We start from the raw sequence: 223,888 nt of genomic DNA, 5'->3' as shown, positions 1-223,888 counted from the left end.
GACGGTCGACAACATGCCCTTCACCGGCGGAGTGAGCGCCGAGGTGGTGGCGCGCGAGGACCTCGACGACGCCGGCCTGGAGGCGCTGGCCGGTCGTCTGAGCGCGTTCGCCTCCGAGCGCCCGGTGGGCGACGTGCGGGTCGTGCTCGACGCGGAAGGGCTCAGCCTCCCCGTCTCGGGCGACGCGGATCTCACCGCCGGGAGGATCGCGGCGGCACTCGAGCTGCGGGACGACGCGCGGGTGTCGTCCGTCGCTCTGACCGCGGACGACAGCGACGATCGCGTGAGCGGGATGAGCCTCCTCCTCTCCGGGACGGCGACGGCGGAGGACGTCTTCGCGTTCGCCCGGGACGCCCCCGATCTCCTCCCGGACGCCGCGTCCGTGCACGTCAGCGTGCAGAGCTCCGATCGGTCAGCGCTCGTCAGCGGCGACCCGGGCGAGTGGATCGACGCTGCCGAGGGCACGTGGTCCGCGGTCTCGGCGGCGGTGCCCGCGACAGGATTCCGGGCCGCGCCCGAGCGGCTCGAGGTGACGCTGGCCGACGAGGCCGACCTCGCCGACGCGGAGTCGGCGGCCGCGTCGACCGGCGGCCCCGCGGTCGCCTTCTCGAGTCCGCTGGTCGCGCTCGGCGACGGCGGCACCGGAGTCGCGGCCCGCGCCGTGCTCGCCGCTCTCGCCCCTGAGATCCTCCTCGACGTCCGCTCGGTCTGGACGGACGACGACCGCCTCCGACTGGCCGTCGACTCGCCCGACCGTGCCGCGGCCGTCGCGGAGGCGGTGTCCGCGGCTGCCGGGTCCGCCGATTTCACCACCCTCACCATCACCGTCGGCGAGGGCCCGGCTCTCGAGATCAGCGCCGCTCCTCGCTCCTTCGGCGGCGCGGTGGCCGGGGCCTCGGCGCTGCTCGCGACTCCGGGCGTCACCGCGGTGTCCAGCTCGGATCGTTCGGTGACGGTGACGGCCTCGAGGGACGACAACGACCTCGAGCGACTGCTCTCTCCGGCCCGGAGCCTCGCTCCCGAGAGCGCCCGCGTCTGCGTGCAGCGCCCCGACGGCACCGGCGTCTGCGACACCTCCTCCGAGTGACGGCGCCGAGTCGTGGTCGCTCCGCGCCGCGGCCTGCCGTCCTCCGCTCCGCCTCGAGCCGACGCATGACACGATGAACCCGTACATCGCTCAGAGGCACGTCTCCGGCGTGTCCCGAGAAGGGGGAATCTCGTCCATGCAATCCGACCTGCTCTGGATCGTCATCGCGGGGGTCGTCGCCGGCGCCCTGCTGCTGCTGGCACTCATCGGCTTCTTCATCTTCCGCGCCTGGTACCAGGTGCCCCAGGCCGACGAGGCGATCGTGATCGTCGGCAAGAAGCAGAAGGGCGATGACGGGCTGACGTCCAACATGACCGTCATCACCGGCGGCGGCGCGTTCGTCAACAAGCTGACCCAGCGGTCGGACCGCATCTCGCTGCGGTCGCGGCAGATCAAGATGGAGCCGGTCGCGCAGACCAAGAACGGGGTGACGATCCACCTCGCCGGCGTCGCGCTCGTGAAGATCGGCTCCACGGCCGACCAGGTACGCGCCGCGGCCGAGCGCTTCGCGTCGCAGGACCAGTCGATCGACGTCTTCACGACCGAGCAGCTGGAGGGCGCCCTCCGCGGTGTCGTCGCGAAGCTGAGCGTCGAGGAGGTCATGCAGGACCGGCAGAAGCTCGGTGACGAGATCGCCGAGGGCATCAAGGGCGACCTGCTCGCGCAGGGCCTCGTCCTCGACTCGTTCGCGATCCAGGGGGTCACCGACCGCAACGGCTACATCGAGGCCCTCGGCGCCCAGGAGATCGAGCGCGTCCGTCGCGAGGCCGACGTCGCCCGGATCAACGCGGCGCGCGAGGTCAAGGCCCGCCAGCTCGCCACCGACGAGGCGAACCTGATCGAGCAGACCGCCTACGACAAGAACACCGCCGCGGCGAAGTCCGAGGTCGGCCGGGCGAACGCCGAGGCCGAGCAGGCCGAGAACCTGGCCCGCGCCGAGCGCGAGCAGGCCGTCCTCGTGCAGCGCGCCGAGAACCGCCAGGCCGAGCTCGACGCCGACGTCAAGCGCGTCGCGGACGCCGAGAAGTACCGCCGGCAGACCGAGGCCGACGCCGACGCCTACGGCCGCGCCAAGAAGGCCGAGACAGACCGCCAGGTCGCGCAGCAGGTGTCCGACGCCGAGGCGTACGCCGTTCAGCGCCAGGCGGAGGCCCGCCAGGCGTCCGCCGCGGCGGAGGCCGCAGCCGTGAGTGCTCGCGCCGAGGCCGAGGCGCACGCCCTGCGGGCCAAGGCCGGCGCCGAGGCCGAGGCCCTGCGCGCGAACGCGACCGCCGAGGCGGAGGCGATCCGCGCCAAGGGCGAGGCGAGCGCGGCGGCCATCGCGGCCGAAGCGGAGGCGCTCCGCGAGAACCAGGAGGCGATCCTGGGACGCGAGCTCATCGGGCAGCTGCCCTCGCTCATGTCCGAGTTCGCCAAGGGCTACCAGAACGTCGGCACCGTCACGCTGATCGGCGGCGACACCGCCGGCACGCACATCGCCCGCGAGCAGGCGGCGAGCCTCGCCGCGACCTTCGACAGCGTCAAGTCGGCTACCGGAGTCGACCTGGGGGCGATCCTCCAGGGCCAGGCATTCGGCCGCGGAGTCGGCGCGGCCGCTCAGGGGGCGGGCCAGTCGGACCCGACCGCGGTGCCCTCGACGAGCTGAGCCCAGCCGTCAGGCCGTTCGACCCGGTGCCCGGATGGAGGTGCCGGGTCGGGCTGCCGCGCGGACTCCGGGTCCGACCGGGCACGTTCTGCGACGGTCTGTCTCCTTCGGCGCTTTCCGTCATACGATATTCGGCATGAGCGACCGAGAGACGATCGACGGCCGGCCCGTGACCGAGCAGCAGATCGCGGACTGGGCGGCGGAGGCCGAGCGGGGCTACGACGTCGGCGCTCTCCGCTCCCGCGGGCGGGGTCGTCCCGGCCGCGGCGCCGAGCCGTCGCAGGTCGTCGCCCTGCGCCTCACCGCCGAGGAGCTCGCCGCACTCGACGAGCGCGCCGCCCGGGAGCACAAGTCGCGCTCCGAGGTCATCCGCGAGGCGCTCGCCGCTTCTGCGGCGTGAAGGTCCACGACGCCGCCCTCAAGCGCGGAGTCGCGCCGCAGGACGCGATCCTGGCGGCGAGTCAGGCGGTGTGGGTCGAGGAACTCGACGACGACTCGCCGGCGCGCCAGCTGCGGCTAGGGTTCGATTCGAGCGGGCGACTGCTCGAGACGGTCGTCCTGACCTTCGACAGCGGCAACGAACTCGTCATCCACGCGATGAAGGCGCGTCCCGGGATGATCGACCTCCTGCCCTGACGGCACGACCTGTTGTTACGCGTGATCGATCCGTCAGTCCTGACGCTCAGTCACGATCGATTCGTCACGAACAACCGCTCAGGGTGGGGATGCACCGGCGCTTCATGACGGATCGGATCACGCCGTCACTCCGAAGCGGACCGAGTCCCTGCGGTATCGCAGGGCGTCGAACTGCGGCCGCCCGAGCGGACCGCGCCCGACTCAGAAGTAGCGCCTCAGGTGCTCCCTCAGCGCGTCGTCGCACACGTACACGTACGTCCCGCGGATCCCTCGCGTCAGCAGCACCGTGTAGATGTTGCGGACGTACGCCAGCAGATCCTCGTCGGAGTACGTGATCCCCAGCTTCGGGTTGTTCTCGCGACCCTTCGTGTCGTGGTAGTTCGAGCGGTCGAAGACGATCCGCTGCGCGACCGGATCGAAGCGTAGGTCGCGTCCGATGATCACGCCGGCGTAGTTGAGGTCGTAGCCCTGGACGGTGTGGATCGAGCCGACCTCGTCGATCGCGCCGGGGGAGTTGATCCAGTCGCGCTGGGTCTGATTCCACCGCAGCGACAGACCGTCGATCTCGATGTCGAACGCGTCCTTCTGCTTCTTGGTGATCCACTTCCAGGCGTACCCGGCGACGAGGCGGGCGAGGCCGTGCTCCTGCTCGCGGAGCAGCAGCTCCCGGCGCAGCTCGTGCACGTCGTCGAAGAAGCGCAGGTCGTATCCGCCGAAGTCCTCGCGCTGCGGAAACGGATTGTCGGACAGCACCGAACGCACGTACCCGACGTAGTCCTTGTCCGCGGCGATGCGCATCTGCGAGCGGAGCGGGTACATCCGGCTGGTCGCGGAGGCTTCTGCGAGAAGACTCCGTGTCACCGCTGCAGGGAGGTCCATCGGGCGGACCGTCTGAGCCGTGTCGAGCATCAGGATCACGTGCCTGCTCTGCGCCCGGATCCAGTCGAGCTGCGTGTACTCGAGCGCGTCCTCACCGAACAGAGTCCTGTTGATGTCCGCGAACGTCTTGTTCAGGGGGCCGGAGGGCTGGTTCGCCCGCTGGCTCAGCCGGTGCGCCTCGTCGACGAGGAGGAGGTCGAAGGGCTCGGCGCTCTTCCCCACCTCGAACGGCGTGAGCACCAGATCCTTCGACAGCCCTGGCGTGAGAGTGAAGACCCGCGCGATCGATCCGCGCAGCGACTGCTGCGGAACCACCAGCCCGATGCGGAGCATCGACAGCAGTTCCCGGTGCCCCGGCGTGAAGAAGTCGCTGAAGACGGAGTCGCTGTCCAGCGGCTCCTCCGGATCGTGCCGGCGGATGTCCTGGAGCAGCTTCATCAGGTAGATCGCGACGACGGTCTTGCCGGTTCCGGGATCCCCTGCACGACGACGGTGCTCCGCTCGCCCGACTCGAGGTCGGCGAAGAGGCCCTCGAGGATGTCCTCGACGGCGATCGCCTGATCGTGGTTGAGCGCCTTGAACGGCGACAGCTTGAAGAGGTCGCTGTTGATGATCTCCGGAAGCGTCCGCTGGAAGAGGTGCTCCTCGGTGCGCAGGACCTCGAACACCTCGTCGAACGTCCGGCGGTAGGAGTCGCGGTCGAAGTAGTCGGCGTCGGTGATACCCGCGTTGTGGTTCAGCACCTGCAGCCGGCCCTCGCCGGAGAGCATCCGCAGGAGGAAGGACTCGAGATCGAGGCACGCGGACTTGTTGAAGGTGTCGTCCAGCACGACCCGCACGCGCTCGAGTCGGCTCTTCTCGGGGGAGTCCAGATGCTGGCGGAGTCGTCCCTCCGCATTGAGGGACTCGCCGACGTAGACCTCAGCCGCACTGTCCAGCACGTACACGACGGGCCAGTTGCGATGCCGCGGGTCGGCGGCTCCCCACGCACGGACCTGATCGGAGTCGAAGGGCAGGTGCTCGAGGCTAAAGCCGGTCATACTTCGCGCTCCGTCCGCGAGCCTTGTCGACGGGGTACTTCTCGCGGGTCCTCTGGAGCTTCGCGAGGACGATGTCGTCCGCGTCGACTCCGAGCCGGTCGGCGAGCAGGAAGCAGTACGTCAGCACGTCCGCGAGCTCGTCGACCGCCGAGGGCAGGTCGCCCTCGCCCCACTGGAAGCACTCGAGCAGCTCGCCCGACTCGATGCTGATGCTCTTCGCGAGGTTCTCGGGGGAGTGGAACTGCGCCCAGTCGCGCTCCTGGACGAACGAGCGGAGGGCATCGAGGACATCGTCACCGGGCATGGCTGCCAACCTATTCGACAGGCGGCGTCCCCGCTCCCGCGAGCCGGCACCTGCCCGGTGGTCGCGAAGCGGTCCTCGAAGGACGAGCAGACCCCGGATCGGGTCGACTCGACGTGGTCTCGGTCGCCCAGTGGACGCAGAACGGCTCCGACGGCCCGCTCGAGCCCCCGATCGCGTCCACTCGGTGCGGCGGTGATCGGCGGCGACCAGCGAGAAGGGCCCTTGCGCCCGACGAGCCCGGCCCGGGCGCCGCACTCGCCGACCGCTGCACCACGGCGGCTGCTACTCCGATACCCGGAGTTCCTTCCGCACCTGCACCGCCGTCGTCTCGTAGCCGAGCGACTCGTACAGCCCGCGGGCGGTCGTGTTGAAGCCGAAGACGTTGAGGGCCAGCGCCCGGTAGCCGAGGGCGAGCGCGTGCTCCTCGGCCAGCAGCATCGCGGCCCGCCCGAACCCGCGGCCGCGAGAGGGCTCGTCCACCTCGACGTCCCAGATCCAGGCGACGCCGTCGAGCTCCTGCGGGTGGGGCCCCACCCAGATCACGCCGACCGGGACGCCGTCGTCGAGGATCCGCAGCACCTCGTGACCGGGTGCGAGCCGGCCGTCCGGGAAGAGGCGGTCGTGCGAGGCCTGCGCGTTCCGCTCGGCCGCCGCCTCGTCGTCGCCCGCGCGGAGGCGGTCGTCGACGTACGACGCGCGCTGCGCGGTCATCCAGGCGGCGAGATCGGAGGGAGGGAAGGGCGCGAGAGAGACGGTCACCGCACCACGGTCGCACGCCGTCGCCCGATCCGTCCCGGACCGGACACCGCGCGCGCCCGATCCGACCCGACCGTCACTGCGCGCGGCCGGTCCGCCCCGACCGCCACCTCACGCGACCGATGAGTCACTCCCGGACGCCGTCCTCGACCGATCCGTCGCGAACGGCCGCTCGTCGCGAGCACGCACCGCCGGTCGCGACGGATCGCCTCAGTCTCGCCGTTGGACACGATCTGCGGCTCTCAGAACCTCAGAGCAGCAGAAACCGCCCAATGGCGGCCGCTACGACCGGTCCGCGTCCTCGCGCGCCGACACCTGGTCGGCGTGCTTCTTCTTCCCGAAGCGGGTCGCGAGGAACAGCAGCGATCCGACCACGACGTACCCCGCGGTGCCGAGCCACACCACTCCGGTCTGCTGGGTGAGCAGCACGATGCTCGCGATCGTCGCCAGGATCGGGACCACGCGCGGCACCGAGAAGTGCGGGTGGTCGACGCGGTCCTTCTTCAGCACGAGCACCGAGACGTTCGCCGAGATGAAGACGAGGAGCAGCAGCAGCACGGTCGTCTCCGACAGCGTGCCGACATCGCCGAGGACGCTCAGCAGCATCGTCACGCCGCCGACGACGAGGATCGACACCCACGGGGTGCGGCGGTTCGGCAGGACGCGTCCGAAGGCGCTCGGCAGGAGCCCCGCCGTGGCCAGGCCGAAGCCGACGCGGCTCGCCATGACCATGAAGAGCAGTGCGCCGTTGGCGATCGCGACGAGCGCGATCAGGCCGAACAGCCAGGGCGGCACTCCCACCCCGCTGGCCGCGACCACGTCGAGCAGGGGTCCGGTGGACTCGGCGAGCTCGTCGATCGGGAGCACGATGACGGCGCCGAGGGCGATCAGGAGGTAGACGACGGCGGCCGTGAACAGGGCCGCGAAGAGCGCGCGCGGGTAGACCTTCGAGGGGTTCCGCACCTCCTCCGCCATGTTCGCCGCGGCCTCGAATCCGAGGAAGGAGAAGAAGGCGACGATGGAGGCGGCGAACGCGCCCTGCAGCGGAGCGACCTCGGGGTTGAACTCCAGGACCCGGGAGAAGTCGCCGTTGCCGGCGCCGAAGAAGATCGCCGCGCAGACGATCACGATCACGAGGCCGCTGACCTCGATGACCGAGGCGACGAGGTTCGCGGTCAGCGACTCCTTCACTCCGCGCAGGTTCACGAGGGTGAGGATCGCGATGAAGACGAGGGCCGTGGGCACGGGAGGCACGTCCAGCAGAGCGCCCAGGTAGTCGCCCGCGAAGGCGTTCGCGAGGGCGGCGGCGGTCGTGATGCCCGACGCCATCATCAGGAAGCCGACCAGGAACGAGAGGTACGGCTTGCCGAACGCCCGGTCGACGTAGCGGGCGGCGCCGCCGGCATGCGGGTACTTCGTGATCAGCTCCGCATAGGTGCCCGCGGTCAGCAGGGCGATCACCAACGCGATCAGCAGCGGCAGCCAGATCACGCCGCCCACGTCCTGCGCCATGGTGCCCACGAGCGTGTAGATGCCCGCGCCGAGGGTGTCGCCGACGATGAAGGCGAACAGCAGTGGCCCGGTGATGACCTTCTTCAGCGATCCCTTGCCCGCTTCGGATCCCTTGCCGGTCCCCGGGGAGTTCTCGCCGGTCGTGCTCGTCGTATCCGTCATCCGGTAACTCCACCCATCCGGGGGCACTCAGCGCAAGCCCTGGTGGTCGATCGCTGCGAGATTTCTCACGGTCGAAACATCACGGCGAGCGGTCGTCGATCGGCAGCTGCGCCCCGATCACCCGCAGCAGCTCGAGCTTCTCGTGGCTCGGCGATCCGGGTGCCGCCGTGTACACGAGCAGCGCGTGCGAGTCGACCGGGTCGATCAGCGTCTGGCAGGCGAGATCGAGGCGTCCGAGCTCCGGGTGCTCGAACCGCTTGGTCTCGCCGGGCCGCACCCCCACCTCGTGCAGCGCCCAGACGCGGCGGAACTCGTCGCTGCGCTCGAGGAGCAGCTCGACGTAGCGGGCGGCGCGCGACCCGGGTCCCCGGCGGCTGAGCACCTCGCGCAGTCCCGACGCCCAGAGGCGCGACAGGTGCTCGTGACCCTCCTCGGCGTAGATCGCCCGGGTCGACGGATCGGTGAACCAGCGGTAGCCGATGCTGCGGTCGGGTCCGGTGAAGCGGGTGAGGTCGCCGGTGAGCGCGACGCCCAGCGGAGTCTGCCGCAGCGTCTCGCCCAGCTCCGTCACGATCTCGGCGGGCGTGTCCTGCAGACGGTCGAGGATCCGGAGCAGTCCCGGACCGACGTGCCCGTCCGCCGCTCCGCGCTCCGGCGGCCGGTGACCGGCGAGGTGGAAGAGGTGGTCGCGCTCGGCGAGCGTGAGGTGCAGCCCCTGGGCGATCGCGGCGAGCATCTGCTCCGACGGCTGGGGGCTCCGGCCCCGCTCGATGCGGGCGTAGTAGTCGGCCGACATGCTGCAGCGCGCGGCGACCTCCTCGCGGCGGAGTCCGGCGGTGCGGCGGCGCGCCGTCCGCGGCAGCCCCACGTCCTCGGGCTGCAGCGACTCCCGTCGTGCGCGGAGGAACTCGGCGAGACCCTCCCGGTCCATCGTGCGCATCGCTCCTCCAGCCGTCGGCTCTCTTTCTAGCGCGGCGGGTGCCGCCCAGCCACTGCTCGCCGATCAGCGGCTGAGCGGGCCGTTCCTCCGGGTGCCGGTTCCGCGCAGGCTGGCGGCACCGCAGGACCGCACCGGTCCCGACCCCGAACAGGAGCCCGCCATGGCACGCCGACCGATCGATCTCACTCCCTCCGACCTTGCCAGGCTCGCCGGGCTGTCCGGCCGCCGCGCCCTCGTCACCGGAGGCAGCGACGGCCTGGGACTCGTCCTCGCCGGCCGCCTGGCCGCGGCGGGCGCCGAGGTGGTGCTGCCCGTCCGCGATCGGGCGAAGGGGGAGGCGGCCGCCGCGAGGATCCGCGAGCGGCACCCCGGTGCCGTCGTCTCGCTCCGCGACCTCGATCTCGCGTCGCTCGACTCCGTCGCGGCGCTCTCCGCCGCGCTCGAGACCGAGGGCGCCCCGATCCACCTGCTCGTCGCGAACGCCGGGGTGATGACCCCGCCGGCCCGCCGCAGCACCGTCGACGGCTTCGAGCTGCAGCTCGGCACCAACCACCTCGGCCACTTCGCCCTGATCGGCCGTCTCCTTCCTCTGCTGCGCGCGGGCCGCGCCCGCGTCGTCTCGCAGGTGAGCATCGCCGCCGACCGGAACGCGGTGCACTGGGAGGACCCGAACTGGGAGCGCGGCTACCACGCGTTCCGCGCCTACAGCTCGTCGAAGATCGCCCTCGGGCTGTTCGGCCTCGAGCTCGAGCGCAGGAGCGCCGCGCGCAGCTGGGGGATCACGAGCAACCTCTCCCACCCCGGAGTGGCTCCCACCAGCCTGCTCGCCGCCCGGCCCGAGACGGGGCGCGACCGCGACGGCCTCGACGTGCGGCTCATCCGTGCGCTGTCGCGGCGCGGCCTGCTGGTGGGCACGGTCGAGACCGCGCCGCTGCCCGCGCTCCTCGCCGCGGTCCTCGACGGCGAGGGCGGCCGGTTCGTCGGGCCGGGCGGTCCGGGGCGGCTGGGCGGTGCGCCGACCGAGCAGCGCGCCTACCCGCGCGTTCGGAGCGTCGAGGACGCGGACCGCGTCTGGCGGCTCTCGGAGGAGCTCACCGGGGTGCGGTTCCCGTGACGTCCGAGTTCACCTCGTCGTCACCCGCGGCGGCGATCATCGAGCACATGTCGATGGCAGAGCCCTTCCTCCCGTCCTCCCGGCCCGCTCGCGACGCCGAGCAGGCCGAGCGCGATCTCGACGTCGAGGTCGCCCCCGAGACGCCCGAGCCCGAGGTCGATCTCCCGCCCGCCGGCCCCTTCCGGACGCCGGAGCCCGGAGATCGCCTGAGCGCCGATCAGCTGGCCGCCGAGATCGGCGAGGGCGAGCCGGCCGACTGCGACTGAGTCAGGAGCGCGTGCTCAGCGCGAGGACGACGGCCGCGGCCGCCGCGAGCGCGCGCACGCTGTTCCACGCCGTCCAGGTGCGGGCGTAGGCGGACCAGGAGGCAGGGTCCCGCTCGAGCCGCCGGTTCAGCGGCACGTTCACCGCCACGGTGATCGCGGTGCTCGCGAGGGACGCCACGGCGACCGCTCCGTCGGCGGGATCGGAGCGGACGAGGGCCGAGACGCCGAGGGCCGCGGCGGCGACGGCGGTCCCGCCGAAGAGCAGCAGGAACGGCCCGCGCTCGGCGGACCGGTTGATGCCGATCATGACGGCCGCGGCGTGGCCCGGGTCCTGACGGCGCAGGGCGGGCACGACCATCGTGCTGAACGCCGTGTAGACGCCGGCGACGAGTCCGGAGCCGACGACCGCGGCGGCGGCGAGGGCGCTCACGAGCGTGCGCTCTCGAGCGGGTGACCGACGGGGAGGAGGTGGGGTGTCATGCCCCCATCCCACCGCGGCGACCGTAGACGGGCAATGGTCCGAACGCCGGAGAACCTCGGTGATCGTCTACGGTGAGCCCGTGGATCCGCTCGATCACTTCCTCGCCGGTCCGCGCGCGTCGCGGGCGTTCGCGCTCCTCATGCGGATGGGGGCACCGTGGGGCGTCGCGGTGCGCGACGGTGCCGCCCTGACCCTGGTGGCCGTGACGGAGGGGTCCGCTCGGATCGACGGCCGACTGCTCCGGGCGGGGGACGTCGCGCTGGTGACCGGTGCCGATCCCTACATCGTGACCGACGCGGCCGGCAGCGAGGCGTCGGTCGTGATCGAGCCAGGCCAGGTCTGCCGCAGCCTCGACGGCCGCGACCTGACCGACGAGCTGCGCCATGGAGTCCGTCGCTGGGGCAACGCCGTCGACGGCGAGACCACTCTGCTCGTCGGCGCCTACGACCGTGCGGACGACGTCGGCGGCCTCGTCCTGCGGGTGCTGCCGCGCCTCGCGGTCGTCCCCTCCGGCGACGAGGGCGTCGTGCCCCTCCTGGTGCGCGAGCTCGACCGATCGGGGGCGGCGGGTCAGATCGTCGTGGACCGGCTGCTCGACGTGCTCCTCGTCGCGACGATCCGGCGCTGGGCCGCCGAGTCCGACGCCGACGCCTGGCTCGCCTGCAGCGACCCGGTCGTCGTGGCCGCCCTCGAGCTGCTCCACGCCGACCCGGCGGCGCCGTGGACGGTCGCCGACCTCGCGCGCCGGGTCTGCGTCTCCCGCGCCTCGCTCGCCGCCCGGTTCCGCGAGGGCACGGGCGCCCCTCCGATGACCTACCTCACCCGCTGGCGCCTCACGCTCGCGGGCGACCTCCTGCTCGATCCCGGAGTGACGATCGCCGCCGTCGCGCGCTCCGTCGGCTACGAGGACCCCTTCGCCTTCAGCTCGGCGTTCAAGCGGCACGTCGGTGCCACGCCGACCGAGTTCCGGAGGCGCCCCCGGTCCGGGTGAGCCCTCAGCCCTCCTCGAGCACGCTCCGCAGGGCCGCGTTCGCCTCGCGCCACTCCTGGGGATCCGCGTCCTCCCACAGCTCCGTGAGCTCGCTGCCGGGGGAGTCGGCGGCGCTCAGCGCGGCCAGGGCGAGCGCCACGAGCTCGTCGTCGGGCCGCCCGGCGCGCTCGACGAAGTGCCGGATCGTGTCGGCGTGCGCGCCGCCCTCGCGGCCGAGCCCGCGGGCCACGACCTCGGCGGCCGCGATCGCGCAGTCCGCGGTGTCGGCGTCCACCTGCGCCGAGGCGACGGCGGCATCGAGCGCCTCGCGCACGTACCGCCAGTCGTCGGCCTCGTCGAGCTCGTAGACCCAGTCGCCCGCCGTGTCGTTGCCGAACGGCTCCCCACTCCACGCACCCATGGCCCGACGCTACGGCAGTCGGCGGGAGGCCGCACGGACGAGGTCCTGCAGGAGCGCCGCGGCGGCCTCGCCGTTCCTCGGCGTGACGGCGGGATGGTTCGGAGCCGTGTGGCCCGGTCCGATCCGGACCGCCTTCTCGGGGTCGTCCCACGAGAGCGCACCCACCTCGGCCAGCGGCACTCGGCGCACCGGCTCGAAGAGGTCGCGGGTGTAGAGGGCGGCGTCGGTGATCGCGAGGCCGTACACGCCGGCGAAGGTGGCGCTCGAGAGCGACACGAGGATCGCCTCCTCGGCGGGGAGCGACCACTTGGCCGCCAGCTTCGCCAGGCCCTTCGCGTCCTTCGGGCGGCTCGGCAGGAGGAGGTCGCCGCTCATGCCGCTGGCGAGGACGACGTCCTCGACGCTCTCGTCCTCCTGCGGCTCGGCGTCCGGGCTCGCGCGGACCGCGGTCACGACGGCCGCGAGGTACTCCGCCGCGTCCTCCCGCACCTGCGGGCGGCAGGATCCGCGCGATCTGCGCGAGGCCGATGGCGACGCCCGCGACGAGGAGGCGCTCGCCGTCGACGCGAATCGACGCCGGATCCAGGGTCGCGGTGGGCAGGCGCACCGCGTCGCCGCGCGGATCGTCGACCACGACGGCGCGGTCGGTCACGAGCACGCCGTTCGAGTGCCGGCGCCCGAGCAGATCGATCGAGTGGAACCCCCAGTACACGAGCGGCAGCTCGCGACCGCGGAGCGAGTCGCCCTGCCGCATCTGCCGCACCGCGCGCCAGAACACGGCCTCGGCGTCGTCGAACACCGGATGCTCCGTCTCGCCGGCTCGGAAGACGAACGAGTGGTTCGACTCCGGCACCCCGACCGCGGCGACGAGCGCCGAGAGCCGGTCGAACGCGGCACGGCGCTCGGGAGGGAGGGCGGCCAACAGCTCGGCGAGGTCCCGGGGGTCGCTCACGGGGTGCCGATCCGCTCCGCGAGCGCGACGATGATCCCCTCCGGACCGCGGACGTACGCCATCCGCCAGATCGCCTCGTACTGACCGACGCCCCCGACGAGTCCGTACCCGTCGGCGTCGAGCGTCTCGAGCACGGCCGCGAGGTCGTCGACCACGAACGCGAGACTCCGCAGCCCCGGCTCGTTCGCCTGCACGGCCGGGGGAACGGGCCGCGGCTCCGGCCGGACGAAGCGCGACAGCTCGACGGCGGTCCCGCCGCCGGGCGGGCGGAGCATGACGATCTCGGTCCGCGCGTCGGACATCCCGATCACCGTGTCGAGGAACTCGCCCTCCACCGGCGTCCTGCCCTCGATCTCGAGGCCCAGCCCGACGAAGAACGCCGTCGCCGTCTCGAGATCCTCCACCGTCACTCCGATGTGATCGAACCCTGTGATCCCCGCCACCGCCGCCTCCTCGCGTCCGCACCAGTCAGGCACCGGCGGCGCTCCGTGTCAACGAGCCGTTCGGTGCTGCAGCGCCGCCGCGCAGCTCGCGAGCAGCCGGGTCAGCCGCTCGCGGTCGCCGTCCGCCAGGTCCGCCACCATCCGGTCCTCGACCACGCGGACCGCGGCGCTCGCCGTCGCGAGCTGCCGGCGTCCGGCCTCCGTCAACTCGGTCGGCAGGACCCGGCCCGAGACCGGGCGCTCGGCCCGGCTGACCAGCCCCTGCTGCTCGAGCGACTGCAGCAGCACGTTCATCGACTGCCGCGTGACGAACGTCCCGCGCGCCAGCTCCGAGTTCGACAGGCCCGGGCGCTGCGCGAGCAGCTCGAGGCACGAGTAGTGCGTGATCGTCATGCCCAGCGGATGCAGCACCTCCTCCATGGCCGAGCGCAGCGCCGTCGACGCGACCTTCAGCAGATAGCCCGGCGAGGCGGCCAGATCGATCCCGTCACCATGCATGTCAGAAGTCTGACATAGTCGGAGGTGTGTCAGATGACTGACACTCGATGAAAGGGAACACCCATGACAGTCTCCGGCCCCGGCTTCGTCTCGCTCCAGGTGCGCGACCTCGAGCGCTCCGCCGCGTTCTACGAGCAGCACCTCGGCTTCGTCCGCCAGGCGGGCCCGCCCCACGCGGTGGTCTTCGGCACGGCGCCGGCCGCTTTCGCGGTCCGCTCGGCGGCGCCCGGCGTCGATCTCGATGCCGCACCGCTGGGCCGCGGCATCGGGCTCTGGCTGCACGCCTCGGAGGCGGAGTCGGTGCACGCGGCCCTCGTCGCCGCCGTCGTGCCGATCGCCGTGGATCCGGTGCAGGGTCCGTTCGGGTTCACCTTCACCTTCGAAGACCCGGACGGCTACCTCATCACCCTCCACGACCGCGCCTGAGAGCACTTGCCGTCGTCGATCGACGCCCGTTACCGTCGTGGCACGCCGCCGACGACGAGGACTGCGAGGCACCCGTGGGACAGCTGATCTACTCGATGATCACCTCGCTCGACGGCTACGCCATCGACGCGGAGGGCGGCTCCGAGTTCCTCGAGGTGGGTCGGGAGGCGCACGACTTCTTCGCCGAGCGGCTGCGCTCGGTCGGCACCTTCCTCTACGGCCGCCGCATGTACGAGACGATGCTGTTCTGGGAGACCGCGCATCGGAACCCCGAGCACCCGCCGTACATCGTCGATTTCGCGCGAGCGTGGCAGGCCGCCGACAAGATCGTCTACTCGACGACGCTCCAGGAGGTGTCGAGCGAGAGGACGCGGATCGAGCGCTCCTTCGATCCCGACGAGGTCCGTGCACTCAAGGCCGCGTCGGCACCCGACCTGACCGTCGATGGACCGGAGCTCGCCTCGCACGCGATCCGCGCGGGCCTCGTCGACGAGTTCCAGCCCGTCCTCGGGCCCCTCGCGGTCGGCGGAGGCACCCCCTTCTTCCCGGCGGGGGTGCGGCTGGATCTGCGGCTGCTCGATCAGCACCGCTTCGCCTCCGGCGGCCTGTGGCTGCGCTACGCGGCGGTGCCGTCCGCCGGCTGAGCGCGGCCGGTCTGCGAAGACCCGGTGCCGCCGGTGCTCCCGGTCGGGCGTCCGGCTCGCAGGATCGGGTTCGGCTCGCGAGCTCGACCTCTTCTTCCTGAACGCCGGGCCGATCGCGGCGCGCCTGGACCGTCACGTCGACGATCGGCTGACGCGGCCTCCCTCCCCGTGGCGGGCCCCGGTAGACTGGAGCGCTTCGCAGTCGAGAGTGGAGCGGTCGCGGAGGAACGATGGGCAAGAAGCGCAATCAGGGACGATCCGGCAGCGGGCGCTCCGGCGGCGGTCAGGGCGGGTCCGGAGGCGGGCGCACCGCCGAGACCGCGATGATGGTCCGGTTCCGCAGCTGGTACCGCGCGCACCTCGTCGAGGTCGGCGCCCTGCACGAGCACCTCGATGTCGACGAGGCCGTGGAGGTCCTCACCGACCTCTTCGCCATGACCCGCGACCTCCGCCCCCGCGGCTCGTTCGCGCAGCCCGACGCCGAACTGCTCGAGGCGATCTTCGACCAGATCGAGTCCGACCTCTCGGGCGAGGAGAGCGAGGCCGATCTCGACGACACGCTCTTCACCGTCGCCGAGGTCATCGAGCACTTCCTCGACTTCCTGACCGACGAGGACCTCTGGACCGGCACCGATGAGGAGCTCGACGACTGCCAGGCCGTCCTCGACGAGGTCCTCGACCTCGCCGGCTCGTTCGTCGAGGCCGTCCTCGACGACCTCACCGCCGTCGAGGACGTCCCGGCCGACCGGCAGCTCGTCGCCGCGCGGGCCACCGCGCTCGTGCACGCCGCCGACGTCGTCGTCGAGCACCTCGCGGGCGCCGACGACGCGTCGCTGTCCGAGCGCGCCGCTCGCGAGCTCGCCGTCGAGGCGGGCATCGCCTCCGCCGGCTCGACCCCGAGCGACGACGCCGTCCGCATCCCGGTCTCGGCCTGGTGGGACGCGCTCGTGGCCTCCGCCGTGCTCGACTCGGAGGGGTCCGTCGCCGTGCTCGGCGACGCCGCGCCGCTCTGGCGCAGCTCCGACGCCGCCGAGGCCGCCGCCGAGCGCGTGGCCTACATCGCCCGGTTCCTCGAGCAGTGGATCGTCAGCGCCCAGGCCGCGCTCGCCTCCTCCGACACCCAGAGCGGAGCCTTCGCACCGCGCGACCGCGCCGTCACGACGACCGATGCGGTCCTGCTGCGCATCGCCGTCGCCTGCCAGTCGCAGATCCACCCGGGCCTCGTCGTCGGCGAGCTGGTCGACGAGCTCGCGGCCGACGCCGACGTGGCGCTCGAGGAGTCGCTCGACGAGCGCGAGCGCATGGTCGGCGCGGCCGAGCGGATGCTCGACGACGCCGCCGAGCTCGGCCTCCTCCTGCACTCCCCGGAGTTCGGCTACGTGGTGCCGGAGGGTCTGCAGCCCGTGCTCGCCTCGGTGGTGCGCGCGAGCATCGTGCTGCTCGGCGAGCGCGACGCGTCGCGACTCGAGATCCTCGACGAGGCCACGCAGGACTCCGCCTCCGCCTACGCCCTGCGGGTCTCGCTGCTCGGCACGAAGCCCGTGGTGTGGCGCCGGCTCGAGCTCTCCTCCGAGTCGTCGCTGCGCGACCTGCACCTGGCCCTCCAGCTCTCGCTGGGCTGGACCGACGCTCAGCCGCACTACTTCAGCGTCGGCGTGCCCGACGAGGAGGCCGCCCGCATCGGCTCGCCCGCCGACGCCGAGGAGCTCGGCGCCGACCTCGTCGACGAGGCCTCCGTCGCCCTGGCCGAGGTGCTCGAGAACGTCCAGGACGAGCTCTTCTACGTCTACGACCTCGAGGACGAGTGGCGCCACGTCATCCGGCTCGAGGCGGTCTCGCCGCTCGGCGCGGCCCTTCCGCGGTGCACGGGAGCGCGGGGCGCGGCTCCGATCGACGCCCCCGGCGGCCCGGCGGCCTGGGCCGACACGGTCCGCGCGGCCACCGACGCGTCCTCGGCCGACCACGCCGAGGCGCTCGAATCGCTCGGCCTCGCCGAAGGAGCCTCGTTCGATCCGGCCGCGGTCGACGTCGACGGCATCAACCGCTCGCTCGGACTGCTCCGCTCGGGGGTCTGAGCCGGAACCTCGGCCGAGGGTGCTCGTCAGCGGCGACGGCCGCTGCCGGGCACCCCGAGGTCCGGCACGGTCACGGGGTCAGCAGCAGCTTGCCGATGTGGCCGGACGCCCGCATCCGCTCGTGCGCCGTCCCGGCCTCGGCCAGCGGCAGCACCTCGTCGATCACCGGGCGCACCGTGCCGTCGGCGACCAGCGGCCAGACCTTCTCGCGCACCTCGGCGATGATCGCGCGCCGCTCCTCGAGAGGCCGCGCCCGGAGGGTCGTGGCGTGGACCGCGCCGCGCCGGCGCATCAGCGCGCCGACGTCGAGCGCTCCCTGCGCTCCGGACTGGTTGCCGATGAAGACGATCCGGCCGCCGGTCGCCAGCGCCTCGACGTCGCGCGCCAGGTAGTCCCCGCCGATCGGATCCAGGATCACGTCGACCCCCTCGGCCGCCGGTCTCCTCGCGGATCCGCTCGACGAAGTCCTCCTCGCGGTAGTCGATCAGGATGTCGGCGCCGAGCGCGCGGCACGCGTCGAGCTTGCGCGGACTGCCGGCGGTCACCGCGACCCGCGCGCCGATCGCGAGGGCGATCTGGATCGCGGACGTGCCGATCCCGCTGCCGCCGCCGTGCACCAGCACCGTCTCGCCCGCTCGGAGCCCCGCCGTCATCACCAGGTTCGACCAGACCGTGGCGGTCGCCTCGGGCAGCGCCGCGGCCGAGATCAGCCCGATCGACGCGGGAACGGGGAGCAGCAGCCCCGCGTCGACCGCGACGTACTCGGCGTACCCGCCGCCGGACAGCAGCGCGCAGACCTCGTCGCCCACTCCGACGCCGGTGACGCCCGGGCCGAGCGCGACGACCGAGCCCGACACCTCCATCCCGAGGATCCCGGAGGCGCCGGGCGGCGGCGGGTAGACGCCGGCCCGCTGCCCGAGGTCGGCCCGGTTCACGCCCGCCGCGGCGACGTGCAGCAGCACCTCGCCCTCGAGGGGGACGGGATCGGGCACCTCCTCGAGGACGAGGCGGGAGTCGGGTCCGGGTGCGTCGACGCGGATGGCATGCATGCCGCGATGCTACGCCGCGCGATCGGGGCCGGGGTCAGGCGTGCTCGGCGAGGAACGCGAGCACCGCGTCCTTGAAGGCGCGCGCGGGCACCGTGCTGGTGTGGTCGCGCCCCGGGACGCTGACGAAGCGGGCGCCCGCCTCGGCCGCGAGCCGCTCTCCTCCGGGAGCGATCGGGTCGGCGTCGCCGGTGACCAGCAGCATCGGCAGCGCCGGATGCTCGCCCGCCTCGGGGTGGGCACCGCCGCGCACGCCGTCGGCCACGGCCACGAGCGCCGCGAGGTCGTTGCCGGCGACCCCCTCGGCCATGCCGAGGAAGGCGCGGGTGAAGGAGTCGTCGATCTCCCCTCCGCTCGCCACGCGCGCCCGGGCCGCCTCGGCGTCGAACCGGGCGAGCGGCTCGCCGACGGTGAGCCCGCCGAGGCTGAGCGTGGTGACGAGCTCCGGGTGCCGGAGCCCGAGCACCCAGCTCATCCGCGCCCCGAGCGAGTAGCCCAGGACGTGCGGAGCGAGGAGGTCGTAGGACTCGATCACCCGCACGAGGTCCTGCACCATCACGTCGACGCCGTAGGCGTCCGGGCGGTGCGGCTTCTCGCTCGCTCCGTGCCCGCGCTGATCCAGCGCGACGACCCGGTACCCGGCGCGGACGAGGGTGCGCAGCCAGCCCGCCGTCTCCCAGTTGAGCACCGCGTTCGAGGCGAACCCGTGCACGGCGAGGACGGTGGGCGCGCTCTCGTCGCCGACGGAGTAGGTGGCGAGGCGGGTCCCGTCGTCGGCGACGACGAGGACGGGGGAGGGGAAGGCGATCGGGGTCACCGCTCCACCCTGCCGCATCCGGAGGGCGCTCCGACGCCGTCGGTCAGCGCGGAGACCGGGAGGAGCGCACGAACGGCACCGCGATCGGCAGACGGACGGTGCGCCCTCGCCCCGAGCGGATCCCGAGCACCACGCAGAGCACGAGGTTCAGCACGGCGAGGGCGAGGATCGCCGAGATCGTGACCACGGGCCAGTCGGCCGCGAGGGAGTCGCGCACCGAGACGAGGGCGAGGTGCAGCGGCACCAGCATCAGCTGCAGGGCGAGGTAGGTCAGCTGCCAGTTGACGGCGACGACGCCGTTGCGGTCGCTGAGGGCGCCGGTGCGGCGGCGGGCTCCCCACGTCATCACGGTCGCGGTGAGGGAGATCAGCGGCGACAGCAGCACGAAGCCCGCGATCGCGGACAGTCCCGCGAACCAGACGGCCCGCGCTCCGCGGCTGTCGCGGGTCCGGTGCCGGATCTCGTCGTCGTCCATCCGCCACCGCCTCCTCGCGTGCGCCGGTGGAGCACCGGTCGTCCCAGTCTCGCACCCGCCCCCGCTTGTGCGCGGGGGTTCCCCCCGCCCTCCGGGGGTTCACCGGATGGGGCCGCCGCCGGCGCGTCCGTAGCGTGGAGTCATCGCCGGAGACACCGGCCACCACCCTGAACCAGGAGCAGCACGCATGTCCAGCGACGAGCCCACCACCCGCAGCACCACCGCCTCCGAGCAGCCGACCGAGGACCTGGGGACGCGCGCCACGGCCGTGCTCCCCGACCTTGCGGCCGAGGAGCGCGAGTCGTCGCTCCCGGGCGCGGAGCCGTCGCGCGCCGAGGAGCCGGCGGCCGGTACGCCGCGTCCGGAGCGGCTGCGCCCCGAGAACCCGCGCGCCGCGTACCCCGCGCCGTACGGCTCCCCGAGCGTGCCGGCGTACGCCGCCGCTCCGGCGCCGTCGACCCCGTTCTCGCTGACCAGCCTGATCCTCGGCGTGACCTCCGTCTTCTTCGGTCTGACCGTCGTCGCGCCGGTCGCCGGACTCGTGTTCGGCATCCTGGGGCTGCGCCGCGAGCCGACGGGCCGCACGCTGGCCATCTGGGGCATCGTCCTCAACTCGGTGATGCTCGGGTTCGTCGCCCTGATCGCCGTCTTCCTGATCTTCGCCGGACTGCTCGTGCCGTTCATCGCGTATGCGAGCGGCGACTACTCCTGATCCGGAGCGCGTCGACCCGTCGCGAGCGGTCGTCGGCGCGGAGCGATCCGTCGGCGGTGCACCCGCCGCTCAGACCGCCGTTCGCGACGGATCGGCCGCCGTCCTCCGGTCGCGGTGCGCACGCGCAGCCGCCACGAGACCGCTGAACAGGCGGTCGTCCGCGGCGTCCTCCTCCGGATGCCACTGCACGCCGAGCACGAACGGCCGACCCGGCAGCTCGAGGGCCTCGATCGTCCCGTCGGCGGTGCGGGCCGAGACGACGAGCCCGTCGGCCACGCGGTCCACCGCCTGATGGTGGTGGACCTGCGCCACCACGGCGTCCTCGCCGAGGAGGGTCCGCAGGTGCGACTCCGGCGCGATCGCGACGTCGATGCGCGAGAACACCCCGCCCTCCGCCTGGTACCGGCGGTCGCCGACGACGTCGGGCAAGTGCTGGTGCAGGGTGCCGCCGAGACTCACGTTGAGCAGCTGCGCCCCGCGGCAGACCCCGAGCACGGGCACGTCCCGCTCGAGCGCGGCGGTGAGCAGCGCCTCTTCCCACGCGTCGCGGTCGGGCCGGGGCGCGTCGGTCTCGGGATGCGGCTCCTGGCCGTAGAGAGCGGGATCGAGGTCGAGTCCGCCCGTGAGCACCAGGGCGTCGAGCCGGTCGACGACGGCGCGGGCGACCTCCTCGGTGACGGGCTGCGGAGGCAGCAGGAGCCCGACTCCGCCGGCCCGCGTCACCGCGTCGAGGTAGCCGGCGGGGAGGTAGGGCGCCTCGAGGTCCCAGACGTCCGAGACGATGCGCTCGCGGTACGTGGTGAGGCCGATGATCGGCCGGGGTGCGCTCGCGTGCGGCACGGGTCCTCCTGTCGTCGCTCCGCGCCGGGCGTGCGGAGCGGATCCGGGACGATGCAACCACGGACCGGGGGCGGCGTCCGTGCGATCCGCAGGTGTTCCGCCCGGGAAGGCGCCTCCCGCCGCATCGGCCGGCTCCGTGGCCGCCGGATCCCCTGCGGATCGCACCGTCGACTGCGGATCGCGCCGTCCCCTGCGGATCGCACCGTCTCCTGCGGATCGCACCGGCCCGCACCCGCTCCGGGCCCGGGACTGGTCCGGCGTAGGCTGGCGGCGCAGTCCGCGGACCCCTGCACCCCCGGGGCCGCACCGACGACAGCAACGGAGCTGACGTGACCCTCGCACCGAGCACCCTCCCCGAGAGCGACCAGGAAGGATCCGCCGTGACCCGCACCGAGAGCGACTCCCTGGGCTCCCTCGAGATCCCCGGCGACGCCTACTGGGGCATCCACACCGCCCGGGCCCTCGAGAACTTCCCGATCTCGAAGCGGCCCATCTCGATCTACCCCGATCTCGTGCGCGCGCTCGCGACCGTGAAGCTCGCCGCCGCCCGGGCGAACACCGAGATCGGCAGCCTCCCGCAGCACAAGGCCGAGCTGATCGAGGCGGCCTGCCGCCGGATCCTCGACGGCGAGTTCCACGACCAGTTCGTGGTCGGCGTCATCCAGGGCGGAGCAGGCACCTCCACCAACATGAACGCGAACGAGGTCGTCGCCAACGTGGCGCTCGAGATCGCGGGCCGTCCCAAGGGCGACTACGCGACCCTGCACCCGCTCGACGACGTCAACCGGAGTCAGTCGACCAACGACGTCTACCCGACGGCCATCAAGATGGCGATGACCTGGTCGCTGCGGCGCCTCCTCGACGAGCTGGCGCTGCTGCGCGAGTCGTTCTCGCGGAAGGCGGTGGAGTTCGGCGGCGTCCTCAAAGTGGGCCGCACCCAGCTGCAGGACGCGGTGCCGATGACCCTCGGCCAGGAGTTCCACGGCTTCGCCACGACCCTCGGCGAGGACCACGCGCGGCTCTCCGAGACGATCTGGCTGCTCGCCGAGGTCAACCTCGGCGCCACCGCGATCGGCACGGGCATCACCGCCGACCCGCGCTACGGAGCCGCGGCCGTCCGGCACCTCAACGAGCTCACCGACCTCGACCTCGAGATGGCGCTGGACCTCGTCGAGGCGACCAGCGACACGGGTGTCTTCATGTCGTTCTCGAGCGCGCTGAAGCGCTCGGCGATCAAGCTGTCGAAGATCTGCAACGACCTGCGCCTGCTCTCCTCCGGCCCGCAGGCGGGCTTCGGCGAGATCAACCTCCCGCCGCGCCAGGCGGGGTCGAGCATCATGCCCGGCAAGGTGAACCCGGTGATCCCGGAGGCGGTCAGCCAGGTCGCCTACTCCGTCGCCGGAGCCGACGTCACGGTCACGATGGCGGCCGAGGCGGGCCAGCTGCAGCTGAACGCCTTCGAGCCGGTGATCGCGCACTCCCTCCTGCAGAGCATCACCTGGATGACCCAGGCCTGCCTCACCCTGCGAGTGAACTGCATCGACGGCATCACGGCCAACACGGCGCGGCTCGAGGCGATGGTCGCCTCCTCCGTCGGCGTCGTCACGGCGCTCACCCCGAGCATCGGCTACACCGCGTCGGCCGCGATCGCGAAGGCGGCCCTCTCGACGGGCCGCAACGTCGCCGACCTCGTCGTCGAGGCGGGACTGATGTCGCGGGAGGAGGTGCTGCGGCTGATCTCGCCCGCGCGCCTCTCGGGCATCGAGGCGATGACGGCGTCTCTGCCGATCATCCCGCCCGCTTCGGACCGGTAGCCGCTCGCCACAGGTGCATCCCGGCGTAGCTGCGCCAGGGCGCCCAGCGGCGGCCGGCCTCGGCCAGGGCGCGCGGATCGGCGGGGAGACCCGCGGTGGCGGCTCCATTCCTCAGCGCCAGGTCGCCCGTGAGCAGCACGTCCGGATCGCCGGTGACGCGCATCGCCACGTAGCCGGCGGTCCAGGGCCCGATGCCCGGCACCGCGAGCAGGTGCTCCGACAGCTCCTCCCGGCTCCAGCCCGCGTCCAGGCGCAGCCCGCCGTCGGCGAGGAGGGCGCAGACGCGGAGCACCGTGTCGATGCGGCGCGCGGGGCCGCGCAGCACCTCCGCCCCGCGCTCGGCGATGACGGCGGGGGAGGGGAAGCACCGGGTGATCGAACCGGTGGCGATCGTGCCGGGCAGGTCGCCGCCGAGGTGCGCGACCAGGCGGGTCAGCGCGGTGCGGGCGGCGGCGACCGAGACCTGCTGCCCGAGCAGGGTGCGCACCAGCGTCTCGGCCGGATCGACGGAGCCGGGCAGCCGGATCCCGGGGGCGGCCGCGACGAGGGGCGCGAGCAGCGGATCCGCGGCGAGCGCCTCGTCGATCGCCGGGGCGTCGGCATCGAGGTCGAGCAGGCGGCGCACGCGCGAGACGAGGGGGCCGATGTCGGTGATGGAGGCGAGGGTCGCCGTGCAGCGCACCGCCGCGCCGTCGTGCTCGAGCCGCATCACCGCGGGGCCGCCCGGCAGCGCGAGCGAGCGCGCGTAGACGCCGGGTGCTCCTCCTCGATCCCGCCGATGGCGCGCACCGCGAGGAAGTCGAGCACACCCGCGTGGAACGGCGCCCGCACCGGCAGCCGGAGCTCGAGCGTCGTCGCGCCCGCCTGCACCCCGACGCCGGTGCGGGCGCCGCGTGCGCTGGCGCGCAGGGCGCTGGGCGTGCGCTCGTACACCTCCGCGATCGTGGCGTTGAACTGCCGGATGCTCGCGAAGCCGGCCGCGAACGCGACCTCGGACACCGGCAGCTCCGTCCCCGTCAGCAGCAGCCGCGCCGTCTGCGCCCGCTGCGCGCGGGCGAGGGCGAGCGGCGGCGCTCCGAGCTCCTCGCGCAGGATCCGCCCGAGGTGCCGGGCCCCGTAGCCGAGCCGGGCCGCGAGGCCCTCGACGCCCTCGCGGTCGACGACCCCGTCGGCGATCAGGCGCATCGCGCGGGCCGCGGTGTCGTCGCGCAGGTTCCACTCGGGCGAGCCGGGGACCGCGTCGGGCAGGCAGCGCTTGCACGCCCGCAGCCCTGCCTCGTGCGCCGCGGCCGCTGTCGGGTAGAAGCGCACGTTGGCGGGTCGGGGAGTGGCGGCGGGGCAGCTGGGGCGGCAGTAGATGCCGGTGGAGTGCACACCGGTGATGAACCGGCCGTCGAAGCGGGCGTCGCGGGAGGCGACGGCGCGGTAGCGCTCGTCGAACAGCGGATCGGCGGTGGGCACGACACGAGCCTGTCACGCTCGAGCGCGGGGCGATCGCGGGAATCGGACGTCGGCGTCCGCTGTCAAGCTCCGGGGGAGCGGAGCACCCGTGCCCTACTGTCGGTCCCCATGAGCGAGTACCCGCCGCCGTCCCCCGCCCGCCCCTCCATCGTCCCGACCGTGCTCGGCGCGATCGGTGTCGCACTGCTGGGCATCCTGCTGCTGCTCGTGCTGGCGTACGTGGTCCTCGGCCTCGGAGTCAGCGCCGCCGCCGTCTGCGCGGTCGTCGCCCTCGTGCCGCTGCTGGTCGTGCTCTCCGGGGTGCGCTGGATCGACCGATGGGAGCCGGAGGCGCCGCTGGGCCTCTGGTTCGCGTTCCTGTGGGGCGCCGCGGGGTCGGTCGCGATCTCGCTGCTGGTCGATCTGGGCGTGCAGGTGGCGGTCTACGCCTCCGGCCAGCAGCCGAGCGGATCCGACTTCGTCGGCGCCGTGATCCAGGCGCCGCTCGTCGAGGAGAGCGCGAAGGGCGCGGGCGTCCTGCTGATCCTGCTGATCTGGCGCCGCACCTTCGACGGGCCGGTGGACGGCATCGTCTACGCCGCGGTCGTCGCCTCGGGCTTCGCGTTCGTCGAGAACATCCTCTACTTCGGCAGCGCGCTGGTGGAGGGCGGGCTCGGCTCGCTCGCCGTCACGTTCTTCCTCCGCGGGGTGCTCTCGCCCTTCGCCCACGTGCTCTTCACCTCGTGCACCGGAGCGGCCCTGGGCTTCGCGGTCGGCCGCCGCGCCGCGGGCGTGCCGATCGCGCTGCTCGGCCTCGCCGCGGCCGTGTTCCTGCACGCGCTGTGGAACGGCTCGTCGTTCCTGGTCGCCGACTGGTTCGGCTTCTACGGAGTGGTGCAGGTGCCGTTGTTCGTGGTCGCGGTCGTGGTCGTCGTGCTGCTGCGGCGGCAGGAGCGCCGGGTCACCCTCGAGCGGCTCGGCGACTACGCCTCGGCCGGCTGGCTCTCGCCCGCCGAGGTGCGGATGATCGGCACGGCGGAGGGGCGCCGGACGGCGATGCGCTGGGCGCGGACCGCGGGCGGCGACCGTCCGCGCGCGATGAGCGCGTTCCTCCGTACGGCGACGCGCCTGGCGCACCTGCGGCAGCAGCAGGTGGCGGGGCGCGGCGGGCGCACGGGCGCCGTGGACGAGCGGGTGCTGCTCGACGAGCTGGTCGCCCGCCGGTCGGTGCTGACCGGGCGGTGAGGCCCTAGGCGCTCGCGAGCCGGGTGGCGACCCGTCTGCGCCGCAGATCGAGGAGGGCGACGACTCCGGCCGCGACGCAGAGCACCGCGACGACCGGAGCGACGAGGTCGAGGGCGAGCTCGAGCCCGAGGGACGTCGCCAGGGCGCCGGCGGCGATCGCGACGGCCGCCTGGCCGAGGTAGCTCACGAGGTACACGGCCGAGATCATCGAGCCCCGGTGCTCGGCGGGGGCCGCCTGCCCGACGAGCGCGAGACCGCCCGAGAAGCTGAGCGAGTAGCCGACTCCGCTGACCACGCTGAAGGCGAGGAAGAGGGCGAAGGATCCGCTCGCCGCAGCACCCTCCATCAGTCCGAGGCCGCCGATGGCGGTGATCGCCCCGCTGATGATCGCGGTGTGGGCGGGGACCCGCTGGATCGCGAGCGCGGTGATCCCGATGACGATCGAGGACAGGGCGAGAGCGGAGCCGATGACGAGCAGATCGGTCGCGCCGGTCAGCTCGCGGGCCATCTGCGCGCCGAGCGAGAGCACGAGCGCCCCGGTGGCGTAGGCCACCGACACGGCGAGCGTCGCTCCTGCGTAGACCGTGCGCAGTTCCGCGGGGACGTGGGGGAGCCGGGGCCGCCAGCGCCGCGAGCCGCCGGGCCGGTCGTCGCGGGTGAGCGCGAGCAGCACGAGCGCCAGCACGCCCACCAGCGCGAGGACCCAGTAGCTCAGCTGCAGGGGCAGCGGCGCGTACTGCGCCAGGGCCCCCGAGAGCAGGAGCGAGAGCGTCAGCCCGGTGGCGGTCGACACCGTCGTGAGCGACGAGGGCAGCCGGGGGTTCGCCGAGATGTTGTCGTCGACGAGGGAGGCGCTCGCCGCACTGAGCGCGAGCGCGGTGCCCACGCCCTGCAGGGCGCGGCCGACGTAGAGCAGCGCGACTCCGCTCGCGAGCGAGAAGGCGATCGCCGAGACCGCGATGAGCGCGACTCCCAGCAGCATCGTGCGCCGGCGCCCGATCACGTCCGAGAGGTCGCCGACGACGAGCAGGCTCAGCAGGAGCGCCGCGGGGTAGGCCGCGAAGACCGAGGTGACGACGACGGGGGCGAGATCCCACTGGGCCGCGTAGCTCGGGTAGAGCACCGACGGCGCTCCGCTGGACCACAGGCAGAGCGCGAGGACCAGGGTCGACACCCAGAACGCTCCGCGGCGCCCGAAGCGGATCATGCGCGGGAGCGATCGGCTCCGCGGGCGCCGCTCACGCCGCTGCGGCGCGCAGCACGCGGCGCTCGCCGGCGGTCACCGGGACGCCGAGGCGGTTCTGCGCCGGGGGGAGCGGGCAGTTGTAGTGCGGCGAGAAGCCGCACGGCGGGATGTAGGCGCGGTTGAAGTCCAGGAGGACGGGCCCCGGCGTGCCGGCGTCGGCCGCGCCGCCCAGGCGCTGCACCACGAGGAAGCGGCCCACGGGGTAGCTCGCGAGCTCCGGGTCGTCCGAGCGGTTGGTCGGGTCGCCGAAGGGGACGAGCAGCGTTCCTCCGTCGTCGAAGGCCGCCACGGTGTACTCGCGGGCGCTGCCGTCGTCGACGAGCGAGAAGGTGATGTCGCCCGGGACCACGAGCTCGCGCGTCGCGCCGTTGTCGCGCAGGTGCTCGAACGGGATGGTGCGGTCCTCGTCGACCGGCTCGAACCAGGCCTCGAGCACCCAGGCGGCGTCGAACGGGAAGGTCTCGATCGCGTCGAACGAGCGGATGCCCTCCGAGGCGGCGTCCCACACGCGGTAGCCGTACTCCTCCTCGCCGGTGTCGAGGCTCGGACGGCGCATCCGGGTGAGGGTGGCGGTGGGGCCGTAGCCGGCGAGCGCCGCCTCGTCGTCGACGCTCTCACCCGGCTCGAGCCAGCGGGTCTCGACCAGGGCGAGGTCGCCGCGGGGGCCGGTGACGCGCTCGGCGCGGCGGGCGAGCCACGACTCCCAGCCGGCGCGGGCCGACTCCGTGGTGTCGATCGAGGCGCGGGAGGGGGCGGTGATGCTGCTGCTCGTCGGAGGCATGCAGCGTGCAACGCACGGGCGCCTCGAAGTGTTCCCGGGGTGCGGACCGCAGATGAGACGCCTCTCATCCTCGTCTCACACCGGGCTTACGCCCCGTCGGGAGGCTGTGGGCACGGGTCGAGGATCCGCCGTGTCCCCCGGGACGCGATCGCCGCTCCGAGGGGAACGCCATGGTCATCCGCATCGCCCTGTACTCGCACGACTCCGTGGGGCTCGGCCACGTCCGGCGCAACGTCGCACTCGCGCACGCCCTGAACACCGCGCTGCCCGAGCTGCTCGGTGAGGAGGTGACCGGGCTGCTGGTCACGGGGCAGTCCTCCGCCACCGCGTTCGCCGCTCCCGACGGCTGGGACTGGCTGGCGCTCCCCGGGGTCACCACCGGCGACCAGGGCTACCGCTCGCGCCACCTGGACGTCGAGCTGCGCACCCTCACGAGCCTGCGCGGAGGGGTCGTCCAGGCCGGGCTCGCCGCGTTCGCCCCCGACATGGTGATCGTCGACCGGCACGCGTTCGGCGTGCACGGCGAGCTCGAGCCGGCGCTGCGGGCGGTGCGCGCAGCGAATTCCGCCGCGGTCGTCGTGCTCGGGCTGCGCGACGTGCTCGACCGCCGCTCCGCGACCTCGGCCGAGTGGAAGGCGATCGGCGGAGCGGCCGCCGTCCGCGAGCTCTACGACGCCGTCTGGGTCTACGGCGACCCGACGGTGCACGACCCGACGGCCACGGGGGAGATCCCGCCCGGGCTGCACGACCTCGTCGCCCACACCGGCTTCCTCGCGAACGGACGGCTCGGCGCCGGTCACTCCGTCGTCGAGGAGCCCTTCGTCCTCACCACCGTCGGCGGAGGATCGGACGGCCGCGCGATCGCCGAGGCGGCCGTCGCGGCCGAGGTGCCGGCGGGCTACCGGCACGTCGTCGTCACCGGGCCGCAGATGCCCGCCGAGCACCGCCGCGCGATCCGGGCCGCCGCCGGGCCCTCGACCACGGTCGTCCGCTCGGTGCCGGATGCGCTCGCGCTGCTGCGCCGCGCCTCCGCGGTGGTGAGCATGGGCGGCTACAACACGGTGTGCGAGGTGATGAGCACCACCGCCCCTCGCTGGTGGTGCCCCGAGCGCACCGCAGGCAGGAGCAGAGGCTGCGGGCAGAGGCGCTCGCCGCTCGCGGAGCCGTCGAGGTGCTCGAGCAGGACGACGTCACCGCCGAGTCGCTCGGCGCCTGGTTCGCCGCGCGGGTCGGCACCCGGGTGCACCGCTCGGGGATCGACCTCGACGGGCTCTCGGCCGTCGGCCCGCTCGCCGCCGGGCTCGTCGCCGCCGCCCGCGCCACCGCACGCAAGGACGCCGACCGTGCCGTCTGAGACCCCCGTCCCGAATCCCCCAGGAGCCCCGATGCCCCGCACCGCCTACGTCCTCAAGGTCTACCCCCGCTTCTCCGAGACCTTCGTCGTCTCGGAGATCCTGGCTCGCGAGGCCGCCGGCGAGGACCTCGTGATCGTCTCGCTCCGCGCGCCCGACGACCCCCGATTCCACCCCGAGCTCGCCCGGGTGAGCGCCCCGGTCCGCTACCTCGACAAGCCGCTCAAGGCGTCCGCGCTCTGGCAGGGGCTGCGGGCCGCCGAGCAGTCGCCCGAGCTGATGGAGTCCGTCGCGCGCCTGCTGCCCGAGCTGCTGCGGGCGAGCCCCGAGGACGCCTCGCAGGCCGTGCAGCTCGCCGCCGCCGTGCAGCGCGAGGGGGTGACGCACCTGCACGCGCACTTCGCCTCCAGCGCCACGACCGTCGCCCGGCTCGCGTCGCTGCTGACCGGGGTGCCCTACTCCTTCACCGCCCACGCGAAGGACCTCTTCCACGAGTCCGTCGACGCCGCCGACCTCCGGCGCAAGCTCGCCGACGCGAGCTTCGCCGTCACGGTGAGCGACTACAACGTGCTGCACCTCGCCGCACGGTTCCCCGGAGCCTCGGGGCGCGTCCGCCGCGTCTACAACGGCCTCGAGCTCGAGCGCTTCGCCTTCTCGCCGCGTCCGGCGCGCACCGGCGTGCTCCGTGTCGCCGCGGTCGGCCGCCTGGTCGAGAAGAAGGGCTTCGCACTGCTCGTCGACGCCGTCGCGATGCTCGCCGCCGGCGGGCAGGACGTCGAGGTCGAGATCGCGGGGGGCGGCGAGCTGCACGACGCGCTCGACGAGCGGATCCGCTCCGCGGGCCTGGAGTCGCGCGTCCGGCTCCTGGGTCCCGTGCCGCAGAACGGGGTGGCCGCCCTGCTGCGCCGCTCCGACGTGTTCGTCGCGCCGTGCATCGTCGGCGGCGACGGCAACGCCGACGGGCTGCCGACCGTGCTGCTGGAGGCGATGGCGACGGGAGTGCCGTGCATCTCGACCGCGGTCACGGGGATCCCCGAGGTGATCCGCGACGGCGACACCGGGATCCTCTGCCGTCCGGGCCGCGTCGACGACCTCGCCCGGGCGCTCCAGCGCGTGGCCGACCCGGCCTTCGACACCGCCGGCGTCACCGCTCGCGCGCGGGCCCTGGTCGAGAGCGAGTTCGATTCACGGGTCCAGGCCCGCACCCTCGCGGCTCTGACCCGCGACGCCTCCGCGGCGGAGGTGGCGTGATGCGCGTCGCCTTCGTCTGCGCCGACCCCGGCGTGCCCGTGTTCGGGAGCAAGGGCTCCTCCGTCCACGCCCAGGAGATCCTCCGCGCCCTCCGCTCGCGCGGCGACGACGTGCGCGTCTACTGCGCCCGCGCCGGCGGCAGCGTCCCGGCCGACCTCGCCGATGTCCCCGTGCTCGAGCACCGCACCCGGGTGCAGGATCCGGCCGAGCGCGAGCGCGCGGTCGCCGCCGCGGCCGTGCACCTCGCCGAGGCGGTCCTGCTCGACGGGTGCGACCTGGTCTACGAGCGCTACTCCCTCTTCAGCCGCGCCTCGGCGCTCGTCTCGGTCGGGCTCGGCGTCCCCGCGGTCCTCGAGGTCAATTCGCCGCTGATCGACGAGCAGCGCGAGCACCGCGTGCTCCTCGACGAGGACGCGGCCCTCGACGCCACCCGCGCGGTCCTCGACCAGGCGGCGGTCGTCGCGTGCGTCTCCGCCCCGGTGGCGCGCTGGGCCGCCGAGCGCGGCGCCCGGGCTCCGCTCGTCGCTCCCAACGGCGTCAACACCCGCCGCATCCTCGAGGCCCCGTTCCGCGACGGCCACCCGCTCAGCGTCGGCTTCGTCGGCACCCTGAAGCCGTGGCACGGAGTCGGCACGCTGCTCGACGCGGTCGCCCGCCTGGATCCCGCGCTCGTCCGCCTCGTCGTGGTGGGGGACGGACCCGAAGGCCCGGCGCTCCGCGAGCAGGCCGACCGCCTGGGTATCGACGTCGAGTTCACCGGCGCGGTCGCCCCCGAGGACATGCCCGGGCAGCTCGCCCGCCTCGACGTCGGGGTCGCGCCGTACCCGGCTCGCTCCGCCGAGGACTACTTCTCGCCGTTGAAGGTCTACGAGTACCTGGCGGCGGGGCTCCCGGTCGTCGCCTCGGGCGTCGGCCAGATCCCGTCGATCCTCGAGCACGGGGTCACCGGTCTGGTCGTCGCTCCGGGGCGGGCGGAGGCGCTCGCCGCGGCGATCGCCGACCTCGCGGCCGATCCCGCCCGCCGCCGCGCGATGGGAGCCGCCGCCCGCGCCGTCGCGGTCGCCGAGCACGACTGGTCCCGGGTGCTCGGGCGGATCCTCGACGCCCTGCCCGACGCCGGGGAGGCCGCCGCATGAGCCGCGCCGGCCGCACCACCCCCGACCCCGGTGCGCTGCGCCGCAGCCTCCACATCGTGCGCCCGCACCTGCGCGAGCACCGCCTCCTGATGCTCGGCGGACTCGTCGCGCTGCTGGCCGAGGTGATCCTCCGGGTGCTCGAGCCCTGGCCGCTGAAGATCGTGATCGACAGCGTCAGCGCGAGCCTGGGCGCCACGGCCGGCGCCAACGCTGGGACGCCTCCGGCGACGATCGGCCTCCTCGTCGCGTGCGGAGCGATCCTGCTCGGCCTCGTGGGCCTGCGCGCGATCACCGCGTACCTCTCGACGATCGCCTTCGCCCTCGTCGGCTCCCGCGTCGCGACGTCGCTGCGCGCCCGCGTCTTCGCGCACGTGCAGGCCCTGTCGCTGCGGTACCACACCCTGTCCTCGGCGGGCGACACCGTGCAGCGCCTCGTCGGCGACATCGGCCGCCTGCAGGAGGTGGCGGTCACCGCCGGCCTCCCGCTGGTCGGCAACGTCATCACGCTCGTCGTGCTCACCGTCGTGATGCTGTGGCTGGATCCGCTGCTCACGCTCGTCGTCGTCGGCGCGGCCATCGTCTACCTCGTCTCCTCCCGGCGCAGCTCGTCGTCGATCACCAGCGCCTCGCGCTCCACCCGCAAGGGCGAGGGCGCGCTCGCCGACACCGCCCAGCAGACGCTCGGGGCGATCCGCGTCGTGCAGGCCTACGGACTCGAGAAGGAGGTCGGCGGAGCGTTCAACCGCGGCAACGCCACCGCGCTGCACCAGGGCGTGAAGGCCCGCCGTCTCGCCGCCGCGCTCGAGCGCCGCACCGACGTGATCGTGGGAGTCGCGACCGCACTGGTCCTCACCGGCGGCGGCTGGCGCGTGCTCGAGGGGCAGATGACGCCGGGCGACCTCGTCGTCTTCACGATGTACCTCAAGATCGCCATGCGCCCGCTGAAGGACCTCGCCAAGTACACGGGCCGCATCGCGCGCGCCGCGGCCTCGGGGAGCGGGTCGCCGACCTGCTCGACGAGGAGATCGAGGTGCGCGACCGCCCCGGCGCCCGGCCGCTCGTCACGACCGCGGGTGCCGTCTCGTTCGAGGCGATCGGAGTCGACGACGGCTACGGCCGCCCGCTCTTCACCGACCTGTCGCTGCGGATCGGCGGCGGCGAGAACGTGTGCCTGCTCGGCGCCTCCGGAGCCGGCAAGTCGACGCTCGCGAGCCTGCTGGTGCGCGCGTCCGATCCCCGTCGCGGACACATCGCGATCGACGGCACCGATCTGCGCGACGCCACCCTGGCGAGCCTGCGCGCGAGCATCTCGCTCCTGCTGCAGGACTCGGTCCTCTTCGCCACGTCGGTCCGCGAGAACATCCGCTACGGACGCCTGGACGCGACCGACGCCGAAGTCGAGGAGGCGGCCCGCCGCGCGAACGCGAGCGACTTCGTCGAGGCGCTGCCCGACGGCTTCGAGACCGTGCTCGGCGAGCGCGGCGGCACCCTGTCCGGCGGTCAGCGCCAGCGCATCGCCATCGCCCGGGCACTGCTGCGCGACGCCCCGGTCGTCGTCCTCGACGAGGCGACGACCGGCCTCGATCCCGAGGCGCGCGCCCAGGTGGCGCAGTCGCTCGCCGAGCTCACCCGAGGCCGCACGACGATCTCCATCACGCACGACCCCGCCGCGATCGCCGGCGCCGACCGCCTGCTCTGGCTCGAGGACGGCCGCATCGTCGAGGACGGGACCCCCGAGGAGCTGCTCGGCAGCGACTCCCGCGTCGCCGCCTGGTTCCGCCGCGCCGCGGTCCCCGGGACGACCGAGGAGGTGCGCGCATGACGCCCGGCACGGAGGCGGCCGTCGCCGACCTGGCCCGCCGCGACCCGGCGCTCCCGGCCCTCGCTCAGCTCCTCGACGCGCGGCGCCTCGACGACGCCCTGGGCCTCGCGGTCCGCGTCACCCGTCGGCGCTGGAAGCGCGGCGCGGACGTCGTGGTCGCGTTCGACGCCGCCGCCGGCCCGGGCTGGATCGCCTCGTACGCCGACCCGGCCAAGCTCGACAAGACCCGGGAGCGCGCACGGCGCATCGGGGTCGTGCTGCGCGAGCACCCCGAGCTCCGCGCCGTGAGCGGCCCCGTGCGCGCCGATCGCGAGCTCTCGCCCTCGGTGCGGCGCCTCGAGCGGCTCGAGCCCGGACTGCTCGAGCGCGCCCGCCTCCTGCGGCACAACCCGCACCGCCGGCTCGTCGTGGCCGAGGCGTCGCGCGTGGTCAAGATCGTGACCCCCGGAGCGGCCGCGTCCGTCGTGGAGGTCGCGCGCGTGCAGTGCGCCCTCGCCGACCGGGGCGTCCCCGTCCTCGTCCCCGCGGTGATCGGCTCCGGCGCCTCCTCGACCCCGTGGTGGGGCGACGGCGATCTGACCGAGCGCCCCTCGGAGCTCGGCGCGGCCCGGGCGGGGTCCGCGCTCGCCCGACTGCACGCCGTGCGGGGCGTCCCCGTCCCGGCGGGCTCCGGCGACGAGGTCGCCACCGCGGTCCGAGCCCTCGTCGATCTCGTCCCGGATCTCGCCCCGCGGCTCGAGCGGCTCGCGGCCGGTCTCGCCGGCGCGGGCCGCCGCTCCGCCGTCGTGCACGGCGACTTCTCGGCCGACCAGGTCCTCGTCGGCGACGGTGTGCGCCTGATCGACTTCGACCGCGTCCGCGCCGACGAGCCCGAGCGCGATCTGGGCGGGCTCCTCGCGGCGGAGCCGCCGTCCTCCGGGCTCGGCGCAGCCCTGCTCGAGGCGTACCGCGCCGACGGGGGAGTTCTCGACCCCGCCGCCCTCCGCCGCCGCACCGCCTCGGCCGTGCTCCTGCGCGCCGTCGAGCCGTTCCGCACCGCCCTGCCCGACTGGCGGGAGCGCGTCGAGGCCGCCCTCGCGCGGGCCGAGGGGGTGCTCGCGTGCTGAGCGCGGTGCCCGCGGAGATCGTCGAGGACGGAGTGACGTGGACCGTCACGCGCGCCTGGCCCGCTCCCGACGGCGCCGATCTCGAGGCGCACGCAACCGGCTCGCCCGACGTCCGCGGCGGCCGCTGGAGTGCCTCGGGCGGGATCCGGCTCCTGCCCGCCGGCACCGACCGCCGTCTCCCCGCCCTCGAGTCCGCCCGCCGGGAGGGCTCCGTCGTCGTCCACCGCCCCGGCCGTCGTGCCGTGGTGCGCTCGGCCGACGGCGGGAGCTTCCTCAAGGTGCTGCGCCCGCACGCCGCTCCCGGAGTCGTGGCCGCCCATGCGAGCGCCGAGGTCTTCGCCGCAGGGTTCGACCTGCCCCGGGTGCTCCACCGCGCCGGCGACCCGGAGGGCCTCGTGCGCTTCGCCGCGCTGCCCGGGCGCACGCTGCTCGAGGTCGGCTCCGACCCGCGCACGACGCCCGAGCAGTGGTGCGCGGTCTGGGAGCGCTGGGCCCGGGGGTGGGCGCTCCTGCCCCCGGCGCCCGCCGAGCTGCCGGAGCACGGGCCGGCCGCGGAGTCCGGCGTCGTCGCGACCTGGGCCGCGCACGCCGCGACGCAGCGGCCCGCGCACGAGCGCGCCGGCGTGCTCGCGGCGGCCGCTCGCGTGTCGGAGTCGCTCCTCGCCGCCCCCGCCGAGCCGCTCGTCCTCGCGCACCGCGATCTGCACGACAAGCAGCTCCTCGCCGCCGAGGACGGGTCCCTGGCCCTGCTCGACCTCGACACCGCCGCGCGGGCCGAGGCCGCGCTCGATCTCGGCAATCTGCGCGCGCACCTGCGGCTGCGCACCGCGCAGGGGCTGCTGCCGCCCGAGCGGGCCGCCGAGGCCGCCGCGATCGTCGACCGCACCGCCGAGAGGGCCGGAGTGCCTCCGCACCGCCTCGACGCCCACGACACGGCAGCGCGACTCCGCCTCGCCTGCCTCTACCTGTTCCGACCGGCCTGGCGCTCGCTCGCCGCCCGGTCGCTCGCCCGCACCACCGGAAGGATCCTCGCCCCGTGAGACCATCGACACCGAACCCGTTCCGCCGCTCGACCCGCACCGGCACGACCCCCGAGGAGACGCCCATGGCCCGACGCGGTCCCGTCCTGCTCGCGGTCGGCGCGGTTGTCTGCCTCGCCGCGATCATCGGAGGCGCCGTCACCGTCGCCGGCGCGATGCAGCCGCCGCAGCAGGTCACCGAGATCGGCTCCACCCCGGTCGTGGGCCCGAGCCGCGCCCCCGGGGCCGACGAGACGCCGACCGGGGGTCCGAGTGCCGACCCGGGCACCGCGACCGATCCCGGGACGGCGACGGACCCCGCCGCGACGCCCGCTCCCGCCGCGCCCTCCGCCGAGCCGAGTCCGCCCGCTCAGCCGAGCGGGGGCACGGCCCCCGTGCCGGTCGTCCCGGTCCCGGCCCCCGCGCCCGCCGACGGCGACGACGGCGACGACGAGGACACCGACGATCCGGACGACGACGTCGACGACGACACCGACGACTAGCCCGGGGCGTCAGCCCACCATCCGGTACCCCATGCCGCGCACCGTCTCGATCCGGTCGGCGCCGATCTTGCCCCGCAGGTAGCGCACGTAGACGTCCACCACGTTCGAGCCCGGGTCGAAGTCGTAGCCCCACACCCGGCTGAGCAGCTGCTCGCGGCTGAGCACCTGCTCGGGGTGGCGGAGGAACTCCTCGGCCAGGGCGAACTCGCGGGCGGACAGGTCGATCGTCCCGCCCTCCACCGTCGCCCGGCGCGACCGCAGATCCAGCGTCACCCCGCCGTGCACGAGCGTCCCGTCGTCCTCGCCCGCACCGGTCGCGGCGGCCTCGCGCAGCCGCAGCCGGATCCGCGCGAGCAGCTCGTCGAAGCGGAACGGCTTCGCGAGGTAGTCGTTCGCGCCGAGATCGAGCCCCTCGACGGTGTCGGTGACCGAGCTGCGGGCCGTCAGCATGATCACGGGGAGCGTCGACCCCTCCGCCCGCAGCGCCCGCAGCACCGCGAACCCGTCCAGGCCGGGCAGTCCGACGTCCAGCAGCACCAGGTCGAACGGGGTGCCGCGGAGGTACGACAGCGCGTCGTCCCCGCGGGCGGCGCGCGTCGTGGTGTACCCCGCCGCCCGCAGGCCCTTCTCGACGAAGGCGGCGATCCGCTCCTCGTCCTCGGCGATGAGGATCGTGCTCACTCGGTGCTCCCTGTCCTGTCGTCGGTGTCGTCGTGCGGATGCCGCTCCAGCGGCAGCGAGAGGGCGAAGCGGGTGCCGCGGCCGGGCACCGAGTCGAGCTCGACCCGGCCGCCGTGCGCGCGGGCGATGGCCGACACGATCGCGAGGCCGAGACCGGAGCCGCGGATCCCGCGCCCGTCGTCGACCCGGCCGAAGCGCTCGAAGATCCGGTCGCGCGCGGCCGGCGGGATGCCGGGCCCCTCGTCGGTGACGAACAGCTCGACCCGGTCGCCGCGCCGCTCGCTGCCGAGGACGATCGTCGACCCCTCCGGGCTGTACTTCGCCGCGTTGTCGGCGAGCTGCAGCCAGGCCTGCGTCAGGCGGGCCGCATCGGCGTCGATCCGGACCTCGGCGACGGGCCCGGAGCGCCACCGGGGCCCGGGGATCACCGAGACCTTCGCGAGCACCTGGCGGGTCAGCTCGCCGATGGCGGTGGGCTGCGGGGCGACGCGGTCCTCGCGCTCCGCCTCGGACAGCTCCGCGATGTCCTCCAGCAGGTGCCCCATCCGGTCCAGCTCGTCGAGCGCGATCGCCCGCGTCGACTCGACGTCCACGGGGTCGCGGGTGTCGACGAGCTCCAGGTGCCCGCGGACGATCGTGATCGGCGTGCCGAGCTCGTGCCGCACGTCGGCCAGGAGCCGGCGCTGCGCCTCGAACGAGCCCTCGAGCCGGCCGATCATGTCGTTCACCGTCCGGGTGAGGTCCGAGACGTCGTCGTCGCCGGCGACCGGGATCCGCTCGCCCAGGTCGGTCGCGGTGATGCGCGAGGCGGTCCGCCGCAGCTCGCGGATGGGGGAGAGGAGCCGGCCGGCGACGAACCAGCCGACCAGCCCCGTCGCGGCGAGGGCGACCAGGGCGATCACCGCGTAGCTGAGCGAGACGTCGCTCAGATCCGACAGCCGCGCGTCGGTGTCGATCGCGGTGACGAAGACGCCCTCGGTGCCCGCGCCCTCCACCCGGAGCGGCACGGCCGCGTACCGCAGCGTCCCGTCGTCGGTCTCGCCCCAGCCCAGCACGGTCGCGCCGGCAGCGGTCTCCTCCGACACCCGGGCGAGGAACGCGGCGTCGTCGTCGAGCAGGAAGCTGAGGGCGTACGGCTGCGGCTCCCAGCGTGCGACTCCGTCGACGAGGCCGACCGTGCTCCCGTCGAGCCGGGGCAGCACCTGCCCGAGGACGGTCCGCAGCAGAGCGTCCATGTCGGTGAAGCCGGAGCCGTCGGTCGGCGCCGCGGTGAGCGGAGCGTCGTCCGGCTCGACGACCACCGCCTCCTGGGGCGATTCGACGATGGTGCGCACGCTCTCGACCTGCTGGCGCAGCTCCTCGTCGATCGACGCCAGGATCCGGTCGCGCTGCAGGAGGAACGACGCGCCTCCCGAGACGAGGAGCCCGAGCGCCGTCACGACCAGGATCGCGGCCAGGATCCGCACCCGCACCGATCGCAGGCGCCGCACGGGCGCGGACGCGGGGGTCGGGGTCATGGCGGGCTCCCGGGGGCGGGGCCGGTGGACGGCCGTCGGGCGGGAGCGCGGCCGCCCCCTGCCGCCATCATCCCAGCAGCCCGCTCGGCCCTTCCTGGAGGCGGGCCCGACGAGAGGCGCCGGAACAGAGATCGACCCCCGACGGCAGGGGCAGGGCCGCCTGCTCGGACCGGGGGTCGAGCTCTTCTTGGCGTCGAGCATCCTCCTCGACGCGCGCCGGGTCAAGACCCCGGCCCACGAGGAGCGGGGCGGCCGTCGGCGCGGTTCCCGGCTCGCGCGGTCGTTAGACTGGACCGCCTGTTTTCCTGCGGCCCCCGGAGCGCGATCCGCCTCCCGGCCGCGACGGGCCAGCACGGGAAGGGCGCACGATGACGGACGGGAACACGATCCTCGAGACCGAGCTCACGCGCGAGCGCGAGTACGTGGCGGGGCTCTACGCCCGGCTGGACGAGCTGATCGCGCAGGCGCGCCGGGCGCTGGACACGGTGCGCATCCAGAGCGTCGGCGGCAACCACCAGAGCCGGTCGGAGCGCGACGCGTACGCCCGACTCTACGAGGACCGCATCCGGACCCTGTCGGGCGCCGACGACAGGCTCGCCTTCGGCAGGCTCACCCTCGCCGACCAGGAGACCGAGCACCGCTACATCGGCCGCATCGGCCTGCGCGACGAGGAGCAGGACACGCTCCTGCTCGACTGGCGCGCCCCGCAGTCCGCCGCCTTCTACCAGGCGACCGCGGCGCGCCCCATGGGCACCCGCGCGCGCCGCCATCTGACCACCCGCGGCCGCGAGGTCGTCCGCTTCGAGGACGAGGTCTTCGACGAGGAGCTGCTGCGCGAGGGCACGGCGCTGCAGGGCGAGGGCGCGCTCATGGCCGCGCTCGGCGCGGAGCGCACGGGCCGGATGCACGACATCGTCGCGACGATCCAGGGCGAGCAGGACCGCATCATCCGCTCCGACCTGCGCGGCGTGCTCGTCGTGCAGGGCGGCCCCGGCACCGGCAAGACCGCCGTGGCGCTGCACCGCGCCGCCTACCTCCTCTACTCCTACCGCGACCGCATCGCCTCCTCCGGGGTGCTCGTCGTCGGTCCCTCCCGCTCGTTCCTGCGCTACATCGAGGCGGTGCTGCCCTCCCTCGGCGAGACGGGGGTGGTGCTCTCGACCCTCGGGCAGCTCTACCCGGGGCTCGACCTCGTCGACGAGGACGACCCGGCCGTCGCGCGGGTCAAGGGCTCCGCGCGCATGGCGGAGCTGCTGCGCCGCGCGGTCCGCTCGCGCCAGGTCGTCCCCGCCGAGACGCAGATCCTCGACGTCAACGGCGAGAAGCTGCGCCTCGAGCCGCACGACGTCGAGCGGGCGATCACCCGGGCGCGGGAGTCGCGCAAGCCGCACAACGAGGCGCGCGTGAGCTTCGTGAAGACCATGATCCGCGACCTCACGAAGCAGCTCGCCGACCAGCTGCGCAGCCACGGCAACACGGTCGACGAGGCCGACGAGGCCGTGCTCCGCGAGGACGTCCGCACCGCGAACGACGTGCGCATCGCGCTCAACACCGCCTGGATCCCGCTCACCCCCGAGAAGCTGATCCAAGACCTCTACGCCCGGCCGAACTGGTTCGCCACGCTCACGCCGCGCTGGACCCCGGCGCAGCGCGCGCTCCTGCGCCGAGGCCGCGACGCGCCCTTCACGGTCTCGGACGTGCCGCTGCTCGACGAGGCCGCCGAGCTCCTCGGCGCCTACGACGACCACGCCGACGCGCAGAAGAAGGCCGAGAAGGAGCAGCGCCGTCGCGACATCGAGAACGCCGAGCAGGCGATCCGCAACATGGGCGTCGACGGTCTCGTCAACGCCAAGGACCTCGCCGCCGGGTTCGCGGAGCGCACCAGCCTCGGCACGACCGCCGAGCGCGCCGCCGCCGACCGCTCGTGGACCTACGGCCACGTCGTGGTCGACGAGGCGCAGGAGCTCTCCCCGATGCAGTGGCGCGTGCTCATCCGCCGCTGCCCGATGCGCTCCTTCACCATCGTCGGCGACGTCGCCCAGGCCTCGGGAGCGTCCGCCGCGTCGAGCTGGGACGACGCGCTGCGCGACGGGTTCGGCCGCCAGGGCCGCGCCGGCGAGGCGCCCGTCTGGCGCATCGAGGAGCTCACCGTCAACTACCGCACGCCCGCGCAGATCGTCGCGTTCGCCGAGCGGACGGCACGGCAGAACGGCCTCGAGATCACTCCGAGCCGCTCGGTCCGCTCGACGGAGTGGCCCGTCCGCACGATCCGCGACCGCGGCGACGCGACCCTCCCCGACCGCGTCCTGGGCGCGCTCCGCGAGGACCAGGAGATCTCGACGGAGGGGACCCTCGCCGTGATCGCGCCCGACGCCGACCTCGACGCGATCACCGCGCGCCTCGAGGAGGAGTTCGGCCGCGCCGTCGGCCGCGGCTCGACCGGTCTCGACCGCGCGATCGCCGTGCTGTCCACCACCGAGGCGAAGGGCCTCGAGTTCGACTCCGTCGTCATCGCCCGTCCGCGCCTGATCGCCGAGGCCGGCGAGCGCGGAGCCGCCGCCCTCTACGTCGCGATGACCCGCCCCACACAGCGCCTCACCCTGGTCGAGTGACTGCCGAGGGAACCCCGGCCCGTCGAGGGAACCAGTAGCACCGGGCTCCCTCGACGTCCCCGGGTTCCCTCACCCGCCCGCCCCCGCACACCCCGCTCCCGGCCGCCCCGCTCTAAGATCGATGACCATGAGCAGCGAGAACCTGACCAAGCCCGAGGTCGACGCCCCCGAGGGCCCGGCCCCCGATTCCCTCGTCGTCGAGGACATCGTCGTCGGCGACGGCGCCGAGGCGCAGCCCGGCTCGACCGTCGAGGTGCACTACCTCGGCGTCGAGTACGACACCGGCGAGGAGTTCGACTCCTCCTGGAGCCGCGACCAGTCGATCAACTTCCCCCTGAACAATCTGATCCGCGCCTGGCAGCAGGGCATCCCCGGCATGAAGGTCGGCGGACGCCGCAAGCTCGTCTGCCCGCCGGCACTGGCCTACGGCCCCGCGGGCGGCGGGCACCCGCTGTCCGGCAAGACCCTGATCTTCGTGATCGACCTGCTCGGCACGAAGTAGTCCCTCCCGTTGCGCCCTCCGGGCGCACGCACGGCGAAGGCGCAGCCCTCTCGGGTGCTGCGCCTTCGTCGTGTCCGGCGGTCTGCGCACAGCGGATCGGCACCGAGCGGATCGGCACCGAGCGGATCGGCCCCGAGTGGATCGGCCCCGAGCGGATCAGCGCGGCTGCGCCTTCCTCACGCGGTCGACCAGCTCGCGCCAGGCACCGTCGAGCTCCGTCTCGCCGAGCCGCACGTGGTGCGTCTGCACCTGGATCTCGTACACGAAGCGGTCGGGCCGCCCGGCAGCGTGCTCGGGGGACGCGGCACGCGGCGGTGACGGGGCCGAAGCTTCGTCCTCGTCCCACGGCAGAGAGCCGAGAAGCTCGCGCCAGGCGCGCTCGTCCGGCTGCTCCTCCACGTCGACCCGCCACACGCGCCGGAGTCCGGCGAATCCTCCGCTGCGCGACACGATGACGTCCATGCGCGCGATGGTACTCGCCCGGTCTCCGAGCGGCGCGGGCGGCAGCGCACCCGGCGTGAACCCCGCTCAGGCGGACGGCAGCTCGACCTTCACGGTGCTCCAGCCCGTGCGCACCGCCTCCTCGACGTCGGACCCCGCTCCGTAGCGCTCGGCCGCCGCGGCGACCGTGAGGCCCGCGAAGGTCGTGAAGTCGGCGGTGGCGGTGAGCACCCCTCCGGTGAGGACGTCGTACCAGACCTGCCCGGCCCGTTCCCAAGCCGTCCCGCCGAGCGTGATCGCCGCCACCGCGAAGGCGCGGTTGGGGATCCCGGAGTTGATGTGGACGCCGCCGTTGTCGTCCTCGGTGTCGACGTAGTCGTCCATCGAGCCCGGCTGCGGGTCCTTCCCGAGCACGTCGTCGTCGTAGGCGGTGCCCGGTGCGATCATCGAGCGCAGCGCCGTGCCCTGGACCTCGTCGGTGAAGAGGCCCTCGCCGATCAGCCAGCTGGCCTCGTCGGCGCCCTGTCCGGCGCCGAACTGCTCGAGCAGCGCGCCGAAGACGTCCGAGATCGACTCGTTGAGCGCCCCCGACTGCCCCCGGTAGACGAGGTTCGCCGTGTACTCGGTCATCCCGTGCGCCAGCTCGTGGCCGATCACGCTGGGCGAGATCGTGAAGCGGCGGAACACCTGGCCGTCGCCGTCGCCGAAGACCATGCGGGAGCCGTCCCAGAAGGCGTTGTCGTAGTCGTCGCCGAAGTGCACGGTCGCGTCCAGCGGCAGCCACGCGTCGTCGATGGAGTCGCGGCCGTAGGCCTCCTGCAGGAACGCCGACATCGCGCCGAGCCCGTCGTAGGCCTCGTCGACCGCGACGTCGCCGGTGGCCGGCTGCCCCTCCGTGCGCACGGTGACGCCGGGGAGCGTCTCGGTGGTCTGCGCGTCCGAGATCGTGCGCTGCAGGGCGGCGACGCGGTTGCGGGGGGAGGGCGCGGCGGTGGCGGTGGGGGCGCCCCGACCGGGGGACGGCTCGCCCGGCCGGACCCGCCGGAACGGCACGTCCTGCTCGAGGGAGCGGCTCGCGGCCCGCGCCGCCCGCGCGAAGGCGGGATCGTCGAGGCGGGCGATGCGGACGAGGAGGTACGGCGGCACGACGGTTCGTCTCATGCGCCGATCCTCGCACCCACCGCCGACACCGGCCCGGGCTCGCCCGCGCGTCCCGGATGCGGTAGCGGCGATCCGCGCCGCCCCCGCGATAGCCTGGCGATCGACGAGCGGTTTCCACCGATCCGGGGCCCGGCCCCGAGGACGACGAGGGCGGACATGGGCATCATCACGCGGGGCTTCTTCGGCAAGCGCACCGAGAATCCGGACATCCCGCCGGGGCAGTACCTCGAGACCGGCTTCCCCGTCCTCTCGATCGGGCCGACCCCGAACATCCACGAGTGGAGCTTCTCGATCGACGCCGGGCCCGCGGGCGTGCGCAGCTGGTCGTGGGACGAGTTCCAGGCCCTGCCGCAGGAGGACGTCCACACCGACATCCACTGCGTGACGCGCTGGTCCAAGCTCGGCACCACCTGGCGGGGCGTGTCGGTCGACACCTTGCTCGACGGCATCGAGAGCGACGCCGGATACGTCATGGCGCAGAGCTTCGGCGGCTACACCACCAACCTCCCCCTCGCCGAGATCCGCGGCGGGAAGGCCTGGGTGGCGACGAGCTTCGAGGGCGCGCCGCTGGCTGCCGAGCACGGCGGCCCCGCGCGACTGCTCGTGCCGCACCTCTACTTCTGGAAGAGCGCGAAGTGGGTCAGGAGCCTGCGCCTGATGCCCGGCGACGAGCCCGGCTTCTGGGAGCAGAACGGCTACCACATGCACGGCGACCCGTGGAAAGAGGAGCGCTACCGGTGAGGTGGCAGGAGTCGGTGGCGGAGGCGGTCGCGCCCCTCACTCCGACCTCTCGCCTGATCACCCTGCGCGTCCCAGGCTGGCCGGGCCACCTCGCCGGGCAGCACCTCGACGTGCGCCTCACCGCGCCCGACGGCTACCAGGCGAGCAGGTCCTACTCGATCGGAGCCCCCGCCGACGGCGAGCGCGTCGAGCTGGCCGTCGAGCGGCTCGAGGACGGCGAGGTCTCGCCCTACCTGGTCGAGGGCCTCGAGGCGGGCGACAGCCTCGGAGGTGCGCGGACCGATCGGCGGCTGGTTCGTCTGGCGTCCCGAGCAGACCGAGCCGGTGCAGCTGATCGCCGGCGGCAGCGGACTCGTGCCGCTGATGGCGATGGCGCGGGAGCACGGCCGCACGGGCAGCTCAGCGCCCATGCGCCTGCTGTACTCCGTCCGCTCGCCCGTCTTCGCGTACTACCAGCGCGATCTGCAGGCGCTGGCCGAGCTGCCCGCCGAGCGGGGCGGAGTCGCGGTCGACACGGTCTACACGCGCGTCGCTCCGCCCGGTGCGATGCGGCCGGCCGGCAGGCTCACTCCGGAGCTCCTCGCCGAGGCGGTGCTGCCGGCGTCGGCCCGGCCCACCGTCTACGTCTGCGGACCCACCGCATTCGTCGAGGCGGTCGCCACCGCGCTCGTCGCCCAGGGCCACGCCCCCGAGCGCGTCCGCACCGAGCGCTTCGGCGGCCCCTGACGCTCGGCGCGACCTCGCGAGATGCCCCTCCAGTACGCGACACGCCGTGCGGGGCGTACCGGAGAGGCATCGCGCGCGAGAGCGCGGGGAGCGGTGCCTACTCGAACGAGACGGTGCGGTTCTCGCCCACGTCCGGCTGTCCGCCCTTCACCGCGGCGGCGAGCACCTTCAGCAGCACCACGGGTCCGGGCTCGTCCGAGGCCCACAGCTCGACCGTCTCGGCCTCGACGCGCAGGAGCGCGACGGTGGGGTCGTCCTTGCCCTCGGGGAACCAGCCCGCGACCTGCGGGCTCCAGAGCTCGTCGACCTTCGCCGCATCGTGCACGACGGTCGCCGATCCGGCCACCGAGAGGTAGCCCTTCTTCGATTCGAAGGCCACGTTCACGCTCGGGTTCGCGCGGATGTCGTCGACCTTGGGCGAGGGGTCCTGGGTGAAGAACCAGAGGATGCCGTCGAAGTCGGTGTCCTGGGCGGCGAGGGGTCGGCTGACGAGCTGCCCGGTCGCGTTCACGGTGGTGAGCAGCCCGATCTTCGCGCTCTTCACGAGCTCGGCGATCTGGGCGACGTCGTCGGAGTTGGCAGGGGTGATGTCGGTGTCGGTCATGGGGGCGACGCTACGCGGCTGCCCGGGGGCCGCAAGGGGTGGCGAGCGCCGGGCGGGCGTGCCTACCGTTCAGGCATGGACACCACCACGTACACAGCCATCCTCGACAGCGGAGCCGAGCAGGAGAGCATCCGCCTCGAGCTCGTCGACGGAGCACCCCAGCGCTCCCTCACCCGCGTCGCCGACATCGACGGCGAGGAGGTCGAGGTCGTCTGGGAGCTCGAGGACGACGACGAGGGCTTCCACGTCTACCGTCCGACCCGGGTCGAGGGGCGCGACGACGACAGCGGAGCCGTCTCGGACGAGAACCTCACCGACGGACGCGGCACCAGCGACTTCGCGGGGGAGTGACCCCGTCCGCCGCGCTCCGGCTCCGGGGCGCGGCGGACGCCTCAGGCCGTCGGATGCAGCGCGTCGTAACCGCGGAACGCCGGCCGCGTCCGCAGCACCGCGGCGAGGATCGCGAGGATCGCGAGCCCTCCGGCCAGCGGCGGCAGCCAGAGCAGCGCCAGCGAGGCGAGGAGACCCGTGTAGAGGTCGCCCACCCGCGGTCCGCCGGTGACCACCACGATGAACACGCCCTGCAGCCGCCCGCGCATGTTGTCGGGCACCGCGGTCTGCAGCATGGTCTGCCGGAAGATCGAGCTGACGTTGTCGGCCGCTCCGGCGCCCGCCAGGGCGAGCGAGGCGAGGCCGATGAAGGCGAGGTTCGGCACCGAGGAGTCGTGCCGCACCAGAGCGGCGGTCAGGAGCACCGCTCCGAACGCCGCGATGAACGCGCCGTAGACCTGGATCGACCGGCCGATGGCGAAGCCCTGCCGCCGGACGCCGGTGAGCCGGCCCGAGAAGACGCCGCTGAGCAGTGCTCCGACGGCGAAGGCCGCGGTGAGGACCCCGACCGTGACCGCGCCTCCGCCCAGCAGGAGCGCCGCCGCGGCGGGGAAGACGACGCGCGGCTGCCCGAAGGTCATCGCGACGATGTCGACCAGGAACGACATCCGGATGTTCGGCGCCCCGCGCAGGAATCGCAGCCCGAACCGCAGCGACTCGAGTCCCGGCCGCTGCCGCTCGCCCTCGGGGACCAGCGCCGGCAGTCCCACGATGCCCAGGAACGCCGCGAGGAACAGGACGACGTCGATCGTGTAGGTGAGCGGGAAGCCGACGCCCGCCACCAGGACGCCCGCGAGTGCCGGACCCACCGTGACCTCCACGCCGCCGGCGATCCCGCCCAGCGCGGCGGCCGCGGGGACCAGCTCCGGGCGGAGCAGCCGCGGCGCGAGCGTCATCCTCGTGGCCACGATGACGGTCGTCGCGACGGCGTTCAGCGCGGTCAGGACGTAGAGGGTCAGCGGGGTCTCGGCGCCCAGCCAGGCGAGCGCGGCGATCCCGGCCGTCGAGCCCCAGGCGACGAGGGCCGACAGGAGCAGCACGAGGCGGCGGTCGAACGCATCGGCAAGCATGCCGCCGTAGAGCCCCGCGATCACCGTCGGCACCAGCGCCACGACGCCGACCATCGCGACGGCGAGGGTCGACCCCGTGAGCTCGTAGATGTGGAGGCCGACGGCGACGATCGTCATCTGCCCGCCGATGCCCGAGATCACGTTGCCGGCCCACAGCCGGGCGAACGCGGGGGACTCCCGGAGCGGCGAGACGTCGAGGACGTGGCTGCGCCGGGGCGCGCGGGGGAGCTGGCTCACCTGCTCCATTGTGCTCGGGCGCGCGCTGCGGTGCGCTCGGGCGCGCGTTGCGGCCCGGCGGGGACGCGCGCGGCGGACCCTCTAGGGTGGTGGGCATGAGCACGTCATCCGACGGCGCGCCCCGACGTCCGGCCGCCCCCGCGTCGCGAGCGGCCGGAGCAGACTCCCCGCGCCGCTCGGCCCGCACCGCCGCGCCGACCCGCACCGCCGCGCCGACCCGCACGGCGGCGCCGACGCGCGCCGCGTCCCGCCCGCGGACCCGCACCGCCGCCTCCCCGGCGTCCGGCGGGCGCGTCGCCGCACTGTGGCGCCGCTACGGAGCCGCCCTGTCGGGCATGGCGATCGCGGTCGTCACGGTGCCGATCTCGTTCTTCGTCTGGTACTCCCTGATCTCCCTGGGCGCCTACCCCGGCGACCGCGCGGTGAGCGATCTCGTCGTCGGCGTCCTCTACACCGCGCTGATCCACGCGCTCCTGCTGGTCGGGATCCTGCTCGGAGTGTCGTCGATCCGCGCCCGCCGCCGCGAGAAGCGCCCGCCGATCGCCGGCTGGATCGCGGTGGTGCTGAACCTGCTCGTCCTCGTCTACTGGGAGCTGCTCGTCTCGCCGTGGCTCGTCGTCCTCTGGAACCGGGCCGTCGGAGCCTGAGCCCCTGCCCCGAGACGGGCTCCGCTCTGGTAAGCTCGTCCGGTTGCCGTTCGACGGCCGCGGATCAAGAGAGCCCACGCATCAGGCGCCGGGCACCGCGCAACGAGAGAGAGGGGATCCACCTATGGCACTCGAAGCAGATGTCAAGAAGGCGATCATCGAAGAGTACGCGACCCACCCCGGTGACACCGGGTCCCCCGAGGTCCAGGTGGCCGTCCTGACCCGCCGGATCAAGGACCTCACCGAGCACCTCAAGGAGCACAAGCACGACCACCACTCGCGTCGTGGCCTGCTGCTGCTCGTGGGTCAGCGTCGCCGACTCCTCGGCTACCTGTCGGACGTGGACATCAACCGCTACCGCGCGCTGATCGAGCGTCTCGGCCTCCGCCGCTAGTTCCTCCGGGAGCGAGCGCGGGGTCTCGATGACACCGCGAACTTCTTGCCGAACGGGCCGTCCTCCTCGCGGAGGGCGGCCCGTTCCGCGTTCCCGGGGGAGCTTCGTCAGGTCCGGACCGGGCGCTCGACCCCGCCCCAGCTCCACCCGCCGGCCGACTCGAACCAGTCCTCGGCGGTGCGGGAGCGAGTGCTCGCCCCCCGCCCGGCGGAGGATCCCCCCAGCTCGACGAGCGGCGGCAGCCGCCAGCCGTCGGCGGCGGCGCGCGACGACGCCGCCCGCCACGCGTGCGCGCAGCCGGCCGTCGACGCCGCGCGATCGAGTGCCTCCGGCTCGGTGAGCGACCAGCCCTCGGCGCCTCCGCTGAGAGCGAGTGCGCAGGTGAGCGCGGCCGAGCGGACGAGGGAGCGCGGTGCCCTCGGCGGCAGGGTCGCCTCCGCGGCGTCCTGCGCCTCGACGATCGCCGTCAGGGCGAGGTGCAGCCGCGTCGCCTCGCGGTCAGGGCGCGGCCGGAGCGTGCCGGGCCCGGGAGAGACCGACACGGACGCTCCCGGCGCGACGAGCAGACCCCGTCCCGAGCGGGCGGCGTAGGAGCTCAGCAGCCCGCTCACCCCTCCCGCCCGGCTGACGACACCGCGGACGGAGGCGTCCCCGAGGACCCAGACGACGGGCGTGCGGTTGTGGATCGTCAGGATCCGGTGGTCCCGGTCGGAGCAGGCGAGCAGTCGTCCCGGATCGGGATCGCCGAGACCGGGGGAGGGGGCGAGCAGCTCCTGCGCGTCCGCGCACGCCGCGGGTGCCGCGCCCGCCGAGGCGGGCAGGTCGGCGAGAGGCGCGAGCGAGCCCAGCGCCAGGACCAGCACGGCCGAGGCGGCGGCGGCCGCTGCGGCGACGCCCAGGAGCCGGGGGGCGCCCGAGCCGCGCGGGAGATCTCCGCGTGCCCGACGCGGTCGCGGGCGTGCTGCGTCGCACCATCCGGGACTCCCTCTCGTCGGGATCGTAACCCCGGGATGCGGCGCCGACCAGGCCTTATCGGGAGCAGGAGCGGGACGGATCGGAATTCCTCGAACAAATTCCCGGCTGCGTGCATCCGTCGACGGCCTCCGTCCGGAAGTAGTCCGTGAAGGCCCTTCTCGAGCACCCACCGACCCCTCACCGGGTCCCATCGTGAAAGAGGAACACCGTGAACACCACCCGCTTCTCCCGTCGTCTCCTGACCGGCGCCTGCGTCGGCACCCTGGCCGTCGTCGGGCTCGCCGCCGCACCGGCGAACGCCGCGGACGCCGACTCGGCCGACCTGTACGTCCTCCACGCGGTCCCCGACACCCCGGTCGACGTGTACGTCAACGGAGCACTGACGCTCGACGACTTCACCCCCGGCACCCTCGCGGGCCCGCTGGACCTGCCGACCGGCACCTACACCGTGGCGATCACGGCTGCGGACGCGGCCGACGCGAGCGCCCCGGTCATCGGCCCGGTCGACCTCGCCCTGGAGGCGGGCAAGAGCTACACCGTCGCCGCGCACCTGAAGACCGACAACACCCCCACCGCGACGCTGTTCCCGAACGACATCTCCGCGACCGCCGCGGGTGAGGGCCGGCTCACCGTCCGTCACATCGCCGCCGCTCCGGCCGTCGACATCCTGGCCGGCGGCTCGCCCGTCCTGACCAACGTCACCAACCCGAACGAGGGCATCCTGAACCTCGCTCCGGCGACGATCTCGACCGTCGTCGCGGCGACCGGAACGACCGCCCCGGTCATCGGCCCGGCCGACGTCCAGGTCCAGGAGGGCGTGAACACGATCGTCTACGCCTGGGGCAGCCTCGACAAGGGCAACCTCGCTCTCGCGACGCAGACCATCGACGGCCTGCACTCGACCCCGTCCGGCGTCCCCGCCGGCGAGGCCGGACTCGCCGCCGACAACCGCACCGACGCCGCCGCGGGATGGTGGGGCGCTGCCGCCCTCGCCGCTCTCGGTCTCGCCGGAGCGACCCTGATCGGCCGTCGCAAGGCCGCCGCGGGACGCTGACCCGCGGCACGAACCACCGGTCCGGACGCGCTGGAGCGCGTCCGGACCGGTCCGCCCGATCTCGACACTGGAGGACGTCATGAGCCGGAGCCCCTTCCGTCTGCGCGTCCTCGTCGCGATCGGGTCGATCGCGGTCGGCGCGGGCCTCGCCGGATGCTCGGCACAGGCGGCCGGGGTCGTGCCCGCCCCTGACGCGAGCGTCTCGTCGGAACAGCCCTCGTCCGCGCCGACCGCGATCCCCTCCTCGTCACCTCCCGCTGTGCCCTCCGTGCCCCTCGCGGATGCGAGCCTCGGTGCCACCCCCGCTCCCGCGGTCGTCGCGCCGACCAGGCTCGTCGTCGACGGGCTGCCGGTCGACATGCCCCTCGAGCCCGTCGGAGTCGCCGACGACGGCACCATGGAGCTCGTCCCCGACACCGATGTCGCCGGCTGGTACCGCTTCGGCGCCGGTCTCGACGAGCCCGACGGCACGATCGTCGTCGCCGCGCACGTCGACTCGCTCACCTACGGGCTCGGCCCGTTCGCCGAGCTGAAGAAGGCGCAGCCGGGTCAGACCGTCCGCCTCACGGGCGAGGACGGCGTCGAGCGCTCCTTCACCGTCTCGACGGTCGAGACCACCGAGAAGAGCTCGGTCGACCTCTCCGCCGTCTTCACCCGCGACGGCGCGACCCGCCTGGTGCTCATCACCTGCGGTGGCGACTTCGACTACGACACGCGCCACTACCTCAGCAACGTCGTCGTCACGGCGGTGCCGTCACCGTGACTCCGCGACCGCGACCGCCCCGCGTACGATGAGCGCAGCGACCGCCGCAGCGCAGCCCGCCGCTCGGGCACCGCGCCGTCCTCACCTCAGGAGTATCGAACTGTCCGACGCCCTTCCCAGCGAGCCCCTCGACGGGGCCGAGGACGAGCGCGCCGTCGTGCACCGTCTCGGGCTCCGCTTCTCGGCGGGCGACGAGTCGGCGCTCTCCGAGGCCTACGCGCGCTGGTCGCCCCTGCTGTTCACCCTGGCCCTTCGCTCGCTGGGCGATCGCGGAGACGCCGAGGACGTCGTGCAGCGCGTCTTCGTCTCGGCCTGGACCGGCCGGCAGAACTTCGATCCCGGCCGAGCCGCCCTCGGCGCCTGGCTGGTCGGCATCTCGCGCAACCGCATCGCCGACGCCCACGAGAACCGCTCGAGGGAGCGCCGTCTCACCCAGGCCCTCGTCGCGGTCGCTCCGATCGAGGAGGGGGCGACCCCGGTCGATCTGGAGGCCAAGGTCCTGGTCGCGGACGAGCTCGCGCGGCTGGACCCGGTCCCGCGCCGGGTCATGAGCCTCGCCTTCTACGACGACCTGACCCACACCGAGATCGCGGAGCGCACCGGGCTCCCGCTCGGCACCGTCAAGAGCCACATCCGCCGCAGCCTCGACAGACTCCGCACCCGATTGGAGGTGAGCACCCCGTGACCCACCTGGATCCCGACGAGATCGCCCTGCTCGCTCTCGGCGAGGAGTCGACCGACGGCGCCGACGCTCACCTCGCCGAGTGCCCCGACTGCGCCCGGCAGCTCGTTGAGCTCGGGCACGTCGCCGAGCTGGGCCGCGACACCCGTGCGCTCGAGCTCGAGTCGCCGTCGGCCGCGGTGTGGACCCGCATCCGCGACGAGCTCGGCCTGGAGGAGCCCGTGGCGGCGCCGGTGGCGCTCCCGGTCGCCGACGCGGAGTCCGCGCCCGGGGGCTCGGGCGCGTCCGGCTCCTCTGCGGCCCACTCGTCCGCGTCCGGCCCGACCGCGTCCGACTCGACCGCGCGGCACCGTCCCGAGCGCCGCCGCCGACGCCGCACGAGCCGCCTCGTCCTCACGGCCGTCGCCGCCTGCGCGGCACTCGTGGTCGGCGTCGCGGGCGGTGCGTGGTGGCAGGCGTCGCGGACCGGCGCTGATGCCGTCGTGCTGGCGAGCGCCGAGCTCGAGGCCTTCCCGGCCTGGCAGGGAGCGACGGGCACCGCCGAGCTCGAGGACGTCGACGGCGGTCGCGAGCTCGTCGTGCATCTCGACACCGACGGCTCCGGCGACGGCTACCGCGAGGTCTGGCTCCTCGCGGCCGACGCGTCGGCACTCGTGCCCCTGGGGGCGCTCGACGGCACCGAGGGGCGCTTCGCCGTCCCGGCCGATCTCGACCTCGCGCAGTACCCGCTCGTCGACGTCTCCGAGGAGCCGCTCGACGGCGATCCGGCGCACTCGGGCGACTCGATCGTCCGCGGCCCGCTGCTCGAGGGTTAGGGCGGGTTCAGCACGTCTGAGCGTCCCGGCGCTCCCGGAGGAGCGCGGTGAGCGCCTGGACCGCCGCGGACGGCTGCGCCGCCGTGCAGACCGAGAGCTCCCACTCGAGCCCCGGCCAGTCGAGGTCGATCGCGGTGACGCCCGCGAGTGGAGCCACTCCGACGCGCGGCACGACCGCCACCCCCAGACCCGCCTGCACGAAGCGGGGGATCCCGGGCAGGTCGGCCACCTCGGTCGCCACCCGCCGGGGCACGCCCTCGGCCAGGAAGGCCCGGTCCACGCTCACCCGGTTGCCGAAGCCGCCGGGAGTGTCGACGAAGGTCTCGCCCGTCAGGTCCGCCGGCACAGGTGCCGTCGCCTCGGCGAGCGGATGCCCGTCGGCGACCAGCAGCACGTAGCCGCTGCGCACGAGCGGAGTCGCCGCGAGATCCGCGAGCTCGCCGCTCGGCAGCGCGAGCAGGGCCGCGTCCAGCCGCCCGCGGCGCAGGTCCTCGGCGAGCCCGGTGGATCCGGTGGCCGAGGTCCTCAGCAGCAGATCGACGAGCGGATGCCGTCGCCGGTACGCCCCGAGCGCCCCGGGCAGGTCGACGAGGTCCATCCCCGAGAAGGTCCCCACCCGGACGCGGCCGCGCAGTCCCGCCGCGTCCTCGGCGGCGAGCGAGCGCATCCGGTCGAGGCCGTCGATCGCCCTCCGCGCCTCGGGGAGCAGCGCCTCGCCCACCGCGGTCAGCGCGACCCGGCGCGTCGAGCGCTCGAACAGCGCCGAGCCGAGCTCGAGCTCGAGCGCGCGGATGCTGGCCGAGAGCGTCGACTGCACCACGAACAGCCGTGCAGCGGCCCGGGTGAAGTGGAGCTCCTCGGCGACCGCGACGAAGGCGGCGAGCTGACGATCGTCCATGCGCACATTATGCGTCGAAACCGATCAATCGGACCGAGATCCTCCGTTGGACACGCACAGTGCCCGGGAGGACTCTGATCACGTGACCGCATCGGACCTCACCACCCGCCCCACCGCCCCCGCCCGCTCCCGCCGCCCCGAGCTCCCGCATCGGCACGGCTTCTGGGTGATCGCCGTCGCCTTCCTGACCGTCATGGCGTTCTCGACGGTCCCCACTCCGCTCTACGCGATCTACCAGGAGCGCGACGGCTTCCCCGCCGTCGTCGTGACGGTCGTCTTCGCCGCCTACGCGGTCGGAGTCGTCGCCAGCCTCTTCCTCGCGGGCCACGTCAGCGACTGGCTCGGACGGCGCCGCATCCTGCTCGCGTCGATCCTCGTGGAGGTGCTCGCCGCCGTCGTGTTCCTGCTCTGGCCGGAGGTGCCCGGGCTGCTCGTCGCACGCCTGCTGACCGGCCTCGGAGTCGGCGCCCTCACGGCGACCGCGACCGCGCACCTGTCCGAGCTGCGCGCGGTGGCGCGTCCCGACGAGGGCCCGGGAACCTCGCGCGCCGTCTCGACCCTCGTCAACATGGGCGGACTCGCGCTCGGCCCGCTCGTCGGCGGGATCCTCGCCGTGACGGTCGACCGGCCGCTCGTCGTGCCCTACGAGGTCTTCCTCGTGCTGCTCGTCGTGCTGGGCGTCGCAGTGGCGCTGGTGCCGGAGACCGTCGAGCGCCGGGAGATCCTGCCCGCCTACCGCCCGCAGCGGCTCGCCGTCCCCGCCGAGTCGCGCGGCGCCTTCCTCTCGGCCGCGGTCGGCGCGTTCGCGGGCTTCGCCGTCTTCGGCCTCTTCACCTCGCTCGCCCCGACCTTCCTCGCCGTCCGCTTCGGCGAGACGTCGCACCTGCTCGCCGGCGCGGTGTCGTTCGGGGTCTTCGCCGCAGGAGCGGTGGCGCAGCTGGTGTCGGCACGGCTGTCCGCCCGCCCGGCGCTGCTGCTCTCGGCGGCCGCTCTCACCGTCGGCCTCGTCCTGGTCGCGGTCGGCGCGGTCGCCGCCGCCGTCGCGCCCTTCGTGGCCGGGGGAGTGCTCGCCGGCGCCGGAGTCGGGCTCCTCTTCCGCCTGTCCCTCGCGGTCGCGGGCTCCCTCGCCTCCGACGCCGCGCGCGGCGAGGTGCTGGCAGGCATGTTCCTCGCGGCGTACCTCGGTCTCGCGGTGCCGGTCCTCGCGATCGGCGCCGCGCTGGCGTTCCTGCCCGCCGTCCCCGTCCTCCTCGCCTTCGTCGCCGTGGTGCTGGTGCTGGTGCTCGCCGCGATCGGCCGGATGCTCCGCTCCCGAGCCTGATCCGGGCACCTCGCGCAGGCCCGTCGGCGGTCACAATGGGGGCATGAAGCTCTTCTCCTTCGGCCGCGACCGCGACGACCAGAACCCCCTGCCCGCGAACGACCGCGGATCGGGGAAGCTCGACGACTACGACTACGACCTCCTGCCCAAGTCCCGCCGCGGGGACACGCTGCTCACCCTCGCCGACAGCACGCCGCACCAGGAGGAGCTCGCCCGGGTGCTCGCGCTCGGCGAGGACGAGATCACGGCGGTCATCCCGCGCCGCACTCTCGAGGAGGAGCGCGTGGACGCGCCCATGCCGGTCCGCCTGTTCGCGAACCACCGGCCCTCCGACCTCGTCGGCTTCGTGCCGCGCGGGCTCGAGAACGTCGTCGACGCGGCACTCTCGCGACTGTCGGAGGCGGGGAAGCAGCCTCGCGTGCCCGCTCGGATCGTGACGGTCAAGGGCGCGCTCCGGGTGCAGCTCCTGATGCACGAGACCCGCGGCTGACCGGCACCCCGCACCGCGCGGCACCCCGCTTCCTGGCCCTGGAGCACCCGCCCTGATAGCATGAACCGGTTCCGAATCCGCAGCGGCCGCCGGCCGTCACCGGGTTCGAACCACGGAGCAGGCCGGCAGGAAGCTGGTCCTCGGTGGTGGAGTCCCGGTTCACAGGTGCGGCGTCGTCGCACAGGAGGCGACCCGGAGCTTTTCTACTGGTGGCCAGCACGAACGCCCTCCACACGACGGCACGGCGCGACGCCCTGCCGTGGAATCGTCTCGATTCCTGACCGGAACTCTGCTCCGACGAACGCCGGTGCCCAGAACGGGCGCCGCTGCATACGTTGAAGGAGACAGAACCTCTTGGAAGGTCCTGAAATCACATTCGCCGAAGCCGTTCTCGACAACGGCTCGTACGGCACCCGCACCGTCCGCTTCGAGACCGGCCGCCTCGCGCAGCAGGCTCAGGGAGCGGTCGCCGCGTACCTCGACGAGGACACGATGATCCTCTCGGCCACGTCGGCGTCGAAGAACCCGAAGGACAACTTCGACTTCTTCCCGCTGACCGTCGACGTCGAGGAGCGCTCCTACGCCGCCGGCAAGATCCCCGGCTCGTTCTTCCGCCGCGAGGGCCGCCCCTCCACAGAGGCGATCCTGGTCTGCCGTCTGATCGACCGGCCGCTGCGCCCCTCGTTCGTCGAGGGCCTGCGCAACGAGGTCCAGATCGTCATCACGGTCCTGAGCATCGCTCCCGACGAGTTCTACGACGCCCTCGCGATCAACGCCGCGAGCGCCTCGACCCAGATCTCGGGACTGCCCTTCTCGGGCCCCATCGCCGGTGTGCGCCTCGCGCTCATGTCGGACGGCTCGGGCAACGACCAGTGGATCGCGTTCCCCAAGGCCTCGCAGCTCGAGAACGCCGTCTTCGACCTCACCGTCGCGGGCCGCGTCGTCACCAACGAGGACGGCTCCTCGGACGTCGCCATCATGATGGTCGAGGCCGAGGCGACCGAGGGCTCCTGGAACCTCATCAAGGCGGGCGCCACCAAGCCCGACGAGACCGTCGTGGCTCAGGGCCTCGAGGCCTCCAAGCCCTTCATCCGCGCGCTCGTCGAGGCGCAGGCGAAGATGGCCGCGAACACCGCGAAGCCCGTGAAGGACTACCCGGTGTTCCTGCCCTACGCGCAGGAGACCTACGACAACGTCGCCGAGCTCAGCTACGACGAGCTCGTCCGCATCTACTCGATCGCCGACAAGACCGAGCGCCAGGACGCCGACGACGTCCTCAAGGCGAAGGTCAAGGAGCAGATCGCCGAGCGCATCGCGTCCGGTCAGCTCTCGGCCGAGGCCTACGGACAGGTCTCCGCCGCCTACAAGGGCGTCACGAAGGTCGTCGTCCGCGGACGCATCCTCCGCGACGGCGTCCGCATCGACGGTCGCGGCCTGGCCGACATCCGTCCGCTCGACGCCGAGGTGCAGGTCATCCCGCGCGTCCACGGCTCGGCGATCTTCCAGCGCGGCGAGACCCAGATCATGGGCGTCACCACGCTGAACATGCTCAAGATGGAGCAGCAGATCGACTCGCTGTCGCCCGTCACCAAGAAGCGCTACCTGCACCACTACAACTTCCCGCCCTACTCGACCGGTGAGACCGGTCGCGTCGGGTCGCCGAAGCGTCGCGAGATCGGGCACGGCTTCCTCGCCGAGCGCGCCCTCGTGCCGGTGCTGCCCTCGCGCGAGGAGTTCCCCTACGCGATCCGCCAGGTGTCCGAGGCTCTCGGCTCCAACGGCTCGACGTCGATGGGCTCCGTCTGCGCCTCGACCCTGTCGCTCCTCAACGCCGGTGTGCCGCTGCGCGCCCCGGTCGCGGGCATCGCGATGGGCCTCGTGTCCGACGTCGTCGACGGTCAGACCCGCTACGCGGCGCTGACCGACATCCTGGGCGCCGAGGACGCGCTCGGCGACATGGACTTCAAGGTCGCCGGCACCGCCGAGTTCGTCACCGCGATCCAGCTCGACACGAAGCTCGACGGCATCCCGTCGTCGGTCCTCGACGCCGCGCTCAAGCAGGCCAAGGACGCGCGCAGCACGATCCTCGCCGTGCTCACGGCCGCGATCGACCAGCCCGACGAGATGGCCCCGACCGCGCCCCGCGTGATCTCGGTGCAGATCCCCGTCGACAAGATCGGCGAGCTGATCGGCCCCAAGGGCAAGACGATCAACGCGATCCAGGACGAGACCGGCGCCGACATCTCCATCGAGGAGGACGGCACCGTCTACATCGGCGCCGTCGACGGACCGTCGGCCGAGGCCGCCCGTGCCCAGGTCAACGCGATCGCGAACCCGACGAACCCCGAGGTCGGCGAGCAGTTCCTCGGAACCGTCGTCAAGCTCGCCACGTTCGGCGCGTTCGTCTCGCTGCTGCCCGGCAAGGACGGACTGCTGCACATCAGCGAGGTGCGCAAGCTCGCCGGTGGCAAGCGCGTCGAGAACGTCGAGGACGTCCTCGGAGTCGGCCAGAAGCTGCTCGTGCAGATCACCAAGATCGACGATCGCGGCAAGCTGTCCCTCGCGCCCGTCGTGGCCGAGGAGGCCGACGCCGAGGCGCCGGTCGAGGCTCCCGTCGAGAGCTGATCCCTCCCGCACGTCGTGACGCCCGTCCCACTCCGGTGGGGCGGGCGTCCGTCGTTCCCGGGCCGATGAGGTAGCGTGGCGGAACCGCGCCGTCGCACCGCCCCGACCGGAGGAACACCGTGACCGACCCGACGCCCCTGGCCCTCGAGCCGGAGACGCCTCCTGGGCACCACCGCACCCTCGGTTTCACCGGCCTCCCCGTGCACCCGCTCGCCCTCGACGGCTCCGTCTTCGGCTGGGCCGCCGGGATCGACGACACCACCGAGGCGCTCGACGCGTTCGCCGCGCTCGGCGGCACGCTGATCTCGACCGCCGACCACTACGCCACGGGGCGCAGCGAGTACATGATCGGGCGCTGGCTCGAGGCGAGCGGTGCTCGCGAGCGCATGCTCGTCGCCACGAAGGTCGGCCGCCACCCGGACGCACCGGGCCTGGCGCCCGGAGACGTGCGAGCAGCCGTCGAGGGCAGCCTCGAGCGCCTGGGCACCCGCATCGATCTGCTCTCGTTCGACAGCGAGGACCCGGAGGTGCCGATCGAGGAGAGCCTCGCGGCCGTCGCCCCGTTCCTCGCGAACGGCTCCGTCGGCGCCCTCGGCGCCGCGCACTTCAGCGGCGAAGCTCTCGCCCGCGCCCACGAGGTCGCGACCCTCCAGGGCCTCCCGGTCTTCTCTGTCGTGGTGGCCGAGTACAACCTCATGGAGCGCAAGCACTACGAGTCCGAGGTCGCCCCGGAGGTGGAGCGCCAGGGCCTGGGCACGCTCGCGCGCCTGCCGCTCGCGAGCGGCTTCCTCACGGGTGTCCTGCGCCACCGCTCGGACGAGCCGCAGTCGGTCATGTTCGAGGCGGCCCTCGACTACGTCGGGCGCCACGGCACGAAGGTGCTGGCCGTCCTCGACGAGGTCGCCGAGGCGCACGGCACGAACCCCGGCACCGTCGCCCTCGCCTGGGTGCTCTCGCACCAGGAGGTCTCGGCCGCGATCGTCCGCGCACGGGGCGCCGCCGAGCTCGAGTCCGTGTTCGGAGCGGCCGCCCTGCCGCTGACCCGCAGCGAGATCGCCCAGCTCGACCGCGCCTCCGCGTGAGGCGGGGGTCCCCGAGGACCCCCGCCCCCGGTCAGCGGCGCAGGATGCGCGCCTCCCACGGACCGAGCGTGGTTCCCGCGGCACCCGGGACGTTCCCGAGCACCGTCTCGGCGTTCGTCCACTCCTCGAGCAGCGGCACCTCGAGCGGCTCTCCCGAGACGTTGCCGACGACGAGCAGCTCGCTCGCGCCGGTGCGGGTGAACGCGAAGAGTGCCGGATGCTCGGGCTCGAGCAGCGAGAACCGGCCCAGCTGGACCGTCTCGTCGGCGTGCCGGAGCGCGATCAGCGCCCGGTAGTACTCGAAGACCGAGCGCTCCGCGGCGCGGTCGGCGGCCACGTTCAGCTCGGCGGAGTTGGGGTTCACCGGGATCCACGGCTCGCCCGTCGTGAAGCCGGCGTTCCGGGTGCCGTCCCACTGCACCGGGGTTCGGGCGTTGTCGCGGCTCTGCGCGCGCAGTCCCGCCAGCACCTGCTCCGGGTCCTCGCCGCGGTCGCCGACCGCCTCGGCGTAGTAGTTCAGCGATTCGACGTCGCGGAAGTCCTCGATGCCCGAGAAGGGCACGTTCGTCATGCCGATCTCCTCGCCCTGGTAGATGTAGGGCGTGCCGCGCTGCAGGTGCAGGAGGGTGGCCCAGAGCGTCGCCGACTCGTAGCGGAACAGTCCGTCGTCGCCGAAGCGCGACACCAGCCGCGGCTGGTCGTGGTTGTTCAGGTAGAGGCTGTTCCAGCCGCGCTCGGCGAGGCCGTCCTGCCAGCGGGCGAGATTCGCCTTGAGCGCGACCAGGTCCAGCGGCACAGGGTGGAACTTGTCGACGCCGTGGTCGATGCCGACGTGCTCGAACTGGAACACCATGTCGAGCTCGCGGCGCTCGGGATCGGTGACGAGGGCGGCCTCCTCGAGCGTCACTCCCGGCATCTCGCCGACCGTCAGGTACGCGCCCTCGCGGCCGGCGAACACGGCCTCGTTCATCTCGCGCAGGTACTCGTGCAGCCGCGGGCCGACTCCGCCGACGATGCCGGTCCCGCCGCCCGTCCCGTCGATCTCGTCGAGGTTCTTCGACACCAGGTTGATGACGTCCATCCGGAAGCCGTCGACGCCCCGGTCGAGCCAGCGGTTCATCATCGCGTGCACCGCGCGGCGCACCTCGGGGTTCTCCCAGTTGAGGTCGGGCTGCTGCACCGCGAACAGGTGGAGGAAGTACTCGTCCGTCGCGGCGTCCCGCGTCCACGCAGGGCCGGAGAAGTACGAGCGCCAGCCGTTGGGCTCGGCGACCTCCAGGCCGGCTTCCGCGGCCGCGTCGAGCTCGGGCGACCCGCCCGCCGCGGCGCGTCCCTTCCGCCACCAGTACCAGTCGCGCTTCGGGTTCTCGCGCGAGGAGCGCGACTCGGCGAACCACGCGTGCTCGTCGCTCGTGTGGTTGACCACGAGGTCCATCACGATGCGGAGGCCGCGCTCGTGCGCCTCGGCGAGCAGGAGGTCGAACTCCGCGAGGTCGCCGAAGAGGGGGTCGATGTCCTCGTAGTCCGAGATGTCGTAGCCGTTGTCGTGCTGCGGCGACGGGTAGACCGGCGACAGCCACACCACGTCGACGCCGAGATCGGCCAGGTGGTCGAGTCGGGAGCGGATGCCGCCGAGGTCGCCGATGCCGTCGCCGTTCGAGTCCGCGAACGAGCGGGGGTAGATCTGGTAGACGACGGCGCTGGTCCACCAGGGTGCGGACGGGGGCGGGGTGAGGGGCTCCATGAGGCCCGAATCTAGCCCCGGCGCGTGGTCGCGAAGGGGGCGCCGCACCGTCATCGGTGGACAGCGGAGGAGCTTCGCAGCGGGGGAGGAGTCGCCCGTGTAACGATCTGGTGAACCGTCCCGCACCGCCTCGCGGCGCCCGCTCGGCGCTCGACTACTCTCGGTCGTGGCGGGACCCGAGCCGCCGCAGGGAGAGTGGTGGCGTGCCGAGGCTGAAGGCCCGCGCGACGGTGAGGACTTCGCGTCACGGAGCACTCGCCACCGCGTCCGAGGGGTCCGTCAGCGACACCGGTCCGGTCGTCGCCCACACCGTGCGCCGCTCGCTGGGCGACTCCGCTCAGGCGCTGTTCCCCCTCCTGCTCGACGCCGCCGTCCTCGGTCGCCGGGGCGCGGAGGGCGGCCCCGAGCTGTTCGAGCGCTACGCGGCGTGGGGCGGGAACGGCGTCGTGGTCACCGACACCGCGGCCTCGGCCGCGGGCGAGGAGACGGTGGGGCGCTGGCTGGCGGGCCACCGCGATCGCGACCGCTTCCAGCTCCTCGGCCGCCTGGGACCCGGGGCCGGCGCCGAGCCCTCGCCCCGCGCCCTCGTCGCCCGGGTGGAGGAGTCGCTGCGGCGCCTGCGCACCGATCGCCTCGACGTCCTCTCCGTGCGCCCCGACGGCGCCGGGCGCCTCGACGAGCTCCTCAGTGCGGTGGAGGTGCTGCTGGCCCGCGGCCAGGTCCGCACGGTCATCGCCTCCGGATTCGCGCCCGAGGAGCTCTTCGAGGCGCGCGTGCTCGCCGGGCACGGCCTGCCCCGCTTCGCCGGGGTGGAGGTCCGCTACAGCCTGCTCGAGCGCTCGGAGGCCGAGGGGGACCTCGGGCTGGTGGCGTCCGGTCAGGGCCTCTCGGTCGTCTCGACGGCTCCTCTCGCGCACGGGTTCCTGCACGGCTCGGCGCGCACCCGCCGCGAGCTGCGCGCGCTGCCCGAGGGCGCTCTGGCATCGGTGCACCTGGGTCGGCGCGGGCGGCGGGTCCTCACGGCGCTCGATGCGATCGGCGCCGAGCTGTCGGCGAGCACCGCGGCCGTGGCGCTGGCCTGGCTGCTCGCCCGCCCGGGCGTGACGGCCGCGTCCGTCGCGCCGTCCTCGCCGGCCGAGATCGACACGCTCGTGCGCGCAGTCTCGATTGAGCTCGATGCTCCTCACCTGGCGGCGCTCGAGCGCGCTCAGCGCTGACCCGCCGTCAGACGCCGACGTCGGCGCCCGGTCATCTAGTGTGGGTCGGATGAACCACGGCGTCGCACTTCCCCTCGACCAGCCCGAGACGACGGTCCGGGCGGCAGGTGGATCGCTGGTCCGCCGCTCCGTCCTGCCCAGCGGCCTGCGCATCCTGAGCGAGGCCGTCCCGGGCGCCCGCAGCGCGACCATCGGCTTCTGGGTCGCCGCCGGGTCGCGCGACGAGCAGCCCGCCCGCGCTGCAGAGGGCGACCGCCCCGCCGCGCCGTCGAACTTCGGCTCGACCCACTTCCTCGAGCACCTGCTCTTCAAGGGCACGCGCTCGCGCTCGGCGCTCGACATCGCCGTGGCCTTCGACTCGGTGGGCGGGGAGCACAACGCGCTCACCGCCAAGGAGTACACCTGCTACTACGCCAAAGTGCAGGACCGCGACCTCCCGATGGCCGTCGAGGTCCTGGGCGACATGGTGACGTCGAGCCTCCTCGACCCCGACGAGTTCGAGACGGAGCGGGGGGTCATCCTCGAGGAGCTCGCCATGGCCGACGACGATCCGGCCGATGTGGCCGGAGAGCGCCTGTTCGAGGCGGTGTTCGGCGAGCACCCGCTCGGCCGTCCGATCGGCGGCAGCCCGCAGACCATCCGCGAGGCCACGCGCGAGGCGGTGTGGGCCCACTACCGCGCCGCCTACAGCCCGCGCGACCTCGTCGTGACGGTCGCCGGAGCCGTCGAGCACGAGTCGCTCGTGGCGCAGCTCGAGCGCGTGCTCCACTCCGACGGCTGGGACCTCTCGGTGCCGTCGGCGCCCGTCGCCCGGCGCGTGGGCCGCGAGGCGGCGTACGCGCGCGGCAGCGCGCTCTCGCTCGTGCACCGGCCGACCGAGCAGGCCAACGTCCTCATCGGCTTCCCGGGCCTCGCCGCCGCCGACGAGCGCCGCATGACGATGGGGGTGCTCAACTCGATCCTCGGCGGCGGGATGTCCTCCCGCCTCTTCCAGGAGATCCGCGAGAAGCGGGGCCTCGCGTACTCGGTCTACTCGTTCGCACCGTCGTACTCCGACGCCGGCCTCTTCGGTCTGTACGCCGCCAGCACGCCGGCCAAGGCGGGAACCGTCGCCGAGCTGCTCGTCTCGGAGTTCCACCGCCTCGCCGAGGACGGTGTCTCCCGCGACGAGATCGCGAGGGCGCACGGGCAGCTGTCCGGTGCTGCGGCTCTGGCGCTCGAGGACTCCGACACGCGGATGTCGCGGCTGGGCCGCGCCGAGCTGACGTTCGGCGAGTTCGTCGACCTCGACGAGAGCCTGCGCCGTCTCGCGCGCGTCGGCGCGGAGGATGTCCAGGCTCTCGCGGCAGACTTGGCCGGGGGGCCTGCGTCGATCTCGGCGGTCGGCGCGGTCGACGCGTCGACCTTCGTTGGAGTCGTCGACACCGAGAGCGCTCCCGCCGTCTGATCCGTTCTCGCGAACGACAGTTCTCGCGAACGACCGCCCACCGCGCACCGTCGCGCCGCACCCGGGGGAGCCCCACGTGTCCCATTACATCTACCTCGTCCGTCACGGCGAGCAGCAGGACGCCGAGCACGGGATGCCCGACGGCCCGCTCTCGGCCCGGGGCGAGAGGCAGGCCCGTCTCATCGCCGAGCGGCTCGGCGGCGTCCCGTTCACCGGCGCCTGGCACTCCCCGCTGCGTCGGGCGGAGGAGACCGCCGCCCGGTTCCGCGCGGTGCTGCCCGGGCTCTCGATCGAGCCGTCGTCGCTGCTGTTCGACTGCATCCCGTCCGGGCCGACCCCCGACATGCCGCGCGCCTTCGACTCGTTCTTCGGCAGCGTCACTCCGGCCGAGATCGAGGCGGGCCACGCGCAGATGCAGGACGCCGTCTCCGAGTTCCTCGCCCCCTCGCGCGAGGACAGGCACGATCTCCTCATCACCCACAACTTCGTGATCGGCTGGTTCGTCCGCCACGTCTTCGACGCCCCGGACTGGCGCTGGCTCGGCGTCAACCAGGCCAACTGCGGCCTGACAATCATCCGCGTCCGCTCGCGCAAGCCCCCCGTGCTCGTCGTGCACAACGACCTCGCGCACCTCCCAGTGGAGCTGCGCACGGGACTGCCCGAGGCGCAGCCGTACTGAGCGCCGTGCTGCGGCCGGGATGCTCCGAGGACGAGGGGGCGTGCGTCGACCTCTGGTGCGATTCGGCCGCGGCGCGCGACGGCGCGCCCGTCGGCCCCGGCGTCCGCGCCCGGGCTCTCGCGAAGCTCGGCTCCGAGCGCATCGCGTTCCTCGTGGCGGACGAGGACGGCGCACCGGTCGGCTTCGTGCTCGTCGGAGCCCCGGGGACGGGGTTCGCCACCGACCCGCCGGGCGCCGCGTACCTCTCGATGCTCGCCGTCCACCCCGACCGCTGGGGCCGCGGCCTCGGACGCGCGCTCCTGGTCGCAGCGGAGCAGTCCGCCGCGCGGGTGGCCGACGAGGCGGTCCTGCACGTGCTCGAGGGCAACACGGCCGCACGCGGCCTCTACTCGACGAGCGGATGGACGCCGTCCGGTGCGCCGTTCGCGCACCCGCTCTCGGGAGCGCGGGTGCTGACGCTGGTGCGGCGCCTGCACCGGTGAGCACCGCCGTTGTTACGCTGACCGGGTGACTACTTCCGTCGCCGTCGTCGGCGCGTCCGGCCGACTCGGCTCCCTGACCTGCTCGCTCATCGAGGCCTCCGACGACTTCGAGCTGGTCGCCCGGCTCGGCTCCCGGAGCGACCCGGACGAGATGCTCGCTGCCGACGTGGTCGTCGACATGACGGTGCCCGCCGTCAGCCAGGGCATCGTGGACCTCGCCGTCGCGAACGGCCGGAAGGTGCTCGTCGGGACTTCCGGATGGACGGGCGACCGCATCGCGGCGCTGCGGCGCAGCGTCGAGGAGCAGCCGGACGCGGGAGTGGTGATCATCCCCAACTTCTCGCTCGGCTCCGTCGTCGCCACCGCCCTCGCCACGGTCGCCGCCCGCTTCTTCGACGCCGTCGAGATCGTCGAGACCCACGGTGCGCGCAAGGTCGACTCGCCCTCCGGCACGGCCGTCCGCACCGCCGAGCTCATCCTGCAGGCCCGGGCCGAGCTCGGACCGGTGCAGGCGCCGCACACCGACCAGCGCGCCCGCGGGCAGCAGGTCGCGAGCATCCCCGTGCACAGCCTGCGGCTGCCCGGGGTCGAGGCGCGCCAGGAGGTCGTCTTCGGCGGCACCGGAGAGACGGTCACGCTCCGGCACGACACGTCGTCGCCGGCGTCGTACGAGGCGGGCATCCTGAAGGCCCTGCAGGCGGTGCGCTCGACGACGGGCGTCGTCGTCGGACTCGACGCCCTGCTCGACCTCCGCGCGGCCTTCGATGCGGCGCCCCTCGCCGAGCGCGCCCCGGCCGAGCAGGTCCCGGCCGACGACGCACCCTCCGGTCAGGCCGCCGCCGCGACGAGCACCCCGTGAGGACCCGCATCGGCGTCGTCCTGATGGCGGTCCTGCTCGCCCTCTACCTCTTCGTCTGCCTGCAGTACTCCGTCGTCGCGTTCGCGGCGGGAACGGTCCCCGGCATCGTGATGGGTCTCGGACTGCTCATCCTCGGCGGTGTCGGCGTGTGGGGCCTCGTGCGTGAGCTGCTGTTCGGGCTGCGCGCCGAGCGGCTCGCCCGTCGGCTGGAGGCCGAGGACGCGCTGCCGCAGGAGGTCCTCGACTCCCGCGCGAGCGGGCGCCCGCTCCGGGAGGAGGCGGACACCCTCTTCCCGCGCTACGCCGCCGAGGTCGACGCCGATCCGAAGAGCTGGCGCGCCTGGTACCGCCTCGGTCTCGCCTACGACGCGAGCGGCGACCGCAAGCGCGCCCGCGGAGCGATCCGGACCTCCATCGGCCTCGAGAAGGACGCTCCGGCCTGAGCCGGAGCGTCGGCGCTCACGCCAGCACCCACTCCAGCGCCTCGGCGACCGTGCGGTGCCGGAAGACGAAGCCGTCGTCGAGGAGGCGCTGCGGGACGAGTCGCTGACTCGAGAGCAGCAGCTCGTGGCCGGCGTCGCGCAGTGCGAGCTCGATGACCTTCTCGGGCACCGGCAGCTTGAACGGGCGGTGCAGCTGCTCGGCCAGGGTGCTCATGATCTCGTTCGCGGTCGCCGGAGTCGGCCCGGCGAGGTTGACGGGACCAGAGAGCGTCGAGGTCAGGAGGTGGCGGATCGCCGCCGCCTCGTCGTACAGGCTGATCCACGGCCAGACCTGCTCGCCGCCGCCGAGCGGACCGCTGAGGCCGAGCTTCGTCAGGGGGAGCAGCGGCTTGAGTGCTCCGCCGCGACCCAGGACGAGACCGGTGCGGATCGTGGCGACGCGGGTCGACTCCGGTGCGAGGTGCGCCGCCTGCTCCCAGCGCTCGACGACGTCCGCCAGGAACCCGTCGCCGCGCGAGGACTCCTCCGTCAGCTCCTCACCGGGGCGGTCGCCGTAGAAGCCCACGGCCGAGGCGTTGAGCAGGATCGACGGGGGAGTCGCGGCCATCCGCATCGCGTCGGTGATGGTCTGCGTCGCCTGCACGCGCGAGTCGAGGATCTCGCGCTTGTAGGACGAGGTCCACGGCAGGCGGCTGATCGAGGCGCCCGAGAGGTTGATCACGGCGTCGACGCGGTCCAGCACGCTGAAGTCGAGCATGTGCGACGTCGGAGCCCAGTGGTACTCGTCCGCGCTCTCGGGCGCGTGGCGCACCAGGCGGAAGATCTCGTGGCCGTCGGCGCGCAGCTGCCGGGTCAGCTCGGAGCCGATCATGCCGCTCGCGCCCGAGATCAGCACCTTGAGAGGAGCGGCGGGAGCCGACGCAGCGGGGGCGGGAGCGGGGTCGACGGGCGGCAGGACCGCGGGCCGGGGAGCGCTCCCGCGGGTGGAACGGCGGGTCGAGCCGCCGGTCGCGGCTGCGCCGTCCGATTCGCCGGTGTGCCGTGCGGATGAGTCGCTCATGAGTGCCTCCCGAGGCCTGCTGCGGGCGGCCCGCGAGGCGCATCCCAGCCTAGAGCCTCACGCCCGGGAGCCCGCCGAGCGCCCGAGCAGTCCCGCGCGCGCCAGCAGCAGGTAGAGCTCGCAGCCCAGGCAGAGGCCGGACACCGCGTTGAGGACGGCGGCGAGGAACGCGAGCGAGCCCGCCGCCGCCACGGCGTACGGCACACCCGCGAGATGGAGGAGCACCCCGGCGCCCGTCACGACGAGTCCGACCAGCTGCGCGAAGCGGAGCGGGCGAGCGTCCTCCCACTCCCGGGGCGGCGCGAGTCGCGGGCGGACCAGCCGGCGGAACACGACCGCCCACGGACCGGAGCCGACGCCTCGCGCCGCCGACCACGCGAACAGCGCGGCGAGCACGGCGAGCAGGAGGAAGCCCGGCTGCACGAGCCGTTCCGAGAGGTCCGCTCGCGCCGGAGCGGCGAGTGCCAGGCCGACCGTGAGGAGCAGGAGGAGCGCGGTCACGGAGGCGGCGAAGCGCGGACCCCGCGGATCGACGCGGCCGGCGGGGGCGGAAGCGGTCACGGGGTCCTCTCCAGGAGTCGGTCGAGCTCGTCGATCACCACGGAGCGGGAGGGGGCCCCGCTGAGGCGGCTGCGCGCCACTCCGTCGGCATCGAGGACGAGCAGGGTCGGGGTCTGCAGGACGCGGAAGCGGTCGGCGAGGTCGGCGCGGCGGGTGAGGTCGACGTCGAGGTAGACGACGCCGTCCCGCTCCCGGACGAGGGCGTCGAGCATCCGGTGCACGCCCGGGCAGCGGGAGCAGTACTCGGTCGAGAACTGGACGACCGTCGCCGTGGCGCCCAGAACGGCCCCCGAGAGGAGCGAGGCGGGATCGATCCGCTCGGCGGAGGCGACGGGCCGGGCGCGGACACGACCGCTCGCGCGCCGGTGGGCCAGGCCGAGCGCCGCCGCGAGGGCGACGAGTCCGGCCAGCAGGGCGGCGATCAGGAGGGGGTCCACGGGGGAAGGCTAGGCGCGATCCTCGCGCTCGTGCACGTTGTTGCGTCATGAGTCGACCGGCCCCCCGAGTGCTCTATCGTCGTTCCGGTGACCGAGCAGACGAGCGCGACTCCCCCCATGGACTCCGACGGAGAGGGGCACGCGATCGAGTTCCGCTCCGATGTCGTCGTCGAGCTGGTGCGTTCGAGCGCCCACGACTCCGACGTCCTCTTCGCCGCCCGCGTCTCGACGCAGGGCGAGCAGACCCTCGCCGGCGCGCTCGACGCCGAGGAGGCCGACGCCGAGATCCAGCGCAAGCGCGACCGCGGCCTCATCAACTACCTGATGCGCGACCGCCACGGCTCGCCGTTCGAGCACAACTCGATGACCTTCTACGTGCAGGCGCCGATCTTCGTGTTCCGCGAGTTCATGCGGCACCGCATCGCCTCCTACAACGAGGAGTCGGGCCGCTACCGCGAGCTCCGGCCCGTCTTCTACGTGCCCGGCCCCCAGCGCAACCTCGTGCAGGTCGGCAAGCCCGGCGCCTACTCCTTCGAGCCCGGCACGCCGGAGCAGACCGAGCTCGTCGTCGCCGAGACCCGCCGTGCGAGCACGCAGGCCTTCGAGGCCTACCAGCGGATGCTCGGCGAGGGAGTGGCCCGCGAGGTCGCGCGCATCGTCCTCCCGCTCAACATCTACTCGTCGATGTACGTGACGCTGAACGCGCGCTCCCTGATGAACTTCCTCTCGCTGCGCACCAAGCGCGAGGACTCGACGTTCCCCTCCTTCCCGCAGCGCGAGATCGAGATGGCGGCCGAGCAGATGGAGCAGCGCTTCGAGGAGCTCATGCCCCTCACCTACGCCGCCTTCAACGCCAACGGCCGCGTCGCCCCCTAGCCGTCGGGCGGCCTCTGGTACGTCGGATCGCCGCGCGCGAGTCGACCCGGACAGGGACGACTCCGCGCGCGAGGCCCGCTCCGCGTCGACTCGAAACGGAGCAGCCGCTCCAGTGGACGCGGGGCGGGCCCTGCTCGTCGAGGACGCCCCGGTCCGCGTCCTCTCGACGAATCGGTCCCCGCCCGACGAAGCCCCCGGCCACTCCCGCCCGACCCGCTACCCTGGCCTCGTGTCAACTCCGGAGAATCCTTTCGGCCAGGTCCTGGTCGCCCTGGTCACCCCGTTCACCGCCGACGGCGAGGTCGACTGGCCCGGCGTCGAGAAGCACATCGACGACTGCATCCGCGCGGGCGCCGACGGCATCGTCGTGACCGGCACCACGGGCGAGACCAGCACGCTCACCGACCCCGAGAAGATCCGCCTCGTCGAGGTCGGCAAGTCGGTCGCCGCGGGCCGCGCGAAGATCATCACCGGCGGCGGCTCGAACGAGACCGCGCACGCGATGCAGCTCGCCCGCCAGAGCGAGAAGGCCGGCGCCGACGGCAACATGATCGTGACGCCGTACTACAACAAGCCCACGCAGGCCGGCATCCTCACGCACTTCCGGATGATCGCCGACGCGACGGACCTGCCCGTCATCCTCTACGACATCCCGGGGCGCACCGGCGTCCCCATCCGCTACGAGACGATCCTTCGTGCGGCCAAGCACCCGAACATCCTGGCCGTGAAGGACGCCAAGGGCGACCTGTCCGAGGTGAGCCGCGTGCTCAATCAGACCGACCTGATGTACTTCTGCGGCGACGACGCGAACGTGCTGCCCGAGCTCGCGATCGGAGCGACGGGCCTCATCGGCGTCACCGCCAACATCGCGTCCTCGCCCTACCGCACCATCGTCGACGCGGTGAACGCGGGCGACCTGCGTGCCGCGACCCTCGCCCACCAGCAGCTCGAGCCGCTCGTGCGCGCCGTGATGACGCACGTCCCCGGCACCGTCGCGGCGAAGTACATCCTCCACGGTCTCGGCCGCATCTCCTCCCCGCGCGTGCGCCTGCCCCTGGTCGGCCCGGAGGAGTCGGAGGCGGCGCTCATCGAGGACGAGCTCGGCCTCGTGCGCGACATCCCCGGCGTCGACTTCCGCAACTTCCGCCCCGACCGCAACGCGGCCGCCGGCGGCGCCCTCCCCAAGGTCGCCGGCACCACACGCTGACGCCGCTCGAGCGGCACCTCCACCGAGAACCGAACGAAGAGGAGGGCGCATGCCCAGTCCCGTGATCACCCCGCCGGAGCTCGCGGCCGGCACGCTGCGCATCATCCCGCTGGGCGGTCTCGGCGAGATCGGCCGCAACATGACGATCTTCGAGATCGACGGGAAGATCCTGGTCGTGGACTGCGGCGTGCTCTTCCCCGAGGAGAACCAGCCGGGCGTCGATCTGATCCTCCCCGACTTCTCCCCGATCAAGGACCGCCTCGACGACATCGTGGGCGTCGTCCTGACCCACGGCCACGAGGACCACATCGGCGCCGTCCCGTACCTCCTGAAGCTCAAGCGCGACATCCCGCTCATCGGCTCGACGCTCACCCTCGCGCTGGTCGAGGCGAAGCTCAAGGAGCACCGGATCAAGCCGTACACGCTGGCGGTGAAGGAGGGCGACATCGAGAACCTCGGGCCCTTCGAGCTCGAGTTCGTCGCCGTGAACCACTCCATCCCGGATGCGCTCGCCGTCGCGATCATCACGGACGCGGGCTCAGTCCTGCACACCGGCGACTTCAAGATGGACCAGCTGCCCCTGGACGGCCGGATCACGGACCTCCGCGCCTTCGCCCGACTGGGCGAGGAGGGCATCGACCTCTTCATGGTCGATTCGACGAACGCCGACGTCCCCGGATTCACGCCGAACGAGCGCGACATCGGCCCGGTCATCGAGAGCGTGATGGCGAAGGCGTCGCGCCGCGTCATCGTCGCGAGCTTCTCGAGCCACGTCCACCGCGTGCAGCAGGTCCTCGACGCCGCGCACGCGAACGGGCGACGCGTCGCGCTGCTGGGCCGCTCGATGGTCCGCAACATGGGCATCGCCGCCGACCTCGGCTACCTCAGGGTGCCGCAGGGCGTGCTGATCGACTTCAAGAAGGCGGGGGACATCCCCGAGGACCGGATCGTCTACATGTCGACCGGCTCCCAGGGCGAGCCGATGGCGGTCCTCAGCCGCATGGCGAACCTCGACCACCAGATCGAGCCGGGGGAGGGCGACACCGTCATCCTCGCGTCGAGCCTCATCCCCGGCAACGAGAACGCCGTCTACCGCGTGATCAACGGCCTGACCAGGCTCGGCGCGACCGTGGTGCACAAGGGCAACGCCAAGGTGCACGTCTCGGGTCACGCGGCGGCCGGCGAGCTGATCTACTGCTACAACATCCTCAAGCCGCTCAACGTCATGCCGGTGCACGGCGAGTACCGCCACCTCGTCGCGAACGCGAAGCTCGCGCGCGACACGGGCATCGCGGAGGAGAACACGATCATCGCCGAGGACGGCACGGTCCTCGACCTCCTCGACGGCACGGTCACCCGGGTCGGGCAGCTCGATCTCGGCTTCGTCTACGTCGACGGCTCGACGGTCGGCGAGATCACGGACGCCGATCTCAAGGACCGCCGCATCCTCAGCGAGGAGGGCTTCATCTCGATCATCGTCGTCGTGGAGGCGGGGACGGGCCGCATCGTCGTCGGCCCCGAGATCCACGCCAAGGGCTTCGCCGAGGACGACCGCGTCTTCGACGAGGTGAAGCCGCGCATCGCGAAGGCGCTGGAGGAGGCGGTGCAGAGCGGAGTCAGCGATCAGCACGCCCTGTCCCAGACCATCCGCCGCGTCGTCGGCCGCTGGGTGAACTCCAGCTACCGCCGCCGGCCGATGATCGTGCCGCTCGTCATCGAGGCCTGACCCGGCGGGCGGGGGAGCGCTGCTCCCGAGTCCGCCGCATCCGACGAGAGGGCGCACCGCCCGCCGGGGGAACCACCGACCGAGCAGCCAGGAGGCCGCACGTGGAGTACAGGATCCGCACCGCCCGGAGCGAGGACGCGCCGTTCCTCGCCGACATGCTGGTCGAGGCCGCCAACTGGAACTGGACGACCGCCAGGACCCGGATCGACGTCCTCGAGGAGGAGTCCACCCGCCGGTACGTCGCGGGCTGGCCCCGCCCGGGAGACCTGGGCTCGATCGCCGAGACAGGTGAGGGAGAGCGGATCGGCGCGTGCTGGTCGCGCCTGTTCACGACCGCCGTGCCGGGACGCGGCTTCGTCGCGCCGGGCGTCCCCGAGCTCACGCTCGGAGTCCGGCCGGTCTGGCGGGCGCAGGGAGTGGGGCGCGCGCTGCTCAAGGCGGCGCTCGAGCAGGCGCGGTCGGCCGGCTACGCCCGGGTGTCGCTGAGCGTCGCGACCGACAACTTCGCCCGCCGCCTGTACCGCAGCGAAGGCTTCACGGCCGTCGCCGACCGGGGCGACGCCGAGACCATGGTCGCCACCCTGCGCTGAGCGCCCGCCTCGGCGCGGGTCCCCGGCGATGACGGGGGGCTGCAGGTACGGTGGCAGCATGGCCACGAGTACCAAGACGACCTCCCGCGGGCGGGAGCTCGCCCGCGCGCTCCGGCGCGCCGCGTTCCGGCCGGGGCTCGGGGCGGGGAGCGGCCGAGACGAAGGCCACCGTCGCCTTCGACTCCGGTCCGCGCACCAACGTCCTCGTCCGCCTGTGGATGACGCTCGCGCACGTCGTGGGCGGCGCCGCGCGCGCTCTCGGCCCCGAGCGCCTCGCGAAGGAGGAGCGCCGCGACGGCGTGCCGTTCCTCCTGGTCCTGCTGGGCGTCGTCGGAGCGGTGGTCGAGTGGTTCCTCGCGGGCGATCCCGTCGCCCAGGTGCTCGACGCGTGGAGCTTCGGCGCCCTCTTCGGACGGGTGGCCTACGTCCTCCCGGTGGTCCTCGTGCTCTTCGCGCTGTGGCTCTTCCGGCACCCGAGCTCCGTCGACGACAACGGCCGGATCGGCGTGGGCCTGTCGTTCCTGCTGATCGCCTCCGCCGGCATCTGCCACGCCCACCTCGGCACGCCCTACCCGGGCGACGGCATCCTCCGCATGGCCGCCGCCGGCGGCGTGCTCGGCTGGCTGGTCGGCGCCCCGCTGGTCGCGATCGCGACCGTGCCCGGCGCGACGGTGGTGCTCTCCGCCGTCATCCTGCTCTCGCTCTTCATCATCACCAAGACGCCGCCGAACAGGCTCGGCTCGCGGTTCCGCGACCTCTACTCCTACCTGTTCGGCGCTCCGGTCGTCGACGACGAGGAGCGGGCCCGTCTGAAGGCCGAGAAGGCCGCCGCCAAGGCGGCCGCCAAGGCCGAGGCCGAGTCGTCCGACGACCAGGAGGACGGCGGTGAGCTGCCCTGGTGGCGCCGGACCGAGTCCGGCCGCGAGGACGAGCCGATGGTGCAGGCCGAGCTCCCGATCGACTCCCTCGCCGAGGTCGACGACGAGCCGAAGGGCCGCCGCGGCCGCTCCCGCACGAAGGGCTTTGACACCGCGCTCGAGGAGCACGACGAGCCCTCCGACCCGCCGACGCGCTCCTACGAGACCCAGGTGCTCTCCGACGTCGAGGACGCCGAGGCGGCCCTCGCGCGCTTCGAGCGCTCCGGTGCCGCCACCACTCCCGTCGGGGTCGTCGACGACGACGCGACCGGAGTCATCCGACTGGACGACCTCGACGTCGCGCCCGCCGTCCCGGTGCCGCCGGTCATCGAGACCGGCCCCATCGCCCCCGTGCCCGCCGAGGACCCGACCGCCGGCTTCGACTCCTCGTTCGAGGACGACACCCCCTACCGGCTCCCGTCGGCCGCCGCGCTGTCCACCGGCACGCCGTCCAAGGCGCGCTCCGCGGCGAACGACGAGATGGTCCGCGCGATCACCGAGGTGCTGCAGCAGTTCAACGTCGACGCCACGGTCACCGGCTTCTCCCGGGGGCCCACTGTCACGCGCTACGAGATCGAGCTCGGTCCTGGCGTGAAGGTCGAGCGCGTCACCGCGCTGAGCAAGAACCTCTCCTACGCCGTCGCCAGCAACGAGGTCCGGATCCTCTCGCCGATCCCCGGCAAGAGCGCCATCGGCGTCGAGATCCCGAACACCGACCGCGAGATCGTGTCGCTGGGCGACGTCCTGCGCTCCTCGGCCTCCACGACGTCGACCCATCCGATGACCATCGGGGTCGGCAAGGACGTCGAGGGCGGCTACGTCGTGGCGAACCTCGCCAAGATGCCGCACCTCCTGGTCGCCGGCTCCACCGGCTCCGGCAAGTCCAGCTTCGTGAACTCCATGATCACGAGCCTGCTCATGCGCGCGCGGCCGCAGGACGTCCGCATGGTCCTCATCGACCCCAAGCGCGTCGAGCTGACGATCTACGGAGGCGTGCCGCACCTCATCACGCCCATCATCACGAACCCCAAGAAGGCGGCCGAAGCGCTGCAGTGGGTCGTGAAGGAGATGGACATGCGGTACGACGACCTCGCGTCGTTCGGCTACCGCCACATCGACGACTTCAACGCCGCTGTCCGCGGCGGCGAGATCGTCCTGCCGCCGGGCAGCAACCGCGTGCTGAAGCCGTACCCCTACCTGCTGGTGGTCGTCGACGAGCTGGCCGACCTGATGATGGTCGCCCCGCGCGACGTCGAGGACTCGATCGTCCGCATCACCCAGCTCGCGCGCGCCTCCGGCATCCACCTGGTGCTCGCGACCCAGCGCCCGAGCGTCGACGTCGTCACCGGCCTGATCAAGGCCAACGTGCCGAGCCGTCTCGCGTTCGCGGTCACGAGCGTCACCGACTCCCGGGTGATCCTCGACCAGCCGGGCGCCGACAAGCTGATCGGCCAGGGCGACGGACTCTTCCTGCCGATGGGCACGAACAAGCCGATGCGCGTGCAGGGCGCGTGGGTCCGCGAGGACGAGATCGCGAAGGTCGTCGAGCACGTCACCCGGCAGGCGCAGCCCGAGTATCGCCAGGACATCACCGTCCAGGCGCAGCGCAAGGAGGTCGACTCCGACATCGGGGACGACCTCGAGCTGCTCGTCGCCGCGGCCGAGCTCGTGGTCAGCACGCAGTTCGGCTCGACGTCCATGCTCCAGCGCAAGCTCCGTGTCGGGTTCGCGAAGGCGGGGCGGTTGATGGACCTCCTCGAGTCGCGCGAGGTCGTCGGGCCCTCCGAGGGGTCCAAGGCCCGCGACGTCCTGGTGACCGCCGAGCAGCTGCCCGGGGTTCTGGCCCGCATGCGCGGAGAGGAGCCGGGCGAGGCTCCCGTCGCACCCTCCGCGGTCGCTCCGGACCCCTACGACGACCCGCTGGCCGAGCCGACCGGTCCCACTGCCGTCGACTACCACGACCACGACGAGAGCTCGGACGACGACGCCTGGCACCTCACGGGACGCGACTGAGCGATGATCCGCGCGGCGCACCGGACGACCACGACGAACGCAGGAGCACGATGAGCACTCCCACTCACGACCAGGCCTCGCCGGTGAGCAACTGGAACCTGCCGAACGCGATCACCGTGGTGCGGATCCTGCTCGCGCCGGTGTTCTTCTGGATGCTGCTCGCCGACGGGGGAGACGACGGCGGCCTCCGGATCGCGGCCGCGCTGCTCTTCATCGTCGCCATCGCGACCGACGGCATCGACGGGCACATCGCCCGCAGCCGCGGCCTGGTCACCGATCTCGGCAAGCTGCTCGACCCCATCGCCGACAAGGTGCTGACCGGCGCCGCCCTCATCGGGCTCTCGATCCTCCTCGAGCTGCCGTGGTGGGTGACGATCCTCGTCCTCGTGCGCGAGATCGGCATCACCGTGTTCCGGATGGCCGTGCTGTCCGATCGCGTGATCCCCGCCTCGCGCGGGGGCAAGCTGAAGACGATCGCGCAGTCCGTGGCCCTCTCGCTCGCGCTGCTGCCGTTCTGGAACGTGCTCGGCGAGTGGGTGCACTGGCTGAACGGCGCGACCATGACCGTCGCCGTCGTCCTCACCGTCGCGACGGGCGTCGACTACCTCGCCGACGCCGCCCGCCAGAGTCGAGCGGCACGCCGGGCGTGATCGCCGAGGCGCTCGTCCGCGCGCTGGAGGCCCGCGGACTCGGACTCGCCGTGGCGGAGTCGCTCACCGGCGGAGCACTGAGCTCCGCGATCGTGGAGGTGCCCGGCGCCTCGGTGGTGCACCGCGGAGCCGTGGTGAGCTACGCGACCGACCTCAAGCACCGGCTGCTCGGCGTCGACGGGGCGCTCCTGGAGGCGGAGGGCCCGGTGCACCCCGAGGTCGCGCTGCAGATGGCCCGGGGAGCGGCCGAGCGGCTCGGAGCCGTCGGCGCCCGCACGGTCGGCATCGCGACCACCGGAGTCGCGGGGCCGGACCCGCAGGGAGGCCGCGCGGTGGGCACGGTCTTCATCGCCGTGGTGCTCGGAGGTCTCGAGACGGTGCGCGAGCACCGCTTCGAGGGCGACCGTGCGGGGATCCGGGCGGCGAGCGTACAAGCGGCCCTGCGCCTGGCCGAGGAGACCGTCGCGCACTCCTCGGACGAGGCCGCCTGAGTATTCCGGAATCGCTCCGGAATCGTGGAATGCCCTGGGTTTCGCCCCGGTTACATCTGACGTCGCTCACACGCAAAGTCCAGTCATCCGGTATTAGAGTCGACTCACACGAGCCGGGTAGTGAACAGCTATCCGGTTCCTTCGTACACACCCCCCTTCGAATTCATGCTCCGGCATCACTCGACGAGACCGTGGACGAAGAAGCGGTTGACGTGGAGAAGGAGGGTCCAATGGTTCTAGTTCGTCAGGAGATCGGCGATGTCCTCAGGGACTTCCGCCTGCAGAAAGGTCGCACGCTGCGCCAGGTGGCCAGCAAGGCGAGTGTCGCTCTGGGCTACCTGAGCGAGGTCGAGCGAGGTCAGAAGGAGGCCTCCTCGGAGATCCTCGCCTCTGTCGCCGATGCGCTCGACACCCCCATCTCCGTGATCATGCGCGAAGTCGGAGACCGGCTCGCGGTGATCGAGGGGATCGACACCATTCCCGACACCATCCCGGCCGACATGGTCGCCGGATTCGACGCGGACCTCGTCACGCGGTAGACGGTCCCGCCCGCTTCATCCCCCACCTCCATTCCACGCGAAGGGCGCCCCGGCTCCGGCCCGGGCGCCTTTCGTCGTTCCCGGCCGGCCGCCTCTGCGGTTAGCGTGGAGTCATGAGGTTGAGCGAGTTCCGACAGCTGGTCGACGACGAGTTCGGGGCGTCCTACGCCCGCGTGCTCGTGTCCGATCTCGTGCTGACCGAGCTCGACGGGCGGACGGCGGACCGGGCGCTCCGGGACGGTGCGGAGCCCCGGGAGGTCTGGCTCGCCCTGTGCCGCGCGAGCGACGTGCCCGAGAGCCGCTGGCACGGGATCGACCCGAAGAGCCGTCGCCGCTGAGCCGTCGCTCGCCCTGACTCCCGAAGTCGTGTTCGACACGCCGGGTGCCGATGATCGAAGTCGTGTTCGATCGGGTCTAGGCTCCTCCACAGAAGCAGGAACGCCGCCGTGTCCACGGAGGCGCTCGCGCCGGGCGCCGATGTCGGTGGTCCGGCATACCGTGATGACAAGTCAACGGACCTGCTTCACCGCCTTGTCGCAGCCGGCCGGCGTCGTGTTCACCACGGCGGCATCACCGGCACGACGCGACAGCCTGTAGGCGATACCACCCCGACACGAGAGCGAGACGGCCATGCCCAGTTCCTCAGACCGCGAGAAGTCCCTCGAGACCGCACTCGCGCAGATCGACCGCCAGTTCGGCAAGGGCGCCGTCATGCGCCTCGGCAGCGACGAGCGCGCCCCCGTCGAGGTGATCCAGACCGGCTCGATCGCCCTCGACGTCGCGCTCGGCATCGGCGGGCTCCCGCGCGGCCGCATCGTCGAGATCTACGGCCCCGAGTCCTCCGGTAAGACGACGCTGACGCTGCACGCCATCGCGAACGCGCAGCGCAACGGCGGCATCGCGGCGTTCATCGACGCCGAGCACGCGCTCGACCCCGAGTACGCCAAGAAACTCGGCGTCGACATCGACTCCCTGCTCGTGTCCCAGCCCGACACCGGAGAGCAGGCCCTCGAGATCGCCGACATGCTCGTCCGCTCGGGGTCCATCGACCTGATCGTCATCGACTCCGTCGCCGCACTCGTGCCGCGTGCCGAGATCGAGGGCGAGATGGGCGACTCTCACGTCGGCCTGCAGGCGCGCCTCATGTCCCAGGCGCTGCGCAAGCTCACCGGCGGACTGAACACCACCAACACCACGATGATCTTCATCAACCAGCTCCGCGAGAAGATCGGCGTCTTCTTCGGCAGCCCCGAGACCACCGCCGGCGGCAAGGCGCTCAAGTTCTACGCGTCGGTCCGCCTCGACATCCGCCGCATCGAGACGCTGAAGGACGGTACCGACGCGGTCGGCAACCGCACCCGCGTCAAGGTCGTCAAGAACAAGATGGCGCCGCCGTTCAAGCAGGCGGAGTTCGACATCCTCTACGGCATCGGCATCTCGCGCGAGGGAAGCCTCATCGACTTCGGTGTCGAGCACGAGATCGTCCGCAAGTCGGGTGCCTGGTACACCTACGACGGCGACCAGCTCGGACAGGGCAAGGAGAAGGCGCGCCAGTTCCTCATCGACAACCCCGACATCGCGGCAGAGATCGAGAAGCGCATCCTCATCAAGCTGGGTGTCGTCGCCGATCCGAACGCGGTGAAGGACGCCGCTCCGGTCGCGATCGAGACCAAGCAGCCCGTCGCCAAGCAGCCCGTCCGCAAGGGCGCTCGAGCCCGGTGCGAGACGCGAACGGGGAGAGGGCCGAGGGTCGTCCCGTGGCCTTCCTCCCCTGGGTCACGGACGGCGAGCAGGAGACGGAGGCGTCCGCCTCCGCTCCGACGGGCGCGGGCGACGGGCGGACGGATCGGATCGCCGAGCTGTCGGCCCACGTCGCCCGCCGCTCGCCGGCCGCTCCCGAGGCGGCCCTCCCCGAGTCCACTCCTGCTGAGGAGGCCGCCGACGAGGACGACGAGGCGTTCGAGCTGCCCGAGGAGCCCGATCCCGAGCAGATCGCCGACCGCATCGTCCGTGGCCTCTCGCGCAAGAGCCTGTCGGTCGCCGAGGTCGAGGCGCGCCTCTACACCGAGGGCGTCGCCGAGAAGGACGCACTCGAGATCCTCGAGCGGTTCGCCCGCTTCGGCTACCTCGACGACCACCGGATGGCCGAGCAGCTCGTCACGCAGCTGCGCGAGCGCAAGAAGCTCGGCAGGTCCTCGATCATGCAGGAGCTCCGCGGGCGCAAGCTCGACCCCGATGCCATCGCCGCGGCGCTCGACGAGCTCGACGGCGACGACGAGTACCGCACCGCCGTCGAGCTCGCGCGCAAGCGCCTGCCGAGCCTGCGCTCCCTGTCGGACGAGGTGGCGGAGCGGCGCCTCACCGGGTTTTTGGCGCGCCGCGGCTACTCCGGCGCCCTCGTGCAGCGCGTCGTGCGCGAGACCGTCCGCAAGCCCGGCTCGAGCGTCCGCTTCCGCTGAGCCGCTCGGGGTGCTCCCACCCCGAGGGCGCGCCGAGAGCGATCCGAGCGGCGCGTAGAATCCCAGACCATGACCACGCTCATCCCCGCTCCGGTCTCCGCTGCCGGTGCCCGCCCGAGGACCTACGAGGTCCGGACGTTCGGCTGCCAGATGAACGTCCACGACTCCGAGCGGCTGAGCGGGTCGCTCGAGGCGGCGGGGTACGTCCCGGCCGACGGCGCCGAGGCCGACGTCGTCGTCATCAACACCTGCGCCGTGCGGGAGAACGCCGACAACAAGCTCTACGGGAACCTCGGCCACCTCGCCTCGGTCAAACGCCGCCACGAGGGCATGCAGATCGCCGTCGGCGGCTGCCTGGCGCAGAAGGACAAGAACGTCATCCTCGACAAGGCCCCGTGGGTCGATGTGGTCTTCGGCACCCACAACATGGGCGCTCTGCCGAGCCTGCTCGAGCGCGCCCGCCACAACGAGGAGGCGCAGCTCGAGATCCTCGAGTCGCTCGACGTCTTCCCGTCGACGCTCCCCACCAAGCGCGACTCGACCTACAGCGGGTGGGTGTCCATCTCGGTGGGCTGCAACAACACCTGCACGTTCTGCATCGTCCCCTCGCTCCGCGGCAAGGAGAAGGACCGCCGTCCCGGCGACGTCCTTGCCGAGATCCAGGCCCTCGTCGACGACGGGGCCATCGAGGTGACCCTCCTCGGGCAGAACGTGAACTCCTACGGCGTCGAGTTCGGCGACCGCCAGGCGTTCTCGAAGCTGCTGCGCGCCGCAGGCACTGATCGACGGGCTCGAGCGGATCCGCTTCACGAGCCCCCACCCCGCGGCCTTCACCGACGACGTCATCGACGCGATGGCCGAGACTCCGGCCGTCATGCCTCAGCTGCACATGCCCCTGCAGTCGGGGTCCGACCGGGTGCTCAAGGCGATGCGCCGCTCGTACCGCTCCGAGCGCTTCCTCGGGATCCTCGACCGGGTGCGGGCGCGGATCCCGCACGCCGCCATCAGCACCGACATCATCGTCGGGTTCCCCGGCGAGACCGAGGCCGACTTCGCCGAGACGCTGCGCGTGGTCGAGGAGGCGCGCTTCGCCTCGGCGTTCACCTTCCAGTACTCGATCAGGCCCGGGACCCCTGCGGCGACGATGCCCGACCAGCTGCCCAAGCAGGTGGTGCAGGAGCGCTACGAGCGCCTCGTCGCCCTGCAGGACGCGATCAGCGAGCAGGAGAACCGCACGGTCGTCGGCCGCGAGGTCGAGGTGCTGGTCGCCACGGGGGAGGGTCGCCGCGACGCCGAGACGCACCGCCTCAGCGGTCGTGCCGAGGACAGCCGGCTCGTCCACTTCGACGTGCCCGCCGGTTCGGAGCAGCCGCGGCCCGGAGACGTCGTCTCGGTCCTGGTCACCCGTGCCGCTCCGTTCTACCTGCTCGCCGACTCCCCGGACGGAGCGCCGCTGCGCATCCGCAGGACCCGGGCGGGCGACGCGTGGGACCGCGCGCAGACGGAGTCGTGCGGCGTGCCGTCGACCGGCGGCACCGGCGCGCCGCGGGTCTCCCTCGGCCTGCCGGCGCTCCGCGCGCGGCCGGCGGCGCTGACGACTCCGATCTACGACGCTCTCGATGGCGAGCGCTGAGGCGGGAGCACCCGAGCTGATCGCGGTCGTCGGGGCCACGGGCACGGGCAAGTCCGAGCTCGCCCTCGATCTCGCCGAGCGGGTGCGCGCGGCCGGCCGGTCGGCCGAGATCGTCAACGCCGACGCCATGCAGCTCTACCGCGGCATGGACATCGGGACGGCGAAGCTCCGTCCCGACGAGCGGCGCGGGATCCCGCACCACCTCCTCGACGTCCTCGACGTCACCGAGGAGGCGTCGGTCGCGCGCTACCAGTCCGAGGCGCGCCGCGTCGTCGACGAAGTGCTGGCGCGCGGGGCCCTGCCGATCCTGGTCGGTGGCTCAGGTCTGTACGTCTCGAGCGTCGTCTTCGAGTTCTCGTTCGCGGGCACCGACCCCGAGGTGCGCCGAGCGCTCGAGGAGACGGCGGAGCGCGAGGGCGCGGCCGTCCTGTTCGAGCGCCTGCGCGCCGTGGACGAGGTCGTCGCTGCTCGGATCGGCCCGCACAACGTCCGCCGCATCGTCCGCGCCCTCGAGATCACCGAGCTCACCGGCACCCCGAACAGCGCCCTGATGTCCGACGAGCCTGACCTCTGGCGGCCGGCGGAGCTGCTGTTCCTCGAGGCGCCCCGCGACGTCCTGGTGCGCCGGCTTGACGAGCGGGTCGAGCGGATGTGGGCCGACGGCGTGCTCGACGAGGTGGAGCGGCTGGTGCCCCTCGGGATCGAGCGAGGCGTCACCGCGAGCCGCGCGATCGGCTACGCCCAGGCGCTCGGGCAGCGTGCGGGCGAGCTCTCGCGGGAGGAGGCGATCGCCTCGACGCAATCGCTCACCCGCCGCTACGCCCGGCGGCAGAACAGCTGGTTCCGCCGCTACCGCGACGCCCACCGCCTCCCGTCGGGAGCACCGGATCTGGCGGCACGGGCCGCGGTCGCAGCCCAGCTCGACGACTCCGCTCCTCGCTAGGCTGTCCGCCATGACGATCGAGCTGCACTTCACCAAGGGCCAGGGCACCGGGAACGACTTCGTGCTCTTCAGCGACCCCGACGGTGAGGTGGACCTCACTCCCGCGCAGATCGCGATGATCTGCGACCGGCACTTCGGCGTCGGAGCCGACGGGATCATCCGCGCCGTGCGCTCGAGGGCGATCGCCGAGGGTGCGGCCTTGCTCGCGGAGGAGCCGGAGGCCGAGTGGTTCATGGACTACCGCAACGCCGACGGGTCGATCGCCGAGATGTGCGGCAACGGCGTCCGTGTCTACGCGGCGTTCCTCCTGGCGAGCGGCCTCGCCGAGCTCGAGCCGGGCGACACCCTGCCGATCGGCACCCGCGCCGGTGTGCGCGACCTCACGCGCAGCGGCTCCGGATTCCAGGTCGACCTGGGGCGCTGGGAGCTGGCGGGCGGCGAGCCGCTGGTGCGGGCCAAGGAGCTCAAGGTCGCCCGTCCCGGCCTCGGGATCGATCTCGGCAACCCGCACGTCGTCGTCGCCCTCAGCAACGACGAGGAGCTCGACTCCGCCGATCTGACCTACATCCCGCAGGTCGAGCCGGAGCCCGTGGACGGTGCGAACATCGAGTTCGTCGTGCCGGGGGAGCCGCTGATCCACGACGGGATCGGCCGCATCCGGATGCGCGTCCACGAGCGGGGCAGCGGGGAGACCCTCAGCTGCGGCACCGGCGCCGCGGCGGCCGCCCTCGCGGTGCGCTACTGGGCGGGAGCCCGTGCGCCGCAGTCGTGGCGCGTCGACGTCCCGGGCGGCACGCTCGGAGTCACGATGTTCGCCACCGAGGAGGGCGAGCACGTGGGCCTGTCCGGTCCGGCTGATCTCGTCTACACCGGCACGATCCGCATCGACTGACGCGGGAGTCAGGCCGAGCGGGTGGTCCGCAGGATGCGGAAGCCCTTGGCGCTGCCGACCCGTTCGACCTCGAGCCGCTCGTCGAAGGCCTCGACGAGCCACTTCTGCAGCGAGTCGGACCCGAGGTTCCTCTGCACGACCAGCCACCCGTCGGCTCCGGTAGCCAAGCGGGGGAGCCAGCGCTCGAGCAGCGCGTGCAGCTCCTCCTTGCCGATGCGGATCGGCGGGTTCGACCAGATCGAGTCGAACCGCACGTCCGCGGGAACATCCTCCGGCAGGACGGCGTTGACATTGGTGACGCCGAGTTCCTCGCAGTTGCGACGGACCAGCTCGAGCGCCCGCTGATTGACGTCCACCGCCCACACCCGGGCGTCCGGAGCGCCGAGGGCGAGCGAGAGAGCGATCGGGCCCCAGCCGCAGCCGAGGTCCAGCAGATCCCCGCTCGCGGGAGGCTCGGGGACCGCGTCCAGCAGGACGCGGGTTCCGAGATCCACGTGGCCGGGGCTGAACACGCCTCCGGCGGTGGTCAGCTCGAGGTCGCGGCCCGCCAGACGGGCCGTGATCCTGCGGGGCCGGATGTCACCGTCGGGCGTACTCGTGAAGTAGTGCTCGGCGGCCATGAGAAGTGAACCTATCAAGACCTGAGGAGTTAGTGTTATCCGGATGACGGAAGACCTGAACGAGACCGGCACGACCGAGGCCGTGGACGTCGTCTCGAGGGTCCTGGCGAACGCGCAGTCGCGGTCGGCGGGATACTCGCGCTTCGTCTCGGGCGGCGCCCAGGCGCTGCAGACGTCGGGCCACGGGGGCGAGGACTCGGACGGCGAGCAGTTCGACCGCGAGGACCGGCAGGCCCTGCGCCGCGTCGCCGGCCTGTCGACCGAGCTCGAGGACGTCACGGAGGTCGAGTACCGCCAGCTGCGCCTCGAGAACGTGGTGCTGATCGGCGTGTACTCGCAGGGCTCGCTCGAGGACGCCGAGAACTCGCTGCACGAGCTCGCCGCTCTCGCCGAGACGGCGGGGGCGACCGTGCTCGACGGACTGCTGCAGCGCCGTCCGCACCCCGACCCGAGCACGTATCTCGGCAAGGGCAAGGCCCAGGAGCTCGCCGGCGTCGTCGCGGCCCTCGGCGCGGACACCGTCGTGGCCGACACCGAGCTCGCCCCGAGCCAGCGCCGTGCGCTGGAGGACGTGGTGAAGGTGAAGGTGATCGACCGCACCGCGGTGATCCTCGACATCTTCAGCCAGCACGCCAAGAGCCGGGAGGGCAAGGCGCAGGTCGAGCTCGCCCAGCTCGAGTACCTCCTCCCGCGACTGCGCGGATGGGGCGAGTCGATGTCCCGCCAGGCCGGTGGCCAGGTGGGCGCGGGTGCCGGCATGGGCTCGCGCGGACCGGGTGAGACGAAGATCGAGCTCGACCGGCGTCGCATCCACACCCGCATGGCGCGACTGCGCAAGCAGATCACCGCGATGAAGCCCGCCCGCGAGGCCAAGCGCGCGAACCGCAAGCGCAACGCCGTCCCGTCGGTCGCGATCGCCGGCTACACCAACGCCGGCAAGTCGAGCCTGCTCAACCGGATGACCCACGCGGGCGTCCTCGTCGAGAACTCGCTGTTCGCCACGCTCGACGCCACGGTCCGGAAGGCTCAGACGGCCGACGGCCGCCTCTACACGTTCGCCGACACCGTCGGCTTCGTGCGGGCGCTGCCCCACCAGCTGGTCGAGGCGTTCCGCTCGACGCTCGAGGAGGTCGCCGACTCCGACATCATCGTCCACGTCGTCGACGCCTCGCACCCCGACCCCGCGGGGCAGATCGCGACCGTCCGCGACGTGATCGGCGAGGTGGGTGCGCGCAGCATCCCCGAGATCATCGCCTTCAACAAGTCCGACCTGGTCGACGAGGGCGCTCGTCTGGTCCTCCGCGGCCTCGCTCCGGACGCGGTCTTCGTGTCGGCGAGGACGGGTGAGGGCATCGACGAGCTGCGCTCCCGCATCGCCGAGATCCTGCCCGAGCCGAACGTCGAGCTCGATCTGCTCGTGCCGTACGACCGCGGCGACGTGATCTCGCAGCTGCACCGCAGCGGCAGGATCCTCGCGACCGCCTACGTGGACGGCGGCACCCGCGTGCAGGCCCTGGTCCACCAGGACCTGGCGGGCCCGCTGGCCGAGTTCACCGCTCCGGCGCCGGCCGTCGAGGCCTAGCAGCACCACCCGAGCGCCCGCGCTCCCCGAGGAGGGGGGCGCGGGCGCTCCGTCGTTCCGGACACGTCCGACCGCTCTGCACAACGCCCCGCGACACACTCCGTCACGCCCGGTCACACCGCGTCACGCGCCTCGACGGCGCGGCGGAGCCGTTCCTACTGTGGACCCCGGAGCGCCACCCGGCGCCTGGAGCGACAGCCGAGCCCGGCACCCGCCCCACCGATCACACGCTGTGGAACGGAGGGCCCGCTGTGCCGTCGACCCGCTCGGAGACCCCTCCGGACACGCACTGTCCGACTCCGGTCCCCTTCTCCTTCGAGGTCTACCCGCCTCGCACCGACGCGGCGACAGCGGCTCTCGTGCGCACGGTCGACCTCCTCGCCGCGGCGGGCCCGTCGTTCATCTCCGTCACGTACGGCGCGGGCGGCTCGTCCCGGCGTGCCTCGCTCGAGCTCCTCCGCCACATCCGGCAGCACACCTCCGTCGAAGCCCTCGCCCACCTGACCTGTGTGGGGTCGACAGCCGCGGAGGCGGGTCGGCTCGTGCACGAGTTCCTCGAGGCGGGCGTCTCCCGGTTCCTCGCGCTGCGCGGCGATCCTCCCGCGGACACGGCCGACGGCGAGCCGTTCCTCGGCGAGCTGGGCAGTGCCGCGGAGCTGGTGCAGCTCATCCACCGTGTGCAGGCCGAGCGCGAGCCCTACGCGGCGGTCGCCGTTCCAGGATCGACGGCGCTGCGAGTGGATCCGGCGTCGCGCCCGCGCGCCCAGGTGGCGGTCGCGGCGTTCCCCAACGGGCACCCCCGCTCGCGGTCGTCGTCGCAGGACATCGACGCGCTCCTCGCGAAGGAGGCGGCGGGGGCGTCGTTCGCGATCACGCAGCTCTTCTTCCATCCCGCCGACTACGTGCGCTTCGTCGAGAGGGCGCGAGCCGCCGGCGTGCGCATGCCGATCATCCCGGGCGTGATGCCGGTGACCAGCCCCGGCCGCCTCCGCCGGATGCTCGAGCTCAGCGGGGAGGACCTGCCCGCCGAGCTCGCGATCGCGCTCGACGTCGAGCCCGACGACGAGGCGCGCACGCGGATCGGAGTCGAGCACGCGGCGGGCCTCGTCCGCACGCTGGTCGAGTCCGGAGCGCCCGCCGTCCACCTGTACGCCTTCAACCGGCACGAGGCGGTTCTCGCCGTCCTCGCCGAGAGCGGCCTCCTGGCTGCTCCCGCCCCGACCACGACCCTCACCACGGAGAGAGCATCATGACGACGACCGCACCCGACTTCCCGACCGGCACGATCCTGGGGTACCCGAGGATCGGCCGCAGGCGCGAGCTCAAGAAAGCCGTCGAGGCCTTCTGGAGCGGTGCCGCGACAGCCGACGAGCTCGAGCGCGAGGCCGCCGGCCTGCGAGCCGCGACCCGCGAGCGGCTCGTCGCTCTGGGACTCGGACGCACCGACTCCTCGATCCCGGAGGCGCACTCCTTCTACGACCAGGTCCTCGACACCACCGTCGCCGTCGGCGCGATCCCCGAGCGCTTCGCCGATCTCGCTGCCGACGGCTCGCTGGACCTCGCCGGCTACTTCACGCTGGCCCGCGGCGACGGTGAGCGCGCTCCGCTCGAGATGACCAAGTGGTTCGACTCCAATTACCACTACCTCGTGCCGGAGATCGGGCCCGAGACGTCGTTCTCGGCGTCGGACGACCGCCGGGTGCGCGAGGTGGAGGAGGCTCGGGACGCCGGCTTCGTCACCCGTCCCGTGCTCGTGGGACCGGTGACCTACCTCCTGCTCGCGAAGTCGACGGACCGGGCCCCGGCGGGGTTCTCCCCCCTCTCCCGTCTCGCCGATCTCCTCCCGGTCTACGTCGAGCTCCTGGCCCGGCTGCGCGCGGCGGGCGCCGACTGGGTGCAGCTCGACGAGCCCGCGCTGGTCTCGGAGTCGGTCGATGCGCCGCGAACGGAGGTGCTCGATGCCGTCCGCGAGGCGTACCGCGTGCTCGGCGGTGCGGTCGACCGTCCGGCGCTGTTCGTCGCGGCTCCCTACGGCGATCTCCGCGACGCCCTGCCGGTGCTCGCCGCGTCGGCCGTGGAGGCCGTCGGAGTCGATCTCGTCAAGGGATCGGCGCCCGCGCCCACCCCGGGGCTCGAGAGCACGGTGCTGGTCGCCGGCGTCGTCGACGGGCACAACGTGTGGCGGGGCGACCTCGCGGCGGCCCTCGAGACGGCCGAGGGCCTGCGACCGCTCGCGGGCGGCCTCGCCGTGTCCAGCTCCACGTCCCTCTTTCACGTCCCGCACGACGTGACGGACGAGCCGGATCTGGACCCGCGCCTGGCGTCCTGGCTCGCGTTCGCCGATCAGAAGGTCGAGCAGATCGCCGTCCTCGCCGAGGGGCTCCTCGCCGGCGCGGCGGCCGTCGAGCGGCCGCTGCGCGAGGCCACCGCCGCGCTCGAGGACCGTCGCTCCGCTCCCGGAGTGCGCGACGGCGCCGTGCGGCAGCGTGCGGCACGACTCACCGTCGACGATCACCGCCGAGTCCCCTACGAGGAGCGCGAGGCGGCGCAGGAGCAGTCGCTCGGCCTCCCGGTGCTCCCCACCACGACGATCGGCTCCTTCCCCCAGACGCGGGGGATCCGCACCGCGCGGGCCGCTCTGACGCGCGGCGAGCTCTCGCACGAGCAGTACATCGAGCGCATGCGCGACGAGATACGGCAGGTGGTGGCGCTCCAGGAGGAGATCGGCCTCGACGTGCTGGTGCACGGGGAGCCCGAGCGCAACGACATGGTCCAGTACTTCGCCGAGAACCTCGACGGGTTCGCCGTCACGCGCAACGGCTGGGTCCAGTCCTACGGGAGCCGCTGCACGCGTCCGTCGCTGCTCTGGGGCGACGTCTCGCGGCCCGCGCCGATCACCGTCGAGTGGTCGAGCTTCACCCAGTCGCTCACCGAGCGGCCGGTCAAGGGCATGCTCACCGGGCCGGTGACGATCCTGGCCTGGTCCTTCGTCCGCGACGACCAGCCGCTGGCGGACACGGCCGTGCAGGTGGCGCTGAGCCTCCGCGACGAGATCGCCGACCTCGAGGCCGCGGGCATCCGCATCGTCCAGGTCGACGAGCCCGCCCTCCGCGAGCTCCTGCCGCTCGAGAAGGCGGATCAGCCGGACTACCTCGAGTGGTCCGTCGGGTCCTTCCGGCTCGCGACGGCCGGAGCCCGCGCCGCGACGCAGATCCACACGCACCTCTGCTACTCCGAGTTCGGCGTGGTCATCGACGCGATCGACCGGCTCGACGCCGATGTGACGAGCATCGAGGCTGCGCGCTCCCGGATGGAGGTCGTCGTCGACATCGAGCGCTCGGGCTTCGCCCGGGGCATCGGCCCGGGCGTCTACGACATCCACTCCCCGCGGGTGCCGGGCGTCGAGGAGGTCTCGGACCTCGTCGGAACCGCGCTCGGCTCCATCCCCGCGCGGCAGGTCTGGATCAACCCGGACTGCGGCCTCAAGACGCGCGGGTACGACGAGACGGTCGAGTCGCTGCGCTCCCTGGTCGCGGCGGCGGCCGAGGCGCGCCTCGCGCTGACGGAGGCTGTCGTCTAGAAGAGCTCTCACGACGAAGGGGGCGGACGGCGCGCAGCCGTCCGCCCCCTTCGTCGTCGGCGCTCAGACGGAGCGCAGGACCGCGACGATCTTGCCGAGCACCTCGGCCTCGTCGCCGAGGATCGGCTCGAAGTTCGAGTTGCGGGGGAGCAGCCAGGTGTGCCCGTCTCGCTGGCGCAGGACCTTCACCGTGGCCTCGCCGTCGAGCATCGCCGCGACGATCTCGCCGTTCTCGGCCGTGCGCTGCGACCGCACGACGACCCAGTCGCCGTCGCAGATCGCGGCGTCGATCATCGACTCGCCCACGACCTTGAGCATGAAGAGCTCGCCCTTGCCCACCAGCTGGCGCGGGAGGGGGAACACCTCGTCGATCTGCTGGTCCGCCGTGATGGGGACTCCGGCGGCGATCCGCCCGACCAGCGGCACCATCGCGGCGTCGCCGACCGTCACGCTCGACTCGAACGACCCGTCGTCCTCGGTCGAGCTCGGCACGTCGATGAGGATCTCGAGAGCGCGCGGGCGGTTCGGATCGCGGCGGAGGTAGCCGCTGAGCTCGAGCTGGTTCAGCTGGTGCGTGACGCTCGAGAGCGAGGCGAGGCCGACCGCGTCGCCGATCTCGCGCATGCTCGGCGGGTAGCCCCGGCTCGACACCGAGCGCTGGATCGCGTCGAGGATCGCGAGCTGCTTCGCGCTCAGGTTCTTCCGGCGGCGTCCGGTGCCCTGCTTGGCCTTGGCGGTCTGCGCGTCGCTCACGTGATCCTCTCTCGGCGCGCACCCCGCGTGCGCGCCCGCCCGGGTTGCGGTCGATCGCCGATGTCGGTGGTCGCTGCTGTACTACCAGCGGGCTCTCGAAACTGTATCCGGCCAGGGTTCCCGTTCGAAACATTCGTTCGAGTGTGTCGCGCGTTCTCGGCAACGGATACGACGCGTCAGGCTCTTGCCTCCCGCTTTCTTCGAAGATATATTCGGAACAGAGGTTCGGGGGCGGCCTCCCGGCCGAGGTCCGCCCCGAATCCCTGCTGAAAGGAGCGATCCCCATGATCGATCAGCACACCCACCAGCACAGCACCGCCGCCCTCGACGGTGCCGACGCGCAGCGTCCTGCCGTCGTGCGCACTCGACTCCGGATCACCCGCCGCGGCCGAGCCGCCCTCTCGGTCCTCGGAGCGCTCCCGCTCATCGCCGGCGCCTTCGCGTTCGGGCTCAACGGTGGAGGAGCGGTCGCCTCGGCCGAGACCTCCGAGGTCGAGTTCCAGTACGTGACGGTGCGCGCGGGGGAGTCGCTCTGGTCCCTCGCCGAGGAGATCGCACCCGACAGCGACCCGCGCGATGTCGTCTCCGACATCGTCTCCCTCAACCAGCTCTCGAGCGCCGGCCTCGAGCCCGGGCAGCGCCTCGCCGTCCCAGGCGCCTACGAGCTGGTCCGCTGAGCGGAGCGCCGGCTCGGCTCGACTCTGCGGCGGGCCCTGCCTCCTCGACGGGCGCCGCTACCATTCCCTGGTGACGACTCTCGACGACCTCCCTCTCCGTGACGACCTCCGCGGCAAGCTGCCCTACGGCGCTCCGCAGAAGGTCGTCCCCGTCGCCCTCAACGTCAACGAGAACACGCACCCCGTCCCCGACGACGTCATCGCCGACATCGTCGAGCGGGTGTCGGTCGCTCTGCGGACCGTGAACCGGTACCCCGACCGCGAGTTCCGCGAGCTGCGGGACTCGCTCGCCGGTTACCTCGGTCACGGACTGACCGCCGACAACATCTGGGCGGCGAACGGATCGAACGAGGTGCTGCAGCACATCCTGCAGGCCTTCGGCGGACCGGGTCGCTCGCTCCTCGGCTTCGCCCCGACCTACTCGATGTATTCGATCCTCGCCTCCGGCAGCGGCACCGAGTGGATCCCCGCGCCCCGGCAGGCCGACTTCGAGGTCGGAGCCGACCACGCGGCGGAGCAGGTCCGCCGTGCGCAGCCGGACATCGTCTTCCTCTGCGCGCCGAACAACCCGACGGGCACACCCCTGCCGCTCGCGACCATCGAGGCCGTGTACAACGCGACCTCCGGGATCGTCGTCGTCGACGAGGCGTACGCCGAGTTCGGCGGCCGGGACGCCGACACCGCCCTGAGCCTGCTCCCCGGCCGCCCCCGACTGCTCGTCTCGCGCACGATGAGCAAGGCCTTCGCCTTCGCCGGCGTGCGCCTCGGCTACCTGGCCGCCGACCCCGCGGTCGTCGACGCCCTCCGGCTCGTCCGCCTGCCGTACCACCTCTCCGCCCTCACGCAGGCGGCCGCCACCGCGGCCCTCGCCCACGCCGACGAGATGCTCGCGATGGTCGGCGACATCATCGAGCAGCGCGACCGCATGGTCGTCGGCCTCCGCGAGCTCGGCTACACCCCCCACGCGACGGGCAGCAACTTCGTCCTGTTCGGCGGGGTCGCCGACCCCGCCGCGACCTTCGAGGCGCTGCTGGCTCGAGGCGTCCTGATCCGCGACGTCGGCATCGCCGGGCACCTGCGGGTGAGCGCGGGCACCGAGCAGGAGACGACCGCGTTCCTCGAGGCGCTGCGCTCGCTGCCGGCACCCGACGCCGACCCGGCGACGGCGCTCGCGCACGAGTAGCGCGCACCCGCCGAGGGGTGCGGGGGCGGCGAATAGACTGGTCCCATGACCTCCCCGAGCGCCGCACCCGGGCGCACCGCCTCCCTCAGCCGTGCCACCAGCGAGTCGAGCATCGAGCTCTCGATCGACCTCGACGGCACCGGTGCCGCGGACCTCGAGACCGGCGTGCCCTTCTTCGACCACCTGCTCACCGCCTTCGCGAAGCACTCGCTGACCGACCTCCGGGTCCGCGCGACGGGCGACGTCGAGATCGACATCCACCACACGGCCGAGGACATCGGCATCGTGCTCGGCACCGCGATCCGGCAGGCGCTGGGCGACAAGAGCGGCATCTCCCGGTTCGGCGACGCCCTGGTCCCGCTCGACGAAGCCCTCGTCCAGGCGGTCGTGGACATCTCCGGCCGCCCCTACCTCGTGCACACGGGGGAGCCGGAGGGCTTCGCCCTGCACCTCATCGGCGGGCACTTCACCGGCTCGATGGTCCGCCACGTCTTCGAGGCCATCGCCTTCAACGCGGGCCTCACCGTGCACGTGACCGTGCTCGGCGGTCGCGATCCGCACCACATCGCCGAAGCGGAGTTCAAGGCGTTCGCCCGCGCCTTCCGCCAGGCCAAGGCGTTCGACCCGCTCGTCGCGGGGGTCCCCTCCACGAAGGGCGCGCTGTGAGCGCCCGCCCGTCCGTCGTCGTCTACGACTACGGATCCGGCAACGTCCACTCCGCCGTCAAGGCGCTCGAGCTCGCCGGGGCCGATGTCGAGCTCACCTCCGACCGCAAGAAGGCGCTGGAGGCCGACGGGCTGCTCGTCCCCGGAGTCGGCGCCTTCAGCGCGGTCATGGACGCTCTCACGAAGGCGCGGGGCGGCGAGATCATCGACAAGCGGCTCTCGGGGGGCCGCCCGGTCCTGGGGATCTGCGTCGGCATGCAGGTGCTCTTCGAGCGCGGCGTCGAGCGCGGCGTCGAGAGCGAGGGACTGGGCGAGTGGCCCGGCACGGTCGACCTCCTCCCCGCCGAGGTGGTCCCGCACATGGGCTGGAACACCGTTCAGGCGCCCGCGGGCTCGGTCCTCTTCGACGGCATCGCCGACGAGCGCTTCTACTTCGTGCACTCGTACGGGGCCCGGGAGTGGTCGCTCGACGTCATCCCTCAATTCCCGGCTCCCGCGGTCACCTGGTCCGATCACGGCGGGCCCTTCATCGCGGCGGTCGAGAACGGTCCTCTCTCGGCGACCCAGTTCCACCCCGAGAAGTCGGGCGCGGCGGGCCTGCGGCTCCTCTCCAATTGGCTGGGCGGGCTCCGCACGAACTAGGATCGGCCGGTGGTCGGCGCCGCTCCCGGTGAGCGCCGCCTCTGCACCAGGGCTCCCGAGACTGAGGATGACGATGAGCGAGTTCACCAAGGCCCCGGGCCTTGTCCTTCTCCCCGCGATCGACGTGGCCGGCGGCAAGGCCGTCCGCCTGACGCAGGGCGAGGCGGGGACCGAGACCAACTACGGTGACCCGATCGACGCGGCCGGCGACTGGGCCGACCAGGGCGCGGAGTGGATCCACCTCGTCGACCTCGACGCCGCCTTCGGCCGGGGCGACAACCACGGGATCATGAAGAAGGTGATCCGCCAGGTGAAGGGCGTCAACGTCGAGCTCTCGGGCGGCATCCGCGACGACCGCAGTCCCGAGTCGGCGCTCAGCGCCGGAGCGAAGCGCATCAACCTCGGCACCGCCGCTCTCGAGAACCCCGAGTGGGCCGCGAGCGTCATCGCGCAGTACGGCGACCAGATCGCCGTCGGGCTCGATGTGCGCGGCACCACGCTCGCCGCCCGAGGCTGGACGAAGGAGGGCGGCGACCTCTGGCAGGTCCTCGACCGCCTCGAGGAGGCCGGCTGCACCCGCTACGTCGTCACCGATGTGACCAAGGACGGGACGCTGAAGGGGCCGAACCTCGAGCTGCTCGAGCAGGTCATGGCCCGGACCCGCCGTCCGGTCATCGCCTCCGGCGGCATCTCGAACCTCGACGACATCGCCGCCCTGCGCGATCTCGTCCCGCAGGGCCTCGAGGGAGCGATCGTCGGCAAGGCCCTCTACGCCGGAGCGTTCACGCTCGCGGAGGCGCTGGATGTCGCGTCCGAGTGACGGACGCCCGCTCCCCTCGCATCTGACGGACTCCGCCGGGACCCCCTGGGCCGGCCGGCACTTCGCGCCGAGCACGGGGAACGAGGACGACGGCCGTGCGCCGGAGCCCCTGGCGCGCGCTCTCGCCGACTTCGGCGCCGGCTCGCGCGGTCCGGAGGCCGTGGTCGACGCCCTGCGCGAGTCCCGGCTGCTGATCCCCCTCGTCGCGCACCTCGGAGAGGAGGGCGACGAGGTCGGCGGCCTGCGCACCGACAAGACGCAGGAGTTGTCGATCGTCACCGTCGCGGGGCCGGACGGCCGCAGCGTCCTCCCTGTCTTCAGCAGTGTCGACACGATGCGGCGCTGGGACGCCTCTGCGCGCCCGGTTCCCGTCGACGGCCGTCGAGCGGCGCTGGCCGCGGTGGCGGAGTCGACGGAGGTCCTGGTGCTCGACGCCGCCTCGGACCACGAGTTCGCCGTCCGCCGTCCCGCCGTCTGGGCGATCGCCGAGGGCGCGCCGTGGCGTCCGAGCGCCGAGGATCCGGAGGTGCTCGCCGCTCTCCGGGCGGCGGCCCGGGACGAGGCGAGCGTCGTCTCGGTCGACGTCCGGCCCGGCGACCCGCGTCAGCGGCTCCAGGGCTCTGAGATCGTCGTGGTGCTGGCTCTCGTCCCCGGCCTCGACCGCGAGGCGCTCGGCGCACTCGTGGCGCGGCTGGGGGAGAGGTGGTCGGCCGACGAGGTCATCGCCTCGCGGGTCGACTCGCTCTCGGTGCAGCCGACTCCCGCCCGCTGACTCAGTTGACCGGGCCCGTCCACTTCTCGCCCGGGCCCTTGCCGATCGGATCGGGGAGGGGGGACGCCTCGCGGAACGCGAGCTGGAGCGTGCGCAGCCCGTCGCGCAGGCTCCGGGCGTGCATGTCGCTGATGTCGGGAGCTCCTGCGGTCACGAGCCCGGCCAGCGCGTTGATCAGCTTGCGCGCCTCGTCGAGGTCGACCTGGGCGCCCGGCTCGTCGGCGAGGCCGCACTTGACCGCGGCGGCGCTCATCAGGTGCACGGCGGCGGTGGTGATGATCTCCACCGCGGGGACCTCCGCGATGTCGCGGGCGGCCTCCACGTCGGAGGAGTCGTCGGCATCGCCGAAGCGGCGGACGTAGTCGTCGTCGTACTGGGCCATGGGTCCTTCGTTCGGTGGATCGGGCCCGTGCCGGGGCCTCGCGGAGGGGCTCCGGGAGGCGAGCGCATCCGCTCTGTCGCCCGGGCCGGGATTCTGCTAAGGTGATGCGGGCTCCGAGGCATGTCCTCGGTTCGAAAGTGGAGATTCTCCCACCCGCGCTTGACCGCTTCACTAGGTTACCGGGTTCTGAAGCACTCCGCCCTCGGTGACGAGGGCAGGACTGCGGCACCCGAGCGAAACCTCGGAGGCCGGGTCGCAGGGTGCGAGCACGTGCACGAGCACGTCAGGAATCTCCTCCTCTCGGGATGCGCCGGATCAGAATCCGGCAGCAGAGCAGCTACTCACCGAGATCAGAGGAGAAACGCAATCAGCGATCCCCGTACCAACGACCGAATCCGCGTCCCCGAGGTCCGCCTCGTGGGTCCCGCCGGAGAACAGGTCGGCGTCGTGAAAATCGAGGTCGCCCTGCGACTCGCGCAGGACGCAGACCTGGATCTGGTCGAGGTTGCTCCCAACTCCAAGCCTCCCGTCGCCAAGATCATGGACTACGGGAAGTTCAAGTACGAGCAGGCCCAGAAGCTCAAGGAAGCCCGTCGCAACCAGGCGAACACGATCCTCAAGGAGGTCCGTTTCCGCCTGAAGATCGACAAGCACGACTACGAGACCAAGCGCAAGCGCGCCGAGGGCTTCCTCAAGGCCGGCGACAAGGTCAAGGCCATGATCCTGTTCCGCGGTCGCGAGCAGTCCCGCCCCGAGATGGGCGTCCGACTCCTGCAGCGCTTCGCGGAGGACGTGTCCGAGTTCGGCCAGGTCGAGTCCACCCCGACCATCGACGGTCGCAACATGGTGATGGTCATCGGCCCCCTGAAGAACAAGTCCGAGGCCAAGGCCGAGGCTAATGCGGTCTCGCGCGGCTCGCCGCGAGGCCAACACCCCTGAGGAATCGGCCGAGGCCGAATCCGTCTGATACTTCGCCGCCCCGGTCTCGGGGCCGGTGGACGCCCTGCTCGCGGGGCACCGGTTTCGCCCCGCTGACGCGGGTGCGACGTGACAAGGAGAGAACATGCCCAAGATGAAGACCCACTCGGGTGCCAAGAAGCGCTTCAAGGTGACCGGCTCCGGCAAGGTCATGAAGCAGCAGGCCGGTATGCGCCACAACCTGGAGTCCAAGTCCAGCGTCCGCACCCGCCGCCTGAACCAGGACCAGGTCCTCGCCCCGCAGGATGCCAAGGTCGCCAAGAAGCTTCTCGGTCTGTAGCCCATGCCGTCGCAGGCAGCTGCGCCGGTAACCCACTGCCGTCGCAGCCCGCTGCGCCGCGTGGTCCGCTACTCCACCGACACGGATCGATAGGAAGAAAAAGAAATGGCAAGAGTCAAGAGGGCGGTCAACGCCCACAAGAAGCGTCGCGTCATCCTCGAGCGCGCGTCGGGCTACCGCGGCCAGCGTTCGCGCCTGTACCGCAAGGCCAAGGAGCAGGTCACCCACTCCCTCGTCTACTCGTACCGCGACCGCCGCGCGAAGAAGGGCGAGTTCCGCCGCCTCTGGATCCAGCGCATCAACGCCGCCTCGCGTGCGAACGGCCTGACCTACAACCGCTTCATCCAGGGCCTCGCCCTGGCCGGCGTCCAGGTCGACCGCCGCATCCTCGCGGACCTCGCGATCACCGAGCCCGCGACCTTCGCCGCCCTCGTGGCGACCGCGAAGAACGCGCTGCCCGCCGACACGTCGGCGCCCAAGGCCGCCGCGTAGTCCGCACGGACGCTCCCGGAGGGGGTCCCGACCACTGGTCGGGGCCCCCTCCGTCGTTCCCGGCCGCGGCTTCGGGGACGGCGACGTGTCGCCGGGGCTGCCGTCGGCGCCGCCGATAGGCTCGCCGCATGCTCGACAACCCCCGTTCCCCCCGCGTCCGCTCCGTGGCGAAGCTCACCCGGCGCCCCGCGCGGCAGGAGACGGGGCTCTTCCTCCTCGAGGGTCCGCAGGCCATCGCGGAGGCGCTGCGCTACCGCCCCGAGCTGCTCGTCGAGTCGTTCGCGACTCCGACCGCTCTGGAGCGGCACCCCGAGATCGTCGCGGCCGCCGAGGAGGCGGACGTCGAGATCGAGTACGTGACCGAGGACGTGCTCGACGCCATGGCCGACACGGTCACGCCGCAGGGCTTCGTCTCCGTCTGCCGCCAGTTCCCCGTGTCGCTGAAGGACGTCGTCGCCTCCGAGCCTCGACTGGTCGCGGTCCTCGAGGAGGTGCGCGACCCCGGCAACCTCGGCACCATCGTCCGGGCCGCCGACGCCGCGGGTGCCGACGCCGTCGTCCTGACCGGCCGCTCCGTCGACCTGTACAACCCCAAGGTCGTCCGCTCGACGACCGGGTCCCTCTTCCACCTCCCGGTCGCCGTCGACGCCGAGCTCGCGGACGTGCTGCAGCGCCTGCGGGCCGTCGGTCTGCGCTCGGTCGCGGCGGACGTGAAGGGGGAGGACCTGCTCGAGGTCCGGGCCCGCGGCGATCTCGCCCAGCCGACCGTCTGGGTGTTCGGCAACGAGGCTCGCGGTCTCGAGGACGCCGCTCTCGAGCTCGTCGACGGTGTGGTCGCGGTGCCCATCTACGGCGCGGCGGAGTCGCTCAACCTCGCGACGGCCGCGTCCGTCTGCCTGTACGAGAGCGCCTTTGCGCTCCGTTCCTGAGAGCGGGCGTCCACCTGCCGGGTCGGAGCGCGCGCACAGAGGGCTTATTAACCTCTGATTAAGAAAACGCTCATGATTTGACCCACCCATTCCCGTGTGATTCTCTGGCCGAATGGAAGCAGCTGTGCAGGACGATCGCTCGTCCGCTCCCCGTCGGAGCACCCCTCGTCGTCCTGGACGGCGTGCAGAAGCACTACGGGGAGTTCCAGGCCCTGAAGGACATCGACCTCTCCGTGCACCGCGGTGAGGTCGTCGTGGTCCTCGGCCCGTCCGGTTCCGGCAAGTCGACCCTCTGCCGCACGATCAACAGGCTCGAGACGATCTCGGGCGGGACGATCTCGATCGACGGCCAGAAGCTGCCGGAGGAGGGCAAGGGCCTCGCGGCGCTCCGTGCCGACGTCGGCATGGTGTTCCAGTCCTTCAACCTCTTCGCGCACAAGACGATCCTCGAGAACGTGACGCTCGGACCGATCAAGGTCCGCAAGCTCTCGCGCAAGGCCGCGGAGGCGGAGGCGCAGGCGCTGCTCGACCGGGTCGGCGTCGGCCATCAGGCGGGAAAGACCCCGGCTCAGCTCTCGGGCGGGCAGCAGCAGCGCGTCGCCATCGCCCGAGCGCTGGCGATGAAGCCCAAGGTCATGCTCTTCGACGAGCCGACCTCGGCGCTCGACCCCGAGATGATCAACGAGGTGCTCGACGTGATGGTCGGCCTCGCCAAGGACGGCATGACCATGATCGTCGTCACCCACGAGATGGGCTTCGCCCGGAAGGCCGCCGACCGGGTCGTCTTCATGGCCGACGGTGAGATCCTCGAGGACACCGATCCCGAGTCGTTCTTCACCGCGCCGCGCACCGACCGCGCCAAGGACTTCCTCTCGAAGCTCATCACCCACTGACTCCTCCCGCACCAGGAGGTGCGAGGGCGTGCGTCCGCACAGCACGCAGGACGCACGCCCCGCACAGCATCCATCCGACGGATCGACCCCCACCATCCCGGGGAGCGATCGGACATCGCCCGCTCCGGCGGGCCACACCCCAGGAAGGACGACCATGCGCACCAAGCTCATGTTCATGACCGCCGGGATCGCAGCAGCGACCCTCGCTCTCGCCGGCTGCTCCGGCGGCGACTCCGGAACCGGCGACGCCGGAGCCGGCTCCGAGGGAAGCGGAGCGGCCTACGAGGTCGCGACCGACGTCACCCTCGAGGGCAGCCCCACCTTCGACGCCATGACCTCGGACGACACGGTCACCATCGGCGTCAAGGAGGACCAGCCCGGACTCGGCTACCTCGACGCAGCGACCGGCGAGCGCTCGGGCTTCGACATCGAGATCGCCAAGTGGATCGCCGCCTCGCTCGGCTTCTCCGAGGACCAGATCGAGTACACCGCGATCCCGTCGGCCAACCGCGAGGCGTCGATCGTGAACGGCGACATCGACTACTACGTCGGCACCTACTCGATCACCGACAAGCGCAAGGAGCAGGTCGGCTTCGCCGGACCCTACTTCGAGACGGGCCAGCAGCTGCTGGTCGCCGCGGACAACGACACGATCGAGGGTCCGGACGACCTCACCGCCGACACCACCGTGTGCTCGGCGACCGGGTCCACCCCGATCCAGAACATCCGCACCAACTACCCCGAGGTGAAGACCGAGGAGTTCGACACGTACTCGCAGTGCGTCGACGCCCTGAACGACGGACAGGTCGACGCGGTCACCACCGACGGCGCGATCCTCATCGGCTATGCGGCGCAGAGCCCCGACGAGCTCAAGGTCGTCGGCGAGCCCTTCAGCACCGAGCTGTACGGCGTCGGCCTGGCCAAGGACGACACCGCGCTGCGCGGCTTCATCAACGACATGTTCACCGAGGGCGGTGACACCTGGAGCGCGATCTACGACGAGACCCTCGGCGAGTCCGGCACCGAGGTCGAGCAGCCCGCGGTCGACGCGTACTAGCAGGCGGTCCCGGGCGGCGCTCTGCGCGCCGCCCGGGATTCCCGCTCCTCCCTCCCACCTCCCGATGAAAGGGCTCGCCGCATGGATGTTCTCCTGAACAACCTCGACGTGTTCGTCCCGGCGTTCGGCAACACGCTGTTGCTCTTCGCCGTCTCGCTCGTCTTCGCCCTCCTCATCGGCACCGTGGTGGGCGCCATGCGCGTCTCGCCCGTCCCGATCGCCCGCGCGGTCGGCACCGTCTACGTGAACACCGTCAGGAACACTCCGCTCACGCTCCTGATGTTCTTCTTCGCCTTCGGGTACCCGAAGCTCGACCTGCCGGATCTCGACTACACGACGCTCGCGATCTGCGCCCTGAGCCTCTACACGGCCACCTACGTCGCCGAGGTGCTGCGCTCGGGCATCAACACCGTGCCGATCGGCCAGGCCGAGGCGGCCCGCGCGGTCGGGCTCGACTTCGGCCTGACCATGACGCAGGTCGTCCTCCCGCAGGCCTTCCGCTCGGTGATCCCGCCGCTGATGAGCGTCCTCATCGCACTGCTGAAGAACACGACCGTCGCCGCCGGCTTCTCGGTCGCCGAGGCCGGCACGATCGTCCGCGAGCTCAACGAGCGCGGCGAGAACAGCCTGATCGTCGTGCTGTGGGTCGCCCTCGTGTTCGTCGTGCTCGTCACCGGCCTCTCGCTCGTCCAACGTCAGCTCGAGAAGAAGTGGAGGGTCGCCCGATGAGCTCCGTCCTCTTCGACAACCCGGGCCCTCGCGCCAGGGCGCGCAACCGCGCGATCGGGGCCGTCGTGATCCTGCTGATCGCCGCCTTCCTCGCCTTCGTCCTCTGGCGCTTCGCCGAGTCCGGCCAGGCCTCGGCCGAGAAGTGGCGCGCTTTCCAGTACCCGCTCGTCTGGCAGAGCATCGGAGCGGCGCTGGGCCAGACCCTCGCCGCCTTCGCGACCGCCGGAGTCGCGAGCATCGTGCTCGGACTCGTCCTGGCCGTCGGCCGACTCTCGGACCGCCGGTGGATCAACGTCCCGGTCACGCTCTTCATCGAGCTGTTCCGCGCGATCCCCGTGCTCATCCTGATGATGCTGATGTACTACGGGCTCCCGTTCGCGGGGCTCAAGCTCAGCCCCTACCTCGCCGTCGTCATCGCGCTGACGCTCTACAACGGCTCCGTCTTCTCCGAGATCTTCCGGGCCGGCATCGAGGCCCTGCCCCGCGGCCAGAAGGAGGCGGGCTACGCGATCGGCCTCCGTAAGGCGGGCGTCATGCGCCTGATCCTGTTCCCGCAGGCCATCCGCTCGATGCTCCCGGTCATCATCGCCCAGCTCGTCGTCGCACTGAAGGACACCGCGCTCGGCTCGATCATCACCTACAACGAACTGCTGTACTACGCGAAGTACCTCGGCAACCAGCCGAGCCTGGACAGCCCGATCATCCCGGCGGCCATCGTTATCGGCGCGATCTACATCGGCATCTGCCTCGCCCTCTCCGGCCTCGCGAAGTGGGTCGAGATCCGCACGAAGAGCAGCGGACGCCGCGGCACCGGGCACCCCGCCGCCCGCGCCACCACCGACACCGCGCTGCTCGCGGCGCAGGACTGAGTCGATTGCTCGCCTCGCCCTCGGCGAGGCGAGCCGCGGTCGGCTTTCCGACGTGGTGCGTTCCCGGGAGCGGGGTGCGTGCGGCTAGCGCGAATCGCTCGCACGCGATTTGCACGTTCGCCTCGTCGAGATCGGCTGGTCGTCCGCTCCACCTGCTGGTCGAGTAGCCGCGGAGCGGCGTCTCCGAGACACGGGTCCGCTCGCAGCCGACGTGACGCACCTGCTGGTCGAGTAGCCGCATGGCGGCGTACCGAGACCCGGATCCGCCGGCAGTCGTCGTGACGCCTCTGCTGCCCGAGTAGCCGCGAAGCGGCGTATCGAGGCCCGTCCGCCCGCAGTCGTCGTTGTGCGTCTTCCGGTCGAGTGACCGCACGCGGCGGGGGAGGGGCGGCGCAGGCCCTCGCCTACACTGGGGGATCGTGTCCGACAGCAACCCGATCACCGACGAGGCCGTCTCCGCAGCCGTCGCCGAGGCGCTCACCGCGATCAGCGCGGCCGGCGACTCCGCTGCGCTGAAAGCGGCCCGCTCCGCCCACCTCGGCGAAGGCTCCGCCCTCGCCCGTCTCAACGCGCAGATGCGCTCCGTGCCGCCCGAGTTCAAGGCTGCCTCCGGCAAGCTCGTCGGCTCGGCCCGCAAGCAGGTGGGCGACGCGTACGCCGCGCGGGAGGGCGAGCTCGTCGCCGCCGAGGACGCGGCCGCCCTCGACGCCGAGCGCGTAGACGTCACCGCCGGCGCGAGCTTCCGCCGCGTCGGCGCCCGCCACCCGCTCTCGCTCCTCCAGGAGAGCATCGCCGACGTCTTCGTCGGCATGGGCTGGGAGATCGCGGAGGGCCCCGAGCTCGAGAACGAGTGGTTCAACTTCGACGCCCTGAACTTCGACGAGGACCACCCGGCCCGTGCGATGCAGGACACTTTCTTCGTCGATCCGGTCGACTCCCACCTCGTCCTGCGCACCCACACGTCGCCGGTGCAGATCCGCTCGATGCTCGAGCGCGACCTGCCCGTCTACGTCATCGCGCCCGGACGCGTGTACCGCACCGACGAGCTCGACGCGACGCACACCCCCGTCTTCACCCAGTTCGAAGGACTCGCCGTCGACCGCGGTCTCACGATGGCGCACCTGCGGGCACCCTCGAGCACGTCGCCCGGCTCCTCTTCGGCGACGAGGCGCGGATCCGCCTGCGTCCGAACTACTTCCCGTTCACCGAGCCCAGCGCCGAGCTCGACGTCTGGCACCCGACCTTCGTCGGCGGCGCGCGATGGATCGAGTGGGGCGGCTGCGGGATGATCAACCCGAACGTGCTCCGCGCGGCGGGCATCGACCCGGAGGAGTACTCCGGCTTCGCCTTCGGGATGGGCATCGAGCGGACGCTGATGTTCCGCAACGACGTGAAGGACATGCGCGACATGGTCGAGGGCGACGTCCGCTTCAGCGAGCAGTACGGGATGGTGATCTGATGCGCATCCCGCTGAGCTGGCTGGGGGAGTACGTCGGCCTCGAGCAGGGGACGAGCACCGAGTCGGTGCACGCCGCCCTCGTCTCCGTGGGTCTCGAGGAGGAGGACGTCCACCGCTTCGAGGTCTCCGGACCCGTCGTCGTCGGCCAGGTCCTCGACCTGGTCCCCGAGCCGCAGAAGAACGGCAAGACGATCAACTGGTGCACCGTGCGCGTCGCCCCGGAGGGGAAGACGGCGGCGGACGGAGGCGAGGACGTCCGCGGCATCATCTGCGGTGCCCACAACTTCACGGCCGGGGACAAGGTGGTCGTGTCCCTCCCGGGCGCGGTCCTGCCCGGACCGTTCCCCATCTCGGCGCGCAAGACCTACGGACACGTGTCCGACGGCATGATCGCGTCGAGCCGCGAACTGGGCCTCGGCGACGACCACGACGGCATCCTCCGTCTCGCGAGCCTCGGCATCGACCCCGAGGTGGGCACCGACGCGATCGCGCTGCTCGGGCTCGACGACGCGGCCGTCGAGGTCAACGTCACGCCCGACCGGGGCTACGCGTTCTCGATCCGCGGCATCGCGCGCGAGTACGCCCACGCAACAGGAGCCGCGTTCCGCGACCCGGCGCTCTCCGTCGTCGACGCCGGACGCTCAGGAGCGGCACCGGTGTTCCCGGTCGAGATCGAGGACCGTGCTCCGATCCGCGGCAGGCAGGGCGCCTCCGTCTTCGTCACCCGCGTCGTGCGGGGCGTCGACACCGCCCGTCCCACGCCTCCGTGGATGGTGGCGCGCCTGCGCCTGGCGGGCGTCCGCTCGATCTCGCTGGTCGTCGACATCACCAACTACGTCATGTTCGAGCTCGGGCAGCCGCTGCACGGCTACGACCTCGCCACCCTGCAGGGCGGCATCCTCGTGCGCCGCGCGGAGCCGGGGGAAACCCTCGAGACCCTCGACGGCCAGACGAGGAGGCTCCACCCCCGAGGACCTGGTGATCGCCGACGACGGCGGCGCCATCGGCCTCGCGGGCGTCATGGGCGGTGCTCGCACCGAGATCGGCGGATCCACGCAGGACGTGCTGATCGAGGCGGCGAACTTCGATCCGGTCTCCATCGCGCGCACCGCTCGCCGGCACAAGCTGCCGAGCGAGGCCTCCCGCCGGTTCGAGCGCGGAGTCGACCCGCTCGTCGCGCCGGTCGCCGCCGCCCGTGCGGTCCAGCTGCTCGTCGAGCTCGCCGGCGGCACGGCGGACGAGCTCGGCTCGTCGCTGACCGCCTCCGCCGCGGCACCCGTGATCGAGCTGCCCGACGGCTACGTGTCCTCGCTCATCGGAGTGGAGTACACGCCCGAGGAGATCCGCGGCTCGCTCGTCGAGATCGGTGCGAGCGTCGAGGCGGGTGGATCGGGTCTCCTGGTCACTCCGCCGAGCTGGCGACCCGACCTCACCGACAAGGCGACGCTCGCCGAGGAGGTCGCGCGGATCACCGGGTACGACCGCATCCCGGCGATCCTGCCGGTCGCGCCGCCCGGACGCGGGCTCACGTCCGGCCAGCGCCTGCGTCGCGTCATCGCGCAGACGCTCGCGGCGTCGGGGCTCGTCGAGGTGCTCTCCTACCCGTTCCTCCCGCGTGCTCTCAACGACCGGCTCGGCTCGCCCACCGGCGAGCCCGTGCAGCAGGTCACCCTGGCGAACCCGCTCGACGCGACGGCCGCGCAGCTGCGCGTCACGCTGCTCCCGGGCCTCGTGCAGGTCGCCGCGCGCAACCGGTCGCGCGGTCTGACCGACCTCGCGATCTACGAGACGGGCACGGTGTTCCTGCCCGACGCCTCGGCGCCGTTCGGCTCCGACGTGCTCCCGCGCGGGGCCGAGCGCCCGTCGGCCGAGGTCGAGCGCGCGCTGAACGCGGGCATCCCGCCCCAGCCGCTGCACGTCGCGGCTCTGCTCACGGGGGCCGCGGTCGAGCGCCAGCCCGAGGTCGCTCAGCGCGACGTCGACTGGCGCGACGCACTCGACGTCGTCCGGGCGATCGGAGCCGCGGCCGGGGTCGACCTCGTCGTCCGCCAAGGCTCGCACGCCGCGCTGCACCCGGGCCGCACCGCCGAGATCCTCCTGGGCGACTCCGTCGTCGGGTACGCGGGCGAGCTGCTCCCCGCGCTGGCGGAGGAGCTCGACCTGCCCCGCCGGGTCGCCGTCGTCGAGCTCGACCTCGATCCCGTCCTCGCCCGGGCCGGAGCCGTCGTCGTCGCGCGACCCGTCGGCGCCCTCCCCGCCGCGACGCAGGACCTCTCGCTCGTCGTGCCCGTCGAGGTGGCGGCCGAGGACGTCCGATCGGCCGTCGCCGACGGCGCCGGGATGCTGCTCGAGTCGATCCGCCTGGTCGACGACTACCGCGGCGCGGGCCTGGAGGAGGGGGCGAAGTCGCTCACCTTCGCGCTCCGCTTCCGCGCCGCCGATCGCACCCTCACCGCAGCCGAGGCGACCGCGTCGAAGGAGAGCGGAGTCGCGGTCGCGGCCGAGCGCTTCGGCGCGCGACTGCGCGACTGATCGCCGCGGTCGTCGGCCCGCGAGAGCCGGCGACCGCACCGATCGCGTCCCCTGCACGGACTAGGCTGTCGGGCATGACTTTTTCCGTGGCGGTCGCCGGTGCGAGCGGGTACGCGGGCGGCGAGCTCCTGCGCCTGCTCGCCGAGCACCCCGGGTTCGAGGTGCGCACCGTCACGGCGCACGCCAACGCCGGGCAGCCCCTCATCGCCGTGCAGCCCCACCTGCGCTCGCTGCGCCACCTGACGCTCGTCGACACGACGACCGAGAACCTGGCCGGCCACGACGTGGTCTTCCTCGCCCTCCCGCACGGCAGGTCCGGCGAGATCACGGCGACGCTCCCCGACGACGTCCTCGTCGTCGACTGCGGCGCCGACCACCGGCTGACCGACGAGCAGGACTGGGCCGACTACTACGGCGGCGAGTTCGCCGGGGCGTGGCCCTACGGGCTCCCCGAGCTCCTCATCGGGGGCGGCGGACGCAAGCAGCGCGAGCGGCTCGAGGGCGTGCGGCGCATCGCCGTTCCGGGCTGCAACGTGACCGCGATCACGCTCGGGCTCGCTCCGGGCCTGCACGCGGGGGTCATCGAGCCGGGCGACCTCGTCTCGGTGCTGGCCGTCGGCCCCTCCGGGGCGGGCAAGAGCCTGCGCACCGATCTGCTCGCGAGCGAGCTGCTCGGCTCCGCCCACGCCTACGGGCTGGGCGGCGCCCACCGGCACAACCCCGAGATCCGGCAGAACCTCGCGCTCGCGGGAGCGGGCCCGGTCTCGATCTCCTTCACGCCCGTCCTCGTGCCGATGTCGCGCGGCATCCTCGCCACGTCCACCGCGCGGCTCGCCCCCGGCGTGTCGGCGCACGACGTGCGCGCCGCCTGGGAGTCCGCGTACGGCGACGAGACCTTCGTGCAGCTGCTGCCCGAGGGCTCGTTCCCCCGGACGGCCGACGTGGTCGGGGCGAACACCGCCCTCGTGGGCGTCGGCGTCGACGAGCGCGCCCGCCGCGTCGTCGCGGTCACCGCGATCGACAACCTGGTCAAGGGCACCGCGGGCGCCGCGATCCAGTCCGCCAACATCGCCCTGGGCCTCGACGAGTCCCTCGGCCTGAGCGTGAACGGAGTCGCGCCGTGAGCATCACCGCAGCAGCAGGATTCGAGGCGGCCGGCGTCGTCGCCGGCCTGAAGTCGACCGGCGCGCGCGACATCGCCCTGGTCAAGAATCTCGGCCCGCTGCAGAACGCCGCGGCCGTCTTCACCAGCAACCGCTGCAAGGCGAACCCGGTGCTCTGGAGCGAGCAGGTGATGCGCGACGGCGTCGTCTCGGCGATCGTCCTGAACTCCGGCGGAGCCAACTGCTACACCGGGGCGCAGGGGTTCCAGGTCACGCACCGCACGGCCGAGCTCGTCGGCGAGATGCTCGACGTCGCCGCCGGTGACGTGCTCGTGTGCTCCACGGGGCTGATCGGCGACCAGCTCGACCTCGCGAAGATCACGCGCGGAGTGACCGACGCGGCGGCCGCACTCCCCGGCGCCACCGGGACGGAGGCCGGCGAGGACGCCGCCCGGGCGATCATGACGACCGACACGGTCCCGAAGCAGGCGACGGTGCGCTCGGACGACGGCTGGAGCATCGGCGGCATGGCCAAGGGCGCGGGAATGCTCGCGCCGGGGCTGGCGACCATGCTCGTGGTGATCACGACCGATGCGGTCCTCGACTCCGCGGAGCTCGACACCGCGCTCCGGTCGGCGACCCGGGTGACCTTCGACCGACTCGACTCCGACGGCTGCATGTCGACGAACGACACCGTGGCGCTGCTCGCGAGCGGTGCGAGCGGAGTGAGCCCCTCGGTCGACGCCTTCACCGCCGCGCTCACCGAGGTGTGCCGCGACCTCACCCTCCAGCTGCAGGCCGACGCCGAGGGGGCGGCGCACGACGTCGCGATCCGCGTGCTGAACGCCGCGAGCGAGGACGAGGCCGTGGTCGTCGCCCGCGCCGTCTCGCGGAGCAACCTGTTCAAGGCCGCGATCTTCGGCAACGATCCCAACTGGGGCCGAGTCCTGGCCGCGGTCGGCACCACCGACGCCGAGTTCGACCCGTACGGCATCGACGTCGCCATCAACGGCGTGCAGGTCTGCCGCGCCGGCGAGCCGTTCGAGAGCCGGGACCTCGTCGACCTCGCGCCGAGGTCCGTCTCGGTCGACATCGACCTGCACGCGGGCCCCGCGACGGCGACCGTCTGGACGAACGACCTCACGCACGACTACGTGCACGAGAACTCGGCCTACTCGAGCTGAGGCGGACATGGACCACGACACCCACACCGAGGCCGAGGGCATCGCCCTGCGCGAGGAGGCCGGGCTCAAGGCGGGCACCCTGATCGAGGCGCTGCCCTGGCTCAAGCGCTTCCACGGGCGCACGATGGTGATCAAGTTCGGCGGCAACGCAATGGTGTCGGAGGAGCTGCAGCGCGCCTTCGCGCAGGACATCGTCTACCTGCGCTACGCCGGCATCCGGCCGGTCGTCGTGCACGGCGGCGGTCCGCAGATCTCCCGGATGCTCGACCGGCTCGGCATCACGAGCGAGTTCCGCGGCGGGTACCGCGTGACGAGTCCCGAGGCGATGGAGGTCGTCCGAATGGTGCTCACCGGGCAGATCAGCCGCGACATCGTCCGGCGCATCAACGAGCACGGACCGCTGGCCGCCGGCATCTCCGGGGAGGACGCCGGTCTGTTCCTCGGGCGTCGGCGCGGGGTCGTCCTCGACGGCGTCGAGCACGATCTGGGTCTCGTCGGCGACGTCGTCGCCGTCGACCCCGCTGCCGTCCTCGCGCAGCTCGAGGCCGGGCGCATCCCGGTGGTCTCCTCGATCGCCCCCGACTCCGACGATCCGACGCAGTCGCTCAACGTCAACGCCGATGCGGCCGCGGCTGCGCTCGCCGTCGCGCTCGGGGCCGAGAAGCTCGTCATCCTGACCGACGTCGCGGGCCTCTACTCCGACTGGCCGGATCGCGACTCGCTGGTCTCGCAGATCTCCTCCGACGAGCTCATCGACCTGCTCCCCTCCCTCGAGTCCGGCATGATCCCGAAGATGACGGCGTGCCTCGACGCCGTGCAGGGCGGTGTGCCCAAGGCCGCGATCATCGACGGGCGGCTCGCGCACTCCGTCCTCCTCGAGGTGTTCACCAGCGAGGGCATCGGCACCGAGGTCGTCGCCTCGCCCCGACCGGACGACCGGGAGCGAACGTCGGGCCGCTGACCCCTCAGCGGCCCCGGCTCCGAGCGCGCGCCCTCCCGGGTCCGTGCACCGACGGCCGCCCCGGCCGGTCCGCTCGTTCAGAAAGGTCCGTCATGCCCTCCGACACCCCCGGCTCCACCGCGGTCGACTCCCGCGCGGACGAGGCGCAGCAGCGCTACGCGTCCGCGATGATGCGGACGTTCGCCCCTCCGCTCGCCGTCCTCGAGCGCGGAGAGGGCTGCCGCGTCTGGGACGTCGACGGTCGGGAGTACCTCGACTTCCTCGGCGGCATCGCCGTCAACTCGCTCGGGCACGCCCATCCGGTCTTCGTGGAGGCGGTCAGCCGTCAATCGGCGTCGCTCGCCCACGTGTCGAACTACTTCGCCACCGCGCCGCAGATCGCGCTCGCCGAGAAGCTCCGCGAGCTCACCGGCGCGGGGGAGGAGGGGCGCGTCTACTTCGCGAACTCCGGCACCGAGGCGAACGAGGCCGCGTTCAAGCTGGCGCGCCTGAACGTCGAGGGCGGGGCCCGCCCTCGGATCCTCGCACTCCGCAACGCCTTCCACGGGCGCACCATGGGCGCCCTGGCGCTGACGGGCAAGGCCGCGATGCGGGCGCCGTTCGAGCCGATGCCGGCAGGCGTGGAGCACATCGACGCGAGCATCGAGGCCCTCGAGTCCGCGCTCGACACCTCGGTCGCGGCTCTCGTCGTCGAGCCGATCCAGGGGGAGGCGGGGGTGATCCCGCTGCCCGACGGCTTCCTCGAGCGCGCACGGGAGCTGACCCGCGAGCACGGCGTCCTCCTGATCGTCGACGAGATCCAGACCGGCGTCGGCCGCACGGGCCACTGGTTCGCCTACCAGCGCGCCGGCATCGTCCCGGATGCGATCACGCTCGCCAAGGGTCTGGGCGGCGGGTTCCCCGTCGGCGCGCTCGTGACCTTCGGCCGGGCTTCGGAGCTGTTCCAGAAGGGGCACCACGGCAGCACGTTCGGCGGCAACCCGCTGGCGACCGCTGTCGCGGGAGCAGTCCTGGGCGAGATCGAACGGGCCGGACTGCTCGCCAACGCCCGCGAGCGCGGTGCGCAGATCGTCCGGGCCGTCGACGCCCTGTCCTCTCCGCTCATCGGCGGCGTCCGCGGTGCGGGGCTGCTGCTGGGCATCGCCCTCACCGAGCCCGTCGCCGCGGAGCTCGCGGCGGCGGCCCTCGCGGAAGGACTCATCGTGAACGCCGCGAACGAGTCGAGCATCCGCCTCGCGCCGCCGCTGATCGTCTCGGCCGCCGACGTCGACGACTTCGCCGTCCGCTTCGCGCGGGCGCTCTCGACCCTCACCTCCGACCACTCCTCGACCGAAAGCGACCCGCTCCCGTGACCCGCCACTTCCTCCGCGACGACGACATCACCCCCGCCGAGCAGGCCGAGATCCTCGATCTCGCCCTCGAGCTCAAGCGCGACCGGTGGTCGAGGAAGCCGCTCGAGGGTCCGCAGACCGTCGCCGTGATCTTCGACAAGTCCTCGACCAGGACCCGGGTGTCCTTCGCCGTCGGCATCGCCGATCTCGGCGGTGCCCCGCTCATCATCTCGACCGCCAGCAGCCAGCTCGGCGGCAAGGAGACGGCGTCGGACACCGCCAGGGTGCTCGAGCGACAGGTGGCCGCGATCGTGTGGCGCACCTACGCGCAGTCGGGGCTGGAGGAGATGGCCCGCGGCACCCGCGTGCCCGTCGTCAACGCGCTGTCCGACGAGTTCCACCCGTGCCAGCTGCTGGCCGACCTGCTCACGATCCGCGAGCACCGCGGCCGCCTCGCCGGTCTCACGCTCACCTTCTTCGGCGACGGCGCGAGCAACATGGCGCACTCCTACCTGCTCGCCGGAGCGACGGCGGGCATGCACGTGCGGATCGTCTCGCCGGACACCTACGCGCCCGACCCCGAGGTGCTGGCCGACGCGCAGCGCATCGCCGCGACCACGGGAGGATCGGCGACGACGACGACCGACCCCGCCGCGGGGGCGACCGGTTCCGACATCGTGATCACCGACACCTGGGTGTCGATGGGCAAGGAGGAGGAGAAAGCGCAGCGCGTCGATACCTTCGGCGCCTACCGCGTCGACGCCGGGACGATGGCGGCCGCGGCTCCGGACGCCCTCTTCCTCCACTGCCTCCCCGCGGACCGCGGGTACGAGGTCACCGCCGACGTGATCGACGGCTCTCAGAGCGTGATCTGGGACGAGGCCGAGAACCGTCTCCACGCCCAGAAGGCCCTGCTCGTCTGGCTCCTCGAGCGCGCGGGCGAGCCCGCCGCCGCTCAGTAGACTCGACAGCCGAACCGAGGAGAACCATGACGGAACGACCCTCCGCCCGCGCGGGCGAGGCCGGTGCGCTCTGGGGCGGCCGCTTCGCCGGCGGGCCCTCGCCCGAGCTCGCGGCCCTCTCGAAGTCCACGCACTTCGACTGGCAGCTGGCCGAGTACGACCTCGCCGGATCCCGTGCGCACGCGCGGGCGCTCGCCGCAGCCGGGTACCTCGACGAGGTCGAGCTCCAGCAGATGCTCGACGCCCTCGAGCGCCTGCGCGCGGACGTCGTCGACGGCCGCTTCGTCGCCGAGGAGTCCGACGAGGACGTACACGGTGCTCTCGAGCGCGGCCTGATGATCGAGGCCGGCCCCGAGCTCGGCGGCAAGCTGCGGGCGGGCCGGTCGCGCAACGACCAGATCGCGACCTTCGTGCGGATGTACCTCCGCGACCACGCCGCCGTCGTCTCCGAGCAGGTCGTCCAGCTCATCGATGCGATCGCCGCGCAGGCCTCGGCTCACCCCTCCGCGATCATGCCGGGCCGCACGCACCTCCAGCACGCTCAGCCCGTGCTCCTGGCGCACCATCTGCTCGCCCACGCATGGGCGCTGCTGCGCGATCTCGAGCGCCTCCGCGACTGGGGCGTCCGGGCCGACGTCTCGCCCTATGGGTCGGGTGCCCTCGCCGGATCGACGCTCGGCCTCGACGCCGGCGCCGTCGCCGCCGAGCTCGGCTTCGCCGCCAGCGTCCCCAACTCGATCGACGGGACGGCGAGCCGGGACCTCGTCGCGGAGTTCGCGTTCGTCGCCGCGATGATCGGCGTCGACGTCTCGCGGATCGCCGAGGAGATCATCCTCTGGAACACCCGGGAGTTCTCCTTCGTCACCCTCGACGACGGCTACTCGACGGGGTCGTCGATCATGCCGCAGAAGAAGAACCCCGACATCGCCGAGCTCGCGCGCGGCAAGGCGGGTCGGCTCCTCGGCAATCTGACCGGGCTCCTCGCGACGCTCAAGGCGCTGCCGCTGGCCTACAACCGCGATCTGCAGGAGGACAAGGAGCCGGTCTTCGACTCGGTCACCACCCTCGAGGTACTGCTGCCCGCGTTCAGCGGGATGATCGCGACCCTCACCTTCCACACCGATCGCATGGCGGAGCTCGCGCCCCAGGGGGTACTCGCTCGCCACCGATGTCGCCGAGTGGCTGGTCAAGAAGCACGTGCCGTTCCGGGACGCGCACGAGATCACCGGTGAGCTGGTGAAGGCCGCCGAGCAGCGCGGCCGGGGGCTCGAGGAGCTCGACGACGAGGAGCTCGCCGCGGTCTCGCCGCTCCTGACGCCGGACGTCCGCTCGGTGCTCTCGCTCGAGGGCTCGGTCGCCAGCCGCGACGGGATCGGCGGCACCGCTCCGGCGCGGGTCGCGGAGCAGCTGGCCCAGCTCACCGAACGGGTCCGCGTCGTGCGCTCGTCGCTCCGGGGAGAGCGCTGATGACGCTCCGGAAGGACGACGACGACGACCGGCGCCCGCTGCGCCCGGTGCAGCAGCGGATCCTGGTGGCCGTCGCCGTGGTGATCATCGTCGCCGTCGTCGTGGTCACGCTCGTCTCGGGTCAGAGCTTCTTCTAGGCCGTGACCCGGCCGATCGACCTCCGCCGCTCGGCGCTCGAGGTGGCGCCGGACCTGCTGGGCTGCGTCCTCGTGCATCGCAGCCCGGAGGGTCCGGTCGCCGTGCGACTCACCGAGGTCGAGGCCTACCTCGGGGTCGGCGAGGACCCGGGCTCGCACGCCTACCGGCGCCGGACCGACCGCACGGCGCCGATGTTCGGCGAGCCGGGCACGGTGTACGCCTACTTCACGTACGGCATGCACACGTGCGTGAACATCGTCTGCGCTCCCGCGGGAACGGCGTCGGCCGTGCTGCTGCGCGCCGGCGAGATCGTGGAGGGCCTGCCCCTCGCCCGGTCCCGGCGCCCAGCGGTGACGGATCGGGATCTCGCCCGCGGCCCCGCCCGGCTGACGCGCGCGCTCGGCGTGCTGCTGTCGGAGTCGGGGGATCCCCTCGAGGAGTCCTTCGAGCTGCGGCCGCGGCGGGAGGCGGTCGCGATCACCGCCACCCCTCGGACCGGAGTCGCCGGACCGGGAGGAGGCGAGGAGTACCCGTGGCGGTTCGCGATCGCCGGCGAGCCCACGGTGTCGCCGTACCGCCGTGCCGTGCCGCGCCGGCGCGCGGGGGAGCTCAGCCCGCGAGGTAGAGCCGTGCGAGCGTCCCGAGCGCGGCCGACCACGCGAGGCTGGCGAGGGTGCCGATGATGAAGCGCTCACGCGCCTCCGGAGAGGCGAGCTCGCTGAAGCGGCCGACGCCCTTCACCGCGACCACCACGGCCACGCCCTCGGGGATCCCGCTCATGAGGGCGCCGGCGGTCGCGATGCGCTCGAGGAGCCCGATGGTCGTGCCGCCGCGGAGCACCTCGATCGGCTGGCCGATGGCGCTGGGCGACGCGCTCGTGGCCGACGGGGAGCGCGGCGCCGCGATCATGATGCCGCCGTGGGCGCCCGCCCGAGCGTCGGCCGTGGCCAGATCCAGGGTGAGCAGCACCACGGGCCCGCCGCCGAGCACGGCGATCGCGAAGGCCGCCGTCGCGATGAGCAGAGCGACCGGCACCGGCGCGGAGGACCCGGCGAGCCCCGTGAGGAGGAACGCCGCCGCCACACCGCCGATCCCGATCCACGCCAGGACCGGCCGCCGCAGGCGCAGGGCGAGCACGGTGCCGACGAGAGCCGCGACGAGGACGAGGACGACTCCCGTCCAGGCGACGGACTGCACGGAGGCGGTCACGGCGTCGGGGAGTGCGGTGGGGAGCATCGTCATCGCTCGGTCCTCTCGTCGATGGGGTCGAGCGTACGGTCGACCACCGTCAGGAGCCGCGCGAGGGCCGCGGAGGCCGGGGCGTCCACGCGCGCACTGGCCGCGCGCACCCGCAGACTCACGGCCTGCGGGGTGACGGCGAGCCGTTCCGCGGCGTCCTTCTGGCTGCGCCCGGCGGCGAGGAGGTCGACGATCTCCCATCCCGCGTCGGACCGGGAGTCGCGCAGGTGCAGCAGCGGGTCGATCAGCGCCTGCGCGTCGGCGGGAGAGGGGAAGGCCGTCGACGCGTCATCGGGGTCCGTCGAGAAGCGGCTCGGCCGGGTCTTCGCCGCCTCGACCGCCCGACGCGCCGCGAAGTGCGCTGAGCCGGTGGCCGCACGAGTGGTCCGGGGAGGGGGCGCTCCACGGACCCGATGCCCAGCCCGATGCTCCAGTGACCGGTGCGGTGCAGCGCCAGGACGAGGGCGACGACGACCTCGGCGCGGTCGAGGACGAACTGGAACTCGTCTCCCGCGGTCCGCTCGGGCGGAAGGACGAACCCGTTCGCATGCTCCTGCAGCAGCCGGGCGATGGCGTCGTCGACGCGGTCGCGATCGCGTCTGCTGTCGCGCTGATCCGCGGTGATGACGAACACGAGGGCCTCCCAGGACAAGTATCCAGGCTTGATCTCACAACATCAAGCCCGAGCGCTTGACCCCCTGCCCGGAGGTCGGGCGCGCGAGCGATACCCTGGACGCGTGATCGATCAGTCTGTCCACGGCTCCTCCGCGCACCCCCTGCTGGACGCGGCCTTCGAGACCGTGTGGGACGAGATCGTCTGGCGCGGGTCCGTCCACGTCTCGACCGATCGCGACCTGCTCCGGGACCTCCTCGCCGGCGACCCGATCACCTACTACTGCGGATTCGACCCGACCGCGCCGAGCCTGCACCTGGGCAATCTCGTCCAGCTCATCCTGATGCGCCGGCTCCAGCTGGCCGGCCATCGGCCGCTCGGTCTCGTCGGGGGCTCGACGGGGCTCATCGGCGACCCGCGGCCCACCGCCGAGCGGACGCTGAACTCGCGCGAGACCGTGACGGAGTGGGTCCAGCGCCTCCAGGGCCAGGTCTCGAGGTTCCTCTCCACGGAGGGGGAGAACGCGCTGCGCCTGGTGAACAACCTCGACTGGACGGCGCCCCTCTCGGCGATCGACTTCCTCCGGGAGATCGGCAAGCACTTCCGAGTGGGCACCATGCTCAAGAAGGACGCCGTGAGCGCGCGGCTGAACTCGGACGCCGGCATCAGCTACACGGAGTTCAGCTACCAGATCCTCCAGGGACTGGACTTCCTCGAGCTCTACCGCCAGTACGACTGCGTGCTCCAGACCGGGGGCAGCGACCAGTGGGGCAACCTCACGAGCGGGACCGACCTCATCCACCGCACGGAGGGCGTCTCGGTCCACGCGATCGGCACGCCCCTGGTGATGAACTCCGACGGCACCAAGTTCGGCAAGAGCGAGGGCAACGCCGTCTGGCTGGACCCGGAGCTCACCAGCCCGTACGCCTTCTACCAGTTCTGGCTCAACGTCGACGACGACGACGTCGTCGATCGACTGAAGGTCTTCACCTTCCTGCCCCGGGTCGAGATCGAGCGTCTCGCGGAGGCGACCGCTGCGGCGCCCTTCAAGCGCGAAGCGCAGCGCGCCCTCGCGTGGGAGGTCACGTCGCTGGTCCACGGAGAGACCGTGACGCGCCAGGTGATGGACGCCGCCTCCGCCCTCTTCGGGCGCGGAACGCTCGAGGGCATCGATCCCTCGATCCTCCGCGGTGCCCTCGAGTCGGTGCGGACCATCGGAGCCGAGCGCTCGATGCCCGTGATCCAGGCGATCGTCGACACCGGTCTCGCGGGGAGCCTGGGGGAGGCGCGTCGGGGGATCGCGCAGGGCGGGATCTCGGTGAACAACGTCGTCGTCGCGGACGACGCCGCGGTTCTCGGCGACCTCCCGCTGATCGACGGCATCGCCGTGCTGCGCCGAGGCAAGAAGAGCTTTGCCGGCGCGTTCGTCGCCGAGAGCAGCTGACGAACGCGACACGCCCGGGTTCCGAGCGACTTGCGGGCCCCCGAAACATCGACGTAATGTAACCCCTCGTCACCCCAAAGGAGCGGCGAGCGAGAGTCGGACGCAGAGCGTCGAGACCCGGTCGTCGACCTCAAGCGGGGACCATCCCCTCGCTCCACGGACTGCCGGAGATTCGTCTCTTGAAGGCCTCGGATCGCGAGCGTAAGATGTAAAGCCTCCGCAGGACCTCCGTCCCGGCTTCACTGCGACACCGTCATCGGCAACGATCACGACGAGCGGATGGAGGTGTCGGAAGGCGATCGCGAGATCGTCTCGTTCGTGTGAACGAACTCCGCCGCTGACATCACGAAGACGCCGATTTGACACGGCGAGCGGACGTGCTAAGTTAGTCAAGTTGCCACGGGGGCGCTCGGAACTGCGGTTCTGATAAGCATAACCGGTTCTGGCAGCCATAATCAAATCGAGAGCCTCCGGGCCTCGATCGCAACATCTTCGATCACTCTCGTTGTGAAGCACTTTTTGTGGTGTGGAGGCGGGGTGTGTCCGATTCTTGAGAACTCAACAGCGTGCACTATGTTCAATGCCAATTTTATACCCCGGCCGGGTTTTTGATCTGGTTGGGATTCCTTTGGAAATTGATGTCAGTAATGATGTCTTATTTGCTAGAGGTCAAACTTGACTTCCTTCTCTTCGGGGTTTGGTTGTCGTAAATTTTTTTACGGAGAGTTTGATCCTGGCTCAGGACGAACGCTGGCGGCGTGCTTAACACATGCAAGTCGAACGATGAAGCCCAGCTTGCTGGGTGGATTAGTGGCGAACGGGTGAGTAACACGTGAGTAACCTGCCCTTGACTCTGGGATAAGCGCTGGAAACGGCGTCTAATACCGGATACGACCTGCCCCGGCATCGGGTGCGGGTGGAAAGTTTTTCGGTCAAGGATGGACTCGCGGCCTATCAGCTTGTTGGTGAGGTAATGGCTCACCAAGGCGACGACGGGTAGCCGGCCTGAGAGGGTGACCGGCCACACTGGGACTGAGACACGGCCCAGACTCCTACGGGAGGCAGCAGTGGGGAATATTGCACAATGGGCGAAAGCCTGATGCAGCAACGCCGCGTGGGGGATGACGGCCTTCGGGTTGTAAACCTCTTTTAGTAGGGAAGAAGGACTTCGGTTTGACGGTACCTGCAGAAAAAGCACCGGCTAACTACGTGCCAGCAGCCGCGGTAATACGTAGGGTGCAAGCGTTGTCCGGAATTATTGGGCGTAAAGAGCTCGTAGGCGGTTTGTCGCGTCTGCTGTGAAAACCCGAGGCTCAACCTCGGGCCTGCAGTGGGTACGGGCAGACTAGAGTGCGGTAGGGGAGAATGGAATTCCTGGTGTAGCGGTGGAATGCGCAGATATCAGGAGGAACACCGATGGCGAAGGCAGTTCTCTGGGCCGTTACTGACGCTGAGGAGCGAAAGCGTGGGGAGCGAACAGGATTAGATACCCTGGTAGTCCACGCCGTAAACGTTGGGAACTAGATGTGGGGACCTTTCCACGGTCTCCGTGTCGCAGCTAACGCATTAAGTTCCCCGCCTGGGGAGTACGGCCGCAAGGCTAAAACTCAAAGGAATTGACGGGGGCCCGCACAAGCGGCGGAGCATGCGGATTAATTCGATGCAACGCGAAGAACCTTACCAAGGCTTGACATATACCGGAAACTTCCAGAAATGGTTGCCCCGCAAGGTCGGTATACAGGTGGTGCATGGTTGTCGTCAGCTCGTGTCGTGAGATGTTGGGTTAAGTCCCGCAACGAGCGCAACCCTCGTTCTATGTTGCCAGCACGTCATGGTGGGAACTCATAGGAGACTGCCGGGGTCAACTCGGAGGAAGGTGGGGATGACGTCAAATCATCATGCCCCTTATGTCTTGGGCTTCACGCATGCTACAATGGCCGGTACAAAGGGCTGCGATACCGTAAGGTGGAGCGAATCCCAAAAAGCCGGTCTCAGTTCGGATTGAGGTCTGCAACTCGACCTCATGAAGTCGGAGTCGCTAGTAATCGCAGATCAGCAACGCTGCGGTGAATACGTTCCCGGGCCTTGTACACACCGCCCGTCAAGTCATGAAAGTCGGTAACACCCGAAGCCGGTGGCCTAACCCCTTGTGGGAGGGAGCCGTCGAAGGTGGGATCGGTGATTAGGACTAAGTCGTAACAAGGTAGCCGTACCGGAAGGTGCGGCTGGATCACCTCCTTTCTAAGGAGCATCTGGACACCGCGTTCCTTGTGAGCGTTGTGTGTTCCAGGCGCCAGATCGAAGCGAATGTCTTCGCTGGTAGCTCATGGGTGGAACATTGAACTGGGTGCAGGTCGAGTTCGTCTCGTGTCAGTACAGCCTTCGGGTTGGGAACGCACGGTACGGGTGAGAGCTGCACACGCACGCTGTTGGGTCCTGAGGGACCGGGCCGGCTGCCTTCGGGTGGTTCGGGTCGACCTTCTGGATCCTTTCTCCATGCCTGGGTGTGTGGGGGGAGGGTACCGCCCGTATTTTGAGAACTACACAGTGGACGCGAGCATCTTTAGATTCAACACTTTCGGGTGTTGGGTCGATAGAGGCGCAGGGATGCTTTCGGGTGTTCCTGCAAATCATTGAAATCTGCAATCTTCGAATTGTAGTTTCTTAACTCATGTGATTTTCAAGTTTTTAAGAGCAAACGGTGGATGCCTTGGCATCTGGAGCCGAAGAAGGACGTCGTAATCTGCGATAAGCCTCGGGGAGCTGATAAACGAGCTGTGATCCGAGGATCTCCGAATGGGGAAACCCCGCCAGGCCCCTTGTGGTGACCTGGTGACTCCCGCCTGAATATATAGGGCGGGTAGAGGGAACGTGGGGAAGTGAAACATCTCAGTACCCACAGGAAGAGAAAACAACAGTGATTCCGTTAGTAGTGGCGAGCGAACGCGGAAGAGGCTAAACCGAGCCATGTGTGATACCCGGCAGGGGTTGCATGGTCGGGGTTGTGGGACTTTTCGTCGTGTTCTGCCGAGCACGGAACGTTACAGCGCATCATAGACGAACAGGTTTGAATGCCTGGCCAGAGCGGGTGCGAGCCCCGTAGTCGAAATGGTGTTATGGCGTGAAGAGTATCCCAAGTAGCACGGGGCCCGAGAAATCCCGTGTGAATCTGTCAGGACCACCTGATAAGCCTAAATACTCCCAGATGACCGATAGCGGACAAGTACCGTGAGGGAAAGGTGAAAAGTACCCCGGGAGGGGAGTGAAATAGTACCTGAAACCGTTTGCTTACAAACCGTCGGAGCCTCCTTGTTGGGGTGACGGCGTGCCTTTTGAAGAATGAGCCTGCGAGTTAGTGCTCTGTGGCGAGGTTAACCCGTGTGGGGCAGCCGTAGCGAAAGCGAGTCCGAATAGGGCGATTTTAGTCGCAGGGTCTAGACCCGAAGCGAAGTGATCTATCCATGGCCAGGTTGAAGCGACGGTAAGACGTCGTGGAGGACCGAACCCACTTCAGTTGAAAATGGAGGGGATGAGCTGTGGATAGGGGTGAAAGGCCAATCAAACTTCGTGATAGCTGGTTCTCTCCGAAATGCATTTAGGTGCAGCGTTGCGTGTTTCTTGCCGGAGGTAGAGCTACTGGATGGCCGATGGGGCCCAAAAGCTTACTGACGTCAGCCAAACTCCGAATGCCGGTAAGTGAGAGCGCAGCAGTGAGACTGTGGGGGATAAGCTTCATAGTCGAGAGGGAAACAACCCAGACCACCAACTAAGGTCCCTAAGCGCGTGCTAAGTGGGAAAGGATGTGGAGTTGCACAGACAACCAGGAGGTTGGCTTAGAAGCAGCCACCCTTGAAAGAGTGCGTAATAGCTCACTGGTCAAGTGATTCCGCGCCGACAATGTAACGGGGCTCAAGCACGCCACCGAAGTTGTGGCATTGACATTTTGTGGTAGGCCTTCGTGGTCCAGCCGTGTTGATGGGTAGGAGAGCGTCGTGTGGCGAGTGAAGCGGCGGTGTGAACCAGCCGTGGACGCCACACGAGTGAGAATGCAGGCATGAGTAGCGAAAGACGGGTGAGAAACCCGTCCTCCGGAAGACCAAGGGTTCCAGGGTCAAGCTAATCTTCCCTGGGTAAGTCGGGACCTAAGGCGAGGCCGACAGGCGTAGTCGATGGACAACGGGTTGATATTCCCGTACCGGCGAAGAACCGCCCAAGACAATCCAGTAGTGCTAAGTATCTGAATCCCTCTGATGGATCCCTTCGGGGTGAAGCGTTGGGCCTAGCGTACGACCCCGTGCTGGTGCGTTTAGCGTATTAACAGGTGTGACGCAGGAAGGTAGCCGAGCCGGGCGATGGTTGTCCCGGTCTAAGGATGTAGGGCGAACGATAGGCAAATCCGTCGTTCACTAAGCCTGAGATCTGATGGGTAGACGCAAGTCGAAATCGGTGATCCTATGCTGCCAAGAAAAGCATCGACGCGAGGTTCTAGCTGCCCGTACCCCAAACCGACTCAGGTGGTCAGGTAGAGAATACCAAGGAGATCGAGAGAATCGTGGTTAAGGAACTCGGCAAAATGCCCCCGTAACTTCGGGAGAAGGGGGGCCTGAGGCGTGAACGGACTTGCTCCGGGAGCGTTCGATGGCCGCAGAGACCAGTGGGAAGCGACTGTTTACTAAAAACACAGGTCCGTGCTAAGTCGCAAGACGATGTATACGGACTGACGCCTGCCCGGTGCTGGAAGGTTAAGAGGAACGGTTAGCCGCAAGGCGAAGCTGAGAATTTAAGCCCCAGTAAACGGCGGTGGTAACTATAACCATCCTAAGGTAGCGAAATTCCTTGTCGGGTAAGTTCCGACCTGCACGAATGGCGTAACGACTTCCCAGCTGTCTCAACCGCGAACTCGGCGAAATTGCATTACGAGTAAAGATGCTCGTTACGCGCAGCAGGACGGAAAGACCCCGTGACCTTTACTATAGTTTGGTATTGGTGTTCGGTGTGGCTTGTGTAGGATAGGTGGGAGACTGTGAAGCGGGCACGCTAGTGTTCGTGGAGTCATTGTTGAAATACCACTCTGGTCACTCTGGATATCTAACTTCGAACCCTAATCGGGTTCAGGGACAGTGCCTGATGGGTAGTTTAACTGGGGCGGTTGCCTCCTAAAAAGTAACGGAGGCGCCCAAAGGTTCCCTCAACCTGGTTGGCAATCAGGTGGCGAGTGTAAGTGCACAAGGGAGCTTGACTGTGAGACTGACAAGTCGAGCAGGGACGAAAGTCGGGACTAGTGATCCGGCAGTGGCTTGTGGAAGCGCTGTCGCTCAACGGATAAAAGGTACCTCGGGGATAACAGGCTGATCTTGCCCAAGAGTCCATATCGACGGCATGGTTTGGCACCTCGATGTCGGCTCGTCGCATCCTGGGGCTGGAGTAGGTCCCAAGGGTTGGGCTGTTCGCCCATTAAAGCGGTACGCGAGCTGGGTTTAGAACGTCGTGAGACAGTTCGGTCCCTATCCGCTGCGCGCGTAGGAAATTTGAGAAGATCTATCCCTAGTACGAGAGGACCGGGATGGACGAACCTCTGGTGTGTCAGTTGTTCCGCCAGGAGCACCGCTGATTAGCTACGTTCGGAACGGATAACCGCTGAAAGCATCTAAGCGGGAAGCCGGCTTCGAGATGAGATTTCCATCCCTTCGGGGGAGAGGCTCCCAGCCAGATTACTGGGTTGATAGGCCGGATGTGGAAGACAGGACTAAAGACTGTCGGAGCTGACCGGTACTAATAAGCCGATAACTTGACAATCACTACACTCATACCGTTGTAAAGGCTGGTAGGAGTGGTCAGAAGATTGCTCGCGTCCACTTTGTGGTTCCCAGAAGACGGGCACCGCACCACCCTGTGAGGGGTGGTGCACATAATTGAATACACGCAAGACGTGTAACCCCAAGATTTGACCCCCACCGGCACTAGCTGGCGGGTGTGTCGCAAGGGTTACGGCGGCTATAGCGAGAGGGAAACGCCCGGTCACATTCCGAACCCGGAAGCTAAGACTCTCAGCGCCGATGGTACTGCAGGGGGGACCCTGTGGGAGAGTAGGACACCGCCGGACACCATTCACGATGGCCACCCAGACACTGGGTGGCCATCGCTGTTCTAACCCGCCGATCCGTCGGCCTCCGAGAAGACGCAGCGTGCTCGATGACGAGTGCGCGGGACGCTCGGAGTCGCCGGTTCTAGGGTGGAGGACATGACGGGAGACCCGATGCAGGACGACGATCACAGCAGCGCCCCTCTGGACGGTCTCGTCGACCGACTCGAGCTCATCGAGGATCAGGCCCTCGCCACGAGGGCGGCGTCTTACGGCGAACTGCAGGAGCGACTCCGGATGTGGCTCGAGGGCGCGGACGAGCGGCGATGAGCGACTCCGCTTCCGAGGACGCACCCGGGGACAGCCGGCTCGACGCGGCGCTGGCCGATCGTGGGATCGCGCGCTCGCGCACTCACGCGTCGAGGCTGGTCGCCGACGCGCTCGTCAGTGTCGACGGAGTGCCGGCGCTCAAGCCCTCTCTTCGGGTACGACCGGATCAGGACATCACGGTGGCGGGGCTCGATCACTACGTGAGTCGGGCAGCGCACAAGCTCCTGGGGGCTCTCGACAGCTTCCCGACGGTGCGCGTCCGGGGTGCTCACGCTCTCGATGTCGGAGCATCGACCGGCGGCTTCTCGCAGGTGCTGCTCGAACGAGGAGCAGCATCCGTCATCGCTCTGGATGTGGGGCATGCGCAGCTCGCGCCGCGCTTCCGTTCGGACGAAAGGGTCCACGTCGTCGAGGGGTTCAACGCTCGCGACATGACGGCGGCGTCCCTCGCGGCTGCCGCACGGACGGCGGTGGTCCCCGACCTGGTCGTGTCGGACGTTTCGTTCATCTCGCTGACGATGGTGCTGCCGGCGGTGGCCGCGTCCGTGGATCCGCTGGCCGACTTCGTCGTGCTTGTGAAGCCGCAGTTCGAGGTCGGCCGGACGGGTGTGAAGGAGGGCATCGTGCGGGATCCGGAGCTGCGGCGCGAAGCGCTCTCGGACGTGCTCTGGGCCGCCTGGGACCTGGGTCTCGGCGTCGTCGGCCTGGTGTCCTCCCCATTACCCGGAAGCGCTGGGAATCATGAGTATCTCGCGCACCTCCACCGCGACCGCGGAACGATTCCGACAGAATGGAGGGACGCGGTCACCGCGCTCACCATCGGGTGATGCGGGCGGTCGGCCGACGTCGACCTACCTGGAGGACACCCTCTCGATGCAGTCCCTCCGCAGGAGCGCAACATCCTCGTCGTCGCCCACACGGGCCGGAAGGACTCCCTCGAAGCGGCGATCCTCGTGATCCACCGTCTGCGCGGCTCCGGTGCCCGGCCGGTGCTCTGCGGAGACGACAAGGGAGACATCGTCGCCGCGTCCCCGTCGCTGTCGGACGTCGCCGTCCTCGGCTCCGATGTCGCCCTGTCCGATGTCGAGCTCGTCTTCGTCCTCGGCGGGGACGGCACCATCCTCCGCGCCGCCGAGATCGCGCGCACCGGGACGGCTCCGCTGCTCGGCGTGAACCTCGGTCACGTGGGCTTCCTCGCCGAGAGCGAGCGCGACGACCTCGACGACGCGGTCGCGCGCGCGCTCGACGGCGACTACGGGGTGGAGGAGCGGATGACGCTCCGGGTCCGCGTGAAGATCGACGAGCGCGTCGTCTACGAGACGTGGGCGCTCAACGAGGCCACCGTCGAGAAGGGCAGCCGCGAGCGGATGCTCGAGGTCATGGTGGGCGTCGACGGGCGACCGCTCTCGAGCTTCGGCTGCGACGGCATCGTCGTCTCCACTCCGACCGGTTCGACCGCCTACGCGTTCTCCGGCGGCGGCCCCGTCGTGTGGCCGACCCTCGAGGCGATGCTCCTGGTGCCGCTCAGCGCCCACGCCCTGTTCGCGCGTCCGCTCGTGGTGGGGCCGGAGTCGAGCCTCGCCGTCGAGGTGAAGGAGCGCACCGACGGAGTCGGCGTGCTGTGGGCCGACGGCCGCAGGACCTACGAGCTGCCGCCGGGAGCGCGCGTCGTGTTCCGGCGCTCGCCCCTCCCGGTGCGACTCGCGCGGCTCCACGACGCCCCCTTCACCGACCGCCTGGTGCACAAGTTCGGTCTCCCCATCCGCGGATGGCGGGGGTCGACGGAGACGGAGTGATCACCACGATGCTCGAAGAGCTGCAGATCCGCGACCTCGGCGTCATCGCCGAGGCGACCCTCCCGCTCGGTCCCGGTTTCACCGCCGTGACCGGTGAGACCGGAGCGGGCAAGACGATGGTCGTGACCGCACTCGGGCTGGTGCTCGGTGCGCGCTCCGACGCGTCCGCCGTCCGTTCGGGGAGCAAGCAGGCCTGGGTGTCCGGGCGCTGGGTCGTCCAGGAGGACGGCGCTGTGGCTGATCGGGTCCGGGACGCCGGCGGGGACCTCGACGGTCCCGAGCTGCTCCTCGCGCGCTCGGTGTCGGCGGAGGGGCGCGGTCGCGCGGTCGTGGGCGGCCGCGGTGCGCCCGTCAGCGTGCTCTCGGAGCTGGCCGACCAGCTCGTCGTGGTGCACGGGCAGTCCGATCAGATCCGCCTCCGCTCGGCGGCCGCGCAGCGGGACGCGCTCGACCGGTTCGGTGGGGCGGAGCTCGCTGAGGCGCTCCGCGACTACGGCAGCGCGTTCGAGCGCTGGCGGGCCAATCGGGAAGAGCTGGACGAGCTGACTACGGCACGCGAGGCGCGCGCTCGCGAGGCCGAGCGCCTCCGCACCGCCCTCGCCGAGATCGAGGTCGTCGCTCCGCAGCGCGGAGAGGACGTCGAGCTCGCGGCCCAGTCCGAGCGGCTCGGGAGCATCGAGCAGCTGCGACTGGCGGCGGGCGAGGCGCGCGAGTCGATCTCGTCCGAGGAGCTCGACGGCCGGGACGCGCTGGGGCTGCTCGATCTCGCCCGCCGCGTGCTCGAGCGCGCGGCCGAGCACGACGCCGCCCTCCAGCCGACGGTGCAGACGCTGAGCGAGGCGTCCGTCCTGCTCGTCGACGTCGCCGGCAGCCTCTCGTCCTACCTCGCGGAGCTCGACCTCGACGGGGCGCACGACCTCGAGCTGATCGAGAACCGGCGCGCCGAGCTGTCGCAGCTCGCGCGCACCTACGGGCCGACGCTCGACGACGTGCTCGATCTCGTCGACTCCTCCGGACTGCGGCTGCTCGAGCTCGACGGCGATGACGAGCGGATCGCGGCACTCGAAGCGGACACCGCGGCCGACGCCGACCTGGTCGACCGGCTGGCGACGCGGCTCACCGAGCTGCGCACCGCCGCGGCGGAGGAGCTGGGCGAGCGGGTCAGCGACGAGCTGACCGCCCTCGCGATGGGCGACGCCCGGCTGCACGTCCGGGTCAGCACGGCGGGGGAGGCGACCGCGCACGGTCGTGACTCCGTCGAGATGCTCCTGGCGCCGCACGTCGGGGCGACTCCCCGTCCGCTGGCCAAGGGCGCGTCCGGAGGCGAGCTCTCGCGGGTCATGCTGGCGATCGAGGTCGTCGTCGCGGCCAACGACCCTGTGCCCACCTTCGTCTTCGACGAGGTCGACGCGGAGTGGGAGGCGCCGCGGCGATCGAGATCGGCCGGCGACTCGCTCGGCTGGCCGAGACCTCGCAGGTGATCGTGGTGACCCACCTCGCGCAGGTGGCCGCCTTCGCGAACAACCACCTGCGGGTCGAGAAGGGCTCGGACGGCTCCGTCACCTCGAGCGCGGTCACGCAGCTGGACCCGGAGGCGCGCGTGTCGGAGATGGCGCGCCTGCTGTCCGGTCTGACCGACTCGGAGAACGCCCTGGCCCACGCGCGCGAGCTGCTCGAGACCGGTCGTCGGAGCTGATCCGGCCCGACCGGAGTGGTCGGCGGCAACTGCTGTTAGGGGTGGAAGCCCGTGGTGGACATTTCGAACTCGGGCTCTTCAGACTCCTCTAACGACTCCTCGACGGCCGGGCACTCCGCCCCCTCGAAGATCACGAAGCACATCTTCGTCACGGGTGGGGTCGTCTCCTCCCTGGGCAAGGGCCTCACGGCCGCGAGCCTGGGCAACCTGCTGACCGCGCGCGGGCTCCGGGTCGTGATGCAGAAGCTCGACCCGTACCTCAACGTCGATCCGGGCACGATGAACCCGTTCCAGCACGGCGAGGTCTTCGTGACGGACGACGGCGCGGAGACCGACCTCGACATCGGTCACTACGAGCGCTTCCTCGACATCAACCTCAACCAGGCCGCGAACGTCACGACCGGCCAGATCTACTCGCGCGTGATCGCCCGGGAGCGAGCGGGGGAGTACCTCGGCGACACGGTGCAGGTCATCCCGCACATCACCGACGAGATCAAGCGCCGCATGCGCCTGCAGGCCGAGGACGACCCGCAGCCCGACGTGATCATCACCGAGATCGGCGGAACGGTCGGCGACATCGAGAGCCAGCCGTTCATCGAGTCGGCACGCCAGGTGCGCCACGAGCTCGGTCGGCGGAACGTCTTCTTCGTGCACGTCTCGCTGGTGCCGTTCATGGGCGCCTCCGGAGAGCAGAAGACCAAGCCCACGCAGCACTCCGTCGCCGCGCTGCGCTCCATCGGCATCCAGCCGGACGCGCTCGTGCTGCGCAGCGACCGCCCGGTCTCGGAGTCGAACAAGCGCAAGATCGCGCTGATGTGCGACGTCGACGAGCAGGCCGTCGTGAACGCCAAGGACGTCGCGTCGATCTACGAGATCCCGGAGATGCTCAACGAGCAGGGCCTGGACTCCTACATCATCGACCAGCTCGGCCTCGAGGCCGGCGAGGTCGTCTGGGACGGCTGGTCCAAGCTCCTCGAGGCGGTCCACGAGCCCAAGCACGAGGTCACGATCGGCCTGGTGGGCAAGTACATCGACCTGCCCGACGCCTACCTCTCGGTGACCGAGGCCCTGCGCGCGGGCGGTTTCGCCCAGCAGACGAAGGTCGCGATCCGCTGGATCGCCTCGGACGGACTCGAGGACCCGGAGGCGGCGTCCAAGGCGCTGTCCGAGCTCGACGGCATCTGCGTGCCCGGCGGTTTCGGCATCCGCGGTATCGAGGGCAAGCTCGGCGCGCTCCGCTTCGCCCGCGAGAACGGGATCCCGACGCTGGGACTGTGCCTCGGCCTGCAGTGCATGGTGATCGAGTACGCGCGCAACGAGGCGGGGCTCGAGGGGGCGTCCTCCTCGGAGTTCGACCCCGGCACCGAGTTCCCCGTCATCGCCACGATGGCCGAGCAGGTCGAGATCCTGGCCGCCGGCGACATGGGCGGGACGATGCGCCTCGGCCTCTACACCGCCGAGCTCGCCGAGGGCTCGATCGTGGCCGAGGTCTACGGCGCGCCCGAGGCCGCCGAGCGCCACCGCCACCGCTACGAGGTCAATAACGCGTACCGGGACCGCATCGCCGAGGCCGGGCTGTGGTTCTCGGGCACCTCGCCGGACGGCCGGCTGGTGGAGTACGTCGAGCTGCCGCGCGGGAAGCACCCCTTCTACGTCGGCACGCAGGCGCACCCCGAGCTGCGTTCGCGCCCGAACAACGCGCACCCGCTCTTCCGCGGGCTCGTGACGGCCGCGCTCGAGCGCCAGGAGGCCTCGCGCCTGTTCCCCGCGTCGGAGGCGGGCGACGATGCGTGACTCCGGCCTCTCGGACGAGCTCGTCGAGCCCGAGATCCTGACGAGCGAGAGCGTCTTCGACGGCATGGTCTGGGGCGTCCGCGCCGAGACCTTCCGCTACGGCGACGGCGAGCTGCGCCGCGAGTTCCTCGATCACACGGGCGCCGTCGCGGTGCTCGCTCTGGACGACCAGGACCGCGTCGCGCTGATCAAGCAGTACCGCCACCCGGTCCGCACCCGCGAGTGGGAGATCCCGGCGGGTCTCCTCGACATCGAGGGCGAGGACGCGCTCGATGCCGCTCAGCGCGAGCTCGCCGAGGAGACCGACCTGCAGGCCGGCCGGTGGGATCTGCTGTCGGAGTTCGCGACCTCGCCCGGTGGCAGCGACGAGGTCATCCGCATCTACCTCGCCCGCGACCTCTCGAGCACCGGCTCGGTCTTCGACCGGGAAGCGGAGGAGGCCGACATGGAGCTGCGCTGGGTCGCGCTCGACGACCTCGTCGAGGCGGTCCTCGCGCGGCGCGTGCAGAACCCGTCGCTCACGATCGCCGCACTCGCCGCGCACACCTTCCGCTCGCGCGGCTGGGCGGGCCTCGGCGACGCGTCGTCGCCGTGGACGCGCCACCCGCGGGTCCGCCACCCCCGGGGGTGACCCCCCGGGCGAGCGTCGAGGCGTTCCTCCGGCAGGCGAGTGTCGAGCGGGGACTCTCGGCGCACACGATCGCGGCCTACCGTCGTGATCTGGAGCTCTACCTCGGCCGTCTCGAGGAGCTCGGGATCCAGGACCTCGCGGCTCTGCGGCGCTCGGACGTGGGGGACTTCGCCGCCTGGCTCGCCGCACGTCCCGGGCGCCCCCTGGCGGCGTCGTCCCGCGCGCGGATCCTGTCGAGCGTGCGGGGACTGCACCGCTTCGCCCTCGAGGAGGGCCTGGTCGAGGACGACGTGGCGCACGACGTCGTCCCACCGAAGCTCCCGATGACGCTGCCCAAGGCGATCACGGTCGAGCAGATGGGTGCCCTGCTCGAGGCGTCCCGCGGCGAGGAGCTCGCGCAGATGCGCGACCGCGCTCTGCTCGAGCTGCTCTACGCGACCGGCGCCCGCATCTCCGAGGCGGTCGACCTCACCGTCGACGACGTGCTCGACGCGGAGGTCGTGCGGCTGACGGGCAAGGGATCGAAGCAGCGGATGGTCCCGCTCGGGCGGTACGCGAGGGAGGCGGTCGACGACTACCTGGTGCGCGCTCGGCCGGAGCTGTCGCGGCGCGGACGCGCGACTCCTGCGCTGTTCCTGGGGGTGCGGGGCGGCCGGCTGTCCCGGCAGAGCGCCTGGCTCGTCATCCGCGCGGTCGCCGAGAAGGCGGGGCTCGACCAGGAGATCTCACCGCACACCTTCCGCCACTCCTTCGCCACGCACCTGCTCGCCGGAGGAGCGGACGTGCGCGTCGTGCAGGAGCTACTCGGACACGCCTCCGTCGCCACGACGCAGATCTACACGCTGGTGACGGCGGACACGCTGCGCGACGTGTACACGACGGCGCACCCTCGGGCGCGGCGCTGAGGGGGAGCGCGGTCGACCCCGCTTCGAGGCAGGAGGTCTCGAGACGCCCCTGCGGGGCTGCTCGACCAGCGGCAACGGGCCGGGGTGGTGGAGACCGCTCGGACGGGGCACGGGCGGCGGGGCGCGGCGCCGGGGGCGGAGGGGGTCGGTAGACTCGACGCAGGCCGCGCGGGAGCGCACGCCCCAGGAAGCGAGGACGACGCAGGTGACACGCCAGACGGACGACAGGACCGAGCTCACCGGTCTCGAAGCCCCGACGCTCGGCCCGACCGGCCGTCCCCTCCGCGACTTCGACCTCCCCGTCGAGCTGACGGGCCACGGTCCGGCCCGCATCATCTCGCTCTGCAACCAGAAGGGCGGCGTCGGCAAGACGACGACCACCATCAATCTGGGCGCGACCCTCGCCGAGTACGGCCGCCGCGTGCTGGCCATCGACTTCGATCCGCAGGGCGCGCTGTCCGCCGGTCTCGGTGTCGCGACGTACGACGCGGTCACCATCTACGACCTGCTCCTGGGCACCGTGAAGGACCCCGCCGAGGCGATCCGCTCGACCCGGGTGCCCGGGCTCGACGTGATCCCGGCCAACATCGACCTGTCCGCCGCCGAGGTGCACCTCGTCAACGAGGTCGCGCGCGAGCAGATCCTCGCCCGCGTGCTCCGCAAGGTGAGCGCCGACTACGACGTGATCCTGATCGACTGCCAGCCGTCGCTGGGCCTGCTCACCGTGAACGCGCTGACCGCGAGCCACGGCGTGCTCATCCCGCTCGAGTGCGAGTTCTTCGCGCTGCGCGGCGTGGCGCTGCTGATCGAGACGATCGACAAGGTCCGCGACCGGCTGAACCCCGCGATCGAGCTCGACGGCATCCTGCCGACCATGTACGACTCGCGCACGCTGCACTCGCGCGAGGTGCTCGACCGCGTCGTCGACGCGTTCGGCGACAGCGTCCTCGAGACGGTGATCGGCCGCACCGTGAAGTTCCCCGACGCGAGCGTCTCGGGGGTGCCCATCACGCAGTTCGCGCCGGAGCACAAGGCCGCGGCGGCGTACCGCCAGCTCGCCAGGGAGCTGATCTCGCGTGGCGCGGTCGCCTGAGGCCGTTCTCACTCCGGAGTCGGCCGCCGGGTCGTCAGGCGGCTTCCGGGTCGCGCTCACGAACTTCGAGGGCCCGTTCGACCTCCTCCTGAGCCTGATCGCGAAGCAGCAGGTCGACATCACCGAGATCGCGCTCAGCGCCGTCACGGACGAGTTCCTGTCGTACCTGCACGGCATCGACACGCTCGAGGGGCTCGACCGCGCGTCGGAGTTCCTGGTCGTCGCCGCGACGCTCCTCGACCTCAAGATCGCCGGCCTCCTCCCGCAGGGCGAGCTCGTCGACGCCGAGGACGCCGCTCTGCTGGAGGCCCGGGACCTGCTGTTCGCGCGACTCCTGCAGTACCGCGCGTTCAAGCAGGTGTCGAGCTGGTTCGCGGAGCGGATCGGGATCGAGACGTCTCGGCACGTGCGCGACGTGCCCCTCGAGGAGGAGTTCCGCGCGAAGAAGCCGGAGCTGGTCTGGACGCTCTCGGCCGAGGACTTCGCCGCGCTGGCGGCGTTCGCGCTCGCGCCGAAGGAGATCCCGACCGTCGGTCTCGACCACCTGCACGCGCCGCTCATCAGCATCCGCGAGCAGGCGGCGTACGTCGTGGGCGTGCTGCGCGCGCGGACGACGGCGACGTTCCGCGAGCTGATCGCCACCGCCGACGAGAAGGGCGTGATCGTGGCGCGCTTCATCGCCGTGCTCGAGCTGTACCGCCACGCCGCGATCACGTTCGAGCAGCCGGAGCCGCTGGGCGAGCTCACGCTGCAGTGGGTCGCCGAGTCGTGGTCGGATGCGAACCTCGCCCACCTGGGGGCCGACTATGACGGCTGAGACCGAGGAGGCGGCCCCCGGCACGGTCGCCTTCGAGATCGACCGCGCGATCGAGGCGATCCTGATGGTCGCGGACGAGCCGCAGTCGCTCGTGTCCCTCGCCACCGCGCTCTCGCGGCCGGTCGCGATCGTGCGCCGGTCGATCGAGCGCCTCGTCGCCGATTTCGACGGTGCCGATGGGGGAGTGCGCCGCGGCTTCGAGCTGCGCGAGGTCGGCTCGGGCTGGCGGATCTACGTCCGCCGCGAGTACGACCCGGTCGTGTCGGACTTCGTGCTGACGCAGAACCCCACCAAGCTCTCGCAGGCGGCGCTGGAGACACTCGCCGTCATCGCTTACAAGCAGCCGATCTCGCGCGGACAGGTCGCGCAGATCCGCGCCGTCAACGTCGACTCGGTCGCCCGCACACTCCTGGGCCGCGGTCTGATCGCGGAGGTCGGCAACGACCCCGAGACCGGCGCGATCCTCTACGGCACGACGGAGCAGCTGCTCGTGCACCTCGGCCTCGCCTCGCTCGACGAGCTGCCGAAGATCTCACCACTTCTGAGCGACGGACGGGACGGATTCGATGAGCACGCCTGACAGCGGGCCCGAGGGCGAACGACTGCAGAAGGTCCTCGCCGCGGCGGGAGTGGCCTCCCGACGGGTGGTCGAGGAGATGATCGTCGCCCGGCGGATCCGGGTGAACGGGGAGGTGGCCGACGAGCTCGGGCGCCGGATCGATCCGGCGACGGACGCGATCGAGGTCGACGGAGTGGCGGTCCAGCTGGACACCACCCGCCGGTACGTGATGCTGAACAAGCCGGTCGGGGTCGTCAGCTCCCTCGCCGACGAGAACGGCCGTGCCGATCTCAGCACCTACACCCAGAACTTCGAGGAGCGGCTGTTCAACGTGGGCCGCCTCGACGCCGAGACGTCGGGACTGCTCGTGCTGACCAACGACGGAGAGCTCGCTCACGTGCTCGCGCACCCGTCGTTCGGCGTGACCAAGACCTACATCGCGAAGGTGCAGGGGCACGTGCTGCCCCAGACCATCGCCGCGCTGACCGCCGGTGTCGAGCTCGACGACGGACCGGTCTCGGCCGACAAGGCGCGACTGCTCGGCCGACCGGAGGGCAAGGCGAACGCCTCTCTCGTCGAGATCACCCTCCACTCCGGACGCAACCGCGTGGTGCGGCGCATGCTCGCCGCCGTCGGCCACCCGGTGCTCGAGCTCGTGCGGCGCCAGTTCGGGCCGCTCCACCTCGGAGCGCTCCGGTCGGGCGACCTGCGCGACCTCACCCGCGACGAGCTCGGCGCTCTGCTGACCATCTCGCGCCAGGGTCACGAGAAGGTGGCCGCGGAGAAGCCGGAGCCGACGCGGAAGGCGAGCGCGGGAGCGCGGCGTCCGCGTCCGCGAGTCGAGGAGCAGGGCCGGTCGGAGGAGCGCTCGCGGTCCGAGGAGCGGCCGCGGTGGCAGGATCGCCGGGAGGACGGCGCGCCCGCGCGGGAGCGGCGTGACAGCGCGGAGCGGCGATCCTCCGAGGAGCGTCGTCCTGCTCCCGAGCGGCGCGACTCCGGTGAGCGGCGTCCGTCGGCGGCGCGGCGCGACTCCGGCGAGCGTCGTCCTGCTCCCGAGCGTCGTGACTCGGGGGGAGCGGCGTCCGGCTCCGGAGCGTCGTGACTCGGGGGAGCGTCGTCCTGCTCCCGAGCGTCGTGACTCGGGGGAGCGTCGTCCTGCTCCCGATCGTCGTGATTCGGGTGAGCGGCGTTCTTCGGACGACCGACGCGATTCCACCGACCGGCGTCCTCCTGCCGACCGGCGCGACTCCAGTGAGCGTCGGTCCGCCGACGACCGGCGCTCCTCCCCGGCTGCGGATCGGCGCCCTGCAGCCGGACGCCGCAGCGGCCCGGACAAGCTGCGACGACCGGATCGGTAGGCTGTCGGGGTGAACGAGCTCCTGCACCCCGCCCCGCCCGCGATGCGGACGACCGGCACGGTGCGGGTGGTCGGCTCCGGGCTCCTGGGCGCGAGCATCGGCCTCGGCCTCGCCTCGCGCGGGGTCGACGTCGTCCTCGACGACGCGTCCCCGGCCAGCCTCTCGCTCGCCATCGACTACGGGGCCGGCCGGGCCGCCTCCGCTGACGACCGCCCGGCGCTCGTCGTCGTCTGCGTGCCGCCCGACGTGGTCTCGAGCGTCATCGAGCGCGAACTCGCCGCCCACCCCGACGCCGTCGTGACCGATGTCGCGAGCGTCAAGACGCAGCCCCTGCGGGAGCTCCGCGAGCGCGGCATCGACCTCGCGCGCTACATCGGCTCGCACCCCATGGCCGGCCGCGAGCGGGGCGGGCCCGTGGCCGCCCGAGGCGACCTGTTCGTCGGGCGTCCCTGGGTGATCTGCCGCGACGGGGAGACGACCGCCGACGCCCTCGCCCTCGTCGAGGCGCTGGCGCTGGATCTCGGCGCGGCGATCGTCGAGATGGACCCGGAGGAGCACGACCTCGCCGTCGGCCTCGTCTCGCACGTCCCGCAGGTGGTCTCCTCGCTCCTCGGAGCGCGGCTGCTCGAGGCGCCGCACGCGTCGCTCCGACTCGCCGGCCAGGGCGTCCGCGACGTCACGCGGCTGGCCGCCTCGGCGCCGGAGCTCTGGGTGCAGATCCTCGCGGCGAACAGCGCCAACGTGGTCGAGGTCCTCGACGCGCTGCGCGAGGATCTGGCCGACTTCACGGACGCCCTGCGCGGACTCGACGCCGCCGGGGCGCGCCGCGTCCTGGCCGAGCACTTCGCCGCGGGCAACGCGGGCGTCGCCCGCCTGCCCGGCAAGCACGGCCAGGACCAGCGCTTCGCGACCCTGATCGTGCTGATCGACGACGTCCCCGGAACGCTGGGCCGACTCCTGGTCGAGATCGGCGAGGCCGGGGTCAACATGGAGGACGTGCGCCTCGAGCACGCGGAGGGGCGCCGCGTGGGCCTCGCCGAGATCTCGGTGGTGCCCGAGGCGGTCGGCCCGCTGACAGAAGAACTGACCGCACGCGGCTGGAGGATCGCCGGATGAGCACCGAGCAGAACAGGCAGGAGGGCGGCCTGAACAGGATGACGCCCGCCCGCCGTGCCCAGCAGAGCATGCCGGAGGACGGCGGAGCCTCTCCGTCGACGGACCGCGGCACCCGGACGGACGAGTCCGCCGACTTCGGTGACGCGATCGTCGTGGCCGTCGACGGGCCCGCGGGCAGCGGCAAGTCGAGCGTCTCGCGCGAGGCGGCCCGCCGCCTCGACTTCGAGTTCCTCGACACCGGCGCCGCCTACCGCGCCCTCGCCTGGCACGGGATCGACGTGGGCCTCGACTTCGAGGACGAGAACGCGATCGTCGACGCCCTCGACGGCTTCGACTACTCCATCGGCACCGACCCCGAGTCGTACTCGGTCTGGGTCGGACGCACCGAGGTGACGGCCGCCATCCGCGAGCCCCGCGTCACGGGTCGCGTCTCGGCCGTGGCGAAGGTCCCGGAGGTGCGCCGGCGCGTCACCCTGCTCTTCCGCCGCATCATCGGCGAGACCCGCAAGGCGGGCATCATCGTCGAGGGACGCGACATCACGACGGTCGTCGCACCGACCGCGGAGGTCCGGATCCTGCTCACGGCGAGCGAAGAGGCTAGAATGGCCAGGCGTTCGCGCGAGGTCACCACGGAATCCGCGGAAGCGACGGGTCAGGCACTGCGGTCGAGGGATCGTGCCGACTCCCAGGTCGTCGACTTCATGAACGCCGCAGAAGGAGTCACTCTTCTCGACTCCACTCATCTCGACTTCGAGCAGACCGTCGACGCGGTCATCGCCGAGGTCAATACCTCGAGAGCAAGGGCCGGTCATGGCACAGGACACGCACGTCGGTGACGACGAGCTGAACTTCGGAGACGACGACCTCGTCGAGCGCCTCGGCGATCTCGACGAGCAGCTCGTCTCCTCACGCGCGAACGCGCTCCGCAGCGGACTCGAGGACTACGACCTCGACGACGAGGACCTCACCCTCCTGGAGTACTCAGGCGGCGACTCCGACGAGGTGCGCTACCTGCCGGCACTGCCGGTGGTCGCGATCGTCGGCCGTCCGAACGTCGGCAAGTCGGCGCTCGTGAACCGCATCCTCGGCCGCCGCGAGGCCGTCGTCGAGGACACCCCGGGCGTCACGCGCGACCGCGTCTCGTACAAGGCCGAGTGGATCGACCGCTCCTTCACGATCGTCGACACCGGCGGCTGGGAGCCCGACGCCCGCGGCATCGACGCCTCCGTCGCCGCTCAGGCCGAGATCGCGATCGACCTCGCCGACGCCGTGATCTTCGTGGTCGACGCGAACGTCGGGGCCACCGCGACCGACGAGCACGTCGTGAAGCTGCTCCGCAAGACGAAGAAGCCGGTGTTCCTCGCGGCCAACAAGGTCGACGACGCGCGCCAGGAGCCCAACGCCGCCTCGCTGTGGTCGCTCGGGCTCGGCGAGCCCTACCCGGTCTCGGCCGTCCACGGCCGCGGAGTCGCCGATCTGCTCGACACGGTCCTGAAGACCCTGCCCCTCGAGTCGGCCGTCGCCAAGCGCGAGGTCGGCGGGCCGCGCCGCGTCGCGATCCTCGGCCGCCCGAACGTCGGCAAGTCGAGCCTGCTCAACAAGGCCGCGGGGGAGGAGCGGGTCGTCGTCAACGAGCTGGCCGGCACCACCCGCGACCCGGTCGACGAGCAGGTCGAGATCGCCGGCAAGGTGTGGCGCTTCGTCGACACCGCCGGCATCCGCCGCCGCGTGCACCTGCAGCAGGGCGCCGACTTCTACGCGTCGCTCCGCACCTCGACCGCGCTCGAGAAGGCCGAGGTCGCGGTCGTCGTGATCGACGTCTCGGAGCCGATCTCGGAGCAGGACGTCCGCATCATCGACCTCGTCCTCGAGTCGGGTCGCGCACTGGTCCTCGCCTTCAACAAGTGGGACCTCCTGGACGACGAGCGCCGCCGCTACCTCGAGCGCGAGATCGAGACGGATCTCGCCCACGTCGCGTGGGCGCCCCGCGTCAACATCTCGGCCCGGACCGGCCGCCACCTCGAGAAGCTCGTCCCCGCCCTCGAGCTCGCACTCGAGTCGTGGGACACGCGCATCCCGACGGGCAAGTTCAACGCGTTCCTCGCCGAGCTCACCGCGGCGCACCCGCACCCGCTGCGCGGCGGCAAGCAGCCCCGCGTGCTGTTCGGCACGCAGGCGTCCTCGCGCCCGCCGACATTCGTGCTGTTCACCACCGGCTTCCTCGACCCCGGCTACCGGCGCTACATCCAGCGCCGCCTGCGTGAGATCTACGGCTTCCAGGGGTCGCCGGTCAACGTCAACATGCGCGTCCGCGAGAAGCGGGCCCGCTAGAGCCGTCCCCTCACACGCCTCCGGCCCGCCGGGATCCTCGGATCCTGCGGGCCGGAGGCGTTCGTGCGTGCTCAGGCCCCAGTGACGGCGGAGGCGCTCGACGACAGCGGCCACCAGGGCGGCAGGACCTGCGCGAACGCGTCCAGGTAGAGATCCGGGTCTCGAGGATCCGGCAGGCGCAGCCACTCCTCCATCAGCGCGGCGGAACCGGCCGAGATGTAGGCGGCGGCACCACCGGGGAGGAAGCCCTCCTGGGGGACCGTGACCGCACCGCTCGCGACCGCGTCGTTGACGGATCGGCGGAAGTGGCCGGCCAGCATGACGCGCAGGCCCGAGTCTCCTCCGGCGTCGTCGAAGGCGCCGAGGTAGAGAGAGCGGTGCCGCTCGAGGTGGTCCAGGATCCGCACTGTCGCCTCGCTGTTGGACGCATCCGCGGGATCGCCCTCGCCCAGGCGCGCCAGGTAGTCCACCCGGATCACGTCGAGCTCGATCGAGAGCGCCGCGGTGAGGAGCTCGGCGGCGGAGGCCGCGTGCGCGTAGAAGGTGGAGCGGTTCACTCCGGCGCGGTCGGTGATGTCCGAGACCGTGAGGCCCGAGACGGCGCGCTCGGTGGCGAGATCGATGATCGCCCTGTGCAGCGACTCCTGCGATCGTCTCTGCCGCGCGTCCATGCCGCCTCCCGTGCTGTCCGCCCCGCCACCGGTGATTCCGGGGGCGCGGGCGCTCAGCGATTCTACGCAGGCGCGGACATGGCTCGTTTTCACTTCCGGGCCTGCGACCCGCTAAGATAGTCGAGTTGCACGGGCCACGAACCCGGACTGCCACGGGCTGTGGCGCAGCTTGGTAGCGCACTTGACTGGGGGTCAAGGGGTCGCAGGTTCAAATCCTGTCAGCCCGACAGAAAAACCCTGATGAGGAGCTCTTCTCATCAGGGTTTTGCTGTTTCCGGAGGCCGAATTTTGGTCCCCCTCGACCTTTTGGCGGAGTTGGGCTGTGGACAACAGAAACCGCTGCCATGCCCTTCCTATGGATAAGGGGTTCAAAAGGGGACCAGAACTGCTCCCTGCCGATATGTGGGCATCTGATAAGGCATCAGAGGCCTCGCATTGAAGCGCTGCCTCGTGAGGCCTGGCGCTTTTGTCCGGAGGGGAGAGGAACGCTTCGGCCTGCTCCGCCGCGGAGGCAAGGTGCCGGTCATCGGGGTGCACGTACCCGCGGGGCGTTTCCATAGATGCGTGCCCAAGGTTCTCTTGAAGCACGTGCAGCGGCACGCCAGCGTCGGCCATCCATGTCGCCCGTGTGGCGGAGTCCGTGACGAGTTAGATCGGGCAAGCCAAGCCGCGCGACGATCGTGTCCCAATTGGTGGCATCCCGGGCAGTCGCCGTGGTGAGCACACCGCCCTCGGGCCCGACGAGGAGTTGGTCTTCGGGAGCTTTCCCCTCGGCCAAGTGCTCGAGTACGGGCCGGAGGGGTTCGAGAACAGGTAGGCGGCACATCACGCCGTGCGCACGTCTTCTCGGTGTCAAGATGGCTTTATGACACTTAGCGCGAACGACTCTCGTGTGGTCGCCGTTGCTCTCGGCTCTCTGTTCCCCGGTGACGGCGGGAAGCCAGTAGGCGACACCGATCGGAAGCAGTTCAAAGTGTCGTCGGACTGGCAGCTTCTTGCGGCTCGAGCACAGTTTGCCGAACCGCGAGGCGTTCTTGCCGGCATGCCCCACGGGTACATGGCGGAGATGCTGGGACGCGCTGCCGCCGCAGGGGAACAGCTCGGGCTGGCGCTCACAGCGGTCAGAGACGCGGAAGTCTGGCAGGACATCACGCCCGAGCCGAAGCAAGAGAACCGGAGGACCTTGGCGGGCCGAGCACTTGCAGAAGCCTCGGGTCTTTGGTCGATCAGCACCGGCCACGCGGCCGTGAACGTGGTTGCGCGCGTCGTGCGAGCGCACCACGACACGACATACTTGGACAAGGCGCTGCGGTGGAACGGTCCGCCCAAACCCTTCGTCGAGAGCCGGGATTCCAACCTCTCGCTCAACGCGGAAACCGTTAAAGCTCTTGCACGAGCAGCAAGGGAATCTGTTGAGCTGCCGCTTACCGCGCTCGTCGCTCCTTTGCGTGCGCTTGTCGCAGACCCCGACTGGGGTGCACTAACGGCACGCCGCGACGTGGGCTATCACCGTTGGCGACCCCAAAGCATCGAAGGCGGCGCGCTCACCTCAAACCCCTGGGTCGAGACAGGCGAACGCACAATGTCATTGAGTGTCGGGATCACGACCGGCCACGTGCCTCCGACCCTCGAAAGTCTCGTGCAAGAATCTCGAGCCGGATTTGACGCACTCTCCGCCGCAATGCGCGAGGTGTTCGACGCACTGCCTGCAGCAATGATCAGCGCGAACATCGGCATATGGAAAGTCGAGTAGTGTCTCGCCGCGACTGGTTTTAGGGGTTTCCGAGGTAGCGAGCATCCGTCCGGAAGACATCGGGCTCCGCATGGTGTAGCTGGTGCTGGACGACGACGGAGCGTTGATCCACCACAGCCCTTGTCCGGTTCCGAGGCCGGGGAGGAGCTTCTGTTCCGTGCCGGTGAGCCCGAGGGCCGCCGCGGTGGCACCGAGCTGGTCGGCCTCTTGCCAGTAGATAGTCCGCGTTTTCGCATTCGCCAGCAGCGAGTTGGTGAGGGATCGCATGGCGGAGCCTTGGTCGCCGACGTTGTCGAGGTCGGTGAGCTTGTGCGCAATCGCGTAATGCCGTGCCAGCCGCCACTGCGCATCCATGCGTTTCAGGAGCGCGGGGTAGGCTAGGAGTCGCCAGGCTTCGTCGTAGATCACCCACCGGTGCCCGCCGTTGAGGTCCATCAGCGCCACGTCCATCCACACGCTGGAACAGGTCATCAGCACCGAGATCAGCGTGGAGTTCTCTGCCACCCGCGTCAGGTCGAGACTGATCATCGGTAATGATGGGTCGAACCGCACTGTCGATGGCCCGTCGAACAGACCGGCGAGATTGCCGGCGACAAGGCGGCGCAGTGCGTGGCCGACGAGTCGTCCGTCTTCTGCGAGTCGCCCGTCGGTGTTGCTGGCCGGACCGGGGTCGAGGATGTGGTCGACGACCATGGCCAGGATCGGCACCTCCGATGACTGGACGCCATCTTGTAGGGCGAGGTCGATGGCGGTGCCGCTAGCTGAACGGCGCGGCCAGACGGCGAGTGGTGCGTCATGGGCGTGCGCCGCAGTCTCTCGTACCCGTAAAATGACGTTTGGGGGCATTGTCGTGGCGTGTCGCGACACCCAACAGTATCGGTCGTGTTCTCCTGGAGGTGAACGCTTAGGGTCGGCAAGGAGTCGTGACGCGTGGCAACGTACGCAGTGAAGCTGGAGCGTTCTGTCCCGCTAATCCTGCCCCGGCACCTCGACGCTCCTGAGGACGAAGATTTCGTCGAGTGGTGCGCCGCCGAGAAGATTTCAGGACGCCCCCTCGCGATAGACCTGTTCTCAGGAGCTGGAGGGCTTGGCGCTGGCGTCGAGGCAGCCGGGTGGACCGTAGTGGCGGCGGTTGACCATGACACAGCAGCTCTAGAGACGCACCGTGCCAACTTCCGCGGACGAGCGCTAGAAGTCGATATGTCCGACTCAATGCAGGTCGCCGTCCTTATCGAGGAGTTGCGTCCTCTCGGCATTGATCTCGTCGCAGGCGGGCCGCCGTGCCAGCCGTTCAGCAGGGCCGGTCGCGCGAAGATCCGTTCACTCGTCAACGAAGGAACGCGCGACGCGGTTGACGCGCGCAAGGAGCTCTGGCGTTCGTTCATCGACGTGGTGCTCGCGCTTCGGCCTCGTGCCGTCCTCATGGAGAACGTGCCTGACATGGCTATCGGAGACGATCTCAAAGTCATTCGAGAAATTGCGGGCATCCTCGAAGACGAGGGCTATACCGTCGACTACAGACTCCTTGACGCGTGGAGACACGGCGTCCCCCAGCATCGCAAGCGATTCATCCTCCAAGCACGGAACGACGGAGCTCTGCCAGTATGGCCGAGCCTGAAGGACGATCCGCCGTCGGTCCGCGACGCGATCGAGGATCTGCCCTCGCTGAATAACACCACCGGGGGCCGAGAACTGCCCTACCTGAGTGCACCCACACGGGCACTCGCGAAAGAGCTACGCGGTTCATCAAGCCCAGGCGTCATTTACGACCACATGACCCGTCCAGTGCGCGACGACGACCGCGAGGCATTTGAGCTGATGACCTCGTCGACTCTCTACTCCGATCTCCCCGACCGTCTCAAGCGATACCGCTCCGATACCTTCAACGACAAATACAAACGGCTCGACTGGGACGACCTCAGCCGGACCATCACCGCGCACATCGCCAAGGACGGGTACTGGTACATCCACCCGGGAGAGCACCGCACCCTCACTGTCCGCGAGGCCGCGCGCATTCAGACGTTCCCCGACAGCTTCCGGTTCTTCGGAACTCGAAGCGACGCATTTCGCCAGATCGGAAACGCAGTCCCTCCGATTCTTGGCCGCGTCGTTGCTCAAGCGATCCTGCCACTCAGCGAGCCCGGACACGAGCTCGCGCCGCTGCCAGCGATGCGAGCTCACCTCACCCAATGGGCGCTCCGGCAGCGGCGGGCGACATGGTGGCTGTATCCCGGTCCAGATATGACCGCTGCCGCAGCCGCTATCGGCGCCTTGCTCGACGTGCATCGGCTGCCCTTTGCCTCAGCATTCGCTCTCATGGAGCCGGTCCGAGGGATTCAGGATCTGACGGCAAGATCCCTTCAACACATCGATATTCAGAATCTCAGCAAAACAAGGAAGCAATCCGTTCGAGACCTCCGCGAGATCTTGCGCAACGAGGAATCAGTCGACTCGACTCCACTTCTGGCGACGCTGCTTGGTGCCGCCCAGCGCAAGGTCTTTGCACTCTTGCGTGGCGGTAACGAGCTGCTCGTAAACGAGCACATCGGCAAAGTTGTCACCCTACTCATGGGCCTGCCGGAGGCGCAGACCGGACTGCACACCGACATTAAGGTTGCCTTGGCCCAATTGGTGTCCACCGGACCCGAAGCCGCACTGCGGATGAGCGCCATACGAGCGATCACAGTCTCCGAGGCGCGGGCGCACATCATGAGTCCTCTCGGTGCGGACCTTGAGAACTTGGGGATAGAGGAAGCGTCATGACCGATGAGATCGTAACCCGGCAACACGACCCAGCTACTCCGACCGGTTTTGGCGCGCTGAGACCACGAGCACGTCTGCTGCGCACGCTGGGTAACGATCTCATCAGTAGTGACAAAGTTGCGCTCATCGAACTGGTCAAGAACTGCTACGACGCCGACGCAACTACTGTCATCATTCGCTTTCACGGACCTCTGGAAGAAGGCACCGGCAAGATCGAGGTTTGGGACGACGGGCACGGGATGGACGTTCCCACTCTTCAGCGTTCGTGGCTCGACATCGCTACCGACACCAAAAAGCGCAAGCCCAAAAGTGACGGCGGACGACGCGTTCTCGGCGAGAAAGGCATCGGTCGGTTGGCCGCTGCAAGGCTCGGCAGCGAGCTGATGCTCGTGACCAGGATGGCGGACGCCATCGAGGTGAAGCTCCTCATCGACTGGACCCAGTTCGACCGCGACGACGCCTACCTTGATGAGATCGAAGTGGCGTGGGAGCTGGGCGACCCAGACCTCTTTTCTGAAAACGGCTCGGCCAACGAAGTCTTCTCCGACTCCGACAGCGAGACGTGGCAACGCGGACACGGAACCTTGCTGCAAATCGACAAGCTGACGCGCCGATGGACGGAGGAGGACTTCGTCGAACTTCGCACCGCGCTCACGCGATTGATCCGTCCCCGACCAGTCGCCAATACCGCGAACGAAGCGTCAATCACCGACGGTCCAGAACCCGCGACCCCTGAATTCCAGATCCTCATTGAACTTCTAGCGGTGCCAGAAGGACTGCAGGGGTTCGCTGGTCCAGTAGACACCTCAGCAGATCTCCAGACACCCCATTATCGACTTAGCGGGTCCGTCGACAAGAACGGTTCAGCAAGCCTTCGTTACGTACAGCAGACCCCTCCGATCGACGAAGATCTCGGCACAAAACTGTTGTGGAACAACGACAAACGCGCGCCGAACGCCGGGCCCTTCGACTTCGAGATCAACGTATGGGATCGAGATAAAGACGCCATTCAGCGGACGCTTGAAGCGGCGAGTCCGAGTGGGCCAACGCCGACCTCAAAGGATTTGAAGGGGTTTCGCGAAACACTCGACGTTGTCGCGGGCGTCAGCATTTACAGGGACGGCTTCCGGGTACTGCCTTTCGGAGAGAGCGGTGACGACTGGCTAGGCCTAGACCTTCGACGCGTCCAAAGTCCTACCCGTAGGCTCTCCAACAATCAGATCATCGGCCACATCTTCATCGGAGCTGACAGCAATGAGGGTCTGAAAGACCAGTCGAACCGCGAGGGTTTTCTCGCAGGGCCGTCCTATTCAGACCTTCAGGCATTGGTCCGAGCTTCATTGAACGAGCTAGAGACCCGTCGATACACGGCACGACATCCCGATAAAGCGCCAACCGAGAAGAAGGGCGGGCTGTTCGAGAGGTTCGACCTTGGCGAGATACGCAGCGCACTCGCCGCGAGCTACCCTGGTGACACCCGACTCATCGGCCTGCTTGACGAGAAGAACCGCGACATCCAGCAAGGGGTAACCGAGGTTCAGCACGTCCTGTCGCGATACTCGCGTCTCGCCACGCTGGGATCACTGGTCGACCGTGTCCTTCACGACGGGCGAACAGTTGTTACGAGACTTAAGAACATTTCGCGTTTTGGGTCGCGCGATCTGGCGAAAGCATCTCTATCCGTGGATGAGAAAATCACGATCGCAGGGGATTCGATGGAGCAGACGGCTGTTCAAGCGCAGGTGCTCTCATCGCTCTTCAACCAAATTGAACCCTTCGGAGGACGCAAGCGTGGTCGACCAAAGGAGATCCGCGTCAGCGATCTTATTCAGAAGGCAATCGCAATAATGCAGGTTGGGGCTGACGACAGTGGCGTGACCCTTGAAGCAGGTGAAACCGACGTCATGACTCGTCTTGATGAAGCCGAGGTTCTAACGGTCCTGGTTAACCTCATTCAGAACGCGATCTATTGGGCCGCCACTCAGCCGAAGGACGCTTCGCGAAAAGTGCTTGTTGATGCGAGAAGCAACCCTGATGAGTCGTTGACGTTCGCAGTCAGCGACTCGGGACCGGGCGTTCCAGAGGGCATTCGGGGGCACATCTTTGATCCATACTTCTCAAGCAAGCCCGAGGGAGTTGGCCTTGGTCTGAGCATTGTGGGCAACCTCGTTGAGGACATATACGAAGGCGAGCTCATCTTGGTAGACGAGGGACCGCTTGACGGTGCGACGTTTGAAGCGACTTTCAAGAGGCGGGCACAATGAGGGAGAAGGTTAGGGTCCTCATCATTGAGGACAAGGCAGATCTCGCAGCAGATGCCAAGCGAGAAATTGAGGACGCCTTCGCCGAAAGCCCGGAGATCGAAGTGGAAGTTTCTGTCGAGACTGACTTCGATGATGGTTTTGCCAAGGTCAGCCGTGGCGAAAGTGACGTGGTCGTCCTAGATGTCCGTCGCGATGCGTCCGATACCGTAACTGAGGATGAAACCGCCGGTCACGCTGTCTACCTTGAGATCAAAGAGGCCCGGTTCGCACCCGTCGTGTTCTGGACGGCGTTGCCCGGCAAGGTCGCCCACGAGGAAATGCTACCTCTGGTAACGGTGGTGGATAAAGAAGAGACCGAGAAGCTCCCTGCGGCGATCCGTGCGGCCGTTGAAAGCGGGGCCGTCATCACGATCAGCGGTATCGAGAAGCATGTTGCAACTGTCCTGCGGGCGCACATGTGGACGGAACTGGCCCCAAACTGGGCTGAGTATATTGAGGACGGTGACTCCTCAGATATTGCGCAAGTCCTCATAAGTCGCCTTGCGCGCGTACTCGTTGACGACCAAGAGCAGTCCTTCACCTCTCATCCCAGTCACCGCTACGTGTATCCACCGACTTCGGCCGTCCGCTCTCCTGGAGACATTATGCGGGCGTCCGATCAGACATGGTGGGTGGCGCTGACTCCGGCATGTGATTTCGCTCAGCGCAAGGTCGGGTTTGTCCTCTTGGCGCAAGCGACCTTGCTTGAAAAACACTCCAAATACCTAGAGTGGAAGAACGAATTCACAGCCGAGAAGAATAAGGGCAAGGCAGAGCAAAACCGAGGTAAAGGCGAGTGGTCTAGTCTTCGGCAGGACGTACTGGCGTCCACCCGAGGGCGATACCACTACTTGCCGAGGTTTCGAGATATCCCAGATCTTGTGATCGACCTTGAGGATGTACGTGCTGAAAAGCCTGACGATCTCGCCTCCTACGAGCCGATCGCGTCCCTTGGTAGCCCCTTCGCAGAGTCGCTACTAATCCAGCACAGTCAGCATCGCGGACGTATTGGAGTTCCAGATTTTGATGTCGACGTCCTAAAAGCGCGCCTTGCGGCAGAGGCATCGGGGTCTGCGAAGCCGTGACGGCGTGTACAAGACACTTGCGCTGGGGGACCAAAAGGGGACCAGAAGCATGCAAACCATGCATCGCGCGACGTGTTCTGAATGATCTGATCTGCGGCACTAAGCGGTTTTTGGTGACTGTCGAGCCGTTTGGGCGACTGGGGGTCAAGGGGTCGCAGGTTCAAATCCTGTCAGCCCGACAGCAAGCCCTGGTGAGAAGCCTCTTCCACCAGGGCTTCGTTGTTTCCAGGGGGTCTTCTTGCACGGGGTGCGGAGCGTATCCGTTCTCGCCGGACGGCTACGCGTTCCGCGGCCATGCGAGACACGCAGAGCGACGGCCGGGAGCGGTGTGCGGGCGCTGACGGCGCTTCGCGGTGCTCCCGACCGACGTTCTGTGCGCGCTCTACTCGGCGGCGACGCGGATGAGGATCTTGCCGGTGGTGCCGGCCTCGACGGCGTCGTGGGCGGCGGCGGTCTCCTCGAGCGGGAACCACGTCAGGGGGAGTCCTGCGGCCTCTCCCACCGGGAGCGCTCCGTCGCGGAGGGCCGCGGTGATGTCCTCGGCGGCCGCCTGCAGGGGCTCCGGACCGACGGTGTAGAGCAGGAGGCCCTGCCAGCGGGCGTTCTTGGCGAAGCTGGGGACGATCGGGATCGTGAACTCGTCGCCGTTGTTGTTCGCGTAGTAGCCGATGCTGCCGTGGTTGGCGAGCACCTCCACGTCGAGCGCGGCGTTCTGCGCGGGAGCGACCTCGACGATGTGCTGCACGCCGTCGGGAGCCAGCTCGCGGATGCGGTCGGCGAGGGCGTCGTCGGGGTACTGCAGCACGTGCTGCGCGCCGGCGGCGGAGGCGAGCTCGGCCTTCACGTCGCTGCTCACGGTGGCGATGACGGTGGCGCCGGCCCAGACCGCGAGCTGGATCGCGGCGTGGCCAACCGCTCCTGCGCCGCCCTGGACGAGGACGGTGCGGCCGGCGAGAGCGCCGCGGAAGAGGCGGGTCGGGCCCTGCTCGTGGACGGTGAGGGCGCGGTGCGCGGTCATCGCCGGGACGCCGAGGCTGGCGGCGATGTCGAAGCCGATGCCCTCGGGCAGGCGGACGACGCGCTCGGCGGGGAGAACCGTGTACTCCTGCGCGCTGCCGGTGGGGCGCTGGTGGGCGGCGAGGAAGAACCAGACGCGGTCGCCTGCAGCGAGACCGCTCACTCCGGAGCCGACGGCGTCGATGACGCCTGCGCCGTCCTGGTTCGGGACGACCTCGTCGAAGGCGAGATCGCCCTGGGCGCGGGCCTTCCAGTCGGTGGGATTCACTCCGGAGGCGACGACGCGAACGCGGACCTCGCCCTCCGCGGGCGCAACGGGCTCGCGGTCGACGAGGGACAGGACGGAGGAGGCGCCGGTGGCGCTGTAGACGATCGCTCTCATACCGAGTGCAAGGGCTCTGGGGAGCGCGGCATTCCCGCCGGTCGCGGGGCCTGTGCGATCGGGTCCTCCCGGGCTACCCTTCCGCCATGAGCAGGATCTTCCGCACCGCCGTCGCCGACGTCCATCCGCACTACGTGGCCAAGGTGGAGAAGAAGGGGCGCAGCGTCGAGGAGCTGCACGAGGTGATCCGCTGGCTGACCGGGTTCGAGGAGGCCGAGCTGCAGCGGCATCTGGCCGAGCGCACGACGTTCGAGGATTTCTTCGCGGCCGCACGCCTCCACCCGAACGCTCCGCTGATCACCGGGGTGATCTGCGGGATCCGGGTGGAGGACGTCGAGGACCCGCTCATGCAGAGGATCCGCTACCTCGACAAGCTCGTGGACGAGCTGGCCAGGGGGAAGGCGATGGAGAAGGTGCTCCGACCGACCCCGGTGCCCGCGTCCTGAGGACTACTTCGCGATCTTCGCGCGGCTGCGTGAGTAGGCGAAGTAGATGGCGAAGCCGATCGCGAGCCAGACCAGGAAGCGCAGCCACGTCTCGATCGAGAGGTTGAGCATCAGGTAGGTGCAGATGAGCGCCGACAGGCCGGGCAGCCAGGGATTCAGCGGCACACGGAAGCCGCGCTTGAGATCCGGCCGCGTGCGGCGCAGGACGATCACCCCGACCGAGACGAGGACGAACGCCGACAGCGTGCCGATGTTCACCATCTCCTCGAGGACGCCGATCGGCGTCAGCCCGGCGAGCAGGGCGACGACGACGGTGACGACGAGCGAGGTGACCCAGGGGGTGCGCAGGCGCGGGTGCACCGTCGCGAGGCGCTGGGGCAGCAGGCCGTCGCGGGACATCGCGAAGATGATCCGCGTCGCGCCGATCAGCAGGGTGAGCACGACGGTGGTGAGCCCCGCGACGGCACCGGCCGAGATGACCGTCGCCATCCAGGTCTGGCCGTGGTACGCGAAGGCGTTCGCGAGAGCGGCGGAGGGGTCGAGCTCGCGGTAGGGGACCATGCCGGTCACGACGAGGGCGACCGCGCAGTAGAGGACGGTGCAGATCGCGAGCGAGGCGATGATGCCGATGGGCATGTCGCGCTGCGGGTTCTTCGTCTCCTCGGCGGTCGTCGCGACGACGTCGAAGCCGATGTAGGCGAAGAAGACGAGGGAGGCGCCGGCGATGATGCCGCCGACTCCGAACGTGGCGGGCTCGATGCCGGAGAGGAACTGCAGCAGGGGCTGCGTGAGACCGGAGGCGGACTCCGTCGGGGCGGCCGGCGGGATGAAGGGGGAGTAGTTGGCCGTGTTGATGAACTGGATGCCCGCGATGATGACGAACAGGACGATGAAGAGCTTCACCGCGACGAGCACCATGTTGACGCGGAGGGACTCCTTGATGCCGAACGTCATGAGCCCGCCCAGCACGAGCACCAGGAGGATCGCGGGCACGTCGACGACTCCGCCGTACGAGATCGCCGGGGGCAGGACGATGCCGAGCTGTGCGAGGAAGGAGCCGAGGTAGGCGCTCCAGCCCTGGGCGACCACGCTCGCCCCGAGGAACAGCTCGAGGATCAGGTCCCAGCCGATGATCCAGGCGAAGAGCTCGCCGAGGGACGCGTACGAGAACGTGTAGGCGGAGCCCGACACCGGCACAGTGGAGGCGAACTCGGCGTAGCACATGGCGGCGAGGGCGCAGGCGAAGGCGGCGACGACGAAACTCAGCACGATCGCCGGGCCCGCGATGTCGTGCGCGGCGCGGCCGGTGAGGGTGAAGATGCCGGCGCCGATCACGACGCCGACGCCGAAGACGGTGAGGTCGAGGGCCGACAGCGACTTCTTGAGGCGGAACTCGGGCTCGTCGGTGTCGGAGATCGACTGCTCGACGGATTTGGTGCGGAGGAGGCTCACGGTGGTTCTCTCTGGTGGGGCGGGAGGCGCGGAGGCCACCCTGGAGGATAGTCCCGCGTCTCGCCCCGCCGCAGCCGAGCGGCCGGGAGGCGAGGACGACCGCGGTGCACCCTCCGCGACTCGCACGCCCCGGTCAGCCGAGCTCGTCCGGCGCTCCTGGTCGTGGCGTCGCCCTCCGGCGCCGGATCACCAGGACCACCGCTGCGACGAGCGCGGCGACGACGAGCCAGGGCAGCAGGAATCCGATCCCGATGAGTGCGGCGTTGCCGGCCGCGACGAGCCCGCTCCAGCCCGTGGCGAGGCCGTCGAGGAAGCCTGCAGGATTCGCGGACGTGACGGCCTCCTCGGGGAGGACGGTGACGGTCAGGGAGGCGAGCGCCACCCGGCTCTCGAGAGCGGTGAGCTGCTGCTGGATCGACTCGAGCTCGCCCTGCCGCTCGGTGAGCGCGGATTCGGCGGCCAGCAGATCGGCGAGGCTGCCCGCCTGCGCGATGAGCTGGGTGAGGCGGTCGACCGAGGCGCTCGCCGCCTCCGAGCGGGCGCGGAGATCGACGGCCTCGAGCGTGACGTCCTGCTGGTCGAGGGTCGATGCCGTGACGGCGCCCAGCGAGTCGAGGGAGTCGCGCGCCTCGGCGAGGCGATCGGAGGGGATGCGGATCGTGATCGAGCCGGCGCCGTCGGGCAGCGGCGTCGGGTAGGCGAGGCCGCCGGATCCGTCGTCCCCCGCGACGCCCTCCGCCTCGGTCGCCCCCAGGTCGACCCGGTCGGACGTGCTCGAGCGTTCGACGTACCCTCCGAGCGCCGAGGCGCTCGCGGAGAGCGTGCGGATCGCCTCGTCGACGGAACCCGCTCGCAGAGTGGCCGCGGCGGTCGACACGATCTCGCGTGAGGTCGCCTCCGCCGCACCGTCCGCGGGAGGGCCGTCCGCCGCGCCCGGGACGAAGGGTGCCGACTGCTCGCTCCCTCCTGCGCCGGAGTCGCCGTTCGCGCCGCCCGAGCCGTCCCCGGCGGGTTGCGGAGCGATCGCGGCGGAGTCGGACGCGCCGCTGGTGATGCCGTTCACGCTGACGAGGGGGCCGACCACCACGGCGAGCGCCAGGATGCCCGCGGCGACTCCTGTGAGGGCGACAGCCCTGCGTCGGCGGAGTGCACGGGCCTGCCGCTGCGCGGCGAGGGCGCGGAACAGGCGGGTCTCGATCGCGGAGACGCGCTCGTCGTCGAGGGTCGGGAGGAGGACGGGGGACTCGGTCATGGCTGCTCTGCTCCTCGGAAATCGTCGACCACGAGGCGGAGCCTGCGGCGGACCCTCGACAGGCGGTTGCGGACGGTGGCGTGGGTGACGCCCAGTTCACGGGCCGCCTCCTCGTAGCCGCGGCCCTCGGTGGCGCACAGGCGGAAGACAGCGCGATCGAGCTCGGAGAGCCCCTCCGTCTCACGGAGGACCGCCTCGGTCAGGGCGGCGATGACGATCTGCTGCTCGAGATCGTGCGGGGAGGCGACCTCCTCATCGGTCTGGACCGTGCGCTCGCGCTCGCGCCGGACGGCCCTCATCCGGTTCGCCGCCTGGTACCGGCAGATGGTGACGAGCCACGGGAGGAGCGAGTCGCTGGCCAGCTCGAGACCCTCGAGCTTGCTCCAGGCGAGGACGAAGGTCTCCTGCACGACCTCCTCGGCATTACCCGGGTCGCGCAGGATGCCGTGCGCGATCCAGTAGACCGGGCGGACGTACGCCCGGTAGAGCGTGCGGAAGGCAGCCTCACTGCCCGCCGCCGCCCGGCGGACGAGCTCGGCGTCCGTCGTCTCGTCGGTGATCATCGCGCCTCCCCTCGTCCGCTCTCACTGTGACAGTGTCGGCAGGAGGCGGATCGTCTCGGTTCCGCGTCGATCCCGTGACCGGAGGAGACCGGACGGCCGATTCAGCCGGGGACGACGATCTGCTGCAGGGACCAGGTGTTGCCGTCCGGGTCGGCGAAGTGCACGAACTCGCCCCACGGCTGCGAGTCGATCTCCGATACGTCGGCTCCTCGGGAGAGGAGCTCCTCGCGGGCGGTGACCGCATCGGCGACGACCATCTGGAGTCCCTTCTGGGAGCCCGGCACCATGTCGGTGATTCCGAGGCCGAGGACGACGGAGCAGGCCGAGCCCGGCGGAGTGAGCTGCACGAATCGCAGACCGTCGTGGACGACGACGTCGTGATCGGCGACGAAGCCGATGACGCGGGTGTAGAAGTCCTTCGCGCGATCGACGTCCGTGACCGGCACGGGGACGAGCTCGAGCTTCATCTCGATCATCTGACTCCCTCTCTCTGTGCTCCGACGGGGCGACGGAGCTGCGGATGAGGGCAGGCTACGGCGCGGACGGGAGAGTGCACCAGTGCGCAGAGGCAGCGAGCCGCGCGGTGGTTCCGGCTCGCAGCCGTGCTCCTCCACAGGCGAGCGGGCGCGGCAGGTCTCCACCGGATCCCACCTCACGCGTCCGCGCCCGTCGCGGACCGACGACGCTGTCCGCCATGCCTCCTCTCGATCGCACCTCCGACCGTTCCCGTCCATCCGACCCCGACCTGCTGCGCGAGGTCGAGCTCGTCCGTGCGAAGGGCTTCGCCGACCTGCTCTCCGTCGTCCCGTCGCTCCTGGGCGTCCTCCCGCAGGAGTCCCTGGTGGTCGTCCCGTTCCTCGGGCGCCGCACCGTCGGCGGCTTCCGCCTCCCGCTCGCCGCGGAGCTGCGTCCGTCGGACGTCGACGCCCTCGCAGAGGGTGCGGTCGCCTCGCTGGCGGCGGTCCCCGAGGCGGACGGAGTCCTCGCCGTCGTCTACACCGATCGGAGCTTCGACGCGGAGGCGGGCATCCCGCTCCCGCAGCTGGGCCGGGCCCTCGTCGAGCGTCTCGAGCGCACCGACCTCGGGATCGTGGGGGTGGCGTGCGTGGCGTCCGACGGCTGGGGCAGGTACACGCTCCCCTCGGAGCGGCGGACTCCGCGTCCTCTCGCCGGGATCGAGGACAGCGAGTCCGGCCTCTTCTCGCGAGCGGTGGCGGACGAGCCGCTGGACGTGTCGGCGCTCGCCGTGCTCCCGGTGGTCGAGGAGGACGACCGCCGCGTCGTCGAGGCGGTGCTCGCGACGCCGCCGGGAGGGATGCTCGAGGACCCGACCGCTGTCGTCGAGCGATGGCTGCAGGGGCCGTCGGTCGCGCGGAGGGAGGGGCGGGTCCTCCAGCTCCTGCAGTCCCCGCCACTGCGCGACCAGCTGACGCTGCAGATCGCGCTCGGCCCTCACCGTGCGCGGTCGTCGTTCCTCCGCGTGGTCCGCCAGCAGGCGGAGCAGGAGTTCACCGGCGAGACGATGGACGAGATCATCGCGAGGGAGGCGGCGATCGGGCGCACCGATGCGAGGGACGTCGCCGACGCCGAGCTGCTGATGGGAGAGGGGCCCGGGCCGGATCGCGGACGACTCGAGCGGGCGACGACCGCGCTGGCGCGGACAGCCGCGCTCGCTCCTCCCGGGGCGCGCGTGCCGGTCCTGACCGTGCTGGCCTGGTGCTGGTGGGCGCGCGGCGTCGGCTCCCTCGCCGCACTGCATCTCGGCGAGGCGCGGAGGCTCGATCCCGCGTACTCGATGGCGCAGCTCTACGAGTCGCTGTTCGCCGCCCGCCACGTGCCCGGCTGGGTCCTCGACGGCACCTCGCGGAGGCTGCTGGCGGCCGCGGAGCGCCGCTGATGTCCGGGGTGGCGGGACGATTCAGGGGGAGAGGGGAGCGCGCGACCCGGGCCGCGAGGTCCGGCTCGTCGGATCCGGGCCGGCAGGTCTTCCCTTCCCGCTGACCCGAGGAGTAACGTGCAACCAAATGGTTGTAGATGTGGAAGACGACGAGCGGATCGACCGGGTGTTCCGAGCGCTCGCCGACGCCACCCGGCGCGACATCGTCGCCCGGGTGTTGCAGAGCGAGCAGTCGGTCTCGGTGCTGGCGTCGGAGTACGCGATGTCGTTCGCCGCGGTGCAGAAGCACGTCGCGGTGCTCGAGCGCGCGTCGCTCGTGCGCAAGCGACGCAGCGGACGGGAGCAGCTCGTGAGCGGAGAGGTCGAGGCGCTGCAGCGGGCAGCGCGACTCCTCGACGCCTACGAGGAGCTCTGGCGCGGACGCATCGACCGCATCACCGGCCTCCTCGCCGAGGAGGGGCGGCAGCCGACCGCAGAACCGAGGAGAGGGAGCGCACGATGACCGTGCTGGAGTCCGTCAAGGACGTCGAGAACCTGACCATGACCATCACCGCGGAGTTCGACGCGGGGATCGACCGCGTCTGGCGCATCTGGGTCGAGCCGCGACTGCTCGAGCGGTGGTGGGGGCCGCCGACCTGGCCGGCGACCTTCGAGCGGCATGAGGCTGTTCCGGGGAGCCGCAGCAGCTACTACATGACCGGCCCCGATGGGGAGAAGGCCCGGGGATGGTGGCTCGTGACCGCGGTGGAGGAGCCCGCGCGCTTCGAGTTCGACGACGGCTTCGCCGACGACGACGGGAACCCGGTGGACGAGTACGGCACGACTCACGCCGTCGTCACCCTCGAGGAGGCTGCCGGGCGTACCCGGATGGTCGTCCGCTCGGCCTTCGAGTCGGTGGAGCAGCTCGAGCAGATGGTCCAGATGGGCATGGAGGAGGGGATGCGCCAGGCGATGGGCCAGATCGACGCGCTCCTCACGGAGTGAGGGCTCAGTCGGTCAGGGCGGCGGCGTACGCGGCGACGGACCGTCGATAGCGGGGCAGGGTGGGGGTGAGGGCCTCGAGAGCGGTGCGCAGCGCCTCGGCGGGGCGTCCCGCGCTGTGCAGCGCGAGAGCGAGGAAGACCTCGCGAGCCGCTCCGACGGAGGGGTGTGGGTCCGCCGCGCGCAGCAGGGCGACGGCCTCTTCGTGCCGACCGAGGTTCCGAAGGGTGGAGGCGTACTGGATGCTCAGCTGCGCCCGGCGCTCCTCGTCGAGACCGAGCTCCAGCGCCCGCTCGTACTCGGCGGCGGCCTCGGTCTCGTGAACGGCGCTGTCGAGCGCACCGCCCAGCTCGAATCGGCCTCGACCGCCGTCGCCCGGGTAGCTCGCGGCGAGCACGCGCATCCGCTCGACGACGTCGTCGCCCTCCTCCTGCAGACGGTCCGCCGCCCGCTGCCAGGCGTCGAGGTCCTCGGCGGCGGGACGGGGCGGATGGTCGGCGGGGCGGGGCGAGTCGGTCACGAGGCGAGGCTAGCGGGAGAGGCCGACGGGCGAGGGCCGACGTGGTCCCGGAGGCTCGAGCACGCCGTTCACGACGCGGGGATCGAGCCTCCGGAACCCGGAGCGACGGTGTCAGGCGGTGCCGTCGGCGGCGGAGGTGGGGGAGTCGGGGCTGGTCGACGCGGAGGAGTCGGCCGTGGTGGGCGCGGGCGCGCCGGCGCCTGCCGAGCGGCGACCCGCCTCGACGGCGGCGGTCGAGGCGGCGGCGCCGGCGACGAGCGCGAGCAGCGCCCATCCGGCGCCCCACTTCGACTTGCCGACCAGGGCGTCGAGCGAGAGCGGACCGGGACCGTCGGCGACGACCGCGGCGGTCGCCGCGACGAGCAGTCCGTTGAACTCCCAGCCTCCCCCCGCGTTCCAGAGGCCGTTGCTCCAGTGCACCTTCCGCACCGCGGTGACCATCGTGGCCACGAGACCCGCGGCGGCGAGCGGAGTGACCGCTCCGAGGGCCAGTGCGGCACCGCCGGCGGTCTCGGTGACCGCGGCCGCGAGGGCGTTGCGGCGCGGCGGGTGCATCTCGAGGCTCTGCATCATCTGCGAAGTGCCCTCCAGGCCCGGACCGCCGAACGAGCCGCGGAGCTTCTGCAGTCCGTGTCCGACGAACAGTCCGCCGACGGCGAGACGGAGAACGAGCGAGCCGACCTTCATGGGTGACCTCCTGATGCGAGTGGGAGCGTGCGTGGTAGCGAGAGTCGCCGCTCCCAGCTCCTGGGTCAAGGGGTCGCGGAGGCGCGTCGGGACGCTCCGGGAGACGCCGGACGGCGGAGTCGAGCGGACGCACTGGAGAGAAGGGAATGCGGTCAACCGGTTCGCCTCCTATGATCGAGCTGGATCGACTCGAAGGAGAGCACGCATGACCGGACGCCTCATCGGCAAGAACGCCCTCGTCACCGGAGCCGGCTCCGGCATCGGCCGGGCCGTCGCGGAGCGGTTCGCCCGCGAAGGGGCCCGCGTGGCCTTCACGGACCGGGACCTCGACGCGGCGCGCGACGCGGCCGGCGCCTACCCGGATGCTGTCGCCGTCGCGCTCGACATCTCGGACGAGGCGAGCGTCGAGGCCGCCTTCGCACAGCTCGACGCGGACGGCCGTGCTCCCGACGTCGTCGTCGCGAACGCCGGCGTGCAGCTCTTCGGACAGGACGCGAAGATCGCCGACCTGAGCCTCGAGGCGTGGCGCAGGACGATCGACATCAACCTCACCGGCACCTTCCTGACCGTGAAGCACGCGGTCAGGGCGATGCTGGGCCGCGGCGGCTCGATCGTCCTCACCGGCAGCCCCACGGGGCTGAACGGCGAGGGCCAGGACTTCACCGCCTACAGCAGCTCCAAGGCCGGCATCCACGGCCTCGGCCGCACGGTCGCCGCCGCCTACGCCGGCGAGGGCATCCGCGTGAACACCGTGGTGCCCGGCTACACCGAGACCCCGCTGGTGACCGCGATCTCGGGGGACGCCGAGGCGCGCGCCGCGATCGTCTCGCGGATCCCGATCGGGCGACCGGGCTCGGCCGAGGACGTCGAGGGCATCATGGTCTACCTCGCGAGCGACGAGTCCTCGTACGCCACCGGCGCGCTCTTCCGCGTCGACGGCGGCATGACCACCCTGTGACCATGGGGCCGATCGGCATCCGCCCCGCCGCTCCGACGATCCCGGCCGCGCTGCTGCTCCCGGCCGAGCGCGACGAGCGGGAGGTGCGCTGCGGCTCATGGACCCTGCGCACCGCCGAGGGTCGACTGGACGAGATCCGCTTCGCAGGGGCGCGGATCCTCCGGGGAGTGCGGTTCGTCGTCCGCGACCGCGACTGGGGGACCTTCGCGACCACGCGCGCCGACCTGAGCGCGAAGGACTCCGGGCTCGTCATCGAGGGGGTGAGCGAGAGCGGTTCCGCCCGCGTCGAGTGGACGCTGAGCGCCCGCTTCGAGGAGTCGGCCCTCCTGCTCTCCCTCGAGGCGCGCGCCGCCGCCGCTCTGCTGCGCAACCGGCTCGGTCTCGTCGTCCTGCACGGAGCCGAGGCGGCCGGAGAGCCGCTCGAGGTCCGCCGCACCGACGGCTCCGTCGAGCGGATGCGCTTCCCGACGCGGATCGCCCCGCATCAGCCGGCCCGCGACATCACCGGTCTCGCGTGGGCGGCGAGCGGAGTGGCGGTGACGGCGGCGTTCGACGGCGACGTCTTCGAGATGGAGGACCAGCGCAACTGGACGGACGCGTCGTTCAAGACGTACTCCACTCCGCTGGACCTGCCGTTCCCGGTCGCGGTGGCCGAGGGGGAGGTCGTCCGGCAGAGCGTCCGGATCGAATGCTCCGCGACGCCGACCCCGGCGGAGGACGAGCCGGACGGGCTGCGCCTCGCCCTCGCCGGGCACCGGTTCCCCGAGATCTTCACGGGGGTGTCGAGCGCACCGTCGGCGGCTCGACCGGCGGAGAGCCGGATCGTCGGCGCCGGCCTGCTCGTCGAGTGCGACCCGCGCTGGGCCGGCTGGCGGCGGGCACTCGCCCGCGCCCTCGAGGACGCGCAGGAGCGGAGCATCGACCTCCGGATCGTCGCGGCGGAACCGGACGACGTCGCGCGGGTCCTCGATGCCGTCGGCGACGCTCCGCTCGCCCGCCTCGGCGTCTACGCCGCGCACGGCCACCGCAGCACTCCCGAGCTCCTGGACGCGGCCCGGCGCGCGGTGGGCGGGACGGGCATCGAGGTGCTCGGCGGCGTCCGCTCGCACTTCACCGAGCTCAACCGGGGAGCGCAGGAGCTCGCCGTCGTCGACGCTCCGCTCGCCTTCAGCCTGACCGCCTTCATGCACGACACCTCGGGGCACCAGCTCGTGGAGTCGCTCGGGACCCAGCGCACGGTCGTGCGGGACGCCCTGGCGATCGCCGACGGCCGTCGACTGCGCATCGGCCCGATCACACTCGGGGCGCGGATGAACGCGGTCTCGACGTCGCCGTTCGACCCGGGGGACGCCGACGTCGACGCCCACGGCTACGGCCCGCAGCACCTGCCCGGTGCGACCGACCCGCGGCAGTCCTCGCCGGCGCTCGCCGCGTGGGTCGTGGGGAGCCTCGCCGCTCTGGCGCAGCCCGGCGTCGACTCGCTCGCCTACTTCGAGGAGTGGGGACCCCGCGGGGCATCCGGTACACCGGCGGGCCGGGTGCTGGAGTGGGCCGCCGAGATCGGCGGCGGCGAGGTCGTGACCGTCGACGCGGCTCCGCTCCCGCTGGTGGCGATCGGCGTGCAGCGGGAGGGGGAGCAGCTGCTCCTCGTCGGCAACCTCGGCGCCACCGCGATCGAGCCGTCGCGGGACGGCGTGCACGAGTGGCGGCGGTCGCTCGACGGCTCCCGCGGGGACGGCCCGCTCCGGCTGGCTCCCGGCGAGGCCGCCCGCGTCGTGCGGACGGTTCAGCCCAGCGGCGTGTAGGTCGACGCCTCGAGCACGACCGTGCCGTCGGTGCAGACCTCGAGGGCGGCCGGAGCGCTGACCGCCGGATCGAGGTCGTCGACGACCTCGGCGACGATCCGGGCGGACACGGCGGAGGGGCAGCCGTAGGCGCCGGGGGAGTGGCGGACGACGCGGACCTCGGCCCGGCCGGCGGGCTGCAGGGTGAGCAGGCCGCCCGGGTTCGGTCCGACCGCGGCGGCGACCGCGCCGATGCGCACGCCGTCGGCGTCCGTCGGGTAGACGCCCGGGATGCCGGCGAGCGTACAGGGCAGCGACGACGCGTTGGTGAAGACGAGGTCGAACGCACTGGAGCCGGCGCCGGAGGCGTCGGGATCGGGGCGGTACTCGAGCGCGAGGTCGCCCCCGTGGCAGCGCTCGACGGGAGCGGGAGCGGGAGCGGGAGCGGGAGCGGCCGGAGCCGGTGCCTCCGGGACCGACGCCTCGGGAGCGGGCGCTGCGGGGGAGGGTGCGATCGGCGAGGCGGTGGGCGCCTCCGGAGTCGGCGTCGCACCGGGCGTCGCCGTCGATGCCGCCGTCGGCGTCGCGCTCGGCACCGCCGTCGGCGACGCGCTCACCGGCCTGGGCAGCGGCGTCCGGGAGGAGGCGATGTCGGCGCGCCCCGCGCAGCCGGCGAGCAGGAGCAGGGCGGCGGCGACGGCGAGCACCGCGGAGCTCGACCGGCCCGGGAAGGTCGTCATGCGCCGAGTCTGCCACCGACCGCGTCGATCAGCTCCCCGAGTCCGCCAGTCGGCGCGAGGCGGTGCTCATGTGCGACTCCATCGCCCGCGCGGCCGCGGCCGGATCGCGCGCCTCGAGTGCCTCCAGCACGGCGCGGTGCTCGGCGAAGGCGTCGCGCGCCTGCTGCGGGTCGCTGAGCGCGCGCTCGACCCACAGCCGCAGCAGCGAGCGGATGGTCTGCAGCAGGTCGCGGAGCACCACGTTGCCGCAGCTGACCGCGATCTGCAGGTGGAAGCGCACGTCGGCCTCGACGAAGGCCGCGAGGTCGTCCAGGTGCGACTCCATCGCGTCCAGGTGCGCGCGCAGCTTCGCCAGGTCGGCGTCCTCGATGCGGAGTGCCGCGAGCATCGCCGCCTGGATCTCGAGCCCGCTCCGCACCTCGATCAGCTCGGCCGTGCGGCCGGCGGAGAGCATCAGCCCCCAGCTCAGCGTCGTCGGCAGGAGCTCCGACGTGCTGTCGCGGAGGTAGGTGCCGGAGCCCGGGCGCACCGTGACGATGCCGAGGATCTCGAGCGCCGCGAGGGCCTCGCGCACGGCCGAGCGGCCCACTCCGAGGCTCTCGGCGAGCTGGCGCTCGGGGGGCAGGCGCGACCCGGGTGCCAGATCACCCGTGGTGAGGAGGGAGGTCAGCTGCTTCGCCACTTCGGCGACCGCGGTGCCGCGGGGGAGCACCTGGAGCTCCAGGCGCACGAGGGACGGGTCGTCTTCGGGATACGCCGGCATGCGACGACCGTAGCAACGGCTCGCGTGGGGCAGGAGACGCCACGCGACAGCCGAACCGGTTGACACTTGCGGCGGAACGGAGCATCATCGAATTGGTCAACCGGTCAGCCAATTTGGCCCGGTACCCCAACACAGTCGTTGATAAGGATCTGGAGATCGACGTGGACCTTCCCTCTCAGACCACCGCCGGTGGTCCGGCCGCGGCCGACGCCGCCGTCGAGAAGAGCGCGATCAGGAAGATCTCGGTGCGCCTCGTGCCGTTCGTCGCCCTGATGTTCTTCATCAACTACCTCGATCGCACGGCGATCGGCTTCGCCGCTCCCAACGGCATGGAGGCCGATCTCGCCCTCTCGGCGGCCCAGTTCGGCTTCGCCTCCGGCGTCTTCTTCATCGGCTACATCCTCCTCGAAGTGCCCAGCAACCTGGCGCTGCACCGCTTCGGCGCGCGCCGCTGGCTCGCCCGCATCATGGTGAGCTGGGGCGTCGTGGCGCTGCTGTTCACGTGGGTGCAGAACTTCGAGCAGCTGGTGGTGCTCCGCTTCCTGCTCGGAGTCGCGGAGGCAGGCTTCTTCCCCGGCGCGATCCTGTTCCTCAGCCTCTGGGTGCCGGCGAAGCACCGCTCCAAGATCCTCGCGCTCTTCTACCTGGCGCAGCCGCTCACCACGGTCATCGGCGCTCCGCTCGCGGGTCTCCTGATCGAGCAGGACGGCATCTTCGGCCTCGAGGGCTGGCGCTTCATGTTCCTCGGCGTCTCGCTCCCCGCGATCGTCGTCGGACTCATCGCCTGGTTCTACCTCAAAGACAGGCCCTCAGACGCGAAGTGGCTGACGCGCGAGGAGCAGGTCTGGCTCACGACGGCGCTGCAGCGCGAGGAGGACGTCAAGACCAAGGGCGTCACGACCCACCCGAAGATGTCCTCCGCTTTCAGGAGCGGCCGCGTCTGGATGCTCAGCTTCGTGTACTTCGGCTTCATCTACGGCCTCTACGCGCTGGCGTTCTTCCTCCCCACGATCATCGAGGGCTTCCAGGAGCAGTACGGCACCACGTTCGGCATCTTCGAGAAGGGCCTGATCACCGCGATCCCCTACGTGCCCGCGGCGATCGCGCTCTACCTCTGGTCGCGCGATGCGACGCGTCGCGGAGTGCGCACCTGGCACATCGTGATCCCGGCGATCGCGGGTGGACTGAGCATCCCGCTCGCGCTGTTCGCCGGCTCGCCGGCCGCGACGATCGCTGTGATCACGGTGACCGCGATGGCGATCTTCTCGGCCCTGCCCAACTTCTGGACGTTCCCGACCCGCTTCCTCACGGGAGCGGCCGCGGCGGCCGGCATCGCCCTGATCAACACGGTCGGCAACCTCGCCGGCTTCTCGGCGCCGTACATCACCGGAGCCCTGAGCGACGCGACCGGCGGCTACGAGATCCCGATGTTCGTCGTCGGCTTCTTCCTGCTGCTCTCGGCCGTGCTGATGGCACTGCTCGCGCGGCGCTACAAGGACGCTCCGAGCGTCGACGTGATCGCCCACTGACGCACACCGCCACCACGACAAGGACCCCGAGATGACCCGGCTCTACAACGATCCTTCCGATTTCGCCGACGAGATGATCGACGGATTCGCCGCCGCGAACCGCCGCTTCGTGCGGCGCGTGCCCGGAGGAGTGGTGCGCTCGACCGAGGTCGCCCCCGGAACGGTCGCGCTCGTGGTCGGCGGCGGCTCCGGCCACTACCCGGCCTTCGGCGGGCTGGTCGGCCAGGGCCTCGCGCACGGCGCGGCGATGGGGAACCTCTTCGCCTCTCCGTCCGCGCAGCAGGTCCACTCGGTCGCCACGGCCGCCGAGCACGGGGGCGGCGTGCTGCTGAGCTACGGCAACTACGCGGGAGACGTGCTGAACTTCGACGCGGCGCAACGGCGCCTGCGCGACGAGGGGATCGACGTCCGCACCGTCACGGTCACCGACGACATCTCGAGCGCGAGCGTCTCCGAGAAGCACAAGCGCCGCGGCATCGCGGGCGATCTGACCGTGTTCAAGGTCGCCGGAGCCGCCGCGGAGGAGGGCGCGTCCCTGGACGACGTCGAGCGCCTCGCGATCCGCGCCAACGAGCGCACGCGCTCCTTCGGCGTCGCGTTCTCGGGCTGCTCGCTGCCCGGGGCGTCGGAGCCGCTGTTCACCGTCCCCGAGGGGCGGATGGCCGTCGGCATGGGCATCCACGGCGAGCCCGGCATCCGCGAGGACGACGTGCCCTCGGCCGACGGACTCGCCGAACTGCTGGTCGAGTCGCTCCTCGCCGAGCGCCCGGACGACGTCGCCGAGCTCGAGGGGGCTCGACTCGTCGTGATCCTCAACGGCCTGGGCTCGGTGAAGTACGAGGAGCTGTTCGTCGTCTACTCGGGCGTCGAGCGCCGCCTGCGCGAGCGCGGCGTCGAGATCGTCGAGCCGGAGGTCGGCGAGCTGGTGACCAGCTTCGACATCGCCGGCGTCTCGCTCACCTTCTTCTGGGTCGACGAGGAGCTCGAGCGGCTCTGGTCGGCTCCCGTCGAGACGCCCGCCTACCGCAAGGGCGCCGTCCGCGCCGCCGCCCAGGTGGCGGAGCAGGCGGTCGTCGAGAGCGCCCGCGCCGAGATCGGAGCCTCCAGCGAGGAGTCCCGCGCCGCGGCCGGCACCGTGCTCGCGGCCCTCGAGGCGACGCAGCGCGTGATCGACGAGAACGCCGACGAGCTCGGTCGGATCGACGCGGTCGCCGGTGACGGCGACCACGGCATCGGGATGCAGCGCGGGGTGCACGCGGCCGTCGCAGCCGCCCGGGCCGCCCACGAGGAGCGAGCGGGAGCCGGCACCGTGCTCGACGCCGCCGGCGACGCCTGGTCGGACCGCGCGGGCGGCACCTCCGGAGCCCTCTGGGGGGCCGCGCTCGGCGCAGTGGGCGCGGCTCTCGGCGACGAGGGCCGGCCCGACGCGGCCGCGGTGCTGACCGGAGTCGACGGCGCGCGGACCGCGATCCTCGCCTTCGGCGCGAGCGTCGGGGACAAGACGATGGTCGACTCCCTCGTGCCGTTCGCCGACGTGCTCGGCGAGCGGATCGGCGCGGGCGACTCCCTCGCCGACGCCTGGACCCGTGCGGCCGGGGCCTGCACCGACGCCGCTGCCGCCACCGCGCAGCTGCTGCCCCGGATGGGCCGCGCCCGCCCGCACGCCGAGAAGAGCCTCGGCACCCCCGACGCGGGCGCGCACTCGCTCGCCCTGATCGTCACCGCCGTCGGCGCCGTGCTCCGCGAGAGCGCAGCCAGCCCGTCCAGCACCGACGCGTAACGTCGCACACCGTCACCCCGGCACCCGCCAGCAAGGAGAGAGCACCATGAGCGCACCGTTCCGCATCGTCGTCGGATCCGACGACGCCGGTTTCACCTACAAGGAGATCATCAAGGCCGATCTCGAGAAGGACGCGCGCGTCGCGACCCTCGTCGACGTGGGAGTGGACGCCGACTCCCACACGCCGTACCCCAGCGTCGCCATCGCCGCCGCCGAGATGATCGCCCGCGGCGAGGCCGACCGAGCCGTGCTGATCTGCGGCACGGGACTGGGCGTCGCCATCGCGGCGAACAAGGTCGCGGGGGTCCGCGCCGTCACCGCGCACGACTCCTTCTCGGTCGAGCGCTCGATCCTCTCCAACGACGCGCAGGTGCTCTGCATGGGTCAGCGCGTCGTCGGCATGGAGCTCGCCCGCCGCCTCGCGAAGGAGTGGCTGGGCTACGAGTTCGACACCTCCTCCGCCTCGGCCGAGAAGGTGCAGATCATCGAGGCGTACGAGGAGGGCCGCGCCGACGAGGCTCCGGTCTCGTCCTCGCCCGCGTCGTGCTGACCCCGGACGCCTCGCCCGCCTTCACCGTGGGCGTGAGCCTGAAGATGTACTTCGGTCACGAGCGCACCCTGGAGTGGAGCCGTCGCGTCGTCGAGATCGCGCGGACCCACGAGGCGGTGACGTCGGGAGTGGTCGAGCTGTTCGTCGTGCCGACGTTCCCCTCGCTCGTGCCGGTCGGCGCGCTCGTCGACGGCTCCGGAGTCGCCCTCGGCGCCCAGGACCTCTTCTGGGAGGACGAGGGTGCGTTCACCGGCGAGGTGAGCGGCTCCGAGCTCCGCGAGATCGGCTGCCGCCTGGTCGAGATCGGCCACGCCGAGCGCCGAGCGCTGTTCGGCGACGACGACGAGCGGATCCGCCAGAAGGTCGCCGCCGCGTTCCGCAACGACCTCGTGCCGCTGCTCTGCGTCGGCGAGACCGAGCGCGGCAGCGTCGAGGACGCCGTCGCGCTCGTGCTCGCCCAGATCACGTCGGCGCTCGACGCGGCCGACGCCGCGGGCTCGACCGGCCCGGTGCTCGCGGCCTACGAGCCCGTCTGGGCCATCGGCGCGCCCGAGCCCGCCGACCCGGCCTTCATCGCCGGGGTGGTCACCGCGCTTGAAGCGGCGCTGATCGCGCTCCCGGGGCGTGTCGGCAGCCGCGTGATCTACGGCGGCAGCGCCGGGCCCGGTCTCCTGACCGCGCTCGAGGGCCGGGTCCCCGGACTCTTCCTCGGCCGCTTCGCGCACGACCCCGAGGCCGTGCGGACGATCCTCGACGAGGCGCTCGCGCTCGCGGAGGCCCGCCCGTGACGATCGGACTCAGCAGCTACGCCTTCTTCTGGCGCTCCTCCGACCGGGTGGCGGAGCCGATGAGCGTCGAGGACATGGTGCGCGAGACGGCCGACCTCGGCGTGGGCCTCCTGCAGCTGTGCGACGTGCCCGGCCTCGAGGAGTTCCCGCCCGAGCGGCTCGCCGCGCTGCGGGAGCTCGCGGCGGGTCGCGGCGTCGCCCTCGAGCTCGGCACGCGCGGCACCGATCCCGAGCACCTGCGCCGCTGGCTCGGCCTCGCCCGCGCGCTCGACGTCGTGCTGCTGCGCAGCATGTGGACGTCGGGGGAGGACCGTCCCGGCCGAGAGGAGACGCTGCGCCGGCTCCGGAGCATCGCGCCCGAGCTCGAGGCGGCGGGCGTGGTCCTGGCGCTCGAGACGTACGAGCAGGTCGGCACCGCCGACCTCGTCGACGTCGTCGCGACGCTGGACGATCCGCGGATCCGGATCTGCCTCGACCCCGCCAACACGGTCGCGAACCTCGAGCTGCCGGCCGACGTGGTCGCGCGCTGCGCGCCGTACGTCGCCAACTGGCACGTCAAGGACTTCGACTTCAGCCGCAACCCGGGCTGGGTCGGCTTCGTCTACACCGGCACCGCCCTCGGCGACGGCCGCCTCGACTACGACGGCTTCCGCGCACTGCTGGATCCGGACGCGCGCGGCATCACCCAGATCATCGAGTTCTGGCTCCCCTGGCAGGACACCGTCCCCGCCGCGGAGCAGGCGCTCGTCACCACCCGGCTCGAAGCCGAGTGGACCCGCACCACCCTCGACCAGCTCAGGAGAAGGAACCCATGACCGACACCACCGCCACCACCGCCCCGGGCACCGCCGCCCCCGCTCTCACCGTCGCCGTCATCGGCGCCGGCGGCAAGATGGGCATGCGGGTCTCGAACAACCTGCAGAAGTCCGACTACAACGCCCTCTACAGCGAGGCGTCGCCCGCGGGGCAGGAGCGCACCCGCGAGGCCGGCCGCGAGATCACCGCGACGCCCGACGCCGTCGAGGACGCCGACGTCGTGATCCTCGCCGTCCCGGACGTCGTGCTCGGCGCGGTCTCTGAGGACGTGATCCCGCAGATGAAGTCGGGCGCGATCATCCTGACCCTCGACCCGGCCGCGGCCTACGCGGGGCTCCTCGCGAAGCGCGAGGACATCCACTACGCCGTGGCGCACCCGTGCCACCCGTCGGTGTTCCTCGAGCGCACCACCCCGGAGGAGTGGGCCGACACGTTCGGCGGCATCGCCGCCCCGCAGGAGGTCGTCGCGGCCCTCGAGGACGCGGACGACGACGTGCGGGCGATCGCCGAGAAGGTCATCTCGACCATCTACGCGCCCGTCATCGCGGTGCACTGGGTGACCGTCAAGCAGCTCGCCGTGCTCGAGCCGACCCTGGTCGAGACCATCGCCTGCATGGTGGGCGAGTTCCTCAAGGAGGCGCTCGACGAGACCGTCAACGGCGTCGGCGTGCCCTACGAGGCGGCGCGCGCCATGCTCTACGGCCACACCTGGATCGCGCTGACCAACGGCCTGCGCGGATCGAACCCGTTCTCGGAGGCCTGCCACATCGCCATGGGCTACGGCCGCGAGGCGCTCATCAAGGACGACTGGAAGAAGATCTTCGACGACTCCGAGCTCGACTCGGTCATCGCCAAGATGCTGAAGATCGACGCCGTCAAGCGCTGACGATCGACCGGGGGAACCCCGGACGGTCGAGGGAACCCGCACTTGCAGGTTCCCTCGACCGTCCGGGGTTCCTTCGCGCTCAGATGCGGACGACCATCTTCCCGGTGTTGCCGCCGCGCATCATCGAGAGGAACGCCTCGACGGTGTTCTCGATCCCGTCGACGATCGTCTCGTCGTAGGCGATGCTCCCCTCCTCGAACCAGCCGGCCATGAGCCGGTCGAACTCGGGAGCCCGGTCGAGGTGGCCGGAGAGGGTGAAGCCGCGGAGGGTGAGGCCGCGGGTGATGATGTTCGCCGTGTTGTCGGGGCCGACCGGCTTCTCGGTGCTGTTGTAGCCGGCGATCGCTCCGCACAGGGCGGCGCGGCCGCCGTCCCTGAAGGCGTCCAGCGCGGCCTCGAGGTGGTCGCCACCGACGTTGTCGAAGTAGACGTCGATGCCGTCCGGAGCGGCCTGCGCCAGCTGCTCGCGCACGGGTGCCGCGTGGTAGTCGAAGGCGGCGTCGTAGCCGTACTTCCCGGTGAGCAGCTCGACCTTCTCGGCCGAGCCCGCGGAGCCGATGACGCGCCCCGCGCCCAGGAGGCGGGCGATCTGCCCGGCGGCCGAGCCGACCGCTCCGGCGGCGCCCGAGACGAAGACGGTGTCGCCCTCCTCCATCCCGGCGATCGTCGTCAGGCCGACGAACGCGGTGAGACCGGTCATGCCGAGGATCCCGAGGCGGAGCGAGAGGGGTGCCCCCGGCAGCTCGGGGACGACGCGGAAGGCCGAGGCGGGGGCCTGCACGACGTCGCGCCAGCCGAGCTGGTGCAGCACCGCCGCGCCGACCGGGAACTCCGGGTCGTCCGACACGCTCACGCGTCCGATCGCGCCTCCGGTCATGGTCTCGCCGAGGGCGTACGGCGGGGTGTAGCTCTTGACGTCGTTCATCCGACCGCGCATGTAGGGGTCGACCGAGACGAAGGCGTTCTCGACGCGGATCTCGCCCGCGGCGGGGGCGTCGTAGGTCACCTGGACGGTGCGGAAGTCGTCGGCGACCGGCCAGCCCTCGGGGCGGCGGACGAGCTGGATCTGGGTGCTGGTGGCGGTGGTCATGGAGCCTTCCGGAGAGGGGCGGAGCGGAGCCGGAGCGGACGCGGAGCCGGTTCAGGCGGCGAGGCCGATCGCGAGCGCGAGGATCGCGAGCAGGCCGGGCGTCATCTGGGTGAGGGCCGCGCGGCGCTTGGCGGGGGAGGAGAGCAGGAGGACGAGCGCCGCGGCGACCATCGAACCTGTGCCCGCGAACACGAGGGCGGCGCCGACCCCAGTCGCTCCGGTCGTGAGGGCGAGGACGCCGACGATCGTCACGATCGCGAGGAAGAGGTTGTAGAAGCCCTGGTTGAAGGCGAGCTCCTTCGTGGCCCGGGCCTCGTCCTCGGTGGTGCCGAAGGTCGAGCGGGCCCGCGGAGTCGTCCAGAGGAGCGATTCCAGCACGAAGATGTAGACGTGCAGCACAGCGGCGAGGGCCGCGAGCACGAGTCCTGTGACGATCACGGCGGGACCTCCTGATTGTGTAACGATCGATCCACTATAGGCCTGCACGCGGCATGATGGAACGAACGGTCCAGAAGGAGGCCCCGATGGGACGCACGCAGACGTTCGAGACCGCCGAGGTCGTCCGATCGGCGCGCTCCGTGTTCTGGGAGCGCGGCTTCGAGGAGGCGTCCGTTCCCGAGCTGGAGGCGGCGACCGGAGTGCGCCGGTCGAGTCTGTATCACGCGTTCGGCAGCAAGCGCGGACTGTTCGACGCGGCCGTGCAGAGCTACCTCGACGAGGTGGTGCGGCCCCGGCTCGCGCCGCTCGCCCGCGAGGACGTGGCTCCGGACGCCCTGGAGGTCTACTTCGGGGGTTTGCGCGCCGCTCTCTCGGACGCCGCGAGCCTCTCCTCCCGCAGCGGCTGCCTGCTGCTCAATGCCGCGGGCGCGCCGATCGCGCGCGACGACGCCGTGCGCGAGGTGATCGCCGAGTACCGGGCGGAGCTGCTGCGCGCGATGCGCGCCGGGGCCTCTGCGCGCTGGCCCGGGGCGGAGCCGTCGCGGCGGGCGCTGCAGGCCGATCTGCTGGTGTCGCTGCTGGTGGCCGCGCTGGTGCTGGCGCGGGTGGATCCGGAGCAGTCGGTCGCGACCGTGGACGCCGCGCTCGCCCTCGTGCGGGACGCGCAGGTGTGAAGGACGGAAGCCCCCGGGCACGCCGCCTCGGGAGGCGGGTGCGCGGGGGCTCCCGGGAGCGGAGGCGTCAGTCGGTGCCGGCGTCGAACGCCGCGCCCTCCGAGGCCAGGTCGGTCGCGCGTCCCAGTGCGTCGGCGGCTGCGGAGCCGCCGCCCTCGGTGATCGCCTCGCCCTCTCCGATCTCGAGGTGCCCGACGAGCTCGGCGGTCGGGCCGCCCACGAGACCGGCGGCCGCGTACTGCTCGAGGCGCGAGCGCGAGTCGGCGATGTCGAGGTTGCGCATGGTCAGCTGGCCGATGCGGTCCTCGGGACCGAACGCGGCGTCGCCGACGCGCTCCATCGAGAGCTTGTCGGGGTGGTAGCTCAGTGCGGGGCCCGCGGTGTCGAGGATCGTGTAGTCGTCGCCGCGGCGCAGGCGCACGGTCACCTCGCCGGTGACGGCGGAGCCGACCCAGCGCTGGATCGACTCGCGCAGCATGAGCGACTGCGGGTCGAGCCAGCGTCCCTCGTACATCAGGCGGCCGAGGCGGCGGCCCTCGGAGTGGTACTGCGCGATGGTGTCCTCGTTGTGGATCGCGTTGAGCAGGCGCTCGTAGGCGAGGTGGAGGAGGGCCATGCCGGGGGCCTCGTAGATGCCGCGGCTCTTGGCCTCGATGATGCGGTTCTCGATCTGGTCAGAGCTGCCCAGGCCGTGGCGGCCGCCGATGGCGTTCGCCTCGAGCACGAGCGCCACCGGGTCCGAGAACTCCGTGCCGTTGATCGCGACCGGCCGGCCCGCCTCGAAGCGCACGGTGACGACCTCGGAGGCGATCTCGACGTCCTCGCGCCACGACGCGACGCCCATGATCGGCTCGACGAGCTCGATGCCGCTCGAGAGCTCCTCGAGGCGCTTGGCCTCGTGGGTGGCGCCCCAGATGTTCGCGTCCGTGCTGTAGGCCTTCTCGGTGGCGTCGCGGTACGGGAAGCCGCGGGCGACGAGCCACTCCGACATCTCGGTGCGGCCGCCGAGCTCGTTGACGAACTGCACGTCGAGCCACGGCTTGTAGATGCGCAGGCGGGGGTTGGCGAGCAGGCCGTAGCGGTAGAACCGCTCGATGTCGTTGCCCTTGTAGGTGGAGCCGTCGCCCCAGATGTCGACGCCGTCCTCGCGCATCGCGCGGACCAGCAGCGTGCCGGTGACGGCGCGGCCCAGCGGCGTGGTGTTGAAGTAGGTCTTGCCGCCCGAGCGGATGTGGAACGCGCCGCACTGCAGGGCGACGAGGCCCTCCTCCACGAGCGCGCTCTTCGCGTCGACGAGGCGCGAGATCTCGGCGCCGTACTGCGCGGCGCGCGACGGGACGCTGTCGATGTCGGGCTCGTCGTACTGGCCGATGTCGGCGGTGTAGGTGCAGGGCACCGCACCCTTCTCGCGCATCCAGGCGACCGCGACGGATGTGTCGAGGCCTCCCGAGAATGCGATTCCGACACGCTCGCCCACGGGCAGACTGCTCAACACTTTCGACATGGCTCCGATTTTAGGAGACTCGCGCACCCCGCTCGTGCCGCCGGTGGCATACTGAGCCGTATGGCTCACCATGGCGAGGCGCTCGACACGGCGTTCCGCGCGCTCGCGGACCCGACGCGCCGGGCCGTCGTGAGCCGTCTGCGCCGGGGTCCGGCGACCGTCGGCGAACTCGCGGAGCCGTTCCCGATGGCGCTCACCTCGTTCCTCAAGCATCTGCGCGTACTCGAGCAGGGCGGCTGGATCCGCACCGCGAAGCAGGGGCGAGTGCGCACCTGCCGGCTCGATCCGGCGGCGTTCGCCGCGGTGGAGGACTGGCTCGCCGAGCAGCGCGCGGAGTGGGAGGGGCGCACCGACCGCCTGGAGCGCGTGGCCGCCGAGCACGCCGGCTCCGAGCACGCCGGCTCCGAGCACGCCGGCTCCGAGCACGCCGACCCCGAGCACGCCGACCCCGAGCGCCGCCGCCCGGCGACGCCGCGACCGTCCGACGAGAGGACAGCACCATGACCGGCTTCGACCCGCGGCTCGATCTCGAGATCTCCCGTGTGCTCCGCGCGCCGCGCGCCAGCGTCTGGGCGGCATGGACCACCCCCGAGCTGTTCGCGCAGTGGTGGATCCCCGCGCCGACGCGCTGCCGGGTCGACGCGATGGACGTGCGCCCGGGAGGTGAGCTCCGGACGTCGATGAGCGACGGCGACGCCTTCGTGCCCCACCTCTCCGGCTGCTACCTGGCCGTCGACCCCGAGGAGCGGCTCGTCTTCACGACCGCGCTCATCGCCGGCTGGCGCCCGGCGGCCGCGCCGTTCATCACCGCCGTCGTCACCCTCGAGGACCACCCCGACGGCACGCTCTACCGGGCCCACGTGATGCACAAGGACGCCGCGACCCGCGACGAGCACGAGCGCCTCGGGTTCGCCGACGGCTGGGGAGCGGTCGCGGACCAGCTCGCGGCGGTCGTCGAGGACTAGTCCCGCGCGCCGAGTCCGACCGCCGGCAGCAGGATCCCGTCGATCAACGACAGCAGGAACTCCCGGTCGACGGGGATGCGCAGCAGCAGCACCCGGTAGGCGACCATCGCGGGCGTGACGAGCGCGAGGGTCTCGAGGTCGATGTCCGCCGCGATCTCGCCGCGCTCGATCGCGCGGCGCATCAGGATGCGGTTCGCCTCGGCCCGCGGCTCGATGATCGCGGCGCGGACGGCGTCGGACAGCTCGGGCGACTTCGAGATCATCGCGACGACGCCGGCCATGATCCGGAGCTTGCGCTCGGCGTCCTCGATGGTGTGCGGGCGGATGAGAGCGACGAGGTCGCCGCGCAGGGTTCCGGTGTCCGGGAGGCGGTCGGGGGCGAGGTCGGCGCCCTTGAGGCAGGCCAGGGCGTCGACCACGAGCTCGGCCTTGGAGTCCCAGCGGCGGTAGAGGGTCGCCTTCCCGGCTCGGGCGCGCGCGGCGACCATGTCGATGGTCATGCCGTCATAGCCGGTCTCGGCGAGGACGTCGAGGGCGGCGCTCAGGATCTCGCCGTCGCGGCTCGGATCGCGGCGGCGGCCGGGGCGCACGGGGGCGTCGGTGCCGACGGCGGGGGGAGGGGGCGGCGTCATCGCAGCGTCTCCTGTCTGGTGCGGGCGGCCGTCCGTGCGGGCGGCTGGTCGCTCCAGGGTAGGTCAGGAACCCGGGAGTTGCGGAACCGAGAAGTTTCGAGACTTCTCAGTATCGGAACCGCTCGGTCTCGTATAGGTTCTCACTCATGACGCAGACCTCCTCCCTGCCGGCCGTCGCCGCCTCCGCGGCCCCGGCCCCCTCGAACCGCCGCTGGTGGACCCTCGTGGCCGTCGGCCTCGCCCAGCTGATGGTGGTCCTCGACTCCACGGTCGTGAACATCGCCCTCCCGGCCGCCCAGGCCGACCTCGGCTTCTCGGACGGCGACCGCCAGTGGGTCGTCACCGCCTACTCCCTCGCCTTCGGCAGCCTCCTGCTGCTCGGCGGCCGGCTCTCGGACCTCCTCGGCCGCAAGCGGACCTTCGTGATCGGCCTGATCGGCTTCGCGATCGCCTCGGCCCTGGGCGGCGCCGCCGGCAGCTTCGAGCTGCTGATCGCGGCCCGCGCGCTGCAGGGCGTCTTCGGCGCGCTGCTGGCCCCCACGGCGCTGGCGGTCCTCACCACGACGTTCACCGTGCCGAAGGAGCGGGCGCGGGCGTTCGGCGTCTTCGGTGCGATCGCGGGCGCGGGCGGCGCGGTCGGCCTCCTCCTCGGCGGCGTGCTGACCGAGAGCTTCGACTGGCGCTGGAACCTCTACATCAACGTCGTGATCGCGGTCGTCGCCGTGATCGGGGCGATCGTCTTCGTGCCGCCGATCGAGCGCAGCGGCCCGCGCCCGAGGCTCGACGTGCCGGGCACGCTGCTCGTCTCGGCAGCGCTGTTCGGGCTGGTGTTCGGCTTCGCCAACGCCGAGTCCGACGGCTGGGACTCGCCGATGACCTGGGCGCCGCTGGCGGCCGCCGTGCTGCTGCTCGTCGGCTTCGTGCTGCGCCAGCGGTCGACGGAGCACCCGCTGCTGCCGCTGCACATCGTCCTCGACCGCGATCGCGGCGCCGCCTACCTCGCGGTGCTGATCGCCGGAGCCGGCATGTTCGGCATCTTCCTCTTCGTCACCTACTACCTGCAGGTCTCGCTCGGCTACTCGCCGATCCGCACAGGGCTCTCGTTCCTGCCGATGATCGGCATGCTCGTGCTCGCCGCGCAGCTCTCGACCAACCTGCTCCTGCCGCGCTTCGGCCCGAAGATCATGGTGCCGTCCGGCATGCTGCTCGGCGTCGTCGGGATGCTGCTGCTCACGCGCCTCGACCTCGACAGCGCCTACGCGGCCGACGTGCTGCCGGCGCTGATGGTGCTCGGCGCCGCGATGGGCTCGATCATGCCCGGGGCGATGCAGACGGCGACCCGCGGAGTGGATCCGCGCTTCGCCGGAGTCGCGTCGGCGATGGTCAACACCAGTCAGCAGGTCGGCGGATCGATCGGCACCGCGCTGCTGAACACGCTCGCGGCGACCGCGGTCACCGACTACCTCGCGGCGAACTCCCCGGTCACCTCGCTGGTCGCAGCGCAGGCCGCGGTCCAGAGCTACGCGGTGGCCTACGGATGGGGTGCGGGCTTCTTCGCGCTCGGCGCCGTGCTCTCGGTGCTGCTCTTCCGCCGCCGCTCGGCCGCCGCCCAGGCGCCGTCCTCCGCGGAGCCGGTGCTCGCGCACTGACCCCGCGGGCTCCGCAAGCCCCCGCCGCGGCCTCCGGTCTGCGGCGGGGGCGCCGCCGTGTCGCCGTGTTGCGGTCCGGGTCGCCCGACGGCGAGGGCCTCCCTAGCCTCGGGAGCATGCCGGAGACCCTCGACATCGTCCACCTGCGCACGCTCGTGGCGATCGCCGACTGCGGTGGATTTGGCCGCGCGGCCATCGCCCTGCACATCAGCCAGCCCACCGTCTCGCAGCACGTCCGCACGCTCGAGCGCCGCCTCGAGCGGACCTTCATCGAGAAGGCGGGCCGGAAGGCGCGGTTCACTCCGGCCGGCGAGCGCCTGCTCGTGCAGGCCCGCCGCATCCTCGCCGTGCACGACGAGGCGCTCGAGGCGCTCGACGCCGCCACCGAGAACCCGCTCGCCCTCGGGCTCACCGAGCCGGCGGCCGAGCAACTGCTGCCGCGACTGCTCGGCACTCTGCGGCGCGCGTTCGACGACCGGCCGCTGACCTTCTCCCTCGACCGCTCGACGCAGCTCGCCGAGGCCGTGGCGCGAGGAGTGGTCGACCTCGCGGTGATCCTCGGCGTGGGCGGCGACCTGCCGGGACGCCAGGTCGCGACCCTCCCGCTCGACTGGTACGCGGCGCCCGGCTGGCAGGCGCCCGAGGGCGTCCCGCTTCCGCTCGTGGCCTACTCCGAGCCGTGCGGCATGCGCCAGCGGGCGCTGCAGCAGCTCGGCGCCTTCGGGCACGAGGTGCACGTGGTCGCCGAGGCGGCGGCGCTCGAGGGGGTCATCGCCGCGGCACGCGCCGGCATCGGAGTGGCCGTCCTGCCCACCGCGCACGCGGGCGCCGTCGCGGAGGGGCTCGAGGTGCGCCGCGACCTGCCCGCGCTGGGCTCGGTGAACCTCCGCCTCGTCTCGCGCCGCGGACTCGCTCCGGACGTCGAGGAGACGGCGCTCGCCGCACTCGCGGAGGTGTTCGGGACGAACCGCTCGCGGCTCTCGCCCGTACCCCACGGACTGCGCGCGTGACGCCCCTCGCGACGAATGAGTCGGGAGGTTAGCAACGATCGGGAGCGCCGATCGGAACGCATCCGGAATCATCGTTGGACGCCCCGCGACCCCGCGCCGTAGCGTCGTGGACATGACCTCCTCCCGTGCCCTCGCCCCGGCCGCGCCCCTCGGCGCCGGCCTTGCGATGCGCCGTGGAGTCGACGGGTCGACCTGTGCGCGAATGCGCAGGGACGGGGACGCCTCCGCGCCGGTGCGCGGATGTTCCTGTCCGGTCTCCTTCTGACGCGCGGCTTCTGACGCGCCGCTTCTGACGCGCTGATCCTGTCGCGCGGCTCCTGACGCGCTGCTGCCGATTCGCTCGCCGCGCCGAGCCCCCCCCCCCGGGTCCGGCCCACTCCTCCGCACGCGATCGACCCCCTCAGCGGGGTCCCTCCGCCGCGCCCTCCTGCGCTCTGCTCACCCTCCTGAAAGGACCTCCCGTGGCCGTCGAGTTCATCTCCGCCATCAACGTCAACCGCTCCAACGAGGTCAACGGCCTCGCCGACAGCGCGATCGACGTCCCCTATCTCCGCCGCTACTCCCGGATCCTGGAGGAGGGCGGGTTCGACTACACGCTCGTCCCCTATGGCAGCGCCGGTCACGACCCGTTCACGATCGCCGCGGCGGTCACGCAGTCCACCGAGCACCTGAAGCCGATCGTGGCGCTGCGCCCGAACACGGTGTACCCGACGGTCGCGGCGAAGGCGCTCGCCACCCTCGACCAGCTCTCGGGCGGCCGGGCGGTCGTGCACCTCATCGCCGGAGGGAGCGACCACGAGCAGGCCCGCGAGGGCGACCGCCTCGACAAGGCCGAGCGCTACGCGCGGCAGGAGGAGTACATCCGGATCCTGCGGCGCGTCTGGTCGGCGACCGAGCCGTTCGACCACGTCGGCCGGTACTACCGCTTCGAGGACTTCGTCTCCCGGGTCCGCCCGGTGCGCGGCGACATCCCGGTCTCGGTCGGGGGATCCAGTGACGAGGCCTACCGGCAGGGCGGGGCGCTCGCGGACGTCTTCGGGCTGTGGGGCGAGCCGCTGGCCGACACGCAGCAGCAGATCGACCGGATCGCGGACGCGGCGATCGCGGCGGGCCGCGCGGACACTCCGCGCACCTGGGTCACCTTCCGGCCGATCATCGCGCCGACGGAGGAGCTCGCCTGGGAGAAGGCGCACCGGATCCTCGGGATCCTGCAGGGCCGCACCGCCACCGCGCACCCGCGCAAGGGCGAGAAGGGGCTGTGGGTGCAGACCCCCGCCGCCGCCGGCCCCGCGAACGTCGGCTCGCAGCGCCTCCTCGACATCGCGAAGCGCAAGGACCTGCACGACCGCGCGCTCTGGACGCCGACCGCGACGGCCACCGGCGCCCAGGGCGCGTCGACCGCGCTCGTCGGCACCCCGGAGACCGTGGCCGCGGCGATCCTCGACTACGTCGATCTCGGCGCCGACCTGATCTCGATCCGCGGGTACGACAACCTCGACGACGCGATCGACTACGGGCGGTACCTCATCCCCCTCGTGCGGCAGGAGCTCGCGCACCGCGACGCGACCGGGCGCCGAGGCGAGATCGTGGCGCAGCCTCCGCTCGAGGCCGAGCGCGAGCTCGCGGAGGTGTCCGCGTGACGCTCCTGACGGAACCGCTGCCGGCCACCGCCGACCTCTCGGACCGCGCCCTCGCCCGCGTCACCGCACGACTCGCCGAGACGGCGGAGCACTACGACCGCACCGCCGAGTTCCCCTGGGAAGGCATCCGCGCGGTCCACGACGCCGGACTGCTCACCCTCGCGGTCGGCACCCGCTACGGCGGCCGACCCGCCTCGACGGTGGACCTCGTGCGCGTCTTCGGCGCCCTCGGCGCGGGCGACCCGGCCGTCGCGCTGATCTCGGCGATGACCGCGCTGCAGCACGCGGCGCAGGACCGCACCGGCGTCTGGCCCGAAGAGCTCTACCGCGGTGTCCTCGCCGACTCCCGGGAGCGACCGGTGCTGCTCAACGCGGTGCGGGCCGAGCCGGAGTGGGGAGCGCCCGCCCGCGGAGGACTCCCGGCCACCACGATCCGCCGCCGGGGCGACCACTGGGTCCTCGAGGGGCGCAAGGGATTCGCCACCGGCTCCGAGGGTCTGGCCTACCACCTGGTCTGGGCGGTGGATCTGCAGGGCGCGTCGGGGGAGCCGGAGCTTGGCCACGCGATCGTCCCCGGCGACGCGGAGGGCGTGCGGATCGAGAGGACCTGGGACCACCTCGGCCAGCGCGCCTCGAGCACCCACGACGTGCTCTACGAGCGCGTGCGGATCCCGCTCGAGCACTTCCGCGGCACGCCGCGCTCGCAGCTGCCTCCCGAGGCGGGGGCCGCCGGCGCCTTCGGACTCGCGGTCGCCGCGCTCTACGTCGGGGTCGGCCGCGCCGCGCAGCGTTTCTTCGTCCGGTTCGCGAACGAGCGGATCCCCACCTCGCTCGGGCGGCCGATCGCGACCACCGAGCGGATCCGCTCCGTCGCCGGCGAGATCCAGGCGCAGCTCGTGCAGGCCGAGGAGGTGCTGCTCTCACTCGCCGCGCGCGTGGACGCGGGCGATCCGCAGGCCGCGGAGCGCGTCCTCGTCGGCAAGCTGCTCGCCACCCGCTCGGCGGTCACCGCGGTCGAGACCGCGGTCGCCGCCCTCGGCAACCCGGGGCTCACGCGGCACAACCCGCTCGAGCGCCACCTCCGCGACGTCCTCGCCTCCCGCGTGCACCCGCCGCAGGACGACGCCGCCCTCCTCCTCGCCGGCACCCGCAGCCTCGCGGCCGCCGCGCACTGACCCCTCCTGGAGACATCGACATGACCGCACCCTTCCGACGATCCCGCGCCGCGGCGCTCGTCCTCGCCTCGGCCCTCGCCCTCACCGCCTGCTCCGGCGCGTCCGAGGCGGGCACGGGCGCCGACTCCTCGACCCCGGTCGACGGCGGACGGCTCCGGCTCGCCTTCTTCCCGGACAACGCCGCGTTCTCGTGCGTCGACCCGTTCCAGACCTACTGGATCGAGCACCGCACCGTGATCCGCAACGTCGCCGACTCCCTGACCGACCAGGATCCCGAGACCGGCGAGATCCGGCCGTGGCTCGCCACCGACTGGACGGTGAACGAGGCCGGCACCGAGTACACCTTCGACCTGCGCGGCGACGTCACCTTCTCGGACGGCACGGCGTTCACCGCCGAGAGCGTGAAGACCGCGTTCGACAGCGCGCAGGCGACGCTCGCCGAGCTGCCCGCGGCCTACGGAGGCGTCTACCTGGCCGGCTACGCGGGCACGGACGTCGTGGACGCCGACACCGCGACCGTGCGGTTCTCCAGCCCGAACGCCTCGTTCCTGCAGGGCACGTCGACGACGAACCTCGCGATCCTCGCGGCCTCCTCGTACGCGGCGACCCCGGAGGAGCGCTGCCTCGGGAACGTGGTCGGCTCGGGTCCCTTCACCCTGACCGGCTACACGCCGGGCACGGGCATCACGCTCGACAAGCGCGAGGGCTACGCGTGGGGCTCGGCGCTGCGCGAGAACACGGGTGAGGCGCACCTCGACGGGATCGACGTCACCTACGTCGCCGAGGACAGCGTGCGCGTGGGCCAGCTGACCAGCGACGAGATCGACATCGCCTGGCCTCGGAGCCCGATCTCCGAGAACGACCAGGCCGTGATCACCGGGGGAGGCGACCGGGTGGAGAGCCGGGCGCTGCCGGGTCCGGCGAGCAACTACTACCCCAACGTCGCGGAGGGCCGGATCCTGTCGGACGAGCGGGTGCGCACGGCCGTGCAGAAGGCGATCGACCGCGGGTCCTACGCCTCGACGGTCTTCGGCGCCGAGTACCCGGCGGTCACCGGTGTCTACAACACGACGACCCCGTACTCCGTGGACCACTCCGACGCGCTGGCGTTCGATCCCGACGGAGCGGCGGAGCTGCTCGACGAGGCGGGCTGGGTGCTCGGAGACGACGGCTACCGCTCGAAGGGCGGCGAGAGGCTCACGCTCTCGGTGCCGATCGTCACCCAGTTCGGCGCGGGCGACCAGCTGATCCAGGACCAGTTGAAGCAGGTCGGCATCGAGCTCGAGCTGAACGTGATCACCAACGCGCAGCGCGCCGAGGTGCTCGGCAGCGGGCAGTACGACCTCATCTCGACCTACTACACGCGAGCGGATCCCGGAGTGATCCAGTGGATCGTCGACGCGCGCGTCGCCGGGTCGAAGGCGCAGGCGCTCAACAACTTCGCGCCCGAGCAGGCGACGGAGGTGCAGGCGCTGCTCGACGAGGGCGTGCAGACGATCGACCCGACGGCACGCGCGGCGGTGTACGCCGAGCTGCAGGAGTACCTGATCGACAACGCGCTCGTGCTGCCCTTCGCCGAGCGGGTGCAGCTGGCGGGCGTCTCCTCGAGCGTGCACGGCTTCCGCTTCACCTCGGAGTCGTTCGGCGACTTCGCCGACGCGTGGATCCAGCGATGACGACGCTCCAGGCGGCGCCGGCCGGGACCCGGGTGCGCTCGGCGCCCTCAGGTCTCGGCCGCTACCTGGCCGGGAGGATCGCCCAGGCCGTGCTGGTGCTCTGGGCCGCGTACACCCTCACGTTCGCGGTGCTCTGGCTGCTGCCGAGCGATCCGCTGGCACTGCTCCTCTCGGCGAACAACGTGGAGCTCGACTCCCTGTCGCCGCAGCAGCTCGCCGAGGCGCAGGCGCGCTACGGCCTCGATCAGCCGGTGTGGCAGCAGTACGCGGGCATGCTGGCCGACGCGCTGCGCGGCGACTTCGGCACGTCGATCACCAAGGGGATCCCGGTCACCGAGCTGATCGCCCAGAAACTGCCGGGCACCCTCCAGCTCAGCGCGCTCGCCATCGGCCTCGCGCTGATCGGCGGGACCGCGCTCGCGTACCTGGCGGCGTACGTGCAGTGGCGGCCGCTGAAGGTCGTGCTCGGCCGGCTCCCGTCGGCGGGGGTCGCGTTCCCCGGCTTCTGGATCGGGCTCCTGCTCGTGCAGTTCTTCGCCTTCACGCTGCACCTGCTGCCCTCCACGGGCAGCGCGACTCCGGCGGGTCTGATCCTGCCGGCGGTCACGATGGCGATCCCGACCTCGGCGATGCTGGCCCAGGTGCTCACCCGCAGCTTCGCCGACGTGCAGGCGGAGTCGTACATCACGACTGCGCGCGCCAAGGGCCTGGGCCGCGGGGCGGTGCAGTGGCGGCACGCGTTCCGCAACGCCTCGCTGCCGACCCTCACGATCCTGGGCGTCCTCGCGGGCAACACGGTCACCGGCGCGATCGTGGCCGAGACGATCTTCGCCCGGCAGGGCATCGGCACCCTCGCCCAGGAGTCGGTGCTCACCCAGGACGTGCCGGTGGTGCAGGCGATCGTCGTGCTCGCCGCCGCGGTCTTCGTGGGCATCAACCTGCTCGTCGACCTGCTCTACCCGCTCCTGGATCCGCGCATCACCCACACCTCGAAGGCGGCTCGACCATGACGCTCGAACTCACCCGGCCCGGGGCGGCCGTCACGACCGCCCCGGCGACCGCTCCCGTCGCCGTCCCGCACGGGCGGGGCGCGAGACGGCGCAGGACGCTCCGACTCCTCCTGCGCCGCCCCGGCTTCCTCCTGGCGCTCGCCTTCGCGGTCTTCGTGCTGCTCTCGGCGATCGCGCCGGCGCTGTTCACCGCCTACGACCCGTTCGCGACCGCTCCGGCGGACAAGCTGCAGGCGCCGAGCCCCGCCCACCTCTTCGGCACCGACGAGCTCGGACGCGATCTCTTCGCCCGGGTGCTGCACGGGGGAGCACTGACGATCCAGGCGACGGTCGTCGCGCTCGCCATCGCGCTCGTCGGCGGTCTCGCCCTCGGGGTCGTCTCGGGCTACGCCGGCGGAGTGGTGGACGCCGTGATCATGCGCGTGGTCGACGTCCTGCTCGCCGTCCCCGGGCTGCTGCTCGCCCTCGCGATCGTCACGGCGATCGGATTCGGGACGCTGCCCGTCGCCCTCGCGGTCGGCATCGGCATCCTGCCCGGCTTCGCGCGGACGACCCGCGCCGAGGTGCTCCGGGTGAAGACGCTGCCCTACGTCGAGGCGGCGCGGACGGGCGGCGCGACCCGCCTGCGGGTGCTCGTGCGGCACGTGCTGCCGAACTCCTGGGGTCCGGTCGCGGTCCTCGCCGTCCTCGACCTCGGCACGGCGATCATCGCGGTCGCCGCGCTGAGCTTCCTCGGCTTCGGTGCCGCTCCGCCCGCCGCCGAGTGGGGCACCCTCATCTCGACCGGGCGCAACTACCTCGTCACCAGCCCGTGGCTCTCGCTCCTGCCCGGGCTCTTCGTCGGACTCCTCGTCTTCTCGCTCAACCACGTCGCCAAGACCGTCGAGGAGGTGCAGCGATGAGCGCCCTGGTCCGTCTCGATCACCTGGCTGTCGCGTACGACGGGCAGCCGGTCGTGCACGACGTGTCGCTCGAGATCGCGCCCGGGGAGATCGTGGCGGTCGTCGGGGAGTCGGGGTCGGGCAAGTCGACGACGGCGAACGCCCTGCTGGGACTGCTGCCCGCGAACGGGCGCGTCACCGGCGGCTCGATCACGATCGGCGGAGCCGACGTCACCGCGGCGTCCGAGAAGGAGCTGCGCCGGCTCCGCGGCCGCGTCGTCGCCCTCGTGCCGCAGGACCCGATGGTCGGGCTGAACCCGACGCTCCGGATCGGCGCCCAGGTCGCCGAGGCCGTGCGCCTGCGCGGAGTCGACCGCCGCTCGGTGCCCGCCGAGGTGCGCGAGGCACTCGAGCAGGCGGGCATCGACGATCCCGACCTGCGCGCGCGGCAGTACCCGCACCAGCTCTCGGGCGGACTCCGCCAGCGAGCGCTCATCGCGATCGCCCTCGCCGGGAAGCCGCGGCTGATCATCGCCGACGAGCCCACCTCGGCCCTCGACGTGACCGTGCAGAAGCGGATCCTCGACCACCTGCAGTCGCTGGTCCGCGAGCAGGGCATCTCGCTGCTGATCATCACGCACGACCTCGCCGTGGCCGCCGACCGCGCCGACCGCGTGCTCGTGATGCGCGCCGGTCGCGTGGTGGAGCAGGGCACGCCCGAGCGGATCCTGGTCGCCCCGCGCGAGGAGTGCACCCGCGCCCTGATCGCCGCCGCTCCCGGGCTCGGGCACGGCGGCACGATCGTGCCGCGGTTCACGCGCGTCGAGCCGGCTCCCGAGGTGCTCCGGATCGAGAACGCGGTGAAGGAGTACGCGCTGCCGGGGCGCCGAGCCGGCTTCCGCGCGCTCGACGACGTCTCCTTCTCGCTCCACGCCGGGCGCACGCTCGCCCTGATGGGGGAGTCCGGATCGGGCAAGACCACCGCGCTGCGCGTCGCCCTCGGTCTCGTCGCGCCGACCAGCGGTCGCGTGCTCGTGGAGGGCGTCGACGTGACCGGAGCGCGCGAGCGGCAGTGGCGACCGCTGCGCCGCCGGATCCAGCTCGTCCACCAGAACCCGTTCGCCGCCCTCGATCCGCGCTTCACCGTGCTCGAGTCGGTGATCGAGCCGCTCGTCTCCTTCCGGGTCGGCGACCGGGCCTCGCGGATCGAGCGCGCGCGGGAGCTGCTGGACCGCGTCGGCCTGCCCGCCTCGTCCCTTTCGCGCCTGCCCGCCGAGCTCTCGGGCGGCCAGCGTCAGCGGGTGGCGATCGCCCGGGCGCTCGCCCTCGGCCCGGACCTCGTGCTGCTCGACGAGCCCGTCTCGGCCCTCGACGTCTCGGTGCAGGCGCAGATCCTCGCCCTGCTCGTCGAGCTGCAGCAGGACCTCGGAGTGGCGTACCTGTTCGTCTCGCACGACCTCGCCGTCGTCGCCGACGTGGCGCACGAGGTGGTCGTGCTGAACCGGGGGCGCGTGGAGGAGACGGGCACGACCGCCCGCGTCTTCGGCGCGCCCGAGGCCGAGTACACGCGCGCGCTCCTGGCCGCGGTCCCGGGCGCCCGTGTCTCGGCAGTCCCGGCATGAGCGGCCGCATCGTCGTCATCGGGGCGGGCGCCGTCGGCTCCGTCCTCGCCGCCCAGCTGCACCTCGCCGGGCACGCCGTGGTCCTCGTCGCCCGCGGCGAGCAGCTCCGCGTGCTGCGCGAGCGGGGGCTGAAGCTGCGCCGTCCCTCCGGAGACGAGACCGTCGCGGTCCCGGTCGCCTCGGGCCCGGAGGAGGTCGCTCCCACCCGCGGCGACGTGCTCGTGCTCGCGGTCAAGGCGCAGGACGCCGCGGCGGCGCTCGCCGAGTGGGCCTGGACGCCGCTCGCGGGAGGAGGCGCGGGGGCGGAGCTCCCGGTGCTGACCCTGCAGAACGGCCTCGCGGCCGAGGACGCGGCGCTGCGCCGCTTCCGCGATGTCTTCGGCGTCTCGATCGGCATCGCCGCGAGCTTCCTCGCACCGGGCGAGGTCGTCTCGCCGTCCTTCCCGACCGTCGGGGTCCTCTGGATCGGGCGGTACCCGGACGCGCTCGACCCGCGCGCCGAGGAGTACGCCGCGCTCCTGCGCAGCGCCGGATTCGCCGCGCGCGCCGTGCCCGGCATCAGCGCCTGGAAAGCGCGGAAGCTGATCGTCAACACCGCGAACGGCCTCGACCTCTTCGCCGGGAGCGACGACGAGCGGACGCGGGCGCGCACGGCGCTCGCCGCGGAGGCGCGTGCCGTGCTGCTCGCCGACGGCCGCGCGATCGCCGAGGACGACGGCACCCGCCTCGTCGTCGAGCCCGTCCCCGGTCACGTCCCCGGCCGCCTCTCGACCTGGCAGAGCTTCGCCCGCGGAGCCGGCAGCGAGGTCGACCTGCTGACCGGAGAGATCGTGCTGCTCTCCCGGCGCACCGGCGTCCCCGCTCCACTCAACGAGCGCCTCCAGCACCTGCTCGGCCTGCGCGGGGCGGAGGCGGCCCGCACGCCGCTCGCCCTCGCCGAGCTCCTGGATCCCGTCCCCGTCCCCACCGTTTCAGAGAGGGTCCCCGCATGACCGTCACCGCCCCCGCCGCCACCACCGCCCCCGTCCTCGCCTTCGACGAGCCGGACGGGATCGCCCCGCGCGGCACCCTCGTCGTCCTCGCCGGCCGCGGCGAGACTCCGGCCGTCTACGAGCGCTTCGGCACCCGGATCGCCCGCGACGCCTACCGGGTCCGCGTCCTCGGCGACGCGACGGCCGCGGGCACGGTCGACGCCGCACGCGCCCTGCTCGCCGACCGCTCGCTCGCCGCTCCCGTCGTGCTCGTCGGCTCCGACGCCGGAGCGGCGGTCGCCCTCGAGATCGCCGCCACCGCGGAGGTCGACGCCGTCGTGGTCGCAGGACTGCCGGTCCGCTCCGGGGGCGCGGCCGTCGGCGACCGCACGGCCTGCCCGAACCATGCGGGCGTGCTCGAGCGCGAGACCGGCTCCGCTCCCACCGTCGTCCTCCCGCCCGAGCTGCTCGCGGTGGCGGCGAGCGCCGTCCGGGCGCCGCTGCTGGCGCTGCACGGCGATGCCGACCCGGTCAGCCCCGTCGACGAGGCCGTCGCGGTGCTCCGGACAGCCCCGCACGCCGAGATCCACCTCGTCGCGGGCGGACGCCACGACGTCCTCAACGACGTGTCGCACCGCTCCGTCGCCGCGACAGTCGTGCTGTTCCTCGAGCGGGTGAAGGCCTCGCCCGAGGGGGCTCCCCTCGTCGTGCGGGCCGGAGCATGAGCGCCGTCGACGTGGAGGTGGTCCGCGCCGACCGCTCGGGCTGGTCCCCGGGCGGAGTGCCGGCGGGCGTCGTCCGCGCCCGCTCGGTCGACGAGGTGCGCGCGACCCTCGCCCACGCCTCCCTGCACGGCCTCCCTGTCGTGACCCGCGGCGCCGCCTCCGGACTCGCCGGCGGAGCCAGCGCGGGGGAGGGGGCCCTGGTGCTCGACGTCTCGGGTCTGGACCGCATCCTCTCGATCGACCCCGTCGACCAGATCGCGCGCGTCGAGCCCGGAGTGATCACCGCCGACCTCGACCGTGCGGCGGCCGAGCACGGGCTCCTCTACGCCCCCGATCCGGGCAGCGTCGAGATCTCGACGATCGGCGGCACCATCGCGACCAACGCCGGGGGTCTGCGCGGGGCGAAGTACGGCGTCACCCGCGACGCCGTGCTCGCCCTGGACGTGGTCCTCGCCGACGGCTCGCTCGTGCACGTCGGCCGCGACACCTTGAAGGGCGTCGTCGGTCTCGACCTCACCGCGCTTCTCGTGGGCTCGGAGGGGAGTCTGGGCGTGATCGTCGGCGCCACGCTCCGTCTCCTGCCGCGGCCCCGCTCCACGGCCACCGCCGCCGCCTACTTCACCGACGTCGCCGCCGGTGCCGAGGCCGCGACCGCCCTCGCACGGGCGGGGCTCCGGCCCAGCGTCCTCGAGCTCGTCGACGACCGCACGCTCGGGGCCATCGACGCGCTGCGCGGCACCGGCCTCGCCCTGCACGGCGGCGCCTTCCTGCTGGTGCAGACCGACGGCTTCGGAGCGGCGGAGGAGATCGAGGCCGTGCGCTCCGTCCTCGCCCCCACCGCCGTGAGCGTCGAGACGACGCTCGATCCCGCGGAGGGACTCGCCCTCGCCTCGGCCCGCCGCGACGCCCTCCCGGCGATCGAGGCGCGCGGGCGGGTCCTCATCGAGGACATCGCCGTGCCGCGGTCCCGGCTCGCCGAGGCGATCCGGAGGGTGCACGCGATCGCGGACGGCACCGGCGCCGACGTGTACGTCTTCGCCCACGCGGGCGACGGCAACCTGCACCCGATCATCCGACTCCGCGACGACTCCGAGGCCGCCCGCCTCCAGGCCGAGGCAGCCGCCGACGCGGTGTTCGCCCTCGCCCTCGAACTCGGCGGAACGGTCAGCGGCGAGCACGGCGTCGGAGTGCTCAAGCGCGAGTGGGCCCGCCGCGAGCTCGGCCCCGAGGTCGTCGCCCTGCAGCGCGCGCTGCGGCGGGTCTTCGATCCGCAGGGCATCCTGAATCCCGGAACAGCGCTGTGAGCGCGCCCCTCGAAAGGACCGTCATGACCGACATCCCCGCCCGCAGCTCCGTGCTCGTCGCACCCGACGAGCTCGAGGCGGCCCTCGCCTCGCCCGCGCCGCCGCTCGTCCTCGACGTGCGCTGGCGGCTCGATCGCCCCGACGGGCGCCCCGCCTTCCTCGAGGGCCACGTGCCCGGCGCCGTCTACGTCGACCTCGATCACGAGCTCGCGCAGCACGGCGCACCGGAGGAGGGCCGGCACCCGCTGCCCTCCGTCGACCGGCTGCAGGAGGCGGCGCGGCGCTGGGGGCTTCGCCAGGGGCAGCCCGTCGTCGTCTACGACGACCTGAAGAACCTGTCCGCCGCCCGCGCCTGGTGGCTGCTCCGCTACGCGGGAGTCGCCGACGTGCGCCTGCTCGACGGATCCCTCCGGGCCTGGACCGCCTCGGGCCGCCCCCTCGAGACCGGACCCGTCGAGACTGCCGCGGGCGACGTCGAGCTGCGCTACGGAGCACTCCCGGTGCTCGACATCGACGAGGCCGCGGCCCTGCCCGAGCACGGCGTGCTGCTCGACGCCCGGGCGCCGGAGCGCTTCCGCGGCGAGGTCGAGCCGATCGATCCGCGCGCGGGGCACATCCCCGGCGCGCGCAATGCTCCGGCCACGGCGAACGTCGACGAGAGCGGCCGCTTCCTCCCGGCCGACGAGCTGCGCGCCCGCTTCGAGTCCCTCGGCGTCACCGCGTCGGCACCCGTGGGCGTCTACTGCGGCTCCGGAGTGACGGCCGCGGCCGACGCGGTCGCCCTCACGCTCGCGGGCTTCGCCCCGCAGGTGTTCCCGGGCTCCTGGTCGCAGTGGTCGAGCACGCCCGGCCGCCCGGTGGCCGTCGGCGAGGACTGAGCCGGGCGGAACGCCGGAGCGGCCGCCCTCGGACCCCGAGGACGGCCGCTCTCGCGTTCGAGCGGGTCAGCCCAGGCGCGAGTGCTCGCCGAGGTGGTGCCAGGTGCGGTTGTGGTAGACGAGCGGAGCCGCGGCGTCCGAGTCCTCCGGCACGTGCGCCTCGAGGGCGTGCACCGCGACGATCGTCGACGAGCCCGCCTCCATGCGGTTGATGACGGTGCCCCGGATCCACGCCGCGGCGGCCGGGAAGTACGGCTCGCCGGTGGGCAGTCGCGACCAGAGCGACGTGTCGGCGAAGCGGTCGATGCCGCTGGTCGAGCCCAGGCGGGCGAGGTCGAGCTGCTGCGCCCCGAGCAGGTGCACGACGAGCGTCTCGGAGGCGCGGATCGCGGGCGTGCTCGAGGAGGCGGCGGACAGCGAGAAGACGAAGAGCGGGGGCTCGGCGCTGACCGAGAACACCGACGTCGCGGTCAGCGCGACGGGTCCGGTGCCCGGGTCGGCCGTGATCAGGGCGACGCCGGCGGCGTGATTGCGGAACGCGAGCTTGAACTCCTCCGGCGACAGGCCGGCGAAGGCGGCGCGGTGGTGCCCGCTCGCATCGGCGTCGGAGGTGGTGGCGAGGTTCTCACGGCTCATCGGAGACTCCTGATCGTTCGGGGTGCGGCGCGGCGACCGGGACGGCCCGCCTCCGTGCCGCAGCACGGTCCCTCCAGCCTGTCGTACCGGCCGGGGCCGCTGGGCCGCATTGCGGAGTATGACACCGGCTCCTGCAGGTCCCCTCGGCATCCCGCAACCGGTGGCACAGGATCGGACGCCCGCGCAGACTCGGAGCATGGCCCACCGCGTCCGCGAGTCCTCCGCCCGCCCCGAGAGCAAGACCTGCGCCTCCTGCGGGCGCGAGATCCAGTGGCGCGCGAAGTGGGCGCGCGACTGGGAGAACGTGAAGTACTGCTCCGACGCCTGCCGCCGCCGCGGCGTGGGGCCGGAGGAGGCGCGGCTGGAGGACGAGATCCGGACCGTCCTGCTCGCCCGGGCCGCGTCCTCGACCGCCTGCCCGTCGGAGGTGGCGCGGAAGGTCGGCGGCGAGGACTGGCGCCCCCTGATGGAACCGGTGCGCCGCGCCGCGCGCCGACTCGTCGACCGCGGCGAGATCGACATCGTCCAGGGCGGGCAGATCGTCGATCCGTCCCGCGCGAAGGGGCCGATCCGCCTCCGCCGCCGCCCCGGCGGTCCCCTGTCGCCGGGCGGCGCCGCGGGCTAGCGTGGGGGGATGCCCCGAGACGCCGTCGTCCTCACCGTCCCCGGACCGCACGGCGAGCGGGAGGTGCGGCTCTCGAGCCCCGATCGGGTGCTCTACCCGGAGCCGGGGATCACGAAGCGCGAGGTCGCCGAGTACCTGATCGCGGTGGGCGACGCGTTCGTGGCGGCCAACGGCGACCGGCCGATCTCGCTGCAGCGCTTCTCCTCCGGGATCGACGGCGAGCAGTTCTTCTCGAAGAACCCGCCGAAGGGCGCACCCGAGTACGTGCGCTCGGTGCCGGTGACCTACCCGAGCGGCCGCGTGCATCCGCAGCTCGTGATCGACGAGCCGGCCGTCGCGGTCTGGGCCGCCCAGATGAACACGCTCGTCTTCCACCCGTGGGCCTCGCGCGCCGAGGACTCCGACCACCCCGACCAGCTGCGCATCGATCTCGACCCGCAGCCGGGCACCGGAGTCGCCGAGGCGGTCCGCGCCGCGCACGTGCTCCGCGAGGTCCTCCGCGAGGCCGGGCTCGAGCCGTTCGTCAAGACCTCCGGCAACCGGGGTCTGCACGTGTTCGCGCCGATCGTGCCCGAGCACGAGTTCCTGGTGGTCCGGCACGCGGTGATCGCCGCCGCCCGCGAGCTCGAGCGCCGGATGCCCCGGGACGTCACCACCGCGTGGTGGAAGGAGGAGCGCGGCGAGCGCCTCTTCGTCGACTTCAACCAGGCGAACCGCGACCGCACGATCGCCGGCGCCTACAGTCCCCGCCCATTGCCGCACGCGCCGGTCTCCTGCCCCGTGGAGTGGGACGAGCTCGACGGTGTCGATCCGACGGCGTTCACGATCCGCACCGTGCCCGACCGGCTCCGCGAGACGGGCGATCCGTGGGCCCGCATGCACGACGCGCCGGGGACGCTCGAGACGCTGCTGGCCTGGTGGGAGCGGGACGTCGCGGCCGGGCTCGGCGAGCTGCCCTTCCCGCCCGACTTCCCCAAGATGCCGGGGGAGCCGCCCCGCGTGCAGCCCAGCCGCGCGAAGAAGACGGCCGACTGAGTCTCAGCCCAGCACGTCCTGCAGGTCGTAGGCGACCGGCTGCTCGAGCTGCTCGAACGTGCACGAGCGCGCCTCGCGGTCCGGGCGCCAGCGCTCGAACTGCACGGTGTGCCGGAAGCGGTCGCCCTCGCGCTGGTCGTAGCGGACCTCGAGCACGCGGATCGGCCGCAGGCGGACGAAGGACGTGTCCCTCCCGTTCGAGAACCGGCTCCGCTCGCCGTCGCCGCGCACGGGCTCCCCGGCCTCGTCGCGCTCCACCGCGTCGGCGAGCTCCTCGACGAGCTCGAGCCGGCGGGCGTCGGTGAAGGCGGAGGCGCCGCCGACCTGCCGCAGCTCGCCGTCGGAGTCGAACAGGCCCAGGAGGAGGGAGCCGACACCGGGCTTGGACGTGTGCTCGCGGTACCCGATCGCGACGACGTCGGCCGTGCGGTGGTGCTTCACCTTGAGCATCGTGCGCTTCCCCGGGGCGTACGGGGCTCCCAGCGGCTTGGCGATCACTCCGTCGAGCCCCGCGCCCTCGAAGCGGTCGAGCCAGTCGCGGGCCAGCGCCTCGTCGGAGGTGGTGCGTCCGAGGTGGAGCGGATGCGGCACGCCGTCGAGCAGGTCGGCGAGCGCGGTGCGGCGCGCCGAGTACGGCTCCTCGAGCAGCGAACGCCCGCCGACGGCCAGGAGGTCGAAGGCGACGAGCATGGCAGGAGTCTCGGCGGAGAGGGTCCGGACCCTGCTCGCCGCGGGGTGGATGCGCTGCGAGAGGAGGTCCCAGTCGAGCCGCTGCGCGCCCTCCGGCCCGGTCGCCAGCACGATCTCGCCGTCGACGACGCAGCCGTCGGGGAGGAGGCGGGCGAGGGCCTCGACGAGCTCGGGGAAGTAGCGCGTCAGCGGCTTGGAGCCGCGGCTGCCGATCTCGACGACGCCGTCGGCGATCGAGACGATCGCGCGGAATCCGTCCCACTTGGGCTCGTAGGAGAAGCCGCCCGCGACGCTGTCCTGCGCGGGGACGGCGGCGACCGCCTTGGCGAGCATGGGGGCGATCGGGAGCGGGAACGGGAGGTCCATCCCCCGATCATCCCGGCCGCACCGGTTCCGCGCACCCCCGCGCGGGGTCGAGCGGAGGAGGCGACACGCGGGACTCCCGTGCCCCCAGCGTTTCGTTTCGCGCCACTGCACCGCAAGACTGTGCCCATGCACAGGTGGGGACGCGCTTCCGCAGCGCACGACGGACCAAGCCGATCGACCGGAGGGGCTCCGAAGAGGAGACATGACCCTCGGACGACGGAACGAGCCCGGACGGAGCGTGCGCTGATGGCGCGCGCGACGACCGCGGCCCGACGTCTGCTCTCCTTCGTGCGCCCCGGTGCCGACGCGGAGCCGGATCGCTCCGAGCCTGACCACCGCGGCGCCACTGCTCACGGGAGCGCCGTGCCGCCCCGGCCGCCCGCCCCGCAGCCCGAGCAGCCCCGCGAACTCCCCGTGTTCGAGGTAGCCGCGCCCGTTCTCGGCGAGACGTGCGAGCTCGACGCCGACGCGATCGAGTTCCCGAACCCGGCGGTCGCCGACTTCGTCCCCGACCTCTCCCGACCCCGCGCCGCCGCCTTCAAGCAGGAGCGGACGCCCCGCGACGTGCCCGCCCGCTCCGAGGTGCCGGTGCCCGTCCTCGAGGTCGATCCCACGCGACCGGAGCCGGACGAGGCGCCGACCGTGCACGAGGTCGACCACGCCGTCGTCGCCCCGGCGCTGCTCGCTCCGGCGCTCGCCGCAGGCGGAGGGGCCGTCGCGCCGGTCATCGGAGAGGTCTGCGAGCTCGACACCGACCACGTCGAGTTCCCGCACCCGGCCGTGGCGTCCTTCGTCCCCGCGGAGGGTCGTCGTCGGGGAGCGTTCGGAGCCGGCGCGGCCCCGCAGCCGACGGCACCCGCGGAGCCCGTCGTCGCGCCGGCGCCGGTCGTCGTGCCGGAGCCCGTCGCCGAGCCGGAGCCCGAGCCCGAGCTCACGCCGGAGCCGGAGCCGATGCCCGTCGTGGCGCCCGAACCCGCTCCTGATCCGGAGCCCGTCATCGAGCCGGAGTCGGAGCCTCTCGTCGCGCCCGAGCCGGAGCCCGAGGTCCCCGTTGCCCCCGAGCCGGAGCCGGCGCGCTTCGTCGAGCCCGAGCCCCTCGTCGCGCCCGAGCCGCCGGCCGCCCCGGCGCCGTTCGTCGCGCCGGTGCCCGTGCCGCACCGTCCGTCGCCTCCGTCCGTCTTCCCGGAGCCCGTCCGCCCCGAGCCCGCCGTCTCGCCCGAGCCGCCCACCGCCCCGCTGACGGAGCCCGACGAGGACCTCCGTCCCTCCGCCGACGCACCGCCCCCGCCCGTCGCCGCTTCGGCGCACCAGTGGTACGGCGCGCCCGTCGATGCCCAGCCGTCGCCGTCCTCGCGCGGCCGTCGCCGCGCCCTCGTGATCGGCGCCGGGATCGGCGCCGCCGTCCTCGTCCTCGGCGGAGCCCTCGTCGCCGTCCCCCTGCTCACGCAGGGCGGGGACGACGCGGCGGAGCCCGTCGCCGCGGCACCCGGCACCACGGAGGCGGCCGTCGCGTGGGTCGCCTCCTCGCTCGACCCCGACTCCGTGCTCCTCGTCGAGGACGCCCTCGTCACCGACGTCACCGACGCCGGCTTCCCGGGCGACACCGTCGTCTCGGAGTCGACCCTCACGGCCGCCGCGCCGGACTCGGCCTGGCGCGCGGCGGACTACGTCCTCGCGACGCCCGCGCTCCGGGCGAGCGCGTCCGGCGAGGCCGAGACCGCGCTGGCCAACTCCGAGGCGGTCGCCGCCTTCGGCAGCGGCGGGTCCGCCGTGGAGGTGCGCCGGGTGCTCGACGAGGGGATCGACCAGGCCGCCGCCGCAGCCGCCGTCCTCACCGCCGCTCGCGCGTCGGCCGGAGGGCAGCTCGCCGCGAATCCGGCGCTCACCACGACTCCCGCCGCGCGCGCTCTGCTCGAGCAGGGCCGGGTCGACGCCCGCCTGCTCCTGCTGCTGGGTCAGCAGCTCGCCTCCGCGCCGCTCTCGGTCGCCGACTTCCCCGTCGGACCGAACGAGACCGACGGAGTGCGCCACCTCCTGGTCCTGTCCGGCTACAACGGGGCCGGCGTGCCCGCGGACCCCACCGCCACCGCCGAGGCCACGACGTGGCTCGGCAGCCAATCGGGGGAGTTCGTCCCCACCTCCGTCGAGTCGACCCCCCAGGGCCTGCTCGTCACCCTCGACCTCGACGAGCCGACCGGGCTGCTCCCGGGCGCGCCGTAAGGCACCACCTCACCCGAAGGACCTCTCATGCACCCGTTCGCCCCCTCCTCCCGCCGCCGCTCCTGGGCCGCGATCGCCGTCGCCGCGGTGTCCGCCGCGACGCTCCTCGGAGCGGCCCCCGCCTCGGCCGCGGAGCAGGGGACCGGATGGGTGCGGGTCGCGCACCTCTCGCCCGACACGAAGTCGGTCGACGTGACCCTGACGTCGCTGGCGGGCGGCGGCGCCGCGTTCGAGCTCGACGACGTCGCGTACGGAGCGGTTTCGCCCTACTGGACCCTGCAGCCCGGCACCTACGTCGTCTCGATGGTGCCCTCCGACGCACCCGAGGGCACGTCGCCCGTCATCGAGCAGTCCGTCGACGTGTCAGCGGGCACTCCGCTCACCGTCGCCGCTCTGGGCCGGAACGCCGTACTGCGCACCACCGTCTTCACCGATGATCTGACGCCCCCGGCCGACGGGCAGGCCCGCGTGCGGGTGATCCAGGCCTCCACGACGGCCTCGCAGGTCGACGTCGCCACCACCACCGGCACCGCTCTGGCCACCGACGCCGCGCAGGGGACCGCCACCCCGTACACGAGCGTGCCCGCGGGCCCCTGGAGCCTGGACCTCTCCGCCGGCAGCGTCTCGGCGACCGCCGACCTCGACCTGGCTCCCGGTTCCGTGGCGTCCCTCTTCGTCCTCGACGACGCGAGCTCGGGACTGGTCGTCTCCCCGGTCCTCGACTCCGCCGCGGTGGGCGATCTCCCCGTCGGCGGCATCCAGACCGGTGGCGGAGCGACCGCCGTGCACGTCTCCTCCGCGCAGGGTCCGGCGGTCCCCGGACTGCTCGGCGTCGTCTCCGTCCTCGGCCTGATCGCGGGAGCGGTCGCCCTGCTCGCGCGTCGCACCCGTCTCGGCGGCCGGACGAGCTGATGCGCGTCGCCGCGCACGCCGCAGGCCTCGTCGCGGCGCTCCTGCTCCTCGCCGGCTGCTCGGGCGCCCCGGGGGCGGGCGCGCCCGAGGGGGAGCTCCCCGGTCGCCTCGAGCACTGCGCCGTCGCCGACCGCGCCCGCGACGCCCGGACCCGGTGCCGCCGGAGCGCTGCAGGACCCCGTCTCCGCCGCCGCACCGGCCCGCTCCTCGGTCGTCCCCGTGCGCGTGGTCGTCCCCGCGCTCGGGGTCGACTCCACCCTCGAGTCGCTGACCAGGGACGGCACGGGCTGGATCCAGCCCCCGGTCGCGGTCGACGAGGCCGGCTGGTACCGCGACGGAGTGGTCCCCGGCGACATCGGGCCCGCGGTGATCGCGGGTCACGTCGACTCCCGCATCGGCCCCGGGGTCTTCCTCGACCTCGCCTCCCTCGTCCCGGGCGACACGGTGGACGTCGTGCTCTCCGACGGCAGCACGCGCACCTTCGCGGTCACGGGCTCCGTGACGGTGCCCAAGGAGGACTTCCCGACGGAGGACGTCTACGGCCCGCAGCCGACCGCCCAGCTGCGCCTGATCACCTGCGGCGGCGTCTTCGACGACTCCTACGGCCACTACGTCGACAACGTCGTCGTCTCGGCCGAGCGGGTCGCCTGACGTCCCGCGACTCGCAGCAGGCTCCGTGGTTCGGCGCGTACCCTCCCGGGGTATGAGCACCACTTGGAAGCGCTGGGCGCCCGCTGCGGCCGTCCCCCTGGTCGTCGTCGCCGCGGCCGTCGCCCTGCCCCTCTCCGCGAGCGCCGCCGGGGACCTCCCCGAGAAGTCCGCCTCCGAGCTGCTGAGCTTCGTCGCCGAGAACGACGTCACCGCGTTCTCCGGCGACATCGAGCAGACCTCCGACCTCGGGCTGCCCGATCTGTCCGCGCTCGGGTCGGCCGCGGGCGGAGCGCCCGACTCCGAGGCCTCCGCAGTCGACGCCCTGATGGAGCTCGCCACCGGCTCGCACGAGGCGCGGGTCTTCGTCGACGCCGACCGCGGCGCCCGGCTCCAGGTCCTCGACCGCCTCGCCGAGCGCGACGTCGTCGCGACGAAGGGCGAGGGCGTCTGGGTCTACGACTCCGCCGAGAACACCGCCACCCACTTCCTGCCCCCGGAGTCGGACGGCACGGCCCCCGAGGCCGTCCCGCCGACCGAGGTGCCGACGCCCTCGAGCGTCGCCGAGCAGCTCCTCGCGAGCATCGATCCCACGACGACCGTCGCCGTCGGCTCCGACGTCGAGGTCGCCGGGCGGGACGCCTACGAGCTGGTCCTCACGCCGCGCGACGGCACGACCCTCGTCGGCTCCGTGACGGTCTCGATCGACGGAGAAACCGGGCTCCCGCTCGGCGTCGCCGTCACGGCCCGCGGAGGCACGGCCCCCGCGTTCAGCGTCGCGTACTCGAGCATCGACTTCGACGCTCCCGACGCGGCGATGCTGTCGTTCACCCCGCCCGCCGGTGCCGAGGTCACCGAGAAGGCCGCGCCCGTGCACGAGGCGCCCGAGCCCGGCGCGGTCGAGCCCGGTGCCGTCGAGCCCCAGGAGCCCGGGGCCGACGGATCCCAGGTCGTCACGACCGGTAGCGGCTGGGCGACCGTCGTCGAGCTGCCCGCCGGCGGCACCGGAGCGCTCGGCGCCCTCGACGCCGTGACCACCCCCGTCACCGGGGGCCGCGCCCTCGAGTCGGCCCTCGTCTCGGTGCTGCTGACCGACGACGGCCGCGTCCTCGCCGGAGCGGTCCCCGTCGACGTCCTGGTCGACGCGGCCGGTCGGTGACCGCGGCCGACCTCGCGGTCGAGACCCGCGGCCTCACCAAGCGCTTCGGGCGTCAGGAGGCCGTCTCGGGTCTCGACCTGGCGGTTCCGCGCGGGGCCGTGTTCGGCTTCCTCGGGCCCAACGGCTCCGGCAAGACCACGACCATCCGGATGCTCCTGGCCCTCGCCGCACCGACGGAGGGGAGCATCACCGTCCTCGGCGAGAGCATGCCCCGGCGCTCGGCCGATGTGCTCCCGCGGGTCGGCGCCCTGGTCGAGGGGCCCGGCTTCTACCCGTTCCTCTCGGGTGCGGCCAACCTGCGTCGCTTCGACGCCGCCGAGGCCGGCACCTCGTCGCGCACCCGCCGGGCGCGCGTCGACGAGGCGCTCGCCCGCGTCGGGCTGGGCGCCGCCGCCCGCAAGAAGGTCGGCTCCTACTCGCTCGGCATGAAGCAGCGGCTCGGCATCGCCGTCGCCCTCCTCTCCCCGCGGGATCTCATCGTGCTCGACGAGCCCACCAACGGCCTCGACCCGCAGGGCACCCGCGAGGTGCGGTCGCTCGTGCGCAGCCTCAACGCCGACGGCACGACCGTGCTGGTCTCCAGCCACCTCCTCGCCGAGATCGAGCAGCTCTGCACCCACGCCGCCGTGATGCGGACGGGACGCCTCGTGGCTCAGGGAGGGCTCGACGAGCTCCGCGGGGACGCCGCTGCGATCGAGCTCGTCACCCCCGATCCCGAGCGGGCGCAGCGGAGCCTCGCGCAGCTGGGGCTGGTGCCTCGGACCGCGCCCGGAGGCCATCCCTCCGACCCGCCCGTCGTCCTCGCCGCGATGCCTCCGGGACTCGCCGCCGAGTCCGTCGTCGCCGCGCTGGTCGCGGACGACGTGCGCGTGCGCGGCTTCGCCGTGCGCCGCCCCTCGCTCGAGGAGCGATTCGTCGAGCTGACCGGGGAGGGATTCGATGTCGAGCGCTGACCCCGCGATCGCCGTGCGCCGCTCCCGCGGGGGAGCGGGCGGGCTCCTGCTCTCGGAGCTCGCGCTGCTGTTCCGCCGCCGCCGCACGTGGGCGCTCCTGGCGGCCCTCGCGGCGATCCCCTTGCTGCTCGCCGTGGCCGTCCGGCTGTCGGGCGAGGGCGGTGGCCCGTCCTTCGTCGGAGCGATCGGCGGCAACGGCCTGTTCACCGGGTTCGCGGCCGTCACCGTCGCCGTGCCGCTCTTCCTGCCGTTGACCGTCGGAGTGGTCGCCGGCGACGCGATCGCGGGCGAGGCGTCGCTCGGGACGCTCCGCTACCTCCTCGTCACCCCGGTCGGGCGGCTCCGCCTGCTCGCGGTCAAGTTCGCGGCCTCGCTCGCCTTCTGCCTCGCCGCCGCCCTCACGGTGATGGTGGTCGGCATCCTGATCGGCTTCGCGCTGTTCCCCGTCGGGCCGGTGACGCTGCTGTCCGGCAGCACGGTGCCGCTGGCCGACGCCGTCGCACGCGCGCTGGCGATCGCCGTCTACGTGGCCCTCTCGCTCGTCGGACTCGCCGCGATCGGCCTGTTCGTCTCGACGCTGACCGACGTGCCCGTCGGCGCCATGGCCGCCACCGTGGTCGTGTCGATCGCGGCGCAGATCGTCGGCTCCCTCTCGCAGCTCGACGCGCTGCATCCGTTCCTCTTCACCGACCGGTGGTTCGACTTCGCCGACCTGCTGCGCGACCCGATCGCGTGGAGCTCGTTCGGCGAGAACGCGCTCCTGCAGCTCGCGTACGTCGCCGTCTTCGGCGCCCTGGCGGCCGGCCGATTCACGACCCGCGACATCCTGTCCTGACGCTGGCCGCAGGAACACGAGAGGCCGCCTCCCGCTGGAGCGGGGAGGCGGCCTCTCGACGGTTCAGCGGACTCAGCCCTGCGCGGCGAGCCCGAAGCTGACGGTGCCGCTGTCGTCGACCTGCGCGTCGAGCACCTTGTCGCCGAGGGCGACCGAGGCGGCGACGTCGAGGAAGACGCGGGCGCCGTCCTGCTCCACCACCGCGTCGGTGGTCTCCGGAGCGGCCGCGACCGCGACCGCGAAGTTCTGGGCGTCGAGGTCGTTCCCGCTGATGCGCAGGCCTCCCTCGACAGGGGTCTCGGTCTGTCCCGTGATGGTCTTGACGACGGTGCTGGCGTTGTCGGTGAGCGTGAGCATCGGTCGTTCCTTTCCGTCCGTGGTCGATGAGACGGCCACGATTCCGAGAACCGCCGTGCGTCTCAAGCCGGGGGAGCGGATGTGGAGGGGATGCACACCTGAGCGGCCTGCTCGCTCACCTGCGACACTGTCCGGATGCACCCCGCCGACGCCTGCCCGTGCGGAAGCCGCCGCCACTACGCCGACTGCTGCCGCCCCGCCCACCTCGGCGAGACCCCGTCGCCCACCGCCGAGCGCCTGATGCGCAGCCGCTACAGCGCGAACGTGCTCGGCAGTGCTCCGTACCTGCTCGCGAGCTGGCACCCGTCGACCCGGCCCGCGCGCATCGACCTCGACGACGGCGTCCGTTGGCGCCGTCTGCAGATCGTCGACACGGCTCGCGGAGAGGAGGGCGCCGTCGACGGGCTCGTCGAGTTCCGCGCGTCCTACCGCTCGTCCGAGGGCGTCGGCCTCGTGCACGAGCGCAGCCGGTTCGTCCGCGAGGACGGGCGCTGGTACTACGTCGACGGCGACCTCCTCGACGACGAGTCCTGATCGGGGTCTTCCGGACACCTCGCCCGCGGCGCCCGCCCTCGTCCTACGCTGAGGGCATGGCCCAGGAATTCCGTCGAGCGGACGACGCCTCCCGCTACGAGCTGCACCAGGACGGCGCCCTCGTCGGCGTCCTCGACTACCGCGAGAACGAGAAGGCGGTGTCGCTCGTGCGCTCCTTCACCTCGCCGCCGTTCCGCGGCCGGGGCCACGCCGGGGAACTCGTGGCGTTCGCGGTGGCGGACATCGAGTCCTCCGGCGATCGCCGGGTGGTGCCGCTCTGCTGGTACGTCGGCCAGTGGTTCGACGAGCACCCCGAGAAGGCGCACCTGCTCACCCGCGGGGGCTGAGCCTCACTCCCGGACGAGCGGCTCGACCCCTTCGAGATCGGGTCGCAGGCCGATGTCGACCAGGCGGATGCGCCCGGCGAACGCATCACCGGGCGGCAGCAGGAGCCCCGCCTTGATCGCCCCGAAGGTGACGGTCACGTCAGCGCGCAGGACGACCGGATCGGGCACGCCGCCGTCGTCCGGTCCGACGCCGCTGGGCAGATCGACCGCGACGACGACGGGCGGGTGCTCGCGGTCGGTGAGCGCATCGATCACCGTCGCGACGATCTCGCGCGGCCGTCCCGTCAGAGCGGGGTGGCGGGTGCCGATGCCGAGGATCCCGTCGACGACGACGTCCGCCTTCGCGACCGCCGCCAGCAGAGCGCGCACATCGTCGGCCTGCACGCGGTCGCAGCCCTCGTCGAGCGCGACCGCGAGGCCGCGCTGGTGCCAGCGGTCCGCGGTGAGCACCAGCAGCACGTCGACTCCGGAGGACGCCACCTCGGCGGCCGCGTAGAGGGCGTCTCCGCCGTTGTTCCCCGGCCCCACCAGCACGAGAACCGTTCCGGGCCCGCGCCGGTCGCGTCGCCCGGCGAGCAGTGCGCGGATCTCGCGCGCCAGACCGTCCGCAGCCCGCTGCATCAGCGGTTCGCGCCGGGCGAGGTGCGGCGCCTCTGCGGCCCGCACCTGCGCGGCGGAGTAGCCCTCGACCATCCCTCCACTGTGCGCTCCGAGGGGCGGTTCGGCAAGTCCGGTCCGGTGCTCGACAGCGGACGATCGCCGGGTTCGGCGGAGGTGAGGGAATGTCAGTGGTCGCTGGTTCACTCCTCGTGGGGCGGGGGAGCGATCAGAGGAGGTGGCGGGTGTGGCGAGCGGGTTCGAGAGCGACGAGCGAGAACAGTCGTCGGGGTCGGAGTCGGGGCTCGCGGAGGTGCGCGGGCGCGGTGATCGGGCGGATCGGCTGGTGCGTTCGGTGGCGCCGGTGCTGCTGGCGGCGGCGGAGGAGCTGTATGAGGGGCATCGGGTGGCGGTGAGGTGTCCGGAGGCGTTCGCGCGGGGGTTGTCGCGGAGCGAGTCGGATGATCTGGTGGAGCGGTCGGTCCGGGCCGAGCTGGCGGTCGCGCTGGGGGTGTCGGAGCGGGTGGTGTCGCGGGAGCTGCTGCATGCGCAGCTGCTGGTGGAGGATCTGGCGTGCATGCGGGCGCTCCTCGAGTCGGCGCAGGTGTGGTGGGAGGCGGGTCAGGTGATCTGCGCGGTCGCAGCGACGCTGCCTCCGGAGTCGCGGGCGGTGTTCGATGCGCGGGCTGCGCCGCTGGCCGTCGAGCTGACGCCCACGCAGTTGCGGCGTCGGGTCGCGCGACTGCGGGACGAACTGCATGCGGAGCCTCTGACGGTGCGGCATGCGCGTGCTCGGGAGGATCGCGCGGTGTGGGTGGTGCCGGAGGTGGACGGCATGGCGATGCTGTGCGCGCTGCTGCCGGCTCCGGTGGCGGCGGGGGCGTTCGCGCGGCTCGATCGCATCGCCCGCTGCCTGCGCGAGAGCGCGGAGAGCGGGCGGGCGGACGGGGACGGGCGCACGCTGTCGCAGCTGCGCGCGGACGCCCTCGCTGATCTGCTGTGCGACGGGGACGTCGCGGGCACCGCTCCCGGCGCCGGACCGGCGGACTCGACGTTCGTGCCGGGGGTGCGCGCCGAGGTGCGGCTGACCCTGGCCGCGAGCACCGCTGCCGGACTCGACGACGCGCCCGCGGTGCTCGACGGCTACGGCCTGGTCCCTGCCGGAGCCGCCCGCGAGCTGGTCGGGGTCGCCGCGTCGTTCACCCGGGTCCTGACCGATCCGCAGACCGGGGCGGTGGTGTCGGTCTGGCGCACGCACCGGGTGCCTCCGCCGCAGATGCGCCTCGCGCTGCAGCTGCGGGATCAGACCTGCCGCTTCCCCGGCTGCACCCGCGTCGCGGCCCGGACGGAGGCGGATCACACGATCGAGTGGCGCCATGGCGGAGAGACCGCCCTCGAGAACCTCGCCTCGCTCTGCATCGCCCACCACCACGTCCGCCACGGCGACCGCTGGACCTACGTCCTCCACCCCGACGGCACCGCCGACTGGACCACCCCCACCGGACGCCGCATCACCACGAGACCACCCGCCCTCATCCCCGAGCTCGCCACCACCGCGCGCTCGCCACGCTTCCAGGAGTCCCCACGGCCGTTCTGAGGGTGCTGGCGGATGGCCGAGCCGGCCGCCGGGTGCAGCGGAGAGAGCGTCCTCCGGCATTCCGAGCAACTCCCGGGGCGCTGCCGCGCCGCTCCTGAGCGCCCGGACCGCCGGCATCCCGTTGAGATGCTCGCCTTCTTCCGGCGCGCCCCGTCGGTTCGAGGCCCGAGCCGCCGGCGAGCACAGCTGCTCAGGACGACTGCACCGCCCGATCCGCCTCCTCCACGATCGCCCGCATCGCGGTCTCGGCGGACTCCCCGTCCCCCTCGGCGACAGCCGATGCGACCGCGCGGTGCAATCGCACGGCCTCGCTGTCCGCCTCGCGCGGCATGAGCGCGTTCCGGGTGCGTCCGGCGAGCACCTCGGCCACCAGGTCGGCGAGCTGCGCGAGCATCCGATTGCCGGACGCGGCCAGGAGGGTCCGGTGGAAGGCCGTGTCGGCGGCGAGGTAGGCGCTCTCGTCCGCCGAACCGGCGTTCGCCGACATCGTCCGGACCGAGTCCACCAGTGCCTCCCGTTGCGCGGGGGTCACGTTCACCGCCGCGAGCCGCGCGGCCAGCGGCTCGACGCCCAGGCGGAGCTGGCTGAGCTGATGCAGCTGCCGCTGGCGGTCCGGTCCGTCCAGACTCCAGCCGATCACGCGGGGATCCAGTGCGTTCCACGACTCCTGGGGCTCCACCCGGGTGCCGGAGCGGCGCCGCGAGGTGACCAGTCCGAGGGACTCCAGCACACGGACGGCCTCGCGCATCACCGACCGGGACACGCCCCGGCGCTCCGCCCGCTCGTCGGCGCTGAACGCCGTTCCCGGCTCCAGCTCCCCGCGCACGATCTGCGAGCCGAGCTCGTCGAGCACCGAGTGGTGCAGGGAGGGCGGCGTCGCGGTCATGGGGACATCCTCCCAAGTCCGCTCGACGCCGCGCCAATCATCGGACATAATCTTCGAGCACACCGGTTATGTCGGACATAACGCTCCTCAGGAGCCGTCCGGCCGCCGTCGGATCGACCAAGGACGCTCATGACACCGACTCTTCCCTCCCTCCTCCGCGCCGCGGGCGAGGAGGTCAGCACCACCGCTCCGCAGGGGCAACTGATCCTCGCCGCGATCCTCGGCATCGCCGTGATCGTCGTGCTGATCACCTGGCTCAAGCTGCACCCCTTCGTCTCGCTGCTGATCGGCGCACTCACCACCGGTCTCGTCGCGGCGATGGCCCCCGCCGACGCCGTGGCGAGCTTCGCGCTCGGCTTCGGCAACACCATGGGCGGCGTCGGCATCCTCATCGGCCTCGGAGCCATGTACGGCAAGCTCCTCGCCGATTCCGGCGGCGCCGACCGCATCGTCGACACCCTGATCGCCCGCTCCAGCACTCGGGCACTGCCCTGGATGATGGGCTTCGTCGGCGCGCTGATCGGCCTGCCGATGTTCTTCGAGGTCGGCCTCGTGCTGCTCATCCCCGTCGTCATCCTGGTCGCCCGCCGAAGCGGCCTGCCCCTGATGAAGGTGGCGATCCCGACGCTCGCCGGCCTCTCCGTCATGCACGGCCTCGTGCCTCCGCACCCGGGCCCGCTCGTCGCCATCGACGCCCTCGGAGCGAACCTCGGAGTCACCCTCGCGTTCGGCGTCCTGGTCGCGATCCCGACCGTCGTCGTCGCCGGCCCGCTCTTCGGCCGCCTCGCGGCGAAGTGGGCGCCCGTCGAGACGCCGCCGCTGTTCGGCGAGGGAGCCGGCGACGCCCGCGAGCACCGCCCCGGCTTCGTCGCCGCGGTCGCGAGCATCCTGCTGCCCGTCGTGCTCATGCTCGGCAAGGCCGTCGCCGACATCGCCGCTCCGGGATCCGACGACGCGTGGAAGTCCCTGCTCGACTTCCTCGGCACTCCGACCATCGCCCTCGCCATCGCGCTGCTGGCCGGTCTGGTGCTGCTCGGGCGCGGCGGCCGGATGAACCGCTCCGAGCTGCAGGACTCGCTCTCCAGCTCCCTCCCGCCCATCGCCGGGATCCTGCTGATCGTCGGCGCCGGCGGCGGATTCAAGCAGGTCCTGGTCGACACCGGCATCGGCAGCGTCGTCGCTCAGCTCGCCGAGGGGAGCGGAGCGTCCGCGCTCCTGCTCGCCTGGCTCGTCGCGGTCGTCATCCGCATCGCCACCGGCTCGGCGACGGTCGCCACCGTGACCGCCGCAGGGATCCTCCAGCCTCTGACCGAGACGATGGACGGACCGATGGTCGCCCTCATGGTGCTCGCGATCGGCGCCGGATCGGTGTTCCTGTCCCATGTCAACGACGCGGGCTTCTGGCTCGTCAAGGAGTACCTGGGACTCAGCATCGGCCAGACACTGAAGACCTGGACCGTGATGGAGTGCCTGGTCTCGGTGACCGGGCTCGCCGGGGTGCTCGTGATCGGTCTGTTCGTAGGAGGTCTCTGATGTCGCAGCCGCTCACCGCGCCTGTCCGCGCGATCGTCGTCATGGGGGTGTCCGGCAGTGGGAAGTCCACCGTCGCCGCCCTGCTCGCCGGTTTCCTGCACTGGAGCTTCCTCGAGGGCGACGACCTGCATCCGCGCTCCAACGTCGAGAAGATGGCGGCAGGAACGCCTCTGACCGACGTCGACCGGGGGCCGTGGCTCGCCGAGATCGCCCGAGAGGTCGACGAGCGGATCGGCAACGGCCGCCCTGTCGTCGTCACCTGCTCGGCTCTGCGCCGCAGCTACCGCGACATCCTCCGCCGCGACGACCTGGTGTTCGTGCACCTCGCCGGGTCGAAGGAGGTCGTCGCCGACCGTCTGGCCTCGCGGCTCGACCACTTCATGCCGGCGGCGCTCCTGGACTCGCAGTTCGGCCTGCTCGAGCCCCTCGGCGACGACGAGCGTCACATCGCGGTCGACGTCGGCAGGGCTCCGGAGGAGGAGATCGCGGAGATCGTCGAGCGGCTCGGTCTGAGCTGATCGAGCCGGTCGAGGCCGAGCAGCGCGGATCCGGGTGGTCGTGGTCCTTGTCTGCAACAGCGCCGAGGAGGACACTCTGGTCTCGTGGGAAGAAGGCCCGATGTCGCGCTCCTCTCGTGGTTACAGCCGACCGATCGCGGCCGTCGCCCTGCTCGCTCCGCTTCTGCTGTGTGCCCTTGTCTGGAGCTCCCTCTCGCCTTCCCCCGAACGGGGAACCGGCGCGCTCTACCTTCCGACGCCGTGCGCCACTGCCCCTGCGACGACGCTCGCTGCACCGACGGGGCCGGACGGCCGGGTCTGCGTGCCGACGCCCCTCCCCGAGCCGTCCGAATCGGCCCCCGCCGCGCAACAGGAGGAGAACGCACGGCAGGGCACGGGCTCGACGGGGATCGCTTCCGATCAGCCGGAGGTCGCACCGAGTGCCACCGCTTCGGCGACACCGAGCTCCGCTCCGAGCACCGCGGCTCAGCCGCGCAACGACTGGGAGGCGTTCTCAGCGGGATGGACGGCGGCGGTCGACGCCTGGTTGACACCGGTCCTCGCTCCGATCGTCGGCGCAGTCGTCTTCCTCCTCGTCTGCCTGTTCGTCGCCCGTCTGCTCGTCTACCTGCCGATGAATCCGTGGGGACGGATCGGGTTCCGCAGGAACGCCGTCCTCCTCGCGGCGGGCGTCGCAGCGCTCCTTCTCGCCGCGATCGGCTTCGTGCTCATCGTCGGCGCCCTCGGTGCGGACGGTGCTCGGGCTCCTCGTCTCGAGCAGCCGGGGGACGACCCCGTGCCTGCGGTGCGACTGGTACTCCTCCCCGTACTGCTCGCGCTGTGGGGGAGCCTCGCCCTCTCGAGGGTCGCCGCCTCGCGACTGCGAGTCGCTGTCGTGATCGGGCCGGCCTCCGATGCCGCGACCGGGTCGCAGGCGCCGGAGGCTCAGATCGGGTCGGCGGCCGAGGACGTGCCGGCGACAGGGGCCGGAAGCGGCCAGGAGGGCGGGCAGTCGACCACCGCCGCGACTGCGGCAGGTCCGCGAGGGGCTGCTCCGTCTCCGCGAGCGGCCCCCTCCGCCCCTGACCTGTCGAAGAGCCAGTCGGAGGTCGCGAAGCGTTTCGCGGCGGGAGTCAGGACGCTCTGCAGAAGTGATGCCGGATCGATCGAGCTCCCGGCTCCCGGCGACAGCGTCGAAGCACTCGTGCGTCGAGCGATCGAGGATCTTCCCGTCACAGGAGTGCCGATCGCCGGAAAGCTCGCCGTGCCGGCGAGGCTCGTCGGGGCGGCGAAGGCCGCGATCCTGTGGTTCTCGGCCCTGACGCCGTGGGTCGTCACCGTGACAGTCGTCAGCGACGACGTGCATCTGACGGTGCGCCGCAACGGGCGGGTGATCCTCGACGAGTCGATGGACGACAGCGAGTGGGAGCTTCCGCTGGCTCGGACCGGGGAGGAACGGGAGCGCGACAGGATCCTTCTCGCGGCGGCCTCCTTCGTCATCGCCGCAGCTCGAGCGCATCCCGGCTTCGGGTCACTCGCCGGGGCGTCGGACGCGCACGCCCTGGCGTTGCACTCCATCGCCACGACACGTTTCCGATACGACCGCGAGTCGGCCCTTCGGCTGCTGACGCTGGCCAGGGAGCGCGATCCAGGGAATCTCGCCGTCGAAGTGGCACTGCAGCGGACCCGATTCCGTCTGGCGGGCGACCGTGCCGCCATCCACGCGTACCGGGACTGGTTGTGGGAGTTCGACGAGCAGCGCCGATTCGATTTCCACGGCTCCGGGCGCGCGGTCGTCGATCTGCGCTGTCGTGTACTCGCGACCTATCTCGCTCTCGCCAGAAACGGAGGGGAATCGCCCGAGCGCTACGAGACGGCTCTCAAACGACTGCACTCGCTCGTCTTCCTCCGAGGCGCCTTCCTGAGGTGGCCGTTCCGCCGACGCGCGAGCCGTGCGCTGCGGGAGGGGATCCGTGCGGAGCTCGCAGTCAGTGCAGCGGTGACCCTCGCGGAGCAGGACCCGGCCGAGACGGCGGACTCCCGCCGCCACCACGCCTTCTCGATGGCGGCTGGAACATCGGTGGTACTCGCTCCCGGAGCGACCCTCTGGGAGTGCGTCTGCCTCGCGAAGGCGGGTGGGGCACCTGAGCCGCAGAGGAGGTGGTGCACCTGCGACCCCGCTTCCCGACCGAGGGTGAGCCTCGTGTCGGCGACCGCGGTGACCTGTGAGTCGGGCGTGCTCGGCTTTATCCCCCGAGGCGCCGTCGGACCGCGACTCTCCCTGCCCGAGGGGACCCAGATCCGGGTGGAGCCGGGTACGCGCCTCTCGACGGTCCCCGCCGGAACGATCGTGATGACCCCGAGCGGTCGGCGGGTGATCTACTCGGGGACACTCGTCGTCGCCTCCGCGTCCGTCGTCTGCTCCGGCAGGACGCCCGTCCGACCGCGCACGGCGGGGGCCCACCTCGTCGCTCGAGTCTGGGACACGGCCGTCGCAGACCTACTGCTCGGCACCCGGTGGCGGGATCGCTGGCTCCGTCGCGCCATGGCGCACTCCGATCCGCCGATCGCGTACAGCGCGGCGTGCATGCTGTCGCGAGGCGGCTCGATCTCTCCGAGAGCGATCGAGCTCTTCCGGACCGCCTGCGAGCAGTCGGCGATCCGCGCATGGATCCCGCACGACCCGGAGCTCGATATTCCCGCGGGCCGCTCACCCGCCCGTGAACCCGTCCTCGAGTGGCGGGACGTCCTGGTCGTGTCACGCCACTACGGGTGGAGGTGGCGTTCTGATCCGGTCATCGACGAACTCAGTCGTCGCCTCGGTCTGATCGAGGGCCGCGAACCGTGGGAGGGCCTGCCGCCGGAGTCGGAGCAGGAGGTCGCCCTCATCGCGTCCTCCGAGAGGGTCCGGAAGGAGCGCGAGAGGATCGGCAAGGAGAGGAAGTCGTTCGCCGACCTGATCGACAGAGCCGACAGCGCGCGCGGCCCGATCGATCTCGCTTCGCCGTCGCCTTCTCGGCGCGATCTCGCTCTGCGCACACGTCTCGTCCGGCTGCTCCTCCTCGCAGGCATCCGGTCCAGGGAAGACGTCACGCCTCGGCGCCTCTCCATGCTCGAGGACGCCATCGAGCGAGTCGTCCGCGACGTTCTCGTCAAGACGGCCCCCGATGTCCACGGGCCTCAGGCGCCACTGGATCAGCGCCTCGCCCTCGATCGGACGAACGACTGGCTCCGATCCCTCGCGCCTGACGAGTCCGAGGAGCGTGAGGCCGCTGAGGGAGTCCCCCGATCGACCTCGGGATCCCGCACCTCGCGATCCCGCACCTCGCGCACCCGCGCTCGGCGTACTCGCGGTGGGTGGAGAGGAGTCAGACGACGATCGTCCCTGTAGCCCTCTTCTGTCCTCTCCGGGTCGGCCGCGGAGCGAGTTCCGCTTGCACCCCTGTCCGCATCAGGGCACTGTCGTCCCAGGGCCCGCCGAGCACTGGAGACCGATGGACGACGAGAATCTGCTCGCAGCACTGCACCGCGGTCGTCCGGGCACTCTGGCCGAGGCGGCCGAGCTCACCCACCTCGATCCGTCCGAGGTGGCGGCGGGGGCCGAGCGGCTCCGCGGCCGAGGGCTGCTGGCGGGCGAGGGCGAGCTGCTCTCCTACGTCCCGCCGGCCGAGTGGGCCGGCCTGCGGATCGCGCAGCACACGGCGGCGGCCCGCCGCGCCACCCGGGAGTCGACCGACGGCATCGAGGGCATCGTGGCCGAGCTGCAGGGCCTGCTCGGAGCCTGGTCGGTCGGCGAGGTGTCCGGCGACCTCGTGCCCACCCTCCTGCGCCACGGACCGCACGCCTCCGAGGACCTCTGGTTCGATCTCGTCCGCCGCGACTCCGGAACCCTCATCGCGGTCCTGCCGGATGTCGAGCGCTTCCTCGATCCGCCGACCGAGCGGGCGCTGCGCTTCGGACGCGCACTGGCCGCTAAGGACCGCGTGCGGGTCATCATCCCGTCCGAGGGGATCCGCGACCCGCGCGTGCTCGCCCGGATCGAGGCGTACCAGCAGGCGGGCGTGGAGTACCGGCTGCTCGAGACCCCGCCCAGCTGGTTCTGGGTCGACGGCGAGTACCTGGCGGTGCCGTTCGAGTGGGGCGAGACCCGGCCGACGAGCGTGCTGGGCCTGCGGCATCCCGCCCTCGCCGGGCTGGTCGGCTCGTACTTCGAGGAGCTCTGGCGGCAGGCCGTCCCGGTGGACGCCGTCGAGGAGCACTGGACCCCGCTCCTGCGCCTGATGCGCACGGGCATCACCCTCGAGACCGCGTCCTACCGGCTCGGCATCAATCCGCGCACCGGCCGTCGTCGGGTCGCCGCCGCCATGGAGCACCACGGGGTCTCCACCCTGTTCGCGCTCGGGGCGGCCTGGGCGGTCGACTACCGCTCAGCGGGGGCCGAGTCGGGCACCTGACGCGGTGCGCGCCCGCTCGTCGTGGGCGGGGCCGGCGGCCCGGCGCTCCCGTCCGTCCGTAGGATCGGGTCATGGCCAGGGGGACGCGCTCGCACCGCACGCAGGCCTACCTCCAGGAGCACCCCTGGGCGCTGTCGCTCGTCAGCGCCGTCTTCGTGCTCGCGATCGTGGTCCTGGCGGCCGACGCCGGCTGGGACCTCCAGGCAGACATCGGCGGTTCGCGCCGCCACGCCCCGCTGTGGTTCGTGCTCCTGCTCGGTCTGCCGCTGTTCGGCGCCGGAGTGGTGATGGGAGTCGTGCAGCAGGTCCGGCTCCTGATCCACCGGTCCGCGGCGCCGGCCGCGCCGGGAGCCGACGGCACGCCGAGCGATGATCGGCGGCGCCTCCGCAGCGAGGGACCGGGGTGGCTGAGCCGGCGGGGCGAGGTCGGGGACGACGACCCCCCGAGCGCTGCATGAGCGACCGGCGCGCCGGTGCGCCGACCCCGGCCGCCGTGGCCGTGCTGCGCATCTCCCTGGCACTCGTCGTCCTCGGGGTCCTCGGCTACGCGTACGGCCTCCGCCTCGCCGCCGGTGACGGCGCCCCGCTCGACTACTTCGGCTACTTCACGAATCAGACGAGCGCCCTCTTCGCCGTCGTGCTCCTCGCGTCCGGCGCGATCGCGATCGCCGGGCAGCGCCCGTCGGCGGCGTTCGATCTCGTCCGGGGCATCGCGACGGCGTCGTTGATCGTGGTCGGCGCGATCTACAACACCCTCGTCCCGGGCACCGGATCCGCCCCGACCTGGGTCAGCGTGCTCCTGCACGTCGTGCTCCCGCTGCTCGCGGTCCTCGACTGGGCGCTGGTCGCCGACCGCCGCCGGCTGCGCTGGTCCGCCCTGCCCGTCGTCCTGGTCCACCCGCTCGTGTGGCTCGTCGTCGTCCTGATCCGCGGACGCACGGACGGCTGGGTCCCCTACGGCTTCCTGCTTCCCGCGAACGGCGCGCCGTCCCTCGTCCTCCACGTCGTCGGCCTCTCCGCCGCCGTGCTCGCGGCAGGAGCGGCGGTGTGGGCGCTCAGCCGTCGTGGCTTCCGCCCAGCAGCTCGTCCACGCGGGTGACGGGCAGCCCGAACGACTCCGCGACCGCCGCGTTCACCACGTGCCCCTCGTGGATGCTGAGGCCCTTCGCCAGGGACGGGTCGGCCGACAGCGCCCCCTCCCATCCGCGGTCGGCCAGAGCCACGACGTAGGGGAGCGTCGCGTTCGTGAGGGCGCGCGTCGAGGTCTCGGGAACTGCACCGGGCATGTTCGCCACGCAGTAGTAGACGCTGTCGTGCACCGCGAAGACGGGATCGTCGTGCGTGGTCGGCCGCGAGCCCTCGAAGCAGCCGCCCTGGTCGATCGCGATGTCGACCAGCACGGAGCCCGCCTTCATGGTGGCGACCATCTCGTCCGTCACGAGCTTCGGAGCGCGTGCCCCCGGGATCAGGACGGAGCCGACGACCAGATCGGCCTCGGCGACCTGGGCGGCGATCTCGTAGGTCGACGACGCCCGGGTCTGCACCGCGCCGCCGAACCGGTTCTCGAGCTCGCGCAGGCGGGGGAGCGACAGGTCGACGACGGTGACGTCCGCGCCCATCCCGAGGGCGTTGGCCGCGGCGTGCTCTCCGGCGACTCCTCCGCCGATCACCACGACCTTCGCCTTGGGTGTGCCGGGCACTCCGCCCAGGAGCGTGCCGCGCCCTCCGGTCGGGCTCATCAGGTGGTACGCCCCGACGGTGATCGAGAGGCGCCCCGCGACCTCGCTCATCGGCGAGAGCAGCGGCAGCCGGCGATCGGGGAGCTGCACCGTCTCGTAGGCGATCGCGGTGGTGCCGGAGGCGAGCAGCGCGTCGGTGCAGTCGCGCGACGCCGCCAGGTGCAGGTAGGTGAAGAGCACCTGCCCCGAGCGCATCCGCGGGTACTCCGCCGCGATCGGCTCCTTGACCTTCAGGATCAGGTCCGCCTCGCCCCAGACCTCGTCGGCGTCCGCGGCGAGCCGGGCTCCGGCGGCGGTGAAGTCCTCGTCGCGGAGGTGCGAGCCCAGGCCCGCGCCGGACTGCACGAGCACGTCGTGCCCGCGCCGGACGAGCTCGTGGACGCCGGCGGGCGTCGCGGCGACGCGGCTCTCGTTGTTCTTGATCTCGCTGGGGATCCCGATGCGCATGACGGCTCCTCGACTCGCGGGCGCCCGAGGTGCGGCGCCCGGCACTGGGCGGTGGACGCCGATCCTGCGCCGACGTCGGTCCTATCGTGCGAAGATCGTGTTCCGAACAGATGACGTTCCGCAGGATCGTCGATGATCGCCGCCAGATCCGCAGGATCAGCGGTGCGAGAACAGGTGGGGCGGATGAGACCGAAGGATCTGCACGACCTCGGCGATCTCGACCCGGTCGATCGCACGCTGGTCCGGCTGCTGCGCGCGGATGCCCGGACGCCCAACAGCCGCCTCGCCGAGCAGGCCGGCATCGCGGCGTCCACGTGCGTCTCGCGGGTGCGCTCGCTCCTGGACCGCGGCATCATCACGGGCTTCACCGCCGAGCTCGACCCGGCCGCGCTCGGACTCGCACTGCAGGCCCTGATCAGCGTCAGCATCCGCGTCGGTCAGCGCCAGGCGATCACGCGGTTCGCCGATGAGATCCGGGCGCTGCCCGAGGTCGTCCAGCTCTTCTTCCTCGGCGGCTCCGAGGACTTCATCATCCACGTCGCGGTCCGCGACTCGAACGATGTGCGCGACTTCGTGGTGTCGAACCTGTCGGCGCACCCGGCGGTGGCGTCGACCCGTACGAGCATCGTGTTCGACCACCACCGCAAGGGCCCGGCGGTCCCGGAGTAGCGCGGCCGGCGAGCGGTCAGTGCGCTCCGGGGTTCATCTCGCCGTCGCTGCGCTGGTCCAGCCCGGGGATCCGCTTCGCGAGCCCGGCGATGCTCTCCTCCGGGATCTCGATGCGCGTGTCGCGCAGCCGCTGGCGCAGCAGTGCCTCCGGGTCCTCGTCGGGCCGCAGCTGGAGGTCTCCGGCGACCTGGAGCAGGATCCCCTGCACCTTCTCGTCCTGGACCGCGTCGTCGCTGCCGTGCTGGATCGGGTGGTCCTGGGATGCGTTCGTCATGCCTCCATGCTTCCACCCCGCGCAGGGCTCGGCGAGCACTTGCGGACGCCGCCGCGCGGCAGGATGGAGTCATGCCGTTCACCCGCGCCGAGCTCGCCTCGTTCCGCGACCGCACCGTCGAGGACCTGCTGGGGCCCCGCGTCCGGCTCCTGTTCGTCGGCATCAACCCCGGGCTCTGGACGGCGGCGACGGGCGCGCACTTCGCCCATCCCGGCAACCGCTTCTACCCGGCGCTGCTCGCGGCAGGGATCCTCGAGCGGCCGATGCGCGTGTCGGAGGGGATGAGCGAGGACGACCGCCGCCTCCTGATCGAGCGCGGCGTCGGCATCACGAATCTGGCCTCCCGCGCCACCGCGCGAGCCGACGAGCTGACGGCGGCCGAGCTCCGCGCCGGAGCGGACCGACTGGTCGCCACGGTCGAGCGCGTCCGCCCGTCGGTCGTGGCGATGGTCGGGATCACCGCCTACCGCGCCGCGTTCGGCCGCCGCACCGCGAAGCAGGGCCGTCAGGAGGAGGGCATCGCGGGAGTCCCGCTCTGGGTGCTCCCCAACCCGAGCGGTCTGAACGCGCACGACACCACGGCCACGCTCGGCCGCGCGTACCGCGAGCCGGCCCTCGCCGCCGGGGTCGTGCCGCCGGAGGTCGAGGAGGCCGATATCGTCCTGAACGGCGCCGTCGAGGAATAGTCCTCGTCGCCGGGAGGTTGCAGAAGTCCATGAGTACGCATGAAGTGAAGTTCGGGGTCGACACGTTCGGCGACGTCACCCGCGGCGCCGACGGCGCCCTGCTCCCGCACGGCCAGGTGCTGCGCGACGTCGTCGAGGAGGGCGTCCACGCGGACGCCGTCGGCATCGACTTCTTCGGCATCGGCGAGCACCACCGCGCCGACTTCGCGGTCAGCGCGCCCGACGTGGTCCTCGCCGCGATCGCGGGGCGGACCGAGCGCATCCACCTCGGCTCCGCGGTCACGGTCCTCTCCTCCGACGACCCCGTGCGGGTCTACCAGCGCTTCGCGACGCTCGACGGCCTCTCCGGCGGCCGCGCCGAGGTCATCCTCGGCCGCGGCTCCTTCACCGAGTCCTTCCCGCTCTTCGGTCTCGACCTCTCCCAGTACGAACTCCTCTTCGAGGAGAAGCTGGAGCTGTTCCACGCGCTCGTCGAGGGCGGTCCGGTCACCTGGGAGGGTCGCACCCGCGCCGCGCTCACCCAGCAGAGCGTCTATCCGTCCGTCGAGAGCGGACGGCGCCTGCGCACCTGGATCGGCGTGGGCGGCAGCCCGGAGTCGGTGGTGCGCGCGGCGCGCTTCGGCTTCCCGCTCGTGCTCGCGATCATCGGCGGATCGCCCGCGCGGTTCCGCCCCTACGTCGATCTGTTCGGCCGTGCGCTCGACCAGCTCGAGCAGCCCCGGCTCCCGGTCGCCGTGCACTCGCCGGGCTTCGTCGCCGACACCGACGAGGAGGCGCGCGAGCTCTACTTCCCGCACTACAAGGGCATGGCCGACGCCATCGGCCGCGAGCGCGGCTGGTCCCCGCTCACCCCCGAGCGCTTCGCGGAGGAAGCGGGCCCCGACGGCGCCCTGCACGTGGGATCGCCCGAGACCGTGGCCCGCAAGATCGCGAACACGATCGGCGCCCTGGGCATCGACCGCTTCGACCTCAAGTACAGCGCGGGCACCCTCCCGCACGCCGCGATCATGCACAACCTCGAGCTCTACGGCACCCGCGTGATCCCGATGGTGCGCGAGATGCTCGCCGAGGGCTGAGCAGCCGCTCGCGGCGCGTTCCGAGCGGGTGCGGTGCGGGCTCCCATCGGGCACCCGGCCCCCGCCGATATGCTCGAGGACCCGGTGCCCGCACCGCCCCCGACCCCTCCGGAAGACCATGCCCGACAGCCACGCCGCCCGCACGCCCTACGAGGTCCTCGGCGTCCCCGCGACCGCGTCCGACGACGAGCTGAGGAAGGCGTACCGCCGCCTGCTCCGCGAGACCCACCCGGACACGGGCGGGGACGCCGCCTCGTTCCACGCCGTCCAGCTCGCCTGGGAGCGGATCGGCAGCGCCTCCGCGCGGAGCGACTACGACCGCGGAGCTCCGGCTCCGGGGGCGCAGTCGCCGCAGTCGCCCTACACCGGCTCGCCTCGCCCGCAGACGGCCTCGGCCGTCCGGGCCCGCTCCTACGGCCACCCGGGCGGAGCGGCGCGCGAGTACTACCTGCGCCTCGTGCGCGAGTGGCTCGGCCGCGGTGTCGACGTCGACGATCCGTTCGATCCCGCGATCGTCCGCTCGGCCCCGCGCGAGGTGCGCAGCTGGCTGGCCAAGGCGCAGGCCGAGGAGGCGACCGCGTCCCTCGTCGCCTCCCTCGGCATCGCGTACACGGTCTGGAACGACGTCGCCGTCGGCGACGGCGGGCTCAAGGTCGACCACGTCGTGCTCGGACCGTCGGGCCTTCTCGCCCTCACCTCGGCGGACTGGGGCGATCCCGTCCGCTTGCGCAAGGGCGAGCTCGAGGGCCCGGGCATCCGGGAGGACGAGAAGCCGATCGCGTCGCTGTCCAAGGCGGCGCGCCGCCTCGGCCGCGAGCTCGGAGTCCGCTTCTCCGCGAGCGTCGTGGTGGTGCCGGACGACGGGCTCGAGCAGCCCTACGAGCAGGTCGAGCGCGGCCGCCACCAGGGCGCCGTGGTGATCCGGCGCTCGCTCCTGCCGCAGTTGCTGCGCTCGGGAACCGACGATCGGCTCGGCGGCTACGGCGAGTCGTTCGAGGTCCGCACCCGCGTGCAGAACCGCGTCCGCTTCGTCTGACGCGGCGCTAGCCGCCTCCGCCGACCCGTGCAAGGGGTTAGCACGCGCCGGGGTCGCCGCGCACGATGGGACGGTGCCCGCGGGCACGCCCCACGAGCGGAACGAGGAGCGACCATGGTGCGATTCGGATACACCCTGATGACGGAGCAGAGCGGACCCAAGCAGCTGGTCGGCTACGCGGTCGACGCCGAGCGGCACGGCTTCGAGTTCGCGGTCTCGAGCGACCACTACTCGCCGTGGCTGACCGAGCAGGGCCACGCCTCCTACGCCTGGACGATGCTCGGCGCGGTCGCGCAGGCCACCTCGACCATCGACCTCACGACCTACGTCACCGCCCCGACGATCCGCTACCACCCCGCGGTCGTCGCGCAGAAGGCGGCGACCCTCGCGATCCTCTCCGACGACCGCTTCACCCTGGGCCTGGGCTCGGGGGAGAACCTCAACGAGCACGTGGTCGGCGAGGGCTGGCCCGCGGTCTCGGTCCGCCAGGACATGCTCGAGGAGGCGGTGCACATCATCCGCGCGCTGCACACCGGCGAGCTGGTCACCTGGGAGGGCGAGTACTTCCGCGTCGACTCGGCGCGGATCTGGGACCTGCCCGACCGGCCCGTCGAGATCGGCCTCGCCGTCTCGGGCGAGAAGTCGATCGAGCGCTTCGCCCCGCTGGGCGACCACCTCATCACCACCGAGCCCGACGCCGAGCTGATCTCGCAGTGGACCGCGGTCCGCGGAGCCGACGCCGCGCCCTCGCGCACCATCGGCCAGATCCCGATCTGCTGGGCGCCGGACAAGGAGCAGGGCATCGCCCTCGCGCACGAGCAGTTCCGCTGGTTCGCCGGCGGCTGGTCCGTGAACGCCGACCTCCCGACCCCGGCGGGCTTCTCCGGAGCGTCGAAGTTCGTCCGTCCCGAGGACGTCGCCGAGCAGATCGCCTGCGGCCCCGACCTCGACGAGCTCGCCGAGAGCTTCGTCCCCTACATCGAGGCGGGCTTCACCGACATCGCCCTGGTCCAGGTCGGGGACGAGCTCCAGCAGCGCTTCCTCGACGAGGCGGCCGACGGCCTCCTCGAGCGGCTGCGGGCCCTCGCGCCGTGACCATCAGAAGCCGCGCAGGCGCTCGATCTCGCGGCGGTCGCGCTTCGTCGGCCGCCCGGCGCCCCGGTCGCGCTCGATGATCGCGGGCGCCGATTCGCGCGGCGGGGGCGGCGGAGTGAGATCCTCCGCGCACTCCGCGGCGATCGGCGCGCCGACGCGCTTCACGATCAGCCCGCGCACGATCAGGCGCCGGTCGAATCCGGCGATGCGCGCGCGGACCTCGTCGCCGACCTTCACGGTCTGCGCCGCCTTCGCACGCTCGCCGTTCACGCGGATGTGGCCCGCGCGAGCCGCCGACGTGGCGGCCGAGCGCGTCTTGTACACGCGGACCGCCCACAGCCAGGCGTCCACGCGCACGGCGCCGGTGACCGGGATCTGCATCCCACCAGTCTACGAACCCGAGCACGACGCGGTCCTCCCGGACCGCCCGACAAGGAGAACCTCATGAGCACCGACGGACCGAACACCGGATCGAACCCCAACGGCAGCACCTACACCGGCCAGGAGGACGCTCCCGTCGCGGAGGGCACCGCGACGAGCACCGCGGCGGGCACCTCGGCCGACGTGGGGATGAGCACGACGAGCGCCCGCTCCTCCGAGGGCGGCACCGGCGTCCCCACCCGCGGCGCGCCCCCGCACAGCGGTCTGCCGTCCGAGCTGCGCGACACGCCCTTCGAGCACGCCGGAGGCACGTTCTCCCTCGTCCCGTCTGGACACGAGGAGTGGCAGGTCCGCCACCCCGACGGCCGCGCCGTCGGCACGCTGGCCGTCATCTCGCACGCGGGGGAGGAGTCGGAGGCCGTGTTCGTCTCCAGCCGTCTCGGATCCGAGGACGCCGTCGCCGAGGGCACCGACTGGCGCGGCCTGGTCTCGGCCGTCATCAACGACGAGGCCGCTGATCAGCGCGAGGGCGTCGATCTCGATCCCGCCGCCGTGCGCGTGCGCGGAGGCATGATCAGCCGCACGACGACGGACGTCACCGACCTCTCCTGAGCGCTCGGCCCCGGATCGACCGCGTCGTCAGCGGGCGAGCAGCGCCGCGTTGATCCTGGCCGACAGGGCAGGATCAACGCGGCGCTCCCGACCGTCGACGGCGCGGATCGGAGCGGCGTTGCGCGCGCTCGAGACCAGCCAGGCGGCGTCGGCGGCCTCCAGGTCCTCCTCGCGCAGCGCGCGGTGGGCGCCGTCCAGCCCCAGTCCCGGCGCCAGTGCGAAGAGATCCGCCTGCGTCGTCCCGGGCAGGAGCCCGAGGCTCGGCGGCGGAGTCAGCAGCACGCCGTCCGAGAGCAGCACGAGGTTCGACGTCGGACCCTCCAGCAGGAAGCCGTCGCTCGAGACGAACAGGGCGTCGTCGGCTCCGCGGCGCGCCGCCTCGCGGGCGGCCGCGCGGTTCACCGCGTACGACAGCGTCTTCGCCCCCGCGAGCAGCCAGGGCGACGTCTCGCGCACGTCGGAGCGGAGCCCGCGGTCCAGCAGCACGATGCGCACCCCCTCCCGCCTCGCCGAGGTGAAGTCCGGGCTCGTCTGCACGAAGACGACGCCCGTGGGGCGACCGGCGCCCTCGAGGCCGCGAGTCAGGATCGTCTTCACCATCGCCTCCGGCACCGGTGGGTGCGCGGCGACCGCGGTCCGGATCGCGAGGAGCCACGCCTCGCGGTCCGGGGCGACCAGCTCCAGCATCCGCGCCGAGCTCGCGAAGCGGTCGAGGTGGGCGTCGAGCGCCTGCAGCCGGCCGTCGACCAGGTTGATCGTCTCGAAGACCCCGTCGCCCCGGGTGAAGCCGAGGTCGGTGACGTCGATGCCGCCCACTCCGCTCGGGTCCACGACGACCGGGGAGGGGAGTCCGCGGGCCGGCGCCTCGGCGGACGGGCGATCGAGCAGGACGAGGGTCTCAGCGGGCATGGGCGGTGCGGTCCTTCCGGGCGGTGCTGCGGGGGGAGGGGCGGGGCAGGAGCACGATCACCAGCAGGGCGCCCAGGAGCGAGCCGAGCCCGTTCGACACGAGATCGCGGACGTCGGCGACGCGCGACGGCAGCCAGAGCAGCTGGATCGTCTCGACGAGCACCGAGACGCCGAGCCCCGTCAGCGCGGCGAGGAGACGGCTGCGCGGCGGAAGCTGCGCGGCGAGCAGGGCGCCCAGCGGCACGAGCATCAGCACATTGGCGGTGAACTCGGCGACGTCGTAGTCGAACCACGCGGTCAGCGGAGTGGACCCGAGGAACGCGATGATCGAGCGCACGAGCTCGGACGGCTCACCGGCCGGGTAGGGGGCCGGCGTCAGCGTGATCAGCGCGATCACGCCGATCCAGAGCACGGTCGCGAGGCGGAGGACTCCCGAGCGGCGCATCGTCCGATTCTGCCAGTCACGCGGCGTCCCGCCGTCCGGCTCGCCCGGCGCGGTGTGCCAGGCTGGAGGGCATGACCGGCAACGACAGCGGCGGCGACGCCGCCCTTCCGCGCCACCCCTTCGACGCGTCGCTCGGCGACGGCTGGGTCGAGATCGGGGACGGGCGCCGGTTCTGGGGCCGCTTCGGCGCCGCCGGACTGCTGCTGCGCGATCCCGACGGCCGCATCCTCCTGCAGCACCGCGTCGCGTGGAGCCACTTCGGCGGCACCTGGGGCCTGCCCGGCGGCGCACGGCACCCGGAGGAGAGCGCCTTCGAGGCGGCCCTGCGGGAGTCGGCCGAGGAGGCGGGCGTCCCGGTCGCGATCGTCGTGCCCGACGCCGCGAGCGTCGTGACCATCGGGCCGTGGAGCTACACGACGGTCCTCGCGCACGCGCTCGAGCACTTCGAGCCCGTGATCACCGACGCCGAGAGCACCGAGCTGCGCTGGGTCGCTCCGGACGACGTGGACTCGCTCCCGCTGCATCCGGGCTTCGGCGCCTCCTGGAGCGGGCTCCGCGACCTCGATGCAGCTCTGCCGGTGCTCGTCGTCGATGCCGCGAACGTCGTCGGCTCCCGGCCCGACGGCTGGTGGCGCGACCGCGCCGGAGCGGCCGAGCGGCTCCTTCTCGGCCTCGCCCGGCTGAGCGTCGACGGACTGCCCGGAGCCGTGCTCGGCGTCGACGCCGACCGGGTCTGGCCGCTGATCGCGGTCGTGCTCGAGGGAGCCGCGCGGGACGCCGGTTCCGGCGCGGCCCTCGCTGCGTCCGCGCCGGGCCGCCTCCGCATCGAGTCGGCCGAGGGGTCCGGCGACGACGCGATCGTCGCCCTGGTCGCGGGTCTGCACGCCCCCGCCCGCGTCGTCACCGCCGACCGGGGACTCGTCGCCCGCATCGAGGCGCTCGGAGCGAGCGCCGTCGGGCCCCGCGCCCTGCTCGACCGCCTCGCCGCGGAGGACCAGGCGGGCCACCGGGAATAGCCGCGCTCCGTCGGGGGTTGGATCCGGCATGGCTACGACTGCGATGACCCTCGACTCCCACGACGAGACCGTCTCCGACGGCATCGTCCTCATCGACTTCTGGGCGGCCTGGTGCGGCCCGTGCCGCCAGTTCGCCCCGGTCTTCGAGGCGTCGAGCGACAAGAACTCCGACATCGTCTTCGCGAAGGTCGACACGGAGGATCAGCAGCAGCTCGCCGCGAGCTACGGCATCTCCTCCATCCCGACCCTCGTCGTCTACCGCGACGGCATCCCGCTGATGGCGCAGCCCGGCGCCCTCCCCGCTCCCGCGCTCGACAACCTGATCGAGCAGGTCCGCGGCCTCGACATGGTCGAGGTGCGCCGCCAGTACGACGAGGCGAAGGCCGCTCAGGCGGCGGCCGGCCCCGAGCAGTTCGCCGACGGCGCCCAGATCTGATCGGGCCCGATCCGATGCCGACCGCCATCGGCTGATCTCCAGCACGAACGACGGAACCCCCGCCGACCGGATGGTCGCGGGGGGTTCCGTCGTTCGAGGGACTCGATCAGCCCGTGTTCTGCAGGCCGGCGGCGACGCCGTTGACGGCCAGCAGCAGCAGGCGCTGATTCTGCTCGGTGCCGGATCCGCCCGGGTCCGTGCGCAGCGCGCGGAGGGCGCGCAGCTGCAGGAGCGACAGCGCGTTGACGTAGGGCGTGCGCAGGCGCACGGCGCGGCCCAGCACCCGGTGCCCGGTGAGCAGGCTCTCCTCGCCCGTGATCGAGAGCACCCAGCGACGGGTGCGCTCCATCTCGTCGAGCACGAGGCCCGCGAGGTCCTCCCGGGAGTCGAGGGCCAGATAGCGGCGGGCGATGCCCTCGTCGGTCTTGGCGAGCGACATCTCGACGTTGTCGATCATCGTGGTGAACAGCGGCCACGACGCGTACGCCGACCGCAGCAGCTCCAGGTCGCCGACCGCCTCGAGGGCGCTGCCGAGACCGAACCAGCCGGTGAGGTTCACCCGCGCCTGGGTCCAGGCGAACACCCACGGGATCGCCCGCAGGTCCTCGAGCGACTCGACCGAGAGACCGCGGCGGGCGGGGCGCGAGCCCAGTGCGAGCAGGCCGACCTCCTCCTGCGGAGTCACCCGGGCGAACCACGGCGCGAAGCCGTCCGCCTTCACGAGCTCGAAGAAGCGCTTGCGCGACTCGCGGTCCATGGTCGCCGCGACGTCGCGGAAGCGGTCGGCCGCCTCGGCGTTGCGGTCGCCCACCGAGGGGGAGGAGGCGAGGAGCGTCGCCCCCGCCACCTGCTCGATGTGCCGCGTCGCGATGTCCGGGTTGCCGTAGCGCGCGAAAATCACCTCTCCCTGCTCGGTCAGCTTGAAGCGGCCGTCGACGGATCCCGGGGGCTGGGCCAGCACGGCGCGGTTGGCGGGTCCGCCGCCGCGGCCCAGCGCTCCTCCTCGGCCGTGGAACAGCGTGAGCACGATGCCCTCGTCCTCTGCCCACTGCGCGATGCGCGCCTGGGCGTCGTAGAGCGCGAGGGTCGCCGAGACCGGTCCGACGTCCTTCGACGAGTCGGAGTAGCCGAGCATGACCTCGAGGCGGTTCCCGGTCTCGTCGAGGCGCCTGCGCACCTGCGGCAGCCGGATCATCTCGGCGAGGATGTCCGTCGACGCGTCCAGGTCGGCGAAGGTCTCGAAGAGCGGGACGGCGTCGATGATCGGCGGGTGCCCCTCCGTCGCCGCCTCGGCCAGCTCGAACACGGTCCGCAGGTCGTCCGAGGACTGCGTGAACGAGACGATGTAGCGCCGCGCGGCGTCCACGCCGAAGCGCTCCTGCACCGTGGCGATCGCGCGGAAGACGGCGAGCACCTCCTCGCTGCGCTCGTCGAGCTCGCCTCCGGCCTCGATGGCCGCGATCGTCTCGCGGTGCACCTTCGAGTGCTGGCGCACCTCGATCTCGGCGAGGTGGAAGCCGAAGGTCTCGACCTGCCAGATCATGTTCTGCAGGTCGCCGTACGCCGAGCGGGCGTCGCCGGCCGCCACGAGCGACTCCTGCAGGGTGCGCAGGTCGCTCATCAGGTCGGCGGCGGCGGAGTAGGCGAGAGGGCCGCCGGAGCGCGTCGCGGCGAGTCGCTCCGCTGCGAAGAGCAGCACGCGGCGGTGGGTCTCGTTGGGGGAGCGGTCGGCGATGTCGGCCGCGAGCTCGGGCGCGCGGTCGGTGCAGGCCGACCAGAGGGCGAGGACCGCGTCCGAGGGCGGAGTGGTCGCGGCATCGAGGGTCAGAGCACGGCCCACGCGGCGTGCGACCCGCTCGAGGCCCATCAGCACGTGCTCGGAGGCGATGCCGACGGCCTCCAGGGTCGTCTCGGCGGTCACGAACGGGTTGCCGTCGCGGTCGCCGCCGATCCAGGTGCCGAGCCGCACGAACGCGGGGGCGATCGGGGCGCGGGTGCCGGAGGCCTCGCCGAGGAGCGCGTCGTCCAGGCGGCGGTAGACGCGGGGGAGGACCGAGAAGAGCGACTCGTCGAAGACGCTCATGGCCGTGCGCACCTCGTCCAGCGGCGAGGGCTTCGACTCGCGCAGCGGGGCGGTGCGCCACAGGGTGTCGACGTCGGCCAGCAGACGGCGGCGGTTCTCGAGCAGCACCACGCCGCCCGTGCGCGGGTCGTCGCGCTGCTCGAGCAGCGCGCTGATCCGGCGGATGGTCGAGGCGACCGCGCGACGGCGGGCCTCGGTGGGGTGCGCGGTGAGCACCGGGCGGAACTCGAGGCGCGAGAGGCGGTCGAACGCCTCCTCCTCGCCGAGCTCGGCCGTGAGGGTGGCGATCGACGCGGTGATCGAGTCCTCCGGCGACTGCGCGCCGGCGTCCGCCTCGCGCTGGCGGAGCACGCGGACGCGGTGGAACTCCTCCGCCACGTTCACGAGGTGGAAGTAGCATGTGAAGGCGCGAGCCACCTCCTCGGCCCGCTCGGCCGAGAGCGACGCGACGAACGCCTCCGCGTCGGCCAGGTCCTCGGGTCTACCGCTGTCGTACGCGCTGATCGTCAGCGCGCGCAGGCGCTCCACGTCGGTGTACAGGGACGGGTCCCCGGACTCGCGGAGCACCTGGCCGAGGAGCTCGCCTAGCAGGTGGACGTCCGCACGGATGCGGTCGTCCAGGGGCGGCGCGACGGTGCCGTCGGCGGAGGAGGGGGCGGGTGCTGCGGTCGCGGCTGGCGCGTCGGAGATCGGAGGCACGTGAGAGACATTAGCGGCGGTGCGTATCCGGGAGATGACGCCCCGGTCCCGTTTCGGAATGGAATGATCGAAGGTGTGACCGTGACACCCGCACCCTCAGCGCCCGCCGTCCAGACCGAGCAGGCCGCGCCCCACGTCGTCGTGCTCTTCGGTGCGGTCGGCGATCTGGCCCGGCGCAAGCTCATCCCGGGCATGGCGCACCTCGCGCTGTCCTCCCTCGCGCCGGACGTCCGGATCGTCGGGACCTCCCTCGAGGAGCACGACGACGAGTCGTTCCGCGCCTTCGCGAAGCTGGCCTACGACGAGTTCGGCAGCCGCTCGCTGACCCGCGCCCAGTGGGACGAGTTCGCGTCGAAGCTCTGCTACGTCCCGCAGTCGGCGGGTCCGGCGGCTCTCGCCGAGGCCGTGACGTCGGCCGAGAAGGAGCTGGGCCCGGACGTCAGCCGGCTGCACTACCTCAGCGTGCCGCCCAAGGCCGCGCTGTCCGTCGTCCGGATGCTCGCCGAGGCAGGCCTCGTCGAGCGCTCCCGCATCATCATGGAGAAGCCCTTCGGCGTCGACCTCGAGAGCGCCGTCGTCCTCAACGCCGAGCTGCACGAGACGTTCGACGAGGAGCAGATCTTCCGGATCGACCACTTCCTGGGCAAGGAGCCGGCGCAGAACATCCTCGCGTTCCGCTTCGCCAACGGCCTCTTCGAGCCGATCTGGAACCGCAACTTCATCGACCACGTCCAGATCGACATCCCCGAGAAGCTGACTCTGGACCGGCGCGCCGAGTTCTACGAGTCGACCGGCGCCTACAAGGACATGGTCGTCACCCACCTCTTCCAGGTGCTCGCGTTCATGGCGATGGAGCCGCCCACCGCGCTCGAGCCGCAGGCCATCAGCGAGGAGAAGAACAAGGTCTTCCGCTCGATGCGCCCGCTGAACCCCGAGAACGTCGTGCGCGGCCAGTACATCGGCTACCGCGAGGAGCCGGGGGTGGCGCCCGACTCCGAGACCGACACCTTCGTGGCGCTCAAGTGCGAGATCGACAACTGGCGCTGGGCGGGAGTGCCGTTCTACCTCCGCACCGGCAAGCGCATGGCCGAGGGCCAGCGCATCATCTCGATCGCGTTCCGCGAGCCCCCGAAGAGCATGTTCCCGCAGGGCTCCGGAGTCGGCGCCCACGGGCCGGACCACCTCACGTTCGACCTCGCCGACGCCTCCAAGGTCTCGCTGTCCTTCTACGGCAAGCGCCCGGGCCCCGGCATGCGCCTGGACAAGCTCAGCATGCAGTTCGCGCTGCAGGAGACCGATCGCGCGGGAGACGCCCTCGAGGCCTACGAGCGCCTGATCCTCGACGCGATGCGCGGGGATCACACCCTCTTCACGACCGCCGAGGGCATCGAACGGCTGTGGGAGGTGTCGGCTCCCCTGCTCCAGGACCCGCCGCCCGTGCGCCTGTACGCGCCCGGCTCCTGGGGCCCCAATGCGATCCACCAGCTGATCGCGCCGCACGCCTGGCGCCTGCCGTTCGAGCGGGTCTGGCGCGACAAGCGCTGACCGCGCGCCGGGAGCCCGCCCGTAGGCTGGGCGCATGGCGCGCACGGGGGAGGACCGGATCTGGACGGTGCCGAACGTCCTGAGCATGGTCCGCCTCGCCCTGGTGCCGGTCTTCCTCGTCCTCGTGATCGAGGGGGAGGACGCGCTGGCGCTGCTCACCCTCGTGGTCTCGAGCCTCACCGACTACCTCGACGGCTGGATAGCGCGCCGCTTCGACCAGATGACGCGCCTCGGGCGGGTCCTCGATCCGGCCGCCGACCGCCTCTACATCTTCGCGACCGTGCTCGGCCTGGCCTTCCGCGAGCTCGTGCCGTGGTGGCTGGTCGCGGTGCTGGTGGCCCGCGATCTGATGCTCGTCGTCCTCGCCGTGATCCTGGCCAACACGGGGTACGGGCCGCTGCCCGTGCACCACCTGGGCAAGTTCGCCACCTTCTGCCTGTTCTACGCGCTGCCGCTGATCATGCTCGGGCAGGCGTTCCCGGCCCTCGCCCCGGCCTCGCTGCCGATCGCGTGGGCCTTCGCGCTGTGGGGCGCGTTCCTCTACTGGTGGGCCGGTGTCGTCTACGCCGTGCAGACCGCCGGGCTCGTCCGGGGGTGCGCGACGAGAACTCCGGGTCCGGCGCCCGCCCGGATTCCGATACGCTGAACGGATAGGAGGTACGTCTTGGCCGAGCCCGTGCGTGGAGCATCATCCACCGAACCGCTGAAGTCCGAGTCCGTCGAGCCCTCGACCGACACGACGCTCACGTTCACCGACGACATCGGTGCGCAGCTCGCTGCGCTCGACAACCGCGCCTCCCGCGAGGAGGCCGAGGCGGTGCGCGCGCTCCCCTCAGGATCCGCCCTGCTGGTGGTCCGCCGCGGTCCCAACACCGGAGCGCGCTTCCTCCTCGACACCGATTCGACCACCGTCGGCCGCCACCCCGACGCGGGCATCTTCCTCGACGACGTCACCGTCTCGCGCCGCCACGCGGAGTTCGTCCGTCGAGGCACCGGCTTCGAGGTCCGCGACCTCGGCTCGCTCAACGGCACCTACTTCGACGGCGTGCGCATCGAATCCGCACTCCTCACCGACGGCTCCGAGGTGCAGGTCGGCAAGTTCCGACTCACCTTCTACGCGTCCCGCGCCGACCTCGTCGCCGCTCCGGACGCGTAGACCGTGGGGCGATCCACCGCCCGGGCGCTCGCGTCCGGTCCGGCCGCTCTGCTGAGCATCGGGCAGGTCCTGTCCCGGCTGACGACGGAGTTCCCGGACGTCACCCCGTCGAAGCTGCGCTTCCTCGAGGAGCAGGGACTCGTCTCGCCGGCCCGCACCGAGTCCGGCTACCGCAAGTTCTCCTCGGCCGACGTCGAGCGCCTGCGCATGATCCTGGCGCTCCAGCGCGACCACTACCTCCCGCTCAAGGTCATCCGGGGCTACCTGGACGACGTCGATGCGGGCCGCGAGCCTGTGCTCCCGAGCGGAGTGGGCGGCGGCCCCGCCTCGCTCCTCGCTCCTGCCACGCGGCTCACCCGCGATCAGCTCGCACAGGAGGCCGGCGCGAGCACCGTCCTGCTCCAGGAGGCGATCGCCGCCGGCCTCGTGCGCGGCGGCGAGTTCTACGGCGAGGAGGCCGCGACGACCCTCAAGGCCCTCGTCGAGCTCGGCCGCTCGGGCATCGAGCCGCGCCACCTCCGTCCGCTGCGCGTGGCCGTGGAGCGCGAGATGTCGCTCATCGAGAGCGTCGTCGCGTCCAGTGCGCGCCGGGGCGACGCCTCCGGTTCGGCGGGAGCCGCCGAGAACGCGATGGGGCTCGCCGCGCAGCTAGGCACCATCCGCCAGGCGATGGTCCGCAGCGCCCTCACGCGGATCTCGCGCTCCTGATCCGACCGCCGCGACGACACGCCGCGGCCCGGGAGCCGATGTCGTTTACTCGGCACCCCCGGGTGAGTACCGTAGGGAGCGCGTTCGGACGATCCGGCGTTTCGGATCCGGAAGGCCACGGGATGAGAGAAGTCAGCCGCGACGTCAGCGGCCAGCGCGACCTCGTCCTGTTCACCGACGGACTGCCCGATCTCGACGCGCACGCGGGGTACCGCGGTGCCGTCGCGGCTCGTGCCGCGGGCATCACCTACCGCCAGCTCGACTACTGGGCGCGCACCGAGCTCGTCGAGCCGACGGTTCGGGGGGCCTCCGGCTCTGGCACGCAGCGCCTCTACGGCTTCCGCGACATCCTCGTGCTCAAGCTCGTGAAGCGACTCCTCGACACCGGCATCTCGCTCCAGCAGATCCGCACGGCCGTCAACCAGCTCCGCGAGTCCGGGGTCGACGACCTCGCTCAGACCACGCTGATGAGCGACGGGGCGAGCGTCTACCTCTGCACCTCCAATGACGAGGTCATCGACCTCCTCAGCCGCGGACAGGGCGTCTTCGGCATCGCCGTCGGCAAGGTGCTCCGCGAGGTCGAGTCCAGCCTCGTCGACCTCGGCGACCAGTCCGTCGATCCGACGGACGAGCTCGCCCAGCGCCGCGCATCCCGCAAGGTCGGCTGACCGCTCCGCACCGGTCACCTGCAGGCACCCGACTGCCCCTGCTGATCGAGTAGCCCGCGCCGCGGGCGTATCGAGATCCACCACCGCCAGCAGCCACTGTCACCGCGCCGACCACCCCGCCCGACGACGACGGCGCCGCAGCCGGAGCTGCGACGCCGTGATCGAGACGGGGGAGGCGCTACTTCGCCGCCGGGACCTGCTCGCCGATCCGGCCGGTCCGGATGACACGGTCCAGCAGCAGATCGAAGTTGTGCGCCATCTCCTGGGCGCTCTCGCCGGGCCACACGTGCACCGGCTTCGCCGCGCCCTGCGCCTGCTGGAGCGACGTGCGCTCGGGCAGCTGAGGGCTGAGGACCAGCGGGCCGAACATGTCGCGCAGCTCCTTGATCCGGAACTGGTGCTCGAGCGACTGCACGCGGGCGCGGTTGACGATGATGCCGAGCGGCTGGAGCCGGGGGCTCAGGCCGCGCCGGATCTCCTCGATGGCGCGCAGAGCGCGGTCGGCGGCGGCCACCGAGAAGAGGCCGGGCTCGGTGACAACGGCGACGCGGTCGCTCGCCGCCCAGGCCGTGCGCGTGAGCGCGTTGAGCGACGGAGCGCAGTCAATGAGCACGAGGTCGTAGTCGGCCTCGACGCTCGCGAGCGCCTCCTCCAGCTTCCAGATGTCGCGGATGCTCGGGTGCGGTCCGTCGAAGTTGATCGCGGAGGGACTGCCGATCAGCACGTCGATCGTGCCGTGGTGCTCCTTCGTCCATCCGGAGGGGGCGATGGCCGAGCGGACGATCTTCTCCTTCGGCGACGTGAGCACGTCGGCGATGTTCAGATGACCGGCGACGTTGATGTCCATCCCGGTGGAGACGTCGGACTGGGGGTCGAGGTCGACCACGAGCGTTCGCAGACCCTTGGAGAACGCGGCGGACGCGAGGCCGAGGGTCACCGTGGTCTTGCCGACGCCGCCCTTGAGGGAGCTCACGCTGAGTACATGCATGGCTGGTTACTTTACTTTCACTAGGGTGGGAGAACCTAACCGTTCCCTGCGCGCCCACCGCCGGGGAGGCGGATGCAGGGGTCCCGACGTCGTGGCCCCGGCTCCTCGTCGCCCGCGGAGGACCGACCCGAAGGACTGCCGTGTTCTCGAAGATCCTTGTGGCCAATCGCGGCGAGATCGCGATCCGGGCGTTCCGCGCCGCGTATGAGCTCGGTGCGCGCACGGTGGCGGTGTTCCCCTACGAGGATCGCAACTCGCTGCACCGGCTGAAGGCCGACGAGGCCTACCAGATCGGCGAGAAGGGGCACCCGGTCCGCGCGTACCTCGACGTCTCCGAGATCATCCGGGTGGCACGCGAGTGCGGCGCCGACGCGATCTACCCCGGCTACGGCTTCCTCTCCGAGAACCCCGAGCTCGCGCGTGCTGCGGCGGAGGCGGGCATCACCTTCATCGGGCCACCCGCACGGGTGCTCGAGATGGCGGGAAACAAGGTCACGGCCAAGGAGCACGCCAGCGCGGCCGGCGTGCCGGTGCTGCGCTCCACTCCTGCCTCCCGCGATCTCGACGAGCTCGTCGCGGGAGCGGAGGGGATCGGGTTCCCGATCTTCGCGAAGGCGGTGGCCGGAGGGGGCGGCCGCGGCATGCGTCGCGTCGACGCCCCGGAGGACCTCCGCGCCGCCCTCGAAGCGGCCATGCGCGAAGCCGACAGCGCGTTCGGCGACCCCACGATGTTCCTCGAGCAGGCGGTGGTCCGCCCCCGGCACATCGAGGTGCAGATCCTCGCCGACGCGACCGGCGAGACCGTCCACCTCTTCGAGCGCGACTGCTCGGTGCAGCGACGGCACCAGAAGGTCGTCGAGATCGCGCCCGCGCCGAACCTCGACGAGGCGACGCGGCAGGCCATGCACCGGGACGCCATCGCCTTCGCCCGCTCGATCGGGTACGTCAACGCGGGCACGGTCGAGTTCCTCCTCGACACGGCGGGGGAGCGCGCGGGAGAGCACGTCTTCATCGAGATGAACCCGCGCATCCAGGTCGAGCACACCGTGACCGAGGAGGTCACCGACGTGGATCTCGTCGCGTCGCAGATGCGGATCGCGTTCGGGCAGACCCTCGCCGAGCTGGGCCTCACCCAG

At 71.9% G+C, this 223,888-nt stretch carries 210 protein-coding genes, 1 tRNA gene, 3 rRNA genes and 13 pseudogenes (2 of these 227 only partly in view); 165 read left to right on the top strand and 62 right to left on the bottom strand.

The features are described 5' to 3' along the window. The 4 genes from AC0CID_RS06230 to AC0CID_RS06215 all read left to right on the top strand — a co-directional run. Positions 1-1,087, top strand: partial view of a hypothetical protein gene (locus AC0CID_RS06230; RefSeq protein WP_465226131.1) — the 3' portion only. It extends 167 nt beyond the left edge of the window; the window shows 1,087 of its 1,254 coding nt (coding positions 168-1,254); its start codon lies beyond the left edge, outside the window; it ends in the stop codon at positions 1,085-1,087. Between the two features lie 136 nt (positions 1,088-1,223). Continuing rightward, entirely contained in the window at positions 1,224-2,732 is a 1,509-nt protein-coding gene (locus AC0CID_RS06225) for an SPFH domain-containing protein (protein ID WP_465226130.1), read from the top strand. A 136-nt stretch (positions 2,733-2,868) separates the two neighbouring features. Continuing rightward, on the top strand, positions 2,869-3,132 hold the full coding sequence (locus AC0CID_RS06220) for a ribbon-helix-helix protein, CopG family (protein WP_465226129.1): 264 nt from the start codon (positions 2,869-2,871) through the stop codon (positions 3,130-3,132). Continuing rightward, on the top strand, positions 3,129-3,368 hold the full coding sequence (locus AC0CID_RS06215) for a toxin (RefSeq protein ID WP_465226128.1): 240 nt from the start codon (positions 3,129-3,131) through the stop codon (positions 3,366-3,368). Before AC0CID_RS06220 ends, AC0CID_RS06215 begins: the two co-directional genes overlap by 4 nt. 201 nt (positions 3,369-3,569) lie before the next feature. Here the strand turns inward: AC0CID_RS06215 and AC0CID_RS06210 are convergent, their stop codons facing one another. The 6 genes from AC0CID_RS06210 to AC0CID_RS06185 form a co-directional block, all read right to left on the bottom strand. Further along, a complete protein-coding gene (locus AC0CID_RS06210; RefSeq protein WP_465226127.1) occupies positions 3,570-4,685 on the bottom strand; it encodes a DNA/RNA helicase domain-containing protein in 1,116 nt (371 codons plus the stop codon). Then, positions 4,685-5,287 carry a GIY-YIG nuclease family protein gene (locus AC0CID_RS06205; RefSeq protein ID WP_465226126.1) on the bottom strand — a complete coding sequence of 201 codons (603 nt, stop codon included), beginning with the start codon at positions 5,285-5,287 and terminating at the stop codon, positions 4,685-4,687. The genes AC0CID_RS06210 and AC0CID_RS06205 overlap by 1 nt, the downstream gene beginning before the upstream one ends. Continuing rightward, positions 5,274-5,591: a nucleotide pyrophosphohydrolase gene (locus AC0CID_RS06200; RefSeq protein ID WP_465226125.1), complete on the bottom strand. Its 318-nt coding sequence runs from the start codon at positions 5,589-5,591 to the stop codon at positions 5,274-5,276. Before AC0CID_RS06200 ends, AC0CID_RS06205 begins: the two co-directional genes overlap by 14 nt. A 282-nt stretch (positions 5,592-5,873) precedes the next feature. Further along, entirely contained in the window at positions 5,874-6,350 is a 477-nt protein-coding gene (locus tag AC0CID_RS06195) for a GNAT family N-acetyltransferase (RefSeq protein ID WP_465226124.1), read from the bottom strand. A gap of 279 nt (positions 6,351-6,629) precedes the next feature. Next, on the bottom strand, positions 6,630-8,021 hold the full coding sequence (locus AC0CID_RS06190) for an APC family permease (RefSeq protein WP_465226123.1): 1,392 nt from the start codon (positions 8,019-8,021) through the stop codon (positions 6,630-6,632). A gap of 79 nt (positions 8,022-8,100) precedes the next feature. After that, positions 8,101-8,961 carry a helix-turn-helix transcriptional regulator gene (locus AC0CID_RS06185; RefSeq protein WP_465226122.1) on the bottom strand — a complete coding sequence of 287 codons (861 nt, stop codon included), beginning with the start codon at positions 8,959-8,961 and terminating at the stop codon, positions 8,101-8,103. A 160-nt stretch (positions 8,962-9,121) separates the two neighbouring features. On the opposite strand from AC0CID_RS06185, the gene AC0CID_RS06180 reads away from it, so the two are divergent. Then, positions 9,122-10,075 (top strand): SDR family oxidoreductase, encoded by a 954-nt coding sequence (locus AC0CID_RS06180; protein ID WP_465226121.1) that lies wholly within the window; start codon positions 9,122-9,124, stop codon positions 10,073-10,075. After that, positions 10,072-10,341: a hypothetical protein gene (locus tag AC0CID_RS06175; RefSeq protein WP_465226120.1), complete on the top strand. Its 270-nt coding sequence runs from the start codon at positions 10,072-10,074 to the stop codon at positions 10,339-10,341. Before AC0CID_RS06180 ends, AC0CID_RS06175 begins: the two co-directional genes overlap by 4 nt. A 1-nt stretch (position 10,342) precedes the next feature. Here AC0CID_RS06175 and AC0CID_RS06170 read toward each other — a convergent pair whose 3' ends face one another. After that, positions 10,343-10,771, bottom strand: coding sequence for an anthrone oxygenase family protein (locus tag AC0CID_RS06170; RefSeq protein ID WP_465226119.1), 429 nt, complete (start codon positions 10,769-10,771; stop codon positions 10,343-10,345). Between the two features lie 130 nt (positions 10,772-10,901). Here AC0CID_RS06170 and AC0CID_RS06165 point away from each other — a divergent pair, with 130 nt between their 5' ends. Next, positions 10,902-11,813, top strand: a complete 912-nt coding sequence (locus tag AC0CID_RS06165) for a cupin domain-containing protein (RefSeq protein ID WP_465226118.1) — start codon at positions 10,902-10,904, stop codon at positions 11,811-11,813. A gap of 4 nt (positions 11,814-11,817) precedes the next feature. Here the strand turns inward: AC0CID_RS06165 and AC0CID_RS06160 are convergent, their stop codons facing one another. The 4 genes from AC0CID_RS06160 to AC0CID_RS06145 form a co-directional block, all read right to left on the bottom strand. Beyond that, positions 11,818-12,213, bottom strand: coding sequence for a DUF4259 domain-containing protein (locus AC0CID_RS06160; protein ID WP_465226117.1), 396 nt, complete (start codon positions 12,211-12,213; stop codon positions 11,818-11,820). A gap of 9 nt (positions 12,214-12,222) precedes the next feature. Further along, positions 12,223-12,702, bottom strand: a complete 480-nt coding sequence (locus AC0CID_RS06155) for a hypothetical protein (RefSeq protein WP_465226116.1) — start codon at positions 12,700-12,702, stop codon at positions 12,223-12,225. 459 nt (positions 12,703-13,161) lie between these two features. Further along, positions 13,162-13,608, bottom strand: coding sequence for a VOC family protein (locus tag AC0CID_RS06150; protein ID WP_465226115.1), 447 nt, complete (start codon positions 13,606-13,608; stop codon positions 13,162-13,164). Positions 13,609-13,656: 48 nt separating this feature from the next. After that, positions 13,657-14,106 carry a MarR family winged helix-turn-helix transcriptional regulator gene (locus AC0CID_RS06145; RefSeq protein WP_465226114.1) on the bottom strand — a complete coding sequence of 150 codons (450 nt, stop codon included), beginning with the start codon at positions 14,104-14,106 and terminating at the stop codon, positions 13,657-13,659. A gap of 63 nt (positions 14,107-14,169) precedes the next feature. Here AC0CID_RS06145 and AC0CID_RS06140 point away from each other — a divergent pair, with 63 nt between their 5' ends. The 3 genes from AC0CID_RS06140 to AC0CID_RS06130 all read left to right on the top strand — a co-directional run bounded on the left by AC0CID_RS06140 (position 14,170) and on the right by AC0CID_RS06130 (position 17,251). Beyond that, a complete protein-coding gene (locus AC0CID_RS06140; protein WP_465226113.1) occupies positions 14,170-14,532 on the top strand; it encodes a VOC family protein in 363 nt (120 codons plus the stop codon). A gap of 74 nt (positions 14,533-14,606) precedes the next feature. Further along, positions 14,607-15,176 (top strand): dihydrofolate reductase family protein, encoded by a 570-nt coding sequence (locus tag AC0CID_RS06135; protein WP_465226112.1) that lies wholly within the window; start codon positions 14,607-14,609, stop codon positions 15,174-15,176. Positions 15,177-15,406: 230 nt separating this feature from the next. Beyond that, complete coding sequence (locus tag AC0CID_RS06130) at positions 15,407-17,251, top strand: plasmid pRiA4b ORF-3 family protein (RefSeq protein ID WP_465226111.1); 1,845 nt, start codon at positions 15,407-15,409, stop codon at positions 17,249-17,251. A gap of 70 nt (positions 17,252-17,321) precedes the next feature. Here AC0CID_RS06130 and AC0CID_RS06125 read toward each other — a convergent pair. The 3 genes and pseudogenes from AC0CID_RS06125 to AC0CID_RS06115 form a co-directional block, all read right to left on the bottom strand. Continuing rightward, positions 17,322-18,300: pseudogene (locus tag AC0CID_RS06125) on the bottom strand (NAD(P)H-quinone oxidoreductase). A gap of 34 nt (positions 18,301-18,334) precedes the next feature. Continuing rightward, positions 18,335-19,114, bottom strand: a complete 780-nt coding sequence (locus tag AC0CID_RS06120; RefSeq protein ID WP_465226110.1) for an alpha/beta fold hydrolase — start codon at positions 19,112-19,114, stop codon at positions 18,335-18,337. A 43-nt stretch (positions 19,115-19,157) separates the two neighbouring features. Further along, a complete protein-coding gene (locus tag AC0CID_RS06115) occupies positions 19,158-19,589 on the bottom strand; it encodes a magnetosome magnetite crystal formation protein family (protein ID WP_465226109.1) in 432 nt (143 codons plus the stop codon). A gap of 187 nt (positions 19,590-19,776) precedes the next feature. Here AC0CID_RS06115 and AC0CID_RS06110 point away from each other — a divergent pair, with 187 nt between their 5' ends. Then, positions 19,777-20,301, top strand: coding sequence for a DUF4190 domain-containing protein (locus tag AC0CID_RS06110; protein ID WP_465226108.1), 525 nt, complete (start codon positions 19,777-19,779; stop codon positions 20,299-20,301). 69 nt (positions 20,302-20,370) lie between these two features. Here the strand turns inward: AC0CID_RS06110 and AC0CID_RS06105 are convergent, their stop codons facing one another. Beyond that, positions 20,371-21,141 (bottom strand): gamma-glutamyl-gamma-aminobutyrate hydrolase family protein, encoded by a 771-nt coding sequence (locus tag AC0CID_RS06105; protein WP_465226107.1) that lies wholly within the window; start codon positions 21,139-21,141, stop codon positions 20,371-20,373. Between the two features lie 329 nt (positions 21,142-21,470). On the opposite strand from AC0CID_RS06105, the gene AC0CID_RS06100 reads away from it, so the two are divergent. Continuing rightward, positions 21,471-22,955, top strand: a complete 1,485-nt coding sequence (locus tag AC0CID_RS06100; RefSeq protein WP_374070882.1) for an aspartate ammonia-lyase — start codon at positions 21,471-21,473, stop codon at positions 22,953-22,955. On the opposite strand, the pseudogene AC0CID_RS06095 reads toward AC0CID_RS06100, so the two are convergent. After that, positions 22,930-24,416: pseudogene (locus AC0CID_RS06095) on the bottom strand (DNA-3-methyladenine glycosylase 2 family protein). The gene AC0CID_RS06100 and the pseudogene AC0CID_RS06095 overlap by 26 nt on opposite strands. Positions 24,417-24,524: 108 nt before the next feature. On the opposite strand from AC0CID_RS06095, the gene AC0CID_RS06090 reads away from it, so the two are divergent. After that, positions 24,525-25,640, top strand: a complete 1,116-nt coding sequence (locus AC0CID_RS06090; RefSeq protein WP_465226106.1) for a PrsW family intramembrane metalloprotease — start codon at positions 24,525-24,527, stop codon at positions 25,638-25,640. Between the two features lie 4 nt (positions 25,641-25,644). Here the strand turns inward: AC0CID_RS06090 and AC0CID_RS06085 are convergent, their stop codons facing one another. Then, the gene (locus AC0CID_RS06085; protein WP_465226105.1) at positions 25,645-26,847 is read right to left on the bottom strand and encodes an MFS transporter; all 1,203 of its coding nucleotides are present in this window, start codon (positions 26,845-26,847) and stop codon (positions 25,645-25,647) included. A gap of 31 nt (positions 26,848-26,878) precedes the next feature. Beyond that, on the bottom strand, positions 26,879-27,667 hold the full coding sequence (locus AC0CID_RS06080) for a DUF1684 domain-containing protein (protein WP_465226104.1): 789 nt from the start codon (positions 27,665-27,667) through the stop codon (positions 26,879-26,881). Positions 27,668-27,837: 170 nt separating this feature from the next. On the opposite strand from AC0CID_RS06080, the gene AC0CID_RS06075 reads away from it, so the two are divergent. The 7 genes and pseudogenes from AC0CID_RS06075 to AC0CID_RS06045 all read left to right on the top strand — a co-directional run bounded on the left by AC0CID_RS06075 (position 27,838) and on the right by AC0CID_RS06045 (position 35,856). Continuing rightward, the gene (locus AC0CID_RS06075; RefSeq protein ID WP_465226103.1) at positions 27,838-30,270 is read left to right on the top strand and encodes a glycosyltransferase; all 2,433 of its coding nucleotides are present in this window, start codon (positions 27,838-27,840) and stop codon (positions 30,268-30,270) included. Then, entirely contained in the window at positions 30,270-31,406 is a 1,137-nt protein-coding gene (locus tag AC0CID_RS06070) for a glycosyltransferase family 4 protein (protein WP_465228058.1), read from the top strand. The genes AC0CID_RS06075 and AC0CID_RS06070 overlap by 1 nt, the downstream gene beginning before the upstream one ends. After that, positions 31,403-32,290 (top strand): annotated as a pseudogene (locus AC0CID_RS06065) (ABC transporter transmembrane domain-containing protein); the annotation flags it as partial. The gene AC0CID_RS06070 and the pseudogene AC0CID_RS06065, both read left to right, overlap by 4 nt. Positions 32,291-32,436: 146 nt before the next feature. Next, positions 32,437-33,228 (top strand): ABC transporter ATP-binding protein, encoded by a 792-nt coding sequence (locus AC0CID_RS06060; RefSeq protein ID WP_465226102.1) that lies wholly within the window; start codon positions 32,437-32,439, stop codon positions 33,226-33,228. Then, complete coding sequence (locus AC0CID_RS06055) at positions 33,225-34,334, top strand: phosphotransferase family protein (protein ID WP_465226101.1); 1,110 nt, start codon at positions 33,225-33,227, stop codon at positions 34,332-34,334. The genes AC0CID_RS06060 and AC0CID_RS06055 overlap by 4 nt, the downstream gene beginning before the upstream one ends. Before the next feature lie 5 nt (positions 34,335-34,339). After that, the gene (locus AC0CID_RS06050) at positions 34,340-35,374 is read left to right on the top strand and encodes a phosphotransferase family protein (protein ID WP_465228142.1); all 1,035 of its coding nucleotides are present in this window, start codon (positions 34,340-34,342) and stop codon (positions 35,372-35,374) included. Continuing rightward, positions 35,371-35,856 (top strand): hypothetical protein, encoded by a 486-nt coding sequence (locus AC0CID_RS06045; RefSeq protein WP_465226100.1) that lies wholly within the window; start codon positions 35,371-35,373, stop codon positions 35,854-35,856. The genes AC0CID_RS06050 and AC0CID_RS06045 overlap by 4 nt, the downstream gene beginning before the upstream one ends. Before the next feature lie 9 nt (positions 35,857-35,865). Here the strand turns inward: AC0CID_RS06045 and AC0CID_RS06040 are convergent, their stop codons facing one another. Both AC0CID_RS06040 and AC0CID_RS06035 read right to left on the bottom strand, forming a co-directional pair. Beyond that, entirely contained in the window at positions 35,866-36,537 is a 672-nt protein-coding gene (locus AC0CID_RS06040) for a response regulator transcription factor (protein WP_207407855.1), read from the bottom strand. After that, positions 36,534-38,054: a sensor histidine kinase gene (locus AC0CID_RS06035; protein ID WP_465226099.1), complete on the bottom strand. Its 1,521-nt coding sequence runs from the start codon at positions 38,052-38,054 to the stop codon at positions 36,534-36,536. The genes AC0CID_RS06040 and AC0CID_RS06035 overlap by 4 nt, the downstream gene beginning before the upstream one ends. 368 nt (positions 38,055-38,422) lie before the next feature. Here AC0CID_RS06035 and AC0CID_RS06030 point away from each other — a divergent pair, with 368 nt between their 5' ends. Next, a complete protein-coding gene (locus AC0CID_RS06030) occupies positions 38,423-40,666 on the top strand; it encodes a HelD family protein (RefSeq protein ID WP_465226098.1) in 2,244 nt (747 codons plus the stop codon). Between the two features lie 127 nt (positions 40,667-40,793). Next, the gene (locus tag AC0CID_RS06025) at positions 40,794-41,168 is read left to right on the top strand and encodes an FKBP-type peptidyl-prolyl cis-trans isomerase (protein WP_278250109.1); all 375 of its coding nucleotides are present in this window, start codon (positions 40,794-40,796) and stop codon (positions 41,166-41,168) included. 156 nt (positions 41,169-41,324) lie between these two features. On the opposite strand, the gene AC0CID_RS06020 is transcribed toward AC0CID_RS06025, so the two are convergent. Both AC0CID_RS06020 and AC0CID_RS06015 read right to left on the bottom strand, forming a co-directional pair. Continuing rightward, a complete protein-coding gene (locus AC0CID_RS06020; RefSeq protein WP_465226097.1) occupies positions 41,325-41,630 on the bottom strand; it encodes a protealysin inhibitor emfourin in 306 nt (101 codons plus the stop codon). Positions 41,631-41,696: 66 nt separating this feature from the next. Then, the gene (locus tag AC0CID_RS06015) at positions 41,697-42,770 is read right to left on the bottom strand and encodes a M4 family metallopeptidase (RefSeq protein ID WP_465226096.1); all 1,074 of its coding nucleotides are present in this window, start codon (positions 42,768-42,770) and stop codon (positions 41,697-41,699) included. A 156-nt stretch (positions 42,771-42,926) separates the two neighbouring features. Here AC0CID_RS06015 and AC0CID_RS06010 point away from each other — a divergent pair, with 156 nt between their 5' ends. The 3 genes and pseudogenes from AC0CID_RS06010 (at position 42,927) to AC0CID_RS06000 (ending at position 44,237) form a co-directional block, all read left to right on the top strand. Further along, on the top strand, positions 42,927-43,511 hold the full coding sequence (locus AC0CID_RS06010) for a sulfite oxidase-like oxidoreductase (RefSeq protein WP_465226095.1): 585 nt from the start codon (positions 42,927-42,929) through the stop codon (positions 43,509-43,511). Beyond that, positions 43,406-43,717, top strand: a pseudogene (locus AC0CID_RS06005) (hypothetical protein); the annotation flags it as partial. The gene AC0CID_RS06010 and the pseudogene AC0CID_RS06005, both read left to right, overlap by 106 nt. A 64-nt stretch (positions 43,718-43,781) precedes the next feature. Beyond that, complete coding sequence (locus tag AC0CID_RS06000; protein ID WP_465226094.1) at positions 43,782-44,237, top strand: ferredoxin reductase domain-containing protein; 456 nt, start codon at positions 43,782-43,784, stop codon at positions 44,235-44,237. Positions 44,238-44,334: 97 nt separating this feature from the next. Here the strand turns inward: AC0CID_RS06000 and AC0CID_RS05995 are convergent, their stop codons facing one another. Next, positions 44,335-44,841 (bottom strand): pyridoxamine 5'-phosphate oxidase family protein, encoded by a 507-nt coding sequence (locus tag AC0CID_RS05995; RefSeq protein ID WP_465226093.1) that lies wholly within the window; start codon positions 44,839-44,841, stop codon positions 44,335-44,337. A gap of 75 nt (positions 44,842-44,916) precedes the next feature. Here AC0CID_RS05995 and AC0CID_RS05990 point away from each other — a divergent pair, with 75 nt between their 5' ends. Continuing rightward, positions 44,917-45,192, top strand: coding sequence for a hypothetical protein (locus AC0CID_RS05990; protein WP_207407684.1), 276 nt, complete (start codon positions 44,917-44,919; stop codon positions 45,190-45,192). Between the two features lie 41 nt (positions 45,193-45,233). Here the strand turns inward: AC0CID_RS05990 and AC0CID_RS05985 are convergent, their stop codons facing one another. Further along, entirely contained in the window at positions 45,234-46,547 is a 1,314-nt protein-coding gene (locus AC0CID_RS05985) for an MFS transporter (RefSeq protein ID WP_465226092.1), read from the bottom strand. An 86-nt stretch (positions 46,548-46,633) separates the two neighbouring features. On the opposite strand from AC0CID_RS05985, the gene AC0CID_RS05980 reads away from it, so the two are divergent. Continuing rightward, a complete protein-coding gene (locus AC0CID_RS05980; RefSeq protein WP_465226091.1) occupies positions 46,634-47,185 on the top strand; it encodes a hypothetical protein in 552 nt (183 codons plus the stop codon). Positions 47,186-47,309: 124 nt separating this feature from the next. Continuing rightward, the gene (rpsO, locus tag AC0CID_RS05975; protein ID WP_055793401.1) at positions 47,310-47,579 is read left to right on the top strand and encodes a 30S ribosomal protein S15; all 270 of its coding nucleotides are present in this window, start codon (positions 47,310-47,312) and stop codon (positions 47,577-47,579) included. 107 nt (positions 47,580-47,686) lie between these two features. Here rpsO and AC0CID_RS05970 read toward each other — a convergent pair whose 3' ends face one another. Continuing rightward, entirely contained in the window at positions 47,687-48,442 is a 756-nt protein-coding gene (locus AC0CID_RS05970) for a hypothetical protein (protein WP_465226090.1), read from the bottom strand. A 320-nt stretch (positions 48,443-48,762) separates the two neighbouring features. Here AC0CID_RS05970 and AC0CID_RS05965 point away from each other — a divergent pair, with 320 nt between their 5' ends. The 4 genes from AC0CID_RS05965 (at position 48,763) to AC0CID_RS05950 (ending at position 51,868) form a co-directional block, all read left to right on the top strand. Continuing rightward, complete coding sequence (locus AC0CID_RS05965) at positions 48,763-49,608, top strand: DUF4397 domain-containing protein (RefSeq protein ID WP_465226089.1); 846 nt, start codon at positions 48,763-48,765, stop codon at positions 49,606-49,608. A gap of 79 nt (positions 49,609-49,687) precedes the next feature. Next, positions 49,688-50,371, top strand: a complete 684-nt coding sequence (locus tag AC0CID_RS05960) for a class F sortase (RefSeq protein ID WP_465226088.1) — start codon at positions 49,688-49,690, stop codon at positions 50,369-50,371. Between the two features lie 28 nt (positions 50,372-50,399). Beyond that, positions 50,400-51,056, top strand: coding sequence for an RNA polymerase sigma factor (locus tag AC0CID_RS05955; RefSeq protein ID WP_251946954.1), 657 nt, complete (start codon positions 50,400-50,402; stop codon positions 51,054-51,056). Then, positions 51,053-51,868, top strand: a complete 816-nt coding sequence (locus AC0CID_RS05950) for an anti-sigma factor (protein ID WP_465226087.1) — start codon at positions 51,053-51,055, stop codon at positions 51,866-51,868. The genes AC0CID_RS05955 and AC0CID_RS05950 overlap by 4 nt, the downstream gene beginning before the upstream one ends. A gap of 7 nt (positions 51,869-51,875) precedes the next feature. Here AC0CID_RS05950 and AC0CID_RS05945 read toward each other — a convergent pair whose 3' ends face one another. After that, positions 51,876-52,766 (bottom strand): LysR family transcriptional regulator, encoded by an 891-nt coding sequence (locus AC0CID_RS05945; RefSeq protein WP_465226086.1) that lies wholly within the window; start codon positions 52,764-52,766, stop codon positions 51,876-51,878. A gap of 82 nt (positions 52,767-52,848) precedes the next feature. Here AC0CID_RS05945 and AC0CID_RS05940 point away from each other — a divergent pair, with 82 nt between their 5' ends. From AC0CID_RS05940 to AC0CID_RS05925, 4 genes are all read left to right on the top strand, one after another. After that, positions 52,849-54,087, top strand: coding sequence for an MFS transporter (locus AC0CID_RS05940; protein ID WP_465226085.1), 1,239 nt, complete (start codon positions 52,849-52,851; stop codon positions 54,085-54,087). 43 nt (positions 54,088-54,130) lie between these two features. Then, positions 54,131-54,577, top strand: coding sequence for a hypothetical protein (locus AC0CID_RS05935; RefSeq protein ID WP_207407764.1), 447 nt, complete (start codon positions 54,131-54,133; stop codon positions 54,575-54,577). A gap of 354 nt (positions 54,578-54,931) precedes the next feature. Then, positions 54,932-57,202, top strand: a complete 2,271-nt coding sequence (locus AC0CID_RS05930) for a polyribonucleotide nucleotidyltransferase (protein ID WP_207407766.1) — start codon at positions 54,932-54,934, stop codon at positions 57,200-57,202. A 119-nt stretch (positions 57,203-57,321) separates the two neighbouring features. Further along, complete coding sequence (locus AC0CID_RS05925; protein WP_465226084.1) at positions 57,322-58,284, top strand: aldo/keto reductase; 963 nt, start codon at positions 57,322-57,324, stop codon at positions 58,282-58,284. Between the two features lie 31 nt (positions 58,285-58,315). Here AC0CID_RS05925 and AC0CID_RS05920 read toward each other — a convergent pair whose 3' ends face one another. Beyond that, a complete protein-coding gene (locus AC0CID_RS05920) occupies positions 58,316-60,028 on the bottom strand; it encodes a glycoside hydrolase family 13 protein (protein WP_465226083.1) in 1,713 nt (570 codons plus the stop codon). Positions 60,029-60,231: 203 nt separating this feature from the next. On the opposite strand from AC0CID_RS05920, the gene AC0CID_RS05915 reads away from it, so the two are divergent. From AC0CID_RS05915 to AC0CID_RS05890, 6 genes are all read left to right on the top strand, one after another. Then, positions 60,232-61,245, top strand: a complete 1,014-nt coding sequence (locus AC0CID_RS05915; protein ID WP_465226082.1) for an aldo/keto reductase — start codon at positions 60,232-60,234, stop codon at positions 61,243-61,245. 49 nt (positions 61,246-61,294) lie between these two features. Next, positions 61,295-62,692 carry a M16 family metallopeptidase gene (locus AC0CID_RS05910; RefSeq protein ID WP_207407774.1) on the top strand — a complete coding sequence of 466 codons (1,398 nt, stop codon included), beginning with the start codon at positions 61,295-61,297 and terminating at the stop codon, positions 62,690-62,692. Between the two features lie 76 nt (positions 62,693-62,768). Beyond that, positions 62,769-63,371, top strand: a complete 603-nt coding sequence (locus tag AC0CID_RS05905; protein WP_207407775.1) for a histidine phosphatase family protein — start codon at positions 62,769-62,771, stop codon at positions 63,369-63,371. Between the two features lie 5 nt (positions 63,372-63,376). Next, the gene (locus AC0CID_RS05900) at positions 63,377-63,853 is read left to right on the top strand and encodes an N-acetyltransferase family protein (protein ID WP_465226081.1); all 477 of its coding nucleotides are present in this window, start codon (positions 63,377-63,379) and stop codon (positions 63,851-63,853) included. A 25-nt stretch (positions 63,854-63,878) separates the two neighbouring features. After that, positions 63,879-64,712: a 4-hydroxy-tetrahydrodipicolinate reductase gene (gene dapB, locus AC0CID_RS05895; RefSeq protein ID WP_207407777.1), complete on the top strand. Its 834-nt coding sequence runs from the start codon at positions 63,879-63,881 to the stop codon at positions 64,710-64,712. Next, on the top strand, positions 64,709-65,155 hold the full coding sequence (locus AC0CID_RS05890; protein WP_207407778.1) for a hypothetical protein: 447 nt from the start codon (positions 64,709-64,711) through the stop codon (positions 65,153-65,155). The genes dapB and AC0CID_RS05890 overlap by 4 nt, the downstream gene beginning before the upstream one ends. Positions 65,156-65,171: 16 nt before the next feature. Here AC0CID_RS05890 and AC0CID_RS05885 read toward each other — a convergent pair whose 3' ends face one another. Genes AC0CID_RS05885 through AC0CID_RS05875 form a run of 3 tightly spaced genes read right to left on the bottom strand, consistent with a single transcriptional unit; the run spans position 65,172 to position 67,213 of the window. Next, a complete protein-coding gene (locus AC0CID_RS05885) occupies positions 65,172-66,215 on the bottom strand; it encodes a TIGR01777 family oxidoreductase (RefSeq protein ID WP_465226080.1) in 1,044 nt (347 codons plus the stop codon). 57 nt (positions 66,216-66,272) lie between these two features. Next, a complete protein-coding gene (locus AC0CID_RS05880) occupies positions 66,273-66,776 on the bottom strand; it encodes a DUF4395 domain-containing protein (RefSeq protein ID WP_465226079.1) in 504 nt (167 codons plus the stop codon). After that, the gene (locus tag AC0CID_RS05875; protein ID WP_465226078.1) at positions 66,773-67,213 is read right to left on the bottom strand and encodes a TlpA family protein disulfide reductase; all 441 of its coding nucleotides are present in this window, start codon (positions 67,211-67,213) and stop codon (positions 66,773-66,775) included. Before AC0CID_RS05875 ends, AC0CID_RS05880 begins: the two co-directional genes overlap by 4 nt. Before the next feature lie 117 nt (positions 67,214-67,330). On the opposite strand from AC0CID_RS05875, the gene thyX reads away from it, so the two are divergent. The 9 genes from thyX (at position 67,331) to AC0CID_RS05830 (ending at position 76,560) form a co-directional block, all read left to right on the top strand. Next, complete coding sequence (gene thyX / locus AC0CID_RS05870) at positions 67,331-68,089, top strand: FAD-dependent thymidylate synthase (RefSeq protein ID WP_207405880.1); 759 nt, start codon at positions 67,331-67,333, stop codon at positions 68,087-68,089. Positions 68,090-68,318: 229 nt separating this feature from the next. Next, on the top strand, positions 68,319-69,296 hold the full coding sequence (dapA, locus tag AC0CID_RS05865; protein ID WP_207405810.1) for a 4-hydroxy-tetrahydrodipicolinate synthase: 978 nt from the start codon (positions 68,319-68,321) through the stop codon (positions 69,294-69,296). Positions 69,297-69,345: 49 nt separating this feature from the next. Then, on the top strand, positions 69,346-71,022 hold the full coding sequence (locus AC0CID_RS05860) for a ribonuclease J (RefSeq protein WP_465226077.1): 1,677 nt from the start codon (positions 69,346-69,348) through the stop codon (positions 71,020-71,022). 101 nt (positions 71,023-71,123) lie between these two features. Beyond that, positions 71,124-71,612 (top strand): N-acetyltransferase family protein, encoded by a 489-nt coding sequence (locus tag AC0CID_RS05855; RefSeq protein WP_465226076.1) that lies wholly within the window; start codon positions 71,124-71,126, stop codon positions 71,610-71,612. Positions 71,613-71,830: 218 nt separating this feature from the next. Further along, positions 71,831-74,542: an FtsK/SpoIIIE family DNA translocase gene (locus tag AC0CID_RS05850; RefSeq protein WP_465228057.1), complete on the top strand. Its 2,712-nt coding sequence runs from the start codon at positions 71,831-71,833 to the stop codon at positions 74,540-74,542. 50 nt (positions 74,543-74,592) lie between these two features. Continuing rightward, the gene (pgsA, locus tag AC0CID_RS05845; protein ID WP_465226075.1) at positions 74,593-75,192 is read left to right on the top strand and encodes a CDP-diacylglycerol--glycerol-3-phosphate 3-phosphatidyltransferase; all 600 of its coding nucleotides are present in this window, start codon (positions 74,593-74,595) and stop codon (positions 75,190-75,192) included. Continuing rightward, positions 75,189-75,683, top strand: coding sequence for a CinA family protein (locus AC0CID_RS05840; protein ID WP_465226074.1), 495 nt, complete (start codon positions 75,189-75,191; stop codon positions 75,681-75,683). Before pgsA ends, AC0CID_RS05840 begins: the two co-directional genes overlap by 4 nt. 230 nt (positions 75,684-75,913) lie before the next feature. After that, positions 75,914-76,222, top strand: coding sequence for a helix-turn-helix domain-containing protein (locus AC0CID_RS05835; RefSeq protein ID WP_055793878.1), 309 nt, complete (start codon positions 75,914-75,916; stop codon positions 76,220-76,222). A 113-nt stretch (positions 76,223-76,335) separates the two neighbouring features. Continuing rightward, a complete protein-coding gene (locus AC0CID_RS05830) occupies positions 76,336-76,560 on the top strand; it encodes a DUF3046 domain-containing protein (RefSeq protein WP_207405818.1) in 225 nt (74 codons plus the stop codon). A gap of 171 nt (positions 76,561-76,731) precedes the next feature. On the opposite strand, the gene AC0CID_RS05825 is transcribed toward AC0CID_RS05830, so the two are convergent. Further along, positions 76,732-76,854 (bottom strand): hypothetical protein, encoded by a 123-nt coding sequence (locus AC0CID_RS05825; protein WP_278250064.1) that lies wholly within the window; start codon positions 76,852-76,854, stop codon positions 76,732-76,734. On the opposite strand from AC0CID_RS05825, the pseudogene recA reads away from it, so the two are divergent. The 5 genes and pseudogenes from recA to dapF all read left to right on the top strand — a co-directional run. Beyond that, positions 76,853-77,932 (top strand): annotated as a pseudogene (gene recA / locus AC0CID_RS05820) (recombinase RecA); the annotation flags it as partial. The gene AC0CID_RS05825 and the pseudogene recA overlap by 2 nt on opposite strands. 47 nt (positions 77,933-77,979) lie before the next feature. Continuing rightward, positions 77,980-78,681, top strand: coding sequence for a regulatory protein RecX (locus tag AC0CID_RS05815; protein WP_465226073.1), 702 nt, complete (start codon positions 77,980-77,982; stop codon positions 78,679-78,681). Between the two features lie 69 nt (positions 78,682-78,750). Continuing rightward, positions 78,751-80,314: pseudogene (miaB, locus tag AC0CID_RS05810) on the top strand (tRNA (N6-isopentenyl adenosine(37)-C2)-methylthiotransferase MiaB). Then, positions 80,301-81,257, top strand: coding sequence for a tRNA (adenosine(37)-N6)-dimethylallyltransferase MiaA (miaA, locus tag AC0CID_RS05805; RefSeq protein WP_465226072.1), 957 nt, complete (start codon positions 80,301-80,303; stop codon positions 81,255-81,257). The pseudogene miaB and the gene miaA overlap by 14 nt, the downstream one beginning before the upstream one ends. 10 nt (positions 81,258-81,267) lie before the next feature. Continuing rightward, complete coding sequence (dapF, locus tag AC0CID_RS05800) at positions 81,268-82,149, top strand: diaminopimelate epimerase (RefSeq protein WP_465226071.1); 882 nt, start codon at positions 81,268-81,270, stop codon at positions 82,147-82,149. An 8-nt stretch (positions 82,150-82,157) separates the two neighbouring features. Here the strand turns inward: dapF and AC0CID_RS05795 are convergent, their stop codons facing one another. Further along, entirely contained in the window at positions 82,158-82,769 is a 612-nt protein-coding gene (locus tag AC0CID_RS05795) for a class I SAM-dependent methyltransferase (protein WP_465226070.1), read from the bottom strand. Between the two features lie 43 nt (positions 82,770-82,812). Between AC0CID_RS05795 and hflX the strand changes: the two genes are divergently transcribed. The 3 genes from hflX (at position 82,813) to metE (ending at position 87,931) form a co-directional block, all read left to right on the top strand. After that, the gene (hflX, locus tag AC0CID_RS05790) at positions 82,813-84,351 is read left to right on the top strand and encodes a GTPase HflX (protein WP_207405829.1); all 1,539 of its coding nucleotides are present in this window, start codon (positions 82,813-82,815) and stop codon (positions 84,349-84,351) included. A 359-nt stretch (positions 84,352-84,710) separates the two neighbouring features. Then, positions 84,711-85,604 (top strand): methylenetetrahydrofolate reductase, encoded by an 894-nt coding sequence (locus tag AC0CID_RS05785; RefSeq protein WP_465226069.1) that lies wholly within the window; start codon positions 84,711-84,713, stop codon positions 85,602-85,604. After that, positions 85,601-87,931, top strand: coding sequence for a 5-methyltetrahydropteroyltriglutamate--homocysteine S-methyltransferase (gene metE / locus AC0CID_RS05780; RefSeq protein ID WP_465226068.1), 2,331 nt, complete (start codon positions 85,601-85,603; stop codon positions 87,929-87,931). Before AC0CID_RS05785 ends, metE begins: the two co-directional genes overlap by 4 nt. 63 nt (positions 87,932-87,994) lie before the next feature. On the opposite strand, the gene lexA is transcribed toward metE, so the two are convergent. Next, entirely contained in the window at positions 87,995-88,684 is a 690-nt protein-coding gene (gene lexA, locus AC0CID_RS05775; RefSeq protein ID WP_207405835.1) for a transcriptional repressor LexA, read from the bottom strand. Positions 88,685-88,968: 284 nt separating this feature from the next. Between lexA and AC0CID_RS05770 the strand changes: the two genes are divergently transcribed. The 6 genes from AC0CID_RS05770 (at position 88,969) to AC0CID_RS05745 (ending at position 93,443) form a co-directional block, all read left to right on the top strand. Further along, complete coding sequence (locus AC0CID_RS05770; RefSeq protein WP_465226067.1) at positions 88,969-89,361, top strand: LysM peptidoglycan-binding domain-containing protein; 393 nt, start codon at positions 88,969-88,971, stop codon at positions 89,359-89,361. A gap of 70 nt (positions 89,362-89,431) precedes the next feature. Further along, positions 89,432-90,544: a histidinol-phosphate transaminase gene (locus tag AC0CID_RS05765; RefSeq protein ID WP_465226066.1), complete on the top strand. Its 1,113-nt coding sequence runs from the start codon at positions 89,432-89,434 to the stop codon at positions 90,542-90,544. A gap of 45 nt (positions 90,545-90,589) precedes the next feature. Beyond that, positions 90,590-91,210 (top strand): imidazoleglycerol-phosphate dehydratase HisB, encoded by a 621-nt coding sequence (gene hisB, locus AC0CID_RS05760; RefSeq protein WP_207405841.1) that lies wholly within the window; start codon positions 90,590-90,592, stop codon positions 91,208-91,210. Next, positions 91,207-91,851, top strand: a complete 645-nt coding sequence (gene hisH, locus AC0CID_RS05755) for an imidazole glycerol phosphate synthase subunit HisH (protein ID WP_465226065.1) — start codon at positions 91,207-91,209, stop codon at positions 91,849-91,851. The genes hisB and hisH overlap by 4 nt, the downstream gene beginning before the upstream one ends. 73 nt (positions 91,852-91,924) lie before the next feature. Continuing rightward, the gene (gene priA / locus AC0CID_RS05750) at positions 91,925-92,671 is read left to right on the top strand and encodes a bifunctional 1-(5-phosphoribosyl)-5-((5-phosphoribosylamino)methylideneamino)imidazole-4-carboxamide isomerase/phosphoribosylanthranilate isomerase PriA (RefSeq protein ID WP_465226064.1); all 747 of its coding nucleotides are present in this window, start codon (positions 91,925-91,927) and stop codon (positions 92,669-92,671) included. After that, positions 92,655-93,443: an SseB family protein gene (locus AC0CID_RS05745; protein ID WP_465226063.1), complete on the top strand. Its 789-nt coding sequence runs from the start codon at positions 92,655-92,657 to the stop codon at positions 93,441-93,443. The genes priA and AC0CID_RS05745 overlap by 17 nt, the downstream gene beginning before the upstream one ends. 1 nt (position 93,444) lies before the next feature. On the opposite strand, the gene AC0CID_RS05740 is transcribed toward AC0CID_RS05745, so the two are convergent. After that, positions 93,445-93,825 (bottom strand): DUF1844 domain-containing protein, encoded by a 381-nt coding sequence (locus AC0CID_RS05740; RefSeq protein ID WP_465226062.1) that lies wholly within the window; start codon positions 93,823-93,825, stop codon positions 93,445-93,447. Positions 93,826-94,191: 366 nt separating this feature from the next. On the opposite strand from AC0CID_RS05740, the pseudogene infC reads away from it, so the two are divergent. The 18 genes and pseudogenes from infC (at position 94,192) to AC0CID_RS05650 (ending at position 111,872) form a co-directional block, all read left to right on the top strand. Next, positions 94,192-94,792, top strand: a pseudogene (gene infC / locus AC0CID_RS05735) (translation initiation factor IF-3). 96 nt (positions 94,793-94,888) lie between these two features. Next, positions 94,889-95,083: a 50S ribosomal protein L35 gene (rpmI, locus tag AC0CID_RS05730; protein ID WP_055793295.1), complete on the top strand. Its 195-nt coding sequence runs from the start codon at positions 94,889-94,891 to the stop codon at positions 95,081-95,083. Positions 95,084-95,188: 105 nt separating this feature from the next. Next, positions 95,189-95,575 carry a 50S ribosomal protein L20 gene (gene rplT, locus AC0CID_RS05725; protein WP_055793292.1) on the top strand — a complete coding sequence of 129 codons (387 nt, stop codon included), beginning with the start codon at positions 95,189-95,191 and terminating at the stop codon, positions 95,573-95,575. 128 nt (positions 95,576-95,703) lie between these two features. Beyond that, on the top strand, positions 95,704-96,504 hold the full coding sequence (locus AC0CID_RS05720) for a TrmH family RNA methyltransferase (RefSeq protein WP_465226061.1): 801 nt from the start codon (positions 95,704-95,706) through the stop codon (positions 96,502-96,504). Between the two features lie 173 nt (positions 96,505-96,677). Continuing rightward, positions 96,678-97,397 carry an amino acid ABC transporter ATP-binding protein gene (locus tag AC0CID_RS05715; protein ID WP_242683249.1) on the top strand — a complete coding sequence of 240 codons (720 nt, stop codon included), beginning with the start codon at positions 96,678-96,680 and terminating at the stop codon, positions 97,395-97,397. A gap of 154 nt (positions 97,398-97,551) precedes the next feature. Further along, positions 97,552-98,454: a glutamate ABC transporter substrate-binding protein gene (locus AC0CID_RS05710; protein WP_251944371.1), complete on the top strand. Its 903-nt coding sequence runs from the start codon at positions 97,552-97,554 to the stop codon at positions 98,452-98,454. An 81-nt stretch (positions 98,455-98,535) separates the two neighbouring features. Beyond that, positions 98,536-99,183: an amino acid ABC transporter permease gene (locus AC0CID_RS05705; protein WP_207405853.1), complete on the top strand. Its 648-nt coding sequence runs from the start codon at positions 98,536-98,538 to the stop codon at positions 99,181-99,183. Continuing rightward, on the top strand, positions 99,180-100,052 hold the full coding sequence (locus tag AC0CID_RS05700) for an amino acid ABC transporter permease (RefSeq protein ID WP_465226060.1): 873 nt from the start codon (positions 99,180-99,182) through the stop codon (positions 100,050-100,052). Before AC0CID_RS05705 ends, AC0CID_RS05700 begins: the two co-directional genes overlap by 4 nt. 419 nt (positions 100,053-100,471) lie before the next feature. After that, a pseudogene (gene pheS, locus AC0CID_RS05695) lies at positions 100,472-101,511 on the top strand (phenylalanine--tRNA ligase subunit alpha). After that, positions 101,511-104,043, top strand: a pseudogene (gene pheT, locus AC0CID_RS05690) (phenylalanine--tRNA ligase subunit beta). The pseudogenes pheS and pheT overlap by 1 nt, the downstream one beginning before the upstream one ends. Positions 104,044-104,117: 74 nt before the next feature. After that, complete coding sequence (gene argC, locus AC0CID_RS05685; protein ID WP_465226059.1) at positions 104,118-105,167, top strand: N-acetyl-gamma-glutamyl-phosphate reductase; 1,050 nt, start codon at positions 104,118-104,120, stop codon at positions 105,165-105,167. After that, complete coding sequence (argJ, locus tag AC0CID_RS05680) at positions 105,164-106,330, top strand: bifunctional glutamate N-acetyltransferase/amino-acid acetyltransferase ArgJ (protein ID WP_465226058.1); 1,167 nt, start codon at positions 105,164-105,166, stop codon at positions 106,328-106,330. The genes argC and argJ overlap by 4 nt, the downstream gene beginning before the upstream one ends. Positions 106,331-106,337: 7 nt before the next feature. After that, positions 106,338-107,291, top strand: coding sequence for an acetylglutamate kinase (gene argB, locus AC0CID_RS05675; RefSeq protein WP_207405863.1), 954 nt, complete (start codon positions 106,338-106,340; stop codon positions 107,289-107,291). Positions 107,292-107,383: 92 nt separating this feature from the next. Further along, positions 107,384-108,643 (top strand): acetylornithine transaminase, encoded by a 1,260-nt coding sequence (locus tag AC0CID_RS05670; RefSeq protein WP_465226057.1) that lies wholly within the window; start codon positions 107,384-107,386, stop codon positions 108,641-108,643. Further along, the gene (gene argF, locus AC0CID_RS05665) at positions 108,640-109,584 is read left to right on the top strand and encodes an ornithine carbamoyltransferase (RefSeq protein WP_465226056.1); all 945 of its coding nucleotides are present in this window, start codon (positions 108,640-108,642) and stop codon (positions 109,582-109,584) included. The genes AC0CID_RS05670 and argF overlap by 4 nt, the downstream gene beginning before the upstream one ends. 26 nt (positions 109,585-109,610) lie before the next feature. Continuing rightward, positions 109,611-111,051 (top strand): annotated as a pseudogene (gene argH / locus AC0CID_RS05660) (argininosuccinate lyase). After that, positions 111,051-111,188, top strand: coding sequence for a hypothetical protein (locus tag AC0CID_RS05655; protein WP_207405871.1), 138 nt, complete (start codon positions 111,051-111,053; stop codon positions 111,186-111,188). The pseudogene argH and the gene AC0CID_RS05655 overlap by 1 nt, the downstream one beginning before the upstream one ends. A 3-nt stretch (positions 111,189-111,191) precedes the next feature. Continuing rightward, on the top strand, positions 111,192-111,872 hold the full coding sequence (locus AC0CID_RS05650) for a DNA-3-methyladenine glycosylase (RefSeq protein WP_465226055.1): 681 nt from the start codon (positions 111,192-111,194) through the stop codon (positions 111,870-111,872). Here the strand turns inward: AC0CID_RS05650 and AC0CID_RS05645 are convergent. After that, positions 111,799-112,431: a hypothetical protein gene (locus AC0CID_RS05645; RefSeq protein WP_465226054.1), complete on the bottom strand. Its 633-nt coding sequence runs from the start codon at positions 112,429-112,431 to the stop codon at positions 111,799-111,801. The genes AC0CID_RS05650 and AC0CID_RS05645 overlap by 74 nt on opposite strands. A gap of 430 nt (positions 112,432-112,861) precedes the next feature. On the opposite strand from AC0CID_RS05645, the gene AC0CID_RS05640 reads away from it, so the two are divergent. The 19 genes and pseudogenes from AC0CID_RS05640 (at position 112,862) to der (ending at position 134,993) form a co-directional block, all read left to right on the top strand. Then, positions 112,862-113,122 (top strand): hypothetical protein, encoded by a 261-nt coding sequence (locus tag AC0CID_RS05640; RefSeq protein ID WP_465226053.1) that lies wholly within the window; start codon positions 112,862-112,864, stop codon positions 113,120-113,122. 43 nt (positions 113,123-113,165) lie between these two features. Next, complete coding sequence (tyrS, locus tag AC0CID_RS05635; RefSeq protein ID WP_465226052.1) at positions 113,166-114,485, top strand: tyrosine--tRNA ligase; 1,320 nt, start codon at positions 113,166-113,168, stop codon at positions 114,483-114,485. A gap of 715 nt (positions 114,486-115,200) precedes the next feature. After that, positions 115,201-116,726 (top strand): 16S ribosomal RNA (locus AC0CID_RS05630). A 437-nt stretch (positions 116,727-117,163) separates the two neighbouring features. Then, a 23S ribosomal RNA gene (locus tag AC0CID_RS05625) occupies positions 117,164-120,281 on the top strand. Between the two features lie 190 nt (positions 120,282-120,471). After that, positions 120,472-120,588, top strand: a 5S ribosomal RNA gene (gene rrf, locus AC0CID_RS05620). The 16S, 23S and 5S rRNA genes sit together here, the layout of an rRNA operon. 138 nt (positions 120,589-120,726) lie before the next feature. Further along, entirely contained in the window at positions 120,727-120,897 is a 171-nt protein-coding gene (locus AC0CID_RS05615; RefSeq protein ID WP_465226051.1) for a hypothetical protein, read from the top strand. Beyond that, on the top strand, positions 120,894-121,724 hold the full coding sequence (locus AC0CID_RS05610; protein WP_465226050.1) for a TlyA family RNA methyltransferase: 831 nt from the start codon (positions 120,894-120,896) through the stop codon (positions 121,722-121,724). The genes AC0CID_RS05615 and AC0CID_RS05610 overlap by 4 nt, the downstream gene beginning before the upstream one ends. A 72-nt stretch (positions 121,725-121,796) precedes the next feature. Then, a complete protein-coding gene (locus tag AC0CID_RS05605) occupies positions 121,797-122,693 on the top strand; it encodes an NAD kinase (RefSeq protein ID WP_465228056.1) in 897 nt (298 codons plus the stop codon). Between the two features lie 8 nt (positions 122,694-122,701). Continuing rightward, positions 122,702-124,389, top strand: a pseudogene (recN, locus tag AC0CID_RS05600) (DNA repair protein RecN). A gap of 51 nt (positions 124,390-124,440) precedes the next feature. Then, positions 124,441-126,183 carry a CTP synthase gene (locus AC0CID_RS05595; RefSeq protein WP_465226049.1) on the top strand — a complete coding sequence of 581 codons (1,743 nt, stop codon included), beginning with the start codon at positions 124,441-124,443 and terminating at the stop codon, positions 126,181-126,183. Next, entirely contained in the window at positions 126,176-126,814 is a 639-nt protein-coding gene (locus tag AC0CID_RS05590; RefSeq protein ID WP_465226048.1) for an NUDIX domain-containing protein, read from the top strand. The genes AC0CID_RS05595 and AC0CID_RS05590 overlap by 8 nt, the downstream gene beginning before the upstream one ends. Continuing rightward, a complete protein-coding gene (gene xerD / locus AC0CID_RS05585; RefSeq protein ID WP_465226047.1) occupies positions 126,811-127,719 on the top strand; it encodes a site-specific tyrosine recombinase XerD in 909 nt (302 codons plus the stop codon). Before AC0CID_RS05590 ends, xerD begins: the two co-directional genes overlap by 4 nt. Positions 127,720-127,924: 205 nt before the next feature. Next, entirely contained in the window at positions 127,925-128,812 is an 888-nt protein-coding gene (locus AC0CID_RS05580) for a ParA family protein (protein WP_251945102.1), read from the top strand. Continuing rightward, positions 128,796-129,629 (top strand): segregation and condensation protein A, encoded by an 834-nt coding sequence (locus AC0CID_RS05575; protein WP_207406209.1) that lies wholly within the window; start codon positions 128,796-128,798, stop codon positions 129,627-129,629. The genes AC0CID_RS05580 and AC0CID_RS05575 overlap by 17 nt, the downstream gene beginning before the upstream one ends. Further along, positions 129,619-130,209, top strand: a complete 591-nt coding sequence (scpB, locus tag AC0CID_RS05570) for an SMC-Scp complex subunit ScpB (protein ID WP_465226046.1) — start codon at positions 129,619-129,621, stop codon at positions 130,207-130,209. The genes AC0CID_RS05575 and scpB overlap by 11 nt, the downstream gene beginning before the upstream one ends. After that, positions 130,196-130,948: pseudogene (locus AC0CID_RS05565) on the top strand (pseudouridine synthase); the annotation flags it as partial. The gene scpB and the pseudogene AC0CID_RS05565, both read left to right, overlap by 14 nt. A gap of 640 nt (positions 130,949-131,588) precedes the next feature. Further along, on the top strand, positions 131,589-132,662 hold the full coding sequence (locus tag AC0CID_RS05560) for a prephenate dehydrogenase (protein ID WP_465228055.1): 1,074 nt from the start codon (positions 131,589-131,591) through the stop codon (positions 132,660-132,662). Then, the gene (cmk, locus tag AC0CID_RS05555; protein ID WP_465226045.1) at positions 132,659-133,498 is read left to right on the top strand and encodes a (d)CMP kinase; all 840 of its coding nucleotides are present in this window, start codon (positions 132,659-132,661) and stop codon (positions 133,496-133,498) included. Before AC0CID_RS05560 ends, cmk begins: the two co-directional genes overlap by 4 nt. Further along, a complete protein-coding gene (gene der, locus AC0CID_RS05550; protein ID WP_207406215.1) occupies positions 133,473-134,993 on the top strand; it encodes a ribosome biogenesis GTPase Der in 1,521 nt (506 codons plus the stop codon). The genes cmk and der overlap by 26 nt, the downstream gene beginning before the upstream one ends. Positions 134,994-135,064: 71 nt before the next feature. Here the strand turns inward: der and AC0CID_RS05545 are convergent, their stop codons facing one another. Further along, positions 135,065-135,664, bottom strand: coding sequence for a TetR/AcrR family transcriptional regulator (locus AC0CID_RS05545; protein WP_465226044.1), 600 nt, complete (start codon positions 135,662-135,664; stop codon positions 135,065-135,067). A 153-nt stretch (positions 135,665-135,817) separates the two neighbouring features. Here AC0CID_RS05545 and AC0CID_RS05540 point away from each other — a divergent pair. Continuing rightward, positions 135,818-135,891 (top strand) — tRNA-Pro (locus tag AC0CID_RS05540). A gap of 638 nt (positions 135,892-136,529) precedes the next feature. Beyond that, on the top strand, positions 136,530-137,417 hold the full coding sequence (locus AC0CID_RS05535; RefSeq protein WP_465226043.1) for a hypothetical protein: 888 nt from the start codon (positions 136,530-136,532) through the stop codon (positions 137,415-137,417). Between the two features lie 19 nt (positions 137,418-137,436). On the opposite strand, the pseudogene AC0CID_RS05530 reads toward AC0CID_RS05535, so the two are convergent. After that, positions 137,437-138,170: pseudogene (locus AC0CID_RS05530) on the bottom strand (ATP-binding protein); the annotation flags it as partial. Positions 138,171-138,347: 177 nt separating this feature from the next. On the opposite strand from AC0CID_RS05530, the gene AC0CID_RS05525 reads away from it, so the two are divergent. Genes AC0CID_RS05525 through AC0CID_RS05515 form a run of 3 tightly spaced genes read left to right on the top strand, consistent with a single transcriptional unit; the run spans position 138,348 to position 143,568 of the window. Then, on the top strand, positions 138,348-140,180 hold the full coding sequence (locus AC0CID_RS05525; protein WP_465226042.1) for a DNA cytosine methyltransferase: 1,833 nt from the start codon (positions 138,348-138,350) through the stop codon (positions 140,178-140,180). Further along, positions 140,177-142,444, top strand: coding sequence for a sensor histidine kinase (locus AC0CID_RS05520; RefSeq protein WP_465226041.1), 2,268 nt, complete (start codon positions 140,177-140,179; stop codon positions 142,442-142,444). Before AC0CID_RS05525 ends, AC0CID_RS05520 begins: the two co-directional genes overlap by 4 nt. Then, on the top strand, positions 142,441-143,568 hold the full coding sequence (locus tag AC0CID_RS05515) for a hypothetical protein (RefSeq protein ID WP_465226040.1): 1,128 nt from the start codon (positions 142,441-142,443) through the stop codon (positions 143,566-143,568). The genes AC0CID_RS05520 and AC0CID_RS05515 overlap by 4 nt, the downstream gene beginning before the upstream one ends. A 382-nt stretch (positions 143,569-143,950) precedes the next feature. On the opposite strand, the gene AC0CID_RS05510 is transcribed toward AC0CID_RS05515, so the two are convergent. Beyond that, entirely contained in the window at positions 143,951-144,967 is a 1,017-nt protein-coding gene (locus AC0CID_RS05510) for an NADPH:quinone reductase (protein WP_465226039.1), read from the bottom strand. Positions 144,968-145,053: 86 nt separating this feature from the next. Between AC0CID_RS05510 and AC0CID_RS05505 the strand changes: the two genes are divergently transcribed. Then, positions 145,054-145,413 carry a DUF2200 domain-containing protein gene (locus tag AC0CID_RS05505; protein WP_207406223.1) on the top strand — a complete coding sequence of 120 codons (360 nt, stop codon included), beginning with the start codon at positions 145,054-145,056 and terminating at the stop codon, positions 145,411-145,413. Positions 145,414-145,416: 3 nt separating this feature from the next. Here the strand turns inward: AC0CID_RS05505 and AC0CID_RS05500 are convergent, their stop codons facing one another. The 4 genes from AC0CID_RS05500 to AC0CID_RS05485 all read right to left on the bottom strand — a co-directional run bounded on the left by AC0CID_RS05500 (position 145,417) and on the right by AC0CID_RS05485 (position 149,153). Then, positions 145,417-146,865, bottom strand: a complete 1,449-nt coding sequence (locus tag AC0CID_RS05500) for an amino acid permease (RefSeq protein WP_465226038.1) — start codon at positions 146,863-146,865, stop codon at positions 145,417-145,419. A gap of 133 nt (positions 146,866-146,998) precedes the next feature. After that, a complete protein-coding gene (locus AC0CID_RS05495) occupies positions 146,999-148,117 on the bottom strand; it encodes a DUF4349 domain-containing protein (RefSeq protein ID WP_465226037.1) in 1,119 nt (372 codons plus the stop codon). Then, complete coding sequence (locus AC0CID_RS05490; RefSeq protein ID WP_465226036.1) at positions 148,114-148,680, bottom strand: RNA polymerase sigma factor; 567 nt, start codon at positions 148,678-148,680, stop codon at positions 148,114-148,116. Before AC0CID_RS05490 ends, AC0CID_RS05495 begins: the two co-directional genes overlap by 4 nt. Positions 148,681-148,781: 101 nt before the next feature. Then, complete coding sequence (locus tag AC0CID_RS05485; protein WP_465228054.1) at positions 148,782-149,153, bottom strand: VOC family protein; 372 nt, start codon at positions 149,151-149,153, stop codon at positions 148,782-148,784. A gap of 221 nt (positions 149,154-149,374) precedes the next feature. Between AC0CID_RS05485 and AC0CID_RS05480 the strand changes: the two genes are divergently transcribed. From AC0CID_RS05480 to AC0CID_RS05470, 3 genes are all read left to right on the top strand, one after another. Beyond that, positions 149,375-150,577, top strand: coding sequence for a DUF4192 family protein (locus AC0CID_RS05480; RefSeq protein ID WP_465226035.1), 1,203 nt, complete (start codon positions 149,375-149,377; stop codon positions 150,575-150,577). A gap of 127 nt (positions 150,578-150,704) precedes the next feature. Continuing rightward, positions 150,705-151,079 carry an ArsR/SmtB family transcription factor gene (locus AC0CID_RS05475; protein ID WP_465226034.1) on the top strand — a complete coding sequence of 125 codons (375 nt, stop codon included), beginning with the start codon at positions 150,705-150,707 and terminating at the stop codon, positions 151,077-151,079. Next, entirely contained in the window at positions 151,076-151,561 is a 486-nt protein-coding gene (locus AC0CID_RS05470; protein ID WP_465226033.1) for an SRPBCC family protein, read from the top strand. Before AC0CID_RS05475 ends, AC0CID_RS05470 begins: the two co-directional genes overlap by 4 nt. Positions 151,562-151,565: 4 nt before the next feature. On the opposite strand, the gene AC0CID_RS05465 is transcribed toward AC0CID_RS05470, so the two are convergent. Further along, a complete protein-coding gene (locus AC0CID_RS05465) occupies positions 151,566-152,078 on the bottom strand; it encodes a tetratricopeptide repeat protein (RefSeq protein ID WP_465226032.1) in 513 nt (170 codons plus the stop codon). A 111-nt stretch (positions 152,079-152,189) separates the two neighbouring features. Continuing rightward, complete coding sequence (locus AC0CID_RS05460) at positions 152,190-152,765, bottom strand: DoxX family protein (RefSeq protein ID WP_465226031.1); 576 nt, start codon at positions 152,763-152,765, stop codon at positions 152,190-152,192. 205 nt (positions 152,766-152,970) lie between these two features. Here AC0CID_RS05460 and AC0CID_RS05455 point away from each other — a divergent pair, with 205 nt between their 5' ends. Both AC0CID_RS05455 and AC0CID_RS05450 read left to right on the top strand, forming a co-directional pair. Next, positions 152,971-153,723 (top strand): SDR family NAD(P)-dependent oxidoreductase, encoded by a 753-nt coding sequence (locus AC0CID_RS05455; protein ID WP_465226030.1) that lies wholly within the window; start codon positions 152,971-152,973, stop codon positions 153,721-153,723. Between the two features lie 2 nt (positions 153,724-153,725). Then, positions 153,726-155,528 (top strand): hypothetical protein, encoded by a 1,803-nt coding sequence (locus AC0CID_RS05450; protein WP_465226029.1) that lies wholly within the window; start codon positions 153,726-153,728, stop codon positions 155,526-155,528. On the opposite strand, the gene AC0CID_RS05445 is transcribed toward AC0CID_RS05450, so the two are convergent. Both AC0CID_RS05445 and AC0CID_RS05440 read right to left on the bottom strand, forming a co-directional pair. After that, entirely contained in the window at positions 155,510-156,247 is a 738-nt protein-coding gene (locus tag AC0CID_RS05445) for a DUF4232 domain-containing protein (protein ID WP_465226028.1), read from the bottom strand. The genes AC0CID_RS05450 and AC0CID_RS05445 overlap by 19 nt on opposite strands. Positions 156,248-156,275: 28 nt before the next feature. Then, the gene (locus tag AC0CID_RS05440; RefSeq protein ID WP_207406240.1) at positions 156,276-157,010 is read right to left on the bottom strand and encodes a FadR/GntR family transcriptional regulator; all 735 of its coding nucleotides are present in this window, start codon (positions 157,008-157,010) and stop codon (positions 156,276-156,278) included. A gap of 161 nt (positions 157,011-157,171) precedes the next feature. On the opposite strand from AC0CID_RS05440, the gene AC0CID_RS05435 reads away from it, so the two are divergent. From AC0CID_RS05435 to AC0CID_RS05410, 6 genes are read left to right on the top strand one after another with little or no spacing between them, the layout of a single operon-like run. Then, a complete protein-coding gene (locus tag AC0CID_RS05435; protein ID WP_465226027.1) occupies positions 157,172-158,539 on the top strand; it encodes an MFS transporter in 1,368 nt (455 codons plus the stop codon). A gap of 31 nt (positions 158,540-158,570) precedes the next feature. After that, the gene (locus AC0CID_RS05430) at positions 158,571-160,319 is read left to right on the top strand and encodes a dihydroxyacetone kinase family protein (RefSeq protein ID WP_465226026.1); all 1,749 of its coding nucleotides are present in this window, start codon (positions 158,571-158,573) and stop codon (positions 160,317-160,319) included. 46 nt (positions 160,320-160,365) lie between these two features. Further along, complete coding sequence (locus AC0CID_RS05425; protein ID WP_465226025.1) at positions 160,366-160,869, top strand: ribose-5-phosphate isomerase; 504 nt, start codon at positions 160,366-160,368, stop codon at positions 160,867-160,869. After that, on the top strand, positions 160,863-161,657 hold the full coding sequence (locus tag AC0CID_RS05420; RefSeq protein ID WP_465226024.1) for a triose-phosphate isomerase family protein: 795 nt from the start codon (positions 160,863-160,865) through the stop codon (positions 161,655-161,657). Before AC0CID_RS05425 ends, AC0CID_RS05420 begins: the two co-directional genes overlap by 7 nt. Beyond that, positions 161,654-162,472, top strand: a complete 819-nt coding sequence (locus AC0CID_RS05415) for a sugar phosphate isomerase/epimerase family protein (protein ID WP_465226023.1) — start codon at positions 161,654-161,656, stop codon at positions 162,470-162,472. Before AC0CID_RS05420 ends, AC0CID_RS05415 begins: the two co-directional genes overlap by 4 nt. Then, entirely contained in the window at positions 162,469-163,359 is an 891-nt protein-coding gene (locus AC0CID_RS05410) for a phosphogluconate dehydrogenase C-terminal domain-containing protein (RefSeq protein WP_465226022.1), read from the top strand. Before AC0CID_RS05415 ends, AC0CID_RS05410 begins: the two co-directional genes overlap by 4 nt. A gap of 79 nt (positions 163,360-163,438) precedes the next feature. Here the strand turns inward: AC0CID_RS05410 and AC0CID_RS05405 are convergent, their stop codons facing one another. Beyond that, positions 163,439-164,449: an NADP-dependent oxidoreductase gene (locus tag AC0CID_RS05405; RefSeq protein ID WP_465226021.1), complete on the bottom strand. Its 1,011-nt coding sequence runs from the start codon at positions 164,447-164,449 to the stop codon at positions 163,439-163,441. Between the two features lie 51 nt (positions 164,450-164,500). Continuing rightward, a complete protein-coding gene (locus AC0CID_RS05400; protein WP_465226020.1) occupies positions 164,501-164,887 on the bottom strand; it encodes a DUF1304 domain-containing protein in 387 nt (128 codons plus the stop codon). A gap of 86 nt (positions 164,888-164,973) precedes the next feature. Here AC0CID_RS05400 and AC0CID_RS05395 point away from each other — a divergent pair, with 86 nt between their 5' ends. Then, positions 164,974-165,561, top strand: a complete 588-nt coding sequence (locus AC0CID_RS05395) for a TetR/AcrR family transcriptional regulator (protein WP_465226019.1) — start codon at positions 164,974-164,976, stop codon at positions 165,559-165,561. A 67-nt stretch (positions 165,562-165,628) separates the two neighbouring features. On the opposite strand, the gene argG is transcribed toward AC0CID_RS05395, so the two are convergent. Beyond that, complete coding sequence (gene argG / locus AC0CID_RS05390) at positions 165,629-167,065, bottom strand: argininosuccinate synthase (protein ID WP_077224451.1); 1,437 nt, start codon at positions 167,063-167,065, stop codon at positions 165,629-165,631. 60 nt (positions 167,066-167,125) lie between these two features. Between argG and AC0CID_RS05385 the strand changes: the two genes are divergently transcribed. Together AC0CID_RS05385 and AC0CID_RS05380 are read left to right on the top strand one after the other, a co-directional pair. Beyond that, positions 167,126-167,569 carry an ArsR/SmtB family transcription factor gene (locus AC0CID_RS05385; protein ID WP_465226018.1) on the top strand — a complete coding sequence of 148 codons (444 nt, stop codon included), beginning with the start codon at positions 167,126-167,128 and terminating at the stop codon, positions 167,567-167,569. Then, a complete protein-coding gene (locus tag AC0CID_RS05380; protein WP_465226017.1) occupies positions 167,566-168,030 on the top strand; it encodes an SRPBCC family protein in 465 nt (154 codons plus the stop codon). The genes AC0CID_RS05385 and AC0CID_RS05380 overlap by 4 nt, the downstream gene beginning before the upstream one ends. Here the strand turns inward: AC0CID_RS05380 and AC0CID_RS05375 are convergent. Then, entirely contained in the window at positions 168,027-168,662 is a 636-nt protein-coding gene (locus tag AC0CID_RS05375) for a TetR/AcrR family transcriptional regulator (RefSeq protein ID WP_465226016.1), read from the bottom strand. The two genes, AC0CID_RS05380 and AC0CID_RS05375, sit on opposite strands and share 4 nt — an antisense overlap. Before the next feature lie 146 nt (positions 168,663-168,808). Between AC0CID_RS05375 and AC0CID_RS05370 the strand changes: the two genes are divergently transcribed. From AC0CID_RS05370 to AC0CID_RS05315, 12 genes are all read left to right on the top strand, one after another. Further along, positions 168,809-170,311, top strand: coding sequence for an MFS transporter (locus AC0CID_RS05370; protein WP_465226015.1), 1,503 nt, complete (start codon positions 168,809-168,811; stop codon positions 170,309-170,311). Positions 170,312-170,427: 116 nt separating this feature from the next. Further along, positions 170,428-171,321, top strand: a complete 894-nt coding sequence (locus AC0CID_RS05365; protein WP_465226014.1) for a LysR family transcriptional regulator — start codon at positions 170,428-170,430, stop codon at positions 171,319-171,321. A 461-nt stretch (positions 171,322-171,782) separates the two neighbouring features. Continuing rightward, positions 171,783-172,961 carry an LLM class flavin-dependent oxidoreductase gene (locus tag AC0CID_RS05360; protein WP_207407596.1) on the top strand — a complete coding sequence of 393 codons (1,179 nt, stop codon included), beginning with the start codon at positions 171,783-171,785 and terminating at the stop codon, positions 172,959-172,961. Then, positions 172,958-174,136: an acyl-CoA dehydrogenase family protein gene (locus AC0CID_RS05355; protein WP_465226013.1), complete on the top strand. Its 1,179-nt coding sequence runs from the start codon at positions 172,958-172,960 to the stop codon at positions 174,134-174,136. The genes AC0CID_RS05360 and AC0CID_RS05355 overlap by 4 nt, the downstream gene beginning before the upstream one ends. 20 nt (positions 174,137-174,156) lie before the next feature. Then, a complete protein-coding gene (locus AC0CID_RS05350) occupies positions 174,157-175,812 on the top strand; it encodes an ABC transporter substrate-binding protein (RefSeq protein ID WP_465226012.1) in 1,656 nt (551 codons plus the stop codon). After that, entirely contained in the window at positions 175,809-176,822 is a 1,014-nt protein-coding gene (locus AC0CID_RS05345; RefSeq protein ID WP_465226011.1) for an ABC transporter permease, read from the top strand. The genes AC0CID_RS05350 and AC0CID_RS05345 overlap by 4 nt, the downstream gene beginning before the upstream one ends. Next, the gene (locus AC0CID_RS05340; protein WP_465226010.1) at positions 176,819-177,724 is read left to right on the top strand and encodes an ABC transporter permease; all 906 of its coding nucleotides are present in this window, start codon (positions 176,819-176,821) and stop codon (positions 177,722-177,724) included. Before AC0CID_RS05345 ends, AC0CID_RS05340 begins: the two co-directional genes overlap by 4 nt. Next, positions 177,721-179,325, top strand: a complete 1,605-nt coding sequence (locus AC0CID_RS05335; RefSeq protein WP_465226009.1) for a dipeptide ABC transporter ATP-binding protein — start codon at positions 177,721-177,723, stop codon at positions 179,323-179,325. Before AC0CID_RS05340 ends, AC0CID_RS05335 begins: the two co-directional genes overlap by 4 nt. After that, positions 179,322-180,317 (top strand): ketopantoate reductase family protein, encoded by a 996-nt coding sequence (locus tag AC0CID_RS05330; RefSeq protein ID WP_207407585.1) that lies wholly within the window; start codon positions 179,322-179,324, stop codon positions 180,315-180,317. Before AC0CID_RS05335 ends, AC0CID_RS05330 begins: the two co-directional genes overlap by 4 nt. After that, positions 180,314-181,021, top strand: coding sequence for an alpha/beta hydrolase (locus tag AC0CID_RS05325; protein ID WP_465226008.1), 708 nt, complete (start codon positions 180,314-180,316; stop codon positions 181,019-181,021). The genes AC0CID_RS05330 and AC0CID_RS05325 overlap by 4 nt, the downstream gene beginning before the upstream one ends. Further along, positions 181,018-182,325 (top strand): FAD-binding oxidoreductase, encoded by a 1,308-nt coding sequence (locus AC0CID_RS05320; RefSeq protein WP_465226007.1) that lies wholly within the window; start codon positions 181,018-181,020, stop codon positions 182,323-182,325. The genes AC0CID_RS05325 and AC0CID_RS05320 overlap by 4 nt, the downstream gene beginning before the upstream one ends. A 23-nt stretch (positions 182,326-182,348) precedes the next feature. Then, positions 182,349-183,203, top strand: coding sequence for a sulfurtransferase (locus AC0CID_RS05315; RefSeq protein ID WP_465226006.1), 855 nt, complete (start codon positions 182,349-182,351; stop codon positions 183,201-183,203). Positions 183,204-183,269: 66 nt separating this feature from the next. Here AC0CID_RS05315 and AC0CID_RS05310 read toward each other — a convergent pair whose 3' ends face one another. After that, positions 183,270-183,839 (bottom strand): flavin reductase family protein, encoded by a 570-nt coding sequence (locus tag AC0CID_RS05310; RefSeq protein WP_207407578.1) that lies wholly within the window; start codon positions 183,837-183,839, stop codon positions 183,270-183,272. Positions 183,840-184,035: 196 nt separating this feature from the next. Between AC0CID_RS05310 and AC0CID_RS05305 the strand changes: the two genes are divergently transcribed. Continuing rightward, positions 184,036-184,464: a DUF2256 and DUF3253 domain-containing protein gene (locus AC0CID_RS05305; RefSeq protein ID WP_207407576.1), complete on the top strand. Its 429-nt coding sequence runs from the start codon at positions 184,036-184,038 to the stop codon at positions 184,462-184,464. Positions 184,465-184,473: 9 nt separating this feature from the next. Further along, positions 184,474-185,499 (top strand): non-homologous end-joining DNA ligase, encoded by a 1,026-nt coding sequence (gene ligD / locus AC0CID_RS05300; protein ID WP_465226005.1) that lies wholly within the window; start codon positions 184,474-184,476, stop codon positions 185,497-185,499. A 3-nt stretch (positions 185,500-185,502) separates the two neighbouring features. On the opposite strand, the gene AC0CID_RS05295 is transcribed toward ligD, so the two are convergent. Beyond that, positions 185,503-186,555, bottom strand: a complete 1,053-nt coding sequence (locus AC0CID_RS05295; protein WP_465226004.1) for an ATP-dependent DNA ligase — start codon at positions 186,553-186,555, stop codon at positions 185,503-185,505. Between the two features lie 246 nt (positions 186,556-186,801). Here AC0CID_RS05295 and AC0CID_RS05290 point away from each other — a divergent pair, with 246 nt between their 5' ends. The 6 genes from AC0CID_RS05290 to AC0CID_RS05265 all read left to right on the top strand — a co-directional run bounded on the left by AC0CID_RS05290 (position 186,802) and on the right by AC0CID_RS05265 (position 193,282). After that, positions 186,802-188,775: a hypothetical protein gene (locus AC0CID_RS05290; protein ID WP_465226003.1), complete on the top strand. Its 1,974-nt coding sequence runs from the start codon at positions 186,802-186,804 to the stop codon at positions 188,773-188,775. A gap of 27 nt (positions 188,776-188,802) precedes the next feature. Beyond that, positions 188,803-189,687 (top strand): DUF4397 domain-containing protein, encoded by an 885-nt coding sequence (locus AC0CID_RS05285; RefSeq protein WP_465226002.1) that lies wholly within the window; start codon positions 188,803-188,805, stop codon positions 189,685-189,687. Positions 189,688-189,855: 168 nt separating this feature from the next. Further along, on the top strand, positions 189,856-190,338 hold the full coding sequence (locus tag AC0CID_RS05280; RefSeq protein ID WP_465228053.1) for a class F sortase: 483 nt from the start codon (positions 189,856-189,858) through the stop codon (positions 190,336-190,338). Positions 190,339-190,390: 52 nt separating this feature from the next. Beyond that, entirely contained in the window at positions 190,391-191,494 is a 1,104-nt protein-coding gene (locus AC0CID_RS05275; protein WP_465226001.1) for a LolA family protein, read from the top strand. Beyond that, complete coding sequence (locus tag AC0CID_RS05270; protein WP_465226000.1) at positions 191,491-192,447, top strand: ABC transporter ATP-binding protein; 957 nt, start codon at positions 191,491-191,493, stop codon at positions 192,445-192,447. The genes AC0CID_RS05275 and AC0CID_RS05270 overlap by 4 nt, the downstream gene beginning before the upstream one ends. Then, positions 192,434-193,282, top strand: a complete 849-nt coding sequence (locus tag AC0CID_RS05265; protein WP_465225999.1) for an ABC transporter permease — start codon at positions 192,434-192,436, stop codon at positions 193,280-193,282. The genes AC0CID_RS05270 and AC0CID_RS05265 overlap by 14 nt, the downstream gene beginning before the upstream one ends. A gap of 72 nt (positions 193,283-193,354) precedes the next feature. Here AC0CID_RS05265 and AC0CID_RS05260 read toward each other — a convergent pair whose 3' ends face one another. Next, positions 193,355-193,639 carry a hypothetical protein gene (locus AC0CID_RS05260; RefSeq protein ID WP_207406373.1) on the bottom strand — a complete coding sequence of 95 codons (285 nt, stop codon included), beginning with the start codon at positions 193,637-193,639 and terminating at the stop codon, positions 193,355-193,357. Between the two features lie 135 nt (positions 193,640-193,774). Between AC0CID_RS05260 and AC0CID_RS05255 the strand changes: the two genes are divergently transcribed. Together AC0CID_RS05255 and AC0CID_RS05250 are read left to right on the top strand one after the other, a co-directional pair. Further along, positions 193,775-194,173 (top strand): YchJ family protein, encoded by a 399-nt coding sequence (locus tag AC0CID_RS05255; RefSeq protein ID WP_465225998.1) that lies wholly within the window; start codon positions 193,775-193,777, stop codon positions 194,171-194,173. 56 nt (positions 194,174-194,229) lie between these two features. Beyond that, complete coding sequence (locus tag AC0CID_RS05250; RefSeq protein WP_465225997.1) at positions 194,230-194,520, top strand: GNAT family N-acetyltransferase; 291 nt, start codon at positions 194,230-194,232, stop codon at positions 194,518-194,520. A 3-nt stretch (positions 194,521-194,523) separates the two neighbouring features. Here the strand turns inward: AC0CID_RS05250 and AC0CID_RS05245 are convergent, their stop codons facing one another. Next, positions 194,524-195,213: an NAD(P)H-hydrate epimerase gene (locus AC0CID_RS05245; RefSeq protein WP_465225996.1), complete on the bottom strand. Its 690-nt coding sequence runs from the start codon at positions 195,211-195,213 to the stop codon at positions 194,524-194,526. A 142-nt stretch (positions 195,214-195,355) separates the two neighbouring features. On the opposite strand from AC0CID_RS05245, the gene AC0CID_RS05240 reads away from it, so the two are divergent. Next, positions 195,356-196,714: an HNH endonuclease signature motif containing protein gene (locus AC0CID_RS05240; protein ID WP_465225995.1), complete on the top strand. Its 1,359-nt coding sequence runs from the start codon at positions 195,356-195,358 to the stop codon at positions 196,712-196,714. Between the two features lie 190 nt (positions 196,715-196,904). Here the strand turns inward: AC0CID_RS05240 and AC0CID_RS05235 are convergent, their stop codons facing one another. Continuing rightward, positions 196,905-197,600 (bottom strand): FadR/GntR family transcriptional regulator, encoded by a 696-nt coding sequence (locus tag AC0CID_RS05235; protein ID WP_465225994.1) that lies wholly within the window; start codon positions 197,598-197,600, stop codon positions 196,905-196,907. A 129-nt stretch (positions 197,601-197,729) separates the two neighbouring features. Here AC0CID_RS05235 and AC0CID_RS05230 point away from each other — a divergent pair, with 129 nt between their 5' ends. From AC0CID_RS05230 to AC0CID_RS05205, 6 genes are all read left to right on the top strand, one after another. Continuing rightward, the gene (locus AC0CID_RS05230) at positions 197,730-199,133 is read left to right on the top strand and encodes a GntP family permease (RefSeq protein WP_465225993.1); all 1,404 of its coding nucleotides are present in this window, start codon (positions 197,730-197,732) and stop codon (positions 199,131-199,133) included. Continuing rightward, a complete protein-coding gene (locus tag AC0CID_RS05225) occupies positions 199,133-199,651 on the top strand; it encodes a gluconokinase (RefSeq protein WP_465225992.1) in 519 nt (172 codons plus the stop codon). The genes AC0CID_RS05230 and AC0CID_RS05225 overlap by 1 nt, the downstream gene beginning before the upstream one ends. A 526-nt stretch (positions 199,652-200,177) precedes the next feature. Then, the gene (locus AC0CID_RS05220; RefSeq protein ID WP_465225991.1) at positions 200,178-203,021 is read left to right on the top strand and encodes a hypothetical protein; all 2,844 of its coding nucleotides are present in this window, start codon (positions 200,178-200,180) and stop codon (positions 203,019-203,021) included. Positions 203,022-203,124: 103 nt separating this feature from the next. After that, positions 203,125-204,084, top strand: coding sequence for a hypothetical protein (locus AC0CID_RS05215; protein WP_465225990.1), 960 nt, complete (start codon positions 203,125-203,127; stop codon positions 204,082-204,084). A 71-nt stretch (positions 204,085-204,155) separates the two neighbouring features. Next, entirely contained in the window at positions 204,156-204,542 is a 387-nt protein-coding gene (locus AC0CID_RS05210) for a hypothetical protein (protein WP_465225989.1), read from the top strand. Further along, a complete protein-coding gene (locus tag AC0CID_RS05205; RefSeq protein ID WP_465225988.1) occupies positions 204,539-205,183 on the top strand; it encodes a Pr6Pr family membrane protein in 645 nt (214 codons plus the stop codon). The genes AC0CID_RS05210 and AC0CID_RS05205 overlap by 4 nt, the downstream gene beginning before the upstream one ends. Here the strand turns inward: AC0CID_RS05205 and ald are convergent. After that, a complete protein-coding gene (gene ald / locus AC0CID_RS05200; protein ID WP_465225987.1) occupies positions 205,140-206,270 on the bottom strand; it encodes an alanine dehydrogenase in 1,131 nt (376 codons plus the stop codon). The two genes, AC0CID_RS05205 and ald, sit on opposite strands and share 44 nt — an antisense overlap. 183 nt (positions 206,271-206,453) lie before the next feature. Here ald and AC0CID_RS05195 point away from each other — a divergent pair, with 183 nt between their 5' ends. Then, on the top strand, positions 206,454-206,939 hold the full coding sequence (locus AC0CID_RS05195) for an Lrp/AsnC family transcriptional regulator (protein ID WP_207406350.1): 486 nt from the start codon (positions 206,454-206,456) through the stop codon (positions 206,937-206,939). Positions 206,940-206,955: 16 nt separating this feature from the next. Here AC0CID_RS05195 and AC0CID_RS05190 read toward each other — a convergent pair whose 3' ends face one another. Further along, positions 206,956-207,213 carry a hypothetical protein gene (locus AC0CID_RS05190; RefSeq protein WP_465225986.1) on the bottom strand — a complete coding sequence of 86 codons (258 nt, stop codon included), beginning with the start codon at positions 207,211-207,213 and terminating at the stop codon, positions 206,956-206,958. A gap of 71 nt (positions 207,214-207,284) precedes the next feature. On the opposite strand from AC0CID_RS05190, the gene AC0CID_RS05185 reads away from it, so the two are divergent. The 4 genes from AC0CID_RS05185 to AC0CID_RS05170 all read left to right on the top strand — a co-directional run bounded on the left by AC0CID_RS05185 (position 207,285) and on the right by AC0CID_RS05170 (position 211,106). After that, positions 207,285-207,899, top strand: coding sequence for a mismatch-specific DNA-glycosylase (locus AC0CID_RS05185; protein WP_465225985.1), 615 nt, complete (start codon positions 207,285-207,287; stop codon positions 207,897-207,899). A gap of 29 nt (positions 207,900-207,928) precedes the next feature. Next, positions 207,929-208,975, top strand: a complete 1,047-nt coding sequence (locus AC0CID_RS05180; protein WP_207406347.1) for an LLM class flavin-dependent oxidoreductase — start codon at positions 207,929-207,931, stop codon at positions 208,973-208,975. A gap of 118 nt (positions 208,976-209,093) precedes the next feature. Further along, positions 209,094-210,011 (top strand): J domain-containing protein, encoded by a 918-nt coding sequence (locus tag AC0CID_RS05175; protein WP_465225984.1) that lies wholly within the window; start codon positions 209,094-209,096, stop codon positions 210,009-210,011. A gap of 114 nt (positions 210,012-210,125) precedes the next feature. Further along, positions 210,126-211,106, top strand: a complete 981-nt coding sequence (locus AC0CID_RS05170; RefSeq protein WP_207406345.1) for a TIGR03557 family F420-dependent LLM class oxidoreductase — start codon at positions 210,126-210,128, stop codon at positions 211,104-211,106. 3 nt (positions 211,107-211,109) lie between these two features. On the opposite strand, the gene AC0CID_RS05165 is transcribed toward AC0CID_RS05170, so the two are convergent. Next, the gene (locus tag AC0CID_RS05165) at positions 211,110-211,487 is read right to left on the bottom strand and encodes an RNA-binding S4 domain-containing protein (protein ID WP_055794888.1); all 378 of its coding nucleotides are present in this window, start codon (positions 211,485-211,487) and stop codon (positions 211,110-211,112) included. Positions 211,488-211,550: 63 nt separating this feature from the next. On the opposite strand from AC0CID_RS05165, the gene AC0CID_RS05160 reads away from it, so the two are divergent. Beyond that, a complete protein-coding gene (locus tag AC0CID_RS05160; protein ID WP_465225983.1) occupies positions 211,551-212,099 on the top strand; it encodes a hypothetical protein in 549 nt (182 codons plus the stop codon). 27 nt (positions 212,100-212,126) lie between these two features. Here AC0CID_RS05160 and AC0CID_RS05155 read toward each other — a convergent pair whose 3' ends face one another. Together AC0CID_RS05155 and AC0CID_RS05150 are read right to left on the bottom strand one after the other, a co-directional pair. Continuing rightward, entirely contained in the window at positions 212,127-213,008 is an 882-nt protein-coding gene (locus AC0CID_RS05155; RefSeq protein ID WP_465225982.1) for an aminotransferase class IV, read from the bottom strand. Continuing rightward, positions 212,998-213,453 carry a VanZ family protein gene (locus tag AC0CID_RS05150; RefSeq protein WP_465225981.1) on the bottom strand — a complete coding sequence of 152 codons (456 nt, stop codon included), beginning with the start codon at positions 213,451-213,453 and terminating at the stop codon, positions 212,998-213,000. Before AC0CID_RS05150 ends, AC0CID_RS05155 begins: the two co-directional genes overlap by 11 nt. 71 nt (positions 213,454-213,524) lie before the next feature. Here AC0CID_RS05150 and AC0CID_RS05145 point away from each other — a divergent pair, with 71 nt between their 5' ends. Both AC0CID_RS05145 and trxA read left to right on the top strand, forming a co-directional pair. Beyond that, the gene (locus tag AC0CID_RS05145) at positions 213,525-214,469 is read left to right on the top strand and encodes an NUDIX domain-containing protein (protein WP_465225980.1); all 945 of its coding nucleotides are present in this window, start codon (positions 213,525-213,527) and stop codon (positions 214,467-214,469) included. A gap of 28 nt (positions 214,470-214,497) precedes the next feature. Next, a complete protein-coding gene (trxA, locus tag AC0CID_RS05140) occupies positions 214,498-214,905 on the top strand; it encodes a thioredoxin (RefSeq protein WP_207406336.1) in 408 nt (135 codons plus the stop codon). Between the two features lie 106 nt (positions 214,906-215,011). On the opposite strand, the gene AC0CID_RS05135 is transcribed toward trxA, so the two are convergent. Continuing rightward, the gene (locus AC0CID_RS05135) at positions 215,012-217,609 is read right to left on the bottom strand and encodes a phosphoenolpyruvate carboxylase (protein WP_465228052.1); all 2,598 of its coding nucleotides are present in this window, start codon (positions 217,607-217,609) and stop codon (positions 215,012-215,014) included. 159 nt (positions 217,610-217,768) lie between these two features. Between AC0CID_RS05135 and zwf the strand changes: the two genes are divergently transcribed. The 5 genes from zwf (at position 217,769) to AC0CID_RS05110 (ending at position 221,764) form a co-directional block, all read left to right on the top strand. Next, complete coding sequence (gene zwf, locus AC0CID_RS05130; protein WP_465225979.1) at positions 217,769-219,232, top strand: glucose-6-phosphate dehydrogenase; 1,464 nt, start codon at positions 217,769-217,771, stop codon at positions 219,230-219,232. 34 nt (positions 219,233-219,266) lie between these two features. Then, on the top strand, positions 219,267-219,878 hold the full coding sequence (locus AC0CID_RS05125; RefSeq protein ID WP_465225978.1) for a CDP-alcohol phosphatidyltransferase family protein: 612 nt from the start codon (positions 219,267-219,269) through the stop codon (positions 219,876-219,878). Positions 219,879-219,935: 57 nt separating this feature from the next. Next, positions 219,936-220,388: an FHA domain-containing protein gene (locus AC0CID_RS05120; protein ID WP_242683311.1), complete on the top strand. Its 453-nt coding sequence runs from the start codon at positions 219,936-219,938 to the stop codon at positions 220,386-220,388. Between the two features lie 3 nt (positions 220,389-220,391). Then, entirely contained in the window at positions 220,392-221,096 is a 705-nt protein-coding gene (gene ftsR / locus AC0CID_RS05115; protein WP_465225977.1) for a transcriptional regulator FtsR, read from the top strand. 122 nt (positions 221,097-221,218) lie between these two features. Further along, on the top strand, positions 221,219-221,764 hold the full coding sequence (locus AC0CID_RS05110; RefSeq protein WP_465225976.1) for a MerR family transcriptional regulator: 546 nt from the start codon (positions 221,219-221,221) through the stop codon (positions 221,762-221,764). 178 nt (positions 221,765-221,942) lie between these two features. On the opposite strand, the gene AC0CID_RS05105 is transcribed toward AC0CID_RS05110, so the two are convergent. Beyond that, positions 221,943-222,752: a ParA family protein gene (locus tag AC0CID_RS05105; protein ID WP_097166986.1), complete on the bottom strand. Its 810-nt coding sequence runs from the start codon at positions 222,750-222,752 to the stop codon at positions 221,943-221,945. A 140-nt stretch (positions 222,753-222,892) separates the two neighbouring features. On the opposite strand from AC0CID_RS05105, the gene AC0CID_RS05100 reads away from it, so the two are divergent. Next, positions 222,893-223,888 carry the start of a pyruvate carboxylase gene (locus AC0CID_RS05100; protein WP_465225975.1) on the top strand. The gene runs 2,412 nt beyond the window's last position, so 996 of the gene's 3,408 nt are visible here — the first part of the coding sequence; its start codon is at positions 222,893-222,895; the stop codon falls past the right edge of the window.

It is taken from the genome of Rathayibacter sp. AC451 (assembly GCF_979253095.1).
The sequence above is the reverse complement of the archived record's forward strand: the minus strand, read 5'-3'. Positions and strand labels throughout refer to the sequence as shown.

Excerpts from the sequence above, each read along its gene's own strand:
- AC0CID_RS06225 (WP_465226130.1), top strand. The coding sequence starts at position 1,224 with ATGCAATCCGACCTGCTCTGGATCGTCATCGCGGGGGTCGTCGCCGGC.
- AC0CID_RS06220 (WP_465226129.1), top strand. The coding sequence starts at position 2,869 with ATGAGCGACCGAGAGACGATCGACGGCCGGCCCGTGACCGAGCAGCAG.
- AC0CID_RS06210 (WP_465226127.1), bottom strand. The coding sequence starts at position 4,685 with ATGAAGCTGCTCCAGGACATCCGCCGGCACGATCCGGAGGAGCCGCTG.
- AC0CID_RS06205 (WP_465226126.1), bottom strand. The coding sequence starts at position 5,287 with ATGACCGGCTTTAGCCTCGAGCACCTGCCCTTCGACTCCGATCAGGTC.
- AC0CID_RS06200 (WP_465226125.1), bottom strand. The coding sequence starts at position 5,591 with ATGCCCGGTGACGATGTCCTCGATGCCCTCCGCTCGTTCGTCCAGGAG.
- AC0CID_RS06190 (WP_465226123.1), bottom strand. The coding sequence starts at position 8,021 with ATGACGGATACGACGAGCACGACCGGCGAGAACTCCCCGGGGACCGGC.
- AC0CID_RS06185 (WP_465226122.1), bottom strand. The coding sequence starts at position 8,961 with ATGCGCACGATGGACCGGGAGGGTCTCGCCGAGTTCCTCCGCGCACGA.
- AC0CID_RS06180 (WP_465226121.1), top strand. The coding sequence starts at position 9,122 with ATGGCACGCCGACCGATCGATCTCACTCCCTCCGACCTTGCCAGGCTC.
- AC0CID_RS06160 (WP_465226117.1), bottom strand. The coding sequence starts at position 12,213 with ATGGGTGCGTGGAGTGGGGAGCCGTTCGGCAACGACACGGCGGGCGAC.
- AC0CID_RS06145 (WP_465226114.1), bottom strand. The coding sequence starts at position 14,106 with ATGCATGGTGACGGGATCGATCTGGCCGCCTCGCCGGGCTATCTGCTG.
- AC0CID_RS06140 (WP_465226113.1), top strand. The coding sequence starts at position 14,170 with ATGACAGTCTCCGGCCCCGGCTTCGTCTCGCTCCAGGTGCGCGACCTC.
- AC0CID_RS06130 (WP_465226111.1), top strand. The coding sequence starts at position 15,407 with ATGGGCAAGAAGCGCAATCAGGGACGATCCGGCAGCGGGCGCTCCGGC.
- AC0CID_RS06115 (WP_465226109.1), bottom strand. The coding sequence starts at position 19,589 with ATGGACGACGACGAGATCCGGCACCGGACCCGCGACAGCCGCGGAGCG.
- AC0CID_RS06110 (WP_465226108.1), top strand. The coding sequence starts at position 19,777 with ATGTCCAGCGACGAGCCCACCACCCGCAGCACCACCGCCTCCGAGCAG.
- AC0CID_RS06090 (WP_465226106.1), top strand. The coding sequence starts at position 24,525 with ATGAGCGAGTACCCGCCGCCGTCCCCCGCCCGCCCCTCCATCGTCCCG.
- AC0CID_RS06085 (WP_465226105.1), bottom strand. The coding sequence starts at position 26,847 with ATGATCCGCTTCGGGCGCCGCGGAGCGTTCTGGGTGTCGACCCTGGTC.
- AC0CID_RS06080 (WP_465226104.1), bottom strand. The coding sequence starts at position 27,667 with ATGCCTCCGACGAGCAGCAGCATCACCGCCCCCTCCCGCGCCTCGATC.
- AC0CID_RS06075 (WP_465226103.1), top strand. The coding sequence starts at position 27,838 with ATGGTCATCCGCATCGCCCTGTACTCGCACGACTCCGTGGGGCTCGGC.
- AC0CID_RS06070 (WP_465228058.1), top strand. The coding sequence starts at position 30,270 with ATGCGCGTCGCCTTCGTCTGCGCCGACCCCGGCGTGCCCGTGTTCGGG.
- AC0CID_RS06055 (WP_465226101.1), top strand. The coding sequence starts at position 33,225 with ATGACGCCCGGCACGGAGGCGGCCGTCGCCGACCTGGCCCGCCGCGAC.
- AC0CID_RS06035 (WP_465226099.1), bottom strand. The coding sequence starts at position 38,054 with ATGACCCCGACCCCCGCGTCCGCGCCCGTGCGGCGCCTGCGATCGGTG.
- AC0CID_RS06030 (WP_465226098.1), top strand. The coding sequence starts at position 38,423 with ATGACGGACGGGAACACGATCCTCGAGACCGAGCTCACGCGCGAGCGC.
- AC0CID_RS06025 (WP_278250109.1), top strand. The coding sequence starts at position 40,794 with ATGAGCAGCGAGAACCTGACCAAGCCCGAGGTCGACGCCCCCGAGGGC.
- AC0CID_RS06020 (WP_465226097.1), bottom strand. The coding sequence starts at position 41,630 with ATGGACGTCATCGTGTCGCGCAGCGGAGGATTCGCCGGACTCCGGCGC.
- AC0CID_RS06015 (WP_465226096.1), bottom strand. The coding sequence starts at position 42,770 with ATGAGACGAACCGTCGTGCCGCCGTACCTCCTCGTCCGCATCGCCCGC.
- AC0CID_RS06010 (WP_465226095.1), top strand. The coding sequence starts at position 42,927 with ATGGGCATCATCACGCGGGGCTTCTTCGGCAAGCGCACCGAGAATCCG.
- AC0CID_RS05995 (WP_465226093.1), bottom strand. The coding sequence starts at position 44,841 with ATGACCGACACCGACATCACCCCTGCCAACTCCGACGACGTCGCCCAG.
- AC0CID_RS05990 (WP_207407684.1), top strand. The coding sequence starts at position 44,917 with ATGGACACCACCACGTACACAGCCATCCTCGACAGCGGAGCCGAGCAG.
- AC0CID_RS05985 (WP_465226092.1), bottom strand. The coding sequence starts at position 46,547 with ATGGAGCAGGTGAGCCAGCTCCCCCGCGCGCCCCGGCGCAGCCACGTC.
- AC0CID_RS05980 (WP_465226091.1), top strand. The coding sequence starts at position 46,634 with ATGAGCACGTCATCCGACGGCGCGCCCCGACGTCCGGCCGCCCCCGCG.
- rpsO (WP_055793401.1), top strand. The coding sequence starts at position 47,310 with ATGGCACTCGAAGCAGATGTCAAGAAGGCGATCATCGAAGAGTACGCG.
- AC0CID_RS05960 (WP_465226088.1), top strand. The coding sequence starts at position 49,688 with ATGAGCCGGAGCCCCTTCCGTCTGCGCGTCCTCGTCGCGATCGGGTCG.
- AC0CID_RS05955 (WP_251946954.1), top strand. The coding sequence starts at position 50,400 with ATGAGCGCAGCGACCGCCGCAGCGCAGCCCGCCGCTCGGGCACCGCGC.
- AC0CID_RS05945 (WP_465226086.1), bottom strand. The coding sequence starts at position 52,766 with ATGGACGATCGTCAGCTCGCCGCCTTCGTCGCGGTCGCCGAGGAGCTC.
- AC0CID_RS05935 (WP_207407764.1), top strand. The coding sequence starts at position 54,131 with ATGAAGCTCTTCTCCTTCGGCCGCGACCGCGACGACCAGAACCCCCTG.
- AC0CID_RS05920 (WP_465226083.1), bottom strand. The coding sequence starts at position 60,028 with ATGGAGCCCCTCACCCCGCCCCCGTCCGCACCCTGGTGGACCAGCGCC.
- AC0CID_RS05910 (WP_207407774.1), top strand. The coding sequence starts at position 61,295 with ATGAACCACGGCGTCGCACTTCCCCTCGACCAGCCCGAGACGACGGTC.
- AC0CID_RS05885 (WP_465226080.1), bottom strand. The coding sequence starts at position 66,215 with ATGAGCGACTCATCCGCACGGCACACCGGCGAATCGGACGGCGCAGCC.
- thyX (WP_207405880.1), top strand. The coding sequence starts at position 67,331 with ATGGACTCCGACGGAGAGGGGCACGCGATCGAGTTCCGCTCCGATGTC.
- AC0CID_RS05860 (WP_465226077.1), top strand. The coding sequence starts at position 69,346 with ATGCCCAGTCCCGTGATCACCCCGCCGGAGCTCGCGGCCGGCACGCTG.
- AC0CID_RS05850 (WP_465228057.1), top strand. The coding sequence starts at position 71,831 with ATGACGCTCGCGCACGTCGTGGGCGGCGCCGCGCGCGCTCTCGGCCCC.
- pgsA (WP_465226075.1), top strand. The coding sequence starts at position 74,593 with ATGAGCACTCCCACTCACGACCAGGCCTCGCCGGTGAGCAACTGGAAC.
- AC0CID_RS05835 (WP_055793878.1), top strand. The coding sequence starts at position 75,914 with ATGGTTCTAGTTCGTCAGGAGATCGGCGATGTCCTCAGGGACTTCCGC.
- AC0CID_RS05830 (WP_207405818.1), top strand. The coding sequence starts at position 76,336 with ATGAGGTTGAGCGAGTTCCGACAGCTGGTCGACGACGAGTTCGGGGCG.
- AC0CID_RS05825 (WP_278250064.1), bottom strand. The coding sequence starts at position 76,854 with ATGGCCGTCTCGCTCTCGTGTCGGGGTGGTATCGCCTACAGGCTGTCG.
- miaA (WP_465226072.1), top strand. The coding sequence starts at position 80,301 with ATGGCGAGCGCTGAGGCGGGAGCACCCGAGCTGATCGCGGTCGTCGGG.
- dapF (WP_465226071.1), top strand. The coding sequence starts at position 81,268 with ATGACGATCGAGCTGCACTTCACCAAGGGCCAGGGCACCGGGAACGAC.
- AC0CID_RS05795 (WP_465226070.1), bottom strand. The coding sequence starts at position 82,769 with ATGGCCGCCGAGCACTACTTCACGAGTACGCCCGACGGTGACATCCGG.
- hflX (WP_207405829.1), top strand. The coding sequence starts at position 82,813 with ATGACGGAAGACCTGAACGAGACCGGCACGACCGAGGCCGTGGACGTC.
- metE (WP_465226068.1), top strand. The coding sequence starts at position 85,601 with ATGACGACGACCGCACCCGACTTCCCGACCGGCACGATCCTGGGGTAC.
- AC0CID_RS05770 (WP_465226067.1), top strand. The coding sequence starts at position 88,969 with ATGATCGATCAGCACACCCACCAGCACAGCACCGCCGCCCTCGACGGT.
- hisB (WP_207405841.1), top strand. The coding sequence starts at position 90,590 with ATGACCTCCCCGAGCGCCGCACCCGGGCGCACCGCCTCCCTCAGCCGT.
- priA (WP_465226064.1), top strand. The coding sequence starts at position 91,925 with ATGAGCGAGTTCACCAAGGCCCCGGGCCTTGTCCTTCTCCCCGCGATC.
- AC0CID_RS05745 (WP_465226063.1), top strand. The coding sequence starts at position 92,655 with ATGTCGCGTCCGAGTGACGGACGCCCGCTCCCCTCGCATCTGACGGAC.
- AC0CID_RS05740 (WP_465226062.1), bottom strand. The coding sequence starts at position 93,825 with ATGGCCCAGTACGACGACGACTACGTCCGCCGCTTCGGCGATGCCGAC.
- rpmI (WP_055793295.1), top strand. The coding sequence starts at position 94,889 with ATGCCCAAGATGAAGACCCACTCGGGTGCCAAGAAGCGCTTCAAGGTG.
- rplT (WP_055793292.1), top strand. The coding sequence starts at position 95,189 with ATGGCAAGAGTCAAGAGGGCGGTCAACGCCCACAAGAAGCGTCGCGTC.
- AC0CID_RS05720 (WP_465226061.1), top strand. The coding sequence starts at position 95,704 with ATGCTCGACAACCCCCGTTCCCCCCGCGTCCGCTCCGTGGCGAAGCTC.
- AC0CID_RS05710 (WP_251944371.1), top strand. The coding sequence starts at position 97,552 with ATGCGCACCAAGCTCATGTTCATGACCGCCGGGATCGCAGCAGCGACC.
- AC0CID_RS05705 (WP_207405853.1), top strand. The coding sequence starts at position 98,536 with ATGGATGTTCTCCTGAACAACCTCGACGTGTTCGTCCCGGCGTTCGGC.
- AC0CID_RS05700 (WP_465226060.1), top strand. The coding sequence starts at position 99,180 with ATGAGCTCCGTCCTCTTCGACAACCCGGGCCCTCGCGCCAGGGCGCGC.
- argC (WP_465226059.1), top strand. The coding sequence starts at position 104,118 with ATGACTTTTTCCGTGGCGGTCGCCGGTGCGAGCGGGTACGCGGGCGGC.
- argB (WP_207405863.1), top strand. The coding sequence starts at position 106,338 with ATGGACCACGACACCCACACCGAGGCCGAGGGCATCGCCCTGCGCGAG.
- AC0CID_RS05670 (WP_465226057.1), top strand. The coding sequence starts at position 107,384 with ATGCCCTCCGACACCCCCGGCTCCACCGCGGTCGACTCCCGCGCGGAC.
- AC0CID_RS05655 (WP_207405871.1), top strand. The coding sequence starts at position 111,051 with ATGACGCTCCGGAAGGACGACGACGACGACCGGCGCCCGCTGCGCCCG.
- AC0CID_RS05645 (WP_465226054.1), bottom strand. The coding sequence starts at position 112,431 with ATGACGATGCTCCCCACCGCACTCCCCGACGCCGTGACCGCCTCCGTG.
- AC0CID_RS05615 (WP_465226051.1), top strand. The coding sequence starts at position 120,727 with ATGACGGGAGACCCGATGCAGGACGACGATCACAGCAGCGCCCCTCTG.
- AC0CID_RS05610 (WP_465226050.1), top strand. The coding sequence starts at position 120,894 with ATGAGCGACTCCGCTTCCGAGGACGCACCCGGGGACAGCCGGCTCGAC.
- AC0CID_RS05590 (WP_465226048.1), top strand. The coding sequence starts at position 126,176 with ATGCGTGACTCCGGCCTCTCGGACGAGCTCGTCGAGCCCGAGATCCTG.
- scpB (WP_465226046.1), top strand. The coding sequence starts at position 129,619 with ATGACGGCTGAGACCGAGGAGGCGGCCCCCGGCACGGTCGCCTTCGAG.
- AC0CID_RS05560 (WP_465228055.1), top strand. The coding sequence starts at position 131,589 with ATGCGGACGACCGGCACGGTGCGGGTGGTCGGCTCCGGGCTCCTGGGC.
- cmk (WP_465226045.1), top strand. The coding sequence starts at position 132,659 with ATGAGCACCGAGCAGAACAGGCAGGAGGGCGGCCTGAACAGGATGACG.
- der (WP_207406215.1), top strand. The coding sequence starts at position 133,473 with ATGGCACAGGACACGCACGTCGGTGACGACGAGCTGAACTTCGGAGAC.
- AC0CID_RS05545 (WP_465226044.1), bottom strand. The coding sequence starts at position 135,664 with ATGGACGCGCGGCAGAGACGATCGCAGGAGTCGCTGCACAGGGCGATC.
- AC0CID_RS05535 (WP_465226043.1), top strand. The coding sequence starts at position 136,530 with ATGACACTTAGCGCGAACGACTCTCGTGTGGTCGCCGTTGCTCTCGGC.
- AC0CID_RS05520 (WP_465226041.1), top strand. The coding sequence starts at position 140,177 with ATGACCGATGAGATCGTAACCCGGCAACACGACCCAGCTACTCCGACC.
- AC0CID_RS05515 (WP_465226040.1), top strand. The coding sequence starts at position 142,441 with ATGAGGGAGAAGGTTAGGGTCCTCATCATTGAGGACAAGGCAGATCTC.
- AC0CID_RS05510 (WP_465226039.1), bottom strand. The coding sequence starts at position 144,967 with ATGAGAGCGATCGTCTACAGCGCCACCGGCGCCTCCTCCGTCCTGTCC.
- AC0CID_RS05505 (WP_207406223.1), top strand. The coding sequence starts at position 145,054 with ATGAGCAGGATCTTCCGCACCGCCGTCGCCGACGTCCATCCGCACTAC.
- AC0CID_RS05495 (WP_465226037.1), bottom strand. The coding sequence starts at position 148,117 with ATGACCGAGTCCCCCGTCCTCCTCCCGACCCTCGACGACGAGCGCGTC.
- AC0CID_RS05490 (WP_465226036.1), bottom strand. The coding sequence starts at position 148,680 with ATGATCACCGACGAGACGACGGACGCCGAGCTCGTCCGCCGGGCGGCG.
- AC0CID_RS05480 (WP_465226035.1), top strand. The coding sequence starts at position 149,375 with ATGCCTCCTCTCGATCGCACCTCCGACCGTTCCCGTCCATCCGACCCC.
- AC0CID_RS05475 (WP_465226034.1), top strand. The coding sequence starts at position 150,705 with ATGGTTGTAGATGTGGAAGACGACGAGCGGATCGACCGGGTGTTCCGA.
- AC0CID_RS05470 (WP_465226033.1), top strand. The coding sequence starts at position 151,076 with ATGACCGTGCTGGAGTCCGTCAAGGACGTCGAGAACCTGACCATGACC.
- AC0CID_RS05460 (WP_465226031.1), bottom strand. The coding sequence starts at position 152,765 with ATGAAGGTCGGCTCGCTCGTTCTCCGTCTCGCCGTCGGCGGACTGTTC.
- AC0CID_RS05455 (WP_465226030.1), top strand. The coding sequence starts at position 152,971 with ATGACCGGACGCCTCATCGGCAAGAACGCCCTCGTCACCGGAGCCGGC.
- AC0CID_RS05450 (WP_465226029.1), top strand. The coding sequence starts at position 153,726 with ATGGGGCCGATCGGCATCCGCCCCGCCGCTCCGACGATCCCGGCCGCG.
- AC0CID_RS05445 (WP_465226028.1), bottom strand. The coding sequence starts at position 156,247 with ATGACGACCTTCCCGGGCCGGTCGAGCTCCGCGGTGCTCGCCGTCGCC.
- AC0CID_RS05440 (WP_207406240.1), bottom strand. The coding sequence starts at position 157,010 with ATGCCGGCGTATCCCGAAGACGACCCGTCCCTCGTGCGCCTGGAGCTC.
- AC0CID_RS05430 (WP_465226026.1), top strand. The coding sequence starts at position 158,571 with ATGACCCGGCTCTACAACGATCCTTCCGATTTCGCCGACGAGATGATC.
- AC0CID_RS05425 (WP_465226025.1), top strand. The coding sequence starts at position 160,366 with ATGAGCGCACCGTTCCGCATCGTCGTCGGATCCGACGACGCCGGTTTC.
- AC0CID_RS05410 (WP_465226022.1), top strand. The coding sequence starts at position 162,469 with ATGACCGACACCACCGCCACCACCGCCCCGGGCACCGCCGCCCCCGCT.
- AC0CID_RS05405 (WP_465226021.1), bottom strand. The coding sequence starts at position 164,449 with ATGACCACCGCCACCAGCACCCAGATCCAGCTCGTCCGCCGCCCCGAG.
- AC0CID_RS05395 (WP_465226019.1), top strand. The coding sequence starts at position 164,974 with ATGGGACGCACGCAGACGTTCGAGACCGCCGAGGTCGTCCGATCGGCG.
- argG (WP_077224451.1), bottom strand. The coding sequence starts at position 167,065 with ATGTCGAAAGTGTTGAGCAGTCTGCCCGTGGGCGAGCGTGTCGGAATC.
- AC0CID_RS05385 (WP_465226018.1), top strand. The coding sequence starts at position 167,126 with ATGGCTCACCATGGCGAGGCGCTCGACACGGCGTTCCGCGCGCTCGCG.
- AC0CID_RS05380 (WP_465226017.1), top strand. The coding sequence starts at position 167,566 with ATGACCGGCTTCGACCCGCGGCTCGATCTCGAGATCTCCCGTGTGCTC.
- AC0CID_RS05375 (WP_465226016.1), bottom strand. The coding sequence starts at position 168,662 with ATGACGCCGCCCCCTCCCCCCGCCGTCGGCACCGACGCCCCCGTGCGC.
- AC0CID_RS05370 (WP_465226015.1), top strand. The coding sequence starts at position 168,809 with ATGACGCAGACCTCCTCCCTGCCGGCCGTCGCCGCCTCCGCGGCCCCG.
- AC0CID_RS05365 (WP_465226014.1), top strand. The coding sequence starts at position 170,428 with ATGCCGGAGACCCTCGACATCGTCCACCTGCGCACGCTCGTGGCGATC.
- AC0CID_RS05350 (WP_465226012.1), top strand. The coding sequence starts at position 174,157 with ATGACCGCACCCTTCCGACGATCCCGCGCCGCGGCGCTCGTCCTCGCC.
- AC0CID_RS05345 (WP_465226011.1), top strand. The coding sequence starts at position 175,809 with ATGACGACGCTCCAGGCGGCGCCGGCCGGGACCCGGGTGCGCTCGGCG.
- AC0CID_RS05340 (WP_465226010.1), top strand. The coding sequence starts at position 176,819 with ATGACGCTCGAACTCACCCGGCCCGGGGCGGCCGTCACGACCGCCCCG.
- AC0CID_RS05335 (WP_465226009.1), top strand. The coding sequence starts at position 177,721 with ATGAGCGCCCTGGTCCGTCTCGATCACCTGGCTGTCGCGTACGACGGG.
- AC0CID_RS05330 (WP_207407585.1), top strand. The coding sequence starts at position 179,322 with ATGAGCGGCCGCATCGTCGTCATCGGGGCGGGCGCCGTCGGCTCCGTC.
- AC0CID_RS05325 (WP_465226008.1), top strand. The coding sequence starts at position 180,314 with ATGACCGTCACCGCCCCCGCCGCCACCACCGCCCCCGTCCTCGCCTTC.
- AC0CID_RS05320 (WP_465226007.1), top strand. The coding sequence starts at position 181,018 with ATGAGCGCCGTCGACGTGGAGGTGGTCCGCGCCGACCGCTCGGGCTGG.
- AC0CID_RS05315 (WP_465226006.1), top strand. The coding sequence starts at position 182,349 with ATGACCGACATCCCCGCCCGCAGCTCCGTGCTCGTCGCACCCGACGAG.
- AC0CID_RS05310 (WP_207407578.1), bottom strand. The coding sequence starts at position 183,839 with ATGAGCCGTGAGAACCTCGCCACCACCTCCGACGCCGATGCGAGCGGG.
- AC0CID_RS05305 (WP_207407576.1), top strand. The coding sequence starts at position 184,036 with ATGGCCCACCGCGTCCGCGAGTCCTCCGCCCGCCCCGAGAGCAAGACC.
- ligD (WP_465226005.1), top strand. The coding sequence starts at position 184,474 with ATGCCCCGAGACGCCGTCGTCCTCACCGTCCCCGGACCGCACGGCGAG.
- AC0CID_RS05295 (WP_465226004.1), bottom strand. The coding sequence starts at position 186,555 with ATGGACCTCCCGTTCCCGCTCCCGATCGCCCCCATGCTCGCCAAGGCG.
- AC0CID_RS05290 (WP_465226003.1), top strand. The coding sequence starts at position 186,802 with ATGGCGCGCGCGACGACCGCGGCCCGACGTCTGCTCTCCTTCGTGCGC.
- AC0CID_RS05285 (WP_465226002.1), top strand. The coding sequence starts at position 188,803 with ATGCACCCGTTCGCCCCCTCCTCCCGCCGCCGCTCCTGGGCCGCGATC.
- AC0CID_RS05275 (WP_465226001.1), top strand. The coding sequence starts at position 190,391 with ATGAGCACCACTTGGAAGCGCTGGGCGCCCGCTGCGGCCGTCCCCCTG.
- AC0CID_RS05265 (WP_465225999.1), top strand. The coding sequence starts at position 192,434 with ATGTCGAGCGCTGACCCCGCGATCGCCGTGCGCCGCTCCCGCGGGGGA.
- AC0CID_RS05260 (WP_207406373.1), bottom strand. The coding sequence starts at position 193,639 with ATGCTCACGCTCACCGACAACGCCAGCACCGTCGTCAAGACCATCACG.
- AC0CID_RS05255 (WP_465225998.1), top strand. The coding sequence starts at position 193,775 with ATGCACCCCGCCGACGCCTGCCCGTGCGGAAGCCGCCGCCACTACGCC.
- AC0CID_RS05250 (WP_465225997.1), top strand. The coding sequence starts at position 194,230 with ATGGCCCAGGAATTCCGTCGAGCGGACGACGCCTCCCGCTACGAGCTG.
- AC0CID_RS05245 (WP_465225996.1), bottom strand. The coding sequence starts at position 195,213 with ATGGTCGAGGGCTACTCCGCCGCGCAGGTGCGGGCCGCAGAGGCGCCG.
- AC0CID_RS05235 (WP_465225994.1), bottom strand. The coding sequence starts at position 197,600 with ATGACCGCGACGCCGCCCTCCCTGCACCACTCGGTGCTCGACGAGCTC.
- AC0CID_RS05230 (WP_465225993.1), top strand. The coding sequence starts at position 197,730 with ATGACACCGACTCTTCCCTCCCTCCTCCGCGCCGCGGGCGAGGAGGTC.
- AC0CID_RS05225 (WP_465225992.1), top strand. The coding sequence starts at position 199,133 with ATGTCGCAGCCGCTCACCGCGCCTGTCCGCGCGATCGTCGTCATGGGG.
- AC0CID_RS05215 (WP_465225990.1), top strand. The coding sequence starts at position 203,125 with ATGGACGACGAGAATCTGCTCGCAGCACTGCACCGCGGTCGTCCGGGC.
- AC0CID_RS05210 (WP_465225989.1), top strand. The coding sequence starts at position 204,156 with ATGGCCAGGGGGACGCGCTCGCACCGCACGCAGGCCTACCTCCAGGAG.
- AC0CID_RS05205 (WP_465225988.1), top strand. The coding sequence starts at position 204,539 with ATGAGCGACCGGCGCGCCGGTGCGCCGACCCCGGCCGCCGTGGCCGTG.
- ald (WP_465225987.1), bottom strand. The coding sequence starts at position 206,270 with ATGCGCATCGGGATCCCCAGCGAGATCAAGAACAACGAGAGCCGCGTC.
- AC0CID_RS05195 (WP_207406350.1), top strand. The coding sequence starts at position 206,454 with ATGAGACCGAAGGATCTGCACGACCTCGGCGATCTCGACCCGGTCGAT.
- AC0CID_RS05190 (WP_465225986.1), bottom strand. The coding sequence starts at position 207,213 with ATGACGAACGCATCCCAGGACCACCCGATCCAGCACGGCAGCGACGAC.
- AC0CID_RS05185 (WP_465225985.1), top strand. The coding sequence starts at position 207,285 with ATGCCGTTCACCCGCGCCGAGCTCGCCTCGTTCCGCGACCGCACCGTC.
- AC0CID_RS05180 (WP_207406347.1), top strand. The coding sequence starts at position 207,929 with ATGAGTACGCATGAAGTGAAGTTCGGGGTCGACACGTTCGGCGACGTC.
- AC0CID_RS05175 (WP_465225984.1), top strand. The coding sequence starts at position 209,094 with ATGCCCGACAGCCACGCCGCCCGCACGCCCTACGAGGTCCTCGGCGTC.
- AC0CID_RS05170 (WP_207406345.1), top strand. The coding sequence starts at position 210,126 with ATGGTGCGATTCGGATACACCCTGATGACGGAGCAGAGCGGACCCAAG.
- AC0CID_RS05165 (WP_055794888.1), bottom strand. The coding sequence starts at position 211,487 with ATGCAGATCCCGGTCACCGGCGCCGTGCGCGTGGACGCCTGGCTGTGG.
- AC0CID_RS05160 (WP_465225983.1), top strand. The coding sequence starts at position 211,551 with ATGAGCACCGACGGACCGAACACCGGATCGAACCCCAACGGCAGCACC.
- AC0CID_RS05155 (WP_465225982.1), bottom strand. The coding sequence starts at position 213,008 with ATGCCCGCTGAGACCCTCGTCCTGCTCGATCGCCCGTCCGCCGAGGCG.
- AC0CID_RS05150 (WP_465225981.1), bottom strand. The coding sequence starts at position 213,453 with ATGCGCCGCTCGGGAGTCCTCCGCCTCGCGACCGTGCTCTGGATCGGC.
- AC0CID_RS05145 (WP_465225980.1), top strand. The coding sequence starts at position 213,525 with ATGACCGGCAACGACAGCGGCGGCGACGCCGCCCTTCCGCGCCACCCC.
- trxA (WP_207406336.1), top strand. The coding sequence starts at position 214,498 with ATGGCTACGACTGCGATGACCCTCGACTCCCACGACGAGACCGTCTCC.
- AC0CID_RS05125 (WP_465225978.1), top strand. The coding sequence starts at position 219,267 with ATGGCGCGCACGGGGGAGGACCGGATCTGGACGGTGCCGAACGTCCTG.
- AC0CID_RS05110 (WP_465225976.1), top strand. The coding sequence starts at position 221,219 with ATGAGAGAAGTCAGCCGCGACGTCAGCGGCCAGCGCGACCTCGTCCTG.
- AC0CID_RS05105 (WP_097166986.1), bottom strand. The coding sequence starts at position 222,752 with ATGCATGTACTCAGCGTGAGCTCCCTCAAGGGCGGCGTCGGCAAGACC.